At 60.3% G+C, this 228,472-nt stretch carries 211 protein-coding genes, 1 tRNA gene and 6 pseudogenes (2 of these 218 only partly in view); 122 read left to right on the top strand and 96 right to left on the bottom strand.

Translation table 11 applies throughout. The features are described 5' to 3' along the window. Both AC2S2E_RS04320 and AC2S2E_RS04325 read left to right on the top strand, forming a co-directional pair. Positions 1–1,819: the 3' portion of a conjugal transfer protein TraG gene (locus AC2S2E_RS04320; RefSeq protein ID WP_486523844.1), read on the top strand. Its footprint begins 299 nt before the window's first position; only the last 1,819 of its 2,118 coding nucleotides appear in the window; its start codon lies off the left edge, out of view; its stop codon occupies positions 1,817–1,819. A 44-nt stretch (positions 1,820–1,863) separates the two neighbouring features. Then, positions 1,864–2,262 (top strand): CopG family transcriptional regulator, encoded by a 399-nt coding sequence (locus AC2S2E_RS04325; RefSeq protein WP_486523845.1) that lies wholly within the window; start codon positions 1,864–1,866, stop codon positions 2,260–2,262. Between the two features lie 232 nt (positions 2,263–2,494). Here the strand turns inward: AC2S2E_RS04325 and AC2S2E_RS04330 are convergent, their stop codons facing one another. Beyond that, entirely contained in the window at positions 2,495–3,340 is an 846-nt protein-coding gene (locus AC2S2E_RS04330; RefSeq protein WP_486523847.1) for a tyrosine-type recombinase/integrase, read from the bottom strand. Positions 3,341–3,487: 147 nt separating this feature from the next. Here AC2S2E_RS04330 and AC2S2E_RS04335 point away from each other — a divergent pair, with 147 nt between their 5' ends. The 45 genes from AC2S2E_RS04335 to AC2S2E_RS04555 all read left to right on the top strand — a co-directional run bounded on the left by AC2S2E_RS04335 (position 3,488) and on the right by AC2S2E_RS04555 (position 55,264). After that, a complete protein-coding gene (locus AC2S2E_RS04335) occupies positions 3,488–4,825 on the top strand; it encodes an EAL domain-containing protein (RefSeq protein ID WP_486523848.1) in 1,338 nt (445 codons plus the stop codon). Positions 4,826–5,223: 398 nt separating this feature from the next. Then, on the top strand, positions 5,224–5,742 hold the full coding sequence (gene nusG / locus AC2S2E_RS04340) for a transcription termination/antitermination protein NusG (RefSeq protein ID WP_486523849.1): 519 nt from the start codon (positions 5,224–5,226) through the stop codon (positions 5,740–5,742). Between the two features lie 99 nt (positions 5,743–5,841). Beyond that, positions 5,842–6,417: a hypothetical protein gene (locus AC2S2E_RS04345; RefSeq protein WP_486523850.1), complete on the top strand. Its 576-nt coding sequence runs from the start codon at positions 5,842–5,844 to the stop codon at positions 6,415–6,417. Positions 6,418–6,463: 46 nt separating this feature from the next. Next, positions 6,464–7,312: a DsbA family protein gene (locus tag AC2S2E_RS04350; RefSeq protein ID WP_486523851.1), complete on the top strand. Its 849-nt coding sequence runs from the start codon at positions 6,464–6,466 to the stop codon at positions 7,310–7,312. Between the two features lie 492 nt (positions 7,313–7,804). Continuing rightward, entirely contained in the window at positions 7,805–9,172 is a 1,368-nt protein-coding gene (locus AC2S2E_RS04355) for an O-antigen ligase family protein (RefSeq protein ID WP_486523852.1), read from the top strand. 19 nt (positions 9,173–9,191) lie between these two features. Next, a complete protein-coding gene (locus AC2S2E_RS04360; RefSeq protein ID WP_486523853.1) occupies positions 9,192–9,920 on the top strand; it encodes a polysaccharide biosynthesis/export family protein in 729 nt (242 codons plus the stop codon). A 51-nt stretch (positions 9,921–9,971) separates the two neighbouring features. Beyond that, on the top strand, positions 9,972–12,170 hold the full coding sequence (locus AC2S2E_RS04365; RefSeq protein WP_486523854.1) for a GumC family protein: 2,199 nt from the start codon (positions 9,972–9,974) through the stop codon (positions 12,168–12,170). Between the two features lie 77 nt (positions 12,171–12,247). Then, on the top strand, positions 12,248–13,405 hold the full coding sequence (locus AC2S2E_RS04370; protein ID WP_486523855.1) for a hypothetical protein: 1,158 nt from the start codon (positions 12,248–12,250) through the stop codon (positions 13,403–13,405). An 87-nt stretch (positions 13,406–13,492) separates the two neighbouring features. Continuing rightward, positions 13,493–14,791, top strand: coding sequence for a hypothetical protein (locus AC2S2E_RS04375; protein WP_486523856.1), 1,299 nt, complete (start codon positions 13,493–13,495; stop codon positions 14,789–14,791). Positions 14,792–14,866: 75 nt separating this feature from the next. Beyond that, positions 14,867–16,429 carry a CAAX prenyl protease-related protein gene (locus tag AC2S2E_RS04380; RefSeq protein WP_486523857.1) on the top strand — a complete coding sequence of 521 codons (1,563 nt, stop codon included), beginning with the start codon at positions 14,867–14,869 and terminating at the stop codon, positions 16,427–16,429. 75 nt (positions 16,430–16,504) lie between these two features. Beyond that, positions 16,505–17,542: an NAD-dependent epimerase/dehydratase family protein gene (locus tag AC2S2E_RS04385; protein WP_486523858.1), complete on the top strand. Its 1,038-nt coding sequence runs from the start codon at positions 16,505–16,507 to the stop codon at positions 17,540–17,542. A gap of 2 nt (positions 17,543–17,544) precedes the next feature. After that, positions 17,545–18,831: a Vi polysaccharide biosynthesis UDP-N-acetylglucosamine C-6 dehydrogenase TviB gene (gene tviB, locus AC2S2E_RS04390; RefSeq protein ID WP_486523859.1), complete on the top strand. Its 1,287-nt coding sequence runs from the start codon at positions 17,545–17,547 to the stop codon at positions 18,829–18,831. A gap of 167 nt (positions 18,832–18,998) precedes the next feature. Beyond that, positions 18,999–20,702 carry an ABC transporter ATP-binding protein gene (locus AC2S2E_RS04395; RefSeq protein ID WP_486523860.1) on the top strand — a complete coding sequence of 568 codons (1,704 nt, stop codon included), beginning with the start codon at positions 18,999–19,001 and terminating at the stop codon, positions 20,700–20,702. 18 nt (positions 20,703–20,720) lie between these two features. Further along, a complete protein-coding gene (gene pseB, locus AC2S2E_RS04400) occupies positions 20,721–21,734 on the top strand; it encodes a UDP-N-acetylglucosamine 4,6-dehydratase (inverting) (protein ID WP_486523861.1) in 1,014 nt (337 codons plus the stop codon). After that, positions 21,734–22,891 (top strand): UDP-4-amino-4,6-dideoxy-N-acetyl-beta-L-altrosamine transaminase, encoded by a 1,158-nt coding sequence (gene pseC, locus AC2S2E_RS04405; RefSeq protein ID WP_486523862.1) that lies wholly within the window; start codon positions 21,734–21,736, stop codon positions 22,889–22,891. The genes pseB and pseC overlap by 1 nt, the downstream gene beginning before the upstream one ends. Then, the gene (gene pseF / locus AC2S2E_RS04410) at positions 22,888–23,619 is read left to right on the top strand and encodes a pseudaminic acid cytidylyltransferase (RefSeq protein ID WP_486523863.1); all 732 of its coding nucleotides are present in this window, start codon (positions 22,888–22,890) and stop codon (positions 23,617–23,619) included. Before pseC ends, pseF begins: the two co-directional genes overlap by 4 nt. Then, positions 23,616–24,707: a UDP-2,4-diacetamido-2,4,6-trideoxy-beta-L-altropyranose hydrolase gene (gene pseG / locus AC2S2E_RS04415; protein ID WP_486523864.1), complete on the top strand. Its 1,092-nt coding sequence runs from the start codon at positions 23,616–23,618 to the stop codon at positions 24,705–24,707. The genes pseF and pseG overlap by 4 nt, the downstream gene beginning before the upstream one ends. Next, positions 24,700–25,236 carry a UDP-4-amino-4,6-dideoxy-N-acetyl-beta-L-altrosamine N-acetyltransferase gene (gene pseH, locus AC2S2E_RS04420; RefSeq protein WP_486523865.1) on the top strand — a complete coding sequence of 179 codons (537 nt, stop codon included), beginning with the start codon at positions 24,700–24,702 and terminating at the stop codon, positions 25,234–25,236. The genes pseG and pseH overlap by 8 nt, the downstream gene beginning before the upstream one ends. After that, on the top strand, positions 25,229–26,284 hold the full coding sequence (gene pseI, locus AC2S2E_RS04425; protein WP_486523866.1) for a pseudaminic acid synthase: 1,056 nt from the start codon (positions 25,229–25,231) through the stop codon (positions 26,282–26,284). The genes pseH and pseI overlap by 8 nt, the downstream gene beginning before the upstream one ends. 31 nt (positions 26,285–26,315) lie before the next feature. Next, positions 26,316–27,521, top strand: coding sequence for a hypothetical protein (locus AC2S2E_RS04430; protein WP_486523867.1), 1,206 nt, complete (start codon positions 26,316–26,318; stop codon positions 27,519–27,521). Between the two features lie 49 nt (positions 27,522–27,570). After that, a complete protein-coding gene (locus tag AC2S2E_RS04435) occupies positions 27,571–29,616 on the top strand; it encodes a polysaccharide biosynthesis protein (protein WP_486523868.1) in 2,046 nt (681 codons plus the stop codon). Positions 29,617–29,624: 8 nt separating this feature from the next. Beyond that, positions 29,625–31,400, top strand: a complete 1,776-nt coding sequence (locus AC2S2E_RS04440; protein ID WP_486523869.1) for an asparagine synthase-related protein — start codon at positions 29,625–29,627, stop codon at positions 31,398–31,400. A 14-nt stretch (positions 31,401–31,414) separates the two neighbouring features. Continuing rightward, positions 31,415–32,437 (top strand): ATP-grasp domain-containing protein, encoded by a 1,023-nt coding sequence (locus AC2S2E_RS04445; protein ID WP_486523870.1) that lies wholly within the window; start codon positions 31,415–31,417, stop codon positions 32,435–32,437. After that, positions 32,409–33,647 (top strand): glycosyltransferase, encoded by a 1,239-nt coding sequence (locus tag AC2S2E_RS04450; RefSeq protein ID WP_486523871.1) that lies wholly within the window; start codon positions 32,409–32,411, stop codon positions 33,645–33,647. Before AC2S2E_RS04445 ends, AC2S2E_RS04450 begins: the two co-directional genes overlap by 29 nt. Beyond that, complete coding sequence (locus AC2S2E_RS04455) at positions 33,644–34,879, top strand: hypothetical protein (protein ID WP_486523872.1); 1,236 nt, start codon at positions 33,644–33,646, stop codon at positions 34,877–34,879. Before AC2S2E_RS04450 ends, AC2S2E_RS04455 begins: the two co-directional genes overlap by 4 nt. 15 nt (positions 34,880–34,894) lie before the next feature. After that, a complete protein-coding gene (locus AC2S2E_RS04460) occupies positions 34,895–36,844 on the top strand; it encodes an acyltransferase family protein (RefSeq protein ID WP_486523873.1) in 1,950 nt (649 codons plus the stop codon). A gap of 17 nt (positions 36,845–36,861) precedes the next feature. Continuing rightward, positions 36,862–38,046 carry a hypothetical protein gene (locus AC2S2E_RS04465; RefSeq protein WP_486523874.1) on the top strand — a complete coding sequence of 395 codons (1,185 nt, stop codon included), beginning with the start codon at positions 36,862–36,864 and terminating at the stop codon, positions 38,044–38,046. A 65-nt stretch (positions 38,047–38,111) separates the two neighbouring features. Further along, positions 38,112–39,287, top strand: a complete 1,176-nt coding sequence (locus AC2S2E_RS04470) for a glycosyltransferase family 4 protein (RefSeq protein ID WP_486523875.1) — start codon at positions 38,112–38,114, stop codon at positions 39,285–39,287. Positions 39,288–39,364: 77 nt separating this feature from the next. Next, positions 39,365–40,519, top strand: a complete 1,155-nt coding sequence (locus AC2S2E_RS04475) for a glycosyltransferase (protein ID WP_486523876.1) — start codon at positions 39,365–39,367, stop codon at positions 40,517–40,519. An 8-nt stretch (positions 40,520–40,527) separates the two neighbouring features. After that, positions 40,528–41,715, top strand: a complete 1,188-nt coding sequence (locus AC2S2E_RS04480) for a glycosyltransferase family 4 protein (protein WP_486523877.1) — start codon at positions 40,528–40,530, stop codon at positions 41,713–41,715. Next, entirely contained in the window at positions 41,712–42,434 is a 723-nt protein-coding gene (locus AC2S2E_RS04485; RefSeq protein WP_486523878.1) for a sugar transferase, read from the top strand. The genes AC2S2E_RS04480 and AC2S2E_RS04485 overlap by 4 nt, the downstream gene beginning before the upstream one ends. Then, positions 42,427–43,548, top strand: a complete 1,122-nt coding sequence (locus tag AC2S2E_RS04490; protein WP_486523879.1) for a hypothetical protein — start codon at positions 42,427–42,429, stop codon at positions 43,546–43,548. Before AC2S2E_RS04485 ends, AC2S2E_RS04490 begins: the two co-directional genes overlap by 8 nt. Further along, positions 43,545–44,615 carry a GNAT family N-acetyltransferase gene (locus AC2S2E_RS04495; protein ID WP_486523880.1) on the top strand — a complete coding sequence of 357 codons (1,071 nt, stop codon included), beginning with the start codon at positions 43,545–43,547 and terminating at the stop codon, positions 44,613–44,615. Before AC2S2E_RS04490 ends, AC2S2E_RS04495 begins: the two co-directional genes overlap by 4 nt. Beyond that, the gene (locus AC2S2E_RS04500; RefSeq protein WP_486523881.1) at positions 44,612–45,823 is read left to right on the top strand and encodes an ATP-grasp domain-containing protein; all 1,212 of its coding nucleotides are present in this window, start codon (positions 44,612–44,614) and stop codon (positions 45,821–45,823) included. Before AC2S2E_RS04495 ends, AC2S2E_RS04500 begins: the two co-directional genes overlap by 4 nt. A 7-nt stretch (positions 45,824–45,830) precedes the next feature. Continuing rightward, positions 45,831–46,574: an ElyC/SanA/YdcF family protein gene (locus AC2S2E_RS04505; RefSeq protein ID WP_486523882.1), complete on the top strand. Its 744-nt coding sequence runs from the start codon at positions 45,831–45,833 to the stop codon at positions 46,572–46,574. A gap of 36 nt (positions 46,575–46,610) precedes the next feature. Next, positions 46,611–47,837: a DegT/DnrJ/EryC1/StrS family aminotransferase gene (locus tag AC2S2E_RS04510; protein WP_486523883.1), complete on the top strand. Its 1,227-nt coding sequence runs from the start codon at positions 46,611–46,613 to the stop codon at positions 47,835–47,837. Between the two features lie 136 nt (positions 47,838–47,973). Further along, positions 47,974–48,273, top strand: a complete 300-nt coding sequence (locus AC2S2E_RS04515) for a LuxR C-terminal-related transcriptional regulator (RefSeq protein ID WP_486523884.1) — start codon at positions 47,974–47,976, stop codon at positions 48,271–48,273. Next, the gene (locus AC2S2E_RS04520; protein ID WP_486523885.1) at positions 48,266–49,312 is read left to right on the top strand and encodes a sugar-transfer associated ATP-grasp domain-containing protein; all 1,047 of its coding nucleotides are present in this window, start codon (positions 48,266–48,268) and stop codon (positions 49,310–49,312) included. The genes AC2S2E_RS04515 and AC2S2E_RS04520 overlap by 8 nt, the downstream gene beginning before the upstream one ends. A gap of 29 nt (positions 49,313–49,341) precedes the next feature. Next, positions 49,342–49,950 (top strand): DUF1800 family protein, encoded by a 609-nt coding sequence (locus tag AC2S2E_RS04525; protein WP_486523886.1) that lies wholly within the window; start codon positions 49,342–49,344, stop codon positions 49,948–49,950. A 19-nt stretch (positions 49,951–49,969) separates the two neighbouring features. Continuing rightward, positions 49,970–50,815, top strand: a complete 846-nt coding sequence (locus tag AC2S2E_RS04530) for a DUF1800 family protein (protein WP_486523887.1) — start codon at positions 49,970–49,972, stop codon at positions 50,813–50,815. A gap of 13 nt (positions 50,816–50,828) precedes the next feature. Then, positions 50,829–52,022, top strand: coding sequence for a DUF1501 domain-containing protein (locus AC2S2E_RS04535; RefSeq protein WP_486523888.1), 1,194 nt, complete (start codon positions 50,829–50,831; stop codon positions 52,020–52,022). Positions 52,023–52,267: 245 nt separating this feature from the next. After that, positions 52,268–53,035 (top strand): CHAP domain-containing protein, encoded by a 768-nt coding sequence (locus AC2S2E_RS04540; protein WP_486523890.1) that lies wholly within the window; start codon positions 52,268–52,270, stop codon positions 53,033–53,035. Continuing rightward, positions 53,035–53,628, top strand: coding sequence for a helix-turn-helix domain-containing protein (locus tag AC2S2E_RS04545; protein ID WP_486523891.1), 594 nt, complete (start codon positions 53,035–53,037; stop codon positions 53,626–53,628). The genes AC2S2E_RS04540 and AC2S2E_RS04545 overlap by 1 nt, the downstream gene beginning before the upstream one ends. Before the next feature lie 2 nt (positions 53,629–53,630). Beyond that, a complete protein-coding gene (locus AC2S2E_RS04550) occupies positions 53,631–54,080 on the top strand; it encodes a hypothetical protein (protein ID WP_486523892.1) in 450 nt (149 codons plus the stop codon). Between the two features lie 194 nt (positions 54,081–54,274). After that, the gene (locus tag AC2S2E_RS04555) at positions 54,275–55,264 is read left to right on the top strand and encodes a LysR family transcriptional regulator (RefSeq protein WP_486523893.1); all 990 of its coding nucleotides are present in this window, start codon (positions 54,275–54,277) and stop codon (positions 55,262–55,264) included. 299 nt (positions 55,265–55,563) lie between these two features. Here AC2S2E_RS04555 and AC2S2E_RS04560 read toward each other — a convergent pair whose 3' ends face one another. Further along, positions 55,564–56,643: an IS630 family transposase gene (locus AC2S2E_RS04560; RefSeq protein WP_486524551.1), complete on the bottom strand. Its 1,080-nt coding sequence runs from the start codon at positions 56,641–56,643 to the stop codon at positions 55,564–55,566. A gap of 412 nt (positions 56,644–57,055) precedes the next feature. Here AC2S2E_RS04560 and trbB point away from each other — a divergent pair, with 412 nt between their 5' ends. The 12 genes from trbB to AC2S2E_RS04620 all read left to right on the top strand — a co-directional run bounded on the left by trbB (position 57,056) and on the right by AC2S2E_RS04620 (position 67,041). Continuing rightward, positions 57,056–57,991 carry a P-type conjugative transfer ATPase TrbB gene (gene trbB, locus AC2S2E_RS04565; RefSeq protein ID WP_486523894.1) on the top strand — a complete coding sequence of 312 codons (936 nt, stop codon included), beginning with the start codon at positions 57,056–57,058 and terminating at the stop codon, positions 57,989–57,991. A gap of 53 nt (positions 57,992–58,044) precedes the next feature. Then, positions 58,045–58,323 (top strand): TrbC/VirB2 family type IV secretion system protein, encoded by a 279-nt coding sequence (locus AC2S2E_RS04570; RefSeq protein ID WP_486524552.1) that lies wholly within the window; start codon positions 58,045–58,047, stop codon positions 58,321–58,323. Continuing rightward, positions 58,323–58,592 carry a VirB3 family type IV secretion system protein gene (locus tag AC2S2E_RS04575; protein WP_486523895.1) on the top strand — a complete coding sequence of 90 codons (270 nt, stop codon included), beginning with the start codon at positions 58,323–58,325 and terminating at the stop codon, positions 58,590–58,592. Before AC2S2E_RS04570 ends, AC2S2E_RS04575 begins: the two co-directional genes overlap by 1 nt. Continuing rightward, a complete protein-coding gene (gene trbE / locus AC2S2E_RS04580) occupies positions 58,589–61,099 on the top strand; it encodes a conjugal transfer protein TrbE (RefSeq protein ID WP_486523896.1) in 2,511 nt (836 codons plus the stop codon). Before AC2S2E_RS04575 ends, trbE begins: the two co-directional genes overlap by 4 nt. After that, positions 61,096–61,821 carry a P-type conjugative transfer protein TrbJ gene (gene trbJ, locus AC2S2E_RS04585; RefSeq protein WP_486523897.1) on the top strand — a complete coding sequence of 242 codons (726 nt, stop codon included), beginning with the start codon at positions 61,096–61,098 and terminating at the stop codon, positions 61,819–61,821. Before trbE ends, trbJ begins: the two co-directional genes overlap by 4 nt. Before the next feature lies 1 nt (position 61,822). Continuing rightward, a complete protein-coding gene (locus AC2S2E_RS04590) occupies positions 61,823–62,092 on the top strand; it encodes a hypothetical protein (RefSeq protein WP_486523898.1) in 270 nt (89 codons plus the stop codon). Between the two features lies 1 nt (position 62,093). Beyond that, on the top strand, positions 62,094–62,399 hold the full coding sequence (gene trbK-alt, locus AC2S2E_RS04595; protein WP_486523899.1) for a putative entry exclusion protein TrbK-alt: 306 nt from the start codon (positions 62,094–62,096) through the stop codon (positions 62,397–62,399). Then, positions 62,396–63,772 carry a P-type conjugative transfer protein TrbL gene (gene trbL / locus AC2S2E_RS04600; protein ID WP_486523901.1) on the top strand — a complete coding sequence of 459 codons (1,377 nt, stop codon included), beginning with the start codon at positions 62,396–62,398 and terminating at the stop codon, positions 63,770–63,772. The genes trbK-alt and trbL overlap by 4 nt, the downstream gene beginning before the upstream one ends. A gap of 8 nt (positions 63,773–63,780) precedes the next feature. Continuing rightward, positions 63,781–64,464 carry a conjugal transfer protein TrbF gene (gene trbF / locus AC2S2E_RS04605; RefSeq protein WP_486523902.1) on the top strand — a complete coding sequence of 228 codons (684 nt, stop codon included), beginning with the start codon at positions 63,781–63,783 and terminating at the stop codon, positions 64,462–64,464. Further along, the gene (gene trbG, locus AC2S2E_RS04610) at positions 64,461–65,504 is read left to right on the top strand and encodes a P-type conjugative transfer protein TrbG (RefSeq protein ID WP_486523903.1); all 1,044 of its coding nucleotides are present in this window, start codon (positions 64,461–64,463) and stop codon (positions 65,502–65,504) included. Before trbF ends, trbG begins: the two co-directional genes overlap by 4 nt. 86 nt (positions 65,505–65,590) lie before the next feature. After that, the gene (locus AC2S2E_RS04615; RefSeq protein WP_486524553.1) at positions 65,591–66,817 is read left to right on the top strand and encodes a TraB/TrbI/VirB10 family type IV secretion system protein; all 1,227 of its coding nucleotides are present in this window, start codon (positions 65,591–65,593) and stop codon (positions 66,815–66,817) included. Continuing rightward, on the top strand, positions 66,814–67,041 hold the full coding sequence (locus tag AC2S2E_RS04620) for a DUF2274 domain-containing protein (RefSeq protein ID WP_486523904.1): 228 nt from the start codon (positions 66,814–66,816) through the stop codon (positions 67,039–67,041). The genes AC2S2E_RS04615 and AC2S2E_RS04620 overlap by 4 nt, the downstream gene beginning before the upstream one ends. 96 nt (positions 67,042–67,137) lie before the next feature. Here the strand turns inward: AC2S2E_RS04620 and AC2S2E_RS04625 are convergent, their stop codons facing one another. The 4 genes from AC2S2E_RS04625 to AC2S2E_RS04640 form a co-directional block, all read right to left on the bottom strand. After that, the gene (locus AC2S2E_RS04625; protein WP_486524660.1) at positions 67,138–67,323 is read right to left on the bottom strand and encodes a hypothetical protein; all 186 of its coding nucleotides are present in this window, start codon (positions 67,321–67,323) and stop codon (positions 67,138–67,140) included. Next, complete coding sequence (locus AC2S2E_RS04630) at positions 67,320–67,652, bottom strand: hypothetical protein (RefSeq protein WP_486523905.1); 333 nt, start codon at positions 67,650–67,652, stop codon at positions 67,320–67,322. Before AC2S2E_RS04630 ends, AC2S2E_RS04625 begins: the two co-directional genes overlap by 4 nt. 337 nt (positions 67,653–67,989) lie before the next feature. Further along, positions 67,990–68,127: a hypothetical protein gene (locus AC2S2E_RS04635; protein ID WP_486523906.1), complete on the bottom strand. Its 138-nt coding sequence runs from the start codon at positions 68,125–68,127 to the stop codon at positions 67,990–67,992. A gap of 15 nt (positions 68,128–68,142) precedes the next feature. Next, entirely contained in the window at positions 68,143–69,534 is a 1,392-nt protein-coding gene (locus AC2S2E_RS04640; protein ID WP_486523907.1) for a hypothetical protein, read from the bottom strand. Positions 69,535–69,777: 243 nt separating this feature from the next. Between AC2S2E_RS04640 and AC2S2E_RS04645 the strand changes: the two genes are divergently transcribed. Together AC2S2E_RS04645 and AC2S2E_RS04650 are read left to right on the top strand one after the other, a co-directional pair. Beyond that, positions 69,778–71,046: an AAA family ATPase gene (locus AC2S2E_RS04645; RefSeq protein WP_486523908.1), complete on the top strand. Its 1,269-nt coding sequence runs from the start codon at positions 69,778–69,780 to the stop codon at positions 71,044–71,046. Beyond that, the gene (locus AC2S2E_RS04650; protein ID WP_486523909.1) at positions 71,046–71,723 is read left to right on the top strand and encodes an RloB family protein; all 678 of its coding nucleotides are present in this window, start codon (positions 71,046–71,048) and stop codon (positions 71,721–71,723) included. The genes AC2S2E_RS04645 and AC2S2E_RS04650 overlap by 1 nt, the downstream gene beginning before the upstream one ends. 92 nt (positions 71,724–71,815) lie before the next feature. Here the strand turns inward: AC2S2E_RS04650 and AC2S2E_RS04655 are convergent, their stop codons facing one another. Continuing rightward, positions 71,816–72,427 carry an SOS response-associated peptidase family protein gene (locus AC2S2E_RS04655; RefSeq protein WP_486523910.1) on the bottom strand — a complete coding sequence of 204 codons (612 nt, stop codon included), beginning with the start codon at positions 72,425–72,427 and terminating at the stop codon, positions 71,816–71,818. Positions 72,428–72,607: 180 nt separating this feature from the next. Next, positions 72,608–73,579: a GlxA family transcriptional regulator gene (locus tag AC2S2E_RS04660; protein ID WP_486523911.1), complete on the bottom strand. Its 972-nt coding sequence runs from the start codon at positions 73,577–73,579 to the stop codon at positions 72,608–72,610. 80 nt (positions 73,580–73,659) lie between these two features. Between AC2S2E_RS04660 and AC2S2E_RS04665 the strand changes: the two genes are divergently transcribed. Together AC2S2E_RS04665 and AC2S2E_RS04670 are read left to right on the top strand one after the other, a co-directional pair. Further along, a complete protein-coding gene (locus AC2S2E_RS04665) occupies positions 73,660–74,352 on the top strand; it encodes a DJ-1/PfpI family protein (protein WP_486523912.1) in 693 nt (230 codons plus the stop codon). Further along, positions 74,349–74,812 (top strand): annotated as a pseudogene (locus AC2S2E_RS04670) (nuclear transport factor 2 family protein). Before AC2S2E_RS04665 ends, AC2S2E_RS04670 begins: the two are co-directional and overlap by 4 nt. Here AC2S2E_RS04670 and AC2S2E_RS04675 read toward each other — a convergent pair. Then, positions 74,715–75,245, bottom strand: coding sequence for a GIY-YIG nuclease family protein (locus tag AC2S2E_RS04675; protein WP_486523913.1), 531 nt, complete (start codon positions 75,243–75,245; stop codon positions 74,715–74,717). The pseudogene AC2S2E_RS04670 and the gene AC2S2E_RS04675 overlap by 98 nt on opposite strands. Before the next feature lie 192 nt (positions 75,246–75,437). Between AC2S2E_RS04675 and AC2S2E_RS04680 the strand changes: the two genes are divergently transcribed. The 5 genes from AC2S2E_RS04680 to AC2S2E_RS04700 all read left to right on the top strand — a co-directional run bounded on the left by AC2S2E_RS04680 (position 75,438) and on the right by AC2S2E_RS04700 (position 80,984). Further along, complete coding sequence (locus AC2S2E_RS04680) at positions 75,438–75,977, top strand: hypothetical protein (protein WP_486523914.1); 540 nt, start codon at positions 75,438–75,440, stop codon at positions 75,975–75,977. 107 nt (positions 75,978–76,084) lie between these two features. Beyond that, on the top strand, positions 76,085–77,317 hold the full coding sequence (locus AC2S2E_RS04685; protein WP_486523915.1) for a CsgG/HfaB family protein: 1,233 nt from the start codon (positions 76,085–76,087) through the stop codon (positions 77,315–77,317). Positions 77,318–77,432: 115 nt separating this feature from the next. Continuing rightward, positions 77,433–80,321 (top strand): beta strand repeat-containing protein, encoded by a 2,889-nt coding sequence (locus AC2S2E_RS04690; protein ID WP_486523916.1) that lies wholly within the window; start codon positions 77,433–77,435, stop codon positions 80,319–80,321. Positions 80,322–80,424: 103 nt separating this feature from the next. Then, positions 80,425–80,631: a hypothetical protein gene (locus AC2S2E_RS04695; RefSeq protein ID WP_486523917.1), complete on the top strand. Its 207-nt coding sequence runs from the start codon at positions 80,425–80,427 to the stop codon at positions 80,629–80,631. A 59-nt stretch (positions 80,632–80,690) separates the two neighbouring features. Next, a complete protein-coding gene (locus tag AC2S2E_RS04700; protein WP_486523919.1) occupies positions 80,691–80,984 on the top strand; it encodes a hypothetical protein in 294 nt (97 codons plus the stop codon). Positions 80,985–81,084: 100 nt separating this feature from the next. On the opposite strand, the pseudogene AC2S2E_RS04705 reads toward AC2S2E_RS04700, so the two are convergent. From AC2S2E_RS04705 to AC2S2E_RS04720, 4 genes and pseudogenes are all read right to left on the bottom strand, one after another. Next, positions 81,085–81,270, bottom strand: a pseudogene (locus tag AC2S2E_RS04705) (IS3 family transposase); the annotation flags it as partial. Positions 81,271–81,286: 16 nt separating this feature from the next. Continuing rightward, complete coding sequence (locus AC2S2E_RS04710) at positions 81,287–82,345, bottom strand: IS110 family RNA-guided transposase (RefSeq protein ID WP_486522625.1); 1,059 nt, start codon at positions 82,343–82,345, stop codon at positions 81,287–81,289. A 192-nt stretch (positions 82,346–82,537) separates the two neighbouring features. Next, a pseudogene (locus AC2S2E_RS04715) lies at positions 82,538–83,478 on the bottom strand (IS3 family transposase); the annotation flags it as partial. 145 nt (positions 83,479–83,623) lie between these two features. After that, positions 83,624–83,905 (bottom strand): type II toxin-antitoxin system YhaV family toxin, encoded by a 282-nt coding sequence (locus AC2S2E_RS04720; protein ID WP_486523920.1) that lies wholly within the window; start codon positions 83,903–83,905, stop codon positions 83,624–83,626. On the opposite strand from AC2S2E_RS04720, the gene AC2S2E_RS04725 reads away from it, so the two are divergent. Then, positions 83,906–84,619, top strand: a complete 714-nt coding sequence (locus AC2S2E_RS04725) for an ATP-binding protein (RefSeq protein ID WP_486523921.1) — start codon at positions 83,906–83,908, stop codon at positions 84,617–84,619. 691 nt (positions 84,620–85,310) lie between these two features. On the opposite strand, the gene AC2S2E_RS04730 is transcribed toward AC2S2E_RS04725, so the two are convergent. After that, complete coding sequence (locus AC2S2E_RS04730; RefSeq protein WP_486523784.1) at positions 85,311–86,309, bottom strand: IS110 family RNA-guided transposase; 999 nt, start codon at positions 86,307–86,309, stop codon at positions 85,311–85,313. A 67-nt stretch (positions 86,310–86,376) separates the two neighbouring features. On the opposite strand from AC2S2E_RS04730, the pseudogene AC2S2E_RS04735 reads away from it, so the two are divergent. Continuing rightward, positions 86,377–86,751 (top strand): annotated as a pseudogene (locus AC2S2E_RS04735) (transposase); the annotation flags it as partial. Between the two features lie 240 nt (positions 86,752–86,991). Here AC2S2E_RS04735 and AC2S2E_RS04740 read toward each other — a convergent pair. Continuing rightward, entirely contained in the window at positions 86,992–88,023 is a 1,032-nt protein-coding gene (locus tag AC2S2E_RS04740) for an IS110 family RNA-guided transposase (protein WP_066531508.1), read from the bottom strand. A 72-nt stretch (positions 88,024–88,095) separates the two neighbouring features. Between AC2S2E_RS04740 and AC2S2E_RS04745 the strand changes: the two are divergent. Continuing rightward, positions 88,096–89,106 (top strand): annotated as a pseudogene (locus tag AC2S2E_RS04745) (IS3 family transposase); the annotation flags it as partial. A 382-nt stretch (positions 89,107–89,488) separates the two neighbouring features. On the opposite strand, the gene AC2S2E_RS04750 reads toward AC2S2E_RS04745, so the two are convergent. Both AC2S2E_RS04750 and AC2S2E_RS04755 read right to left on the bottom strand, forming a co-directional pair. Further along, positions 89,489–90,994, bottom strand: a complete 1,506-nt coding sequence (locus tag AC2S2E_RS04750) for a tyrosine-type recombinase/integrase (RefSeq protein ID WP_486523922.1) — start codon at positions 90,992–90,994, stop codon at positions 89,489–89,491. A 392-nt stretch (positions 90,995–91,386) separates the two neighbouring features. Next, entirely contained in the window at positions 91,387–92,100 is a 714-nt protein-coding gene (locus tag AC2S2E_RS04755) for a glycosyltransferase family 2 protein (RefSeq protein ID WP_476106777.1), read from the bottom strand. Positions 92,101–92,309: 209 nt separating this feature from the next. Between AC2S2E_RS04755 and AC2S2E_RS04760 the strand changes: the two genes are divergently transcribed. The 4 genes from AC2S2E_RS04760 to AC2S2E_RS04775 all read left to right on the top strand — a co-directional run bounded on the left by AC2S2E_RS04760 (position 92,310) and on the right by AC2S2E_RS04775 (position 94,502). Further along, entirely contained in the window at positions 92,310–92,441 is a 132-nt protein-coding gene (locus tag AC2S2E_RS04760) for a hypothetical protein (RefSeq protein ID WP_476106776.1), read from the top strand. Beyond that, a complete protein-coding gene (locus tag AC2S2E_RS04765) occupies positions 92,438–93,220 on the top strand; it encodes an enoyl-CoA hydratase-related protein (protein WP_486523923.1) in 783 nt (260 codons plus the stop codon). The genes AC2S2E_RS04760 and AC2S2E_RS04765 overlap by 4 nt, the downstream gene beginning before the upstream one ends. Positions 93,221–93,336: 116 nt before the next feature. Beyond that, positions 93,337–93,792, top strand: coding sequence for a hypothetical protein (locus AC2S2E_RS04770; RefSeq protein WP_476106773.1), 456 nt, complete (start codon positions 93,337–93,339; stop codon positions 93,790–93,792). Beyond that, on the top strand, positions 93,789–94,502 hold the full coding sequence (locus AC2S2E_RS04775; RefSeq protein ID WP_486523925.1) for an HTTM domain-containing protein: 714 nt from the start codon (positions 93,789–93,791) through the stop codon (positions 94,500–94,502). Before AC2S2E_RS04770 ends, AC2S2E_RS04775 begins: the two co-directional genes overlap by 4 nt. A gap of 97 nt (positions 94,503–94,599) precedes the next feature. Here the strand turns inward: AC2S2E_RS04775 and AC2S2E_RS04780 are convergent. Further along, positions 94,600–94,686: transfer RNA gene (locus AC2S2E_RS04780), tRNA-Leu, on the bottom strand. Positions 94,687–94,913: 227 nt separating this feature from the next. On the opposite strand from AC2S2E_RS04780, the gene AC2S2E_RS04785 reads away from it, so the two are divergent. Then, entirely contained in the window at positions 94,914–95,831 is a 918-nt protein-coding gene (locus AC2S2E_RS04785; RefSeq protein WP_486523927.1) for a complex I NDUFA9 subunit family protein, read from the top strand. Here AC2S2E_RS04785 and AC2S2E_RS04790 read toward each other — a convergent pair. The 3 genes from AC2S2E_RS04790 to xseA are packed head-to-tail and all read right to left on the bottom strand — an operon-like array spanning position 95,821 to position 98,363. After that, complete coding sequence (locus tag AC2S2E_RS04790; RefSeq protein ID WP_486523928.1) at positions 95,821–96,654, bottom strand: M23 family metallopeptidase; 834 nt, start codon at positions 96,652–96,654, stop codon at positions 95,821–95,823. The genes AC2S2E_RS04785 and AC2S2E_RS04790 overlap by 11 nt on opposite strands. Further along, complete coding sequence (locus AC2S2E_RS04795) at positions 96,651–96,851, bottom strand: DUF2093 domain-containing protein (RefSeq protein WP_476105945.1); 201 nt, start codon at positions 96,849–96,851, stop codon at positions 96,651–96,653. Before AC2S2E_RS04795 ends, AC2S2E_RS04790 begins: the two co-directional genes overlap by 4 nt. Positions 96,852–96,869: 18 nt before the next feature. Next, entirely contained in the window at positions 96,870–98,363 is a 1,494-nt protein-coding gene (gene xseA, locus AC2S2E_RS04800; protein ID WP_486523929.1) for an exodeoxyribonuclease VII large subunit, read from the bottom strand. On the opposite strand from xseA, the gene purD reads away from it, so the two are divergent. Beyond that, positions 98,362–99,642 carry a phosphoribosylamine--glycine ligase gene (gene purD / locus AC2S2E_RS04805; RefSeq protein ID WP_486523930.1) on the top strand — a complete coding sequence of 427 codons (1,281 nt, stop codon included), beginning with the start codon at positions 98,362–98,364 and terminating at the stop codon, positions 99,640–99,642. The two genes, xseA and purD, sit on opposite strands and share 2 nt — an antisense overlap. A 17-nt stretch (positions 99,643–99,659) precedes the next feature. Here purD and AC2S2E_RS04810 read toward each other — a convergent pair whose 3' ends face one another. The 3 genes from AC2S2E_RS04810 to AC2S2E_RS04820 all read right to left on the bottom strand — a co-directional run bounded on the left by AC2S2E_RS04810 (position 99,660) and on the right by AC2S2E_RS04820 (position 101,414). Continuing rightward, positions 99,660–99,842, bottom strand: coding sequence for a hypothetical protein (locus tag AC2S2E_RS04810; RefSeq protein ID WP_476105942.1), 183 nt, complete (start codon positions 99,840–99,842; stop codon positions 99,660–99,662). A gap of 57 nt (positions 99,843–99,899) precedes the next feature. Then, a complete protein-coding gene (locus tag AC2S2E_RS04815) occupies positions 99,900–100,103 on the bottom strand; it encodes a hypothetical protein (protein WP_476105941.1) in 204 nt (67 codons plus the stop codon). Between the two features lie 315 nt (positions 100,104–100,418). Next, positions 100,419–101,414 carry an adenosine kinase gene (locus AC2S2E_RS04820; protein WP_486523931.1) on the bottom strand — a complete coding sequence of 332 codons (996 nt, stop codon included), beginning with the start codon at positions 101,412–101,414 and terminating at the stop codon, positions 100,419–100,421. Between the two features lie 124 nt (positions 101,415–101,538). Here AC2S2E_RS04820 and AC2S2E_RS04825 point away from each other — a divergent pair, with 124 nt between their 5' ends. Then, complete coding sequence (locus AC2S2E_RS04825; protein WP_476105939.1) at positions 101,539–101,961, top strand: hypothetical protein; 423 nt, start codon at positions 101,539–101,541, stop codon at positions 101,959–101,961. Between the two features lie 163 nt (positions 101,962–102,124). Next, positions 102,125–102,466: a hypothetical protein gene (locus AC2S2E_RS04830; RefSeq protein ID WP_486523932.1), complete on the top strand. Its 342-nt coding sequence runs from the start codon at positions 102,125–102,127 to the stop codon at positions 102,464–102,466. A gap of 223 nt (positions 102,467–102,689) precedes the next feature. On the opposite strand, the gene AC2S2E_RS04835 is transcribed toward AC2S2E_RS04830, so the two are convergent. From AC2S2E_RS04835 to AC2S2E_RS04870, 8 genes are read right to left on the bottom strand one after another with little or no spacing between them, the layout of a single operon-like run. Next, positions 102,690–103,046: a HesB/IscA family protein gene (locus AC2S2E_RS04835; RefSeq protein ID WP_476105937.1), complete on the bottom strand. Its 357-nt coding sequence runs from the start codon at positions 103,044–103,046 to the stop codon at positions 102,690–102,692. Position 103,047: 1 nt separating this feature from the next. Next, entirely contained in the window at positions 103,048–103,569 is a 522-nt protein-coding gene (locus AC2S2E_RS04840) for an SUF system Fe-S cluster assembly protein (RefSeq protein ID WP_476105936.1), read from the bottom strand. Further along, positions 103,569–104,777: an aminotransferase class V-fold PLP-dependent enzyme gene (locus tag AC2S2E_RS04845; protein ID WP_486524554.1), complete on the bottom strand. Its 1,209-nt coding sequence runs from the start codon at positions 104,775–104,777 to the stop codon at positions 103,569–103,571. Before AC2S2E_RS04845 ends, AC2S2E_RS04840 begins: the two co-directional genes overlap by 1 nt. 2 nt (positions 104,778–104,779) lie before the next feature. Continuing rightward, on the bottom strand, positions 104,780–105,502 hold the full coding sequence (locus tag AC2S2E_RS04850) for a SufD family Fe-S cluster assembly protein (protein WP_486523933.1): 723 nt from the start codon (positions 105,500–105,502) through the stop codon (positions 104,780–104,782). Then, positions 105,499–106,242 carry a Fe-S cluster assembly ATPase SufC gene (sufC, locus tag AC2S2E_RS04855; protein WP_486523934.1) on the bottom strand — a complete coding sequence of 248 codons (744 nt, stop codon included), beginning with the start codon at positions 106,240–106,242 and terminating at the stop codon, positions 105,499–105,501. Before sufC ends, AC2S2E_RS04850 begins: the two co-directional genes overlap by 4 nt. After that, positions 106,229–106,588 (bottom strand): hypothetical protein, encoded by a 360-nt coding sequence (locus AC2S2E_RS04860; RefSeq protein ID WP_486523935.1) that lies wholly within the window; start codon positions 106,586–106,588, stop codon positions 106,229–106,231. Before AC2S2E_RS04860 ends, sufC begins: the two co-directional genes overlap by 14 nt. Then, positions 106,585–108,066 carry a Fe-S cluster assembly protein SufB gene (gene sufB / locus AC2S2E_RS04865; RefSeq protein ID WP_486523936.1) on the bottom strand — a complete coding sequence of 494 codons (1,482 nt, stop codon included), beginning with the start codon at positions 108,064–108,066 and terminating at the stop codon, positions 106,585–106,587. Before sufB ends, AC2S2E_RS04860 begins: the two co-directional genes overlap by 4 nt. Next, positions 108,063–108,527 carry an Rrf2 family transcriptional regulator gene (locus AC2S2E_RS04870; protein WP_486523937.1) on the bottom strand — a complete coding sequence of 155 codons (465 nt, stop codon included), beginning with the start codon at positions 108,525–108,527 and terminating at the stop codon, positions 108,063–108,065. Before AC2S2E_RS04870 ends, sufB begins: the two co-directional genes overlap by 4 nt. Before the next feature lie 433 nt (positions 108,528–108,960). Between AC2S2E_RS04870 and AC2S2E_RS04875 the strand changes: the two genes are divergently transcribed. Continuing rightward, positions 108,961–110,010 carry a quinone-dependent dihydroorotate dehydrogenase gene (locus tag AC2S2E_RS04875; protein ID WP_486523938.1) on the top strand — a complete coding sequence of 350 codons (1,050 nt, stop codon included), beginning with the start codon at positions 108,961–108,963 and terminating at the stop codon, positions 110,008–110,010. Between the two features lie 100 nt (positions 110,011–110,110). Further along, the gene (locus tag AC2S2E_RS04880; RefSeq protein ID WP_476105929.1) at positions 110,111–111,931 is read left to right on the top strand and encodes an AMP-dependent synthetase/ligase; all 1,821 of its coding nucleotides are present in this window, start codon (positions 110,111–110,113) and stop codon (positions 111,929–111,931) included. 355 nt (positions 111,932–112,286) lie between these two features. Here the strand turns inward: AC2S2E_RS04880 and AC2S2E_RS04885 are convergent, their stop codons facing one another. The 4 genes from AC2S2E_RS04885 to AC2S2E_RS04900 all read right to left on the bottom strand — a co-directional run bounded on the left by AC2S2E_RS04885 (position 112,287) and on the right by AC2S2E_RS04900 (position 117,397). After that, entirely contained in the window at positions 112,287–113,015 is a 729-nt protein-coding gene (locus AC2S2E_RS04885) for a M23 family metallopeptidase (RefSeq protein WP_486523940.1), read from the bottom strand. Between the two features lie 143 nt (positions 113,016–113,158). Next, positions 113,159–113,956: a ferritin-like domain-containing protein gene (locus AC2S2E_RS04890; protein WP_486523941.1), complete on the bottom strand. Its 798-nt coding sequence runs from the start codon at positions 113,954–113,956 to the stop codon at positions 113,159–113,161. A 262-nt stretch (positions 113,957–114,218) separates the two neighbouring features. Next, positions 114,219–114,689 (bottom strand): peroxiredoxin, encoded by a 471-nt coding sequence (locus AC2S2E_RS04895; RefSeq protein WP_486523942.1) that lies wholly within the window; start codon positions 114,687–114,689, stop codon positions 114,219–114,221. Next, complete coding sequence (locus tag AC2S2E_RS04900; RefSeq protein ID WP_486523943.1) at positions 114,686–117,397, bottom strand: bifunctional [glutamine synthetase] adenylyltransferase/[glutamine synthetase]-adenylyl-L-tyrosine phosphorylase; 2,712 nt, start codon at positions 117,395–117,397, stop codon at positions 114,686–114,688. Before AC2S2E_RS04900 ends, AC2S2E_RS04895 begins: the two co-directional genes overlap by 4 nt. An 82-nt stretch (positions 117,398–117,479) precedes the next feature. Between AC2S2E_RS04900 and AC2S2E_RS04905 the strand changes: the two genes are divergently transcribed. The 10 genes from AC2S2E_RS04905 (at position 117,480) to AC2S2E_RS04950 (ending at position 132,333) form a co-directional block, all read left to right on the top strand. Further along, on the top strand, positions 117,480–118,466 hold the full coding sequence (locus AC2S2E_RS04905; protein ID WP_486523944.1) for an agmatine deiminase family protein: 987 nt from the start codon (positions 117,480–117,482) through the stop codon (positions 118,464–118,466). A 463-nt stretch (positions 118,467–118,929) separates the two neighbouring features. Continuing rightward, on the top strand, positions 118,930–119,484 hold the full coding sequence (gene dcd, locus AC2S2E_RS04910; protein ID WP_168603303.1) for a dCTP deaminase: 555 nt from the start codon (positions 118,930–118,932) through the stop codon (positions 119,482–119,484). Between the two features lie 18 nt (positions 119,485–119,502). Next, entirely contained in the window at positions 119,503–119,880 is a 378-nt protein-coding gene (locus AC2S2E_RS04915; protein ID WP_476105923.1) for a VOC family protein, read from the top strand. Positions 119,881–119,886: 6 nt separating this feature from the next. Continuing rightward, positions 119,887–120,690 (top strand): formate dehydrogenase accessory sulfurtransferase FdhD, encoded by an 804-nt coding sequence (gene fdhD / locus AC2S2E_RS04920; protein ID WP_486523945.1) that lies wholly within the window; start codon positions 119,887–119,889, stop codon positions 120,688–120,690. 176 nt (positions 120,691–120,866) lie between these two features. Next, positions 120,867–121,538 (top strand): glutathione S-transferase family protein, encoded by a 672-nt coding sequence (locus AC2S2E_RS04925; RefSeq protein ID WP_476105921.1) that lies wholly within the window; start codon positions 120,867–120,869, stop codon positions 121,536–121,538. A gap of 652 nt (positions 121,539–122,190) precedes the next feature. After that, positions 122,191–125,274: a TonB-dependent receptor domain-containing protein gene (locus tag AC2S2E_RS04930; RefSeq protein ID WP_486523946.1), complete on the top strand. Its 3,084-nt coding sequence runs from the start codon at positions 122,191–122,193 to the stop codon at positions 125,272–125,274. A gap of 84 nt (positions 125,275–125,358) precedes the next feature. Next, complete coding sequence (locus AC2S2E_RS04935; protein ID WP_486523947.1) at positions 125,359–127,395, top strand: tetratricopeptide repeat-containing sulfotransferase family protein; 2,037 nt, start codon at positions 125,359–125,361, stop codon at positions 127,393–127,395. Further along, positions 127,392–128,528 carry an aspartyl/asparaginyl beta-hydroxylase domain-containing protein gene (locus AC2S2E_RS04940; RefSeq protein WP_486523948.1) on the top strand — a complete coding sequence of 379 codons (1,137 nt, stop codon included), beginning with the start codon at positions 127,392–127,394 and terminating at the stop codon, positions 128,526–128,528. The genes AC2S2E_RS04935 and AC2S2E_RS04940 overlap by 4 nt, the downstream gene beginning before the upstream one ends. Positions 128,529–128,542: 14 nt before the next feature. After that, entirely contained in the window at positions 128,543–130,645 is a 2,103-nt protein-coding gene (locus tag AC2S2E_RS04945; RefSeq protein WP_486523949.1) for a M3 family metallopeptidase, read from the top strand. A gap of 32 nt (positions 130,646–130,677) precedes the next feature. After that, positions 130,678–132,333 carry a M28 family metallopeptidase gene (locus AC2S2E_RS04950; RefSeq protein ID WP_486523950.1) on the top strand — a complete coding sequence of 552 codons (1,656 nt, stop codon included), beginning with the start codon at positions 130,678–130,680 and terminating at the stop codon, positions 132,331–132,333. A gap of 307 nt (positions 132,334–132,640) precedes the next feature. Here AC2S2E_RS04950 and rpmB read toward each other — a convergent pair whose 3' ends face one another. Continuing rightward, positions 132,641–132,931 carry a 50S ribosomal protein L28 gene (gene rpmB, locus AC2S2E_RS04955; RefSeq protein WP_476105915.1) on the bottom strand — a complete coding sequence of 97 codons (291 nt, stop codon included), beginning with the start codon at positions 132,929–132,931 and terminating at the stop codon, positions 132,641–132,643. Positions 132,932–133,069: 138 nt separating this feature from the next. On the opposite strand from rpmB, the gene AC2S2E_RS04960 reads away from it, so the two are divergent. After that, positions 133,070–133,525 (top strand): nucleoside deaminase, encoded by a 456-nt coding sequence (locus AC2S2E_RS04960; protein WP_476105914.1) that lies wholly within the window; start codon positions 133,070–133,072, stop codon positions 133,523–133,525. Here AC2S2E_RS04960 and AC2S2E_RS04965 read toward each other — a convergent pair. The 11 genes from AC2S2E_RS04965 to AC2S2E_RS05015 all read right to left on the bottom strand — a co-directional run bounded on the left by AC2S2E_RS04965 (position 133,522) and on the right by AC2S2E_RS05015 (position 144,708). After that, positions 133,522–134,286: a ribonuclease T2 family protein gene (locus tag AC2S2E_RS04965; RefSeq protein WP_486523951.1), complete on the bottom strand. Its 765-nt coding sequence runs from the start codon at positions 134,284–134,286 to the stop codon at positions 133,522–133,524. The genes AC2S2E_RS04960 and AC2S2E_RS04965 overlap by 4 nt on opposite strands. 1 nt (position 134,287) lies before the next feature. Next, on the bottom strand, positions 134,288–135,148 hold the full coding sequence (nadC, locus tag AC2S2E_RS04970) for a carboxylating nicotinate-nucleotide diphosphorylase (RefSeq protein ID WP_486523952.1): 861 nt from the start codon (positions 135,146–135,148) through the stop codon (positions 134,288–134,290). Positions 135,149–135,462: 314 nt separating this feature from the next. Continuing rightward, the gene (locus AC2S2E_RS04975; RefSeq protein ID WP_168603315.1) at positions 135,463–136,263 is read right to left on the bottom strand and encodes a LytR/AlgR family response regulator transcription factor; all 801 of its coding nucleotides are present in this window, start codon (positions 136,261–136,263) and stop codon (positions 135,463–135,465) included. Positions 136,264–136,325: 62 nt separating this feature from the next. After that, complete coding sequence (locus tag AC2S2E_RS04980; RefSeq protein WP_486523954.1) at positions 136,326–137,486, bottom strand: sensor histidine kinase; 1,161 nt, start codon at positions 137,484–137,486, stop codon at positions 136,326–136,328. Between the two features lie 57 nt (positions 137,487–137,543). Then, on the bottom strand, positions 137,544–138,254 hold the full coding sequence (locus AC2S2E_RS04985; RefSeq protein ID WP_486523955.1) for a DsbA family protein: 711 nt from the start codon (positions 138,252–138,254) through the stop codon (positions 137,544–137,546). Positions 138,255–138,287: 33 nt separating this feature from the next. After that, entirely contained in the window at positions 138,288–139,631 is a 1,344-nt protein-coding gene (locus AC2S2E_RS04990) for a M48 family metalloprotease (RefSeq protein ID WP_476105909.1), read from the bottom strand. 96 nt (positions 139,632–139,727) lie between these two features. After that, positions 139,728–141,011 carry a PAS domain-containing protein gene (locus AC2S2E_RS04995; protein WP_486523956.1) on the bottom strand — a complete coding sequence of 428 codons (1,284 nt, stop codon included), beginning with the start codon at positions 141,009–141,011 and terminating at the stop codon, positions 139,728–139,730. A gap of 85 nt (positions 141,012–141,096) precedes the next feature. Continuing rightward, complete coding sequence (locus tag AC2S2E_RS05000) at positions 141,097–141,840, bottom strand: sterol desaturase family protein (protein ID WP_486523957.1); 744 nt, start codon at positions 141,838–141,840, stop codon at positions 141,097–141,099. Positions 141,841–141,921: 81 nt separating this feature from the next. Further along, positions 141,922–142,725 (bottom strand): enoyl-ACP reductase FabI, encoded by an 804-nt coding sequence (gene fabI, locus AC2S2E_RS05005; protein WP_476105906.1) that lies wholly within the window; start codon positions 142,723–142,725, stop codon positions 141,922–141,924. Next, positions 142,722–143,723 (bottom strand): YihY/virulence factor BrkB family protein, encoded by a 1,002-nt coding sequence (locus AC2S2E_RS05010; RefSeq protein ID WP_486523958.1) that lies wholly within the window; start codon positions 143,721–143,723, stop codon positions 142,722–142,724. Before AC2S2E_RS05010 ends, fabI begins: the two co-directional genes overlap by 4 nt. 52 nt (positions 143,724–143,775) lie before the next feature. Further along, a complete protein-coding gene (locus AC2S2E_RS05015; RefSeq protein ID WP_486523959.1) occupies positions 143,776–144,708 on the bottom strand; it encodes a DnaJ C-terminal domain-containing protein in 933 nt (310 codons plus the stop codon). 137 nt (positions 144,709–144,845) lie between these two features. On the opposite strand from AC2S2E_RS05015, the gene pdxH reads away from it, so the two are divergent. Together pdxH and AC2S2E_RS05025 are read left to right on the top strand one after the other, a co-directional pair. Beyond that, on the top strand, positions 144,846–145,466 hold the full coding sequence (gene pdxH, locus AC2S2E_RS05020; RefSeq protein WP_486523960.1) for a pyridoxamine 5'-phosphate oxidase: 621 nt from the start codon (positions 144,846–144,848) through the stop codon (positions 145,464–145,466). An 11-nt stretch (positions 145,467–145,477) separates the two neighbouring features. Further along, complete coding sequence (locus AC2S2E_RS05025; RefSeq protein WP_486523961.1) at positions 145,478–146,413, top strand: cation diffusion facilitator family transporter; 936 nt, start codon at positions 145,478–145,480, stop codon at positions 146,411–146,413. 262 nt (positions 146,414–146,675) lie between these two features. On the opposite strand, the gene AC2S2E_RS05030 is transcribed toward AC2S2E_RS05025, so the two are convergent. After that, positions 146,676–147,848, bottom strand: a complete 1,173-nt coding sequence (locus AC2S2E_RS05030) for a serine hydrolase domain-containing protein (RefSeq protein ID WP_486524555.1) — start codon at positions 147,846–147,848, stop codon at positions 146,676–146,678. A gap of 31 nt (positions 147,849–147,879) precedes the next feature. Between AC2S2E_RS05030 and AC2S2E_RS05035 the strand changes: the two genes are divergently transcribed. Next, the gene (locus AC2S2E_RS05035) at positions 147,880–148,254 is read left to right on the top strand and encodes a hypothetical protein (RefSeq protein ID WP_476105900.1); all 375 of its coding nucleotides are present in this window, start codon (positions 147,880–147,882) and stop codon (positions 148,252–148,254) included. A 3-nt stretch (positions 148,255–148,257) separates the two neighbouring features. On the opposite strand, the gene mnmA is transcribed toward AC2S2E_RS05035, so the two are convergent. Together mnmA and AC2S2E_RS05045 are read right to left on the bottom strand one after the other, a co-directional pair. Continuing rightward, the gene (gene mnmA / locus AC2S2E_RS05040) at positions 148,258–149,415 is read right to left on the bottom strand and encodes a tRNA 2-thiouridine(34) synthase MnmA (protein ID WP_486523962.1); all 1,158 of its coding nucleotides are present in this window, start codon (positions 149,413–149,415) and stop codon (positions 148,258–148,260) included. Between the two features lie 131 nt (positions 149,416–149,546). Next, positions 149,547–149,786 (bottom strand): hypothetical protein, encoded by a 240-nt coding sequence (locus tag AC2S2E_RS05045; RefSeq protein WP_486523963.1) that lies wholly within the window; start codon positions 149,784–149,786, stop codon positions 149,547–149,549. A gap of 146 nt (positions 149,787–149,932) precedes the next feature. On the opposite strand from AC2S2E_RS05045, the gene sciP reads away from it, so the two are divergent. The 5 genes from sciP (at position 149,933) to AC2S2E_RS05070 (ending at position 156,573) form a co-directional block, all read left to right on the top strand. Beyond that, complete coding sequence (gene sciP, locus AC2S2E_RS05050) at positions 149,933–150,232, top strand: CtrA inhibitor SciP (RefSeq protein ID WP_486523964.1); 300 nt, start codon at positions 149,933–149,935, stop codon at positions 150,230–150,232. 292 nt (positions 150,233–150,524) lie between these two features. Further along, positions 150,525–151,703 (top strand): efflux RND transporter periplasmic adaptor subunit, encoded by a 1,179-nt coding sequence (locus tag AC2S2E_RS05055; RefSeq protein WP_486524556.1) that lies wholly within the window; start codon positions 150,525–150,527, stop codon positions 151,701–151,703. A gap of 14 nt (positions 151,704–151,717) precedes the next feature. Then, positions 151,718–154,915: an efflux RND transporter permease subunit gene (locus tag AC2S2E_RS05060; RefSeq protein WP_486523965.1), complete on the top strand. Its 3,198-nt coding sequence runs from the start codon at positions 151,718–151,720 to the stop codon at positions 154,913–154,915. Then, a complete protein-coding gene (locus AC2S2E_RS05065) occupies positions 154,912–156,192 on the top strand; it encodes a DUF445 domain-containing protein (RefSeq protein ID WP_486523966.1) in 1,281 nt (426 codons plus the stop codon). Before AC2S2E_RS05060 ends, AC2S2E_RS05065 begins: the two co-directional genes overlap by 4 nt. A gap of 120 nt (positions 156,193–156,312) precedes the next feature. Then, positions 156,313–156,573, top strand: coding sequence for a hypothetical protein (locus tag AC2S2E_RS05070; RefSeq protein WP_476105895.1), 261 nt, complete (start codon positions 156,313–156,315; stop codon positions 156,571–156,573). 46 nt (positions 156,574–156,619) lie between these two features. Here the strand turns inward: AC2S2E_RS05070 and AC2S2E_RS05075 are convergent, their stop codons facing one another. From AC2S2E_RS05075 to AC2S2E_RS05095, 5 genes are read right to left on the bottom strand one after another with little or no spacing between them, the layout of a single operon-like run. Beyond that, entirely contained in the window at positions 156,620–158,641 is a 2,022-nt protein-coding gene (locus tag AC2S2E_RS05075) for an ATP-binding protein (RefSeq protein ID WP_486523967.1), read from the bottom strand. A 5-nt stretch (positions 158,642–158,646) separates the two neighbouring features. Further along, complete coding sequence (gene scpA / locus AC2S2E_RS05080) at positions 158,647–160,785, bottom strand: methylmalonyl-CoA mutase (RefSeq protein WP_486523968.1); 2,139 nt, start codon at positions 160,783–160,785, stop codon at positions 158,647–158,649. Further along, positions 160,772–161,209 (bottom strand): methylmalonyl-CoA epimerase, encoded by a 438-nt coding sequence (mce, locus tag AC2S2E_RS05085; protein WP_486523969.1) that lies wholly within the window; start codon positions 161,207–161,209, stop codon positions 160,772–160,774. The genes scpA and mce overlap by 14 nt, the downstream gene beginning before the upstream one ends. Further along, positions 161,206–161,457: a hypothetical protein gene (locus AC2S2E_RS05090; protein ID WP_486523970.1), complete on the bottom strand. Its 252-nt coding sequence runs from the start codon at positions 161,455–161,457 to the stop codon at positions 161,206–161,208. Before AC2S2E_RS05090 ends, mce begins: the two co-directional genes overlap by 4 nt. 12 nt (positions 161,458–161,469) lie before the next feature. Beyond that, on the bottom strand, positions 161,470–162,996 hold the full coding sequence (locus tag AC2S2E_RS05095) for an acyl-CoA carboxylase subunit beta (protein ID WP_486523971.1): 1,527 nt from the start codon (positions 162,994–162,996) through the stop codon (positions 161,470–161,472). Positions 162,997–163,112: 116 nt separating this feature from the next. Here AC2S2E_RS05095 and AC2S2E_RS05100 point away from each other — a divergent pair, with 116 nt between their 5' ends. Beyond that, entirely contained in the window at positions 163,113–164,513 is a 1,401-nt protein-coding gene (locus AC2S2E_RS05100) for a helix-turn-helix domain-containing protein (RefSeq protein ID WP_486523972.1), read from the top strand. On the opposite strand, the gene AC2S2E_RS05105 is transcribed toward AC2S2E_RS05100, so the two are convergent. Beyond that, positions 164,510–165,118 carry an NAD(P)-dependent oxidoreductase gene (locus tag AC2S2E_RS05105; protein ID WP_476105889.1) on the bottom strand — a complete coding sequence of 203 codons (609 nt, stop codon included), beginning with the start codon at positions 165,116–165,118 and terminating at the stop codon, positions 164,510–164,512. The two genes, AC2S2E_RS05100 and AC2S2E_RS05105, sit on opposite strands and share 4 nt — an antisense overlap. 59 nt (positions 165,119–165,177) lie before the next feature. On the opposite strand from AC2S2E_RS05105, the gene AC2S2E_RS05110 reads away from it, so the two are divergent. Continuing rightward, entirely contained in the window at positions 165,178–165,633 is a 456-nt protein-coding gene (locus tag AC2S2E_RS05110) for a winged helix-turn-helix transcriptional regulator (RefSeq protein ID WP_476105888.1), read from the top strand. Here AC2S2E_RS05110 and AC2S2E_RS05115 read toward each other — a convergent pair. After that, a complete protein-coding gene (locus AC2S2E_RS05115; RefSeq protein WP_486523973.1) occupies positions 165,612–167,357 on the bottom strand; it encodes a sensor domain-containing diguanylate cyclase in 1,746 nt (581 codons plus the stop codon). The two genes, AC2S2E_RS05110 and AC2S2E_RS05115, sit on opposite strands and share 22 nt — an antisense overlap. 180 nt (positions 167,358–167,537) lie before the next feature. Continuing rightward, positions 167,538–168,737, bottom strand: coding sequence for an ADP-forming succinate--CoA ligase subunit beta (sucC, locus tag AC2S2E_RS05120; protein ID WP_476105886.1), 1,200 nt, complete (start codon positions 168,735–168,737; stop codon positions 167,538–167,540). Between the two features lie 132 nt (positions 168,738–168,869). Here sucC and AC2S2E_RS05125 point away from each other — a divergent pair, with 132 nt between their 5' ends. Then, positions 168,870–169,646 carry a 3'(2'),5'-bisphosphate nucleotidase CysQ gene (locus tag AC2S2E_RS05125; protein WP_486523974.1) on the top strand — a complete coding sequence of 259 codons (777 nt, stop codon included), beginning with the start codon at positions 168,870–168,872 and terminating at the stop codon, positions 169,644–169,646. 80 nt (positions 169,647–169,726) lie between these two features. Here AC2S2E_RS05125 and rpsI read toward each other — a convergent pair whose 3' ends face one another. The 5 genes from rpsI to AC2S2E_RS05150 all read right to left on the bottom strand — a co-directional run bounded on the left by rpsI (position 169,727) and on the right by AC2S2E_RS05150 (position 172,940). Next, positions 169,727–170,209: a 30S ribosomal protein S9 gene (gene rpsI, locus AC2S2E_RS05130; RefSeq protein ID WP_476105884.1), complete on the bottom strand. Its 483-nt coding sequence runs from the start codon at positions 170,207–170,209 to the stop codon at positions 169,727–169,729. After that, positions 170,209–170,688: a 50S ribosomal protein L13 gene (gene rplM, locus AC2S2E_RS05135; protein WP_476105883.1), complete on the bottom strand. Its 480-nt coding sequence runs from the start codon at positions 170,686–170,688 to the stop codon at positions 170,209–170,211. The genes rpsI and rplM overlap by 1 nt, the downstream gene beginning before the upstream one ends. A gap of 141 nt (positions 170,689–170,829) precedes the next feature. Next, positions 170,830–171,585, bottom strand: coding sequence for a hypothetical protein (locus tag AC2S2E_RS05140; protein WP_486523975.1), 756 nt, complete (start codon positions 171,583–171,585; stop codon positions 170,830–170,832). Between the two features lie 3 nt (positions 171,586–171,588). Beyond that, positions 171,589–171,915, bottom strand: coding sequence for a divalent-cation tolerance protein CutA (gene cutA / locus AC2S2E_RS05145; protein WP_476105881.1), 327 nt, complete (start codon positions 171,913–171,915; stop codon positions 171,589–171,591). Next, positions 171,912–172,940: a COX15/CtaA family protein gene (locus AC2S2E_RS05150; protein ID WP_476105880.1), complete on the bottom strand. Its 1,029-nt coding sequence runs from the start codon at positions 172,938–172,940 to the stop codon at positions 171,912–171,914. The genes cutA and AC2S2E_RS05150 overlap by 4 nt, the downstream gene beginning before the upstream one ends. Before the next feature lie 169 nt (positions 172,941–173,109). On the opposite strand from AC2S2E_RS05150, the gene AC2S2E_RS05155 reads away from it, so the two are divergent. The 3 genes from AC2S2E_RS05155 (at position 173,110) to AC2S2E_RS05165 (ending at position 175,168) form a co-directional block, all read left to right on the top strand. Continuing rightward, positions 173,110–173,484 (top strand): MerC domain-containing protein, encoded by a 375-nt coding sequence (locus tag AC2S2E_RS05155; RefSeq protein ID WP_476105879.1) that lies wholly within the window; start codon positions 173,110–173,112, stop codon positions 173,482–173,484. A 19-nt stretch (positions 173,485–173,503) separates the two neighbouring features. Next, complete coding sequence (thiS, locus tag AC2S2E_RS05160; RefSeq protein WP_476105878.1) at positions 173,504–174,493, top strand: sulfur carrier protein ThiS; 990 nt, start codon at positions 173,504–173,506, stop codon at positions 174,491–174,493. Positions 174,494–174,640: 147 nt separating this feature from the next. Beyond that, entirely contained in the window at positions 174,641–175,168 is a 528-nt protein-coding gene (locus tag AC2S2E_RS05165; RefSeq protein WP_476105877.1) for a hypothetical protein, read from the top strand. A 135-nt stretch (positions 175,169–175,303) separates the two neighbouring features. Here the strand turns inward: AC2S2E_RS05165 and galU are convergent, their stop codons facing one another. Next, entirely contained in the window at positions 175,304–176,200 is an 897-nt protein-coding gene (gene galU / locus AC2S2E_RS05170; RefSeq protein WP_486524557.1) for a UTP--glucose-1-phosphate uridylyltransferase GalU, read from the bottom strand. A 147-nt stretch (positions 176,201–176,347) separates the two neighbouring features. Between galU and murA the strand changes: the two genes are divergently transcribed. After that, entirely contained in the window at positions 176,348–177,631 is a 1,284-nt protein-coding gene (gene murA, locus AC2S2E_RS05175) for a UDP-N-acetylglucosamine 1-carboxyvinyltransferase (RefSeq protein ID WP_476105876.1), read from the top strand. A 58-nt stretch (positions 177,632–177,689) separates the two neighbouring features. Here murA and AC2S2E_RS05180 read toward each other — a convergent pair whose 3' ends face one another. The 6 genes from AC2S2E_RS05180 to AC2S2E_RS05205 form a co-directional block, all read right to left on the bottom strand. Continuing rightward, on the bottom strand, positions 177,690–177,980 hold the full coding sequence (locus AC2S2E_RS05180) for a hypothetical protein (RefSeq protein ID WP_486523976.1): 291 nt from the start codon (positions 177,978–177,980) through the stop codon (positions 177,690–177,692). 109 nt (positions 177,981–178,089) lie between these two features. Further along, complete coding sequence (locus tag AC2S2E_RS05185; RefSeq protein ID WP_476105874.1) at positions 178,090–178,464, bottom strand: glycine zipper 2TM domain-containing protein; 375 nt, start codon at positions 178,462–178,464, stop codon at positions 178,090–178,092. An 87-nt stretch (positions 178,465–178,551) separates the two neighbouring features. Continuing rightward, positions 178,552–178,812 (bottom strand): ribbon-helix-helix domain-containing protein, encoded by a 261-nt coding sequence (locus AC2S2E_RS05190; RefSeq protein WP_476105873.1) that lies wholly within the window; start codon positions 178,810–178,812, stop codon positions 178,552–178,554. Between the two features lie 346 nt (positions 178,813–179,158). Beyond that, positions 179,159–179,881, bottom strand: coding sequence for an acetoacetyl-CoA reductase (gene phbB, locus AC2S2E_RS05195; RefSeq protein WP_476105872.1), 723 nt, complete (start codon positions 179,879–179,881; stop codon positions 179,159–179,161). Between the two features lie 265 nt (positions 179,882–180,146). After that, positions 180,147–180,893 carry a hypothetical protein gene (locus AC2S2E_RS05200; protein ID WP_486523977.1) on the bottom strand — a complete coding sequence of 249 codons (747 nt, stop codon included), beginning with the start codon at positions 180,891–180,893 and terminating at the stop codon, positions 180,147–180,149. A gap of 141 nt (positions 180,894–181,034) precedes the next feature. Beyond that, positions 181,035–181,232, bottom strand: coding sequence for a hypothetical protein (locus AC2S2E_RS05205; protein WP_476105870.1), 198 nt, complete (start codon positions 181,230–181,232; stop codon positions 181,035–181,037). Between AC2S2E_RS05205 and AC2S2E_RS05210 the strand changes: the two genes are divergently transcribed. The 11 genes from AC2S2E_RS05210 to AC2S2E_RS05260 all read left to right on the top strand — a co-directional run bounded on the left by AC2S2E_RS05210 (position 181,219) and on the right by AC2S2E_RS05260 (position 195,879). Next, complete coding sequence (locus AC2S2E_RS05210) at positions 181,219–181,728, top strand: DUF3576 domain-containing protein (RefSeq protein ID WP_476105869.1); 510 nt, start codon at positions 181,219–181,221, stop codon at positions 181,726–181,728. The two genes, AC2S2E_RS05205 and AC2S2E_RS05210, sit on opposite strands and share 14 nt — an antisense overlap. A gap of 98 nt (positions 181,729–181,826) precedes the next feature. Further along, the gene (leuS, locus tag AC2S2E_RS05215) at positions 181,827–184,355 is read left to right on the top strand and encodes a leucine--tRNA ligase (protein WP_486523978.1); all 2,529 of its coding nucleotides are present in this window, start codon (positions 181,827–181,829) and stop codon (positions 184,353–184,355) included. Positions 184,356–184,357: 2 nt separating this feature from the next. After that, on the top strand, positions 184,358–184,858 hold the full coding sequence (lptE, locus tag AC2S2E_RS05220) for an LPS assembly lipoprotein LptE (RefSeq protein WP_486524558.1): 501 nt from the start codon (positions 184,358–184,360) through the stop codon (positions 184,856–184,858). Next, positions 184,855–185,886 (top strand): DNA polymerase III subunit delta, encoded by a 1,032-nt coding sequence (gene holA, locus AC2S2E_RS05225; protein ID WP_476105867.1) that lies wholly within the window; start codon positions 184,855–184,857, stop codon positions 185,884–185,886. The genes lptE and holA overlap by 4 nt, the downstream gene beginning before the upstream one ends. A gap of 315 nt (positions 185,887–186,201) precedes the next feature. Next, positions 186,202–187,488: a sugar transferase gene (locus tag AC2S2E_RS05230; RefSeq protein WP_476105866.1), complete on the top strand. Its 1,287-nt coding sequence runs from the start codon at positions 186,202–186,204 to the stop codon at positions 187,486–187,488. Positions 187,489–187,963: 475 nt separating this feature from the next. Further along, positions 187,964–189,187 carry an O-antigen ligase family protein gene (locus AC2S2E_RS05235; RefSeq protein ID WP_486523979.1) on the top strand — a complete coding sequence of 408 codons (1,224 nt, stop codon included), beginning with the start codon at positions 187,964–187,966 and terminating at the stop codon, positions 189,185–189,187. Between the two features lie 185 nt (positions 189,188–189,372). Continuing rightward, positions 189,373–189,888: a polysaccharide biosynthesis/export family protein gene (locus AC2S2E_RS05240; protein WP_486523980.1), complete on the top strand. Its 516-nt coding sequence runs from the start codon at positions 189,373–189,375 to the stop codon at positions 189,886–189,888. A gap of 40 nt (positions 189,889–189,928) precedes the next feature. Next, positions 189,929–192,118 (top strand): GumC family protein, encoded by a 2,190-nt coding sequence (locus AC2S2E_RS05245; protein ID WP_486523981.1) that lies wholly within the window; start codon positions 189,929–189,931, stop codon positions 192,116–192,118. An 80-nt stretch (positions 192,119–192,198) separates the two neighbouring features. After that, positions 192,199–193,344 carry a tetratricopeptide repeat protein gene (locus tag AC2S2E_RS05250; RefSeq protein ID WP_486523982.1) on the top strand — a complete coding sequence of 382 codons (1,146 nt, stop codon included), beginning with the start codon at positions 192,199–192,201 and terminating at the stop codon, positions 193,342–193,344. A gap of 184 nt (positions 193,345–193,528) precedes the next feature. Then, the gene (locus AC2S2E_RS05255; RefSeq protein WP_476105861.1) at positions 193,529–194,659 is read left to right on the top strand and encodes a glycosyltransferase; all 1,131 of its coding nucleotides are present in this window, start codon (positions 193,529–193,531) and stop codon (positions 194,657–194,659) included. Positions 194,660–194,697: 38 nt separating this feature from the next. Next, entirely contained in the window at positions 194,698–195,879 is a 1,182-nt protein-coding gene (locus tag AC2S2E_RS05260; RefSeq protein WP_486523983.1) for a glycosyltransferase, read from the top strand. Between the two features lie 176 nt (positions 195,880–196,055). Here the strand turns inward: AC2S2E_RS05260 and AC2S2E_RS05265 are convergent, their stop codons facing one another. Together AC2S2E_RS05265 and AC2S2E_RS05270 are read right to left on the bottom strand one after the other, a co-directional pair. After that, on the bottom strand, positions 196,056–198,356 hold the full coding sequence (locus tag AC2S2E_RS05265; RefSeq protein WP_486523984.1) for a hypothetical protein: 2,301 nt from the start codon (positions 198,354–198,356) through the stop codon (positions 196,056–196,058). Continuing rightward, positions 198,353–198,775 carry a hypothetical protein gene (locus AC2S2E_RS05270; protein ID WP_486523985.1) on the bottom strand — a complete coding sequence of 141 codons (423 nt, stop codon included), beginning with the start codon at positions 198,773–198,775 and terminating at the stop codon, positions 198,353–198,355. Before AC2S2E_RS05270 ends, AC2S2E_RS05265 begins: the two co-directional genes overlap by 4 nt. Positions 198,776–198,994: 219 nt before the next feature. Between AC2S2E_RS05270 and AC2S2E_RS05275 the strand changes: the two genes are divergently transcribed. Together AC2S2E_RS05275 and AC2S2E_RS05280 are read left to right on the top strand one after the other, a co-directional pair. Then, positions 198,995–200,623 (top strand): glycoside hydrolase family 71/99 protein, encoded by a 1,629-nt coding sequence (locus tag AC2S2E_RS05275; protein ID WP_486523987.1) that lies wholly within the window; start codon positions 198,995–198,997, stop codon positions 200,621–200,623. Between the two features lie 251 nt (positions 200,624–200,874). Then, a complete protein-coding gene (locus AC2S2E_RS05280) occupies positions 200,875–201,237 on the top strand; it encodes a hypothetical protein (RefSeq protein ID WP_476105856.1) in 363 nt (120 codons plus the stop codon). A 246-nt stretch (positions 201,238–201,483) separates the two neighbouring features. Here the strand turns inward: AC2S2E_RS05280 and AC2S2E_RS05285 are convergent. From AC2S2E_RS05285 to AC2S2E_RS05385, 21 genes and pseudogenes are all read right to left on the bottom strand, one after another. Continuing rightward, positions 201,484–201,600, bottom strand: a pseudogene (locus AC2S2E_RS05285) (IS66 family transposase); the annotation flags it as partial. A 148-nt stretch (positions 201,601–201,748) separates the two neighbouring features. Beyond that, positions 201,749–203,026 (bottom strand): hypothetical protein, encoded by a 1,278-nt coding sequence (locus AC2S2E_RS05290; RefSeq protein WP_486523988.1) that lies wholly within the window; start codon positions 203,024–203,026, stop codon positions 201,749–201,751. Continuing rightward, the gene (locus AC2S2E_RS05295; RefSeq protein WP_486523989.1) at positions 203,019–204,731 is read right to left on the bottom strand and encodes a hypothetical protein; all 1,713 of its coding nucleotides are present in this window, start codon (positions 204,729–204,731) and stop codon (positions 203,019–203,021) included. The genes AC2S2E_RS05290 and AC2S2E_RS05295 overlap by 8 nt, the downstream gene beginning before the upstream one ends. A 13-nt stretch (positions 204,732–204,744) precedes the next feature. Then, the gene (locus AC2S2E_RS05300) at positions 204,745–205,167 is read right to left on the bottom strand and encodes a GtrA family protein (protein ID WP_476105853.1); all 423 of its coding nucleotides are present in this window, start codon (positions 205,165–205,167) and stop codon (positions 204,745–204,747) included. After that, complete coding sequence (locus tag AC2S2E_RS05305) at positions 205,164–206,315, bottom strand: FAD-dependent oxidoreductase (protein WP_486523990.1); 1,152 nt, start codon at positions 206,313–206,315, stop codon at positions 205,164–205,166. The genes AC2S2E_RS05300 and AC2S2E_RS05305 overlap by 4 nt, the downstream gene beginning before the upstream one ends. A 3-nt stretch (positions 206,316–206,318) precedes the next feature. Then, positions 206,319–207,146 (bottom strand): glycosyltransferase family 2 protein, encoded by an 828-nt coding sequence (locus AC2S2E_RS05310; RefSeq protein WP_476105851.1) that lies wholly within the window; start codon positions 207,144–207,146, stop codon positions 206,319–206,321. Further along, a complete protein-coding gene (locus AC2S2E_RS05315) occupies positions 207,136–208,128 on the bottom strand; it encodes a glycosyltransferase family protein (RefSeq protein ID WP_476105850.1) in 993 nt (330 codons plus the stop codon). The genes AC2S2E_RS05310 and AC2S2E_RS05315 overlap by 11 nt, the downstream gene beginning before the upstream one ends. Then, positions 208,118–208,972, bottom strand: coding sequence for a sugar phosphate isomerase/epimerase family protein (locus tag AC2S2E_RS05320; protein ID WP_486523991.1), 855 nt, complete (start codon positions 208,970–208,972; stop codon positions 208,118–208,120). Before AC2S2E_RS05320 ends, AC2S2E_RS05315 begins: the two co-directional genes overlap by 11 nt. Then, entirely contained in the window at positions 208,969–209,922 is a 954-nt protein-coding gene (locus AC2S2E_RS05325) for a hypothetical protein (protein WP_486523993.1), read from the bottom strand. Before AC2S2E_RS05325 ends, AC2S2E_RS05320 begins: the two co-directional genes overlap by 4 nt. A 131-nt stretch (positions 209,923–210,053) precedes the next feature. Beyond that, positions 210,054–210,512, bottom strand: a complete 459-nt coding sequence (locus AC2S2E_RS05330; RefSeq protein WP_486523994.1) for an acyltransferase family protein — start codon at positions 210,510–210,512, stop codon at positions 210,054–210,056. A 115-nt stretch (positions 210,513–210,627) separates the two neighbouring features. Then, positions 210,628–211,893 (bottom strand): hypothetical protein, encoded by a 1,266-nt coding sequence (locus tag AC2S2E_RS05335; protein WP_486523995.1) that lies wholly within the window; start codon positions 211,891–211,893, stop codon positions 210,628–210,630. A 19-nt stretch (positions 211,894–211,912) separates the two neighbouring features. Beyond that, positions 211,913–212,491, bottom strand: a complete 579-nt coding sequence (locus tag AC2S2E_RS05340) for an LbetaH domain-containing protein (protein WP_476105845.1) — start codon at positions 212,489–212,491, stop codon at positions 211,913–211,915. Beyond that, positions 212,488–213,402, bottom strand: coding sequence for a glycosyltransferase family 2 protein (locus AC2S2E_RS05345; RefSeq protein ID WP_476105844.1), 915 nt, complete (start codon positions 213,400–213,402; stop codon positions 212,488–212,490). Before AC2S2E_RS05345 ends, AC2S2E_RS05340 begins: the two co-directional genes overlap by 4 nt. After that, positions 213,399–214,553 (bottom strand): glycosyltransferase, encoded by a 1,155-nt coding sequence (locus tag AC2S2E_RS05350; RefSeq protein ID WP_486523996.1) that lies wholly within the window; start codon positions 214,551–214,553, stop codon positions 213,399–213,401. The genes AC2S2E_RS05345 and AC2S2E_RS05350 overlap by 4 nt, the downstream gene beginning before the upstream one ends. A gap of 2 nt (positions 214,554–214,555) precedes the next feature. After that, positions 214,556–215,989, bottom strand: coding sequence for a lipopolysaccharide biosynthesis protein (locus AC2S2E_RS05355; RefSeq protein ID WP_486523997.1), 1,434 nt, complete (start codon positions 215,987–215,989; stop codon positions 214,556–214,558). Continuing rightward, entirely contained in the window at positions 215,986–217,230 is a 1,245-nt protein-coding gene (locus tag AC2S2E_RS05360) for a WcaI family glycosyltransferase (RefSeq protein WP_486523998.1), read from the bottom strand. The genes AC2S2E_RS05355 and AC2S2E_RS05360 overlap by 4 nt, the downstream gene beginning before the upstream one ends. Then, a complete protein-coding gene (gene fcl / locus AC2S2E_RS05365) occupies positions 217,230–218,159 on the bottom strand; it encodes a GDP-L-fucose synthase (RefSeq protein WP_486523999.1) in 930 nt (309 codons plus the stop codon). Before fcl ends, AC2S2E_RS05360 begins: the two co-directional genes overlap by 1 nt. A gap of 9 nt (positions 218,160–218,168) precedes the next feature. Next, a complete protein-coding gene (gmd, locus tag AC2S2E_RS05370; RefSeq protein WP_476105839.1) occupies positions 218,169–219,263 on the bottom strand; it encodes a GDP-mannose 4,6-dehydratase in 1,095 nt (364 codons plus the stop codon). Positions 219,264–219,691: 428 nt separating this feature from the next. Continuing rightward, positions 219,692–220,261 carry an LptA/OstA family protein gene (locus AC2S2E_RS05375; protein WP_486524000.1) on the bottom strand — a complete coding sequence of 190 codons (570 nt, stop codon included), beginning with the start codon at positions 220,259–220,261 and terminating at the stop codon, positions 219,692–219,694. Between the two features lie 85 nt (positions 220,262–220,346). Further along, on the bottom strand, positions 220,347–220,994 hold the full coding sequence (gene lptC, locus AC2S2E_RS05380) for an LPS export ABC transporter periplasmic protein LptC (protein WP_486524001.1): 648 nt from the start codon (positions 220,992–220,994) through the stop codon (positions 220,347–220,349). Positions 220,995–221,003: 9 nt separating this feature from the next. After that, entirely contained in the window at positions 221,004–221,627 is a 624-nt protein-coding gene (locus tag AC2S2E_RS05385; RefSeq protein WP_486524002.1) for a ribonuclease D, read from the bottom strand. A 66-nt stretch (positions 221,628–221,693) separates the two neighbouring features. Here AC2S2E_RS05385 and ung point away from each other — a divergent pair, with 66 nt between their 5' ends. Together ung and AC2S2E_RS05395 are read left to right on the top strand one after the other, a co-directional pair. Further along, entirely contained in the window at positions 221,694–222,383 is a 690-nt protein-coding gene (ung, locus tag AC2S2E_RS05390) for a uracil-DNA glycosylase (protein WP_486524003.1), read from the top strand. A 75-nt stretch (positions 222,384–222,458) separates the two neighbouring features. After that, on the top strand, positions 222,459–223,127 hold the full coding sequence (locus tag AC2S2E_RS05395) for an N-acetylmuramidase domain-containing protein (RefSeq protein WP_486524005.1): 669 nt from the start codon (positions 222,459–222,461) through the stop codon (positions 223,125–223,127). Between the two features lie 324 nt (positions 223,128–223,451). Here the strand turns inward: AC2S2E_RS05395 and AC2S2E_RS05400 are convergent, their stop codons facing one another. Both AC2S2E_RS05400 and gltB read right to left on the bottom strand, forming a co-directional pair. Beyond that, positions 223,452–224,888 (bottom strand): glutamate synthase subunit beta, encoded by a 1,437-nt coding sequence (locus AC2S2E_RS05400; protein WP_476105833.1) that lies wholly within the window; start codon positions 224,886–224,888, stop codon positions 223,452–223,454. Positions 224,889–224,911: 23 nt separating this feature from the next. After that, positions 224,912–228,472, bottom strand: partial view of a glutamate synthase large subunit gene (gene gltB, locus AC2S2E_RS05405; protein ID WP_486524006.1) — the 3' portion only. Its footprint extends 1,080 nt past the window's final position; 3,561 of the gene's 4,641 nt are visible here — the last part of the coding sequence; its start codon lies off the right edge, out of view — the gene reads right to left on this strand; the stop codon is at positions 224,912–224,914.

Raw genomic sequence — 228,472 nt, forward strand, 5'->3', positions numbered from 1 at the left:
GGAGAAGAAGTCCGACACCTATGGTTCGGCACGTTGGGCTAACGAGAAAGAAATCCGCAAGGCGGGGCTTTACGTCGAAGATGGTGTGGTGATTGGCTGGCACGACAACCGCTATCTGCGCCACGATGGGCCAGAGCATGTGCTGTGTTTCGCACCGACCCGTTCGGGCAAGGGCGTTGGCCTTGTCATCCCCACACTGCTGACCTGGCCTGGCTCCGCAATCATCCACGACATCAAGGGCGAGAACTGGTCATTGACGGCGGGGTTTCGCGCGGCCCATGGTCGGGTGCTGCTGTTCGATCCCACCAATCCGGCCTCGAACCCTTACAACCCGCTGCTGGAGGTGCGGCGCGGCGAATGGGAGGTGCGCGATGTGCAGAATGTCGCCGATGTGCTGGTCGATCCCGAAGGCAGCCTCGAGAAGCGCAACCATTGGGAAAAGACGAGCCATGCCTTGCTCGTCGGCGCGATCCTCCATGTGCTTTATGCCGAGCAGGACAAGACACTGGCCGGCGTCGCGGCGTTCCTGTCCGATCCTCGCCGCCCGATCGAGACCACCTTGCGAGCGATGATGACGACGCTGCATCTCGGCGAGGCCGGCGTCCATCCGGTGATCGCCTCGGCCGCGCGCGAATTGCTCAACAAGTCCGAGAACGAGCGGTCGGGGGTGCTCTCCACCGCCATGTCCTTCCTTGGCCTCTACCGCGATCCAGTGATTGCCAGGGTCACCGGGGCGTCGGACTGGCGCATCACCGATCTCGTCACCTCGTCTGAGCCGGTTTCGCTCTACCTCGTCATTCCGCCCAGCGACATCAGCCGCACCAAGCCGCTGATCCGCCTGTTGCTCAACCAGATCGGGCGGCGCCTGACCGAACAGCTGCAGGTGAAGGGGCATCGGCAGCGCCTGCTCTTGATGCTCGACGAGTTTCCGGCGCTGGGGCGTCTCGATTTCTTCGAGTCGGCGCTGGCTTTCGTGGCTGGTTACGGGATCAAGGCGTTCCTGATCGCCCAGTCGCTGAACCAGATCGAGAAAGCCTACGGGGCCAACAATGCGATCCTCGACAATTGCCATGTCCGGGTCGCTTTCGCTGCCAACGATGATCACACGGCCAAGCGGATTTCCGATGCGCTGGGAACGGCAACCGAGCAGCGTTCGATGAAGAACTATGCTGGCCACCGGCTCGCGCCGTGGCTTGGTCATGTCATGGTGTCGCGCACCGAGACTGCGCGTGCCCTGATGACGCCCGGTGAGGTGCAGGCGTTTGCGGACGACGAGGAAATCGTCTTTGTCGCCAGCACACAGCCGATCCGGGCGGCGAAGGCACGCTATTACATCGATGCCCGCTTCACGGCGCGGTTGCTGCCGTCCCCCGAACCGCGGCCATTCGATCCGAGGCTGCGGCCGAAGAACGATTGGTCGAGTTTGGCGCCGTTGATGTCCGAACCGGATCAGTTGCATGAGGCTGGAGACGTGACGAGTGGTGCAAACGCGGCCCAACCGGCGATGGAGGCAACTGGCGACGGCGACCAGAAAGCGGGAGGAGATGAGGGGGACGCGATTGTTGCTGGTGAAGGCGAGGCGCCAACCGGGACACCGCCTTCTGCTCATGACAGCGCCAACGCCGGCATCCGGCGCGAACCGGAATTGCCGGAACATGAGGACATCGCGCGTCCGCCGAAAGCACGGACCAATGAATTCAACTTTGGCGAGGAAGACATGGACAGTGAAGCGGCCCAGGCGCGGCGCATGGCAGACCGTGGTATGATCCGTAACACCCGCAACGCAGCGCTCGATCCAGATGACGGGATGGACCTGTGAAGAGCGCACGCGAGAAAGCGAGCCTCCGCTTACCCCAGGATTTGTTGCGTCAGCTCGATGATTACGCCCGCTCGCGCCGCGTCTCGCGCACCGCCGTGATCGAGGCTGCGCTGGCCTCGCATCTGTCTCCCGATGGTCCAGAACGCCTGGAAGCGGCCTTTGCGCGACGACTGGACCGCATGACCCGTGCGCTTGAGCGCCTGGAATGGCATGTCGAACTTGGCAATGAAACGCTGGCCCAGTTCGTTCGCTTCTGGCTCATCACCAACGCGCCCCTGCCCGACAGTGCGCTGAAAGCGGCGCAAGCATCGGGCAAGGAGCGCTGGGAGCGCTTTGTCGAAACGCTCAGCCGACGCATGGATTTGGGGCCAAGACTCAAACAGGAATTGGCGGAAGACAGGCCCGCAGGTGAAGTTTCAGGCGCTCAAAGCAGTCGCCTTTGAGCGTAGCGGATACGCTGCGCGTTTCCGTTCGGATTGGTGGTGCCTGCCAGAGCGATCCGCTTGATCCTAAACAGCGCTCGACATGAATCGGCTTCAGGCATCTTCCCTTATCAAAATGAGGGCGATTCCGGCCGCCGTGTTAACGAGAACGAATTGCGTTCACGAGCATTTGCGCAAGGGCATCGATCAACGATCGCGCGTGACGGGAAAAGTCGATCATTAAGGAGTAACATTATGAAAAATTATCATTTTCAGGGTGACACTCTATCCAATTCTGTATCAATGAGCAAGAGAGTATCTTGCCGATCCGCCCAATGGAGGGGGCGATAAATTTGTTAAGCGCATCTGTTTGCAAGCTGTTTACCACCATTCCCCGCACAAATCGGCGATTTTTACCGGCGATGGCGCGGCGAGCAGGAGGCTGACGACGATCATCGCAATGGTCTAGGTCATCATCGCTATCATACCGATCCAACTCCCTTTTTCTGGTGTTCGGCTCGCTCCAGACACTTTTGCTTCGCCACATGCGCGCCGCGATTTTGCGCTCTTCGGCGCCCATCGCGCAGGTGTAAATGGCTGTGGTCTTTATGTCGGCATGACCCAGCCAGCGCTGAACAAGTGTTAATGGAACACCTGCCTGAATGGCGCGAACGCCAAAGGCATGACGCAGACCTTTGGGTGTGGCGTAACTGCCCTCGATTTTGGCTGCACGCATCACGTCACAAATCCGCCGATAAGCCGTCATTCGTGACCAAGGCCAAAGCGGGGCGTGACGATTGCTGCGCGAGGAAATCCAGCGTGAAAGCAAGCCGAGATAGGCTGGTGGCACGGGAACCGCGCGGAACACAATCTTTCCTCGCTTTTTCAAACATTTAAATACAATATGCTTGGCTTCGAAATCGATGCTATCCGCAGTTAGCGCCAACGCCTCGGAAATTCTGCACCCGGTGAAGGCAAGCATCAAAGAAAATGCTGTGATTTCAATGTTAAAATCTCTCGCACTTTTCGTAAAGACATCAACTTCTCTAGGCGTTAAGTATTTTCGTTGACCACATTTGTTAAAGATCGTCCATAGCATCCGTTCACAACCCTGGTTAAGCCTTTTTTCAGAAGTGATGCTTGCGGGGTAAATGTTACTGAAACCGTCTCCAGACGTGGTTGATACAGAATTGGATAGAGCGTCGCAGGACCAATGCCGTGGTTGGCACAGGTTAGGGGCGATGCAATGCAGCAGGCAACGCGAAGGTGGGGGAGCGGCTGGTCGGGTGGGTTAACTGCTCGTGCCCAGGAACTTGTTTGCCCCGTCCATTTCGCGTTCCAGATTCGCAACTACCACCACATCAAGCAGGCGTGGGGTGACCATACCGCCGAGGAAGTGTCTGGTATTGTCGCATCTCGCATCCTTGGCGACTTGGTTGACGGCGGTGGCTCCATACACGTTGGGCCTGATGGTCACCTGAATTTAGACACATCGAGTTTGCATGTTCCCGGCGTCGGGGCGTTGTCGACGAGATGTCGGGCTTGCGTCGATGCTTTTTGCGCAGTCATTCTGCTGGAACCGATCACGACGTCGGTTGGGCCGCTATGTCTGTGGCTGTCGGGAAGCTGGGAATTCGGCGCCGACGCGGCTTCTGCTCCTGCGGGGCGGGGCGTAACCGCGCTGCATTTCGTGGGGGAGCCTGTCCTTGAAGATCCGGCATGGGGCGAGCGGTACCGGCGCAATATGGCCGTTGCGGCGGGGGCGCTTGGCGGGTGGTTCGGTTCTTCGCCGACAGAGGTTGCTGCTGACTGGCTTGCCTTGCGGTGGCAGCCGGTACGCGATGGACGGAGCGAGGCGTCGCTACTTTATTACGAGGCGTTGCCTGCCTTTGTTTCCGCAGATGGTGGGGTGCGGTCGGCGCGTGCCGCGTTGGCGGCATTGGAGCACTTGGGTTTCGCCCGTGTACTCGATCATAAAATTGTTTCGTGCGTGGTCGAGGAGTTGGAGCTTAATCCCGACGTCGTGCTTGGGGTGAATATTTCCGCGCAGAGTGCAATTTGCGACGACTGGTGGGACGAGATCGAGGGGCGTTTGCGTTTTGATCCAGGGATGGCTCGACGCCTCGTCATCGAAATTACCGAAACCGCCAGGATGCACGATATCTCTGCTGCAGTCCGTTTTGTGACCCGCATGCGCCGCCTGGGCGTGTGTATCGCGCTGGACAATTTTGGAACGGGTTATGCTTCGATCCGCCATTTGTTGGCACTTTCGCCCGACATTGTGAAGGTTGACCGCTTCTTCCTGCGGCAGGCCGTGGCAGACGCCAAAGGAACGGCGATGTTTACGCAGGTGGTCCGTCTGGCCGCCACTTTCGGTGCCACCACAATCGCCGTTGGCGTTGAGGACGAAGTGCAAGCGGACTTTGCGCGCGAAGCAGGCGCCGACTGGCAGCAAGGCCTTTTCTGGGGGGCGGCCGCCGGGACGCGGCCTTGGGTGCTGGCTTCCCGGAACGCGGCAAATGCACAGGAGCGAACCGTAGCAGAGCAACCGTTGTGCCAGCTTACCGAAAGGGGGCGGGCATGATCGAGCAGAAGACTCACCTGAGGGAAGGCCCTGCGATTTGGCCCACTGTCGCGCAGTGCGACGTCATGTCCAACGTGGAGCCAGTCCCTGCAGATTTCGGTTTGTTTAAAGGGCTTCTATTCGGTTTGCCACTTTCGGCACTCCTTTGGTGGGCCATCTTTGCCGTTGTAAGGGCGTTATAATGTGGCGGTTCCTCCCGAGAGCAGGTAGGAGACGGGCACAACGACCTCCCTGCGATCAACAGATGTCAGACCGTTTTCGCTGCGAGCTTCCTTCGGGTCGCCTCCGGGGAAGGCGAACTCAATCCACGCGAACCTCAACTGTCGTTAGTCGGATTGCGCTCGCCCATGACTTGAAGATGAAGAAATCTCACCGCCTGAGACTTTTGATGGAGGTAAATGATTTCTAGAAATAAATGGTACGTTGCCTCCGTTATCCCTAACCGGGAAATAATTGCAAAATTAAATTTGGAAAATCAGAAATTTGAGGCGTTTTCGCCAGTTTATCCAAAACTTAAATCGAGGTTTGGTAGAGATAAGGTACTTGTATTTGCTCCACTTTTCCCAGGATACATATTCGTATCCTTCAATATTTCTGGTGATCGGTGGCAGGCTATCAACAGTACATATGGAGTTCGCAGATTATTGGTGCTTGGTGAAGGGAGAATGCCCACACCGGTGCCTGAAGTAGTCATAAAACGATTGATGCAGAGTTGCCCGGATGGAGTTTGGTCATTGGCCGATGAAAATCTGAAAAAGGGTGATGAAGTAAAAATTGTGAATGGGTGCTTTTCAGGAATTCCAGCAAAATTTCTTGAGATTCTTCCTGGAGACAGGGTGAAACTCCTGTTGCAATGGATGGGAGGGGACGTGGAAATGTCCTTCCCCTCCTCCTTCATAGGGCCATCTAATTTCTAAGATGTCCTGTTCGTATGAACTTTGTCTTTGGGTGATTCTCCCCGGAGTGCGGTAGCTGTGCTTGTATGTGGCCCGATTGATCGAGGAGGTAATCAGATTATGAAACTTCGCAAATTTATTATCGCTGGCATGTTGGCCGCTATGCCTGCCGCCCCAGCGTTCGCGACGCCCACGCCGTACTTTACATTCTCGACCAACAGCAATGTGGCCAATGTCGGGGGGAGCAAGGAACTCGATGCCACGTTCTTGGTTGGCTCGGACGGTACTTTGTCCCTCGATACCTCATCGGGCTCAGCGCCGACCTATGGTGGCTCTACGGTGACGGTGACCAGCTTTTCCGGCAGCAGCAGTGGCAATGACATTTCCACGCTGTCGTTTCAGTTCACCTACAACGGTGCGACATATGTTTTGAGCAACAATGTCGCCGGTATTTCGATGGATCTGACTCCGGGATCGGGCAACACCGTCAGCATCTACTCGAAGACTTCAGGAGGAAGTTGGCACGGCGGCACGTCGTCGGCGACGCTGGCCTACTATGGTGCCGCGCCTGAAATCGATGGCGGGCTGCTTCCCGGTGCCGTCTTCGTATTCGGAACTTTCGTTCTGGGCTTTGCCCTGCGTCCAGATCGCGCGACATCCGGCGGCTCTGTTCGGCCAAAGATTGCCTTGGCCTGACAGAAAAGCGTTCTGCTGAAGATCAATCGACAAGAAGAGATGTTCCATGTCGCGCGATTTCACTTGCCTTTCCACGTGTCACCTTCTTGCTGTTTTGGGGTTGTCGGTGTCTGGCACTGCACAAGCCAGCGAGGTTCGGGTCAGCCAAACGCCTACGTTTACCTATATCGCTAAGGCCGATGAGGGCGTCGGCTTGAGCACCGAGGTGGTGTCCGTGATTCACGATCCCGTAGACCTGACGATTGCGCTTCTGGTGCGATGTGGTCCACGCGAGGGTTTTTTTACGCGGCATCACGCTTTTCTCGCGCAGCAAAAAACTATTGTCGATAGGGTGACGCCTGAACGTCTGGCTGGCTGGACGGAACCGGACATCTCCGACCGGGCCATCCACATTGCAAACGACCTTGCTCTTTTTCAGATCGAAGCCTCGCTTGGCGTTCCTCCCGCCACGGCGGAAGTTTGCCTCAAGGATGGCGTCGATATCCAGCACATCAAGGATATGACCGATGCTGCCGTCAAGGGTGGGGTGGAAGCTACCCCGAGTTTTCGGTTGAACGGCAAACTGCTCAACGATGTGCACGTCTGGGCGCCATTGCGATCGTCTTTGCTGGACGCGCTGCCCAAAGCCTCCCAGACTGGCGGATCACCGGTGGAATTGATCGAATATGTCAGTTATACCTGTCCTCATTGCGCTCGATACGAACAAGAAGCTGCTGACGAGCGTTCGGCGATGCTGGGTGGGACTTTCCCAATGCTTCCGGTTGCACCTGCTGTTAACAAGCAGGTTATCCATAGTGTAACGGCGCATCGCCAACAGCCAAAACACAAGAGAGTCCTTCGAAAGAAGGCGCCTCAGGCTGCCGTCTGCACGTTCCCTGGCCGGAATAAATTTTAGGCCAGGGCGTAATAAGAAATCAGGATTTTTCGCTGTGCCAAAAACCTTCCGCCTATCAGGTGTGCTAGCGTTGATAGCGTGCACCACCCTCGCGGTCGCCGCACCGTCGGTCGCGGCCGACCCGCCAGTTGGGCCTGCTCCCGTGGCACCTCCTGTATCTCCTGCGGCAATGGCCTTGTCCATCGGTGCAGCCCCGAGCGCGAACTGCTCCGTTGCCGGAGATCAACCTGTGCTGGCCTGTTCAACGCATAGTGATTTCGTGTGGCCCAATCCGGGGACACAACCGGCAAACATAGCCAAGGGTCTGACCCAAAATGCCCTAAAGCAGGGGGCTGTCGGTGGAGCACCTTCGGTTGCCATTTCCTCTGGCGGCTTTTTGGCCAATGTGCCGTCCATCGCTTATGTTTTCGGCGGCCTGCTTTTGGCAGGTGGTGGGGCCGCGCTGGCGTCGGGCGGGAGCAACTCGGTCAGTCCGTGACCGGGGTTACCCCGATGGTCTTGATTACCGCATTTCTGTTGATTGTCGCTGTGTTGGGAGGTAGCCCACGCGGAGACTGCACCGCGCTGGTCGTGCTATACCCGCTGGCTTGGGCAATGCTGGCAATTGGCGCCCCGAGCTTGAAAACATGGCCCGCCGCCTATTTCCGACATGGCCTCTTTGCGGCGGCGTTGCTGACTTTCGTGGGAGTGCAACTGGTGCCCTTGCCGCTAGCCGTCTGGCAGGCATTGCCCGGTCGAGGGATTGTCGCTCAAATCGATCATGCCGCAGGACTCACAGCTGTCTGGAGGCCATTGACGCTGACGCCCGAGGCGACATGGGGCAGTTTCTGGTTTTTAGCGGTTCCTCTTGCCATGTTAGTGCTTGGCACACGGCTGGATGAGAAGCAGCGAATTCGTCTCCTCGATGTGTGGCTAATCATTGGCTGCGTTAGCGGGCTGATCGGACTGCTCCAGATCGCTCTGCCGGAACTCGGATCGCATCTTTACTGGTATAAGGTGACCAATCATGGCGCTGGTGTCGGACTGTTCGCCAACCGCAACCACCAAGCCATCCTGCTCGATTGCATGATCCCGATGCTGGCGGAACTGGCATCGCGGCGTGGAGGCAAGCCCAGGATGCTAAAAATGCGGCGTTTAACGAGTGTAGCGGGCATAATTTTGACGGTGCCGATGCTACTCGTGACCGGATCACGCAGCGGGTTCGTGCTGGGTATTTTCGCCATTGCTTGCACGCCGTTCCTCTATCAGACACCTTATTCAAAAACGTGGCGAATTTCTTTTCTTGGGCGGCTTTGGTCATCGGAACGCATTCTAACCTTCAGCCTCGCGGGCGTTGTCGGTTCGGTGACGCTGGCGGCCAGCGCCCTGCGGGCGGACGCCTTCTCGCGTTTGACTGATTTCGGATTGGCGAACGACACGCGCTGGGAATTGCTGGCACTCACACTGGCAAGTGCGGCCGACTATTTACCGCTCGGTGCCGGAACCGGCAGCTTTGCGCAGGTCATCCAACTGCATGAACCGGCACGATTGTTAAGCCAGGCTTATTTCAACCAAGCGCATGATGAACTGGCCGATCTGCTGCTGACCGGGGGGGTGGGTGGCATCGCTCTGCTGGTGGTTGCTTTGGTCGGATACGCGACAGTGGTGAAGCGGGTTTGGCGTCTCATTCGCCAGAAGACGCTTCCCACTCCAGACCGTTTCTACCGCCTCGGGGTGGTAATCGTGACGATCATCTCCCTGGGAAGTCTGGCGGATTATCCACTGCGCACGCCGCTCATGGCCTGCCTGTTCGTCACAGCCACCCTGTGGTTGCCGCGTTCGACGCAGGGCGTGAATGGTGCATCGAACCAAACACTCTAATTGATCAGACAGACCCATCATGTTTCATCGTGCTTATATCGGACTGGCAACCTGTGTGCTGCTGGCGAGTTGTGCCGGACCGAACCTGAACGGGGCGGATCCGCAGACCTTGACCGTCGTGAAGGCATCCAGCCTGCCAGCACCCGACACGGATACCTCAGGCAACTTTTCCGCCGACCGGCCTTATCTCGTTGGCCCTTACGACCGTTTGAGGATCGGTGTGTTTGCCATTCCCGAGCTGGCCGCAGTGGATATTCAGGTCGATGCAAGTGGCCGAATTTCCGTTCCCCTGGTGGGCATCGTGCAGGTCGCTGGAAAAACGCCTTTGCAAATCGAGGAAATCGTGAAGGCCAGCCTGAGAGGGCGCTACCTGCGCGACCCGCAGGTGACGGTCAATCTGGTCGAAGCGGTCAGCCAGATCATCACGATCTCGGGCGAGGTGAAAAATCCTGGTTCGTTCCCGGTCATGGGGCGGATGACGCTTTTGCGCGCTCTTGCCTTGGCCAAGGGAAGTACTGACATCGGCAATCTCAAATATGTGGTCATCTTCCGTGAAGTGCACGGCACCAAATATGCGGCATTGTACAATGTACGGGCAATCATGGATGGGCGCTATGGCGACCCGGAAGTCTATGCGCAGGATTTCGTTATAGTCGGTGAATCGCGTGCCCGCCAGATTTTCAAGGACGTGATGTCTTCCGCCCCCTTGTGGGTCACCCCACTGGTTGTGGCGATCCAGAGACTTTGATGCGGGGGGGGGCGCCTGCCCGCCTTCGGCTGACAGCAGATGGATTAATTCGTGAACAATAATCTCACACCAACTGGCGTCATTTCTCCAGACGCACCGATTGTGGAAGGCGATACCGACTTTGGCGCAAGGGCGCCTGCCCTCCCCTATATTTTATATTATTGGCGAACGATCGCTCAATTTCGCTGGATGATTCTCGGAATAATTTCGGTATGTCTGGTACTTGGCGTCATAATTACACTTCTGACGCCGCCACTCTACACAGCTAAGGTTCGTATCGAGATCGATCGCGAGCAAAAACACATCACCGATGTCAGCCGTGTACAAGGCGATCAGGGAGAACAGGGCGGTCAGACCAACGAGTTCTATGTCACGCAATATGCGCTGCTCCAGGCGCGGCCTCTGGCGGAGCGGATCGTCCGGTCTCTGGATCTGGCCAACAGTTCGGACTTTTTCGTGGCGCACGGCATTGCTCTGACGCCCAACGGATTGGGCGGTGATCCGGGTGATCGCAACGCGCGGGAAAAGAAGGCTGCGCAGCTTTTGTTGTCTCACATTGCTGTCGAACCGGTGAAGGATTCCAAGCTGGTCGATGTCAAATACACCAGCCGCTCCCCTGAAATATCCGCGCGGATTGCGCAACAGTGGATCAAGACCTTCACCGATTCCCGCCTTGACCAGCAATACGCTTCGACCGCTGATGCCCGTCGTTTCCTGGAAGAGCGACTGGCCACGATGAAGGAAAAGCTGGAGCAGTCTGAACGTCAGTCCATCGCCTATTCGGTCAATCAGGGTCTCGAACGATTGGGTCACGTGGTTACGCCCGATGGACGTACGGCTGACTCACAGACCGTGCTCGAAATGACGCTTGCCGCGCGCGTTCAAGCGCTCGCGCTGGCGACGCAGGCACGAGTGGCCGCCGAGACCCGACTCCGTGGTGATGAAGGCGAGGTCAGTCTCGATGCTTCGGTCGTCGCCCTGCGACAGGCCCGTACTCAACTAGCGGTGCAGCGTGAGCAAATTCTCGTGCAGCACGAACCAACTTATCCTGCCGCGCAAGAGCTGAACGCACAGATCGCGCAGATGGACCGGGATATAAAAACTTCTGTTCGGCGTATCCAGGAAAACGCCCAGCAAAACTATCGCGAGGCGCACGATCAGGAACAGGAACTGGTTCGCCAAGTCAGCGATTTGCGGCGCCAACTTGGCCAGCAACAACATGCCGCCGTGGAATACAACATCTACCAGCGGGAAGCTGATACCAACCGCCAACTTTATGACGCCCTGTTGCAACGCTACAAGGAAATCGGCATCAATGGCACTATCGGCGCTAGCCAGGTCAGTGTTGTCGAACCAGCCGTCGCGCCCAACGCGCCGTCTTCTCCCAATCTCTTGAAGAACATGGCCTTCGCCCTGCTACTCGGTCTTGTTCTGTCGGGGGCGATGGTTTTCGCGATCGAACATATCGGGCAATCAATCCACGATCCCGAAGTGCTGGCAAAACTGCTTGACGTGCCCGTGCTTGGCCATGTGCCTTTGCTGGAAGATGGCAATATACGGGAAGCACTGACCGATAGTCGGTCGCTTCTGTATGAAAGCTATGTCAACCTGCGTACGGCGCTGACGTTCGCCACCAGCCAGGGCATTCCATCCTCGCTGATGATCACCAGCAGCCGACCGAAGGAGGGCAAGAGTACCACCGCTCTTGGCTTGTCACTGGTAATCAAGCGCATGGGGCGTTCGGTTCTGCTCATCGACGCGGATATGCGTAACCCTTCGCAGGTGACGGATGATCATGCGCCGGGGCTATCCAATTATCTTGCCGGTGATGAGAACTGGATGGATAAGGTGCGTGAAGGTGAGGTCGGGGGCATTTCTGTGCTGCCATCCGGCCCCAAACCGCCCAACGCTGCCGAATTGCTGACCGAGCTTCGTCTGACTGAACTGCTGCGTCAGGCTGCTGGCCATTATGACCATGTCATTATCGACACGCCTCCGATCATCGATCTGGCGGATGCATCCCTTATTGCTGGAGCTGTGTCTGCGTGTCTGCTGGTGGTTGAAGCAGATGGGCCTTCCCAGCGCGCTGTACATATTGCGCTTAATCGCCTGCTGATGAGCAAAGTCAAGATTGTGGGGGCACTGCTGACCAAGCAGCAGATGCGCTACGGGTATGGTTACGCTTATGGCTACGGCTACGGGTATGGCCGCAAACGCGTGGCCGAAGCAGGCGACGGAACTGTCGCTTGAGGCTTATGCTCGCAAGTATCCCACATTCTATCCGGCCTGGTTTGCAAGTCAGTGTGCTGCGACTGGTGGCGGTAGTCATGGCGGTGGCCAGCGGCTGGCATGCGTTCATTGCGGCTGAGCGCGCTACGGCACCGGACTTGGTGGCGGAAATCGCAACGCGCGACGGTGTTGCCCTCGCCTTGGTGCTGGATCGCGGCCATGCCGGGCTGGGTCCCTTGCCTGCCACAGACGAACGTCGCCGGAAACTGGCGCACGCCCTGGCCGACGAACCGTTGCAACCTGCCGTGATACGGCTGATGGCAACCGAGCGCTGGGAGCATGATCGGCAAGGTGCCATTGCGCTGCTGACGCTGGGGGCAAAAGTGTCTTCACGCGATTTGGCGACGCAGGTAGCGCTGATCGATGTGGCGATCGCCCATAATGACATCGCCAATGCTCTGGCGCATTACGATGCCGCGCTGGCGACACATGAGGAAGCCAAAGCACAATTGTTCCCGTTGCTGGCCAATGCGTTGCAGTATGATGAGGTGCGTCGCCAGTTGCGGCCTTTGGTCATGCGCTCGCCGACGTGGATGCAAGCTTTTCTGCGCTATGCCGGCGACAAGGCTCCACCCGAGGCCATCGCCAAACTTTTAAGTGAGAATGCGGCAGCGATTCCATCCGCACTTGTTGCCAGCCTTCGTCGCAAGGTGATCACGGCTGTTCTCACTCACAAGGCTTATGACGAAGCGTTCAGGATGGTGCGAACTTTCAGTGGTCCGCAAATTGCGCAGACCCAATCCATGAATATCACCCGAGCCTCGGCAGACCCGACCTTCTATCCGTTTACCTGGATGATCGAGGGATTGGACAGCGGGCAGGCTGCCATTTTGCCCGCTGGTGGCATTCGCACGATGGTGCCGACGGATCGAACGCATACCTTGCTTCAAAGGATGATCCTGTTGCCACCTGGCAGTTACGATTTCGGCGGTGTGGTGGGGTTTTCGGACGATGATCCCGCTATCCTGTCGGTGTGGACATGGCGATGCCTGATGGACGGTGATCGGGTTCAGGAGTTGGCCTCTCGCGACTTTCCCGCAAAGCAGGAAGTCCAGACGATCACCATGAATGTGCAGGTTCCCGAGAACTGCCGCGCGCTTACCGTCGAACTGCGGGCGGTAGGCAGCGATGAGCGTGGCGAGCGTAGCATGGTCATTTCTTCCGTGGCGCTGCGACAACATCTCGACCCCAAATAGGCCTCGGGCGCCCCCCTGAGAGGGGCGGTTATACGAACAGGAAAACAAATGTATCCCCGGAGAATATTGATCCTGGCACTGCCTTTCATGCTTGCGGTTGCGCCACCTCTTGCGCAGGCCCAGCAAAAATCCAGCGACAGCGCATCGTCGGTGGTGCGGGTGGGCAAGGCGTCGATCACCGAGGCTGACATCAGCGAGAGAATGGCTGCCCTTGCGACCCAGGGGACGGGCGATCCTGCAACCCGCCGAGAAGAGGCCATTCGCCAGCTTATCGCTGAATATGTGGTCGAACAAAAGCTCGATAACACCGAGGGTGGACTGCCACCTGAACTGCTCGCCCAACTGGGCGCCGCGCGCCGTCAGCAGGTTTTTGCATGGTACATGCGCAACCGTCTGGTCGAGTCAGGTATCGGGCAGCATCCGTCGGCCGACGAAGTCGATGCCTTTGTGCGCGCCAATCCCCGTTTCTTTGCCGGGCGCGCGCAGTTTCGTTTCGTGATGATCGGACTGACCGCAACCGATGCCAGCCAGGAGGCGCAGGCTGTGGCGATGCTATCGCGTTTGCCACAAGCGCAGCCCCCGTCACCTGCCCAGATGAACGATCTTCGCGGCCAATTGCAGATGCATCACTGGTTAGGCGGCTATGCAACCTACACACAGAACAGCGAGCAATTGGCGCCGACAGTATTGGACCGGCTTGAACGCATGGCGGCAAGCCACCGCTTCCTTGATGTTATCCGCGACGGTGGGCAGGTGCATGCCCTTGTTCTGCAAGCGCGCGTGGCCGATCCGGTGGACCCTGCGGTTGTGGGAGATCAGGTGGCGCTGGGTTTGGCGCGCAAGCGCGCCGACGAGGCTGGCAAGGCCCTGATCGCGCAGTTATCGGACCCAATTTATCAGCAACTCGATCCTGCGGTAAAGCTGCGAGCACAAACACTCGGCGCCGGCGCCGTGCAAAGCGAAAGCGGATCCCGCGCCTTGCTGCGTTCGCTGGTGCCCAATGTCGACTATTTTGTGCTGCGGCGTCTGGCGGCATTTTTCTGGTGGCTGTTGTGGGTGTGGCCATTGGCTGCCATCCTTCATCCCTTGTTTCAATTTCGTCAGGGGCGTTGGGCCGAGCGGCTTGCCGCCACAAAATTCCGGTTCGGCGCTGGCCGTGTCGGTCGCGCCGCAGTTGTGCTGGTCCCTCCGCTTTCGGTCGTGGCACTGTTCTTCGGCCTGCGTTTGACGCTGGACGCATCCCGCGACAGTCAGGTGCTGGCGCTTCTCGGAGCGGTAGCCGGTGGGATGCTCTACCCGCTGCTATGTCGCCACTTTTCTGGGAATGCACGCCTGGCCGCGCTGATGCTGGGTTCATCGGTGGTAACGCTTGCAACGGTTCTCTGAACGAGCATCCCAGGCGATCACACACTACTTGCCACTATGTCGGTTTTGAGACGTATATCCATCGGGAATCTCGGCTTGCCTGCCATTGTTACGCGGCTTGTCGGGCTCGGCATGATGTTTGAGGTATCGCGTCTCGCCCGGGTCGAAGATGGCTGGTATCTCCGCTTCGGCCCACAACAAGCTTTGGTGTTGTATTGGGCCGACGGAATACAGGTTCTGGGCGACGTCCTGCTGCTGCTGACCATGGCGTGTGTCGTGCAGAACCTGGCGCGAACGCTCGTACCGCGCCGCACAGTCTGGCTGGTGATAGCGTCCACGGCGATCATTCTGACTTCGCTTGCGGCACGGGTCCTGTTCACGCATCCCTTCGGCCCTATCGGCGTACTCCAGTGCCTGCTCGCAGGATTGAGGCTTGCAGCGGTGCTGGCTCTATCGACGGCCTTGTTAGGCCGAACGGGGCGGGAATTGCTGGCGGAGTATGCTCGACTATGGCCTGTCGCCGCCATCGGGCTGGTTTGGCTGGATACATTTTTCCATCCCGTGCCGCTCCGGGTACTGAACCACGCAACGGTGACTGCCGTGCGCTGGGTGTTGATGGTGCTTGAAGGGGCTGATGCCTTCGCCATTTCCGAAAGGCCGGTTTCTGCGTTGGTCCGCTTGGGCGGCTTCCAGGTAGATCTGTTGCCCGTATGCTTAGGCTACGAAGGGCTTCTGCTGTTTTCGGGCCTGTTTGCGGCCTATCTACTGGTCGCCCGTCGTTGGCCCGGTGTGCCGGAACTGGCGGTCTATGCCGTCACCCTCCCGATCCTGTTCTTGGTCAATGTGATGCGTATCGTCATCTTGCTGGAGCTTGGCGCGCGTCTGGCTCCCGAAGGTGCGATCTACGGCTTCCACTCGCGCTTCGGCATCCTGGCGGTGTTGTGCCTTTCTTGCCTGGCGATCCTTGTGGTTGAACGCTGGCGCGATGGTCGGGTTGGCAAGCGGGCGCTTCAGGCTGGATGGAATGATGCGTCAGTTTTGAGCGATTTTCTTCCACTGGCGACGATGCTCGGGATGGAACTGGCTCTGGGCTTTTATCGCAGTGTGATCGACTGGTTTTACCCGGCCACCATGGCGGCGGCGGTGCTGGTTCTCTGGTGGACCCATGGCAGGCGCCGTCATCCCGGCTTGGGGCTCCCTCTCAAAGCTTTCCCAATTCTGGCTGGCTGCGCGGTCTATGGTCTGTGGGTGACGCTTATTCCGGTGGATCAGATCCGCAGCCTTGGCATGGACGCGCAGCTTGCGGGTGTGTCGGGCTGGTTGGCCGGAAGTTGGATCGTGATGCGTCTGTTCGGCGCCGCTTACGTGGTCCCGGTGATCGAGGAGTTGGCCTTTCGGTCTGGTTTGTGGCGGATTGTCGAAAGTGCGCTGACGAATAGATTGCCCGGGCCAACGATAGCAGTGGCGACGTTGACAATCACCTCAACCGCGTTTGCCGCGATGCACAGTCACTTCGTGCCAGCATTTCTGGCCGGCGCGGCGTTCGGTTTGATCCGCATGCGCCGATCGGGCTTACCCGGGGCGATAGTCGCTCATGGTCTCGCCAACGCACTTCTGGGCCTGCACGTCATTGCTACCAGTGAATGGTCCTATTGGTGAATTCTTCGCCGATCCTTTGCGCCTTCATCTTCGACATTTCGTCGTTCCATTACATCGCAGGAAGCCCTTTTTCTTATGAGTCCGCAGACCCCTTTCCGCGCCCGTCGTGTCTTCGTTACGGGGACCGCGGGTTTCATTGGTTTCCATCTGGCCAATCTTCTGCTCGACGAGGGGCTGGAGGTGTTCGGTTATGACGGCATGAGCGACTATTACGATGTCGCTCTCAAGCGTTCGCGGCACGAAATGCTTCTGAGTCGTCCGGGCTTCGCCTGTGTCGAGGGGCAATTGGAGGACCAGCCCCTGCTGGACCGTACCGTGGAAGCTTTCGCACCCGATGCTATCGTCCATCTCGCCGCGCAGGCAGGGGTGCGCTACAGCCTTGAAAATCCGCGCGCTTATATCGACAGCAACATCGTCGGCACCTTCAACGTGCTGGAAGCGGCGCGACGGCTGAAGGTCGGGCACTTGCTGATGGCCTCGACCTCCTCGGTTTATGGCTCCAACGAGGATATGCCGTTTTCCGAAACGGAGAAGGCCGATACCCAACTGACTGTGTACGCGGCGACCAAGAAGGCGACCGAAAGCCTGGGGCATTCCTATGCCCATCTCTGGGATCTGCCGGTGACCATGTTCCGCTTCTTCACGGTCTATGGGCCATGGGGGCGGCCCGATATGGCGCTGTTCAAGTTCGTCGATGCCATTCTCGATGGGCGTCCGATCGATATCTATAACAACGGCGAGATGTACCGCGACTTTACCTATGTCGCTGATCTCGTTCGAGCGATCCGCTTGCTGGTCGATGTACCGCCGGTACGCCCCGATGATGCCGCCGATATCGTCCCGGGCGACAGCCTGAGCCCGGTTGCACCGTTCCGGGTGGTCAACATCGGCAACAACGACAAGGTCCGGCTGCTTGATTTTATCGAGGCCATCGAGGCAGAGCTTGGGCGCCCGGCGATCCGCAACCTCATGCCGATGCAGATGGGCGATGTGCCCGCCACCTGGGCCGATGCCGCCTTGTTGCAGCGGCTGACCGACTATCGTCCGCAGACCGACTTTCGCGACGGCATCGCCCACTTCGTCGCCTGGTTTCGTGAATACTACCGGAAATGATCATGACGAACTCTCCCGATACTTCAAATCTGACCATCGCTGTCATCGGCCTGGGCTATGTCGGCCTGCCGCTTGCCGTTGAATTCGGTCGGCGGCGGCCAGTGGTGGGCTTCGATATTTCTTCTGATCGTATTGCCGAGTTGCGTTCCGGAGTTGATCGTACCCGCGAGGTTACCAGTATGGAACTCGCCGAGGCCCGGCATCTGCGCTTTTCCTCAGAGCTTGAGGACCTTGCGGCCTGCAACGTCTTCATCGTTACCGTGCCAACACCCATCGACCAGCATCGTCGGCCCGATCTCACTCCCTTGCTGGCAGCCTCGCGCACGGTGGGAAAGGCAATCCAACCCGGTGCGATCGTCGTGTTTGAATCCACAGTCTATCCTGGCTGCACCGAAGACGATTGCGTGCCGGTGATCGAGCAGTACTCAGGTTTGCGTTTCAACCGTGACTTTTTCGTGGGTTATTCGCCCGAGCGAATCAATCCCGGTGACAAGGCGCATCGCTTGCCGACGATCCGCAAGGTCACATCAGGCTCTACCCCCGAGGTCGCCGATCTGGTTGACCGGCTCTATGGTGAGATCATCACCGCCGGTACGCACAAGGCCCCCAGCATCCGTATCGCTGAAGCTGCCAAGGTGATCGAGAACACCCAGCGCGACCTGAATATCGCCTTGGTCAACGAGTTGGCGATCATCTTCAACCGCATGGATATCGACACCACCGCAGTGCTGGAAGCGGCGGGCACCAAATGGAATTTCCAGCCCTTCCGGCCCGGCCTCGTGGGGGGGCACTGCATCGGGGTGGATCCCTATTACCTCACCCACAAGGCCGAAGCGATCGGCTATTACCCGGAGATTATTCTTGCCGGTAGGCGCCTCAATGACCGCATGGGGTCCTATGTGGCTGAACAACTGGTCAAGGGCATGATCCGCCACCAGATCCAGGTGGACGGTGCCCGCGTGCTGGTGCTGGGCATGACCTTCAAGGAAAACTGCCCCGATTTGCGCAACAGCCGCGTGATTGATGTGATCGAGGAGCTTCGCAATTTCGGTTGCCTTGTCGATATCTATGATCCCTGGGCCGATCCGGTCGAAACGAGCCATGAATATGCAATCGACCTTTGTGTCGATCCGGCCGCAGGCATCTATGATGCCATCGTGCTCGCTGTCGCTCACGACACGTTCCGCGCTTTGGGAAGCGAAGCAATCCGTCATTTCGGAAAGGCACGCCATGTCTTGTACGATCTCAAAAGTGTCCTCCCGGATGGCGAAGCCGACCTGCGGCTGTGACTGTGCGTCTGAACGGTTCGAAACCCTTGGTAATCAAGCAGAAGCCAGTGCTTCAGCCTGTTGATGCTCAGATGTCCGGAAGACCATCGCTGTGGCGAAGCCTTCATGCGCTATACCACTTCCTGTCCGCACGGCGGCGCGCGCAGCTTGGTCTTCAAACCGGACTCATGTTGATTGGCGCGCTGGCCGAAATGGCGACGCTGGGCGCGGTGGTGCCGTTCCTTGCCTTGCTCGCTTCACCGGGTGGCCCACGCTTTCATATTCCGGTTATCGACTGGCCGTTGGGTATTCGTGAGGCGTCATGGCTGTTCGGAACGATTGCGGTATTTTCGGCGTTCCTGCGAATCTTCACCCAATGGGCCGGCTTTCGGTTCGCCTTCGGACTGGGTGGCGATCTCGCCCGCGAGGTGTTTCGCCGCACACTCTACCAGCCCTATGCCTGGCATGCGAGCCGCAGCAGCAGCGAAGTACTTGCCGGGCTGACCAAAGTGAATGCTGTGGTAGCTGGCATCATCAATCCCTTGATGCAAGGCATCGTCGCCTTTTTGATCTCGCTGGGGATCATGGCCGCACTGATGCTGGTGGACCCGCGCACGGCCTTGCTGGCAGGAGTGATCATCGGTGCGCTTTATGTCGCCACCAGCCTGTTTGTGCGGCGGCGGGTCCAACGTAACGGCCAGGTCATTGCCGGAAACGAGCGGCTGAGGGTAAAGGCGGTGCAGGAGGGGCTGGGGGGCATCCGTGACGTGTTGCTCGACGGCACGCAACCGTTCTTCAGCACCGCATTCGACCGGGTGGACAGCCTGAGCCGCCGGGCGCAGGCCTCGAACAGCCTGCTGTCCAACGGTCCGCGTTATTTCATCGAGGCGGCGGGTATGGTTTGCATTGTCGCCTTGGCCAATTGGCTGAGCGGGCGCCAGGGCGGGCTGTTGGGCGCGATCCCCATCCTGGGCGCGTTGGCCTTGGGCGCGCAGCGCCTGTTGCCTCAGCTGCAGTTCATCTATTTCGCCTGGTCGCAGATCACCGGCACGCGAGCACAACTCGACGACGTGCTGAAACTGACCGCGCTGCCTGTTCCCGCTGATACAGGGTATCTTCCCACGCGCCTGCCTGAGCCTGATGACATGCCTTCGCTGGTGGAACTGCGCGCGGCTGGTTTTCGCTACGTCGCCGATGGCCCACCTGTGCTGGACGCGATCGATCTTGTCGTCCCGCGCGGCGCGCGCATCGGCTTCATCGGTAAGACCGGCTGCGGCAAGAGCACCCTGATCGATCTGATCATGGGCCTGCTCGATGCAGGTGACGGAGCAGTGCTGGTGGACGGCACGCCGTTGAACGAGGCCAACCGCCGCTCCTGGCAGCGGCGCATCGCCCATGTGCCGCAGATGATCTTCCTGTCCGACAGTTCGATCGCCGAGAATATCGCCTTTGGCGTGCCCGTGGGCCAGATGGACCGAAAGCGGGTCGAGCGGGCAGCGGCGATGGCGCAACTGGGCGGCTTCCTCGACGAATTGCCCGGCGGCCTCGACACTTGCGTTGGCGAACGCGGCGTGCGGCTGTCGGGTGGGCAGCGCCAGCGTATCGGGCTTGCCCGCGCGCTTTACCGTGATGTCGATGTGCTGGTGCTCGACGAGGCGACCAGCGCGCTCGACGACTGTACCGAAGCGGCGGTGATGCGCGCGATCGAGGGACTGGGCCGCGATATCACGCTGCTGATGGTCGCTCATCGTCTGTCCACGCTGCGCCATTGCGACAGCATTGTCGAACTGGCCGGGGGCCGGATCGTCCGAATGGTCCCGCCCGAATCAATCCTGTCCGCCGAACTGGCGAACCCAAACGTTCCGCCGCTTCCTCCTGCGTATTTTGACTAAACTGGACCTGTCCTTACCATGATCGATACGACTTCCATCCTGTTAACCGGCGGCACCGGCTCGTTCGGCCACGCTTTCGTCAAGACCGTGCTTGAACGCTATCCGCATATCCGCCGGCTTGTGATCTATAGCCGTGATGAACTGAAACAGTTCGAGATGGCCCAGCGCTTTCCGGAAAAAGACTATCCGATGCTGCGCTATTTCATTGGCGACGTCCGCGATGGTGACAGACTGCGCCGCGCCATGGAAGGCATCGACACCGTAATCCATGCCGCCGCGCTGAAACAAGTGCCTGCGGCGGAATATAATCCGTTTGAGTGCATCAAGACCAATGTCATTGGCGCGCAGAACCTTGTCGAGGCATGTCTGGACAGCGACGTGCGGCGGGTGGTGGCACTGTCCACCGACAAAGCGGCGGCACCTATCAACCTCTATGGCGCCACCAAGCTGTGTTCCGACAAGCTGTTTACCGCTGCACAGAATATCAAGGGCGCACGCGATCTGCGTATCAGCGTGGTGCGTTATGGCAATGTCATGGGCAGCCGGGGGTCGGTGATCCCTTTCTTCCTCGATCGCCGCAAGAGCGGTGTCCTGCCAATCACAGATCCGGCCATGACCCGCTTCAATATCAGTCTGCGCGAAGGTGTGGATATGGTGCTGTGGGCTCTGGAAAATATGCGTGGCGGGGAAATCTTCGTGCCCAAAATCCCCTCCTATCGCATCACTGACGTCGCAATGGCCATCGCCCCGGAATGCCGTCAGGAAGTGGTCGGTATCCGACCGGGCGAAAAGTTGCACGAGGAGATGATCACCGCCAGCGACAGTTTCAACACTGCCGATCTGGGCGACTATTACGCGATCCTGCCTTCCGCCGGAAAATGGCCGCTGGAAAATTATTGCGCGGAAGTCGGTGGCAAACCGGTGCCGCCAGGTTTCGCTTATAACAGTGGCACCAACGAGGAATTCCTCTCTGTGAGCGAATTGCGTGCGTTGATCGGCCTTCACGTTGGCCAGTTCGAGGATGTCACCTGATGATCCCCTACGGCCGACAGCACATCACTGAAGCAGACATCGGCGCCGTGGTCGAGGTGTTGCGCTCGGACTGGCTGACCCAGGGACCTGCGGTTCCCCGCTTTGAGCAGGCGTTGGCGGCTTATTGCGGCGCGGGGCATGCCGTGGCGGTGAACAGCGCAACCTCGGCCTTGCACATCGCCTGTCTGGCTTTGGGCTTGGGGGCAGGAGATTGGTTGTGGACCACTCCGATCACCTTCGTTGCCTCGGCCAATTGTGGCCTCTATTGTGGCGCTTCGGTCGATTTCGTCGATATCGACCCGCGTACCTACAACCTGTGCCCTGAGGCGCTGGCCGCGAAACTGGAGCGCGCGGAGGTCGAGGGTCGGTTGCCCAAAGTCGTGGTTCCCGTCCATCTGTGCGGACAGCCCTGTGACATGGCGGCGATCCACGCGCTGTCGCAGCGCTATGGCTTCCGGATCATCGAGGATGCCAGCCATGCCATTGGTGGGCGCTATCGGGACGAACCCATTGGCAGTTGCCGCTATAGCGACATCACTGTGTTCAGTTTTCACCCGGTCAAGATCATCACCACCGGCGAAGGTGGCATGGCGCTGACAAACGATCCAGATCTGGCCGCGCGTATGGAATTGTTACGCAGTCATGGCATCACCCGCGATCCTTGCGCGATGACGCAGGCGCCTGATGGGCCGTGGTATTACCAGCAGGTCGATCTCGGTTTCAATTATCGCATGACGGATTTGCAGGCAGCGCTTGGCCTCAGCCAGTTCGAGCGTCTGGACGGCTATGTCGAGCGCCGTCATGCCTTGGCTGGTCGCTATGACGCGTTGCTGACGGACATGCCTGTCATCAGGCCGTGGCAGCACCCCGATGGTTATTCCGGCTTGCACCTTTATGTGATCCGTATGGGCGAAAGCGTCGGCTCGTGCCATCGCGCGGTATTCGAGGATCTGCGTGCGGGTGGGATCGGTGTGAACCTGCATTATATCCCGGTACACACCCAGCCGTGGTATCGGGCGATGGGTTTTGTCGAGGGCGATTTCCCCGAGGCAGAGGCATATTATCGCGAGGCCATCAGCCTGCCTATGTTCGCCAGCATGACGGAGGGACAGCAGGATGAGGTTGTTGCGGCATTGACGCAGGCCGTCACCCGATGAGGTTGGCGGTGATTCCGGCGCGCGGTGGCAGCAAGCGCATCCCACGGAAGAATATTCGGGATTTCTGTGGTCAACCGATGATTGCCTGGTCGATCGCGGCCGCCCGCTCGAGCGGTTGTTTCGATCGTATCATCGTTTCCACAGACGATGATACGATCGCTGAAGTGGCCCGCGCGAACGGTGCGGAGGTGCCCTTCCGGCGCCCTGCCATCCTGTCCGACGACCATACCGGAACCGTGCCCGTCGTCGCCCATGCAATCCGCTGGGCACAGGAGGAGGGGGCTGATCCACAAGTGGTCTGCTGCCTTTACGCCACAGCGCCCTTCATGCGTCCTGCTGATCTGCAACGCGGCCTGGCCCTGCTTGAAGAGACCGGCGCCAGCTTTGCCTTCTCGATTACGAGCTTCCCCTTCCCTATCCAGCGGGCGTTGCGGCTGACCGCCGATGGCCGCACGGAAATGTTTGACCAGAGCCAGGCCCAGACTCGCTCCCAGGATCTCGAAGAAGCATGGCACGACGCCGGGCAGTTCTACTGGGGTAGCAGCCTGGCATGGCGAACGGGTCAGCCGCTGTTCGGACGGGAATCGGTGCCGGTTATCCTGCCGCGTTACCGAGTTCAGGACATCGATACCCTTGAGGACTGGGAACGAGCGGAGTGGCTGTTTCGCGCGCTCCGCGCTGTTGAAGCGCCAGAGTGTGTATCGAATTACGCGGGTAAGGGCGAATGATGCGTCGCATTGCTTTTCGCGCCGATGCAGGCGTGAACATCGGCACCGGTCATGTCATGCGGTGTTTGACACTGGCGGACAGGCTGGCCGCTGGTGGTCATGAGATCCATTTCCTGTGCCGAACCCAGCCCGGACAGATGGCCGATGCGATCGCTTCGCGCGGTCATGGGGTGACACTGCTGCCAGCGGGCCAGCGGCCGTTCGAAGAGGAGGATTACTGCTCCTGGTTGGGCGTTGACTGGTGCGAGGACGCGGCACAATGCCAATTGGAAATAGCTCAGGGGGTCGATTGGCTGGTGGTCGATCACTATGCGCTCGATGCCGGATGGGAAAGCGTGATGCGGACGGTCGCGCGACGGATCATGGTGATTGATGATCTGGCTAATCGGCCACACGATTGCGACCTGTTGCTGGATCAGACGCATGGACGCAACCGAACGGATTATAGCGAGCTAGTGCCAGCGCGGACCAGGATACTCTGTGGTTGCGAATACGCCTTGTTGCGGCCCGAGTTCGCAGCTCGCCGCGAGGAGGCGCTTGTTCGTCGGCAAAGCGATGACATGTTGCGCCTGCTCGTTTGTATGGGCGGTGTCGATAAGGATAATGCCACGGGGGCGGTTCTCACCGCCCTGGCGGCCGCTGATCTGCCGGATGGTTGCCAGATCACCGTGGTGATGGGGCGGGATGCGCCATGGATCACGCATGTGCGCCGCCTGGCTGCCGCCATGCCGGTGATGACCGAGGTGTTGTGCGATGTGGCCGATATGGCCGCGCTGATGGCAGCGAGCGATCTGGCTATAGGCGGTGCGGGAGGCAGCGGTTTGGAGCGATTTTGCGTCGGGCTGCCCAGTATCTCCGTGGCGCTTGCGGAAAATCAGCGCCCTGCGGCAAAGGCGTTGGACTATGCCGGGGCAACCATCAGTTTGCTGGCTCCGGGCGAGATCATCACCCGCCTGCCTGGCATTATCGGGCATATGACAACGAACCCCGAAGCGCGGCACGCCATCGCGGCGAAGGCGGCATTACTCTGCGATGGCAGGGGAGGAGAGCGGGTCTTTGAAGCGATGTGTGGCTTTGGCGATGACTGATCGCATTCCGTCTATGCGATTGCGGCTGCTGACAGAAGACGACCTGACGATGATTTTGGGTTGGCGCAATGACGAGTTGGTTCGTCGACACATGTTTAACCGACAGATTATCGCCGCCGATCAACATCGTGTCTGGTATGAACGGGTGCGATGCGATCCCGTGCGGCGGCTGTTCGTCTTCGAGTTGGCCGGGGTTCCCTCTGGCTTCGTCAACTTTCATCCGGTGGCGCGGGGTGGGATCGCTGAATGGGGCTTTTATCGGGCGCCGGACGCATCGCGCGGTAGCGGCCGACTGCTGGGGCGGACCGCATTGGATCATGCCTTTGCCGAGCTTGGGCTGCACAAGGTCTGTGGCAGAGTATTGCGCGAGAATAGTTCTTCCATCCGCATGCACGAGGCTCTGGGTTTTCGATGCGAAGGGATACTGCGCGAGCATCACCGCAGCGACGAAGATTACCATGACGTGCTGGCTTTCGGCCTTCTGGCCAGAGACTGGTGCCATCGAACCGATGAGATTTCTAATGCCTGATCAACCCGATCTGACCATCGCCGACCGTCCGATTGGCATGGCTTTTCCACCTTACGTCATCGCGGAGCTGTCAGCCAATCACAATGGCGATATCGATCGGGCGCGGCGGATCGTCACAGAAGCCAAACTTGCTGGAGCTGACGCTGTAAAATTGCAAACCTATCGCCCCGATACCATCACCCTGAACTGCGAGGACGACGCTTTTCGCATCCATGGCGGCCTGTGGGATGGGCGCACGCTTTATGACCTCTATCAAGAGGCCCATATGCCATGGGATTGGCACAAGCCATTGTTCGACCATGCGCGCGCATTGGGTATCACCATCTTCAGTTCGCCTTTTGACACCACCGCCATCGATCTGCTGGAGGATTTGAATGCTCCAGCCTACAAGATCGCCTCTTTCGAGGCGGTGGATCTCCCGCTTATTGAATATGCCGCGCGTACTGGCAAACCCCTGATCATATCCACGGGTATGGCCGATGCGCAGGAGATTGCCGAGGCTATCGATGCCGCACGTGGGAGTGGCTGTACGCAACTCGCTATTCTGCACTGTGTCAGCGGTTATCCTGCTCGGCCCGAAGAGTACAATCTGCGGACATTGACGGACATGATTGCCCGCTTTGGTCTCGTTACCGGCCTGTCTGATCACACGCTGGATAACACCACCGCCATCGCCAGCGTGGCCTTGGGCGCTTCGATCATTGAGAAGCATTTTACGCTCAACCGTGACGGGGGTGGGCCAGATGACAGCTTTTCGCTGGAGCCTTTCGAGATGGCAGGTCTGTGTCAGGGTGTGCGAGCGGCTTGGCATGCACTGGGCCGACCCGATTATGGGCTGAAATCGAGCGAACAGGGCAACGTGCAGTTTCGCCGCTCACTCTATTTTGTGAAGCCGGTCATGGCTGGCCAGATCATCGAGGCCGATGCGGTGCGCTCGGTGCGGCCTGGCTTCGGAGCGCCACCGAAATACCTGGGGCGAGTGATCGGTCGTCGCAGTCGCAGCGATCGGCCCGCAAACAGCCCCGTTTTACTCGACGATCTCGATTGAAGCACGCGCCAGTCATGGCTTTTGAAAAAACATGTCGGATATCAGCGCAACCAACTTGCTGATCTGCCTGAGGCGGTCGGGCGAGCGCTTGAGACCGGCTCTCGCAGATGTGCGGCGGCGCCGGCCTCGGCTGGAGCCGTTTCTCGCGCCGTGGCGCGTTTTGACGCAGCTTGCGGAAGTGCCGCTTCGTTTACCTGCGTGCACAAGGTATTACATCGCTTCGCGGATCCGGCCAAATTCGAAGGCCGAAGCGGTGGTAAGCGAACTGATAGCCGCAGGCATCGATCCTGATGCGATCTGGACGTTCGAGCGACAATCCGGGCATCTGCCAGCGCGGGCCTTGCGGGCGGGGATATGGACGCTGCGTCTGGCACCGATGGTGATAAGGCTGGCGCTTGCTCGCCGTTTGGACGACTCTGACCGGCAGGTTCTGGTGGGGCGTGCGGCGATGCGTCTGCTCTTGCGGCGGACCCCATCTGCAGTGCCTGTGATCGTGAGCGATGTCAGCCCTGTGCTCTACATGTTGTGGAGTGCGGCGATCTCGTTGAGGCGTGCCCCAATGTGGTGGCAGGACGACTACCACCACATTGGATCGTTGCCCTATCCGGTGAGCGCCGCAGCGGTACTCAATCAGGGCGGGTATGCAGCAGTGCTGGCGCGCAGTCCTGACGCACTGATCACGAGGCGACCGCAGACGGTCGTGAAGTTGATGCGTGCAGCACCATCGGCGCCCCGTCTGGGCGCTGCGACCAATGCCAGCTTTGCCGCAACCCCGGCGCAGGTCGCGCTACTGGCCGGGTTGCGCGATCAGCTGGGCGGTAAGCAATTGCTGCTTCGATTGCATCCGAACAGCCCGTTGCATGGTGGCAACCTGGCTCACCCATGGCTCGCCATCGCTCCCGCTGATGAGCCTTTGGCCACCTTTGCGACACGGATTGATCTGGCAATCGTGGGGAATTCGGCCGTGCAGATGCGCCTTCTGGGTGAAGGTGTGCCTGTGTTGCATGTAGCCGGACTCGATGAGCATGGCTTCGATCTCTACGGCTATATGCGGGAAGGCTTCAGCTTCGGTTCGCCCCATCTGGAAGATGTCTGTTTGGAGGCGATCAACCGTCATTACGCCGATCCAATCGTCCAGCAGCGCATTGCGGATTTCATGAGCCTGCGGCGAGACATTATCATTCCTGACCTTGCCGCGCTGTCTCATAGCCGCGGCGATTGGGGCCGATCCTTCTAACTGGACCAGCCGCATGGCGCCAGCGAGCGCCAGAAACCCAACCATGACGATGCTCGACACCGATACGGCGCGCGTTGCGCTGTGTCGGGCGACGTTCCGACGAGAAGCGATGATATCGATGACGATGCTGATGAAACGATGGCTGGTAAGCCTCGCGGGGATGTCACGACGCCTCAAGCTGCTTGTTGTGCTGCTATTGGATGCGGCGATTGCGGTCTTGAGCCTGATCTGGGCGGTGGCTTTACGGCTGGAAGATGTTTCGTACCTGGGTGATATTCGCTTCTGGTGGGTTACCATACCGCTGGCTGCTATCATGCTCGCGGGGCTCGGTACTCTGGGCGTCTACAGGACGGTGATCCGTTATGCCTCGTTTCCGTTGCTGCCCAGGCTGGCGGTGGCTGTCGGAGCAGCGGCTGTCGCGCTTTATCCTTTGGCACGCATCTACGGATTGTTTCTGCCTCGCTCAGTACCTGCCATTTTTGCTGCCCTTTGCCTCATCATGCTGTCAACCGTTCGCTTGGCGATGCGCTCGGCGTTGCATCATCTGGATCGCGGACGGAAGATGTCTGTCATCATATACGGCGCGGGCGCTGCTGGTCGGCAACTCAGCCAGGCACTTTTGTGCGGCAAGGAGTATTTGCCGGTTGCCTTCGTGGATGACAGTTCTTCCCTTCGTGGGGTGTCGATCAGCAACTGCCGGGTGTTCGGGCCAGAGGACATCGGGGCGCTCATCGAGCGGTACGGCGTAACGCATGTGCTGCTGGCATTGCCCAGCGCCTCTCTCGGTGAGCGCAAGGCCATCCTTCGGCGTCTCGAGTCCCATCCGGTGCATGTGCAAACTATTCCCGGCATGGCCGACCTCATATCCGGTGCTGCGCGGGTCAGTGATTTCCGGGACATTTCCATCGAGGAACTGTTGGGTCGCGATCCGGTCAGGCCAAACGCCGAGATGATGAGTGCGGACATTGCGGGGCGCGTGGTCATGGTGACGGGCGCGGCTGGTTCCATCGGGAGTGAGTTGTGTCGTCAGATCATCGGCCTTGATCCGCATACTTTGGTGTTGTTCGAGATTTCGGAAATAGGGATCTACCGGATAGAAGCTGAATTACGCGACCTTGCCCTCGCTTCGTGTCGGCGAATCGACATCGTGCCGGTTCTCGGGTCGGTGCAGGACAAGCACCTATCGGAACGGGTGATGCGCGCCTACGGTGTGCAGACAGTATATCATGCCGCCGCCTACAAACATGTACCTATTGTCGAGGAAAATATCGTCGAAGGCATTCGTAACAATGTCTTTGGAACCGAGACGCTGATACGCGCGGCCACTGCCGCCGGGGTCGAACTTTTCCTGATGATTTCCACCGATAAGGCAGTAAGGCCGACCAATGTCATGGGCGCTTCCAAGCGTATCGCGGAATTGATCTGCCAGAATGCGGCCAGGCAAAGCAAGGCAACGCGCTTTGCAATGGTGCGCTTTGGTAATGTATTGGGATCGTCAGGCTCGGTCGTGCCGCGTTTTCGCGAGCAGATCGAAGCGGGAGGTCCCGTCACGGTCACTCATCCCGAGATCACGCGCTATTTCATGACCATTCCCGAGGCCGCATCTTTGGTGCTTCAGGCAGGAGCTATGGGACGGGATGGTGATGTGTTCCTGCTCGACATGGGCGAACCGGTGCGCATCGTCGATCTGGCGGCTCGGATGATCCGCCTTGCCGGCTTCTCGCCCTATCAGATGGATGGCGACGAGACCGTTGCTGGCCTGCCTGCGCATGGTGGTGACATCGGCATAACCTTCAGCGGGCTGCGCTCCGGCGAGAAATTATACGAAGAACTGTTGGTCGGTGACAATGCTGAGCCAACCCAACATCCGCAGGTCATGAAAGCCAATGAGATATCCATGCCAGAAGAGGCACTGGCCGAATTGCTGGCTTGCTTGCGCCAGGCCTGTGTTCGTCATGATGCCGCCTGGATCCGCAGCCTGCTGGAGGCGGCGCCGATCGGCTATTGTCCCTCCCATCGTATCGCCGATCTGGTCTGGACGCGGCAGGCCCGCGTCGGGCTGAAGATCGTTCCGACCGCTGCCGGGGCGGCCTGAGGCACGCTATGACCAAGGTTATTCTCGCGTGCTTTCGCGATCCCGTTTCGCGCCTCGCGCAGGCGAACGCTGTCCGCGATGCCTGCAGTATCATTGCGGCTCGCCTCGCAGGCGAGCGGCCCGAAGCCTATCGGGATATTCCCTCACCGCTGGTCGGTGAAACCGATGATGGTGTGGTCTCGGTCTGCTTCCAACATGTGCCTGGTGTCCGTCGGATGGGGGCTGGCGTTGCGCTGGGACGCATGTCTGGTGATGTTGACTGGCATGTACCGGGTGGGCCGGTGGGCGATGGCACTTTTGCCCTTTTCCGGGTTTCAGAAGCAGCAGTCGAGTTGGTGACCGATGCGATGGCCACCCGCACCATCTGGTATTACCACGACGAGAGCTGTTTGCTCGCTGCCAGTTCGGCGCGGATGCTGGTCATGCTGCTGGGCTCGTTCGTCCCGAATTTCGAGGCTGTCCCGTGGATGTTGGCAAATGGTTCTCCCGGACCGGCGGGTGGCTGGGATCGGCGGTTGCGCATGATACCTGCTGACCATCGTCTGTGGCTGGACCGAGCGAATTGGCAATTGTGCGAAGAGTCCTTAACCCCTGATCGGCGCTTTGCCTTACCGCCTGACATGCCTCGCCGTCGCTACCAGGCCGCGTTCAGCGCGGCACTGGAGTCCAGCATGGAGGCTCTGCCGACAGATGATCGGCATTGGTTGCTGCCCTTGTCAGGCGGCTATGATAGCCGGTTGCTGGCCTGCCTGCTGCGTGAGCGGCCAGATCTGCATACGATCACCTGGGACATTTCAGTCGATCCCATGCGGATCAATCTTGAGATGGCCGTCGCCAAGCGCCTGAGCGCTGCGCTAGGACTTCGACATGACAGCGTGCGTCTGCCTCCTCCGGACGCGGCTATGCGCAACGAGGTCATGGAGCGCTTCTTGCGCACCAGCGAGGGGTTGACGGATGCTGTCAGCGCCTATCTCGATGGCTTCGCCTTGTGGGGTGGGATGCAAGAACGAGGTATTCACGGCATTCTGCGGGGCGATGAGCCCTTCGGTGGCCAGGGCTGGACCCCGGTACGGGATGAACGTGAGGTTCGTCTCGGGTTGGGCCTGGCGCTGCTGGCGGATCTACCATCCACCAGCTGGCTGGCCGAAGCCTGTGGTGTCGATCAGGCATGGCCTGAAGCACTGCGTCGCCTTCCTGGCGAGGGATTGGAGGACTGGCGGCACCGATTGTATCGCACATACCGTGTGCCCGTTGTGCTGGCCGCCTTGACCGAGACCAAAACGTCCTATGTCGAGGTGCTCAATCCCCTGCAGGCGCGCGGAGTGAGCGGATTTGTCGAAACCCTGCCCAACGCCTTGCGTAATGATAAGGCGCTGCTCGTCGAGACGGTCAACAGACTTAGTCCGCCTGTACCCTATGCCAGCCTGCGCGAGGGTGATGAGTTGAACAATTTCCTGCGTTCTGATGAAACGGTGGCGATTATACGCGCAGGCTTGGATACGCCTGCGGCTCGCGCCATCTTGTCTTCTACGGTCATCCATGGGCTGCTCGGGCGGTTACCCGCTCCGGGGAAGGCGCCGAGTGGAGGTTACCGGCGGACCTTGCTGGGCCGTATACGCGCATGGCTCCCGTATTGGGCAAAGCGACATTTACGGCGCCTTGCACCCGCAGCGCCAGTCGAGCCTTGCCTGTTGGCCTTCCGGGCATGGATCATCGTGCGCATTCATGCCGTGCTGCAGGAAGATGCAGCCATCCTTGCCTCTCCGATCGGCTCTGATCGGTGATTGGGAAACATCCAATGTCCTTGAAAATTGGCATCCACGGTCAAGTGACCGCTTTTTCTTCGGTATGGGCGCGACTTGCGCGCCAGCGAGGCCTGGAGGTTATGATCCTTGATGCTCATGGAGCGGGGTTTCTTGACGAGGTCCGTGCCTGTGATGCCTTTCTCTGGCACATGAACCATCTGGATGACCGCGATGTGCGGTTTGGCCCCGCCATGATGCAAGCTCTCGAAGAAACCGATATTCCCATTTTTCCCAATGCCGCGACAGCTCGCACCTTCGATGACAAGCTTGCACAAGTACGGTTGTTCGCTGCGGCGGGAGTTTCCGCGCCGCGCAGTTGGTGTTTCCTCAACGCGGATGAGGCCCATCGTTTCGTCGATAGCGCCACTTGGCCGCTGGTCTTCAAGCTGCGGGGTGGTGCCGGCTCTGGTAATGTGCGCAAAGTCGGCTCGGCGCGGGAGGCGCATGCTTTGATCCGACGGATGTTTGGCCGAGGCATGCGGGCCAGCGCGGTGGGGCTGACCGCCGCGGGCAGTATCGGGAAAATGGCACCACGCTCTCGGCGAAGCGGGCGGGAATGGATCGCGGGAGCTTCGCGTGTGCTGCGGCGAACGTTGTGGCCTCAGCGCGAGCGTAATTACGCTCTGTTCCAGGAATTTATTCCCGGTTGTGATCACGATATCCGTGTCACGGTGATCGGTGCGCGGGCCTTCGTTTTCCGGCGGCGGGTACGGCCCAACGATTTTCGCGCCAGCGGTAGCGGGTTGATCGACTTTCTCCAACCGGAAGAAATTCCCATGGACATGGTCACGGAGGCTTTTGCGCTTTCGCGGCGTTGGGGCTTCCAGTCGATGGGCTATGACTTCGTCCGCCATCCCGATGGCGGAATAAGACTTATTGAGATGTGCTACGTTTTCGTGAGCGCGCCGGTAGAGGGCTGCCCAGGCTATACGGATGCCGAAGGTGGTTGGATTCCCGGGCATTACTGTCCCGAGGAACTCATTCTGGATGATCTTCTGGCCTCCCTCGATGAGTGAGCGGCAGCCGGTTCTGGCCCTGTTGTTACCTTACCCCCTCGATCCCCTGGTCGGAGGCGTGCAGCGCGTGACATGGCAACTAGGCAGTTATTTCGCTGATCGCGGTTGGCGGGTGATCTACGTGTCGCTGTCAGCTCATGGCCATTGTCAGCCGCTAAAGGGCGTCCTTGAACATCCTGCTCGAGATTTGCCCGAACGGATCGGTCCCATTCGCAATTTTCTAGATGGGGTGATTGCGCGGCATCGGCCCGATGTCGTGATCAACCAGATGGCATTGTCGCGCGTGATTGGCGATGCGCTATGGACGGTCAGCAATGCTGGGCAAAACTGCACCGTTCTCGCCTGCTATCATAACAGCCCGGCACTTTATCGTGATAGTTTGGTACATATTCTTGGCCACCGGCTCCGCAAGTGGCCCATTTTGCGCCGGTTCATCGACAATGTGGCGGGCCGCTGGGTGCTGAATGCGCGTCACCGCCTCCTGACGGGGCGGAGCTTCCGGCGGGTCATGGCGCATTGCCACCGCCTGGTGCTGTTATCGCCGACGTTTTTCGAGGAACTGCGCTGGTTCGTGCCGGATGTCGACATGGGTAAGCTGGCAGCGATCCCCAATGGCTTTCCGCTGGCGACAGCGCCTCTGCCCGATGAGAAATGCAATCGCCTGCTGTTCGTCGGGCGGATGAACAACCTCCAGAAGAATGTTTTCCTGCTACCGGATTTGTGGGCTGGGCTTGAAGCACAGTTGCCAGACTGGGAATTGCATCTCGTGGGCGACGGACAGGACATGTCCGAACTGAAAGCCATGTTCGCTGCCCGGCAATTGCCGCGCGTGATTTTCCATGGTCGTCGTGATCCGACCGACGACTACCGCGCCGCCCGAATATTCCTGATGGTTTCCGCCTATGAAGGCTTTGGTAACACGCTGATCGAAGCACAGATGCAAGGTGTGGTTCCAGTTGCTTTCGATACATATTCCGCCTTGAGCTGGATATTACACGACGGGAGCGATGCCCAGATCGTGCCTGCCCATGATGTTTCCGCCCTCGCAGAGGCCATCGTGGCGTTGGCACGAGACTCTGCTCGTCTTACCGCAATGAGCCTCGCTGCGGTCGAAAATGCCAAGCGATTTTCCGAAGTCCGTATCGGCGTTCAATGGGAAGAGCTGTTCGCTCAGCTCGGTGTGTGGCCCTGTAAGAGGCAAGAGGTATGAGCGGTCGTTTGGCGCGAACCTCAGTTGGCACCTTCCACCGGCCAGCGTCGGCACTGCTGGCTTTGGTATGGCCCATTGTTGGCGGTTTTCGTGATCTGTTCGATTACCCTCGCAGCAGGGTTCTGGCCGGCTTCCTGATATTCTGTGCCTATGCTGGTTGGACATTCGTGCCCCTGAAGGGTTCGGATGCCTATTCTTTCGCGGCCCAGATCGATCTCGCGCGGCGCGGTCTGCCCACTATCGTCGGCGAACCGATACCTTGGTTTCTTATCCACTTTGTCGCAACCCTGGGGCTGGCGCCGTGCTGGTATTTCATTCTAACCGCTATTCTGTATGGGCTGATCGTGTCAGCAGTCCTAAGAATATTATTTCGAGCCGCCCCTGAAAGCATAACAATTGGGCATGCGGCGTGGTTCTTCTATCTCGCTTTCGTGTTGAACTACCCGGTATTCGCGTCGATCGCCGCGCGCTACCACCTCGGTCTGTGGGAGATGACGCTTGCCACGCTCCTGGCTCTGGAAGGCCGCTGGCGGCTTGCTTTCCTTGCCGGCGTAGTCGGCTTTCTGATTCATTTCGGCTTTTCGATTTTTCTGGCGGCAATGTTGATGCTGTTCGTGACGCGGCGGTTCGGCAAATGGCAGATCATTATCGCCTATGTGATGCTGGCAATCTCTTTCGCCTTGCCTTCCAATCTTATTGAAGTTGTCGGTAAGGACCTATCGAGTTTCGTTGGCGGGAATTTTGGTAGCAAGATCGCCAGTTCCGTAAAATATGCCCAAAACACCGAATTTGGTGCGCAAATGGGTGGGGCAGACGAATCATGGTTCTTGAGATGGTATACTCAGATCATCATGTATTCCCTGCTCGCTTCGGCGCAGATATTGTGGTTGGCGGTGCGACAGAGGCCAAAAGATCGGTATTATGCCATTTGGGCGCTCGTCCTTTTTATGTGGGTGATGAAAAACATCGTCGGCGGTGATCCGGAGGCGGCAGGTCGCGTCGGGCGTAATATGACGGCGCTCCTTCTGTTGTTTCACGCAAGCTGGTTTCTCGAGAAGCGTTCGGGTGCGGCGCGATCCATTATGATAACGTCACTTCCTATTTTATATTATTATATCGTTTATTACAGGATATGGCTCGATCAAGCCAGTATGGCCTCACTCCTTCCTCTTCCATGGGGCGTGTTCCGCGACGAGCTTCCGCGAGCGATGCAGCCCTTCTTTGGCGGGTAAATCGGCAGTTATCGCATGAAATACAGGCCTGAAATCGATGGGCTCCGCGCTGTTGCCGTGGTGCCCGTGGTACTCTTCCATGCCGGTTGCACGGCACTGGGCGGAGGCTATCTCGGGGTCGACATATTTTTCGTTATTTCGGGCTATCTCATCACGTCAATTATTGTCGATGATCTCGACAAGGGAAATTTTTCGTTCGGAAAGTTCTACGAGAGACGAGCGCGACGTATTTTACCCGCCTTGTTCGTGATGATGCTGGCCTGCGTGCCCTTCGCCTTGCTCTGGATGACGCCAGACAGACTGATAGAATTCGGACAAAGTGTCATGGCGACAGCGCTGTTCGTCTCGAACATTTTCTTCTGGCGTAAAGTCAATTATTTCGAGGCGCAGGCTGAAGAGAAGCCTTTGCTCCATACATGGAGCCTTGGGGTTGAAGAACAGTTCTACATCATCTTTCCAATTCTGATCGTGGTGCTGTATAAGAGCCGTCGGGATTTGCGTTCCGGACCTCTGGCCATTCTGGCGCTGTCGGGCTTTGTACTCTACGCCTATGTGCTCCGCTTCAAGCCGGAAATCGCCTTCTATCTCGCACCGGCCCGAGCATGGGAACTGCTGGCGGGCACAGCCTGCGCGCGGGTGAGAGCAGTTGCCGGTCAACGGGACAAGGCTTGGCTTGCCGCGACTGGGCTAGGCTTCATCTTGCTGGCGATTTCCGGCTGGCCCGGCACCATCGGCATCCCGGCGCTGCCAGAAATCCTGGCGGTTGTCGGTGCCGCCACAATTATTCTCTTTTCAACGAGCTCAGGGGTTGCAGGCGCCATTCTGGCGTCACGCCCGGCGCGGTTTCTCGGTCTGATCAGCTATAGTACCTATCTGTGGCATCAGCCGCTGATGGCCTTTGCTCGCATCCGTATCCTGCATGCCGAAGGTTGGCCGATGGCGGCCATGACGCTGCTCTCCTTTATCTTAGCATATTTGAGTTGGCGCTTCATCGAAGTGCCCTTCCGGACCCGGCATCGGATTTCGCCTCGCGCCATTTTGCACATAGCATTGGCAGGATCCCTGCTGGCGGTGGCTTTTGGCGGGGCAGTTTGGGCAGGGCAGGGTTTTTCACCGCGTCACACGCCGGCTGGTCCACGTTTTGCTGATCTCGCAATTGATAGCAAACTTGCCGAAAATAGCGGGCTGGGTGCCGAATGCGACGAGCAGTTTACGCTCTCGCCGCATTGCCGAACGGCAAACGATCCCGAGATCATGCTCTGGGGCGACAGTTTCGCCATGCACCTCGTGCCAGCTTTGAAGGCGAGCGATCCTGACATTCGGCTGATCCAGCACACGAAGTCGTGGTGCGCGCCGATATTGGGGGTTGCTGGCACCAATGCCTCGCATCCGCCCCATTGGTCCAGGCAGTGCATCCAATTCAACGATCGCGTCGCGGTCTGGGCAGGCCAGCAGCATGGTATCCGCTATGCCGTCCTTAGTTCGCCATTCGGGATCATTAGCGGCACGTTGGTGAAGCATGATGGGACCGTGATTACCGCAGATCAATATCCCCTTGTTCTGCTCGGAATAAGGCAAACGGTCGCGCGATTGCTGGCGGTGGGGATCCGGCCAGTTATTATCTCTCCCACGCCCAAAAACGACTCCGATATTGGCCGTTGTCTGGCATATGGCGCAGTTTTCGGCGAACCTGCAAACTTCTGCGACTTCAGTAAGAACGATTTTTCAGCCCAGACACGGGCTGCCTACCGCCTCATGGCGGATGTCTCGCGCATAGCGCCGGTAGTGATGCTGAGCGATTTCCTGTGCCAAGGTGGCACGTGCCGTACACGGGCCGGAAACATATTCCTGTACCGTGACAGTGGGCATCTCTCGATCGAGGGCTCCCGCTATCTCGGCCGTCGGATGGCCCTGACCAGCCTGATCAAGGCGCGCGCCGATGCGTTTTCCTATCCATCGTCTTAAAACGAAAGACTTCCAGAATGTCTTCCGGGCTCAACCCCTTCGCTGCGTTTGCAGACATCCTTCGCACCCGCGGCCGCGGATTGAAAAATGCCCTCGCTCGCGGTTATCCGGCTCGCTGGATTGTCGTCGACGGGTGGAAGAACGCTTTCTCCCGTCGCCACAGTGACCGCTGGATCGTGTTCGACAGCGACGATTGGGGAAGTCAGCGCGTGCCCTCACGGAGCGTTTTGGAGACGCTGATCGCACGGGGTATCCTGACAGGAACATCTCCTTATGACTTTGATACATTGGAATCCGCCCAGGATATTGGCGCGTTGCTGGAGGTGCTCGCTCAGGCAAAAGGTGCGGACGGTCAATCGGCCGTCTTTTCCTGCTATGCCAATCCAGCGAACCCCGATTTCGCCGCGATCCGCGAGAACGATTTTTCCGCTTATGCGTGGGAGCCGGTCAGCACCACGCTGGCGCGGCGGGGCGATGCGGCTGAGGTCAAGGCGGCATGGCGCGAAGGCATGGACACAGGATTGCTTGCGCCGCAATATCACGGTCGCGAGCATTTGCAGGTGCGGTTGTGGATGGAGCATCTGCGTCAGTCACCACGCGTTCGCCAAGGGTTTGAACTCGGTTTCTACAGTGTGCCGCAACCCGGCCTCCCGTCTGCGGCCAGAGGTTTTCGTGCGGCGAACTTCTTCATCGATCCAGCGGAACTGACGGATCTGGCGCAGATCATCCGGTCCGGAGCGGATTGTTTCGAGAGTGAATTTGGGCGGCGTGCGGAAATTTATTGCCCGACCAACAATATCTTTCATCCGGCCCTCTACTCCGCAGTTGCGGAGGCCGGTTGCCACGCCCTCATCCGCCACGTCCGCAATGCAGAGCCTGATGGTCGTGGTGGGCTGCGGCGGGTATGGGGGCAGAAAGGCTTGGTCGAAGCAGGATTAGAGTGGTTCGGGCGCAACACCCTGTTCGAACCGGCATTGGGATATGGGGTGGATCATGCTCTGGCCGGGATCTCCTCGGCTTTCACCTGGGGCGTGCCAGCGGTGATTTCCACGCATAGGGTGAATTATGTGGGAGGCATCAATCCAAAGGTTCGGGATGCCGGGCTACGCGGCCTCAAGGAATTGTTCGACGAGATTGCCCGCCGCTGGCCCGATGCGAACTTCGTGCCAAGCACCCGGCTGCTGTCATCGGTACAACCATAATGGTCTGCGCGGGTTCGAACAACACGAATACAGCCATGCCAAATATGAGTCACAGTGGTCGACGGGTGCTTTTTGTGCATGATGGCCCGATCTATGTCGGGCCTGATCGCATACCTCGTGGCGTTCATTACACCGATGCTCTGATCGACCGCTACATGGGGTTGGGCAGCGAACTGACTTTCCTGATGCGCGCGGCAGACGTCCCCCAGGCGGAAGCGGAGCGCTACAGCCCTTTGGTCCGAACGGGGTTCCGCTTTCTGGCCGTTGCCAATGTCAAATCGCTATCCTCCCTGCTCACCAGAGGACGTCAGGTGCGCCGGATTGTCGCCGAGCAGGTCGCGAACCACGAGGTCGTGGTGGTGCGCCTGCCCAGCACGCTCGGTCGCTGGGCTTTTCGAGAGGCGAAGCGGTTGAACAAGCCGGTGCTCGTGGAATTCATGGGCTGTGCGTGGGACACGCTCTGGTATCACTCCTGGAAGGGCAAGCTGGCGGCTCCGTGGTACTTCTGGCGTAACCTCAGGCTGATGCGGAAAGCCAACCATGTCGTCTATGTGACGGAGCGCTTTCTGCAAAAGCGCTACCCCAGCCCAGGCAAATCCATTGCATGCTCCAATGTCGTCATCAGTCCCGCCGATCCGCAAGTTCTGGTGAAGCGGTTGCAGTGGATCGAAGGGCGCGACACGCGGGAGCGAATTGTTCTCGCCACGATGGGGGCTACCAATATCGCCTACAAGAATCAGGCGCTTGTTATCAAGGCTTTGAGCAGGTTGGGCAGGGATCGCCACCGTTTTCTCTATCGCGTGATAGGTCAGGGAGATCCGGCGAGGTTGCGTACCCTGGCCAGGCGACTGGGGGTGGAGGACTGCGTGGACTTCGTCGGTGCGGTGCGTCACGCCGAAGTTCCGACATGGCTCGACAGCACCGACATTTATATTCAACCCAGTCGCACGGAAGGGCTGCCCCGGGCCTTGATCGAGGCGATGAGTCGGGGTTGCGCAGGACTTGGCTCAGCCGGAGTTGGGGGAATACCCGAGTTGTTGCCGCCCGACCGGCTTTTTGCGCCAAGCGATGCCGTGAGCCTCAGTCGCCTGATCGCAGAATTTGACGCGGAAAAGCTGCGTCATGATGCAGAGCGCAACTTCGCGCGGGCCAGCGACTATACGTCGGATGTGCTCGAAGCGCGGCGTCAGGCATTTTTCGAGGAATTTCTAAAGGATAATACAGGCCGCTTGCCTGCTTGAAACAAGCACCGGCGTTCTGGGCTATCATCGATCGTGCTGCCCATGATGGCCAGCCTATTCTGCCTTCGTAATCGATAATGCCTATCTTTCAGAGACATAGTGATAACGAAGAACGCATCGACAAAGGCCGCATAGGTTTTGTCATCGTCAATTCCGAGATCGGCGGCATGCAGACCTACGTGCTGCGGTTGTTAGCCTGCTTGCCTGTGGGCACGCGAGCGGTGGTGTTCGTGCGCTCTGGCAGGCCAGGGGCGCTCCACGAGGCGCTGACGGGCACGGGCGCAACGCTGGTCTATGGGGGCCTGGGTTACGCTCACCCGCTGCACCTGACCCGATTCTATCGTCGATTGCGCGCGGAAAAGCTGGATGCACTGGTCGATCTCACCGGCGTTTTCTCCGGGGTTTCGTTGGCCGTAGCGTGGCTGGCCGGCGTCTCTCGCCGGATCGTGTTCCACCGCCGCTCGACATATGCTTTCCGGCCAACCCGCGCGCGGTTGGCTTTTGCCTGGCTGTCTCTGAAGTTGGCGGAATTCTTCGCCACGGCCATTTTAGCCAATTCGCAGACAGCGTTGGATGGCTTCCATGCTCGACTGGTCGGCCGTGACAGTCGGTTGGCGGTGATCCCCAACATCATCGACGGTGCTGACATGGCACCGCGCCGATCACGGGAGGCCATACGAAAAGAACTTTCGCTGCCCAGCGATGCCACCGTTTTACTGCATGTCGGGCGCGTCGATCCGGCCAAGGATCACGCGACATTGTTGCGCGCGGTGAATGAGGCAATGATCGGTGATATCCGCATGTTTGCCGTTCTGGCTGGCCCAGGAACCGAAACACTGGCTGTCACGCATCCAGGTTTGATCGCGCCAGAACGCGCTGATCGCTTCCGATTGCTGGGGAATCGGGCGGATATCGCTGACCTCAATAACGCTGCCGATGTCTTCGTGTTTCCCTCCGTAACCGAGGGACAGCCCAACGCCCTGCTGGAAGCGATGATATGCGGCCTGCCAGTCGTGGCCAGCGCCATCGCTCCGATCCGTGAAGTAGTGCCCCGGCGTGGCCACGACTTGTTGGTCACACCGGGCGATATACTGGGCTTTGCCAGCGCCATTCAAGCCTGCGTCAACGACGCCGCCGAAGCCGATGCCCGACGTTACCAAGCCGAAGCGATCCAGATTACCGCGCCGGGTACCATTCTGCCGCGCCTTTTTTCCTTCATTTTGCCGGAATGACTCAATCCATGTCTGAAGATGCAGCCTCGCCGGGTTCCCGGCGCGTACTCTATGTTGCGGTGTCGCAAGGACATCTTGCGGTGTTCCATAACCCCTATCTCGCAGAGTTGCGCCATCGTGGTTATGTTGTGGATGTCGCAGCGGGTGCAGCGCCAGGATTTGAACTGGCTCCGGTGGATTCCTTCGTCGATATCCGTTTCGCTCGCTCACCCCTGCGCTGGGGCAACCTGCGAGCGTTCTGGCGATTGCTTCGGCTCATGCGGGCCAACCGTTACAGCTTGGTTCACTGTCATACCCCGGTAGCCAGCGCGCTGACCCGCCTGGCAGCCCCCTTCGCGCGGGGGCATCCGGTCATGCTCTATACCGCCCATGGTTTTCATTTCTTTCCCGGTGCGCCGCGGACGAACTGGCTGCTGTGGTTTCCGCTGGAATGGTGGCTGACCCGATTCAGCGATTTCGTCATCACCATCAACCGCTGGGATTCCGGTGCTGCCCGCCGCTTACTGCGGGCTCGCCGGTCGCGTCTCATTCCTGGCATCGGCGTCGATCTGGACCGCTTTCAGGCTCCGTCGATCGAGAGCGGCCAAAAGATGCGAGTGCAACTGGGCCTATCCGAACAGGCGCTGGTGGTCCTTTATGTCGCTGAATTCATTCCGCGAAAGAACCACGCCTTTCTCATCAATGCGTTCGCCCGCATCCGTGAACGGGTGCCAGGGGCATGTCTCCTGCTGGCGGGAGATGGCCCGCTGCAAGATGCTGTGCGAGCACAAGCAGCCGAACTCGGTATAGCCCAAGCCGTGCGGCTGTTGGGCTTTCGCCGGGATGTGCCTGAATTGGCCAGTGCCGCCGACATTGCGGTCAGTACCAGTCGTCAGGAAGGCTTGGGGTTGGGGCTCGCTGAGGCGATGGCCTGCAGCTTACCAGTCGTCGCCAGCGAGGATCGCGGGCATCGAGAATTGGTTCGCAATGGCGAAACAGGTTTTTTGTATCCGCAGGGAGATATGGCGTCCTTTGTGGACCATGTGGTGCTGTTGGCACGTGATCCGGTCATGCGCGTGAAGTTTGGTGAGGCAGGCCGAGAGCATGCCCATACCTTTGGTTTGCCCGCTGCTTTGTCGGCCATGCAAGCGATCTATGCCGAAGCGGAAGCCCTGGCCGACAGCCGTGTCCGTGATGAGCTGAGAGATGTCCAGTGATCCGTAGCTATGCCCTTGCAAAGCGTTCGACGGATCTGGCGATGGCGTTGGCGGCTTTGTTGGTCGCGGGGCTGGTCATCGGGATATCCGCGCTGGTGGTGTGGCTGGAAGATCGGTCGGCTTCGCCCTTTATCCGGCAGGAACGGATCGGTCGAGGCGAACGTCCGTTCCTGCTCCTGAAATTGCGTTCGATGCGTGCGGAGCGCTTCCGCGATGGCCGCAAGCTGACCGACGCCGAGCGGATGCTGCACAGCGGCGCTTTCTTCCGAAAGTACAGCGTCGACGAACTGCCGCAACTCGTGAATGTGATCCTTGGGCAAATGAGCCTGATCGGTCCCCGCCCCATGCCGATCGCCTATTTGCCCTACTTCACGCCAGTCGAACGTCGACGTCACAGCGTCCGGCCGGGCATGAGCGGGCTGGCGCAAGTCAATGGCCGGAATTTCCTGACGTGGGAGCAGAAATTCGCGCTTGATGTTGCCTATGTCGAGCGTTTCGGCCCGCATGTCGATTTCGAGATATTCCTGAAGACGCTGTGCCGGATCGTGCGGCCCAATGATGTGGGGGTGCGTGGAGCAGATCTGCCGGTGATCTCGCTGCATGAGGAACGTCGGCCCTGGAGCGAGGTCGCGGCCGATGATCGCCATGGTGACGCGCGTCCCGTCACACCAGCATTCGCCAACATCGCCACCGCCGAAAGGCAGGCATCCGATGCTTGACCCCCTCTCCGAAATTCGACCCATGCCGCTTGGTGGAAGCCGGTGGGAGTTGGGCTCGCATTACTATCTGCCGGATCTCGCATTCTCACTGGTCTGGGGTGAGGCCGAGCGGCCTCTTCACGAACGGCTACAAGCCGTAGCTGTCGGCTCGGGTCGGATCGCTCTCGGTTGCCTTCTCGCGCATGGTGTAGCCCGGCGTGGCTGGCGGCGGCTGTGGCTGCCCAGCTATTTTTGCGAGGATGTTGTCAACTATCTGGCTGGCGCGCCCGTAAGGGTGGCCCGCTATACCTGTGGTCCATGGAATAACACAGGCATGCCCGAGGGCGAGCCGGGTGATGTGTTGCTGCGTGTGAACTATTTCGGTTGGGGCCTGCCCCCCTTGCCGCGCGCCTTCGCAGGCGAGGTGATCGAAGATCATACCCATGATCCACTTGCCGGCCAGAACAGCCATGCCGATTTCGCCATTGCTTCGCTGCGCAAGGTATTGCCGTTAGCCGATGGCGGCCTTTATTGGTCCCCGGCGGGCCATGACTTGCCGCTGGCGCCGCCTCCCTCACAGGCCCATGAAAGCGCTGTGTTGACCAAGCTGGCGGCCATGGCACTCAAACGTGCCTGGCTGCAAGGGAATGGTGACGATCTCCCTTCCGACAAGGAACAGTTCCGCCGGCTGGAACTGCTTGGCGAGGAAGCCCTGCTACGAGGCGTTGCGGCACCTATCTCCGATTGGTCACGGCTGTGGCTGGAGCGCCTATCGCTTGATCGGCTCAATGCGGTACGAGCGCGCAATCATGCGGCGCTGCGGGCGGCGTTGGCCGAAGTGGCGATGGTGCAGGTTTTAGGACCGGAAGCATCGACCGCCCCTGCCATGGCGGTTCTCGCCTTACCAGACCCTGCCTGGCGGGACGCCTTGCGTTCGCGGTTGATCGCTCAGCAAATTTATCCTGCGGTACTCTGGCCAATTCCTGCGCCTGTGGAAGGGGAGCATTGTCCAGCCCACGCCTTCGCCGCCACCGTTCTCATGCTTCACATCGACAGCCGCTACACTTCCGATGACATGCGTCGGGTAGCGATGGCCGTCCGTTCCGCTTTGAAAGATTGCCTGTGTCAATCATGATTGCCGAATTTCTCACCACCGACGATCCTCGCTGGCCGGCCGCATTGAACCGGTTGCCGCACGATTTCTATCATCTGCCGGCCTATGTCGCGCTTGAAGCTGAATGGAGCGATGCTTTCCCCCTGGCCTTCCTGTATGCCGAGGGGGATACGGCCATGCTGCTGGTTTTGCAGGAACGCGTCACTCCAAGCGGTCACGCCCGTGACGTGGTGACACCCTATGGATATTCCTGCCCACTGTTTTCCGAGGATGCGGACGACAATTTCCGCCTCCGGGCCTTACGGACCTATCAGCGGGCGGCCCGCGAGCGGGGCATCGTCACCAGCTTCATTCGCCTGCATCCTCTGCTTACGGCTGGATTGACGGATCTGGATGAAATTGGCGTCGGCAAATGGGTCCAGAACGATCGCGGTGTCACTTTGACCATGCCGATGACGGGCGACGATGCGACATTTATGGCCGGTATGGCCCGTGGGCACAGAGCCGGAGTGCGAAAGCTGCGCGAGGCTGGTGGGCACCTTGTGCTCGACACTCCCGAGGTCTGGACGGCATTTCCCGAGATTTATCGACACACTATGCGGAAAGTCGCGGCAAGCTCCGACTATTTCTATTCTGACGCCTATGTCGAATGCTTTCAGCGCGATCTGATCGATCACGCGCATTGTGCAGGCATCGCTTCGCCAACAGGTGAGATCATGTGCGCCGGCCTGTTCACTCGGGTTGGAACCATACTGCAATACCACCTCAGCGGCACCGCCGAAGGCTTTGCGCGACAGGCGCCCATGAAACTGTTGCTGGCGGACATGCGCCGCTGGGCCTTTGAGCAGGGCATCGTCCATTTCCATCTTGGCGGTGGCTTGGGCGCGAAGCGGGATTCGCTATATGAATTCAAGCAACAATTTGGCGGGGCCGAGTGGCCGTTCCGCACCGTGTCCGTGATCCATGATGCCGGGGCTTATGCCACGGAATGTGCATGGCGTGCCGAAAAGGCCGGTGGCGTTGTTCCGCCTGACACGGGCTTTTTCCCCTTGTATCGCTCGCCCCTCCCGGAAGGAGCCGAGGCATGAATGCTTCTTCCGGCAAAAGCCTGTTGGTGCTGGGCGGTGCTGAAAAATCTGTACCGTTGGTTCGCCATGCCCTGGATAAGGGGCATGATGTCGTTCTGTGCGACCTAAACCCGGAGAATCCCTGTCGTGCGCTGGGTTGTGAGTTCGTCGAAATCAGCACGATGGATCGGGAAAGGGTCCAGGCCGTAGCACGAACCTATGCGGTTTCAGGGATTGTAGCTTTCGGTTCGGACGTGATGGCTGTCGAAGCGGCCTGGCACGCGGAACAACTCGGGCTGCCTGCCAATCCCAGCGCCATGGTGGACATCATGGGGCGGAAGGACCGCTTTCGCACCTTTCTGGCAGACCACAGTTTTCCCGCGCCAGCCTGCCATGTGGCGAACAGTAGGGGCGAAGTGGATTGGCTGGCCAGTGGCCTGCGTTTGCCGGTCATCGTCAAGCCGGTGGATAGTGCAGGCAGCACGGCGGTCAGCCGCGTTGATTGTTGGAACGATCTGCCCGCTGCCTTTGCCGAAGCAAAAGCCGCTTCCCGGTTGCATCAGGTGATCGTCGAGGAATTCGTCACCCGTGCCCACCCCCACATGATCGCCGGTGATGCCTTCGTGGTGGATGGCCAAGTGGCCTATTGGGGCTTGCTCGACAGTCACCGCGCCGCGCCCGCTGTCCCTTTTCTGCCTACCGGCACATCCTGGCCCGCCTCGCTGGACGCCGCGCGGGAAAAGCTGGTGCGCCGACAGGTGCAGGCGCTGGTGACGGCTCTGGGCCTGCGTTTCGGGCCGCTAAACCTCGAACTGATGTTTGGCGACGATGGCGCGCTCTATGTCATCGAGATGGCGGCGCGCAACGGTGGTAACGCCATTCCGCAATTGTTACAGGCCGCTACCGGTGTCGATTTGGTTGCCATGCTGGTCGCGGCCAGTCTGGGTGAGCCGGTCGATGTGCATGCGAATTACCAGGAGCACTATCTCGCCAACTACATGATTCATAGCCCGGCGGCAGGACGTTTTGCGGCCGTGCGGATCGATCCGGTATTGGCGCCCTACGTTGAGGAGATGACGCTCGACGTCGGTGTGGGCGATCCGGTGTACGCCTTCAACCGGGCTCCTCACGCTATCGGCACACTGTGGCTGCGGTTCCCTGATGCGGCAACTCAGCAGGCCATGCTGGCCCGTGCACCAGAACTCGTGATGGTTCGGTTGCAATCCTGACATTGTCGTGAGCGGTTTTCTTCAGAACAGTGTCCAATCCCCGCTGGCTTGGCTGGTATTCGGGCTGCTGGCCGCCTTGTACATCGGCGGCCTGGCGCGATGGGCGGCTGGGATCATCGGAATCGCAGCATGGTTGCTGGGCACCACCCCTGTCGCGGATATGTTGATCCGGCCGCTTGAGGCACCCTTTCACGTTGCCTTGCCCATTCCTGTCGCGCCTCAGCCGCAATGGATCGTGGTGCTCGCTGCTGGCGCGCATTGGGAAGCCGACCTGCCGCCCGGCGCGTGGCTTGGCGAGGAAAGTCTCTATCGTGTGGCCGAAGGTGTGCGCCTGCAACGAGCCATGCCCCATGCGAAGCTGCTGTTGCTGGGCGGGCTGGAGCCTGCCGATCCACAGGTTCATCCGCAGACCTATCCTACCGTAGCGCGGATGATGGGCGCGGATCCGGCGCGATTGGTCTATCTGGTCGGAGCCGCGAACACCGCAGCGGAGGCGCAAGCCGTGGGCCGGATCGTCCCTCGCAGCGCCACACTGTATCTCGTGACCTCTGCCAGCCATCTGATGCGTGCGGAATGGTTGTTCCGACGCGAAGGTTACCAGCCGATTCCGGCACCCGCGCAGGAGTGGGCGACATCCACTCGCCGACCGGCTGGCTTTGGTGCCTTGATGCCGCAAGCCGACAACTACCGAAAGGTCGAGCGTGTGTCGCACGAAGTCCTCGGCCTGCTCAAGCTGCGGTTGTTTGGCTGACCCCTTTCGTCTGCTTCCATACTTTCGGGAAACATCATGCTCGATACCCAAATTGCTCCATGGCCCTGCTTTACGGAGGAGGAAGCCGATGCGGTTCGCCGCGTGCTGCTCTCCAACAAAGTGAATTACTGGACTGGCGAAGAATGCCGATCCTTTGAACGCGAATTCGCCGCCTGGGCGGGAACTCGCTACGCTGTCGCGCTCGGCAATGGCACACTGGCGCTTGATGTGGCCCTGCGAGCGCTGGGTATCGGCGCGGGCGACGAGGTCATCGTGCCGCCGCGTACCTTCATGGCTACCGCGTCAGCGGTTGTGCAGGCTGGCGCTGTGCCGGTGTTCGCCGATGTTGATATCGAGAGCGGCAACATCACCGCCGATACGATCACCCGCGTGCTGAGTCCACGCACACGGGCGGTAATCTGTGTCCATCTCGCTGGATGGCCCTGTGACATGGACCCGATCATGGACCTCGCACGTCGCCACCGCCTGATGGTGATCGAGGATTGTGCACAGGCCCATGGCGCCCGTTACAAGGGGCGCAGTGTAGGCAGTATCGGCGATGTCGGGGCCTGGAGCTTCTGCCAGGACAAGATTATGACTACCGGCGGCGAAGGCGGCATGGTCACCACGGATCGCGAAGACCTTTGGCGCGCGATGTGGAGCCTCAAGGACCACGGCAAGAGTTGGGAAGCGGTGTATGAGCGCGCCCATCCGCCAGGGTTCCGCTGGGTCCATGACAGCTTTGGCCATAATTGGCGGATGACCGAGATACAGGCGACGATCGGCCGTATCCAGTTGCGTCGCATGGCCGGGTGGACCGCTGCGCGCGCAGCCAACGCCGAACGACTGGCGGCGTTTTTGCGCCCCTATGCCGGGCCGAATGGTTTCCTACGTTTGCCAGCAGGACCTGGCGAAAGCGGCGTGCATGGCTGGTACAGGTTTTGCGCGCTCGTCCGCCCTGAAAATCTGCCTGCAGGGTGGAGCCGGGATCGTCTAGTTGCTGCAATCGCTGCCCATGGCATGCCTTGCCTCCAGGGATCGTGCTCGGAAATCTATCTGGAAAAAGCCTTTGAAGGCACGGGCTGGCGCCCGTCCGAACGCTTGCCGGTGGCCCGCCTGCTTGGCGAGACCAGCCTGACGTTGCTGGTCCATCCGACCCTGACCGACGGTGACTTCAGCCACATTGGCCGCGTCTTGCAGGCCGTGTTCACCGACCTGAGCACCACTGATCAGGCCAGCTTGGCGGCGGGGCAGGCGATCTAGGGACCTGTGTCCAAGCGCTCCCGGGCAACGAAGAGGCTGGCAAGGGACAAACCCTAGCGGGGCAGTGGTCAATATCCTCAATGTCTGCCGAGAAAAATCCGTGCAGAATCATCATGCTGAAATGTAAGGAATAGTCATGGGTGACCTCGATCCCAAACCCGCATACCAGCGCAGCAGTCCGTGCCGCTTTCCCATGCCGAATGATGCTGAGGTGTATCGATTGGTCAACAGCCTCACTCTACGAGAATTCCAGGTTATGGAACTGGCAATGGATGGCCTGTCCAACCGGGAGATCGGAGACAATCTATCAATCAGTCCCCGAACCGTGGAAATCCATCGCACGCTTGCGCGTAAAAAAATGGGAGATGTCCGTACCGCTCAGGCCATATGCATTCTTCAGAGATACTTTGTTTCGATCGAGAACGCCAATGTCTGAAATGCTTCACACACTTGGTCGGCGAGTTCGGGCGTTGCGATACCACCGTGCCCATGCAGTGATGGCGACCCGGGTGCTCAAAGCGGTTGAGCGGCAGCGAGGGACCATATCCCGCACGCAGATAGCCCAATGTGATCAGTATGCCATCGAGACGCTCGGGTCGAAGAGCTATGCACCCTGGCTTTACGTCTATGCCGCTTTGTCTGGGGGTTTCCGCGAAGGGTGGATCCCGGACAATTACTATGGTGCCGTTGTCTCGCCGCAATTGAAGGGGAGCCATGGGGCTATTTCAGGACTTAAGAGCATGTCGGGTCGCGTCTTCGATAGTCAAAAATTCCCGGACGTTGCCTATTCAATCAATGGAAAGTTACTTGACACATCTTATCGTGTGCTATCCGATAATCAGCAAATTATGGGGGCGCTGTTCGGGAGCGGCGATCAGATTATTTTCAAGATGGATCATTCGTCTAGAGGTGACGGCGTTCGGTTTTTCGACAAGAAGACATGGTCCAGCGTGTGCCTCTCCGCATTGGGCAACGGGGTATTCCAGCAAAAGATCGTGCAGCACCCGCTCTTCGCTTCTTTTGGCAGCAGCGCGGTTGCGACACTGCGCCTGACTACTTTGGCTGACACCACAGGTCAGGTCACGCTGCGGGCTGCCTATGTACGACTAGGGGCAAATGGGGATCTTCAGGTCATGTCGGCTTCGCATATTCGTGTCCCGGTCGATCTGAAGAGCGGTCGGCTGGACACGCTCGGCTATTTGTCAGACTGGAGCACGACTGTGGGGCATCCTGCCAGTGGAAAGTGTTTTGCCAACGAAAGCATCCCCTCCAGGCGGCAATCCATAGATGCGGTAATCGCCCTGCATCAGAAGGTGCCCTTCGTCGCCTGCATTGGCTGGGATGTAGCCATCAACGAGCAGGGCGGCGTTGAAATCATGGAATGGAACGGCGAACACAACGACATCAAGTTCAGCGAGGCGACGCAGGGTCCGTGTTTTGTCGATCAGCATTGGGAGCGGTTGCCCGGCGTATGACGTACCCGAGGAAACGGGGCGTCAGTGCGATGGGCATCGCACTGGCTATCGTGGTTGGGCAGGTCCCGGTTGCCCAGGCTGGCGTCTCGTCCCTGCCCACGCCGGCGGCGATCGCCCAGGCCAACCGCGTGACCTGGGGTGTCGATTCGGCGGCGCTAGTCCCCGAAAGCACCTCCTGGCAGCGCCTCACAATGCCGGACCCGCTCCTTCCCGAGGCGGCGCAGGTCCAGATCGCGGCGATGCGGATTACCCGCGAGCCACTGTTCACCATCGAGGCTGAAATCGTGGTGCGGCAGCAAGCGATGGAACGGGTCGCCGACCCTATCCAGAGAAACGCGGTGCGTGAGGCCATCAACCAGACGGCGATCGCAGTTCTGAATGAAGCGAAGACCCGTTCGATCCTGCGTGATCTCTATTCATCTGCGCAATTGCGCGAACAGATGACGTGGTTCTGGTTCAACCATTTCAATGTGTCCGGGGTCACGCCCGATTTCATCGTGCTGGTCGGCGACTACGAAAACTCGCTACGCACTCACGCGCTGGGCCGGTTTCGCGATCTGCTGTCCGTTACTCTGCATCACCCGGCGATGCTGCGATATCTGAATAACGAACAGAACGCTGCAGGTCGCATCAAATGAGAATTACGCTCGCGAAATCATGGAATTGCATACCATGGGCGTGGGTGGCGGCTATACCCAGACAGATGTGCAAGAGTTGGCCCGTATCCTGACGGGTATGAGTATCAGCACCAAAACGGGAGTGCCGAAGCTGACGCCTGCACAACAGGCGCTTTACCAGCATGACGGCTTGTTCGAATTCAATCCCGCTCGTCACGATTTCGGCGCCAAGCATTTTCTGGGCAGGACGATCGCTGGCAGCGGGATGGCCGAGGTCGACCAGGTTCTCGATATGCTCGCTGCTTCACCGGCGACGGCCCATCATGTCTCAACGCGGCTGGCCATGTATTTTCTGGGGGAAAACCCTTCGCAGGCCTTGGTGGATAGCATGACCCGCACATTTTTGAGCAGCGATGGTGATATGAACGCCGTGTTGCAGGTGTTGATCACCTCGCCGGAATATCGCGCCTCACAGGGCAAGGTGCTGAAAGATCCGATCCATTACGTGATCTCCGCCATTCGTCTGGGTTATGATGGCAGGGTGATCGAGAATGCCGAGCCGATCATCCGCTGGGGCCATGATCTTGGCGAAGGTCTGTACGACCGGGGCACGCCCGATGGCTATCCATTGGAAGCTGCCGCATGGTCCGGGCCGAGTCAGATGGAAGCCCGCTTTGAAGTCGCACGCCAGATCGCGGTGAGTTCTGGAAAGCTGTTCCAGCGGGACGCGGCGGAGCGGCCACCTTTCCCTGTGCTCCAGAACGCTGTGTCTCATGAGTTTGCCGGGACTTTGAGTGCCCAAACGCGAGTCGTGCTCGATCAGGCCGCCAACCCTCGGGAATGGGACGTGCTCTTCCTGTCCTCGCCTGAATTCATGCACCGTTGAGAGGTCCTGGCCGATGCTGCGGAATCGTCGGGATGTGCTGAGGCAGGCGGCGGCGCTGCCCATGGTGGCTTTGAGCGGGCGCGCGTGGGCCGCACCTGCTCCAGGGATACCGCGGTTGCTGTTGGTATTCCTGCGTGGCGGCTACGATGCTTTGAGCGCCGTGGTGCCCATATCCAGCGATGCCTATTATCAGGCGCGCCCGACCATCGCGCTCGCGCGGCCCGACCCGACCAATTCGAACGCTTGTGTCTCGCTGGACGGTGATTGGGGTTTGCATCCGGCGCTGGCGGCTTCGCTGCTGCCATTCTGGCGCAGCCGGCAACTCGCCTTCGTACCCTTCACCGGGACGAGTGACATGAGCCGTAGCCATTTTGAAACGCAGGAAACCATCGAACTGGGACAACCACTGGAAGGCAATCGCGATTTCCGCTCGGGGTTCATGGGGCGCCTGGCCGAATGCCTGTCCGGGGGGCGACCGATTGCCTTTACGACGCAGCCTCCATTGTGTTTCGGGAGCAAGGTGTTGGTGCCTAACGTCGGCCCCACATTGATGTCAGAGCGGCCGACGCTGGGGGGCCATAGCGCCGCGCTGATCGAGGACATGTATCGTGCTGGGAGAGGGCTGGATGTCTCGGTGCGCGAAGGCTTTCGGATCCGCGATGCCGTCTGGCGGTCGGCGCAGGGGGATCGGCCTGACGCGATGACCTCGCGCGGATTTCCTATGCTCGCGCGCAGGATCGGTTTACTGATGCGCGATAACTTCAACCTCGCTTGTGTGGATGTCGGCGATTGGGATACCCATGTCCTCCAGGGCGGGGCGCAGGGAGAACTGGCCGGACGGCTTGGTGAGCTGGGGCGCGGCTTGGCCGCATTTGCAGATGCATTGGGGCGACAAGCCTGGCGCGACAGCGTGGTGGTGGTGATTTCTGAATTCGGCCGGACCTTCCGTGAAAACGGCGATCGCGGCACCGACCATGGCCATGGAACCACCTTCTGGGTCATGGGAGGTGGTGTCCATGGCGAAAAAATAGCAGGAAATCAGGTGGCTGTTACGCTGGAAAACCTGAACGAGGGGCGGGATTTGCCCGTTCTGACCGACTACCGATCCATGCTCGGTGGCCTGTTCCGCCGGTTCTATGGATTGTCTCACGCGAGCTGTCAGGCCGTCTTTCCACAGACACAGCCGACCGAACTCGGCTTATTGTAGGCACGTCTTTGGGGCCAGTGCCCTGAATAACGAGGCCATAGGTGCCAAAGACACTGAACGCGTACTCGGTTGAGGCCGGTCTGCCCATAGCGCGCGCCAACCAACTCTTGGCGCACCGCCCGTCATCGACATTCCGATCGAGCGGCAGGGAGCCGTGTTCGACGACCACTTTTCCAATGTGGAACAGGTCATTGAATGGCCAGCTTGTCCACGCCCTTTTGCCGTCGATAGCAGGGAGGTATGTCATGGCGGGAAAAATCACCTCGATCTTTGCGGTTGCCTCGATGGTCTGGGGAGGCTTGCTTGGCAAGCCTGACGCAGCCCTCGCCCTTCATGCAACAGCAAACGGCACTACGATCAAAAGGCTGGAGCGGCTTGCCAGGATCGATGGAATTCAATGTGTTCCTTATGCGCGCGCTGTGTCCGGCATACAGATATTCGGCAATGCCAGAACCTGGTGGGAACAGGCCAAAGGGCATTATGCTCGCGGCTTTTTCCCGCGCGTTGGGGCGGTGATGACCTTTCGTCCTTATGGACCGATGGCGCTGGGCCATGTCGCCACGGTCAGCCGTATAATCGACAGTCGCACAGTGCTTCTGCGTCATGCCAACTGGTCACCTATCGCGGGGAGACGCGGGCAGATCGAGCATGACGTGCCGGCCGTAGATACCTCACCTGACAATGATTGGAGCAAAGTACGGGTATGGTTTGATCCGGTTCAAGGCCTTGGCAGTACAGGTTGGCCGGTGCAGGGCTTCATTTATCCCAAAACGCGGACCCAAAGACCAGGAAACAGTGACCATGGGGTTGTCGGCGATCCCATCGGCGTGATCATCGCGGCCTATCGGGCGCGCGCGCTTCCAGATCGAACAGCGAAGGCTGATGTTAGCCACTGTGCAAGGCGCCAGCCTTACGCCGAAGGTGGGATCACCATACCGCACAAGGGTGCCGTTCCTTCTGAATCGAGGCGATCACACCGCAAACCTTCGGTGTCGAAGATGGAGGTGGCATAATGAGCGAAACGCACGACCTCACCTGGCTTCGCAACAGCCGAGTCAGGCAAATGGAACGATTGTTTCGCCAACCTTCCGCTATGGAGAAGGAGTTGATCCCTCTATTGAAGCTGGTAACCGAACTGCTTCAAAAAGCCATCGAACTGATGGAGTTGATGGCCGTGAAGGCATCGACCGACAACTCCTATCTCCCGCTGGAGATGCATCAGCAAGCGCGACCCGATGGAATGATGGCTGCTATTGAGCCGCAGCCCGCCCGACCGCCCTCGGATGCACCGATGGCAGCGTCGGATTTGAAAGAAAAAGCCCGCCGCGTCCGCGCAACTGATGTCCTGAGCCCAGCGGGATGGAGGCTTTTGCAAATCCTGGTTACTTCGACAGGGATATTCCTGCCCTATACAGAGCTCATTCAAAAGGCTGGTCTGAAATCTAACAACGAAACAAATATTCGTGTCCATATTGGTCATGTCCGGGCTGTTCTGGAGAGGCATGGAATGAAGAATGCCATTGAAACAAGCCATAAAAGCTATGCACTTCGCCCGGAATATATAACTCAGGCGCTTGCATTATTGGATATCAGCAAAAGGCGCTGAAGATGAACCAGTCCATCGATGCCGAAGCCCTCGTTCGCCTTCTGGTCAATGCCGGAAGCGATCCAGAAAGGTTGGAAAGAGCTATTCACAGGGCTTTGAACCATCCTGCCGACGGTCGACTTGATCTTCACGTGCTGTGCAATGAATTGAGAGATAATATAATGCAATTGCAGAATCTTCACCATGGCCACATGGATGAATACAAAAGCATTGACCTAATGGTTCGATCATTTCGAAACGAGGCCAGTGCCTATCAGCGGTTATTTGTTTCCGGAGTGTCAAAAATAAATACAATGCTCGTTGCGGTAATTATCATGATGTTTATCACCATGTTAATTGAAATTTTTCCGAACTGGATAGGAAATTATTCCGGACACGCTATCACGCCGGTGGCGATCACTTGTTCGCCGAATGATTTTACTCCTATCCCCAGCAAACTGTCCGGTAAATGACATGGCAAAACGTCCAAGGTGATTCTGTAATACCACCTGAAAATATTGGGGATTGGTAATCTTGGAGCCTAACATTGCGGATATTTAGATGGAGCGTTAATCCATGCATTGTTGAATGGCTGTGTAATTTTCATTTTTATGAACATGCAGTAATGATTTAGAAAAATTGCACAAAAGAGCAAAATTATTGCATTATGGATACAGATAAAATTCCCCATATAGACCCGAAGATTCTGAGCAGCGGTATTGAGTTGCGTCAAATCGAGGCTGCTCTTGCTGCTTGGGCCCATGGGAGTTTCGCCGAAGGCGCGCGTGCGCTCGGAAAGAAGCAAACGACTTTTTCGGAACTCATCGTGAAGCTGGAGGATTTCGTCGGTTGTCCTCTCTTCATTCGAAGTCGAGGGCGTGATCGCAGGTCTGGCCGGCTGGTGCTCACGCCAGCGGGCAAGGCCATTCTACCGCTCGCCCATCGGGTGGTCGCCGATCTGGTAACGGTCTGTCTCGGTGTGCGTCGTGCATGTGACGGTAGGGAAGGTCGTATCGACATTGGTTGCTACGCCCCGATTGGTTTGGGCACACTTCATGAAACGCTGATGACGACATCAAAATGGTTCGATCAGCATATCCGATGTCGGTTGGTCACTATCGAACATGAGCAGGTCTCGGTCGCGCTGGCGAGTCGGAGGATCGATGTCGCAATTGTGCGCGGTAATCCCGCACCATTTAAAGGCCGCGCCCAACCCTTATGGAGCGAGCGTCTGCTGGTTGCGATAGCCGGAAATCATCCTCTGGTTTCCGTTGTTTCGCCACAACGAAAGGCGCTTTCTTGGAAGCAGTTCGGCGATGAAACGTTTCTTATCTCGATGCAGGGCCCGGTTGCAATTACCCGCGAGAAGATCATGGCGCAGGTGATGCCCTTCGGTTTCTCCCCAAAAATCGAGATCTGCCCGTCTGATCCCGGAGCCGTCATGGAGATGGTGGCTTCCAGGCAGGGAATCTGTCTCGTCCCGGAATCTATCCTAATGGATCACCACCCCGGTGTCATCTTTCTGGAAATCGATGGGACAGGTGAGGATTGCACAACCTACTTCGCATGTTGGCGCGATGACAACCCACATCCGGCGCTCAAGCGATTTCTGTTCCGGCTGTTCCATCGTTTTCAGGTCGCAAAAGTGGACCTCTGAAAGCCAGATGTTTGCCGATGGCATGTGCTGGGGGTATGATGCAAGGGTTCAGTATTATGCTTGGACCTGTTCTATCGCCTGTGCGCAAAGGTTGGCCATCATTCGACGCTAACACCGCTATCGCGAGCTCCTGATCTCCAAGGATCGGATCGCGCACATGATCGTTGATCTTGCTGTAATCCCAAGTTGCATGACTCATGGCCGAGTCGCAGCTTGGCGGCGCCCAAGGGCCACGCGGTCTCGTACCAGCCTTGGATGAGCCCCACCCACAAAGGCTGGTAAAACGCCCAATTTGGGACCTAGTGGATTGATTCCAACGTTTGGTGCCCCCGGCGCACAGCGGCGATGATCTCGTCAGGATCGGCTTTCCACACGAAGGGGCGCGGCTCCTGATTATGCTCTTTGATGAAGCGGTTGATGGCCGCCTGGAGATCGACGACGGAATGAAAGACGCCGTTTTTCAGGCGCCGTCTGGTCAGCTTGGCAAAGAACCCCTCGACAGCATTGAGCCAGGAGCATGACGTTGGCACGAAGTGGAACGTCCAGCGCGGATGCCTGGCCAGCCAGGCGCGAACCTTGGGCTGCTTATGAGTTGCGTAATTGTCGAGAATGACGTGGACGGCCTTGTCGGCGGGCATCTGGGCCTCGATGGTATTGAGGAAGCGGATGAACTCCTGATGCCGGTGTCGCTGCATGTTGCGGCCGATCACCGATCCGTCCAGCACATTGAGTGCGGCGAATAGCGTGGTTGTCCCATTGCGCTTGTAATCATGGGTCATGGTCGCACCGCGTCCGCGTTTGAGCGGCAGCCCCGGCTGCGTGCGGTCAAGCGCCTGGATCTGGCTTTTTTCGTCGACCGACAGCACGATGGCGTGGGCGGGCGGCGAGACATAGAGTCCGACCACATCGCGCAGCTTTTCGGCAAAAGCCTTGTCGTTGGACAGCTTGAAGCTGCGCCACCGGTGCGGCGCCAGGCCGTGATCGTGCCAGATCTTCACCACCGTTGAGGCGGCAATGCCGACAGCCTTGGCCATCGCGCGCACCGTCCAATGCGTCGCCTCTTGAGCGGGCGGCTCCAGCGTCAGCGCTACGACTTTGTCAACCAGCGCGGTATCCAGAGGCGCGATGCCGGGAGGCCGGGTCTTGTCGCGCAGCAAACCATCCACGCCCTCAGCCATGAACCGCTCCTGCCAGCGCCATACGCAGGTCTTGGACTTGCCGGTTGCCGTCATGATCGCCTGAGTGCCTTCGCCCTGCTCGGTCAGCAGAATGATCCGCGCCCGCCACACGTGCTTCTGCGGTGAGCCCCGCGCCGCGACAATCGCCTCAAGCCGCTTCCTGTCCCCTGCCGTGACCTCAATCTGGATACCCGTTCGCATGCCGTATTCTGGCATGCAGGACGTCGCATGGGAATCCTTCAAAGGGACTCATTCGTTACGATCAATCCACTAGCCTCTGGCCATGCCTTCATCGAATCGGGAAGCGAGATATTCATCGTCGATATCGATGCCGTTGTCATGTTTTGCAGCGGAAAAATTTCCCAAAATTTGTCAACTCATAGGCCCTATGCTGATCATCAGGTATGTGGCCGCTTCTTTCATTTCACCCGACTACGCTGCTCCCTGTCTTTCTTCGCTAGCTTGCTACGATGCTAAATCCTTGTTGAACATGGCGCTTTTCTGCGTCTCTTAATCGACCCCGCAAGCGCCCGGCAATTGTGTTGGCGCCCATGGCGGGGATACGATGCAGCCACATTCCACAAGATCCGAAGCCCACGCTCGCGGTGCGCGCATGCTGCGCACCGCGTTGGGACCGGTGATTGTCCGGTGGCTCGCTGATCCTTCCGTTATAGAAGTGATGCTCAACCCTGATGGTCGTCTGTGGGTCGATCGTCTAGGAGAAGGCGTTGCCGATAGCGGCGAGACGCTTCCCCCGGACGATGGGGAACGGATCGTCCGCCTCGTGGCGCATCATGTCGGGGTCGATGTCCACGCCCGATCCCCGCGTGTATCGGCCGAACTGCCGGAAAGTGGCGAGCGGTTTGAGGGGCTGTTGCCGCCGGTCGTGGTCGCGCCCACCTTCGCCATCCGCAAACCTGCGGTCGCGGTGTTCACCCTCGAAGATTACGTCGCCGCCGGAGTCATGTCGGACTTGCAGGCGAGCATTCTGCGCATGGGGGTCGCCCTGCGTCACAATATCCTCGTCGCCGGGGGTACGGGAACCGGCAAGACGACGCTCACCAACGCGCTGCTGGCCGAAGTCGCCAAGACCGACGACCGCGTGGTGCTCATCGAGGATACGCGCGAACTGCAATGCCAGGCGCGCAATCTCGTCGCCATGCGGACCAAAGATGGTGTGGCGTCGCTCTCCGATCTGGTGCGCTCCTCGCTGCGCCTCCGCCCGGATCGCATCCCTATCGGTGAAGTGCGCGGCGCTGAAGCGCTCGATCTCCTGAAGGCGTGGGGGACCGGCCATCCCGGCGGTGTCGGTACGATCCACGCCGGCAGCGCCCTGGGCGCGCTGCGCCGGATGGAGCAGCTCATCCAGGAGGTGGTGGTGACGGTGCCGAGAGCGCTGATTGCTGAGACCATCAACCTGATTGCCGTGCTGGTCCGTGAAGGAGCCGGGCGGCGGCTTGCCGAACTCGCCCGCATCGAGGGAATTGACCCCCAGACCGGCGATTATCGCCTGAGCTTTCTCACCCCCAACATCGGAGATCATCCATGAAGCCCCAAACCATCCGGCGTGGCGCGCGCCGCGTCCTGCTTGCTCCTTTCACCATGGTCGTCGGGCTGGTGCTGACCACACCGGCCTTCGCCTCGGGTTCCTCGATGCCGTGGGAAGCACCGCTTCAATCGATCCTTGAATCGATCCAGGGGCCGGTCGCCAAGATCGTCGCGGTGATCATCATCATCGCCACTGGCCTCGGGCTGGCGTTCGGGGACACCAACGGCGGGTTCCGGCGACTGATCCAGATCGTCTTCGGCCTCAGCATCGCGTTCGCCGCCAGTTCGTTCTTTCTGTCCTTCTTCTCCTTTTCGGGCGGGGCGCTGGTGTGATGGAAGGGGATGATCTCGCTCCGGGCTACCACGCCCCGGTCCACCGGGCACTCAGCGAACCGATCCTCTTGGGCGGTGCGCCGCGTGCGCTGGCCATCGTCAACGGCACGCTGGCGGGCGCGGTCGGGCTTGGCCTGCGGCTGTGGATCGGTGGCCTCGTTCTGTGGGGCGTCGGCCATGGTCTGTCGGTTTGGGCCGCGCGGCGCGATCCGCAGTTCGTCGATGTCGCCCGCCGTCACCTCAAATATCCCGTCTGGATGCGGCCATGATGAACCTTGCCGAATATCGCCCGAAGGTGGCCAGCCTCGCCGATTTCCTGCCCTGGGTCGCTCTGGTGGCGCCCGGCGTCGTCCTCAACAAGGACGGGTCATTCCAGCGGTCGCTGCGCTTTCGGGGGCCTGATCTCGATAGCGCCACGCCCGCTGAACTCGTTGCGGTGACAGCGCGCCTGAACAATGCGCTGCGCCGACTCGGCTCGGGCTGGGCAGTGTTCGTCGAAGCGCAGCGTGTGCCCGTGCAGGATTACCCCGATTCGGACTTTCCCGATCTCATCTCGACACTGGTCGATTGGGAACGGCGCGACCAGTTCCGCGAGGAAGGCGTGCATTTCGAGAGCTTCTATTATCTGACCCTCTTGTGGATGCCGCCCGCTGAAGATGCCGCGCGCGCCGAAGGCTGGCTCTATGAGGGACGGTCGGGTTCGGGTGTCGATCCCAGGGAACTCCTGAAGGGTTTCATCGACCGCGCGGATCGCGTGCTGCACCTCGTCGAAGGCTTCATGCCTGAAGTTCGCTGGCTCGATGATGCCGAGACGCTGACCTACCTCCACAGCACCGTGTCCACCAAACGCCAGCGCGTTCGCGTGCCGGAAACCCCGGTCTACCTCGACGCGCTGCTGGCCGATGAGGGCCTCACCGGCGGCCTGGAGCCGAAACTCGGGGCACATCATCTGCGCACGCTTACCATCACCGGCTTTCCGACCGCGACCTTTCCGGGGCTGCTCGATGAGTTGAACCGGCAGGCGTTCCCCTACCGCTGGTCCACCCGCGCGATCATGCTCGACAAGACCGATGCAACCAAACTTCTGACGAAGATCCGGCGGCAATGGTTCGCCAAGCGCAAATCGGTCGCCGCCATTCTCAAGGAGGTGATGACCAACGAGCAATCGGTGCTCATGGATTCGGATGCCTCCAACAAGGCCGCCGATGCCGACATGGCCTTGCAGGAACTGGGGCAGGATACCGCTGGGATCGCCTATGTGACGGCAACCGTAACGGTCTGGGATCGCGATCCGGCGCTCGCAGCCGAGAAGCTGCGCCTTGTCGAAAAAGTCATCCAGTCGCGCGATTTCACCTGCATGACGGAAGGTATGAACGCCATCGAGGCGTGGCTGGGTTCACTGCCTGGTCATGTTTACGCCAATGTCCGGCAGCCGCCGATCTCCACCCTCAATCTCGCCCACATGATCCCCCTGTCCGCCGTGTGGGCGGGGCCGGAACGGGATGAGCACTTTGGTGCTCCACCCTTGCTCTATGGCAAGACTGAAGGCTCCACCCCGTTCCGGTTTTCCCTGCATGTCGGCGATGTCGGTCATACCCTCATCGTGGGGCCCACCGGCGCGGGCAAATCGGTGCTGCTCGCCCTGATGGCGATGCAGTTTCGCCGCTACGCGAGCAGCCAGATTTTCGCCTTCGATTTTGGTGGTTCGATCCGTGCCGCCGCGATTGGCATGGGTGGCGATTGGCAAGATTTGGGTGGTGCGCTCCATGGCGAGGTTTCGGGGGAAGGGGTCACGCTGCAACCACTGGCCCGCATCGATGTGGCGGGCGAACGCGCCTGGGCGGCCGAATGGGTGGCTGCTCTCCTCGAAAGCGAAGGTGTCACCGTCGATCCGGCGGCCAAGGAACACCTCTGGACAGCCCTGACCTCGCTGGCCTCGGCGCCGGTCGCCGAGCGCACGCTGACGGGCCTTGCCGTACTGCTGCAAGCGCAGGTGCTGAAACAGGCATTGGCGCCCTACTGTATCGGTGGTCCCTGGGGCCGCCTGCTCGATGCCGAGACCGAGCATCTCGGCGCGGCATCCGTGCAGGCTTTCGAGACCGAGGGACTGGTCGGCGCGGGATCGGCTGCTGCCGTCCTCGCCTATCTCTTTCACCGGATCGAAGGCCGGCTCGACGGGCGCCCCACGCTCATCATCATCGATGAAGGCTGGCTGGTGCTCGACAGCCCGGCTTTTGCGGCGCAGTTGCGGGAATGGCTCAAGACGCTGCGCAAGAAGAACGCCAGCGTCATCTTCGCCACGCAAAGCCTCGCCGACATCGAAACCAGTTCGATTGCGCCGGCCATCATCGAGTCCTGCCCGACGCGCATTTTCCTGCCCAATGAGCGGGCGGGCGAGCCACAGATTGCGCGGGTTTACGAACGCTTCGGCCTCAACGCCCGCCAGATCGAGATATTGAGTCGCTCGACCCCCAAGCGAGACTATTACTGTCAGACAAGGCGCGGTAACCGGTTGTTCGAGCTGGGCCTTGGCGAAGTCGCGCTCGCGTTCGCCGCAGCCTCATCGAAGACCGACCAGCGCGTGATCGGCGATCTTGTCGCGACGCACGGCCAGGCCGGCTTTGCACGAGCCTGGCTCGCCCATCGCGGCCTTGGCTGGGCCGCCGATTTGCCCCCCAAACCGGTTCCGCACCCGCCATCCCTGCCGTTGGCGGAGGAGGACTTTGCGTTTGAGGATGGCCTTCTGCCCTTCACCGATGAGGAGTTCCGCCCATGAGCCTGCCCTGTTCCCGGCGCGCGCGCTGGCGCGTTGCTCTCACCACCGCCCTGTCGCTGGCGATCATCGCTGGCAGCGCTACCCCTGCGGCGGCCCAGTTCGGCGGGATCGTCTTCGATCCCTCCAACTATGCGCAGAACGTGGTGACGGCGGCCAACAGCCTGACGCAGATCAACAATCAGATCACCCAGATCGAAAACCAGGCGCAAAGCCTTGTCAATCAGGCAAGGAACCTTGCCGCGCTGCCGGTTTCGACGCTGAATGCCCTGCAATCCCAGGTCCAGCGTACCCAGTCGCTGCTCGCGCAGGCCCAGCGGATTGCCTATAGCGTAGAGAATATCCAGAGCGCTTTCACCTCGCGCTACAATGGTGCGAACCTCACCGCCTCGCAAAGCCAGATGGTCGCCAATGCCAATGCCCGTTGGCAGGACAGCGTTGGCGCCTTTCAGGATGCGCTGTCCACCCAGGCCACCGTTGTCGGCAATATCGAGGGCAGCCGCGCCTCGATGAACAGCCTCGTCACCGCCAGCCAGTCGGCAAGCGGGGCCTTGCAGGCGGCGCAGGCAGGCAATCAGTTGCTGGCCCTGCTCTCGCAGCAGATCGCGGATCTGACCGCGACGCTCGCCGCGCAAAGCCGCGCGCAATCGCTCGACGCCGCCGGTAAGGCCGCAACCGAGGCGGAAGCCAAGACCCGCTTTCAGCGCTTCCTCGGGAATCATTGAAATGCGCCGCCGCTACTCGATGCCGCTGATCGCGCTTTGCGGACTGTCGCTGGGCTTCGTCGCCGCGATGGCGGCCGATATTCACTACGGCCCTACCTGCGCACCCGAGCATCCTGTGCCGGGTAAGGCCTATCCCAACACCGTCAAATGCCTGACCGACGCCGAGTTCGCGGCCGATATCGCGCGCATCGAGGCGCGGGAGAAGGCGGAGCACAAGGCCCGTGTCGCCAGGGACGGGCCGATCCTCGCCTGGTTCGAGGAGGACGATTGACATGACCCCTTCCGTCAAACTGGCGCTGGGTGGGGCACTGGCCGGGCTGATGCTGACTCTCGCGGTGGTATCAGTGGTACGCAAGGCTCCCGCAATCACTGTGATCGACGAGGCATCCGGCAAAGCGCCCGACGCGCGGGTCCATGCCGATCTCGCCCGCTGCCGCGCCGCGACCATGCCGGAATCGGACTGCGAAGCCCTCTGGGAAGCGCACCGCCGTCATTTCTTTGGCGAGGACGCTGTGGCCGCCCCTGCACCGGAGAGTCCGACCAATTCCGCAGCACTCCAAGGGGAGAATTCCCGATGAACGACACCTCGGTCATCAACACCTTCCTCTCGGTCTTCACCAGCTACATCGACAGTGGCTTCGGCCTGTTGGGCGGAGAAGTCGGCTTCCTGTCCTCGACGCTGATCGCCATCGATGTGACCATCGCGGCGCTGTTCTGGGCATGGGGTGCAGATGAGGATGTGGTGCAGCGCCTCGTCAAGAAGGTGCTCTATGTCGGCACCTTCGCCTATATCATCGGCCACTTCTCCAGCCTCGCCACCATCGTCTTCCAGTCCTTTGCCGGGCTGGGCTTGAAGGCAAGCGGCGGGAGCCTGTCGCTTGCCAGTTTCATGCAGCCGGGCACGGTCGCTTCGACCGGACTCGATGCCGCCAAGCCCCTGCTCAACGCCACCAGCGATCTGGTGGGGCCGGTCGGGTTGTTCACCAATTTTGTCGAGATCATCGTTCTCATCGTCGCCTGGCTGATCGTGGTTCTGGCCTTCTTCGTGCTGGCCATCCAGGTGTTCATCACCATCGTCGAGTTCAAGCTGGTCACGCTGGCGGGCTTCGTGCTCGTGCCTTTCGCCTTTTTCGGGCGCACCGCTTTCATGGCCGAAAAGGTGCTGGGCCATATCATCTCGTCGGGCATCAAGGTGATGGTGCTGGCGGTGATCACCGGCATCGGCACCACGCTGTTCAGCCAGTTCACCAACGCCAACGTCGATGTCGAACCCGACCTGCAACAGGTGATGGCGATCGCGCTGGCGGCGCTGACGCTGCTGGGTCTCGGTATTTTCGGCCCCGGCATTGCCAATGGCATCGTTTCGGGCGGCCCCCAACTCGGCGCGGGTGCGGCGGCGGGCACGGCGATTGCTGCCGGGGCCACGCTCGGCGCCGGGGCCATCGGTGGGCGTATGGCCGCTTCCGCCGTGGGGGGCGCTGTGTCGGGCATCGCGCAGGGCGGCACGCGCGCCGCCGGCGCGGCATCGGCAGCCTATTCCGCTGGAGCGGCCGGCAAGACGGGTGGTGCTGCCGTCGCTTCGGGGTTGGCCAATGTCGGCAAAAGCGCTGGCGAGGCGGCGATCTCCCCCCTGCGCCGCGCCGCCGAGGCCGCCAAAGGCAATTTCAATGCCGGACGTGGCGAAGCTGTGAGGTCAACCGATGGGGGCGATGCTGCCTCTGGTCCCGGCACTGGCCCAAGCGGTGCTGCCGGTTCGCCAGCGGCCAGCGCCGGTTCCCCTTCTGCCGAATCGGCTGCTGGTGAGGAGGGTAAGGACGGTCCGCCCGCCTGGGCAAAGGCTATGCGTGCCCGTCAGGCCATCACCGGCTCCGCCACCATCGCCGGGCAGACGCTCAAGGGCGGCGACAGCCATGGGGGCGGTCAAGGCCCTGACATTTCCGAAAAGGACTGAGAGAAACCATGTTCCAGAGATCCTCCATTCGCTACGGGCATGCGCCCGAACCCGTCACCCCCTATCAGCGGGCCGCGCAGGTCTGGGATGACCGCATCGGCTCGGCGCGCGTCCAGGCGAAAAACTGGCGGCTTGCTTTCTTCGGCTGCCTTGCCCTGTCGGGTGGCCTGGCCGGAGGCCTTATCTGGCAGTCCGCGCGCGGAACCATCACGCCCTGGGTTGTCCAGGTGGACAAGCTCGGCGAAGCGCAGGCAGTTGCGCCCGCGGATTCCGGTTACAAGCCGAGCGATCCACAGGTTGCGTTTCATCTCGCGCGTTTCATCGAGAATGTCCGCTCGATCCCGGCCGATCCGATCGTGCTGCGCCAGAACTGGCTGCGCGCCTATGATTTCGCCGCCGACAAGGGCGCCGCGGCGCTCAACGATTATGCCCGCAATAACGACCCCTTTGCCCAGATCGGCAAGGCAACCGTCGCGGTCGACGTGTCGAGCGTGGTGCGCGCCTCGCCCGATTCCTTCCGCGTCGAATGGACCGAACGCACCTACCGCGATGGCACGCTCGCCGAGAGCACCCGCTGGTCAGCGATTCTCACCACCACCATCGACACGCCTCGCACGCCCGACGCCCTGCGCAAAAATCCGCTCGGGCTGTTCGTCACCGCTTTCAACTGGTCGAAGGAAATCAACCCATGACCCTCCTGCTTCATCGCCGCTGGCATCAGTGCCGGCTTCTTCTGGTCGGTCTGCTGACCACGTCTGCCTTGCTGGCCAGCCCGGTCGAGGCGCGCAGCCACAAGCCCGCACGAGCGGACAACGCTGCCGAGGCGGTCCCCGCACCGCAGCCGACCGCCCCGGCGCAGATCGTCGCCATGCCGACACCGCTGCCGCTTCCCGGCCAGTTGAAGCCGCTCGATGCACCGCGCAAGGTGGCCGAAGCCCGCGATCCGCGCCTGCGCGTTGGTCGGGCCAATGCCTCGGCGCGGGTACAGCCCGAACATGCCGCCTGGCTCAACGCCATTCAGCAATACGCCTATGCCGATGGCGCGCTCTATCAGGTCTATGCCGCGCCGGGGCAGATCACCGATATCGCGCTTCAGGATGGCGAGGAACTGGTGGGCAATGGCCCGGTGGCCGCTGGCGATACGGTGCGCTGGATTATCGGCGATACGATCAGCGGCGGCAGTGGTGCGGGAAGCGGTTCGGGATCGGGCAAGCGGGTGCATATCCTCGTCAAGCCGACGCGCGGTGACATCGCCACCAACCTCGTCATCAACACTGATCGCCGCACCTATCATCTCGAACTGCGCGCAACGCCCGCGACCTATATGGCGGCGGTGTCCTGGACCTATCCGGCTGACAGCCTGATCGCCTTGCGCGGCGCGCGGGCCGAGCAGCAGCGCATGATGCCGGTTGCTGACGGGATCGACATGGCCGCGCTCAATTTCCACTATCGCATCGACGGCGACAAGCCCGCCTGGCGGCCTGCCCATGTCTTCGATGACGGGCGGCAGGTGTTCATCGAATTTCCCGAAAGCATCGCCGCCGGCGATATGCCGCCACTGTTCGTCACCGGCGCCGATGGCACGGCCGAACTGGTCAATTATCGCGTACAGGGGCGCACTATGGTGGTCGACCGGCTGTTTGGTGCCGCTGAACTGCGTCTGGGCACGAAGAAGGCCATGGCGGTGGTGCGGATCACCCGAGAGGGTGCGCAGAAGGGCAAGCGCTCGTGAGCGGGTCGGAAAGAGAAGGCGAAGCTGGTCTTGCGCCTGCGCCGCTTGCAGAGGGCCTTGCCCATGGGCGGCAAGCTGAGGAAGCTGTGCCCGTTGCCGATCCTGCCGCTGGATCGCCGCGTTCCAGCAAGCCGGAGGATTTTCGGCTGGGACCGCCACCGCCCAAGGTCATGCGGCTGTCGCGCAAGGCGCTTGCGAGCATCGGCCTTGTGGCAGGTCTCGGTATCGGCGGTGCGCTGCTCTACGCCTTGCAGCCCGCGCATCAGGCCCCGGCGACCAATCTCATCGACACCAGCCATACCGCGAAATCCGAAGTGGTGACGGGGGCCGCTGCCACCTATGACAAGGCGCCAAGGCTGGGACCAGCCATGCCGGGTGACCTGGGTGGACCGATCCTCTCGGCGCAACGCAGCGGGCAAGTCGTGCCGGTTCCCGCGATGGGCGCCGCGAATGGCGCGATGAACGATCCGCGCATAATCGCTGCCGAGCAGGCGCATGAGCGGCTCAGCCAGGAACGCGCGGCGGCCTTGGGCAGTCGGCTGTTCCAGGGCGGTAGCGTTCAGCAAACCTCGACTGGCAAGGCTGGCTCGACCACGGCACCGCCATCGACTGCCATTGCCGATGCTTCCGGTACGGGCGCCAGCGGCAAGGATGCCAGCACTTCTGGTCAGGCGGCGAAGCGGGCCTTCTTGGCCGTTCCCAACAACCGCACCACCGTCAGCGCCGAGCGTATCACCGAGGCCGCATCGCCCAATGTGGTGCAGGCGGGCAGCATCATTCCCGCTGCACTCATCACCGGCATCCGTTCCGATCTGCCGGGGCAGATCACCGCGCAGGTGACGCAGAATGTCTATGACAGCCCCACGGGCCGCATTCTGTTGATCCCGCAAGGCTCCCGGTTGATCGGCGAATATGACAGCCAGGTCACCGCCGGGCAGACCCGCGTGTTGCTCGCCTGGGATCGGCTGATCCTGCCCGGTGGCCGCTCGATCCTGCTTGACCGTCAGCCCGGCGGCGATGCCCTTGGTTATGCAGGCTTGCAGGACAAGGTGAACTACCACTGGGGCAACATGCTGCGCGCCGCAGCGATTTCGACGATGCTCGGTGTTGGCACCCAGATGGCGACCGACAACAATGATCCGCTGGTGCAGGCGCTGCGCTACGGCACGCAGGACACCATCAACCAGGTCGGCAAGCAACTCGTCCAGCGCGAAATCAACGTCGCGCCCACGCTGACCGTCCGGCCGGGCTATCCGCTCAGGGTCATTCTGACGCGCGATCTGGTAATTGAGACGGCGGGAGGGGAGCGATGAGCAAGCTGCGCCTGGGGCCGATCATTGAAGAAAAGCCCGTCAGGCTGACCATCGAACTGCCAGGGGCGCTGTTCAGGCAGCTGGCGAGCTATGCCGAAGCCCATGCCCAGGCAACAGGTCTCGGCAAGCCACTCCCCGCTGAGCGATTGATTCCGCCAATCGTGGAAAAGTTCATAGCCTCAGATCGCGGCTTCACTCGTACCAGACGGGCTTCTGAAGCCTGATCTCTGGACCCTATTCTATGTGGAGTGCTCATCCTTGTTACAGATTTGGCATCGAATGCGCGGTGGCAAGGACACGGATCAAGCGGTCGAAACCTGTCATGGATCGAACTGGTTGTTGATGGGATCTTCCGGATCGAGACATTGAAGGGCATGGCCGATGTGCATTGCGGCGAGCAATTCGTCAGCCTTTTCCAATCGCTCACGAAGATCGACCAGCGTTTTCATGGCACGCAGGCGCTCATCAAATGTCATGTCACAGGTGATACGGTGCATGGCGATCACTCGGAAGGATGGCGAGCGCCAACAATCGCTTTGGAATTCACTGTTTTGCCCTTCTGGTTGATGGTCACGGTTCCCTGCAACGGCGGTTTGCCCAAAAAACTGACGGTACAGCTGTTCATGCCCGCGGGACAGGTTGCGGTATATCCGCCAATCGAGGTGTTGCAGGCCGCCTGGATCTGATCGACTTCAAGCCCGTTGATGTCAGCGATCGGTCCCTTGATGACGCAATAGTCGCCAGCGACGTTTCCAGCCTTCTGGCGTGCGTCGGCAGAAGCGGAAGCAAGCAGCGCCGAGGCCGCGAATGCGGTGACAATAAAATGGAAATACACAGACCTTCCCCCTGAGTCTCGACAGCTTGTAACATACGCGCATCAAGCCATGAGTGGAACATGGCGCCCAGAATGCCCGCCAATATCCCGCCGCCTTGGCGACGTGGTGAGGACGTGCCTGCTCGGAAAGTGCGAGCGGCGTGTCGGCACGATTATTGGCTTTGCGTGTCGCTGCCTGGCACCCGTCTCGATCGCCTGCCGACCGGCGGAAAGCATTGCTCCGACCGGACGTTCGATCCCTATAGAAATGCTCAATCGCGGAGTTCTCCACCCGACCATACCTCTCCCTTGCGCTCCAGATACGAGGAATCGTTCAAGATGCTCAGACTGAAGCGGATTATTCCGCCATTGTGGCGCCTGCTTCTCGCTCCTGTGCCTTTCTTGACCATGGATCGTCGATACCGATTCGTTCCGCTTCTTCCAGCAGGTAGTTTAGATAGTCGTCGAGCGTGTCGGGCGGATGTCCGGCGGCCACGTAACGCGACCTCAGTCATGCCCAAGCCCGTTTGGGATTTCCGGCCTTCTTCAGGCAATCCTGATAGGCCGAACGGGCAGAAATGGCGCGATTGTGATGGGACCAATAATCGTCAATTGCCGGTTTGCGCCCAAGACTGGCCCTGGCGTGGTCTGTGGCTCGTTCCCAGTCGATATCGTGGGGAGCATTGGCGCTGGCTATCTGTCGCATGTCGGAAATCTGGAACTGGATGTCGTTGCGCGACAATTCCGCGTTCCGCTGTTTGAGCATGGGCATGATGTTGGCACAGTCGCCGCAAATCAGCACAATCTCGTGACGGTCGATCCTTTCGATTTCGTGGTCGTCTTCATCATAGCCTTCTTCAAAGATGAACTCGGTGTGCCGGTAAAGACGGCCTGACCATCTGCTTTTGCCCTTTTTGGAACGACGTAGAATATGCAATCGGGTTCGCTCACAGGCTGGACAACGCCAATCCTCCGCTATGGCACGCCAGAGATCGGGAGCGCCGCTGCCATCGTGGTTGCGTATATCATCATGGCTCGGACAGTCAGGAGCGGTCTGACTTTCTTTCTTGCCACTCGATCCTGTGCCTTTGCGTGAAACTGAACGCCGCAAGAAAGCATCGACATCTCCCGAGATCGACTGATAGTTATCCCATGCGCCATGAATGGCGGAGCTGTGCAAATAGTACGGCATGTCCAAGGGACTGGCAGACGAGGGCGGGGGTAAATTGCCAGGTTCCTGTGGCAATTGCCCTGAAGCGATGATCCCGGCAAACTGGTCGAGCAGCCTCAAGCGGTGATCGAAATCGGCTTTGACGCTCTCATATATGCTCAGAGCAGCGTCGAAATTGATCCCATGCGCCATATTGGGAGCAGGTGTGATGAAGGCTGCGATTTCGCTGGCGCTGAAACTGAAGCTGCGATGGATCCGTATTTTGCGCGCCTTTACGTTGCCATCGGCGGCATTACAGTCCGAACAGATGAGGACGGGGGCGAAGCGCGCGAGCAATCTGGCGATCGGTTCCTCTATATGTTTGACCATTGGCGAGATATGATGAATCCAGTCACTGGCTACATCTTTGCGCAGCCGCAATTTCAGCGCATCGCTCAAATGGTCATGATGAATGTCCAGATGCGCGAGCAGCACGCCATTGTCCGACAGTCGAAAAAGATCCACCTTTGACCTTGAGCAGCCAGGGCAGGTCCAGTCCGGTGGGACTGAGGCCCAGTTTTCGTTGAGATCGAGGCGATCCGTCCCATGCCGCAGAAGAGCGGCTTTGGAAGGACCGGACCACGCCCCATCCCGCCCTGGAAACAGGGCCTCCAGCCTTGCCTCTTCACAATGCTCAAGGCGCGGCACACGAAAGGCAATGTCCAGCCACTGATCGTCGTCTGTGCGTGTCATTGCCCGGTCTCAGCCCCCGTTTCCGCGTCCATCATACAGATTGAACATATGGAGAACAATACGCGTATTTCGAGGCGGTCGGTGGGCACTTGCCTCTGCCCTATGGGAGACTCTGATTACCCCCGTTGTGTCAGCCCACGCTCGACCTCGTGGGCAAGTACGGTGATGTCAAGATAAATATCTTGATTTTTCGCGGGTAAAGTGCAATAAATGCCATCATTTTTAGATTTGTGGAGGAATCATATGCTCGTGGAGTTTCGGGTCGGAAACTTCCGCTCGCTGCGGGATGAGCAGGTTCTCAGCATGGTGGCGTCCAAGGACAAGAGCCTGTCGGACAGCAACACCGTGGCCACCGACGTGTCGGCTGTGCCTTCGCTCCTGCGCAGCGCGGTCATTTATGGTGCGAATGCCAGCGGCAAATCGAATATCATCAAGGCCATGCAGTATATGCGGGGGGTCGTGCTGGAATCTGCCAGCCTGATCCAACCCGGACAGACTTTTGGAGTACAGCCTTTCCGGCTCGATCCGGCGTCCCTTCACGAGCCCATTTCTTTCGAGATCACGTTCCTGCTGGATGGGGTGCGCCACCAGTATGGTTTCGCCATGACTGCGGAACGGATCGTTCGGGAGCACCTGCTGGTCTACAAGGCGTTCAAGCCGCAGCGCTGGTTCGAGCGGCGACATGACGCGGCTTCGGGCAAGGACGTCTATGAGTTCGGGGCCGGGCTCAAGGGGCCGAAGAATGTGTGGGAGATGGCGACACGCTCCAATGCCCTGTTCCTTTCTATGGCGGCACAGCTCAACAGCGAGGCGATCCGCCCGATCTTTGACTGGTTCGCAAAGGAACTGCTGATTTTCAACGATCAGTCACAGCTTGCGCCGCAGGCAGCGTTGCAGCGCCTCAAGGATGAAACGCGCCGCCGCGAAATCTGCGACTTCCTTGGCTCGGCCGACATCAGCATCGCCGACATTGAAGTCCTGACCAACCGCGTGCCCGGTCAATCGGTTCATATCGACGTCGCGGCGGGGCGGACCGAAATCCGGCAGGAGGAGATCGAGGAAAACACATTCCTCTTTCGCCATGTGACGGATAATGGCGAGGCCGTGTTCGATCTCATGGATGAGTCGAATGGAACGCGCATCCTGCTGTTCCTGAGTGCTCCGGTGCTTGACGTCCTCGCCAACGGGCAGATCCTCATTGTCGATGAACTCGACACCAGCCTGCACACGCTGCTTGTGCGCGAGCTCGTGCGCCTTTTCCATTCGCCCCAGAGCAATCCGCATGGTGCGCAGCTCATCTTCACCACGCATGACACCTCGCTGCTCGATGCCGATGGTCTGTTCCGGCGTGATCAGGTCTGGCTGGTTGAAAAGGATGCTCACCAGGCTTCCGCCCTGGTCCCCCTTTCCGAATTCAGTCCGCGCAAGAATGAAGCGCTGGAGCGTGGCTATCTGATCGGGCGCTATGGTGGCATTCCGTTCCTTCCTTCCGCTCTTGGCGCGAGGCATTGATGGCCCGCGACAATTCACCAAGGGAACGACAGCGACGGGATCTCGAACGCAAGCGTGCCAGCCGCGCCAGTTATGACCGCGTGCTGATCGTGACCGAAGGCACGAAGACGGAACCGAACTATTTCAAGGAAATTCGCAACGCTTTCCGTCTCCAGACCGCCAATGTCTGCATTCACCCTAGTGCTCTGGGCACATCGCCGCTCAATGTGGTCGAACACGCGCGCGACCTTTTCTGCAACGGTGATCCCCATCGACGGATTGTAGCGCGGGCGTTCGACCGCATTTATGCCGTGTTCGACCGGGACAGCCACGACAGCTACCTGGCCGCGCTGCAACGTGCCGAGGCGCTGGATGGTACGTTGAAAAACGATGCCCGGCAACGCGTGCCGTTCAACGCGGTCGCTTCGGTGCCCAATTTCGAGCTTTGGCTGTTGCTGCATTATCAGGATGTTCTTGCGCCGATCCACCGGGACGATGCTCTGGCCCGTTTACGCCAGCACCTGCCTGCCTATGAAAAGGGCGCCATGGACACCTTCGCCATAACCCGCGCCCTGCTGCCGCAAGCGATGGCGCGCGCGACCCATCTCGCTGGACGCTTTTCCGCTTATGACGAGCCCGAACCGTATACGGGCGTTGCGGAACTGGTCGATTTCCTGGTCAAGCTGCGCCTGGTCTGACAGGCTGTGCTCGCTCTACCGGTACCAGTCTCGATCGCCTCGACCGGTGGTAAGTTTTGCGCCGACCGGACCTCCGATCCCCATGGGAATGCTTAATCGCGGAGTTCTCCACTCGACCATGCCTCACTCGTGCGCTCCAGATACCAGGCATCGTCTGGATAGTCGTGATAGATCGCTGCTTCCGATGCGTTGGCAAGCCAGGTGTCATGCCCGTCTGGCAGTAGCCAGGGTTGATGCGGACTGACGCGGCTGATCAGAGCGTTCGAGGGGATCAGTACTCCGGCGCAGCCGACCTGCGTGCCGGTTCGAGACCATACGCCTGCCCAGGCACAAAGCGGCTCATCCCACAGACCAGCCCAACTCCGGGTTCGCTTTCCGGATGGACCATCAGGATAGGCGAAGGCTTCGATGACGATCAGGCATCGTTCGAGATGCTCAGGCTGAATGAGATCTCCGTCCCTTTTGGCAAGATGCCGCGAGAAAATGCCGGTACGCTGCGCCTTTGGCCTTGCTTGCGCGAAGCTGTTTTCGGGAAGACCCCATGGCACGGTGCGCAACCTGCGCCCATCTCCATCGGCGGTTACGATGAGCACGGTCTCCCCTGGCCAGATGGTCGGGCGCCAGTTGAGGCCTGGATCGGCATTTGCGGCAAAAAGGTTGGCGATTTCGGAAACAGCGCCCCGGCAGCGCAGGAGATTGGTCATGGCGCGGACCTTTCGAAACGAAGCAGATGTGCTTCGAGGCAACGGCAATCGCAGTTCCCGAAGCCTGCAAGTGGAACGCGAAACGCTCCGGTGGCGCGCATTCCGAACCGTCAGGCTCGGGAAAGCGTCGCATGGCGCCGCAACATTGGACAGATGATTGATATATCTGTCAATCGGCGTTCAAGGGGACAGGAGAATACCCCTCTCGCCCCCTCTCGCGATCCGGCGCATGGCTTGCGGGGGCTGCCCAAAGGCGCGCAGGAAGGCGCGGCGCATGCGTTCGGGATCGTGGAAACCCAGCGTCGCGGCGATCTGTTCGATGGGGAGCGCGCTATTCTCCACGCGCTCGCGGGCGACCTCCAGCCGCAATCGCTCGACCGCTCTGGCAGGGCTCAGCCCCATGGCGTGAGTGAAGGCGCGCGAGAAATTGCGCGGGCTCATCGCCATGTGCGCGGCCAGCGTTTCAACGGTCAACCGCTGGTCGAGATGGGCGCGCATCCAGTCGAGCAGGGAAGCGAAGGGCGTGCCATCGCCGCCCAGTTCCGCCAGCGCGGAAAATTGGGATTGTCCCCCCGGTCGCCGGTAATAGACCACCATTTCCTGCGCCACCCGCCGCGCCAGCGCCTCGCCCATATCCCCGGCGATCAGCGCAAGCGACAGATCGATGCCCGCCGTGATTCCCGCCGAAGTCCAGATGTGCCCGTCATGGATATGGATGCGATCCGGTTCGACATTTACTTTGGGGAACAGCCGGGCCAGCAAACGGGCGCGGCGCCAGTGGGTCGTGGCACGTCTCCCGTCCAGCATGCCCGCCGCTGCCAGTAGGAATGCGCCCGAACACACGCTGCACAACCGTCTGACATCGCTCGCCGCATCGCGCAGGAATGCGACGGCATCGTCCTTGCGCATGGCTGTGCGGCTGCCATGGCCACCGACAACGATCAGGGTGTCGAGCGCCGGGGCTTGGGCAGCGGCGATGGTTTCCAGCGTGACGCCCGAGGAACTGCGCACCGGGCCACCACTGATCGACAGTAGGGTAAGCTGATAGGCATCGCCGCCCATTCTCCCGGCGATCTCGAAGCTGGTGATCGGGCCGCAAGCATCGAGGATCTGGAAATCCTCATAAAGATAGAGGCCGATGGCGCGGGGCATGGCCTGAAATGAGGGATCAATGTCATTTCGTCAAGCTGCGGCACGGATCATGGTGGAAGTCTACCTGCAAGGAGGCCCTGATGACCGACCAGCCTTTCCGTATCGTCTTCGCTGTGTTCCCCGGCATGACCCAGCTCGATTTTACCGGCCCGCACCAGTTCCTCTCACGCCTGCCGGGTAGTGAGACGCTGGTGGCCAGCCGCGATGGTGGCGAAGTGACCGCCGATGGGCTGGTGTTCGCCCATACCGCACGCCTTGCTGCCATCACCGCCTGTGACCTGCTGTGTGTGCCCGGCGGAGTGGCCGCCACGCAAGTTGCGCTGGACGAGGATTTCGTTGGCGAGGTGCGCCGGTTGGGGCTGGGCGCGCGCTATGTCACCTCGGTCTGTACCGGCTCGTTGATCCTCGGCGCGGCAGGATTACTGCGAGGGCGACGTGCGGCCTGCCACTGGGCCTGGCGTCATCTTCTGCCGCTGTTCGGCGCCACGCCGGATGCGGGACGGGTGGTTCGCGACGGCGCGCTCATCACGGGCGGCGGCGTGACGGCGGGCATTGATTTCGCCCTGACGGTGCTGGCCGAGATCGGCGGGGATGATCTGGCTCAGGCGCTGCAACTTGGGCTGGAATATGCGCCTGCACCGCCCTTCGACGCGGGTACGCCCACAACCGTCTCGCTGGAGATTCTGGCCGCCTACAATCAGCGTATGGCCGCTATCCTGCCATTGCGCGAGGCTGAAGCGAGAGAGGCCGCGAGCCGCTTGGTGGTGCGATGATCCGCCCGCCTGTGCCGCCATTTACCGCTGAAACCGCCGCTCAAAAGGCACGGCTTGCCGAAGACGCGTGGAACAGCCGCGATCCTGAACGCGTGGCGCTGGCCTACACACCCGATAGTCTGTGGCGGAACCGGTCAGATTTCCTCCATGGCCGGGAGGCATTGTCGTCTTCCTTACCCGCAAATGGGAGCACGAGCGGGATTATCGACTGATCAAGGAAGTCTGGGCTTTCCGCGGAAACCGCATCGCGGTGCGCTTCGCCTATGAATGGCATGATGCGGCAGGTCAGTGGTTTCGCGCCTATGGCAATGAAAACTGGGAATTCGACGAGGCCGGGTTGATGCGCCGTCGCATCGCCAGCATCAACGATCTGCCGATTGCGGCGAAAGACCGCCTGCTTCATTGGCCGCCGGGGCGCCGACCCGATCACCATGCCGTGCTGACGGAACTGGGCCTCTGAAGCGCAGGAGATGAGTGGAACATCGTCGGCAATCGCTGCTCCCGAAGCCCGCCAGCGGAACGGAAAACGCTCCGGTGGCGCGCAGCCTGGCGATGATCGCGCATTCCGAACCGTCAGGCTCGACGAAAACGTCGCATGTCGCCGCGGCATTGGTCAGGTGGTCGATATGCCAATGCGGGCGCTTGTCGCGGCGCTGGTGGTGACGCACGCGCGCCGCGATCCCGCCCGATCCGCGTGCGTTGCCAGCATAGACATACCAGCCCGTATCAAAGCTGATGTCGGCGGCGCGCCACGGAAAGGAGATGGGAGCGTCCAGCCGAAGCAGGAGCGCATAGGCGCCCTTGATCACTGGCTTGTCGCCGGTCTCGGTCTCGATGAGGCCAATCCCCAGCACCGCGCCCATATGATCGAGCAGTTCGGTGCGGCCCGTCATCCTTTCGCCTCTATTGCCGACAGCCGATTCGCCACCGGGCATTTATAGCGGCAAGATGCCGACTACGCTGCTCCCTGTCTTTCTGCGCCAGCCTGCTACGCCTGCCGATAGCTGTTGTAACCCCTGACTTTGTGCGTTTCTTGATCGACCCCGAAGGCCAGGCGCCGTGCCTGGCACAAGGGGATGACTCTCATGACACCACGGATTTGGGGCGCAGGCCGGCTGCTGATCGCGCTGGTTTCGGTGCTTGCACTGACCACGCCCGTCAGCGCCAACAACGTTGGCGAGAATGGCGCCTGGCAGTTCCGTACCAGCGCCGACCGCGCCAATCTCGCCGCCGTCCTCGATGTGATGACGAAGAAGCAGTCGGGCGCTTATGCCTCGCCCACTTACATCACCTCGACGACCATCGAACATCAATACAACTGCGGCGTGACCGCAAGCGCGGTGGGGAATTCCGGCACGCAGACTGCGCTGGCCAACTCCCCCACCGTCACCGGGGCCAGCGCCAACGCCACGGGCAGCTCCAGCACCAGTACGCTTGAGGGCGCAGGCACCAGTTCGACCGGCCAGAGCAACAGCGGTGCGGTGTCCTCCGGGATCAGCGGGGGTACCGACGCTTCGATCTCGGGTAGTCCGAGCCAGGCGCTTAACTCCACCCAGACCAATTCCGGTGCCCAGACCGCGAGCGTGACGGGCTCGACGGGCTGCACCTTCGGGGCGCTCAACTGATGGCCGCTGGGGCAAACATCGGCCGGGGATGGGCCGGGAAAGTGCGTTGGCTCAAGGGCAGCGTGGCATTGCCGTTGCTGGCTCTGGCCCTGCCAGGCTGTGCGAGCATGGCGCAGCACCGTATCGCAGTCGGCGAGGAACCCATCGTGGTCGGCCCGCCGGTGCGCGACAATCGCACGCCGATGGATGGCGCGCTGGCCTGTTTCGCGGGCTGGCTATCACAACGTCCCGGCAAGCCTCTGGTCATCGCGGTCGGCGATGTGCGCGACTACACCGGCAAATATTCGGTCAACGAAGGCAATGCCATCACCCAGGGCGGGGCGCTGATGGTCGCCTCGGCGCTCGGCAAGCTGCGCGGCGGCGTGCGCATCGCCGAACGCTTCGATCCCACCATTGGCGAACGGGAACTCGCCTATACCGACAAACGCCAGCTCGGCGATGGCGCGGTGCATGACCTTGCTGGTTCCTCCGGCAAGCAGGTGGTGCCCTGGCTGCCCTATTACGGCGGCAGCATAGCGGCGTCCGACTATTACATCGTTGGCGGCATCACCGAGGTCAATTACGACATCCGCTCGGGCGGGCTGGAGGCCGGGGTCAATTCGGTCGGTCCCAAGGCGCGAACCTACACTGAATCCGTCGCCATCGATTTGAGGATCGTCGATACCCGCTCGCTGCTGGTGGTGAAGGCGATCAGCCTCACCAAGCAATTCACCGGCTATGAGAACGGTTTCGGCATCTTCCGCTTCTTTGGCTCCGACCTGTTCGATGTGAACATCGGCGCCAAGGGGCAGGAACCGTTGCAGCTCGGTATCCGCACCGCGCTGGAGGAAGCCACGATGCGCCTTGTTGGCGCGGTGGCACGCGTCGATCCGGTGCCGTGCATGAGCCAGGCGAGTTGGTCGGCGCCTGTGCCGCCGGAAGCGGCAACCTTGCATGGCGATAGCGGAGTGGCCGGGAAGCCGGGGACCGGGAATGGGGCCGTCTTCAACAGTCCGCTCGGTGCGGCCGGCGATGCGACAACCGATGGTGCCTTCATCCTGTTCGAGGTTGGCTCCGAAGACCTGACCGGGGAGGCCGCAGCTGCGTTGGATCGGATCGCGGCGCAAGCGGGGCATGGCGGGCTGACGATCACCTTGCTGGCCCGCGACACCGAAACCCTCGATCCCGGCAAGCGGCAGGCACTGACCGACCGGCGCATCGCTGCGCTTACAGCAGCGCTTGGCAAACGCGGGATCGCCAGCGGTGCGATCGCCGTCTCCTGGCGCCCCGATCCTACCGATCCGTCCATCCAGCACGAGGGCGCGGGACTTCAGCGCCTCGCGCGCCTGCGGATCGGCTGAACCGGCCACCCTTCCAACCCGAACCGAGGGAGGCGCCCGCCCGCACCAAAGCCCTGAGATTCACGCACTGCCCACCTGTTCTTCCGCCCCACTCTTTTTGCAAAGGATCTGTTCCATGTCCCGGATTGCCCCTGTTTCTGCGGCCTTGCGTCGTCGTTTGTTCCTCGGCGGTGCGCTGACCGCGCTCACCGCTTCCTTCACCGCCATGCCCGCTCTGGCCGCCCCCACACCCGGCGTGCAGGCGAGCGGCGCGCAGGTGATCGCCAGCGATCAGAGCCAAACCAACACCACCATTTCTGCAAGTGCGGCCAATACCCTGATCGAGGCGGACGGTTCCGCCAGTGCCTCCAACATCAAGGTCACCGGCAATACGATTGGCGCTTCGACGCAAGCCAACAAGGCCACCACCAGCCTGACGCCTGATGCCTTGGACCTGTCCAGTGTGGCGCAGGCGACCAGCCTTCAGACCGGATACAGTGGCACGGTGGCCAGTGCGACGACCCTGCTCGCCACGCGGCAGGCTGCCGATGAGGTCTCCGTGTCGGGCACAGTCAAGGGCGATACGACGGGCGCCCATATCGGCGCTGTCCTCGGCGATGTGTCGGGCAGCAATGCCGCTGTCACGGACAATACGCAGCAGGCGGTTGCTCTCGCCAACAATACGGGCAACACGCTCACCCTCAGCGGCGTGACCGCCAGCACCGGGGCCGGGATCGTCAGCGACCAGTCCGCAACCGGCAATTCCACGGTTTCGGCCGACCAGATCGGCACCATCCGCCTCAAGGCCGCCAGCCTGACGGGAAGCGATCTCACGCTCTCGGGCAATCTGGAACGCGCCATCGGCTATGGCAGCAGCGCCAGCAACACGCTGTCTGTCGATGGGACCGCGTTGGGCGTCACGCCGGGCAGCGGCACGCCGTCCACCGTCGCCGCCTATGCCGCCAATCCCACGGTGAATACGGATCTGGCGGTGCTGTCGGATCAGCGCCTCGCAGGCACCGTCGAAGCCACCGACACGGGCGGTTTCAACCTGCGCATCTATGGTCCGGCAAGCGATGCAAGCCTCACCAACGATGCCAACACGCTGGTCGCCGCAGGCTATGGCAACCAGTCGGCGAATGGGCTGACCTTGACGGCTCCGACCATCACCACGTCTGCGGGCGGGGCCGTTGCCAATGTCACCAATGTCCAGCAGGTCGCCGCCACGCCGGTCAGCGCCACCAGCCAATATGGCGCGCGGATCATCATCGACGGCAGCGCCAGCGGGGTGAACGCGACGGCGCAGGACAATGCGGTGACGGCGCTCGCCACCGGCAATCAGGCCGATGGCAATCTTCTTACCGTCTCTGCCGCTTCGATCACCGCTGGCAATGGCGGTCCCGGCTTGCCGCCTGTCGCCACGGCGGTCGTCGCCGATGACGGGGCCATGAGCGTGACCGCGCCGTTCAGCGTCCAGAACGACCAGTTGAACCAGGGCGCGATCACCGCGACCTTCGATCATGCCATGTTGCCGATCTCGGTGGGGGGTGACATCACCAACTCCGCACTGACCGTGAGCGGAAACAGCGGGACCGCGAGCGCTACCGGCAACAGCGCCGTTAACGGACTGACCCTCGATAGCACCAGCCTGGCGACGGGCGCCGATCTCAACAGCCTCCAGAGCGGGCAGGGCACGATCAAGGCCCTGATCGGGACGGTGGGCGATCCCGGTGGCGTGACCATCTCCGGCGCGGGCGGGCTGACGGGTTCCTCGCTGGCCATCACCGGCAACAGCCTTGCCGCCAGCGCGGTCGAGGACAGCGCCACCAACAGCATGGTGATTTCCGGCGTGACGCTGACCAATGCCACGGGCCACACCGATGCCGAGGCCGGGGCGACCGACGCTGGCATGGGCGCGGCGGCAGATTATGCGCTGGCCAATACCCAGAAGATCAAGGGCGGCTATCAACTTCCGGTCGGCGTGACTTCGGATGTGGAAGGCAGCTTCGGGATCGCGGTGGGCGGTGATGTCAGGAATGCGGCACTGACCGTCGAGAACAACAGCCAGACGGCGTCGGCGCTGGGCAATGGGGCGACCAACAGCCTCACTGTCACCGCGACCAGCCTTGGCGGCAATGGCGCGCGCTCGCCCGGATCGGCACTGTCCTCCTGGCAGGCAGGCCAGACCGATGTGGCCGCCACCTCGACCATGCAGCTTGGTGTTCCGGCATCGGCCAGCGATTCCTCGCTCACCGTTTCCGGGAACAGCAATGTCGCCAACGCGCGCATGAATGCGGCTACCAATACGCTGGCGGTCAACACCGTGAGCGCCGGTTTCCTTGGTGGCAGTGATGCGTCGGTGCAGGGCGAGGCTGGCTCGCTGGCCGTGGCCAGCGGCAGCCATGTTCTTGCCAACAATCAGGTTGCCGATGGTAGCGTGACGGCAACGGCGCTGACCGGTGCGTTGCCCAGCGATCCGGCGGGCACGCTGACCAATACCAGCTACACGGTCAGCGGGAACACCACCACCGCCTTTGCGCAAGGCAATGGCGCCAGCAACAGCATGTCGGTCAGCGGCACGGCTGCCGATGATTGCACGCCCAATCTGGCGCTGATCACCACTGGCGCGCTTAACAGTGCATCGGGACAGGCGGTGTTGGCCAATGTTCAGATGAATGCTGGGGCGGTGACTGCGATCAGCAGCGGCTCGCTGGCTTCGTTGGGAGCGAGCGGCACGGCGATCAACGGTAGCAGCCTGGCCGTGGGCAGCAACAGCCTCACCGCCACCGCCTATGGCAACAACGCCGCCAACACCGTCACGCTGGCCTCGTCCGGTAATCTGCCGAGTGCGGGCATTGCCAATGTCCAGACCAACAGCGGCGCGATCACCGCTCAGGTCACCAATGCCGCCTATACCATCGGCGGGGGGACGGCGAATGCGGCTCGCCTCTCACTGACCGGCAACACGATGAGCGCCTCGGCCGTCGGTAATCTGGCGACGAGCACGATCACCGCCGCGCGCTGAACAGCGTGGGACCAACGCCGTAGCCCCCGGCGTCCACGCGGGCCGTCACGCTTCCCCCGGCGTGGCGGCCCACCCGTGAAAGGGATTTGATGGGAGATAGGCCATGCCGACATATTGGGAAGACTGGAAGCCGATGGACAGCGCGCCGTCAGGTGTCCGCATCCTGCTCGCGTGGGATCACTGCGACGAAGAAGGCTATGACTGGGCCTGCGAGTTCGGTACGCTCGAAGAAGGCCTCTGGATCGATGGTCCGGGCGCACAGCCCGACTGGTGGATGCACGGCCCACCGCCGCCGAGGTCCATCGGTTAGCCGGACATGGGGGATCAATTGTGCCTGAGGATCGCTGGACGGGCAGGGAGCGGCGGGAGATGGAATGGCTCGCCATATCCATGGTCGAGACCTGCTTTCGCAATTCCGGCCTTGAGGATCTTCACGCGGGCACATTTCCCGGTTCTGAAACGGGCGACTACAGCGATGTCAAGGTGGTGACGCCTTTTGGCGAAATCCCCTGGACGGACCTGTCGCGCATCTCCGACGAGGAAATGAAGGCGCTGATGATCGAGGTGGTGAACCGGGTCTTCACCTACCTGGCATACCCTGAGGAACTCGGACGCCTTGCGGGGCCGCCCGCTGGGATCGGCCGGACTTCGATCCCCGGCTGATGGAAGTCGTGCGGCGCAGGCGTGACGCTGGTGGTAATGGTGGGGGGTGAACGCTGCACAGTTTGGACTTGTAACGGTTTTGCGCCGGTCACCTATCTCATTATGCCACCTTGGCTTCGAAAGCGATCGGGCTGATACCGCCCAGATATGAATGACGCCTGCGGGTGTTGTAGAACCCGTTGATGTACTGGAAGATTGCGGCTTCGGCCTGACGCCGTGTCGGCCATTTCTGCCGCCAGATCAGTTCAGCCTTCAGCGATTTGAAAAACGTTTCGACAGAGGCGTTGAGGCTCCTATATTTGTCAAGCATCTGCCGAGGCTGTTTCCGGGCGACACAGGTGAGTGAAAATTTCGCGGACTATGTAGCGTTTGAGGCAGCGGATGATCTCGCGGTTGCTTTTGCCGTCCTTCTTACGTTTGCTGACATAAGCGAGAGTTGGCGGATGGTTGCGCATCCGTACGATCGCGACACGATAGAGCGCGGCATTGGCTTGCCGACTGCCGCCGCGATTAAGCCGGAAGCGGTTGGTTTTGCCACTCGACGCCGGGATTGGACAAACGCCGCAGAGCTTGGCGAGCGCGGATTCGGAACGGATCCGGTTAGGATCGTCGCCGACCAGGATGAGCATCTCTGCCGCTGTCATCGTGGCGATTCCGTGCGCTGCGATCAATGTCGGCGCGCGGGCGACGACGAGTTGTTCGAGCGCCTTGTCATGCGCCTGGATTTCATCGTGCAGCGCGAGCCAGCGTCGCGCTAGGGCGCGCATAGCGGCTTTGGCCGACGCGGTGGTCGAGGTGAGTGCACCTGGCCTGAACGCGGCGATATGCCGGATCAGTGCGATTTTGCCGCTGATCTGATCAAGACCGTCGCGAAGCGACGCGGGCGCATTGATGATCAAGGTTTTCAGCGTCACCATGGCCTGTGACCGGCTTTTGACGGCCGTGTCGCGAGCGATCTTAAGGTGCCGGATCATCTCGACCGACCCGCTGTGGGTTTTGGGTTCGGCGATCGCTTGCCCGGCTAGCACGGAACGGGCTGCTCCCTCGGCATCCAAGCTGTCAGTTTTGCCGTGCTGATAGCGCAGCTGTCGATTGGGTCGCGTTACCTCGACGACCTTGTGCCCTTGGGCAAGGAGGTGACGCGACAAGCCAGCACCATATGATCCCGTTCCTTCGATACCAAAGGCTGTGATCGCGCCGATCGCACACGCCCAGTCTTCGAGCGCAATATAGCCTTTGGTTGTCGCCGGAGCCGAGAAGGCTGCCAGGCGGCTGCCTTTGGTATCGATTGCCACAGCGACATGCGTGGCCTTGTGCGTATCGACGCCGATGATTACGGCGTTGGTCGTTATGTCGCTCATGTCCTGTCCTCTCTGCGCGGTGCCCGGGCACCGCACAGAGAGGACAGGACTGTGAAGGGGCGAACCCGTCAGGCTCCTATAAAGTCACATCTCGCCCGTTGCCGGGGCGACCTGATGGCCGACACGTCAACGCAATGACACGCGGTCAATCGTAGCATGGGTCAGACCATCAGGCCGCAGCAGGTTATCACAGTCGTAACAATTTCCTTTGCCGCTCATCGATGGCCGCAGGCCGTAAGCCTGAAGCTTTTTCTGATAGGCATAGGAACAATATTGGCTGCCTCGATCAGAGTGGAAGATGCAGCCTGGCGGCGGGTTGCGGAGGCGCACCGCCATGTCCAGCGCCCTAATCGCCAAGTCCTTCTTCATCCGGTCGCTGACTGCCCAGCCCACAACGCGGCGGCTATGCAGATCGAGGATGACGGCGAGGTACAGCCAGCCTTCAGACGTCCAGATATAGGTGATGTCACCCGCCCACTTCTGGTTGGGTGCAGCAGCGACAAAATCGCCATCCAGCCAGTTGGCGGCAACACCCAGGCGATGATGGCTATCGGTGGTCACCTTGTGCCTGCGGGTGCGAACGGGCCGAATACCGTTGATCTTCATTAGCCTGCCAACGCGGCGCTCACCGACATCGAGGCCCGCCTCTTTGAGCTCCATCGTCATGCGAGGACGACCGTAGCTGCCAAGGCTCAGGCGATACTGTTCCCGGATATGGGCCAGAACCTTCATATCCGTGCGCGCACGCTGGCTGATCGGTCGCGTGCGCCATGAGCGATAGCCGCGCGGACTGACACGCATCACCCGGCAGATCGTCTCCACCGGCCAGACATGGCGCCAGCTCTCCACGAACGCGAACCTCACGGCCGTTGGCTCGCGAAGAACTGCGTGGCCTTTTTTAGGATATCCCTCTCCTCCTTGAGCACGCGGTTCTCAAGGCGGAGCCGTTCGTTCTCACGTGCCAGGTCTACCTGTGGCGCTGCGGTCAGGTCTGTTGGCCGATAATGCGCAATCCACTTGCCCAGCGTCGACTTGCCGATCCCCAAATCGGCAGCCACCCGCTCACGCGATAGCCCACTGGTCAGCGCAATGCGCACCGCTTCCTGCTTGAACTCTTCTGAATGCTTGATCATCTCGTCGGTCTCCTCTTGCGAGCTTAAAACGCTCAGGTGACCGGCGCAAAACCGTTACAAGTCCAGTTCACCATCTACGGCTTTGTGGGCGAGGTGAGATCGAGCCGCTCAACGACTGTTTCCTGGGAAGCTGCCTTGTGCAGTGTCACCCAATCGTCAGGCGGATTACCGCCGTCCAGCTCCCCTTGAAGACCTTGTAGGCGTCGGTCTTTGCGCCGTAAGTCCGCAGCGTCGTTTCGTCGTTTACCCAGGCGAAGATGATCACTTTGGCCATCGAGTCATAGAGGAAGAATAACCGAAAACGACCGTTCCCGAACTTCGCCCGGAACCAGTGCCTGTAATCGTCACCGAGTGTCGAGCCTTGCCGGTATGTGCGATCCTCAACCTTGCGATCAATGCACGTGACGCGATGCCCGAAGGTGGTCATTTGACCATTGAAACTGCCAACACATCGCTTGATGGACGCGGCAGGGGCGAAAGGGATTTGGCGGCGGGGCAATATCTTTCGATTTGCGTCACGGACACAGGTACCGGCATTCCGCAGAACATTGTCGATAAGATCTTCGATCCTTTCTTCACGACGAAGCCGATCGGGCAGAGGACCGGCCTCGGGCTTTCGATGATCCACGGCTTTGTGCGCCAATCAGGCGGCCAGGTGCGGGTCCACAGTGAGCCTGGGAAGGGCACGACAATGTGCCTTTACCTTCCGCGTTATGATGGCGCGATAGACGAGGATAAAGTAAACCTTGACGTGGCCATCGGCGCCTCAGGGACAGGCCAGACGGTCCTGCTGGTTGATGACGAAGCGATGATCCGCATGCTGATTGTTGAAGTGTTGCAGGAGGCTGGTTATACCTCCATTGAGGCAGGCGATGGTCCATCGGCCATGAGAGCCATCGAGAGCGACGCCCGCATCGATCTTCTGATCACCGACGTGGGTTTGCCAGGAGGGATGAATGGTCGGCAACTCGCCGATGCAGTTCGCGTCAAGCGCGCTGGTCTCAAGACCCTCTTCGTCACGGGCTATGCTGACAACGCGGCCATTGGGAATGGCCAGCTCGAATTGGGAATGGAAGTGATCATCAAGCCGTTCGTGATGTCGGGCCTGGCCGCGAAAATTGCGGATATGCTCGAAGCCTGAAAGCATATTGATATGGATGCCAGTTGATAGATAGGTGCCTCGCTCCGGTCTATAGGGCGGCGGCTCGTGCTGTGCTTATCATCCCCACAACGGCAGCGTGAGGCTTTGGCCTCTCGAAAAGATCATAAGTAAATGCCATTAGGCCGCCTCTAGGATAAGGAACGCGTGATGGAATTTTCTGATCCACCCAGGATCATCTCGCCCAGTGCTGCAAACACGGACATGGACGAATTCATGTTCACGGGTAAGAATGAATTTGGCCTTCACTCAGTGTCCATCCTTGTGCCTCGTCTGCGAACCGCAGCCGATGAAAGGCACGCTCGGTTTCGCGCTGAGGAGGCTGCCACCAAATCCATTGTTCGGCGTCAGCACCTATGGCCCAGAAAAGGGGTTGCGGATAATGGAGGGATTGGGTCTCGTCGAAGTGACGTAAGGAACGAATCTATGGACGCCTCCTGCGCAAGGCGATTTTTCGATCGTACGAACGGCTTACTATGCGTGAATCTATCCGGCCTCTGTTTGGAGCGATAGAACTCCGGGCCATGATGGGAATCCGCGTTCTTCAATGCCTTTTAAGATGAGCGGCCTGTGATGGCCATCGTTCCTTGCAGGCTGTGAAGGGGCGGCGCTTGCCGTTGCACCATCAATTTCTCACCTCGCACATTGTCACTGCCGGAGCAGCAAATCCCAATCAAGCCATTTGAAAATTCTTCTCGGTACGCAGCATCGCCCAAGCCATGCGGACAGTCTTGTTGGCCATGGCGACGGCTGTTTTGTTGTGACCAGCGCGCGCGAGCAGTTCTTGCGCCCATTTGGCGAGCCGATCATTGCGCCTGGCAATTGTGAGCAGCACAGCTCGTGCTCCGTGGATCAGCTGTCGCCGAAGATAATGACTGGCCTTCTTGCCAATTCCACCGAGCCTGGGCTTGCCGCCGGTGGTGTATTGGCGGGGAACCAAACCGACCCAAGCCGCCATCGCCCGACCAGAAGAAAAATGCCGACCATCATCGACGGCTGCAACGAGCGCGGTTGCTATCACAGGACCAACGCCTGGGAGTGTCGCCAGGCGACGGCACTGCTCATTGTCGCGACAAATGGCGACGAGCTTTCGGTCAAGATCGGCCACTCGCTCATCGAGCGCGCGGAATTCGCTGATCAAGGCTGAGAACAGATCGGAGGCGAGTTCGGTCAATGGCGCACTGGCCACCGTCTCGGTAATTTGCTTTCGGAATCTGAAGGCACCTGCTGAAAGCACGACGCCATACTCGCCAAGCAAGCCTCGAATGTGGTTGATCAGCGCGGTGCGTTCACAAACAACCCGGTCTCGCATCCGATGAAGCATTTGCAAATCCTGCTGGGCGAGTGTCTTGACCGGCACAAAGCGCATCGTGGGACGAGACGCAGCTTCATAAATCGCTTCGGCATCAACAGCGTCGTTCTTGGCGCCCTTCACGAATGGTTTGACGAAACGTGGGTGGATCAGGCGAATGGTACAGCCATAGGCCTCAAGCGCACGCCCCCAGTGGTGGGCGCTGGCACATGCTTCCATGGCCACAATTGCCGGATCCAGGCGCTTTACAGCGTCCAGGAATTTTGCCCTGCTCAGCTTTCGGGAGATGATCTCGCCATCTTCTGTAATGCCGTGAATGTGGAATGACTGTTTTCCAAGGTCGACTGCCAAAAGTTGCATAACACCGACTCCTTGCTTTGAGGCCAGCTACGATCTCTGAGGTTGCAGGAGGCGTCCATCCCATAAGATGAGACCCAATCCCTCCGGCCCAAAATCGGCTGCCAAGCCCACCAAGAAGCCCGCCGAGGCGGTGGTGAAGGATATTCGCCGCGCAACGCGTCGGCATTTCTCGGCTGAAGACAAAATCAGGATCGTGCTTGAAGGCCTGCGCGGCGAGGAGAGTATCGCCGAACTGTGCCGCCGTGAGGGCATCGCCCAGAGCGTGTATTATTCCTGGTCGAAGGAATTCCTTGAGGCCGGCAAGCGCCGTCTGGCGGGGGATACGGCCCGCGCTGCCACCAGTGACGAGGTCAAGGATCTGCGCCGCGAAACGCTGGCCCTGAAGGAATGCGTCGCCGATCTGACGCTCGAGAACCGCCTGCTCAAAAAACGTATGGCCCGCCCCGTCTGCAAGGGGGATTTTGAAGTGTTCTGATCAGTCTGCGTCAACGTATGCGGTCTCATGGGTGACCCCATGGCCAAGATGGACATCCGCACGTCTGGAGCCACAATAAAGACGCCGGCAACGAGTGCCATTTTTTTGGCCGGGCTTTCCAGACGCCGATCGACTGTCAGGCCATCTTCACGATCCTTCCTGCAAACATCGTTGGCCTATGCACGAAGATGCGTGCGGCCGATCCGGTTATGCCGCGACTGGGTAGCCGCGTTCGAACGTCGCGTCCTTGCGCAAGGCCGCCCATGCGATCCGCGCCAGCTTGTTGGCCAGCGCGACGACGATAGCATTGCGGTGGACTCCTCGCTCGATCATTCCTGTCAACCAGCGCCCCAACGGGGTCTCGCTTCGCGCCAGCGACGGCAATGCTGCTCGGGCACCGTGGATGAGCAAGGTGCGCAAGTAGGTGTTGCCTCGCTTGGAGATGCCGAGCAGCCGCGGCTTGCCGCCGGTAGTATGCTGACGGGGCACCAGACCGAGCCAGGCACCCAGGTCTCGGGCTTTGGCAAAGCTGCTGGCATCGCCCACGGCTGCAATCAGGGCAGTTGCGTTCAGCACCCCGACGCCGGGGATGGATGTGAGCCGCCGGGCAGCCGCGTCATTGCGCGCCAGCTCGACAAACTCGCCGTTCAGCGCTTCCACCCTGGTATCGAGTTCGCGCCATTCGGCACGCAGTTCGGCCACCAACTGGCGCAGACGCGGTGACAAGGTCGTATCCTCATCGGCCAGCAGGGCATCGATGCCGAGTTCCAGCTTGCGCCGCCCAACCGGGAAAATGGTCCCGCGCTCCAGCAGGATCGCCCGCAACTGGTTGGTCAGGCTCCTGCGCTCAGCCACCAGGCGCGAGCGAACCCGGTGGAGCGTCTGGATGTCCAACTGCTCCTGGGTCTTGAGTTCGACGAAGCGCATCGTTGGACGCGAGGCGGCCTCCGCGATCCCCTCGGCGTCGCGGTCATCGTTCTTCTGTGCTTTGACATACGGCCGTACGTACTCCGGCGACATCAGCCGGATCTCATGTCCGTGCGCGGCGAACAGGCGCCCCAGATAATGGGCACCGCAACATGCCTCCATCGCGACCACGCACACAGGAAGCTTGGCAACGTAGTCGACCAGCGTCTGGCGGCGCATCGACCTGCGTACGACGACAGCTCCCGCCGCATCCACGCCAACCACACTGCAGGCATTCTTGCCCAAATCAACGCCAAGGATCACAATAGACATCGGTCCGCTCCTTTCCTCTTCAAGCACCAGCATCATATCCGATGCCGGGGAAAAGGGGCGGGCCATCCCATAAAGCATGATCGCGGATGGGGGCGACCAAGAATGAGGTATCCCGCCGCTGAGAAGCTCGAGATTATCCGCCTTGTCGAGCAGTCCCATCTGCCCACCCGCCAGACGCTGGACAAGCTGGGGATCCCCCGCCGCACTTTTGCCCGCTGGTATGCCCGCTACGTCGATGGCGGGCCCGAGGCGCTGGAAGATAAACCCTCGGCGCCCAGCCGGGTGTGGAACCGGCTGCCTGACGATGTCCGCAAGCAGATCATCGACATGGCCCTGGAAAACAGTGAACTCTCACCCCGCGAGCTGGCCACCAAATTTACCGATGAGAAGCAGTACTTTATCTGCGAAGCCACGGTCTATCGTCTGCTCAAGGCACAGGATCTGATCGCCAGTCCGGCCTACATCGTCATCAAGGCCCGCGACGAGTTCCACACCAAGACAGCCCGGCCGAATGAAATGTGGCAAACCGATTTTACCTATTTCAAGCTGATCGGTTGGGGCTGGGTTTACCTCTCGACCGTGCTCGACGACTATTCCCGCTACATCATCTCGTGGAAGCTGTGCACCACGATGACGGCGGGTGACGTCACCGACACGCTGGACCTGGCGCTCGCCGCCTCGGGCTGTGACAGCGCCACTGTGCTGCACATGCCGCGTCTGCTGTCAGACAACGGCCCAAGCTATGTTGCGGGCGAACTGGCCGCCTATATCGAGGCGCAATCCATGAGCCATGTGCGCGGCGCGCCCTTCCACCCGCAAACCCAGGGCAAGATCGAGCGCTGGCACCAAACCTTGAAAAACCGCATCCTGCTGGAGAATTACTACCTGCCCGGCGACCTCGAAGCCCAGATCGAGGCCTTCATCGAGCACTACAACCACCAGCGTTATCACGAGAGCCTGGGCAATGTGACGCCTGCCGATGCCTACTTCGGGCGCGATCGGCAGATCCATGCCCAACGCGCTGCCATCAAGAAGCAGACCATCGAACATCGCCGCTTGCAACACCGCAAGCTCGCCGCCTAAAACCCAACCCCAGACGAGGCCCTATCTCCGTTACCGACACGCCAAATTTGCGCCAAATGTTTCGACGACGGACACAAATCCATTGCCGAGAGCCGCAGCGCTGTTTGCCTGTCGCTCGGTTGGGGGTGAATGGTTATGCTTACTTTATCCCCTCTATGTTGGTTCAACATCCATTTCCCGCGCCGCCGTAACGGGTGCAAGATCGCGCGATGGGATGGCTTGAATTACGTTTCACGGTGCCGCTATTGTGCCTGTCACATTCGCAAAGTGTACGACAAGAGGTGGCGGCGGGACTGGCTGGGACCTGAGGAAACCTGAGAAGGGCGAACGCCTTGTTTCGGATTTATACCGCTGCTAGCGTTTCGCCCTCTCCGCGCTTGAGTTAGGCTGCCAGTCTGGCATCACTTTCCGTTGTCGCCACGCTGTTGGCATCGCGCCAAGCGGCAAGAGCTTCAACCGTATAAACGACTCGGCGTCCGATCTTGGTGAACTCGGGACCGGTTCCCATCCAGCGATAAGTTTGGAGAGTGCCGACAGTTTTGCCGAGGAAAACTGCCGCTGCACGAGTGTCCATCCATTTGGTACGGATTGCCTTGCCAAGTACCGGGTCGAGTTTCGACTCGGGCACAGCTTCAGAAATGATGGTCTGGATCTCGATTCGCGCGGCCTCTTCCACGTCAGCTTCGGCGCTACGATCAAGGTAATCGGCAATCGTCGTGGCGATCCGATCCGCAGCCAGGCGAACCGGATGATCTGCAAGGTGGGCATAGCGTTGCGTGGTTTTGGTACTGCGATGGCCGAGAAGGGCGCCGATCACCAACAGGCTATCGCCATTATTCGCGCCGGTAGAGGCAAAGCTATGGCGCAAATCGTGGATGCGCACATCTTCCAACTCCGCTGACTTGCGAATACGCCGCCATGCTGAGTTCAGATCGGTGACATGCGTGCCCACTCCCCGACCGGGTAAGAGGAAGGGATTGCCTTCGACGGGTTTCAGACTCGTGATAAGCCGTAGCGCTGGCGCACCGAGATGCACGACCTTGGCGCCGGTCTTGCTGTCGGGAAGGCGCAGGCATCGATGATAGCTGTCGATCCACTGGCGCTTGAGCGTCAGTATCTCATTCTTTCGGCAACCAGTGAGGATCAGCAGGCGGATCGCTGCAATCGCATAAGGATTTTCGACGCCCAGCGAATCGGCAGCGGTAAGGACGCTACCCAAGCGTGCCAGTTCGGCCGGCGACAAAAAGCGCTCCAGCTTCTTACCTGGGAACTTCTTCATTTTAAGAGCCGGATTGTCCTCGCGAAGCTTGTTGTCGACGCCAAAGGCCATGATTGCGCATAGCGTCGTCACCACGCGATTCGCGGTCCCCTTTCCGCCACGAACATTCGAGATCGAACGGGGCCCAAGTTTTACAACCTTCGCCGTCTTGCCGGCGGCAACATCTCGCTGAAGCTGCTGGATTTCGGCGCGCGAGAGTCTGCTCGCAAGGGTTCGCCCGACCAACGGCTTGATGTGGTTCTCGATATTGGCCTTAGCCTGTCGGATCGAACTATCTTTGGCTGTGATCAGTCCCTCAGACAGATATCGATCGCAAAGATCGGCGATTGTCATAGATTCGCGGAGTTTGTCGTCGATAGGGTCTCCGCCGTGCGCGACCTTGCCCAACAGCACTTTCGCTTCTTTGCGAGCCATCTCGACGGTCCATACCCCATGGGGGCCGATCGTGCAGCGGCGCGTGCGCTTTCCGACACGATATTGGATGAGGTAGCTGCGCTTACCGGAGCTGAAAATGCGGACCCCGAAGCCTTGAACCTCGTCATCCCACAGGAAAACATCTCCTACGGAAGCACCAGGCGCTTCGACAACTTTTTTGGTCAGTTTAACCATATGATCCTACATCCTGATTTGAGCCATTTCACGGAAGCACCACGGAAGCACGAGAGCGGAAAAAGTGGCAAAAAGCAGCGTAGGGCGAATGTGAAGAAATTGCAATAATATCTATCAAAATCATCTCGTTATAGCATGATGGCGTAGTATGGCGAACAGTAGAAAAAAGGGGTGGGATTAGTTGGTAAGGCTGAGGTCGGGAGTTCAATCCTCCCCAGCAGCACCACAGTTTCTCTCCCGACATTTTGGTAACAAAACTCCCCTCCGGGGCGGGCGTTGTTGTGCCGTATGCTGCGCAGCATGGCGTGTGCGGCGGGCGACAGGCGTATCCCGCCCACGACGGGGCGGTCGACCTGTGCAGGCGCCAGTCAGCGTTTAACGCCGAATTGCGCTTAACGAATGTCGAGGTAATCGTTCGTCGCGGGTTTGCCGCGAAAGGCGATCGAGAAATAATTGATGAAATAGATCCCGGCCGTTTTCGCAAAACCCTGACGCGCCATGCGGCGGCCCGATGTTGGCATCACAAATTTGGGCGAGAACAGCACCTTGCCCTGTTTCTTGGCGCGGCGGCCGATATCGACATCCTCGCCATAGAATTCGATCGTGCTGTCAAAACCGCCCATCTTGGTCAGCGCATCGCGGCGGATGGCGAAATTGCCCCCCACCATCATATATCCGGTCAACGTGTAGAGCGGGCGCGCCGCCACAAACCACGCCGATGAAATCATGTTGCGCAGACCGCTGACATCATAAAAGCTGTAGGGGCCGGACAGGCAGGCCAATCCTGCGTTTTTGGTGAACTGCTGTTCGATCTGTTCGACCCAACCGGCGGGCGGATGCGTGTCGGCATCGACATAGGCCAGAATGTCGCCCGTCGAGGCAATGAACCCGCGCTGACGCGCCCGGGTGATGCCCTTGTTGGGTTCGAAAACATATTTCACGCCGGGATAGCGTTCGACCACCGCCTTGGTGCCATCGGTGCTGTTATTGTCCACAACGATGATTTCAAACGCTTTATGCGCGACATTCTGCATGATCGCGTCAAGGCACGCGGGCAGATAGTCTTCTTCGTTATAGGCGGGGATGATCAGGCTGATGGTCGGCATGAAAATATGGTGGTCCGGCGGTCAAATGGATTGCGCAACAGCATGATCCAGATGCTCCTGCCGATTGAATGGGCGGCTCTATACCGCCCATGGGGGCCATGTGTCCAGTTGTCCGGCCCGGCATTGGCCCGTTTCCTTGGGAAAACGCGCCGCAAGCGCTTTAGCGATACATTGCTTATGGCCATAAATGTCTGAAATCGCATCGCGCGTTGCAGATTTCGGCGGGCTGTGGCTATCTGCGCCCCCAATGGTCCCCGCCACGGGCGCAGGATGTGACACAGGCGATGGTCGAGGCGATTCTCGCGCCTTTGCCAGAGGACGAGGAATGGAAAAGCCTATGACCTATGAAACGATTCTGGTGGAGCAAAAGGGCGCGGTCACGCTGATCACGCTCAACCGGCCCAAGGCGCTCAACGCGCTCAATTCGCAGGTTTGCGCCGAATTGAGCGCGGCCTTTGCCGCCTATGACGCCGATGACACCCAAGGCTGCGCCATTGTCACGGGCAGCGGCGACAAGGCTTTTGCGGCGGGCGCCGACATCAAGGAAATGAGCGACAAGCACGCCGCCGATTTCTTCCTTCAGGACTTTTTCGCCGATTGGCAGGCCAAGGTTGTGCGCGGCACCCGCAAGCCGTGGATCGCGGCGGTCAATGGTTTCGCGCTGGGCGGCGGGTGCGAATTGGCGATGATGGCCGATTTCATCCTTGCCGCCGACACGGCCAAATTCGGCCAGCCCGAAATCAAGCTGGGCATCGCGCCGGGCATGGGCGGGTCGCAACGCCTGACCCGCGCGGTGGGCAAGGCCAAGGCGATGGAATTGTGCCTGACGGGCCGGATGATGGGCGCCGAGGAAGCCGAGCGCGCCGGATTGGTGGCGCGCATTGTGCCTCTGGCCGATCTGCTGGACGATGCGTTGAAAACCGCGCAGGTCATTGCCGGAATGCCGCGCATGGCCGCCATGGCCAACAAGGAAATGGTCAATATCGCCTTTGAAACCACGCTGGAACAGGGCCTGCTGCACGAACGCCGCCTGTTCCAGATCCTGACCGCGACGCAGGACAAGGCCGAGGGCATGGCCGCCTTCGTCGAAAAGCGCCCTGCGGTGTGGAAGGGGCGATAGTTTCCGATTGCCCCAATGCGGATGATACGTTGCTTGTGAAAGGGGCGGGGGCGGGCGCATGATCGCCCCTTGCCTCGCATGAGAAGCGTGTCTTGCCTAAGAAGGGGTGGGCCAACGTGTTTCCCTTTGACGGAATTCGGCTGCTGCTGCCCGCGCTTTTGCCCTCATGGCGCTTTTTCGACGGGGTGAGCGACAGCCCGCGCATTGATTACGCCATTCTGGGCGGCGGCGATCCGCAATGGCATGAATTCCGGCCCCGTCCCGCCGAACTGGGCGTGATGGCCATGTTGGGCCGCCTGTTCTGGAACCGGCAATGGAACGAGGATCTCTTTCTCGTCAGCCTGGTTGAACGCCTGCTCAACCCTCTCTCGCCCGCTGCCCTGGCGCATAGCCAGCGGGAGTTGATGGCGCGGGTGGGGCGGCATCTGGCGCGGCATGGTTTGGCCGGGGATGGTGATGTGGTCCAGATCCGCCTGCGGCTGGTCGGGCGCATAGGCCAGACGGCGCGGTTGAGCAGCCATACCGTCTATCTGTCGACGCCCGCTCCTTTGGCGCAGATGGGCTGGGCATGATTTTGGACGATGCCCTGCGTTTGACCGGGGTGTTGATGGCGCTGGCCTTTATTCAGCAAAGCCTTGAACATCTTGACCCGGGGGCGAGGCGTCAGGAAAGATGGCTGTTCATCCCGCGTCTGATCCTTTCGGCGGGTCTGTTCCTCGCCTTGGTCTTTGCGCCCGATAACAGGTTTTTGCCGCAGGTTTTGACGCTGGCGCTGGTGATCAACCATCTGTTGATTCTGCCCTTTTTCAACGGGCCGTATAATGGCGGTGCGGACCGGATGAGTCTTCTGGTGCTGATAATGGTCACGCTGGCCTATCATTTGCCCGACCGGCATTATCAGGAAATGGCCTTTGGCTATCTGGGGATGCAATTGGTGCTGTCCTATTTCATCTCCGGTTGGGTCAAGGTGGTGAACCCGGCATGGCGGCGGGGCAGGGCGCTGCGCGATGTATTCCTGTTCTCGGCCTATCCGGTGGCGGAAAATGTCCGCCTCTGGGCGCGCCGCCCGCGCTTGCTGTGGCTGATGGGCTGGGCGGTGATGGGGCTGGAACTGGTCTTTCCGCTGACGTTTCTCTGGCGGCCGGCGCTGATCGCGGGGCTGGTGCTGACCGCGCTGTTTCATGGGGCCAATGCGTGCCTGTTCGGGCTGAACCGATTCTTCTGGATCTGGCTCTGCGCCTATCCGTCGCTGTTGTGGTTACAGGAAAGGGCGATCGGGTAAGCGGCGCATAAAGCCGCCATCAGCCAAAGGCTGAAAAATCAAAACCATCAATGTCGGGGTTTTGTCGATCCTCCCGGCCGCTGGCCGGGAGAGCAAATGGTGCCCAGGAGAGGACTCGAACCTCCACGCCCTTGCGAGCGCTAGCACCTGAAGCTAGTGCGTCTACCAATTCCGCCACCTGGGCACATTTGCTTTTTGGCACCGAGGCTTAGCTTCCTTTCGGTTGCTGCCCGCGCCGGGTAGGACCGCGCCTCTAAGCGCACCTTCGAATCCTGTCAACGCAAAAAGGAGATTTTTTTCGCGAAACTGAAAAGTTTTTTTGATCGCCCCCTTTTTGCCCTTTTGCCCTGATTGCGGCGGGGGGCGGTTCGCACCATCTTGAACCTGCACAATTCCTTGGGAGAAGCAGCGATGAGCGATGTTCTGCGCGATGCTCTGGTGGTGGTCACGGGCGGGGGCGGTTTTGTCGGGGGGCATCTGGCCCATGCGCTGTTGCGGGCGGGGGCGCGTTTGCGAATCGTATCGCGCCACCCGGAAAAGGCATGGGCGATTCGCGGACAGGGCGATCCCGGACAGGTCGAATTCGCCCGCGCGGACCTGCGCGATGGGCAAAGCGTGGTGCGGGCGCTGTCGGGGGCCGACGCGGTGGTCAATCTGGTGGGCCTGTTTTCCGGCCCTCTGGACGCGGTGCAGGGCAGCGGCCTTGAAAAGCTGGCCCGCGCGGCAAAGGAGGCCGGAGCGGGCGCCTTTGTCCATGTTTCGGCGATTGGCGCGGATGCGTCATCCCCCGTCCCCTATGCCAGCAGCAAGGCGGCGGGCGAGGTGGCCGCGTTCAAAGGTTTTCCCGGCGCGACAATCCTGCGGCCCAGCGTAATTTTTGGGCAGGATGACAATTTCCTCAACATGTTCGCGCGGTTGATGCGAATGGTGGCGGGCTTGCCTTTGCCCGCGATCCTGCCGGTCTTTGTGCCCGATGGCCTGTTGCAACCGGTGCTGGTTGATGATGTTGCACTGGCGATTGCGGCCTGTCTGGCCGATCCGGCGCGCCATGGCGGGCAAACCTATGAATTGGGCGGGCCAGAGGTCCTCTCGATGCTGGAACTCAACCAACGCATCGCCAAGGCATTGGGCCGGAAGATCCACCTCTTGCCCATGCCCGATCCGGCGTCGCGGATCTTTGCCGCCTTGCCCGGAACGCCGATTTCGGCCGATCAGATCGCGCTGTTAAAGGCCGGCAGCGTGGTGGCCGATGGGGCAAAGGGCTTTGCGGAACTGGGCCTGACCCCGCGCCCGATGGGCCTGTTCCTCGACCACTGGTTCAAACCATAGGTCCGGCAAACAACATCGGGTCCAACCGCGCCTCGCGCCAGCGCATGCCCCAATGCAGATGCGGCCCTGTGGCGCGGCCTGTCATGCCCACCTTGCCGATGGGCTGGGTCTGGCTGACCCTTTCGCCTTCGCGGACCAGCAATTCGGAGGAATGAAGAAAGGCGCTGACCAGCCCCATGCCGTGGTCGATCATCAGCAAATGCCCCTCCAGCGTGAAGGGCGATGACGCGGCGAGCACCACAACCCCATCGGCCGGGGCCAGATAGGGCGTGCCGGTGGGCATCGCGACATCGCTGCCGGTGTGATAGGAACCGGGCGTGCCGCGATAGATGCGTTGAGAGCCGAAAAGGCCCGAAATCCGCCCCTTGATCGGCCAGATGAAGGTTTGTCGCCAGCCATCCGATGTCGCATCGGCGTGACGGGCGGCGTCGATCCTTGCGACTTCTTCGGCGCGGATGCGGGCATATTCGCCCTCCGGCATGGCGGGCGGGCGAAAGGGGGCGTTGATATTTTCCAGCCGCCACGCGCGCGGAGAAATATCCAGCCCCAGAACGGCTTGCGTTCCCCCCGGCGCCGATGCGGTCAATTTGGCCACCGGTGGCGCATCCCGGTCAAAGGCGACCAAAAAGCGCCCCATGGGATCGGTGGTCAAAGGCGCGCCATCCAGCGCCACCTGCCACCCTTTGGGTGCCTGTCCCTGCGCCCAGCCACCTTGCGTCGTTTCGCCGCGCGGAAAGGTGATCGGCCCGACATCGAGCGAAAACCCATGGGCCGCCACCGGCACAGCCGCCAGCCCGCCCAGCACCGCGCGGCGCGAAATCATCGACCCAAAAGGCGCTTTGTCGCCAATTCCGGCGTCGCATAGGCTTCCTGATGCTCCACGCTCCAATAGCGCAGGGATTCAAGCGGGATCGCCTCGCCCGAAACGGCGCATACGACGTGGTTGCCGCGGGTCAGCATGGTGAAGCCATTGGGTTCATAGCGCAGCACCGCCGCGCGATCGGGAGAATTCATCAACATGGGCCTTCTATAGCATGATCAGCCGAACAAATCATCCTGCGTAGGCGGGGTGGTTTTGGCGCGGGGCGCAGGGGCGGGGCGTTTGGGCGCGGCGGGTTCGGCCTCGCGGGGGGCGGGAGTGTGGCCGGGGGTCACATCCATCACGCCGTCACGGAAATGCAGCGTCAGGCTGGATTCGTCCATGGCCGCCTCGCGATTGGTCAGCGTGCGCCCATCCGATGCCGTCACCCGGACATAGCCGCGCGCCAGCACATTGTCGGGATTGAGGCTGGCCATGATGCGCGTCACCCCGTCCAGCCTTTGCCGGTCATGGCGCAACCGCTGGGCCAACAGTACAGGGTTCAACCTTTGCGCCGAAAGCCGCGCTTCGGCATGGCGCAGGCGGGATTGCAGCAGCCCCGGCGTCAAAGGCCCTGCGGCGCGTTGCAGGCGCATTCCGGCGCGCTGGGCGACATTGCCAAGGGCGCGACGCAAACGCTCGCTGGTTTCATCCAGCGCCTGCGCCTTGGCCGCGATCAGTTCCTCGGGCGTGGGCAAACGCTGGGCACGGGCCTCCAGCCTTTCGCGGCCCAGCACCACCGGGCGCACCACCGCGCGGCGCGAACGCAGGCCCAGGTCGCCGACAAAGGCGCGCAATTCCTCGCGTACCGGCACGGCCATTTCGGCGGCGGCGGTGGGGGTGGGGGCGCGCATGTCGGCGGCAAAATCGGCCAGCGTCGTGTCGGTTTCATGGCCGACCGCGCTGATCACGGGGATCGAACATTGCGCAATCGCGCGGACCACGATTTCCTCGTTAAACGACCACAGATCCTCGATCGACCCGCCCCCGCGCCCGACGATCAGCACATCGGGGCGCGGGATCGGCCCATCGGGCGCCATTTCGGAAAAGCCGCGCACCGCATTGGCCACCTGTTCGGCGGCGCCTTGCCCCTGCACCAGCACCGGCCAGAGAATCACGCGGGAGGGAAAACGGTCGGCCAGACGGTGGAGAATATCCCGGATCACCGCGCCCGTAGGCGACGTGACCACCCCGATCACGCCGGGCAAAAACGGCAACCGGCGCTTGCGGCGTGGATCAAACAGCCCTTCGGCCTCCAGCCGCGCCTTGGTCTTTTCCAGCAAGGCCAGCAGCGCGCCTTCACCCGCGATCTCCATCTTGTCGATGACGATCTGATAATTGGATCGCCCCGGATAGGTGGTCAGCTTGCCCGTGGCGACAACCTCGACCCCGTCTTCGGGCCGGAAACCCAGCCGGGCGACATTGCCCTTCCACATCACGCCGTCCAGCCTTGCGCCCTCGTCCTTTAACGACAGGTACAAATGGCCCGATGCGGCGCGTTTCACCCCCGACAATTCGCCCCGGATGCGCACGAAAGAGAAGCGATCCTCGACCGTCCGCTTCAACAGCGCAGAAATCTCGGTGATCGAGAGGGGTTCTGCGTTGTCGCCGCGCGTCGCTTTCGCTACGAGCGCGCCGGAGAGATCATCATCGGAATCGAAAGAGGCAGGCATGAATATCCTTTTGCTGGGTTCGGGCGGGCGCGAACATGCTCTGGCGTGGCGTCTATCGCAATCCTCGGTTCTGGCAAACGGTGGAAAGCTTTTTGCCGCCCCCGGCAATCCGGGCATTGCCGAGCATGCGCAACTGGTGACGCTGGACGTGACCGATCATGGCGCGGTTCTGGCCTTTTGCGATGAATATCAGATCGGTTTCGTCGTGGTCGGCCCCGAAGCGCCGCTGGTCGACGGGCTGGGCGATGCGTTGCGCGGGGCGGGCGTGCCGGTGTTCGGTCCGAACAAGCTGCCCGCGCAACTTGAAGGGTCGAAGGGCTTCACCAAGGATCTGTGCGCGCGGGCCAATATCCCGACCGCGGGCTATCAACGCGTGACCTCGCTGGAACAGGCGCTGGCCGTGCTGGATCAGTTCGGCGCGCCTGTGGTGGTCAAGGCCGACGGTCTGGCCGCGGGCAAGGGCGTGACCGTGGCCATGACCATGGACGAGGCGCAGGAAGCCGTGCGCGATATTTTTGCGGGCCGTTTCGGCGACGCCGAAGCCGTGATCGAGGAATTCATGGAGGGCGAGGAAGCCTCCTTCTTCGCGCTGACCGATGGCGCGACCATCGTGCCTTTTGCCTCGGCGCAGGATCACAAGCGTGTGGGCGATGGCGACACCGGCCCCAACACCGGCGGCATGGGCGCCTATTCGCCCGCATCGGTTTTGACCGCCGAACTTCAGGCCGAGGTGATGACCCGCATCATCGCCCCCACGGTCAAGACGCTGGCCGATGAAGGGATGCCCTATTCGGGCGTGCTGTTTGCGGGCCTCATGCTGACGCGTGAAGGGCCCAAGCTGATCGAATATAACGCCCGTTTCGGCGATCCCGAATGTCAGGTCATCATGACCCGTCTGACCAGCGATCTGGGCGAATTGCTCTATGCCTGCGCCACGGATCGTTTGGGCAGCATTGCCGCGCCGCAATTTTCCGATGATACCGCGCTGACCGTGGTGATGGCCGCCGATGGCTATCCCGGCACGCCGGCCAAGGATTGCCCGATTTCCGGGATTGACGCGGCACAGGCCAATGGTGCCAAGGTTTTCCACGCCGGCACCGCGATCAAGGACGGCGCGCTGGTTTCGGCGGGCGGGCGCGTGTTGAACGTGACGGGCCGGGGCCACAACGTAACAGCGGCGCAGGCCGAAGCCTACGCCGCTGTCGGTGCGATCACCGCGCCGGGACTGTTTTGCCGTCGGGATATCGGCTGGCGCGAGGTCGCACGCGAAGCAGAATGATCTGCGTTCAATGACCTTTACGCATAGGCGGTAAAGGACGCGCCGGCCGGGCCGCTGGGGGGCGGAACGGGGGCGCTGCCGCCCGAACCGCCATTGGCCATGCCGGTGGCCATGGCGGCCGATGCGGCGGCCATGGCGGCCTGTGCTGCGCTATTGGCCGCGACGGCCGGGGCGGCGGGGCTGGAAATGCTCATCGTCATGGGGGCTATCCTCTGGATTTTGGGAAATGGGGGCTGGGAAATGCTTGTGGCTGCGCCTCAGGCGTAGGTGCTGAAACCGCTGAACCCGTCATTGGGCTGACGTGGCTCGGTCTGGCTGGGGTCCAGAACGCTGGGCGGGTCAGCCTTGGTCATGGCGGTCGCTTTTTCGATCGCCGGGGTCAACGGCGTTGCTTCATAAGCCGTCCGGCTGGCCGGGGTGCCGTGTACTACCGGAGAGACGGGCGATACTCCTGCGGTCATGGGTCCTGTTCCTGTTAGTTGACATCCTGTTTCGGCCAGATTGCCTCTGACCGGTTCTTTGCGCGTCAACCAACATCACCGGGCTTGCCCCGCCCCGGTAAACGCATGTTCTTTGGCGCGCATACGACAGAACGAAAACCCCCGGACCTTTTTAAGGCCGGGGGCGAAATTTTTTTCAGATTTTTTGAAACGGGCGGTTTTGCGCCCTTAGAGCGATTTCCGTTCAAGCTGACGCGAACGGAAAAGCGACGCTCAAGCGCCGCGCGGGCTAGTCGCGTTTTCCGATCCCGAATGATCGGAAAACGCTCCAACGGGTCACCCGATGACCGAGGCCGTCAGCGCCTTGAGGTCGGCTTCGGGACGCGCGCCATAGTGCGAGATCACCTCGGCCGCGCAAATCGCGCCCAGCGTCAGGCACTTTTCCAGATCCATGCCGCGCACATGGCCGAACAGGAAACCGGCGGCAAACAGATCGCCCGCGCCGGTGGTGTCGACCACGGCCTCGATGGGCTGGGCCGGGACATGGGCGGTTTCGCCGCGACGGACGGCATGGGCGCCCTTTTCGCTGCGGGTGACGACGACACAGGGCACCTTGGCGGCAAGCTGGTCCAGACCTTCGTGGAAATCCTCAAGACCCGTCAGCGCGGCCAATTCGTGTTCATTGGCGAAGAGGATGTCGATCTGACCCTCGGCGATCAGCGCGCGGAAATCATCGCCGTGGCGGGCAATGACAAAGGCGTCCGACATGGTGAAGGCCACTTCGCGACCCGCGCCGCGTGCGGCGGCAATGGCGCGGCGCATGGCGCGGCGGGGTTCTTCGGGGTCCCACAGATAGCCTTCGAGATAAAGCACGCGCGAATCGGCGATCACTGCCTCGTCCAGAGCGTCGGCGGGCAGGAACTGGCTGGCGCCAAGGAAGGTGTTCATCGTGCGCTGACCATCGGGGGTGACAAAGATCAGGCATTGCGCGGTGGCGGGTTCGCCATTGCGGACCGGCGTGTCGAAACCAATGCCGCCCGCGCGGATGTCATGGGCAAAGACATTGCCGAACTGATCATCGGCGACTTGCCCGATAAAAGCGCATTTGGCGCCAAGCTGGGCAAGCCCTGCCAGCGTGTTGGCCGCGCTGCCGCCCGAAATCTCGCGCGCGGGGCCCATGGCGGCGTAAAGTTCACGCGCCCGGTCCGGGTCCACCAATGTCATGCCGCCCTTGGCCAGCCCCAGGGCCGTGATCTGATCCTCGGACGCGGGGGCCAGAACGTCGACGATGGCGTTACCGATGGCGATGACATCGATGCTGGGCTGGGACATGGGTGTGCAATGCTTCCTGCTGTGGTTGGTTGCCCTTGCCCTAGCGGCGGCGCGGCGGGGCGACAAGCGGTTTGGCCGCATGTGGCATTGACAGGCCCCATGCGCGGGGCAAGAGCATGCCGCCATGCGCTTGTCCTTTGCCCTGCCGATCCTGTTGCTTCCGCTTATCGCCGCTTGCGGTGAACAAGGGCCGGTGGCCAGCACGCCACGCCCATCGGCGCGGCCATCCGGGCGGGCGGCTGTGCCGGTGGCGCCGCGCCGTCAACCGGTGCCCAATGCGGTGATCCATGCCGCGCCTGGGCTGGAAGGGGTGATTGGCGCCCGCTCGGCGGATCTGAGCCGTTTGTTCGGCCCGCCGCGGCTGGATGTCGTGGAAGGCGATGCGCGCAAGCTGCAATTTGTCGGCCCCGCCTGCGTTCTGGACGTTTACCTTTATCCGCAGGGGACAGGGGGTGAAGTGCGCGCCACCTATGTCGATGCGCGGCGCAGCACCGATGCGCGCGATGTGGACCGGGCGGCCTGTGTGGCGGCGCTGCGCCGGAAATGAACGCTTTGATATAAAACGCGACATTTGTGAACAAACGAAGTGCGCATTTCCAAATAACGCTTCACCGCGTCTGACAATCTGGTTCATTTGGCGGCAATGCACGATTCGTCATTTCGGTCCAAGGGGATACCGACGGGGGCGCAAACCGAAAGGAATGCACCAAATGCCGAACTCGATTAGCGATCTGCCCGCCAACAATCCGGCCCGACTGAACCCGGATGATGCCGAAGCGCTGCTGGCTATTAATGCGCATCTTCGTTCACCATCACCGGAATGGGTGAGTTTTATTGGTGAAACGCTTTCGCATTGGCTGGTGGAACAGCGCGCGCCCGAAGGCGTCGTCGACGATGCCAAGGCCATATGGCTGATCGAACGGATCGACGAGGATGGCGAGGTCAATTCGCCCGCCGCGCTTAACCTGTTGCGCCGTTGCTGCGTCAAGGCCCAGCGCGTGCCCCAGCGCCTGATGCAATATCTGCAGATGCAGGAGGCGAGAATGGCTTGAAATACCCCGGAGGCCCATGAGGGGGCCTTCGGATTTTGGTTGGGTGCGCTTCAGGCGTCCGCCTGAAGCTTGCGGCGCCAGCCCTCTCCCCCGGCCCTACCACCCATTAAGTGTACCCTGTGGGTGGTAGGGCCGGGGGAGAGGGCTGGCGCCGCAGACAAATCGCGGAGGCGATTTGTCAACTCATCAAAGAAGCCGCGACACGGATGTGTCACCGCAAATCTTAAACCGTAAAGCTTTCGCCGCAGCCGCAGGTGCCCTTGGCATTGGGGTTGTTGAACACGAAACCGGCGGTGAAATCATCCTCCACCCAATCCATCGTGCTGCCGATCAGGTACAGCACGCTGGCGCTGTCGATGAAGAACAGTCCGCCGGGCGTCTCGATCTTTTCATCCAGCGGGCTGGCCGCGTCGATATAATCCACCGAATAGGCCAGACCCGAACAGCCCCGGCGCGGGGTGGACAGCTTGACGCCGATGGCGCCTTCGGGCGCTTCGCTCATCAATTTGGCCACGCGCGCCTCGGCATTGGGCGTCAGCAGGACGGCGGCGGGGCGGGGCTTGCGCGTGGTCACGGTCATTTTACAGCATCCCCAATTCGAGGCGGGCTTCATCGCTCATCTTGGCCGGGTCCCATGGCGGATCCCAGACCAGTTGAACATCGGCGTCGCGAATGCCCGGAACCGCCGAGACGCGGAGTTCGACCTCACCCGGCATCGATTCGGCCACCGGGCAATGCGGCGTGGTCAGCGTCATGGTGATGCTGGCCGAGCCTTCGGGCGTGATTTCCACGCCATAGATCAGGCCCAGTTCGTAAATATTGACCGGGATTTCCGGGTCGAAAATCTCTTTGAGCGCGTTGATCACGCCCTCATACAGCTCGCCGCCCGGTTCGTGCGGGGTCAGGCCGGTGGGCTGTTGCGAAAGGAAACCTTCGAGGTAATCGGCCTTGCGCGCGACCTTGTCGGCGATCTTTTCGATCTCGCCATCGGCGCCAAGAGCAGGGGCGGCGGCAATGTCCACCCGCGCGCGCGGCGGGGTGGGGGCGTCATTCACTTCCTCCACGGTGAAGCGGGGGGTGTCATCGGAAGTCGTGTCAGTCATCAGCCGAAGATCCTCTTCGTGCGTTCAATGCCGGCGATCAGCGCGGCAATATCGCTTTCGTCGCTATACAGGCCAAAGCTGGCGCGCGCGGTGGCGGGCACGCCAAGGTGGTCCATCAAAGGCTGGGCGCAATGGTGCCCGGCGCGGATCGCCACATTGGCCTCGTCCAGAATCGTGCCCAGGTCATGCGGGTGAACCCCGTCGATGGCAAAGCTGACGATCCCGGCGCTGTCCTCTGGGCCGAACACGGTGACGTCATTCATCGCCGAGAGCGCGCCGCGCAGGGTTTTGACCAATCCGGCCTCATGCGCATGAATGGCGGGCAGGCCGATGCTCTGCACATAATCGACGGCGGCGGCAAAGCCGATGGCTTCGATTATGGCGGGGGTGCCGGCCTCGAACCGGGTGGGGGCGGGGGCCCATGTGGTTTTTTCAAAGGTCACGCGGTCGATCATCGATCCGCCGCCCTGCCACGGGGGCATGGAATCGAGGATTTCCGCCCGCGCCCAGAGCGCGCCGATGCCGGTCGGGCCATAGAGTTTATGCGCGGAAAAAGCGTAGAAATCGACGCCCAGCTCCGCCACATCGACGGGCAGGCGCGGCACGGCCTGACACCCATCAATCAGGATTTTCGCACCCACGCCATGGGCCAGAGCCACGGCCTGTTCCACGTGAAGCACGCTGCCCAGCACATTGGACACATGGGCCAGCGCGACCAGCTTGTGCGCAGGCGTCAGGATACGCGCGGCGGCGTCCAGATCGATCCGGCCATCATCGGTCAGCGGGCAAACGTCGATTTCGATCCCCACCCGATCGCGCAGCAATTGCCAGGGCACGATGTTCGAATGATGCTCTAGCGTTGAGATCAGGATGCGATCTCCGGCGCGCAAATGCGCTCCACCCCAGCTTTGCGCGACAAGGTTGATCGCCTCGGTCGCGCCGCGGGTGAACACAATCTCGTCCTCACGCCCGCCGATGAAACCGGCCACTTTGCGGCGGGCCTCTTCATAGGCCAGCGTCATATTGGCGCTGCGGGCGTAAACGCCGCGATGGACGGTGGCATAGTCGCGGCCCATGGCGTTGACGGTGGCGTCGATCACGGATTGCGGCTTTTGCGCGGTGGCGCCGCTGTCCAGATAGTGCCAGCCACCTGCCAACCCCGGAAAATCGCCGCGGATTTTCGCCAGATCAAGGGTGAGGGTTTCCACGCTCACAGCAAAGCCTCCAAAGCGGCCTGTGCCTGCGCGATCAGATTGTCTTCTTCGCCCGCCCCGTCAAAGGCTTCGGCGATAAAGGCCTGCAGCATCAGCGCCTTGGCGCGGGCCGGTTCGATCCCGCGCGCGGCCAGATAGAACAACCCGTTGGCGTCCAATTCGCCAATCGCGCAGCCATGGGCGCATTTGACGTCATCGGCATAGATTTCCAGCTCGGGCCGCGCATTGGCCTGCGCCGTGCGGTCCAGCAGCATCGCGCGCACCGATTGTTCGCCATCGGTGCCATCCGCGCCCTTGGCGACATAGACCTTGCCCAGAACGCTGGCCGTCGATGTGCCGCCCGCGACAGAGCGGATCATCTGATGGCTGGTCGCGTTGGGTTCGATGTGGCGGACGGTGGTGACGATTTCGGCGGTCTGATCGCCGCTGCTCAATTGCACGCCGCCCAGTTTGAAATCGGCGCCTTCATGCAAGGTCACTTCGATTTCGATGCGGGCATAGGCATTGGCGGTGTTGAGCACATGGACTGCCGCCTGCGCTCCGACCTCCAGCACCAGGTTTAGTTGCACCACGCCGCCCTTGTTGACGATGGCGCGGGCAAAGCTCTCGCCCGCCGCCACGGTGACCTGTTCCGCCGCGGGCAGGGGCCAGAGCTTTTCCAGCGCGGCCAGATCGGCATAGCGCCAATCCTCCGCCTTTCTGGTGGGCAGAGTGCTCATGCCACGACGCCTTCGTAGCCGCCTTCTTCGAGTTCGAGCGCCAGTTCCGGCCCGCCGGTCTTGATGATGCGGCCACCGGCCAGCACATGGACAAAGTCCGGCTTCACGTAATCGAGCAGGCGCTGATAGTGGGTGATCAGCAGCACGGCCTTGTCAGGCTTGCGCATGATGGCGTTGATGCCCTCGCCGCAGATGCGCAGCGCGTCAATGTCGAGGCCGGAGTCCGTCTCGTCCAGAATCGCCAGCTTGGGGTCGAGGATGCCCATCTGGACCATTTCGGCGCGCTTCTTCTCGCCGCCCGAAAAGCCCACGTTGACCGGGCGCTTCATCATTTCCATGTCCATCTTGAGCAAGGCCGCCTTTTCCTTGGCCAGCTTGAGGAACTCGCCACCCGACAGCGGGGGCAGGTCATGGAACTTGCGCTGGCTGTTCAAAGCCTCGCGCAGGAATTGCAGGTTCGACACGCCGGGGATTTCGACCGGATACTGGAAACCCAGAAACAGGCCCGAAGCCGCGCGTTCATGCGGATCGAGCGCGAAGAGATCCTGCCCGTTGAACGTGGCCGAGCCTTCGGTCACTTCATAGCCCGGACGCCCGCCCAGCACATAGCCGGTGGTCGATTTGCCCGCGCCGTTCGGCCCCATGATCGCGTGCACCTCGCCCGCGTTGATGGTGAGGTTGAGACCCTTGAGGATCGGCTTGTCCGCGACGGATGCGTGGAGGTTTTCAATGGTCAGCATGGGACTTTCTTTCTGCTCGGCGCTGCAAAACGACAAGCGACGCCTTTTTTCGTACATCTTCGTCCAGCAGTGCTAGAAATCTATCGGTTCGCCCCTCAATTTGACCTGTTGTTAGATTGGTCTCACGAATGATCAGGTCAACGCCAAATACATCAGAGACGCGTTCTCGGGCCTTCGTGCACTTTACAAGTGCTGCACTTGTGATTTGCTCGATTGGCGCATCGGAGCGTTCCAACTTCACCGATGAAGTTTTAACACACTGATAGTAGGCAGCCGTTTCTTGCCGAATATCTGTAAGAGGTTTGGTAGGGACGGAAGCCGCCAGAATAATAAGTGGTGTTATCACCCCACGCTCCCCTCAAGACTAATTCCCAAGAGCTTCTGCGCTTCCACCGCAAATTCCATCGGCAGTTGCTGCAAGACTTCCTTGGCGAAACCGTTGACGATCAGCGCCACCGCGCTTTCCTGATCCAGCCCGCGCTGCATGGCGTAGAACAGCTGATCGTCGGAAATCTTCGACGTGGTCGCCTCATGCTCGATGGTGGCGGTGGGGTTGCGCACCTCAATATAGGGCACGGTATGCGCGCCGCAGGTCTTGCCCAGCAGCAGGCTGTCGCACTGGGTGAAATTGCGCACGCCATCGGCATTGGCGCCGACGCGGACCAGCCCGCGATAGGTGTTCTGGCTGTGGCCCGCGCTGATGCCCTTGGAGATGATGGTCGAACGCGACCCCTTGCCATTGTGGATCATCTTGGTGCCGGTGTCGGCCTGTTGATAATTGTTGGTGACGGCGACCGAGTAGAACTCGCCCACGCTGTCCTCGCCGTTCAGAACACACGAAGGGTATTTCCAGGTGATGGCCGATCCGGTTTCCACCTGCGTCCACGACACCTTGGACCGCTTGCCCTGACACAGCGCGCGTTTGGTCACGAAGTTATAGATGCCGCCCTTGCCATTGGCATCGCCGGGATACCAGTTCTGAACGGTGCTGTACTTGATCTCGGCATCGTCGAGCGCGACCAGTTCGACCACGGCGGCGTGAAGCTGGTTTTCATCGCGCATCGGCGCGGTGCAGCCTTCGAGATAGGAGACATAGGCTCCACGATCGCACACGATCAGCGTGCGTTCGAACTGCCCCGTATTCTCCGCGTTGATACGGAAATAGGTGGAGAGTTCCATCGGGCAGCGCACGCCCTCGGGCACGTAAACAAACGTCCCGTCGGAAAACACCGCGCAGTTCAAGGCGGCAAAATAATTGTCCGCCATCGGCACCACGCGGCCGAGCCACTTTTTCACCAGCTCCGGATATTCGCGGATTGCTTCGGAAATCGAGCGGAAGATTACGCCCGCCGCTTCCAGCTCCTTGCGGAAGGTGGTGGCCACCGAAACCGAGTCGAACACCGCATCGACCGCCACCTTGCGCGCGCCCTCGACGCCCGCCAGCACTTCCTGCTCGGCCAGCGGAATGCCCAGCTTTTCATAGACGCGCAGGATTTCGGGATCGACCTCGTCCAGCGACTTCGGCCCATCCTTTTTCTTGGGCGCGGCCCAGTAATAGGCTTCCTGATAATCAATCGGCGGGATGTTCAGCTTGGCCCAATCGGGCATCGGCATGGTCAGCCAGTGGCGATAGGCCTTCAACCGCCATTCGAGCATCCAATCCGGCTCATCCTTCTTGGCGCTGATATAGCGGACCGTGTCCTCGGACAGGCCCTTGGGGCCATATTCCTGCTCGATATCCGAAGACCAGCCGTGTTCATATTCGGCCACCTTTGCGGCAGCCTCACGTGCGGCCTGATCCTTGATCTCGATATCTTCGCTCATTGCACCATTTCCACACTGTCCTGCGGCGCCATCAACCGGGTCAGGGGAACCCCCGACAAGGCCAGGCGCAGCGCCTCATTCACCACCGGCCAATGCGGGCGCACACTGCAACCCAGCCCCGGCGCGCAATCATGGCCGATCCCTTCGACGCAAGGGGTCAGCGCAATCGGCCCTTCGACCGCTTCGACAATATCGGCAAGGCTGATTTGCGAGGCATCGCGTGCCAGCCCAAGCCCGCCGCCCGCGCCCCGCGCCGAAGTCAGCAATCCGGCCGCGACCAGCCGGCTGACCAGCTTTTGCACCGTGGGGGCAGGAAGGCCCGTTTCCAGCGCCAGTTGCCCGGCATTGGAACGCGCGCGCACCTCGCCATCGCCAACGGAATCGGCACCCGCAACGCCACATTGCCGGGCCGCGGCCACCATTGCCACCACTGCGTAATCGGCCATGCTGGACAATCGCATTGTCCGGTTCCTTCTTCGTCCGTTCCTGACCCGATTCAAATAAGACCGAATCAATCCGATTTAAAGGCCCCTAGGACTTTGCCCCCGCGCGGGCAAGTGGCAAGGCGGGCGGTTTATAGGGGTGAAGCGCGTAGAGGCGGAAAAATCAGCGCGTAAAAAAACGGCCCCCCCAACGCATGGGAGGGCCGCTTGAGTTTCGAGAACTCTGTGGCAAATACCACGAGCCCTTCGGGTCGCAAGGAGGCAGTTAGAGCATTGCGCGAGATGTTAATTGTAAGATTGCGTCAATTCCGCCGGTGAATTTTAGGTAAATTTGCGGTAAAGCTTTCTGTGCAAAGGATTTCACCAACAATTGTCTGACAATCGTGCCGCGCGGATGGATCGGTTGTGGAGAATCGACAAATCCCGCGCTTCTTGTCATAGGCTCCGGCCCATGACCTATGCCCTGATCCGCAAAGCCCTGTTCTGTCTGGATGCCGAAACCGCGCATGGAATGGCGCTGGCTTCGCTCAAATATCTGCCGATTGCGGGGGCTCCGGTCGCGCCCGACGGGCCTTTGACCAGCACGGTGGCGGGTCTGACTTTCCCCACGCCTGTCGGCATGGCGGCCGGTTTTGACAAGGATGGCGAAGTGCCCGACGCGCTGCTCGGCCTTGGCTTTGGTTTTGCCGAGGTTGGTTCGATCACGCCCTTGCCGCAATCGGGCAATCCCAAGCCGCGCCTGTTCCGTCTGGAGGAAGACCGCGCCGTCATCAACCGCATGGGCTTTAACAATGGCGGGGCCGAGGCTGCGGAAAAGCGCCTGCGTGCGCGCATGACGCGTGGCGGGATTGTCGGCATCAACATTGGCGCCAATAAAGACGCGACCGACCGCATTGCCGATTACGCCTATGGCGCGCGGATTTTTGCGCCGTTGGCCTCCTATCTGGCGGTCAATGTGTCCAGCCCGAACACGCCGGGCCTGCGTGCGCTTCAAGACGAATCGGCGCTGACCGAATTGCTCGATGGGGTGATCGCCGCGCGCGATGAAACCGGCCACAAACCGCCGGTGTTCCTGAAAGTCGCCCCCGATCTGGAACCCGCCGATGTCGAGGCCATCGCCCGTATCGCCATCTCACGCCAGCTTGGCGCCTTGATCGTCAGCAACACCACGATCAGCCGCCCGCCTCTGGCCAGCCAATATGCGGGCGAAACGGGCGGCCTGTCGGGCGCGCCCTTGCGTGACCTTGCCCAGCAGCGGATGGTCGATTTCCGTCGCGCCACAGGGGGTCAGATCCCGCTGATCGGCGTGGGCGGCATCGCCAATGCGGATGACGCCTATGCCCGCATCCGCGCAGGGGCGTCGCTGGTTCAGCTTTATTCCGCCATGGTTTATGAAGGCCACACGATTGCGGGCAAGATCGGCGCCGGGCTTTCGCGCCTGCTGACCCGCGATGGTTTTGCCAATGTAGCCGAGGCGGTCGGGGCCGATGTCCCGCTCTGAAGCAGGGCTTTTTCTTACTCCCCTTGCGACCACCCATGGCAGGGCCTAAATCAGGGCCAAGAACAGCTTGAAGCACTCCCCTGGGCAGAGGACGAATTCCTTGCGTATCGCCGATATTGAAACCAGTCCGAATCTGGTCACGCTGTTTCTTTCGCGTGCCGATTTGCTGGCCGATCGCCCGTTTCTGCATGCCAAGACCGCCGACGGGTGGCAATCCATCACCTGGGCCGAGGCGGCGCGGCGCGTGGTCCTGCTCGCGCAAAGCCTGGTACGGCTCGGCTATACGCGTGGTGAGCGGATCATGCTGGTGTCGGAAAACCGGCCGGAGTGGTGCATCGCCGATCTGGCGATCATGGCGGCGGGATGCATCACGGTCCCGGCCTATACGACCAACACCGAACGCGACCATTTGCACATTCTGGAAAATTCCGGGGCGCGCGGGGTCATCGTTTCGACCACGAAACTGGCCAAGCCATTGCTGCCCGCCGTGCTGCGTTCGGGACAGGCCAATCACCTGATCGCGATGGAACCGCTGGGCATGGCGCAGGCCGGGGCGGTGGAATATCATGATTGGGCATCGATGCTGAGCGGCGATGCGGCGGCGGCCCGCGCCGCGGTCGAAGCGCGGATGAGCGGCATTTCACGCGCCGACACCGCCTGTATCATTTATACCAGCGGCACCGGCGGCGCCCCGCGCGGGGTGATGCAGCATCACGGGGCGATCCTGCACAATGTTGCGGGTGCGGCCCATGTCATCGTCGAGGATTTCGGTTGGGACTCCACTGGAGCGCAGCCGGAAGTCTTCCTCTCCTTCCTGCCACTCAGCCACGCCTATGAACATTCGGCGGGGCAATTCTTCCCCATCGGGCTGGGCGCCCAGATCTGGTATGCCGAAGGTCTGGACAAGCTGGGCAGCAATATCGAGGAAGTGCGCCCGACCATCATGGTCGTCGTGCCGCGCCTGTTCGAAGTGTTGCGCACGCGGATCATGAAGCAGGTGGAAAAGCAGGGCAAACTGGCCGCCGGGCTGCTGGACAGCGCGGTGTCGCTGGCCGCGCGGCGCGGGGCGGGCAAGGGTAAGCTGCTCGATTGGCCGCTGGACAAAGTTTTGGAAAAGCTGCTGCGCCCCAAGATCCGCGCGCGTTTCGGCGGGCGGGTCAAGGCATTGGTGTCGGGCGGCGCGCCGCTGAACCCGGAAATCGGCCTGTTTTTTCAAGGCGTCGGCCTGACCCTGCTGCAAGGCTATGGCCAGACCGAAAGCGGCCCCATCGCCAGCGTTAACCGCCCCAGCACCGGCATCAAGATGGACACGGTGGGCACCCCGCTCCACGCGACAGAGGTGAAGATCGCGGCGGATGGCGAAATCCTGCTGCGCGGCGAATTGGTCATGCATGGCTATTGGCGCAACGAGGCCGAAACGGCGCGGGTGCTCAAAGATGGCTGGCTGCACACGGGCGACATTGGGCACATCGACGCGGCGGGGCGGATCGTCATCACCGACCGCAAAAAAGACATGATCGTCAATGACAAGGGCGACAATGTTGCCCCGCAAAAGCTGGAAGGCATGCTCACGCTCCAGCCCGAAATTGCCCAGGCGATGGTGATCGGCGACAAGCGACCATACATCGTCGGCCTGATCGTGCCCGATGCTGAATGGTCGCGCGAATGGGCGGTGGTCAATGGCCACCACGGGGCCGATGTCCGCGCGCTTCAGGAATTGCCCGCCTTCCGCGCGGCGATCCGTGAGGCGCTGGACCGGGTCAATCGCGACCTGTCCGTGATCGAAAAGGTCCGCCAGTTTGCCTTCGCCGACGAGCCCTTCTCCATCGACAATGAGGAAATGACGCCCTCGTTGAAAATCCGTCGGCATAAGCTGAAGGAGCGGTATGGGGCGCGGTTGGATGGGTTGTATAAGGGGTAAGCTTGGAGGCGGGGTATTTGCCTCCGGCGGGCAAAGGGCGGGGGCCCTTTGCAAACCCGATAATGGGGTGGTGACAAGATCGCGGCGTGGCGGGTGTTGATTTTAAAGCCTGCGGCGCGGGAGCCTTGCGTCCGTACGGGTTGGCCGAAAGCATGGCGCAACGCAGACAGTAACGGGAGCGCGAGGGTCTAGCCCCTCGCATCAATCCCTATAATCGCTGTGAACAAAGAAAAAGCGGCAGTTTCCCGCCGCTTTTTCCGCATCCTCTCCAAGATGCTAATGCCTGTTGGGCTTGTTTGCCGCCCTTCTTTCTCAGGCTTGGTTATCCCGAAAGGCTGTGTAACTCTTGTATGAGTTATTCGCCGTCTTCGTCACTCTTACCGTGATGCGCGATAGAAGCAAGCGCCAATTGCGGGTTGCCTTCGCCCTGCAGGTAGGGGATCGGATTGACCGCCACGCCTTCGACGCGGACTTCGTAATGCAGGTGGGGGCCGGTCGAACGGCCGGTGGTGCCGACAAAGCCGATCAGGTCGCCTTTGTGGACCATCTGGCCATCGGCGACGTTCAGGCGCGACAGGTGACCATAGCGGGTCTGCATTTCGCCGCCATGTTCGATCGAGATGAACAGGCCGTACGAGCTGAACCAGTCGGCGCGGCTGACGACGCCATCGGCGGTGGCATAAACGGGGGTGCCGGTGGGGCTCGACAGGTCGATGCCCTTATGCATCCGCATACCGCCCAGAACGGGGTGGCTGCGCATGCCGAAATCGCTGGTCAAACGCAGGCCATCGAGCGGCGAGCGCGAGGGGATCGACATGGCGCGGTTGACGATGCCGGCGATGCCGCCGTTGTTGTTACCGATGGTGGCATTGACCAGCTTGTTGCTGTTGCCTTCCATCGAACGCCAGGACGAGAAGAGCTGGCGGAAATTCTGATCGCCATTGTCCTGCGAGATCGGCGCCTGGGCAGCGCGGAGCGGAGCGGCAATATCAGCATTCGCAGCGCTGTTGGCCAGAGCCGGTTGGGCCACAACGGCCGCAAGAGCACCGAGAAGAAACTTGGCAGAGATACGAAGCGCGACCACTCCAAAATACCTTATTCTTGCGCCCTTCGACCCCCCAAATGGCCGTCAGACATGGGAAATGACACCCATGGATTTCCACGGGCAAGAAATTGTTGGAGATGGTCGGAACCCCCCGCCGTCTCGTGAGTTTGTGCTATCCCAGGTCAGTCGCGGCTGGCAAGCGCCTCATACGCGTTGCGCGATAGACCGGCAGACAGGCGCGCTGAGTCGTTGAACGGTGGCTTAACGGCGCCTTTGAAATAACGCGTAACCAGCGACTGCCACAGTTTATCGGCAGAATCGCCCTGCTCGTCTGCGACCTTGGCAAAGTGGTCGGAACCATAGCGGACATGCCGGATTTCATCGGCCAGAATGCGTTCGAGTATGCGCGCTCCGGCCTCGTCGCCCGACGCCCGAACGCGGTCCAATGTGGCGGGTGTCACGTCCAATCCGCGCGCCTCCAGCACCATCGGAACCACGGCCAGACGGGCCGCGACATCATGCATCGTCGCCTCGGCCGATTGCCATAAACCATCATGCGCGGGCAGGTCGCCATAGGCCGCGCCCATCCGCGCCAGATGCCGGTCGATGATGGCGTAATGCATTGCCTCATCCGCCGCGACGGTCAGGAAGTCGTCGACAAATTCGCGCCCGCGCTGTTCGCCAAACCGCCCGGCCATGTCCAACGCCAGATCGATGGCAACAAATTCGATATGCGCCAGCGAATGCCACAGCGCGATCCGCGCCCGCTCTGACCCGCCACGCCCGCGTTTGGGCATGCGGTTGGGGGGCAGGAGTTCGGGCTTATCCGGCCTTGCGGGGCGGTCGGGCATGGCGGCGCTGAAATTCCACGCCAATTCACCCTTGCGCCATGCGCGCACCAGTTTGCGCGTCGCCATCACCTTATTGCGAGGGTGGGCGGTGAGCAGGGCGTTGCGGATGGATTCGGAGAGGGATTGCATCGGGCGGCGTTAGAAAAGGATGATGCGAGGGTCTAGACCCTCGCGCTCCCGTTACTGTCTTTGTTGCGCATTGGGGGCGATCATGGGTGTTGGACGCACCGTCTGAATTTTAAAGCCTGCGGCGCATATCAGCGTAACCTCTCCGCGCCGCAGGCTTTCAAAACCACCAACACCGCCGCCAGATTACTCACCACCCCATTATCGGGATTGCAAAGGGACCGAGTCCCTTTGCCCGCCGGAGGCACCCCTTCCCCCTAAATACTCACCCCTTCACCGCTTCCAAAACCTCCTGCGCATGGCCCTTGACCTTAACCTTGCTCCAGATGCGTTCGATCACACCGTCCGCCCCGACCAGCAACGTCGTGCGCACCATGCCCATATAGGTCCGCCCGTAATTGACCTTTTCGGTCCAGATGCCCAGCGCGTCGGACAAGCCGCCCTCGGCTGCGTCCGACGCGAGGGGGGCGGTCAGATTATGCTTGGCGATGAATTTGGCGTGCTTGGCCGGCAGGTCTTTCGACACGCCCAGAAGGGCCACACCGGCGGCCTCAAATTCGCCCGCAAGCGCGGAAAAATCGATGTTTTCCGTCGTGCATCCGGGCGTATCGTCCTTGGGATAGAAGAAGATCACCAGCCGCCGCCCGGCAAAATCAGAAGGTTTTACCACGCCGCCATCGGTGGCGGTCATCGCGATATCGGGGATCTTGTCGCCCACGCCGGGAAAGTTGCTCATGCTTTCAACTCCAATTGCTGGCCAAATGTGGCGGTCCATTGGCGGGCGATGGCGGCGCGTGCGCCCTCCATGGCCTCGATCATCGCATCCCAATCGCCAAAGCCGCAGGATTTGGCAAGGCTGGCACAAGGGGCAGCATCGGGAACCGACCCATCGGGGGCCAGCAAGCGGGCGGCCACCAACACGCGGGACAGCAGGTCAAACGCACCCGGCACATCGCCCGCAACCAACCCTGCGGCGTACAGATCGCTCAACGCCCCGACCATATCCGGGCGCACCCCGGCATGTTCGCGCAATTGCAGCGCATGGGCGATGAATTCGGTATCGACCAATCCCCCGCGCAGCAATTTGACGTCCAGCACGCCCTTGGCCGCCTTATGCGCGGCCATCTTGTCGCGCATCTCCTGAACCTCGGCGGTGACCTTGGCCTTGTCGCGCGTCGCCCCCAGAACGCCGCCGATGATCGCGCCCAATTCGGCCCGCGCCGCATCCGACCCGAACAGCACCCGCGCGCGGATCAGGGCCATATGTTCCCACGTCCACGCCTCCTCACGCTGGTATCGGGCAAAGCTGTCGAAACCGACGGCCAGCGGTCCCTGCGTGCCCTGTGGGCGCAGGCGGGTGTCCACCTCATAGAGCGCGCCCTCCGCCGTGGGCACGGACAGCGCGGCCGAAACCCGCTGGGCCAGACGATTGAAATAGAGCGTTGCGCCAAGAGGGCGGCGCCCGTCGCTTTCGGCGGCAAAATCGCCGGTGAACAGGTACACCAGATCCAGATCGCTGGCATGGGTCAACATGCCCCCGCCCAGTCGGCCCAGCCCCAGAATCACCAGTTCCCCGCCCGGAATCCGCCCATGCGTTGCCTCAAATTCGGCAATCGTGGCGCGGGCCAGAACGTCAATCGCCGCCTCGGCCACGCGGCACAGGCCCGCCGAAATGTCGAGCGGGTCCTGCGCTCCCTCGATCAATTGCACGCCAAGGGCAAAGCGCTTCTCCCCCACCACGCGCCGCACCCGGTCGAGCAGGCGCTGGTAATCGTCCCCCGCCTCCATCGCGCCAAATTCACGGGCCAGATCCTCAACGCTGCCGGGCAGGGCAAAGGCGCTGGCATCAATGAGCGCATCGAGCAAATCCGCCCGCCGCGCCAGTGCATCGGCCAAAGGCGGGGCCAAAGACAGCACCCGTACGAGAACCTCCAGCAATCCGGGGCGCGCCTCCAGCAGGCGGAACAGGTTCACCGCACTTGGCAATCGGGCGATCATCTGTTCCCATCGGATCATGGCACGGTCCGGTTCCGGCGCGGCGGCCAATGCAGCCAGCAGCGCAGGCTGTACCGCGTCCAGCGCCGCCAGCGCCGCGCCGGAACGCAGGCATCGCACGCTCCCTGAACGCCAGCCCTGAATCCGCGCGGCCAGCTCCGTCGGTTTGGCAAAGCCCAATTGTTCCAGTTCGGCGGCCAGATCGTCGCCCTCATGTTGGTTGGGGACGGCAACGGTTGTGCCTTCGCCCGCGCTGGCCGCGATCAGGCGGTCATAGCTGGCCCCCACGCGCGCGGTGATGGCCTCCAGCTCCTCGATCAAGGCCGCGCCATTGGGCATTCCATCGAGCGCCGCGACATTGTCGATGGCCGCCATGTCACGCGGCAAAGTGTGGGTTTGCAGGTCCGACACCTGTTGCAGCCGATGTTCGATCTGGCGCAGGCGGTCATAGCTTTCGCCCAGCATCAGCGCGTCGGCGGGATCGATCAGCCCTTCATCGGCCAGAGCATCCAGCGTCGCCCGCGTACCGCGCAGGCGCAGTGCCGGTTTGCGCCCGCCATGGATCAATTGATGGACCTGTGCGTAAAATTCGACCTCGCGGATGCCGCCGCGTCCGCGTTTGACATCGAAACCGGGGCCGACGGACTCGACCTTGCCGTGATGGGCGCGGATGCGTCGGGTCAGGCGGCCAATTTCGGCAATCGCCCCAAAATCCAGCGATTTGCGCCAGACAAAGGGCCGGATCGCGTGGAGGAAATGGTCCCCCATGGCCAGATCGCCCGCCGCCGCCCGCGCGCGGATGAACGCGGCCCGTTCCCATGCCAGCGCGCTGGATTCGTAATGCGTCAGCGCCGCATTGATGGGCAGGGCCAGCGGGCTGATCTCGCTGGCCGGGCGCAGGCGCAGGTCGACGCGGAACACATAGCCCTCTCCATCGGCCTGTGACACCAGCCGCAGAACCGTGCGGGCCACATGGAGCGCGGCCTCTTCGGGTTCATCCCGCGCGCGGCGGGGCAAAGTGTCGGGATCGTAAATCAGGATCGGGTCGATGTCGGAGGAATAGTTCAATTCCCGCGCCCCATGTTTGCCAAGGGCCAAAGCGACAAACCCCGCAGGTTCGGCATCAGGCGCGCGTGACCTGATGCCATGGGCAATCGCGGCATCCACCGCCCGGTCGGCCAGATCGGAAAGCTCGCCCGTCACCCGCGTCAGATCAAACGCCCCGGCCAGATCGCCCACACCCAGCGCCAGCGCCAGCGCCAGCTTTTCCCGGCGCAGCGCCACGCCCAGATCGGCCACACCTTCGCCCGCGCGGCGTGCATGGGCGATCGCGGCCTCTCCATCGCCCGAGGCCAGAACCGCTACCAGATCGGGCAAACGCCCCATCGCCCGTGATAAAAAGGGCGAATGCGCCTCGGCCCGCGCCAAGGCGTTTTGCCAATCTGTCATAAATACTCCTCACTCTCCGAACATGCTCATGGCCTGCTTGCGCCCCTTTTCGCAACCCCGCTTAGACGCTAAAGGCCCCGACATGACGAACTGGCGCTTCCCCCCCGAATGGCATCCGCAGGACTGGCTGTGGATTGGTTTTCCCCATGATGCCGAAGAATGGCCCGGCTTCCTTGAGGCCGCGCAAATACAGATGGCCGATTTCGCCAATGCCGTGGCCGACAGCGGCCAGGAAGTGCGCCTAATCGTGCGCAACGAGGCCAACGAGGCCCGCGCCCGCGCGTTGTGCAGCGAAAGGGTGATGATCGAGCGGCGCGTCTATGGCGACGTGTGGCTGCGCGATACCGGGCCTTTGGTGGTGCTGGACGGGCATGGCGGGCGGGCGGCGCGGCGCTTTGGCTTTAACGGCTGGGGCGGCAAATATCTGATGGAGGGCGATCAGACCATCGGGGCGGAAATCGCCGCTGACGCCGGGCTGGATATCACCACCAGCGACTGGATCATCGAGGGCGGCGCTTTGGATTGCGACGGCACCGGGTTGGTGGCCACGACCGAGCAGGTCTTGCTCAACCCCAACCGAAACCCGCATCTGTCGCGCGCGGATCAGGAAATGCGGCTGAAGCGCGATCTGGGCTTTGACCGGGTGCTGTGGCTGGGCGATGGGCTGATTAACGATCATACCGATGGGCATGTCGATAATCTGGCACGCTTTGTGGCCGACAATGTGCTGGCGCTGCCCATGGCGACGGGCACGGATGATCCCAATGCCGCGATCTATGCCGACGCCAAGGCGCGGGCCGAGGCGGCGGGCGTGATCGTGCGCAACGTCCCCTCGCCCGGTCGAGTGGAGCGCGACGGGCGGATCGAACCCGCATCCTATATGAACTTTGCCATCACCAGCCATCTGGTGGTCGTGCCGATCTATGGCACCGCGCATGACGCCGATGGTGTGGCCGCGATTGCCGAACTGTTCCCGGACCGCGCAACGGTGGGCATTATGGCCGACGCCATTCTGGCCGGGGGCGGGTCTTTCCACTGCTCCAGCCAGCAGATGCCGGCGGTTCGCTGAGAGGACGTTTAACGATTCGGTGAAGTTTTTGGCGCAGGCTTTCATTCATGAGAAAAGCTCGCGCCATCGCACTCGCCGCCACTGTGGACCATGGTCTTGAGGCCATGCGCATGGCCATCGTCATCGGATGCGCTTTGGCGCTGATCGTGGCGGGGTGGGTTTGATCGGGAGGTTATAATGCGAGGGTCTCGACCCTCGCGCTCCCTTTACTGTCTGCGTTGCGCGATGGGGTCGGCCTCTTGTGTCGGACGCCGCGTTGGGGTTTTTAGAGCTTGCGGCACCTTTGACGTAACTTCACCGCGCCGCAGGCTCTAACAATCATCCACCCAACATTCGCCAACCCAGCGCAACCCCATAATGGGATTGCAAAGGGACAAGTCCCTTTGCCCGCCGGAGGCATAACTTTTCCTCCCCCATCAAACCCCATTGCCCCGAACCCATCCATCCGCCATGAAGCCAGCCTATGGCGATACTATCAGACAAATGGATCCGCGAAGCGGCGCAGACGCAAGGTATGATCGAGCCGTTTCTGGAGCGGCAGCATCGTGAGGGTGTGATCTCTTACGGGCTTTCGTCCTATGGTTATGACGCGCGGGTGGCGGACGAGTTCAAGATTTTCACCAATGTCGATTCGGCCGTAGTGGACCCCAAAGATTTTGCCGCGAACAGCTTTGTCGATCGCAAGACCGATGTTTGCGTGATCCCGCCCAATTCTTTCGCTCTGGCCCGCACGGTCGAATATTTCCGCATCCCGCGCGATGTGCTGGTGATCTGTTTGGGCAAGAGCACCTATGCCCGCTGCGGCATCATCGTGAACGTGACCCCGCTTGAGCCGGGCTGGGAAGGGCATGTGACGCTGGAATTCAGCAACACCACGCCATTGCCCGCCAAGATTTACGCCAATGAGGGCGCGTGCCAGTTCCTGTTCCTCAAGGGCAATGAGCCTTGCGAGGTGTCCTATGCCGACCGCGCGGGCAAATATATGGGCCAGCGCGGCGTGACGTTGCCCCGGTTGTGATCGGATAAGGAGAGAGAAATGTTCAGCCATATCTTCGTCGGATCGACTGATCTGGCCCGTTCCAAGACTTTCTATGACGCGCTGTTTGCCGCGACGGGCGGGCCGGAAGGCACGCTGGACACGGCCAAGAATCGTCTGGTCTATTTTCATAAGGGCGCGGCCTTTATCGTGGCCATTCCGATCAACGGCGAACCGGCCTGCATCGCCAATGGCGGCACGATCGGCTTTGGCCTTGAAAACGAGGCGCAGGTCGATGCCTGGCATGCCGCGGGCGTGGCTCATGGCGGCACCACCTGTGAGGATCCGCCGGGCCTGCGCAAGGAAGCCAATCTCTATCTGGCCTATCTTCGTGATCCCGACGGGCACAAGTTGTGCGCCCTTTATCGTCCGGCCTGATGTGACATGATCCCCGCGCCCGAACCTTTGCCCTCCTCGCTGGACAGCGGCGGCAAAGTGTACGGGCGCGACGGATCGGTGGCGCCCGCCGCGCGGCTGTGGGTGCCCGAAGCGCCGGTGGCGCTTGAATTCAATGGCCTTTCCTATGCGGTGATGATGGCCACCCCGTCCGATCTGGCCGATTACGCTACTGGCTTTGCCATGGCCGAGGGTTTGATCACCCATGCCGCGCAAATGGGCGAGATTGGCGTGGCGCATCTGGACATCGGCTGGATTTTGCGGGCGCAGATCGACGGGCTGGACGCGGAAAAATTGTCAGAGCGGGTGCGGGCGCGGGTAGCGGAAAGCTCTTGCGGACTGTGCGGGATGGAGAATCTTGAGGTTCTTGCCAAACCCTTGCCGCAGGTGGCGCCGCATGATGCCATTACCCCGGCCGCGATTTTTGAAGCGGGCGAGGAATTGCGCGACCATCAGGTTTTGGGCCGCGCGACATCGGCGGCCCATGCGGCGGCCTTTTGCGCGCCCGATGGCGGCATTCTGGCATGCCGCGAGGATGTGGGGCGGCACAATGCGGTCGACAAACTGGTCGGCGCGATGGCGCGGGCCGGGGCATCCATGGCGCAGGGGTTCCTGTTTTCCACCGCGCGCTGTTCGTATGAAATCGTGGAAAAGGCGGTGAAGGCGGGCGTGACGACGCTGGTGACGATTTCTTTGCCCACGTCGATGGCGGTGGCGCGGGCGCGGGCGGCGGGGTTGTCGCTCTGGGTTCTGGCGCGTCATGACAGTGTGATTTGCGTCACTTCGCGATAGAGCGATTTCGAACCGGATGGATGCATCCGGTGGCTCGGAAATCGCGGATGACAAAAATCTGGCGCGACCGATTCGATGCAGTCGGACCGGTTTCGCGCCAGTTTGCAGGTTTATCCGGCTCAAAACGCCCATCGTCCCTTGCCGTGGCCCTATCGCATGGGGCAAGGGGATAGACCATGTGGCGCCTTTATCAATTTCCGCTTTGTCCATTTTCCCGCAAGGTCCGTCTCGTCATGGGCGAGAAGGGGATCGCCTATGAATTGTGGCGGGAAAATCCGTGGGACATGCGCGATGAATTCCTGAACCTGAACCCGGCGGGGCGGACCCCGGTGTTGCAGGAATCGGAAAAAGGGCTGGTCCTGTCGGACAGCCGGGCGATCTGTGAATATCTGGAAGAAACGGTCGAGCGCAGCCCGTTGATCATCGGCACGGCGGCGGCGCGGGCGGAAATCCGCCGTCTGGTCGCGTGGTTTGATGAAAAATTCTTTGCCGATGTCACCGGCCCCTTGCTGCACGAACGGATGGTGAAGCGACTGGTGCTGCGCCAATCGCCGGATTCGCGCGTGTTGCGAGAGGCGATGCGGCTGGCGCATGACCACCTCTATTACATCGACTATCTGGTCGATACGCGGCCATGGCTGGGCGGGGCGACGCTCAGCCTTGCCGATCTGGCGGCGGCGGCGCAGATTTCGGTTTGCGACTATCTGGGCGGGTTGGATTGGAGCGGGCATGAACAGGCGCGCACATGGTATTCGGTATTCAAAAGCCGCCCCAGCTTTCGCCCCCTTCTGGCCGAACGGATGGAAGTGATCCAGCCGCCAAGCCATTATGCGGATTTGAATGCGTAGATGACAAGGGCGGGATCAATTCCCGCCCTTTCATTTTAAAGCCCGCTGTTGCCACATCGCGCAGGACCATGCCCGGCCATGCGAGGAATCGGTCAGTGTTTGATCGAACAAGATGTCTGCGCATCGCGCTATCGCAACGCCATTTCTGCGCAAAAACCATTGATGTAAAATAACAAAACTCCACCCTTTTGGGGTGATGGCAATGCCCGATTGTTACGGTGCAGAAATATGAACGGCTTGGGTGGTCGGCCAAGACGATCGGGGGCGATGGGGCGCTCAAATTGGCCAAATTGCAAGAATTGAACGAAAATCGTGACGATAAAGTTCAATTTGGATCGTTCTCACCCAAAAAATTTAGATACATGTCTAAATATTGGAATATTATTACGCCATCCTGCGGGCTGAGAAGTCACATATGTGTCGGAATTGCAACATGCGCGCAATATTTGGCTTACATGCGTGTCAGCTTCTTTACCGCACACTGACACGGTTGCAAGTAGCCTTCATTGCTTCGCCGTCGCGTCGGCGCGTCGCGCAAATTTCCGGGGCAACAGGAAATTTGTCTGCGGTCGCATGATCCGGCGGAAGAAGTTTTCTTCGGGCTGGCCTTTGGGTCGGCCTCGCGTTCTTCGCGCGAAAAAAGGGGGTGAACATGAAAACGAACCTTGCAAACGCACTTCGGCATGGTGCGGCACCGGTGGTGCTTGGCATCGCTTTGCTGGCCGGACCGGCCTATGCCCAGACCGCCAGCATCGTGGACGGCCCGCCGCCCGCTCCTGCCGCCGCGGTGGATACGTCGGCCACGATCGTCGTGACCGGTACGCGCATCGCCAATCCGAACCTGAAATCGGCCGCTCCGATCACCACGATCTCGGCGCTTGACCTCAAGGCCGCCGGCACCAGCCGCACCGAAGATATCCTCAACCAGCTGCCGCAGGTTTTTGCGGCACAGTCCTCGACGCTGGCCAATGGCGCGAGCGGTACGGCCGAAGTCGACCTTCGCGGTCTGGGGCCCAAGCGTACGCTGGTGCTGATCAACGGTCGCCGTCTGATGGCGGGCGATCCCAGCCCGACCAGCAGCTCGGCTGCTGACCTTAACTTCATCCCCGCCTCGCTGATCAAGCGCGTCGACGTGCTGACGGGCGGCGCATCGGCCACCTATGGCGCGGACGCGGTGGCGGGCGTGGTCAACTTTGTCATGGACAAAGACCTCAACGGGCTGCGCTTTGATCTCAACGGCGGCATGTATCAGCACAACAATGGCTCGACCATGGTGCAGGGCCTGCTGAACGCGCGCACGGCGGCGGGCATTTCGGGCTATGACTATCCCACCGGCAACACCAGCGGCGGCGCCAGCTTTGACGGCACCATTTCCTTTGGCACCAAGTTTGCCGATGGCGCGGGCCACCTGATGGCCTATTTCGGCTATCGCAAGGCCAATGCGTTGCTCCAGTCCTCGCGCGATTTTTCCAAGTGCACGATCCAGAACCGCACCAACAACCGTTCGGGTCTGCAGTGCGGCGGTTCGCTCACCTCAGCTAATGGCAACGCAGTTTATTATGCCAATGACGGCAAAGGCAATGTGTCTTCGACAGTGGGCACTTTGGGCAACGGTACGTTTGGTGGGGCTCCCACGCGCTACAACTTTGCCCCACTGAACTACTTCCAGCGCCCCGATCAGCGTTACACCGCCGGTCTGTTCGCCGATTATGAAGTGAATTCGGCGCTGCACCCCTATCTTGAATTCATGTTCATGGACGACCGCACCCTTGCCCAGATTGCCCCCTCGGGTGATTTTGGCAACACGTTGACGACCAACTGCGATAACCCGTTGATGAGCGCGGCGCAGAAGGCGGCGATCTGCACTTCTGACAATATGGTCAACCACTATCTGGGCACGTTCCCGCTGGTGGACTCGGTCTATAACTCGCTGGCTCCTGCCACACAGGGTCAGGCAACACCTGCCTCCAACAACTACACGGCCTTCTTCCAGTTGTTGCGCCGCAACGTCGAAGGTGGAGCTCGCATCAGCGACCTTCAGCACACCGCGTTCCGCACGGTGGTCGGTTCAAAGGGCGAACTGGGTCATGGCTGGGCCTATGACGCCTATTTCCAGTATGGCCGCACCAACTATAACCAGATCTATTCGAACGAATTTTCGGCTCAGCGCCTGTCCTATGCGCTGGATGTTGTAACCGGTCCTTCGGGCACGCCGGTTTGCCGTATTTCGCTCACCTATCCTTCGTCGGGCTGCGTTCCCTATAACATCTGGTCGGGCACGCCTTCGGCCGCTTCGCTCTCTTACCTGAGCGCGACCGGTTTCCAGAACGGCTATACCAGCCAGACCGTAATCTCCGGCTCGTTGACCGGCGACCTTGGCACCTATGGCATCAAGTCGCCGCTGGCCAGCGACGGCGTGAACATCGCGCTGGGTATCGAACGCCGCACCGAAAAGCTGGTGCTCAATACAGACAACGCCTTCCAGACCGGCGACCTGACCGGGCAAGGCGCGCCCACCCTGCCGATCAACGGGGGCTATCACGTCACCGAATTCCTGGGCGAAGTGGCGGTGCCGATCGTCGACCGCATGCTGACCTTTAACGGCGGTTTCCGGTATTCGGATTATGCGATCAACAATGGCAAGGGTTACAAGACCGGCACGTATAAGCTGGAACTGGACTTTACGCCGATCGAAGACATTCGGATCCGCGCCAGCCTTAACCGTGCGGTGCGTGCGCCCAACATTCAGGAATTGTTCCGCGCCAACTATGTCGGTTTGGACGGCGTAACCGATCCTTGCGCCGACACGACGATCACCGCTGCCGACACGGGTTGTCTGGCGCAGGGCTTGCGTCCGGGGCAGAGCGTGGCCTCGAATCCGGCGGCTCAATATAACGGCTATCTGGGCGGCAATGCTAACCTGCGGCCCGAAAAGGCCATGACCAAGACAGTTGGCGTGGTGCTCACCCCGCACATGATCCCGGGCTTGTCGCTGAGCGTCGACTATTTTGACATCAAGATCAACCAGGCCATTCAGGCCTATGGCGCCGACGCGATCCTGGGGGCTTGCAACTCGGGCAGCGCCATGGCCTGCGGTCTGGTAAAGCGCAACGCGGCCGGTTCGCTGTGGCTGTCCTCGGACGGCTATGTCATCGATCTTGACAACAACGTGGGCTGGGTCAAGACGGCAGGCTTTGAAGTCAACGCCAGCTATTCGAAGAACCTTGGCGCATGGGGCCGCATCAATGCCAGCCTGACGGGTACGGCGCTCAGCGAAAAGTCGACCTATAACGGCCTTTCGCCTGCCTATGACTGCGCCGGCTATTATGGCCCGACCTGCGGCGTGCCAGCGCCCAACTGGCGCCACAAGGCCCGCCTGACCTGGTCGACGCCCAAGAACATCGATGTGTCGTTGACCTGGCGCTATGTCGGTTCGGTCAACGTGGAATACATGAACCCCTCGGCCACCTTGGCGGCCAACAACTACAGCCTGTATAACGCCAAGCTGCCGGGCATGAGCTATTTTGACCTGTTCCTGACGGGCAAGGTGACCAAGAGCGTGGCGGTGCGTGCAGGCGTCAACAACCTGTTCGACAAGGATCCGCCGCTGGTTTCCTCGGGCGGAACGGGCGTGTCGAGCGCCTGCTCCTCGGTCTATTGCAATGGCAATACCTATCCGGGCGTGTATGATTCGCTTGGTCGCTATCTGTTCGTTGGCGCGACGGTCAATTTCTGATCCTTTGCGTTTGACGTGACAAGTTTGCGGCGGCTTTCCCATCCGGGAAGGCCGCCGTTTGCTTTAGATAGAAGGGGAAAGGTCTTGGCGCTTGATGCTGGCGGAATGACACAGGCTGATGAAGATCAGGCCATCCGGCAGATTTTGGGCCTTGCGCGTGGCGGGCGCATGCAAGAAGCGGCCATCGCTGTGCGGCGGGCCGCATCACAGGGCGCAGGCGGGCCGGTGTTTGCGGCGCTGGCCGGGGCGGTGGAGTTTCATCGCGGGCAATTTGCCGATGCCATCCCCCATTTGCAGGCCGCCCATCGCGCACAACCGCAGGACATGACCGTGCGCGGCAATCTGGTCGAGGCGCTCTATCGCATGGGGCGCGGGGGCGATGCTCTGGCGTTATGCGATGAAGGCGCGGCCAAGGCGGATCGCACCCTGCGTCTGGCACGGATCGGCGGACATCTGGCGCAGGAGGCGGGGGATTTCGCGCTGGCCGCCGCGCTCTATCGTATTGCCCTGTCGGGGGATGAGCGCGACTGGACGGGGTGGAACAATCTGGGCAATGCGCTGGGCGCGATGGAGGATTGGCCCGCCGCGATTGATGCCTTGCGCCGGGCGGCGGCGCTGGTGCCCGATTCCGCGCCGGTGCGCCTCAATCTGGCCAAAACGTTGATCGAGGGCGGATTGTGGGAAGAAGGCGAGGCGATGTTGCGCGCCCTGCTGCGCGATTTTCCGCAGGAGGCCGCACCCCATTATGCCATGTTCGATGTCCTGCGCGGGCGCGGTGACGCCGATGGGGCGCAGGCGGCGATTGCACGGGCGGCGGCTCTGGCCCCCGATGATGCGCAAATTCAGGCCGATCTGGGCCAACATGGTGCGATGATGGGCCTGTTTGACGCGGTGGAGGCTCCTCTGCGCAGCGCCTTGTCCATCGACCCGTCGATTGCGCAGGCATGGGTGGGCCTTGCCAGCCTGCTGGAACGATTGAATCGCGAGGATGAGATTGACGCGCTGCGCGATGCGGCCGCGCCCCATGTCGATGCTGCGTCCTTGTCCTTTATCGACGCGTTGCGGCACAAGCGGGCGCATCGCTATGAAGATGCTCTGGCCGCACTGGACGCATCGGGCGATGACACGGTGACGGCCAGCCAGCGACACCATTTGCGCGGGGTCTTGCTCGACCGTCTGGGCCGCCATGACGAAGCCTTTGCCAGTTTTTCCGCGATGAATGCGGAATTTGCCGGTGACATCTCCGACCCGCGCGGGCGGGGCGCGATGTATCGCGCCGAAATCGCGCAGGGCACCGCATTGCTGACCCCCGCGTGGCGGGACGGTTGGACGCAGGTGGAGGTCAAATCCACCCGCCCCGCGCCGATTTTTCTGCTGGGCTTTCCGCGTTCGGGCACGACGCTGCTCGACACGATGTTGATGGCCGAACCGCGTGTCCGCGTGCTGGAGGAAGCCTCAATCATCGCTGATATAGAGGCGGAATTGGGCGGGGTGGCGGCTCTTCCGCGCCTAACCAAGGATCAGATCGAGGCGGCGCGTGCGCGCTATTTCGACCGGGCGGGCCGATTGGCCGAATTGTCGGATGACAGCATTGTGCTGGACAAGCACCCGATGCATTTGCGCCACGCCCCCACGATCCACCGGCTGTTCCCGGAAAGCCGCTTCATTCTCGCGCTGCGCCATCCGTGCGATGTGGTCTTGTCCTGCTGGCTCACCAATTTCCGGCTGAACAATGCGATGGCCAGCTTCCTTGATCTGGACGATGCCGCCGAATTGTATGACGCGGCGTTCGATCAATGGGAAACCGCCCGCGCCCTGTTCAACATCTCGGTAGGCGAGGTGGTCTATGAACGCCTTGTCGAGGATAAGGATGCGCAATTGCGGCCGATCTTCGACTGGCTGGGGCTGATTTGGCCCGAAGATGGCGTCGATCACCGTCAGGCCGCCCGCGCGCGGGGCACCGTCATCACGGCCAGCTATGCACAGGTGACCGAACCGATTTACAAACGCGCAGCGGGGCGTTGGCGGCGGTATGAGGCGCATCTGGCCCCGGTGGCGGCGCGTTTGGCCCCATGGATCGAGCGTTTCGGATATGCCTCCGCACAGGACGCCCAAGCGTGAACGCAGCGGTCGACGCCCTTGTTCGCGCAGGCGATCTAGCCGGGGCGGCGGACAGGCTGGAGGCCGATCTGGCCGGAGCAGAGCCGGATCTGACACAATATCTCAAACTGGCCGGACTGCGCCGCGCCTTGCGCCAACCGCGCCGGGCGTTGAAAGCGGTGGAGGCGGGACTGGTGCTGGCGCCGCTGGATTTCATGGGTTTGGTCATGCGGGCGGGGTTGCTGGAAAACATGGGCGACCCCACCGCCGGGCGCGCATGGGACGAAGCCTTGGCGCAAAGGCCGGAGGGTGATTTGCCGCCGCCGTTGTTGGCCGCTTTGAAACAGGGTGAAATCCTCCGCGATCAATGGCGGGCGGAGCGGGCCGCCAGCCTGTCCGCCATCACGCAAAGTATCGAGGCCGAGGCGCAGGGCGATGAGGCGTGGCGCATGGCCCGTTTCCGCAGCAACACCTTGCGCCAGACACGCGCCTATCATTGCGAACCAACCCATTTCCATTACCCCGGCCTGTCCGAACGCGAATTTCATCCGGCGCAGCGTTTCCCATGGCTGGATGAAGTGGCGGCGGCCACCGATGCCATTCGGGCCGAAATGCTGGCCGTCATGCAATCGGATCGCGCCGAATTGGCCCCCTATATCCAATATGCCGCGCATCAGGCCCTGCGTCAGTGGCAACCGCTTAACCACAATCCCGATTGGACCGCGATTCACCTGATCCGCCGGGGCGAAGTGGTGGCGGCCAATGCTGCGCAATGTCCGGCGACGATGGACCTGTTATCCCGTATGCCGCAACCCGATATTCCGGGCGCTTCGGCCAATGCGCTCTTTTCGCTGCTGGCCCCCCACACCGCCATCCCGCCCCATGTCGGGGTCAGCAATGCGCGGCTACTATGCCATGTGCCTCTGGTGGTGCCCGATGGGTGCTGGTTCCGGGTGGGGGCGGAAACGCGCATGTGGCGCGAAGGCGAGCCGTTTATATTCGACGACACGATCGAACATGAGGCGATGAACCCATCGCCGCATCTGCGCGTGGTGATGATTTTCGACATCTGGCACCCGGATCTGACCCCGGCCGAGCGCGACGTGGTGCGCGCCATCGTGGCCGAGGAAAGTGCCGCCGGGTCATTGGGTTAAACAGGAGTTATGGCATGAAACAGCACTGGTTGATGGCGGCGGCGGGTCTGGCGATGATCCCGGCCGCATCGGGGGCGCAGACGGTGTTTGATGCGCCATCGCCCCTGCCTTTCCACGCGCCCGATTTCACCCGGATCAAGGATGGTGATTTCCAGCCCGCCATCGAGGCCGGCATCGCCCTGCGCCGCGCCGAAATTGCCAAGATCGCCAACAACCCCGCCGCCCCGACCTTTGCCAACACGATCGAGGCGTTGGAGCGTTCGGGCCAGATGCTGGACCGGGTCTTGCAGGTGTTTTCCGCGCTGACCAGCGCCAACACCAATGACACGCTGGATGAGGTGGACCGCGTGACCGCGCCCAAGCTGACGGCGTTGAATGATGAGGTCGCGTTTGATGCGCGGCTTTTTGCGCGGGTGAAAAAACTGCATGACAAGGCCGCCAGCCTGAAACTGTCGCCCGATCAGCGCCGCTTGCTGGACCGCACCTATGTCGAATTTACCCATGACGGCGCCTTGCTGGACGATGCGGGCAAGGTGCGGCTTAAGGCGATCAACCAGCGTATTGCCAGCCTGTCGACCGAGTTTTCGCAAAAGCTGACGGCGGGCACGCGTGAGGCGGCGTTGGTGGTCAAGGATAAGGCGGCGCTGGCCGGCCTGTCGGAGGGCGACATCGCCGCCGCCGCCAAAGTGGCCGAGGGCAAGAAATTGCCTGCGGGAACCTATGCCCTGCCCTTGCAGAACACGACCCAGCAGCCGCAATTGGAAAGCCTGAGCGACCCGGCCACCCGCAAGGCTCTGTTCGAGGCAAGCTGGAACCGCAGCGAGCGGGGCGATGCCTATGACACGCGCGCGATCGTGGCCGAATTGGCCCAATTGCGCGCCGAAAAGGCCAAACTGCTGGGCTATAAGAACTTTTCCGACTATCAACTCTATAATCAGATGGCCAAAAACGGCGCCAATGCCCGCGCCTTCATGGCCAAACTGGCCCCGGCGCTGACCGCGGCGCAGGCGCGGCAGGTCAAGGAACTGTCCGCCCTGATCGCCAAGGATGGCGGCGACACCAGCGTCAAACCGTGGGATTGGCAGAAATATGCGGCCCAAAGCCTGAAGGCCAAATTGTCCTTCGATCCCGCCTCGGCCAAACCCTATTTCGAGATCAACAAGGTGATGGAGGACGGCGTGTTTTATGCCGCCACCCAGCTTTACGGCATCACCTTTAAGCGCCGCACCGATCTGCCGGTCTATCAGGAGGATGTGCGCACCTACACCGTCTATGACAAGGACGGCAAGGAATTGGCCCTGTTTTACTGGGACCCGTGGAAGCGGGACAACAAGCAGGGCGGCGCATGGATGAGCAATTTCGTCGGCCAGTCCAAGATGATGGGCACGAAACCGGTCATCTATAACGTCGAAAATTTCGCCAAACCCGCCGCCGGACAGCCGCTGCTGGTCAGTTTTGACGATGTGATCACCATGTTCCACGAATTTGGCCACGCGCTGCACGGCATGTTCTCGGACCAGTATTATCCGGGCCTGTCGGGCACCAACACCGCCCGCGATTTCGTCGAATTCCCCAGCCAGTTCAACGAGAACTGGGCCACCGATCCCAAGGTTCTGGCCCATTATGCGCTGCATTATCAAACCCATGCGCCCATGCCCGCCGCCATGGCGGAAAAGCTGAAAGATCTTCGCCGGGTGGATCAGGGCTATGACCTGGGCGAAGTGGTGGCGGCCGCTATGCTCGATATGGACTGGCACGCTTTGCCCGCCGATGCGCCGCGTCAGGATGTCGATGCGTTCGAAGCCAAGGCCTTGGCCGCATCGGGCCTCGACACCGCGCATGTCCCGCCGCGCTATCGCAGCAGCTATTTCCGCCATATCTGGGCCAATGGCTATGCCAGCGCCTATTACGCCTATCTGTGGACCCAGATGCTGGACCATGATGCCTACGACTGGTTCGTCCATCATGGCGGGTTGACGCGGGCCAATGGCGATCGGTTCCGCGCCATGGTCCTCTCGCGCGGGTCGTCGCTGGATTATGCGGATATGTACAAGGCGTTCACCGGGCGCGATCCTTCGGTGACGCCCATGCTGCGGGCCAAGGGCCTGATCGACTGAAACTTACCTCCCCCCATCAAAAGGTTTGAGCTATGAAATATTCGCCCACGCTGGCCGCGCTGCTTTTGGCTGCGGTGTCTGCCCCGGTCATGGCGGCGGCGCCTGCCTTGCCGGTGGTGAAAGTGCCCCCCATCGACGTGGCGCTGATGAAGGATACGGTCAAAACGCTGGCCGCCGACGATATGGAGGGGCGCGGCCCATCCACCGCGGTTGAGCCCAAGGTGTTGAACGCGATCATTGCGCGGTTCAAGGCGGCGGGATTGAAGCCGGGCGGTGAAAAGGGCGGGTGGTTGCAAACCGTGCCCACCGTGGAAATGACCGTGACCCAGAGCAGTCCGTTGACCATCGGCGGCGTTGGTTTCGTGCGGGGCAGCGATTTTGTCGCCACCAGTTTCCGCCATGTGCCTCATACCGAGATCAAGGACAGCGATCTGGTCTTTGTCGGCTATGGCATCAACGCGCCCGAATTGGGGTGGAATGATTATGCGGGCGTGGACATGCACGGCAAGGTCGCGGTTATCCTGATCAACGACCCAGACTATGCCGCCAAGGACGAGGCGGGCCTCTTCAAAGGCCGCCGCATGACCTATTACGGCCGCTGGACCTATAAGTACGAAGAGGCCGCAAGGCAGGGCGCGCGCGGGGCCTTGATCGTGCATGACACGTTCCCCGCCGCCTATGGCTGGAACGTGGTGCAATCAAGTTGGTCCGGGTCGGAATATTATGTCGCCCGCCCCGACAATGCGATGGATCAGACCGAGGCCAATGGCTGGATCCAGATGGGCGTGGCGAAAAAGATCTTTGCCGCAGCGGGCAAGGATTTTGCCGCCCTGTCCGAAGCCGCCAAGGTCAAGGGGTTCAAGGCGGTCCCTCTGGGGCTGAAGGCCAGCCTGTCGTTTGACAGCACGATCCGCCGATCCGAATCGCACAATGTTGTGGGGATTCAAAAGGGGCGCATCAAACCCGATGAGGTCGTGCTCTATTCCGCCCATTGGGATCACCTTGGCCATTGTCAGAAGGATTCGACCGGCGACGGCATTTGCAACGGCGCGGTGGACAATGCGACGGGCGTTGGCGCGCTGATGGCTCTGGCCGAGGCGAATGTGAAGGCGGGCCCCGCGCGCCGCAGTCAGGTGTTCGTGGCGCTGACGCTGGAAGAATCGGGCCTGCTGGGCAGCGAATTCTATGGGCAGAACCCGCTCTATCCCTTGTCCAAGACCGTGGGCGGGGTGAATATGGACGCGCTGGCTCCGATCGGACGGGCGCGCAATTATGCGATGACCGGGGGCGACAAGTCCGAACTGACCGCGATCTTCCGGGGCGTTCTGGGGCAGGAGGGCCTTTATGAAAGCCCCGAAGACCATACCGAGCGTGGCCACTACTATCGCTCGGACCACTTCAGCTTGGCCAAGCGCGGGGTGCCCATGTTCGACATCGCACGCGGGCAGGACCTGTTCATGGGCGGCGAAAAGTCAGGTGCTGCGGCCACCGAGGATTATGTCGAGCATCGCTATCACCAGCCCTCGGACGAATATTCGGACAAGTGGGACTGGTCCGGTATCACCCAGGACGTGAAGGTCTTCTACAAGCTGGGGCGGATTCTGGCCGATGGGTCGGCTTGGCCCAATTGGCACAAGACCGACGAGTTTCGTGGGATTCGTGATGCGAGTTTGAAGGCGGGGAAATGAGTTTGCCTCCGGCGGGCAAAGGGACTTGTCCCTTTGCAATCCCGTTATGGGGTGGTGGCTGGCGGCGTAGTGTCGGATTTTAAAAGCCTGCGGCGCGGTGAGGTTACGCGTGGTCGCGCCGCAGGCTTTAAAATTTCAACGTTGCGTCTGAAGCGCTGCGTCGAACCACAGGCGCAACGCAGACAGTAAAGGGAGCGCGAGGGTTTAGACCCTCGCATCCTCCTCTACCCCCTTCCAAATTCCAGACACGAAAAAGCCCGGCGGAGAATCCCCCACCGGGCTTTTTCCGTTCAACCCCAAGGGTTGATTAGGCGGCGACAGCGGCCTTCTTGGCCAGCTCGCGCTTCACCTTCACAGCGCGGGGGCTGAGCTTGGTGTCGTTGGTCTTCAGCAGCCAGTTATCGAGACCGCCCACGTGTTCCACCGAGCGCAGGCCGTGCGTGGAGACGCGGAACTTGAAGCTACGATCAAGACCTTCCGACAGCAGCGTGACGTTCTGCAGGTTGGGCAGGAACACGCGCTTGGTCTTGTTGTTGGCGTGGCTGACGTTGTGGCCGATCTGGCGGCCCTTGCCAGTCAGTTCGCAAATACGGGACATGGGTGTTACTCGCTCAAAATGAATCTGTTACCCCGCATATCCAGCCATTCAGTTGGGCGGGTGAGTGGGCGCGCATAACGATTCGTGTGGAAAAGGTCAAGTTGCGCTTGTCCTTTTGCTGAGCTAGCCCTTGCCTTTATGACGCGCTGGCCACTTCCCGCCCCGATGAGCCGTGCTTTTGCCGAGGCGAGAGCCGCTGCGCGCGCCGGAGAAGTGCCGATTGGCGCGGTTGTGGTCAAGGATGGGGTGATTATTTCTTCGGCCCATAATCTGCCCCGGACGCAATGTGACCCTACGGCCCATGCCGAAATGCTGGCGATTCGCGCCGCGGCGCAGGTTTTGGGCAACGAACGACTCGACGGCTGCGATCTGTGGGTCAGCCTTGAGCCCTGCGCCATGTGTGCGGGCGCGATCGTCCACGCCCGCATCGCCCGCGTCTATTACGCGGCCAGCGACCCCAAGGGCGGCGCGGTGGCCCATGGCGGGCGGATCTTTGACCAGCCGACCTGTCTGCACCGCCCGGAGGTCTATTCCGGCATGGGCGAGGACGAGGCCGCGCAAATGCTGCGCGAATTTTTCGCTGCCCGCCGTTAGAGCGGCCTGCGGCTGGTCGGGATGATGAACAGGTCGCTGCTCGACGGGGTGGGGCAGGCCTTGGGGACAAAGCTGCCTTTTTCGATGCCCTTGGGTTCGAAACAGATGTGGACCTGTTTCAGCCAGAACGTGCCGGGTTTACCGGGGGCGGGCATAGTCTGGACCTGAATGGCGTCTTCGTGGCCTTTGAGCATTGGGTTGCCCTTCACGAATTCGTGAACCACGGCGGCCGACACCATCCGGCCATCCTTGGCCAATTGATAGAGGTCGGGAATCTTGAGCGCCTTGTGCAGGGCGGCGGCCGAATCCCAATAGGCCTTGCCGCTGGTCCACGGGCCGCAGGCGCCATGCTTTTTCCACTCATGCATCTGCGTGTCGGCAGAAGGCATCAGGCACAGATTCTTTTTCATTTGCGCCAGAGTGGGGGCGGGGGCCTTGGTCGTGCACCATTGCGGCCACTTGCTGTCGTCGGTTTCGCCCCACAGGCCGTGGACCGCAAAGCCGAAAGCGGGGCGTTCCTGTTCGCATTGCAACCTGTCGCCCGGATCCTTGAGCGGCCCTTTGATCGACCCGCAATAGGCGGGCGACCAGCTCAGCACATAGCTGTAAACCTTGATCGGGAATTTGGCGACCGGCTGCACCTTTTCATTGGCCGGGCGCGAGATTTTCGGCATCGCGGTCAATTGGGCGAAACGGCATTCCTCGGCCATGGCCGATGCCGGGATCAGCGCGACGGCAAGAGCGGTCAGGATCAGGCGCAATTCAAAGCTCCTCAAAATCAAGGCCGATGTCGGCCGCAGGCGCGCTTTGCGTCAGGCGCCCGACCGAGACATAGTCCACGCCCGATGACGCAATCGCGGCAATCGTGTCGAGCCGTACCCCGCCGCTGGCCTCGCAAGGGACGCGGCCCGCAACCTGCGCCACGGCGCGGGCCAGCATGTCCGGCCCCATATTGTCGAGCAGGAGATGGGTTGCGCCCGCCTCCAGCGCGGGTTCGATCTGGTCGAGGTGATCGACTTCGCAAATGATGCTGGCGATGCCTGCCGCCTTGGCGCGGGCGACAGCCGGACCCACCCCGCCCGCGATGGCGACATGGTTGTCCTTGATCATCGCCGCGTCCCACAGGCCCATGCGATGATTGGTGGCCCCGCCCATGCGCGTCGCGTATTTTTCCAGAACGCGCAGGCCGGGGATCGTCTTGCGCGTGTCGAGCAGGACAGCCTTGGTCGCCCCCATCGCATCGACATATTCGCGGGTCATGGTGGCAATGCCCGAAAGGTGCTGGACCGTGTTCAGGGCGCTGCGCTCTGCCGTCAGCAGCGCGCGGCCCATGCCGGTGATGCGCATCAGATGGGTGCCGGGGGCCACGCGGTCGCCGTCGGCCACCAGCAGTTCGATTTCGGCATCGGGATCAAGATGGCGGAAAAACGCCGCCGCAATGGGCAGGCCCGCCACGGTGATCGCATCGCGGCTGTCCATCACGCCGATAAATCGTGCCTCGGCGGGGATCACGCTTTCGCTGGTCACATCACGCCCGCCGCCGGGCCAGCCTTCGCCAAGATCCTCGGCAAGGGTGGAGTGGATGAAGGTGGGCAGGTCAAAGCCTTGGAGCGTGAAGGTCATAAGGCGGCTATAGAAGAAGGAGGATGCAAGGGTCTAGACCCTCGCGCTCCCTTTACTGTCTTTGTTGCGGGTGGAGGGCGGCGTTATGTGCCAGACGCGCCGTTTCAGGATAAAGCCTGCGGCGCGGCAAAAGCATCGCTATCCGCGCCGCAGGCTTTCACTACCAATCGCGCATCGTCGCTAACCAAGCGCCACCCCATTAATGGGATTGCAAAGGGAAGTCTTTGTGGTCGCATCGCTGATGCCAAAAACCGGTTCCCACTTTTTGGCGCGATGCTTCAAGTCCCTTTGCCCGCCGGAGGCACCTTCAAAAATCAATGCACAAACCGCGCCACCACATCTCGGTACGACCGCGACACCTTCACATCTGCGCCCGATTCCAGCACGAGGAAGCATTCGCCATTGGTGTGCGGCTTGACCTGACGCACCAAATTCAAATTGACGATCCACGAGCGATGCACCCGCTGGAACACGCGCGGGTCGAGTCGGCGTTCGAGATCTTTCATCGTTTCGCGCAGGATCATCGAATTGTCGGCGGTATAGATGACCATATAGTCGCCCGCCGCCTCGATGCGCTCGATCGTGTCGACATCGACGCGGAAGATTTGCCCGCGATCCTTGATGTTGAGCAGCTTTTCATAGCGGTCAGCGCCCGTATCGACAGGTTCGTCCTCCATCGCGTCCATCGCGTCGGGTGCCACTTCGGCCAGAACGTTCTTGAGCTTCTCGGCCTCTTCGGACGCACGCTTGTCGGCCAGACGCTGGCGCACGCGGTCGAGCGTGTCGGCAAGGCGATCTTCGTCTACCGGCTTCATCAGATAGTTCACGGCATTGGCCTCAAAGGCGCGCACAGCGTGTTCCTGATAGGCGGTGACAAAGACGAAAAGCGGCGGTTCGATTTCCATCACGCCCTTGACCACGGCAAAGCCGTCAAAGCCGGGCATTTGAATGTCCAGGAAAACAAGGTCGGGCTTTTCGGTCTTGATCTTGCGGATCGCTTCACGGCCATTGTTGCACGTGTCGATAATTTCCACATCGGGAAATTTCTGAAGCCGCAATTGCAGGCCCTGAATGGCCAGCTTTTCGTCATCGACGAGAATGGTGCGGATGGTCATGCAATTGGATCCTGCTTGTTGCCGCGTTTCGCGGACCTTGAATCGTTATAACGGCGTTCCATTCACACGGCCAAGGCTGAACGTGGCGTGACCGATGAAGGTGCAGGCGACGGTTGGCGCTTTTCAAACGGTATTTCGATGGTGACCGCAAAACCCCCTTCGGGAGGTTCATACATGTCAAACCGGTGATTTGTTCCATAGGCCTGAACCAGACGGTCACGGATATTGGCAAGGCCAACGCCGGTCGACACCTGTTCACGCCCGTCATAGGATATGCCGCTGGAGCGGTTTTCGGCATTTTGCGCGTTCATGCCCGGCCCGGTGTCGGACACGGTGATGCGCAGGTTTTGCCCGATCAACCCGGCCGCAATGGTGATTTCGGCGCCCGATTCCTGGGGCGACACCGCATATTTGATCGCGTTCTCGACCAGAGGTTGCAGCAATAGCGAGGGCAGCAGCCCGTCCTTGCATGCCTCATCAATGCGAAATGTGGTGCGCAAACGCTCCTCAAACCGCATCAATTCGATGCCCAGATAGAGTTTGAGCGTCTCGACCTCCTGCGCCACGGTCACGCGGCCCGTGGGCGGATTGATCAGCGTATAGCGCAGGAAAGAGGACAGGCGCGTGAGCATCGCGTTCGCCTGATCGGTCTGTTTCAGCAGAACCAGCGTCGAGATCGAATTCAACGTATTGAACAGGAAATGCGGGTTAAGTTGATAGCGCAGCATGGCCAGTTGCGCGCTGGTCGCCTGATTTTCCAGCCGCATCAACTGGTCATTCTGCTCCTCGATCCGCAGGAAAAAGTTGATCGCGTAATAAAGCGCCGACCATGCCCCCAACAGCGTCGCATCCAGATAGAACACGCCGATGAACAATTGCGCGAAACTGGTGATGCTGTCGGGCCGGTAAAGCGCGATCACCCAGCCATCCATAAAGGCATAGAGCGACACCGCAAAAGGCAGCACCACCATCGTCACGCCCCATGTCAGCAAGGGGCGCTGACCGATCAGTTGGTGATAGACCACCGCCAGCAGCAGCGAGATCGAAAAACCCGTGATCGTGGCGATCAACACCATGACCAGAAAGCTGGCCGGTTGATTGTTGGCCAGACTGGACATCGCGCGAAGCAACATCGCGCCTGACCAGCCCAGCACTTGCAGTCGCCAGAACGCCTTGTTCTTGTTGGCAAAGAAGGGTGAGGGGCGAAAAGGAAGCACGGCCATGATGCGCGTTTATCGCAGATGCGCGCGCGCAGGGGAAGAGGCCAGCAAAATCAGCCTTTAGCCCTGTTCTTTGACCGCCGCGGCCAGAGTGTCATAGCCGACCGCCCCGCCAAGGATCTTGCCATTCGCAATCCAGCTGGGCGTACCGCCAAGGCCAAGGTGGCGGGCCAGCGCCAGATTGGTTTCGATTTCGGCCTGTGTGGCGGGGTCGGCAATGACCTTTTGCGCGGCGGCCATGTCGATACCGGCGGCTTGGGCGGCGCTGGCGATGGTTTGGGCGTTGGGGCGGCCTGCGGCATACATCGCCTTGTGGAAAGCGGCAAATTTGCCCTGTTTCGCGGCGGCCAGCGCCATTTTCGCCGCATCCGTGCTTTCCGGTGTCAGGATCGGCAATTGGCGCAAGACCACCTGCGCCTGCGGATCATTGGCCACCAGTTTGGCCACGTCTTCCTCGCTGGCCCGGCAATAGCCGCAGGCATAGTCCATGAATTCGACCAGCACATGTTTGCCATTGGGGTTGCCGATCACCGCGCCGGGAAAGGGCTTGAGCGCCTGCGGGGCGACCTGCGCCAATTGCTTTTCCACGTCCGATGATTTCAGCTTTTCGGCCGCCTCGCTCAGGATTTCCGGGCGTTCGAGCAAGGCCTCGCGCACCGCGCCCACCTGTGCCCCATGGTTGAACGGCAGCAAGGGGGCCAGCGTGGCGCCCACAAGACCGCCCGCCAAACCAAACAGCGTGGCCAAAGCATAGGTGCGGAACTGAGACATGGAATTTCCTTTATCGGGCGCTTTGCCGCCCCGTTATGATCGTTTCTTGGATTTGGCGAGATAGCTTCGCGCTTCCATCGCAATGTCTTCGGCGCGGATGGCGTCCGCCGATCCGACCGGCAGCCCGTTCTTGGCCGCTTCGGCATTGACCAGCGCGCCGCCCCAATTGCCCGACAGCGATGCCTGTTCCGCACTGGCCAGACGTGCGCGGGGCAGGTCGCCGTTCTTGGCATAGATGATGCCCAGCACGTACCATGCAAAGGGATTTTCGCGGTCGCGCGCCACGGCGGCTTTCAACACTTTTTGTGCCTCGTCCAGATGTTCTCTGGAATTGACCAGATCATCCTCGGCAATCAGCGCATGGCCAAAGGTGGTGGCGATCAAGGGCTGATTGCCGGTCAGGGCTGTTGCCTGACGCAGGGGGGTGATCGCTTCGGCCGGTTTGCCCGCCTCCAGCAGGATCTGCCCTTTGAGTTCAAGGAAATAGGGATCGCTTGGCCCCATGGCCAGCAGCTTGTCCGTCTCGCTCGTCGCCTTATCCAGAAAGCCTTCCTTGTGATAGGCATAGGCACGGGCGTAAAGCGCGGGAATATTGTTCATATATTCCGGAAAGGCTTTGAACGTGTTGGGCGGCTCGGCCAGATAGCCGTAAAGCTTGGCCTTCACCCGCTGGAATCTTTCCTCCAGCGCCGGATTGCTGGGGGCGTTCCACGCCGGGTCCTTTTTGTAAACATCCTCCAGATAGGAGATGCGTTCATCGGTCATCGGGTGGGTGGAATAAAAGGCGGCCTCGTCGCTGCGGGTAAAGCCCGCGCGGTTTTCCATCACCAACAGCTTGTGAAAAAATTCGAGCGAGCCGCGTCCCGACATGCCAGCCTTGGACAGGAACGAAGCGCCCGCCGCATCGGCGGCCTCTTCCTCGCCGCGCGTATAGGCCAGGAATTTACCCATCGCGGCCTGTTGCCCGGCCATGAACACGCCCATCGCCGCCGCGCCGCCGCCCGCCGCCGCGGCCGCCGCACCCAGCAATAGCGAGAGGATCGAGATATTGCCCGCCATCTTGGCCCCGCGATCATCAATCGCATGGCCGCCCACGACGTGGCCCAATTCGTGGGCAATCACGCCCTGAACCTCAAGAGCCGAAGACGCCTCGTTGATCAGGCCCGAATGGATATAGACCGCCTGCCCCCCGGCCACAAAAGCGTTAACCGAGGAATCATTGACCAGCACGATATCGACATTTTTCGGGTCCAGCCCCGCCGCGCGCACCAATGGCGCGGACATATCGCGCAGCAACGCCTCGGTTTCGGCATCGCGCAGCACCGATTGCGCCGCCGCCGGCGTCGTGGCCAACAGGCATGCGGCCACCGTCGTCATAGATCGTAAAGCAGAAGCGAGCGCGGAACGTAGGGACATGCTGGGGACCACCTAACATGTTTTCCCGTGAACCGCGCCTGAAGAATGACGCGCCGTCTATTCCGGCGTCAGCAAACGCGTGGCCCGCGTGATCAGCGCCGGATCATCGCCCAGATCACCCAGCAGCGCGATGGTGCCATCCTCCATCCGGCGGACCAGCACGACCGAATATTCCGGCCCCCGGGCGCCCAGCGTGTCCATCGCGCGCGGCGTTAACCGGTCAAGGGGATTGCCATTCTCGGCCTCATTGGCGCTTTCATCGCGGCGCAGGCGGCGTTCCTGTGCCACAACGCCCTTCAGGCCGCCGCTGGCCTGCGCCAGATGGTCGGCCAAAGTGCCCTGCGGCAGGCCCAGCCGCATCCCATGCGAGAGCGCGGTGGCATATTCGGTCAGGCGCGTCTTGTCGTGATCGGCGCCAAACACCAGTTTGACAATCGGCACCAATGGCGCGCGCGGCTGGCCCACAAGCCCGGCCTGCGCCATCAATTCTTTCAATTCGACCGGCTTGTCCCGCGCGGCCAGCGCGAAATCATAGGCTCGCCCAATCGCGGCATAGAGCGCCTGACGCGGGCGTTCCGGGTTGGTCCCGGCGGTCTGGGCCAAGGCTCGCGCCTCCATCAGCCAGTCGGCCAGCGACGCTGCGCGTGCATCGGCTTCGGCCTGCGGCCCATCGGCCCATGCGGCCCATTGCGCCACGGTCTGTTCCGGGGTCAGGCGGGGCGGTTCGCCATCCTCGTGAAAGGAGGCGTTGAATTCGCGCGCCAATTGCTCGCTCAGCGACGCATCGGCGGCTTCCTTCCAATTGACGACGCCAAGGACATAGCGGATCGGCCCGTTCAATTCCTCGGCAAAGGGCAGGAGCATGCCGCGATAGGCGATGGTCGCGCCGCGCGGGTTCATGAATTCTTCTTCGAAACCGATGGGCGCCTGATTGGCGATGATCTGCATATACTGGCCGGTCAAACGGGCCAGCATGGATTGGTCGGGCACCTGATCCAGATGGGTGATGTCACGCGCCACGCCGCATTCCTGCGCCAGCTTTTCGCCGACAAAGGCGATACGCGGATCCTCGATGCTTTGCGCAAAATCGATCAGCACCGCATTGGGCGCGATATCGGGCAATTGGTCCAGCTTCAGATCGGCGATCAGCGGCAAAGTTCTGGGGCCCAGCAATTGGGTCCAATGATCATAGGCCAGAATTTGCAGGCGGCGCTCGCCCTCGGCCACCACCATGGGCGGCATGTCGAGAATGTCATCATCATCCTCGTCCATGGCGGGATTGACCTCGGCAAACGGGCTGATTTCCGCATTGCGATCAAAATAGCCGCGTGACCCGTCCATTCTTTTTCTCCCGCCTGACCTTGACGGGATTATCCTTGCGCAACTGGGTAAACGGGCCGTTAAGTTGCGCCATTCGGCGGCGAATTTAGTGCCCTGTTCCCGCTTTGAACTCGCCGATTCCCTTGTCCGTGCCGCAAATCCGGTCCCAGAATCGGAAATAGAGTCCGTAATTGGCCTTATAAATCTCGTGGTGGCGCTGATGATGGCTGGCGGTGATGATCCATTGGCCGACTCGGCCATGGACCATGGCGCGGGGAAAAATTTCCCAGCCCATATGGTTTGTCACGCCCATCACCGTCATCACCGTCAACACAACGCCCAGAGCGCCAACGTGGATCGGCACCACAAAGACCAGCAAGGGGATCACAAAGGCCTGCGTCAACGCCTCGGTCGGGTGAAAGGCCATCGCGGCCCATGCCGTGGGCGGGCGCGAAGCATGGTGGACCGCGTGAAACACCCGGAACACCCGCGGTTCATGCATCCAGCGGTGGGTCCAATAAAACCACGTGTCATGGGCAAACAGGTAAATCAGGATCGAGAGCGGCCAATACCACAAGGGCATGGCGTGGATGTCTTCATAAATTCGCGTCCAGCCATGCGCTTTCCACCCCCAGGCGACCAACCCAGCCGGAATGCCGAAAATGGCGCAGGAGATCAGCGACCAGAAGATTTCGCCGCGAATCTGGCGCGAGAGGGGCGCGTAAAGGCCGGGCTGTTTCACCCGCGTCGCCCATGCGAAACCGCCGCTGGACAGCAGGTATCGGATCGACACGATGGCCGTCATGGCCAAGGCCGAAATCAGGGCGGAAAGGATAGTGGGGTCGGACATGAGCGCGCCTTATGCCGCCTTTGCCCGCCCAAAGAAAGGCGGCGCGAGGGGCAATATCCATCCTCGCGCCTGCATTTCCATTTAGCTCAACGCGATATCAGGCGCGTCTTCCTGCTTCATGCCGACGACATTGTAACCGGCGTCCACATGGTGAATCTCGCCCGTCACGCCGCTGGCCAGATCGGACAGAAGATAGAGGCCCGCTCCGCCCACATCGTCAATCGTGACATTGCGGCGCAGCGGCGAATTCAGCTCGTTCCACTTGAGGATATAGCGGAAATCGCCAATCCCGCTGGCGGCCAGAGTCTTGATCGGGCCGGCCGAAATGGCGTTGACGCGAATGCCCGCCGGGCCGCAGTCATTGGCCAGATATTTGACGCTGGTTTCCAGAGCGGCCTTGGCCACGCCCATCACGTTGTAATGGGGCACGACCTTTTCCGCGCCATAATAGGAAAGCGTCAGGATCGAGCCGCCATTGGGCATCATCGCCTGCGCGCGCTTGGTCACGGCGACAAGGCTGTAGGCCGAGATGTTCATCGTCATCAGGAAATTGTCGAGCGTGGTGTCGTAAAAACGGCCACGCAGCTGGGTCTTGTCCGAATAGCCGATGGCATGGACGACAAAGTCGATCGTTTCCCAACGCTCTTTCAACGCGTCAAAGGCCGCGTCCAGCGCGTCCATATCCGACACATCGCAATCGATCAGGAAATCGCTGCCAAGGCTTTCCGCCAGCGGCCCGACACGCTTTTTCAGCGCTTCGCCCTGATAGGAAAAGGCCAGTTCCGCACCCTGTTCATGCAACTTCTGGGCAATGCCCCATGCCAGCGACTTGTCGTTTGCCAGCCCCATGATCAGGCCACGCTTGCCCTGCATCAGTCCGGTCATTCGTAATCTTCCCTCATGTTCTGCGAGGCGCGGTCATCCGCCTGCCCCAACCAGTCGCGTTCTTCGGGCGTCACCGCCAGAGCCGCATTCAATTCCGCGCCTGTAACCAGTCCAAGCCCGACAAGCCAGAAAAAGAACAACGCAATCATGGCACCAGCAAGGCTGCCATAGGTCAAATCATACATAAAAAGCCAGCGCAGCAACCATGGCAGCACCAGCGACACCACAGCCCACCATAGCGTAACCAGCAGCGCGCCGGGCCATTTGGGATAGATCCGGCCCCGATAAACGCTTGGCGTCAGGATAAAAAATAAAAGATAAAGCGCGCCAAACAACACGCCCATCGGCACCAGACGCGACAGGCTGAGATTGGCGGCCATGGCCTGTTGGCGAATCGTGCCGATGGGAATCAGTTGCAAGGTCGTGCTGATCGCCACCTGCATATAAAGCGAGACGAGCAGCAGGATCACCGCCACCATCACCAGCCCCGTCCCGATCAACCGCCGCCGCCAAAAGGTTTTACGCGCCACCGGCGTACCATAGGCGCGGCGCAAAATGTCACGCACCGTCTCGATCAGGCTGGACACCGTCCACAATCCCGCCGCCATGCCCACCCACAGCAACCAGCCATGGCGCATTTCCACCACATCCCGCGCCACCGGTTCCAGAACGCCGGATACGATTCGCGGCATCACCCGCAAAAACGCATGGACCAGATAGACCCGCTCGCTGGTTTCCCCCACCAGCGAGAACAGGCCCCCCGCCACAATGAAAAAGGGAAAGATCGCCAGAATGGCCATATAGGCCAGATTGCCCGCATGGATGAACCCGTCGCGCCACACGCCCGTCACCACGCGCTGGATCACGGTAAAGCTGCGATGGCCCAGATGGGCGCGCAATTTTTCGGCCATATCGCCATCCAGCCGCGCGATTCGCTTGCGCCGCGCCTCTGGCGTCAGATCATGCAGATGGGTGTTGAGCACAAAACCGTTGGGCACCAGCGGGGAAGCGCCTGGCTTCCCCCCGCTCTGGCCCCGGCCCGGCAAGGGCTTATCCAAACCTGGCGCGAAGATCGCGGCTGTCGCGCCACCCTTCGAGCCGCTGGGCCAGATCCGCGTCGCCTTCGGGCAATGCGATTTCCAGCGTCACATATTGGTCGCCGCGCGTCCCGTCCTTGCGGGTGAAGCCGCGGCCCTTGATGCGCAATGTCTTGCCGCTCGAACTGCCCGGCGCAACGGTCAGCATGACCGCGCCATCGACGGTGGGCACCTTGACCTTGCCGCCAAACACCGCCTCGTCCAGCGTGACGGGGACATCGACGCGGATGTCATCGCCATCGCGCCGGAAATAGGCATGGGGCATGACGGCGATGGTGATCATCGCATCGCCCGGCCCGCCCGGCCCCGGATCGCCCTTGCCCGACAGACGGATCTGCATCCCGTCCTCGACGCCCTTGGGCAATTTGACATCCACCGTCTTGCCATCGGCCAGAGTGATGCGCTGATTGGCGCAAATCGCCGCATCGGGCAGGGTTACCGCAAGGCGATAGGCGCGGTTCTGTCCCTTGGGCGGGGCGTGACGGCCAAAGCCGCCGCCGCCGAACCCGCCACCGCCGCCGGTGCGACCGCCAAAGATTCCTTCAAAAATATCGCCAAAATCCATGCCCTCGGGGCCATTGCCGCCAAAGCCACGTTGACCGCCGCCGCCAAAGCCCCCCCCGAAACCGCCGGCGCCGAAACCGCCGCCAAATCCGGCCGGGTTGCCTTCGCCATCGATCTCGCCGCGGTCGAACTGGGCGCGCTTGTCTTTATCGGACAAAAGGTCATAGGCCCGCGTCACCTCGCTGAAACGCTCGGCGGCCTTGGGGTTGTCCTTGTTGTGGTCGGGGTGCAATTCCTTGGCCAGCTTGCGATAGGCGGACTTGATGTCCTTTTCGCTAGCGCCGCGCGATACACCCAGAATTGCATAAGGATCTTGTGCCATGCCCGCCTAGCTAGGATGGCAAAGCCCGCCCTGCAAGGTATCAGATCAAATGCTTGTTGCCCTTTTCGCCGCTTTCTTGATCGGGCAAACTGTCCTATCGGCGCGGAACGGCGCAAACCTGATGGGAAACAATGGTTATGAGTTCGGAATCTGACGCGATTGTCGGCGGTGATCCTTTCGCTCTTTTCGACGCATGGTTTGCCGATGCCAAGGCGTCCGAACCCAATGATCCCGAAGCCGTGGCGGTGGCGACATCGACGCCCGATGGTTTCCCTTCGGTGCGCATGGTGTTGATGAAGGACCACGGACCCGACCTGCTCGGCCCGGACGGCGGCTTTGTGTTCTATACCAACAGCCACAGCCGCAAGGGCGGCGAATTGCTGGCCAATCCGCGCGCCGCGATGCTGTTCCACTGGAAAAGCCTGCGCCGCCAGATCCGCATCGAAGGCGCGATCCATCAGGTGCCCGATGAAATGGCCGACGCCTATTTCGCCAGCCGCAGCCGCGATTCGCAATTGGGCGCCCATGCCAGCAACCAGTCCGCGCCGCTGGCATCACGCGGCACCTTCATCGCCGATATTGCCCGCGTGACCGCGCGCCATCTGATTGGCCCGGTGCCGCGCCCGCCGCACTGGACGGGCTTTTGCCTTGTGCCCACGGCCATGGAGTTCTGGATGGACCGTACGTTCCGCCTGCATGAACGCCGCCGTTTCACGCGTGAGGCTGGTGGCTGGACCAGCACGCTGCTTTACCCGTAAAAGGCGCAATCATGGCCCAACACGATCATTCCGCCCGCGACCATTCCGCGCTCAACCGCAGCGCGGCCTATGCCAGCATTTCCATGGCCCTGCTGCTGGTGGGGCTGAAAGGCTGGGCGGCGTGGAGCACCGGTTCGACCGCCATGCTGGGCAGCCTGGCCGACACCGGGCTGGATCTGGTGGCCAGTATTGCCACGCTGGCGGGGGTATGGGTGGCGGGGATGCCCGCCGATGACAACCACCGCTTTGGCCATGGCAAGGCCGAGGCGCTGTCGGCCATGTTTCAGGTCATGCTGATCGCCGCTTCGTCGGTCGCTCTGGCGGTGCATTCGGTTCAGCAATTGGCGTCGGGTGAACGCACCGGCGCGGCGGGCGACGGCATCCTTGTTTCGGCCATCGCGATTGTCGGCACGCTGGCGCTGCTCGGCTGGCAGCAATATGTGATCCGGCAAACCCGGTCGGTGGCGATTTCGACCGACCATCTGCATTACAAATCCGATCTGCTGCTCAATATGGCGGTGATCGTCGCGCTGCTGCTCGACCAATATGCCGTGTGGACGCGGGCCGACCCACTGTTCGGCCTTGGCATTGCGCTGTGGCTGGCATGGGGCGCATGGCACGCGTCGGAAGAAGCCATCGAGCAATTGATGGACCGCGAATGGCCCGAAGACAAAAAGGCCCGCTTTGTCGAAGTCCTTGGCCGCCACCCCGAACTGCGCGGCGTCCACGATCTGCGTACCCGCACCAGCGGCAACCGCGATTTCGTGCAATTCCACGTCTGGGTCGATGGCCGCATGACCGTGACGCAGGCCCATCGCGTGATGGATGAGATCGAGGACAAGCTGCATGCCGAATTCCCCGATGTGGAGATTTTGATTCATCCCGATCCCGAAGGCCATGTCGACGAGCGCGGCGTGGCGGGGCGGGATATTTTGCAGGATGTTTAAGGGGTAAGGTGAGTTTGCCTCCGGCGGGCAAAGGGCGGGGGCCCTTTGCAATCCCGCTAATGGGTGGTGGCGGGTTGCCGGGGTTATGTTTTGCGCGATGGTTGTAAAGCCTGCGGCGCCGCTTGGCGCCGCAGGCTTTAAAAATCAGAAGTTTCGTCTCTGACGCAGGGCTTCGTCACCGCCACAACATCGACAGTAATGGGATTGCAAAGGGTTAAGACCCTTTGCCCGCCGGAGGCACCCAAACAACCCCGCGCCGCAATCAATCCTGATTATACAACTGCACAATATCGGCCAGCTTGCGCACCAGCGCCGCCCGCATCGGCCCGTCGGTTTTGCCCAGACGCACCACGGTCAGTTCCTGATCGGGCGAGACGATGACATATTGGCCAAGGTGGCCGATGGCGGCGAAGATATTGGACTTGCCCCGGCCGGGAAACAGTTCCTCGTGCCCGCTGGGTTGCGGGCGGTTGAGCCAGAGTTGCGCGCCATAGCCGGGGTTGTGGGGAGCGGGCGACCGCATGAACCCGACCCAGTCCGAGGGCACGATGCGCGCGCCATTGACCATGCCGTTGTTGCGCAGAAATTCACCGAATTTGGCCCAATCGCGCGCGGTGGCGTGGATCATGCTGCCGCCTTCCATGGTGCCGGCGGCGTCGAATTCGGGCGTGGCGCTGGGCATTCCGGCGGGGATGAACAGGCGGCTGCGCAAATAGTCGCTCATCACCTGACGGCGCACGGCGGGATCGCGGCTGTCGGTCAGCGCACGTGCGGCAATGTCGGACAGGATGACGCTGGTGGCGGTGGAATATTCCCATTTGCTGCCCGGTTCGGCGATCAGGGGCTGGGCCTCGGCATAGGCGGCGGTGTCGTCGCGCCCGTCCAGCACCAGCATGCGCACCGTATCGGCATCGCCCGCCGGTTTCGTCGATTCGACATGTTGCAGGCCGGAGCGCATCTGCAACAATTGGCGCAAGGTGATTTCGCCGCGCGGGTCGCCGGGGCGTTGCCATGTGGGCACGGGCGCCGATTCGTCCAGCGTCAGCCGTCCGTCGGAAATCAGCAGGCCGATCAACACGCCGGTGATCGTCTTGGACATGGACCAGCCGATCAGCTTGGTATTCGGTCCATAACCGGGCGCATAACGCTCCGCGACGATCCGCCCTTTGTGCATGACCACCAGAGCGCGGGTTTCACCCAAAGCCGAATCGGTGAACAATTCGTCCACCGCCCGCGCCAGCGCTTCTCGCGGGGCGCCGGGACGCGGATTGATCGCGGCCATGGCTTGGGGTGAAAGCGGCTTTTCCGCCGGTTGTCCGCCACCGCAGGCCGAAAGCAGGCCCAGCGAGAGCGCGGCCAGCGCGCAGCGAGGCCCCATGCCAAGGGTTGGCAAGCGGCGCTTGGGCGCGATAAGGGGGGGGCGGCGCGTGACCATCACGATGCCTCCATGCGCAAGGTCTTCACCAATGGCAAGTTTCAAGCTTAAATGGCAACGCGAAGGCGGCGCAATAGCGGTCGGTTTTCGTTTGAAAATTGTGCTGGGCGTGTTGGGCCTTGTGCTGCTGGCCATGGCGGTGATGGGCGTGTGGAAAGGGCCGGCGCTGGCCAAGGATGCGTTGACGGGGGCCTCTTTTGGCGCGCGGATCGCCTGTTCCTGCCACTTTGTCGAAGGGCGTCCGCTTGATCAGTGCAAGAGCGATTTCGAACCGGGGATGAGCATGGTCATGCTCTCTGCCGATGAAACGGCGCGGACCGTTACCGCGCGCGTACCGCTGATTTCCGCCCAGACCGCAACCTTTCGCACGGGCGAAGGCTGCGTTCTGGAAAAATGGGAACAGTAGGTATCAGGCTGCGAAAGTTTCCTCGATCCAGCCGCCGCCGATGACGCGATCTCTGGCATAGATCACGGCGGCCTGACCGGGGGCGACGCCATATTCGGGCGTGGCGAAACGGATCGTTACATCCGCCCCATCGCCCAGCGGCCCTTCGAGCGTGATCGGCACGGGTTTGGCCAGCGAGCGCACCTTGGCGGTCAGTTCGGCGCCATCGGGGATCGCGCCGATGCGGTTGGTTTCGATGATCCGCGCCGCCGATACCGCCAGCATCGCCCGCGGCCCGACCAGAACCCGCGCGCCGGGCGCATCAATGCCCACGACATAGACTGGTTCGGCCAAGCCGCCGATTTCCAGCCCGCGCCTTTGGCCCACGGTATAATGGATCACGCCCTTGTGGTGGCCCAGAACCGCGCCGGTTTGCGCATGGACGATGTCGCCGGGGCGTTCGCCTTCGGGGCGGATCTTGCGCACGACGCTGGCATAATCGCCTTCGGGCACGAAACAGATATCCTGTGAATCAGGCTTGGCCGCGACCTTCAGGCCGAAATGATCGGCCAGTTCGCGCACCTGTGTCTTGGGCAATCCGCCAAGGGGAAAGCGCAGATAGTCCATTTGCGCCTGTGTCGTGGCGTAAAGGAAATAGGATTGATCGCGCGCGGGATCGAGCGCGCGATGCAATTGCGCGCCATCGGCCCCCATCACGCGCCGCACATAATGCCCCGTGGCCAGGCAATCGGCCCCCAGATCGCGCGCCATGGTCAAAAGGTCGGTGAATTTCGGCCCCATATTGCAACGGATGCAGGGGATCGGCGTGCGACCGTTCAGATAATCATCGGCAAAGCGATCGACCACGCTTTCACGAAAGGCCGTTTCGTGATCGTAAACATAATGGGCAATGCCCAAACGGTCGGCCACTTCGCGCGCATCGCGAATGTCATCGCCCGCACAGCATGCGCCCTTGCGTTTCACCGCTTCGCCATGGTCGTAAAGTTGCAGCGTGATGCCGATCACCTCGGCCCCGCTATGCGCGGCAAGGGCGGCCACGACCGACGAGTCTACGCCGCCCGACATCGCGACAACGATTCGTCGCGTTTTTGCCTCTCCTTTAAGATCAAACAGATCCAGAAGCGCGTCAGGGGTTAACAATGAGGGGGAATCATAGGCCATAAAGCGCCCCATACACTGACCCGACGTAAGCGCCAAATCGGCAGATTTTTGCCGCTTTGGCGCCCGCCCGGCGGCGGTAGTTTGCCGGATTGCCGGAATTAAACATGGTCACCAAGGAGTAAATCCGGCCTTTACCCGCTCTTGACCATGTTGCGCTTATACCATGTTTCATGGAACTGCGATTTGATCATGAAGACTGGCTGGCCCAGTCCTTTAGCCCCGCTTCGGCAGGGGATCGGTTGCGGCTTGACTGGCATGCTCTGTCGTCGCGTCTGGCGGCGGCGCATGCGTTTCAGCGCGGGTGCAGCGATGCCCCGGCCATGTTGGCAGGGGGCAGCTTTGACCCCCATGTCGCCCAGCTTCTGGAACATTATGCTCCGGTTTGGGACAGACCTAGTGCTTTGTGCAAAGGGACTTTCCAAGATGTTAACCCTGTTTTTAGAGGGGTTCGAAAAACCATGTCAGGCATAGATTCCGGTGTTGCCGGTCCCCGTCATCCCGGCGATCGAGGAATGAAATGATCGAGAACCAGAAAATCCGTCCTGCCATGGTCATTGGCCCGCTTGGCGAACCGCTTACGCTGGAATCGCTGCCGCCGCCCAACACCACGCGGTGGGTTGTCCGTCGCAAGGCCGAGGTGGTCGCAGCGGTCAATGGTGGTCTTTTGACCATTGATGAAGTGTGCGAGCGTTACAGCCTCACCCTGGAAGAATTCGCCTCGTGGCAACGCGCGGTGGACCGTTCCGGGATGCAGGGTCTGCGCGTCACGCGAATCCAGCATTATCGCGAGCTGTATGAGCGTCAGTTGAAATATTGATCGGCTGAAATACCTATCTTTTGTCCCTGAATAGGGATTGAAAGGGCGCAGGAGCATTTGGCTCCTTGCGCCCTTTTGCGTTCTGATCACGCTTTGCCGCGCATTATCTGGCCCATTGCCCAAAAAGGCCGCTTGATTGAGGTGATATACACAGGTAATACGGTGCGTGCAGCGGCCCGAAATCCCCCCAATTCGCGCGGCCATCTCTTTGGCGCGCATGGGGCGGATATCAGCCGGTGGCCGCAAGGGCGGGCCACGGTCAGGGCCAAGGGATAATAGGGTGGTGAGCGAGATGAACGTCGAGGCCAAGGTTCAGTCTGTCCAATTGGCAGAGCCGTTTGAGGCGGAGGAAATCCAGCCTTTCCCGCGCAACAAGGTATTGTTGGCCGCAGGCGCGGTGGTTTTGGCCATTGGCGGCATCTATGCCTATACCCATCGCGACGCGGCCGGGGACGGCGCGCGCGCCAACCAGGCGCCTTTGGTTTCGGTGGCCACGCCCGGCCTAACCACCGTGGCGGGCCTGATCAATGCCAGCGGCGTTCTGGCCGCGCGCCATGACATGCCCGTCGGCGTCGTGGGCGAAGGCGGCACCGTGGTGCAGGTGCTGGTCGAACCGGGCGTCTGGGTGAAAAAGGGCCAGCTTCTGGCCGTGATCGATCGTCAGGTGCAGACCCAGCAGCAGGCCAGCAGCGGCGCCAATATCGCCGTCGCCCAGGCCGATGCGCGCATTGCACAGGCCAATCTGGATCGCGGGCTGAAACTGGTGGCCAATGGTTTCATTTCGAACGCCGATATCGACAAGCTGACGGCGGTGCGTGACGCGGCCAATGCGCGCGTCCGCGTGGCACAGGCGCAATTGGGCGAAGTGCAGGCCAAGATCCGCCGCCTGAACATCGTGGCCCCCGCCGACGGCCTCGTCCTCGACCGCGCGTTGGAGGTTGGGCAGGTGGTCAGCCCCGGTGCGGGCGTCCTGTTCCGCATTGCCGACAAGGGCGAGATGGAAATGCGCGCCCGCCTGTCCGAAACCGATCTGGCGCATCTGGCGCTTGGGCAAGAGGTCAAGGTGCGCCCGGTGGGTTCGGATCGCGAATTCGTGGGCCATATCTGGCAGGTTTCGCCCGTCATCGACCCCGCCACGCGTCAGGGCATTGCGCGTATCGCGCTGCCCTATGACCGTGACGTTCGCCCCGGCGGTTTTGCCAGCGCGGAAATCCGCAGCGGCTCGATTTCCGCGCCGCTCCTGCCCGAATCCTCGCTTCAGGCCGACGCACAGGGCAGCTATGTCTATGTCGTGGGCGGCGATAACAAGGCCGTGCGCCGCCGGGTCAAGGTGGCGATGGTAACCGAAAAGGGCGTGGCGATTGCCTCGGGCCTGTCGGGGGCCGAACGGGTCGTGCTGCGCGCCGGCGCTTTCCTGACCGAGGGCGAAACGGTCAATCCGCGCAGCCAACCCCAGACCAAGCAACCCTGAAAGGGACGAGTTCCATGAACTTCCGTAATCTTTCAGCATGGTCGATCCGGCATCCGGTGGTGCCCATCGTGATCTTTGTGGCGATGATGCTGATGGGCGTCATCAGCTTTGCCCGGATGGAGATTCAGGACCAGCCCGACATCGAATTCCCCATCGTGGTGGTGGCCATCACGCAACCGGGCGCGGCACCCACCGAAATTGAAACCCAGATCACCCAGCGCATCGAAGGCGCGGTGCGCACGATTTCGGGCGTTTCCTCGATCAGTTCGACCGCATCGGAAGGTTCCAGCCAGACGATGGTGGAATTTCAACTGGGCGAGGACATTAACGCCGCCGTTGCCGAGGTAAAGAACGCGGTCGATCAGGCGCGCGGCAATCTGCCCGACGGTATTCTGGAGCCGCAGGTGTTCAAGGTGAACACCTCGACCAACCCCATCGCCTATTTCGCGGTGGCCGCCGATGACATGACCATCGAGCAGCTTTCATGGTTCATTGACGACACGGTGGCGCGGCGCCTGCTGGGCGTGGAGGGCGTGGCCGAAATCAAGCGCAACGGGGGCGTCAACCGCGAGATTCTCGTGACGCTCGACCCGGCGCGGATGCAGGCTTTTGGCGTCACCGCGCCGCAGGTCAATGCGGCCCTGCGCGTGCTGAACCTGAATGCGGCGGGGGGCAAGGCCGAGATCGGCGGCACCCGCCAATCGGTGCGCGTACTGGGCAATGCGCAGGACGCCTTTGCGCTGAGCCAGGCCGATATTCCGGTGGCCGGGCGCGTGGTGAAACTTGCCGATATTGCCACGGTGCGCGACGCATGGGGTGAAATCACATCCTTGGGCAAGGTCAATGGCAAGCAGGTCGTGACCTTCTCCATCGCCCGCGCGCGCGGTGCCTCGGACGTGTCGGTCTATGACAAATCGATGGTCGAGCTGGCCAAGATCGCCAAGGAGCGTCCCGGCGTCCATTTCACCGAATTGTTCAATCAGGTTTCCTATACCAAGAAACAGTACGAATCCTCGATGGAATCCATGGTCGAAGGCGCCGTTCTGGCGGTGATCGTGGTGTTCTTCTTCCTGCGCGACTGGCGCGCGACGGTGGTTTCGGCCATCGCCATTCCGCTGTCGGCCATTCCCACCTTCTGGTTCATGAAGGTCTGGTTCGGCTTCACGCTCAACACGATGAGCCTGCTGGCGCTGGGCTTGGTTGCGGGCGTGCTGGTCGACGACGCTATTGTGGAGATCGAGAATATCGTTCGCCATATGCGCATGGGCAAAACCGCCTATCAGGCCGCGATTGATGCCGCCGATGAAATCGGTCTGGCGGTGGTGGCGACAACTTGTTCGATTGCGGCGGTGTTCTTGCCGGTCGGGTTGATGCCGGGCGTGTCGGGGGCGTTTTTCAAGAATTTCGGCCTGACGGTCGTTGTCTCGGTGCTGATGTCGCTGGCCGTGGCGCGCATGATCACGCCGATGGTGGCGGCCTATTTCCTGAAAAGCCACGGCACCGCCGAACATGGCGGCGGGCGGATGATGGACTTCTATCTGCGCGTGCTGCACTGGTCGTTGGACGTGTCGGGCGCGCGGGCGCTGCGGGCGCGTTTGCTGGCCGAAAAGGGGCATTTGTCTTGGCGCGATCATCTGCGCGCCCGCATGCGCGACCATCGCATCTGGATGATCGGCGTGGCGCTGGGTTGCTTTGCGCTGACCATCGTGCTGTTCATGGCGATGCCGACCGTGATGTTCCCCGACGAGAACAGCGATTTCACCCAGATCCGCATCGAAATGGTCCCCGGCACGACGCTGGCCCAGACCGAGGCGGTGGCCGATCAGGTGGCCGGTATCGTGCGCCAGCGGCCTGAAGTCGATCAGGTTCTGGAACGCGTGAACGAGGGCACGGCCCGCGTGATGATCATGCTGAAAAAGGATCGCAAGATCCACACCAAGCAGTTCGAACGCGAAGTCACCCCCACCGTGCAGGGTATTGCCGACGCGCGCATCACATTTCAGGCCAGCAACAATGGCGGTTCGTCCACCGGGCGCGGGCTGGAAATCATGTTGTCCAGCTCGGACCCGGAACTGCTGGACAGGACGGCGGCTGAACTGGTCGAGCAGATGAAACATATGCCCGAACTGGTGGCCCCGCGGATCAGCGGCGACATGCGCCGTCCCGAAGTGGTGATCGTGCCGCATATGGATCTGGCCGCCAGCCTTGGCATCTCGACCTCCTCGCTCAGCCAGGCGATCCGCATCGCCACGATTGGCGAGATCGACCAGAACGCCGCCAAATTCTCGCTTTCCGACCGTCAGGTGCCGATCCGCGTGCGCCTGCCCGAAGAAGCGCGGCGCGATCTTTCGAATATCGCCAATCTGCCGGTGCCGACTTCGGCGGGCGGATCGGTGCCTTTGAGCCGCGTGGCCGATATCACCTTTGGCTCCGGCCCTTCGACGATCCAGCGCTATAATCAGGAACGCCGCATCTTCATCGGCGCGGATCTGGCGCCCGGCATCGTCAAGGGAGAAGCGGAAAAGAAGGTCAAAGCCCTGCCCATCATGAAGAACCTGCCCGCAGGCGTGTCGAACACCGCCTATGGCGAGGCCAAGTGGCAGCAGGAGATGATCTTCAATCTGGCGCTGGCGGTGCCGGCGGGGATCGGGCTGGTCTTTGCGGTGCTGGTGCTGCTCTATCACCGGGTGGTGTCGCCGCTGGTGAATATGGCCTCGCTGTTCCTCGCGCCTCTGGGCGGGCTGTTGCTGCTGGGCATGCTCAATATGCCGATTTCGATGCCGGTCTATATCGGCATATTGATGCTGTTCGGCATTGTGGCGAAGAACTCGATCCTGCTGATCGACTTTGCCATCGAGGAAATGCAGCAAGGCACGCCCAAGTTCGACGCCATCATCGAGGCGGGCCACAAGCGCGCCCAGCCCATCGTGATGACCACGGTGGCGATGACGGCGGGCATGATCCCGGCGGCCATGTCTTTGTCAGGCGATGCGGCGTTTCGTGCGCCGATGGGCGTGGTGGTGATCGGGGGGTTGACGCTTTCGACGGTGCTGACGCTGTTGATCGTGCCGGCCGCCTTCAGCCTTGCCGACGGGTTTGAAAAAAGGATCGGGCCGAAATTGCGGCGTGGGCTTTTGACCTATGAACCGGAACATGCCCGGCAATCTGGCCATGGACCTGAGGGCCGCGCTGGAGTAACCCCTGCCGAGTGAGACAAGAAAGAAGCCTGTGGCGCTGGCTGGGCGTCGAGAGCGACCTGCGCAGCAGGCAGGCTGCACGCGTCCGCTGGCTGGCGCATGGATTGCTGGTGGGGATGGCGGCACTCTATCTGCTGTCCCGCCATTTCGCGCCGGTACAGGCGGGCTGGGAATGGGCGCGTGCCTTTTCCGAAGCGGCCATGGTGGGCGCGCTGGCCGACTGGTTCGCGGTGACGGCGCTGTTCCGTCACCCGATGGGCCTGCCCATTCCGCACACCGCGATCATCCCGGAAAAGAAGGACCAGATTGCCGACAGTATGGCAGGCTTTCTGCGCGCCAATTTCCTGACGCCGCAGGTCGTGGCGCGTCGTCTGGCGGGGCTGGATGTCGCGGGCGCGCTGGGCGGGTTTCTGGCCGATCCGCGTGAAGGCGGAGAGCCGCGTCTGCGCAAAGGCGCGGCGGGGCTGTTGGGCGACATGCTGCAATCCCTGCCGGGTGAACAATTGGGCACGATGCTCAAATCCACGGTGCGCGGGCAATTGGAACGGCTCGAACTGGCGCCCTTGCTGGGGCAATTGCTGGAAGGGGCGATGGCGGACGGGCGTCATCGCGGCGTGATCGAGGCGATGCTGCGCTGGACCGGAATCACGCTGGAGGCCAATGAGGACATCCTGCGCAAGATGATCCATGAACGCGCCCATGCGCTGTTGCGCTGGACGGGGCTGGATGAAACGCTGGCCAACACGATTCTGGATGGGCTGTACAAGCTGCTCGCTGAATGCATCGTCGATCCCCAGCATCCGTTGCGGACCAAGCTGGAGGATCTGCTGGCCGGATTGGCCCATGATCTGCGCCATGATCCGGTGACGCAGGAAAAGGTCGCGCGGATGAAGGCCGAGATTCTGGCCAATCAGGCGATGGGCGCGTGGATCGATGGCCTGTGGGAACGCGCCCGCGCCGCCGCGATCGATGCGCTCAGCCATCCGGGCGGTTTGCTCGAAGGGCGCATGGGGGCGGGGCTGGCCGGATTTGGCGCGGCTTTGCAGACCGACGCGCGGTTGCGCCATCAGGTTAACCGATTCGCGCGCCGCTCGCTGGCCGGATTGGCGGTGCGGCATGGGGCGGGGATCGTGAAACTGGTGTCCGACACCGTGCGCCGGTGGGATGCGCGTACCGTTTCGGAACGGATCGAAGGCGCGGTCGGGCGCGATCTGCAATTCATCCGTATCAATGGGACATTGGTAGGGGGAATTGTTGGTTTGCTGCTTCACGCAATAGAAAAGATATTGTAGGAACCTAATTGCGTTTGCAGCGTTGTCAGTCGCGCGCGTATCGGCGGGAATATAGACAGCATGATTAATATAGACTTAACAGATGTTCAGGCGACAGCCCATGCAATCAACTGTGATTGTATGGGATCGTGTAAACGCGCCGATGCTGTTCAATGTCTTTATTCAAAAACGCTCGATCTTCTTAGTCGTGAGGATGAAGATTGGGGCGCGCGGATTGAATTGCTGCGCCCATTGGCCATGGTGGCCGGATTTCAGAAGACGCGTGAGGGACAGCGCGAGTGCGCGGCCTATGCGACGCATCTGGCCGCGGGCGATGCGCCCGGCGCGCTGGCGGCCTGTCGCCGCCTTATCGAACTGGACGCCGAACTGGCCGCAAAATAAACGGCGGAAAGCCCGGTAAAGGACTCTCCGCCGCCTCGCCTTAATCCTATTCCATTTCCAGAATGATGTAATCCACCGGCAGGCTTTCACCCGGCTTGGCGTTGATTTTGCCGATGGTGGCCGATTTTTCGGCGCGCAGGATGTTTTCCATCTTCATCGCCTCGACCACGGCCAACGGTTGCCCCGCTTCGACCTTGTCGCCTTCCTTGACGTTGAGAGACACCAGCAGGCCCGGCATCGGACAGATCAGGTACTTCGACATATCCGGCGCCACCTTTTCGATCATGTGATCGGCCAGAGACGCAATATGCGCGGGCAGGATGTCGACCTTGTGGATCGCACCGCGCGTCGTCACTTTCAACCCGGTGCGCGTCGGCTCGATCTTCAGGCCCAGCACTTCATCACCGATTTCGGCCACGATCAGATGGTCGCCCGGCGTATATTCCATGTCCAGATCGACATCGGCACCATTGACGGTGATGCTGTTGGTCTTGATGCTGACGGCGAATTTTTCACCGGCCAATGTCACCACCCATTCGGACGGTGGGGCCAGATTGGCGGCCAGTTGCCCATCGACCTGACGCGCACGATCGGCGCGCGCCGTGGCGATAAAGCCGGAAACCGCGGCAATATGGACCAGTGTTTGCGCATCGGTGGCCGCGCCGTGGAACCCTTCAGGATATTCCTCGGCGATGAAGCCAGTGGTCAGTTCGCCGCTGCGGAAACGGGGGTGCTGCATGATGGCCGACACGAAGTCGATATTGTGGCCCAGCCCCTCAATCTCGAACTGGTCGAGCGCGGCGATCTGTTTGTCGGCGGCCTCGTCGCGGGTTTCACCCCAGGTGATCAGCTTGGCGATCATCGGGTCATAGAACATGCTGACTTCGCCGCCTTCATAGACGCCATCGTCGACGCGGATGCCATCCACGCCCCGGCGGCCATTTTCCGCGCCATCGTCGGTCCAGCCCTCAACAGGCGGGCGATAGCGCGAGAGGCGCCCGGTGCTGGGCAAAAATCCGCGATAGGGGTCTTCGGCATAGACGCGGTTTTCGATGGCCCAGCCGTCGATCTTCACATCATCCTGCGTCATGGCCAATTTCTCGCCATAGGCCACGCGGATCATCTGTTCGACCAGATCGATGCCGGTGATCGCCTCGGTAACGGGATGTTCGACCTGCAGGCGGGTGTTCATTTCGAGGAAGTAGAAGCTCTCGCCGCTCTTGTCCGCGCCCGATACGATCAATTCGACCGTGCCGGCGCTGTAATAACCCACCGCGCGGGCCAGTGCGACGCATTGCTCGCCCATGGCCTTGCGCATGGCGGGCGAGACGAAGGGCGAGGGGGCTTCCTCGACCACCTTCTGATGGCGGCGCTGGATCGAGCATTCGCGCTCATTCAGGTAAAGAATATTGCCGTGCTGATCGCCCAGAATCTGGATTTCGATATGGCGCGGATTCAGGATGAACTTTTCGATGAACACGCGGTCATCGCCAAAGGAGTTCAGCCCCTCGCGCTTGACCGCCGGGAAGCCCTCGCGCACGTCCTGTTCGTTATAGGCCAGACGCATGCCCTTGCCGCCGCCGCCCGCGCTGGCTTTCATCATCACCGGATAGCCGATTTCCTCCGAAATCCGCACCGCATGGTCGGTGTCCTCAATCTCGCCTACGAAACCGGGGACGACATTGACGCCCGCCGCCTTGGCCAGTTTCTTCGATTCGATCTTGTCGCCCATCGCGGCGATCGCGCCGACGGGCGGGCCGATGAAGGCGATGTTTTCGCGTGCCAAAGCCTCAGCAAAGCTGGTGCGTTCAGACAGGAAGCCATAGCCGGGATGCACCGCTTCGGCGCCGGTCTGCTTGGCGGCCTCGATGATCTTTTCGGCAATCAGATAGGACTGCGCGGCGGGCGAGGGGCCGATATGCACGGCTTCATCGGCCATCTGAACAAAGGGCGCGCGCGCATCGGCGTCGGAATAGACTGCCACCGTGGCAATGCCCATCCGGCGCGCGGTCTTGATGACGCGGCAAGCGATTTCGCCGCGATTGGCGATGAGGATTTTCTTGAACATCGGCTTTACTTTGCCTCTTCCAGTTCGCTGCCCAGCGGCGGCATATTATGACCCAGCAGGCGCAGCATGTCGGCCGCGCAGTCGAGCACGTTGGACCCCGGGCCATAGATGCCCTGAACGCCCGCCTCGCGCAGGAATTCATAGTCCTGCGGCGGGATGACGCCGCCCGCCACGACCTTGATGTCGGGGCGACCCGCCTCGCGGAGCAGGTTGATGAGTTGCGGGATCAGCGTCTTGTGGCCCGCCGCAAGGCTGGAGGCGCCCACCGCATCGACGCCCTTTTCCAGCGCCAGCGCGCAGGCTTCCTCCGGCGTCTGGAACAAAGGCCCGCTGGTCACGTCAAAGCCCATGTCGGTAAAGGCCGAGGCGATCACATTCGCGCCGCGATCATGGCCATCCTGCCCCATCTTGGCCACCAGCATCCGGGGCTTGCGCTCCAGACGGCGGGAGACGGCCTCGACGCCATCGAGGATCTGTTGATAGCGGTCATCGCCCGCATAGGCCGCGCCATAGACGCCCTTGACCGGGGTAGGCACAGTGCCGTGGCGGCCAAAGACTTCCTCCATCGCGCTGCTGATTTCGCCCAGCGTGGCGCGGTGGCGGGCGGCCTCGACGGCCAGCGCCAAGAGGTTGCCGCCTTCGCGTGCGCCTTGCGTGATGGCGCGCAGGGCGGTCTGACAGGCGGCCTCGTCGCGGGCGGCCTTGACTGCTTTGATACGGGCGATCTGCGCCTCGCGCACGACATGGTTGTCGATGTCGAGCGTCTCGATCCGGTCCTCTTGTGACAGGCGGTATTTGTTGACGCCGACGATGACATCCTCGCCCTTGTCCACGCGGGCTTGACGGGCGGCGGCGGCTTCCTCGATCATTGCCTTGGGCCAACCGGCGGCAACAGCCTTGGCCATGCCGCCTTCGCCTTCCACGCGGTCGATGATGGCCTGCGCGGCATCGACCAACTGCTGGGTCAGCGATTCAATGTAGTATGACCCGCCCAGCGGATCGACCACATTGCACATGCCCGTTTCTTCCTGAATCACGATCTGCGTGTTGCGCGCGATACGGGCCGAAAAATCGGTGGGCAGGGCAATGGCTTCGTCAAGCGCATTGGTGTGGAGCGATTGCGTGCCGCCCAGCATCGCGGCCATGGCCTCGATCGTGGTGCGGATGACGTTGTTATACGGGTCTTGCTCCTGCAAGGACACACCGCTGGTCTGGCAATGGGTGCGCAGCATCTTGCTGCGCTCGTCCTTCGCGCCCAGCTTGGTCATCGCCCGGTGCCACAGCACGCGCGCGGCGCGCAGCTTGGCCACTTCCATGAAGAAATTCATGCCGATGGCGAAAAAGAACGAGAGGCGTCCGGCGAATTTGTCGATGTCGAGGCCGCTGGCCACGCCATATTTCACATATTCGATCCCGTCGGCGATGGTGAAGGCCAGTTCCTGCACCTGCGTCGCGCCTGCCTCCTGCATATGATAGCCGGAGATCGAAATGCTGTTGAATTTCGGCATGTTGGCCGATGTATAGCCAAAGATGTCCGAGATGATCCGCATCGAGGGTTCGGGCGGATAGATATAGGTGTTGCGGACCATGAACTCCTTCAGAATGTCATTCTGAATGGTTCCGTCCAGCTTTTCGGTGGGAACGCCCTGTTCCTCGCCCGCGACGATGAAGAAGGCCAGGATCGGGATCACCGCCCCGTTCATCGTCATCGACACCGACATTTCGCCCAAGGGGATGCCGTCGAACAGGATTTTCATGTCCTCGACCGAATCGATGGCCACGCCCGCCTTGCCCACATCGCCCACCACGCGGGGGTGGTCGGAATCATAGCCGCGATGGGTGGCCAGATCGAAAGCGACCGACAGGCCCTTTTGCCCCGCCGCCAGATTGCGGCGATAAAAGGCGTTCGATTCCTCGGCGGTGGAGAAGCCCGCATATTGGCGGATCGTCCACGGACGGCCCGCATACATCGAGGCGCGCACACCGCGCGTAAAGGGCGCGAAGCCGGGCAGACCGGGGTCGGTGGTCACATCGTCCGCCGTATAGAGCGGCTTGACCGTGATCCCCTCGGGCGTCTGCCAGTTCAGGTCCTTGCCCTTGACCTCTTTGGCGGCCAGCGCCTGCCAGTTATCAATGTTGGCCACGGGGCGTCTCCATGATTTCGGTGAGCTGCCCCAGCATATCCTTGGGGTGCAGGAAGAAGATGGGCGTGCCATGCGCGCCGATCCGCGTGGGGCCAAGGATGCGCTTGCCTTGGGCTGTGAACCACTCGCGCGCGGCCTCGATATCCTCGACCTCATAGCAAAGGTGATGCTGGCCGCCTGCGGGGTTCTTGGCGATGAAACCGGCGATCGGGCTGGTTTCGCCCAGCGGCTCGATCAGCTCAATCTGCGTGCCCGCCGTGCCACCTTCGCCCGGCGTGTTGACAAAGGCCACCTTCACGCCCTGTTCGGGCATGTCGAAAGGCTCGGTGATGAGGCCGGCGCCCATCACTGTGCGATAATAGGCGATGGCGTCGACCATAGATGGCACGGCCACGCCGACATGGTTCAGGCGTCCGAGTTTCATAGATACCTCGTGCAATCAACAAGGAGTGAGCCACCAGCCAGCAACGCAAAAATCGCGGCCAAAACCGATAACCCTTTCATCCCAACAATGGAGGATGAGAACCCAACGCCCCCTTTGGCGACAGGTAAACCTTCACCCTCGTTATACTCGGCGGGAATAACGCCGCTTTTCCGCCAGCCTTCGGCGGTTCGCCAAAGTTGTGATGCGACCATCCCGCACAGAAACGTGGCGAGGAGCTTGAAGAGCATTTAGCCATCACCTCACAACGGAATATTGTCGTGCTTCTTCCACGGGTTCTCCAACGCCTTGTTGCGCAATTTGCGCAAGCCCAGCGCGATCCGGCGCCGCGTCGAATGCGGGTGGATCACCTCGTCGATGAAACCCTTGGACGCCGCGACAAACGGGTTGGCAAAGCGGTCTTCATATTCCTTGACCTTTTCGGCCTGCGCCTCGGCGGGCAGGCCGCGGAAGATGATTTCCACCGCGCCCTTCGCGCCCATCACCGCGATTTCGGCCGTGGGCCATGCATAATTCAGATCGCCGCGCAAATGCTTGGAGGCCATCACGTCATAGGCGCCGCCATAGGCCTTGCGGGTGATGATGGTGATCTTGGGCACGGTCGCCTCGGCATAGGCAAACAGCAGCTTGGCGCCATGCTTGATGATGCCATTATGCTCTTGGGATGTGCCGGGCAGGAAGCCGGGGACGTCGACAAAGGTCAGGATGGGGATGTTGAAGGCATCGCAAAAGCGCACGAAGCGCGCGGCCTTCTTCGAGCTGTTGATGTCCAGCACCCCGGCAAGCACCAGAGGCTGATTGGCGACGACGCCGACGGTCTTGCCCTCGATCCGGCCAAAGCCGCACAGGATATTGCCCGCATGGCCCGGCTGGATTTCAAAGAAATCGCCCTCGTCCAGCGTCTTGCGGATCACTTCCTTCATATCATAAGGCTGGGTCGCGCTGGCGGGGATCACCGTGTCCAGGCTGTCCTCGATGCGGTCCCACTGGTCCGAATTGGGGCGCTCGGGCGCTTCTTCCTTGTTCGACAGCGGCAGGAAGTCGAAGAATTCACGCGCCGTCAACAGCGCTTCGATGTCATTTTCCAGCGCCAGATCGGCCACGCTGGTCTTGGTGCTATGCGTGATCGCGCCGCCTAGTTCTTCCTGCGTGACGACCTCATTCGTCACAGTCTTGACCACATCGGGGCCGGTGACGAACATGTACGAACTGTCCTTCACCATGAAGATGAAGTCGGTCATGGCGGGGCTATACACCGCGCCGCCCGCGCAAGGCCCCATGATGAGGCTGAGCTGAGGCACCACCCCGCTGGCCAGAACATTGCGCTGGAAAATCTCGGCATAGCCGCCAAGGCTGGCCACGCCTTCCTGAATACGCGCGCCGCCGCTGTCGTTCAAACCGATGACCGGGGCGCCGACCTTCATGGCCATGTCCATGATCTTGCAGATCTTCATTGCGTGGCGTTCGGAAACTGCCCCGCCAAACACGGTGAAATCCTGTGAAAACACGAAAACAAGGCGGCCATTGATCGTGCCGGACCCCGTGACCACGCCATCGCCGGGGATGGTGTTGTCGGGCATGCCGAAATCGACGCAATTATGTTCGACATACATGTCGACTTCTTCAAAGCTGCCTTCGTCGAGCAGAACCTTGAGCCGTTCGCGCGCGGTCAGCTTGCCCTTGGCGTGCTGGGCATCGATCCGCTTTTGGCCGCCGCCCATCCGGGCCGCCGCCCGCCGCCGCTCCATCTCTGCCACATTCGCGCTCATCGGTTAACCTCTCACAAAACCACTTGGGTTCGCGATGGGGCATTGCGCTTGACCCGTCCACAGTAATGTTGCAAATTTGCAAAGATAGAATTTGCAAAAATTAGCGAGAGGACGGCATGAAAAGGCGGCTCTATGCGGGGCGTTTCCTCAAGGCCCTGCGTGAGGATCACGGGCTGAAACAGGGCGCGCTGGCGCAGAGGCTTGGGATCAGTACGCCCTATCTCTCGCAATTGGAAAATGACACGCGGCCCATGACTTTGGCGCTGGCCGAAAGGGTGCGTGAATTGTTCCCGGTGGATTGGGCCGATATGGCCGAAACCCCGGTCGAGCCGGTCGTCACCGAATTGCTGGAGGCCTCCGCCGATCCCTTGCTGCGTGACCTGCCCGCCGATCAGATTGAGCGCGTGGCCGATCAATTCCCGCAATTTGCCGAACAATTCGCCCACCTTTACCGTCTGCACAAACGCGATTCCGCGCGTCTGGCCGCGATGGACGAGGCGCTGGGCGCCGACAGCGTTTCGGGCGGTCGCCTGCCGTGGGAGGAGGTGCGCGACTGGTTCCACCTTGCCGACAATTACGTCCATTTGATCGATTCCAGCGCCGAGGCCATGGCGGGCGCCCTCTCGCGCCATTTGCCCACGCCCGACACCGCCCAATTGACCGCATGGTTTGATCGTCAGGGGATAACCCTGCGCCACCTGCCCGGCGCGCCGATCCGCCATTATGACGAGGCGCGCCGCGAACTGACGCTGGATGTCGGCCAACCCCATGAAAGCCTGCGCTTTCAACTGGCCTATCAGCTATGCGCCATCGCTCTGGCGCAGGAAATTGCCGAGACGGTGGCAAAAGCGGGGATGCGTACCCAGACCGCGCAGAATCTGCTCTCGGTGGGCCTTACTAACTATGCGGCGGGGGCTTTACTGATGCCCTATCGCCCGTTTCGCGATGCGGCGCGGCGGCTGCGCCATGACATCGACGGTTTGCGCCAGATCTTCGGCACCAGTTTCGAACAGACCTGCCACCGCCTGTCCAACCTGCAACGGCCGCACCAGCGCGGCGTGCCGATCGCCTTTTGCCGCATCGACATGGCGGGCAATATTACCAAGCGCCACGCGGCCAACGGGTTGCAATTCGCGCGTTTCGGTGGCGCTTGCCCTTTATGGATCGCGCATGAGGCCGTCGCCATCCCCGACCGCATCCATCTGCAGGTGGCCGAGATGCCCGAGGGGCGGCGCTTCGTCTTCCTTGCCAAGGGGCTGGTCAAACCCTCGGACGCCTATTTCCGCCCGCCGCGCCGCTATGCGGTGGTGCTGGGGTGTGAAGTCACGCTGGCCAGCGAGTTCATCTATGCCGATACGCTCAATCTGGAATGCGAGGAGGCAGTGGCGCGGATCGGCATTTCATGCCGCATCTGTTCGCGCCACGATTGTCATCAACGCGCCTATCCGCCCAATGACAAAGCCATCGACATCACCACCAACCAGCGCGGCTTCATCCCCTATCGCATTTTAGATTAATAGGCGGCGGTAAAACGCGCACGCGGGTACTTATGGGCCTCCAGCTCATCGACCATGGCGATGGCATAGTCGGCAAAGCTGATCTTGCTCTCGCCCGTATCATCCACGACCAGATCATCCTTGCCGCCGCGATAGGTGCCAAGGCGCGGCCCTTCGAAAATAAAGGCGGCGGGCGAGAAGAAGGTCCAGTCAATGTCGGTCACGGCGCGCAGGTCTTCAAGGAAGGTGATGCCGCCCATGGCCGCGCCCTTCCACGCTTCGGGGAAATCCGGCCCGTCGATCAAACGCTCGCCGGTGGGCAGCTTGAGGCTGGCCGCGCCGCCCGTCACCAGCAAACGCCCCACGCCCGCCTGACGCAGCGCGGAAAGCAAAGTGTCAGCCGACACGTCGAAATGCAGCGCGCTGATCACCGCATCCACGCCCTTGATCACATCGGCCAGCGCGGCGGGGTTCGACGCATCGCCCGCAACCGCAGTCACGCCATCGGCGGCGGGAATGGCTTCGGGCTTGCGGGCCACGGCCACAACCTGATGGCCGCGAGCGCTCAATTCCTTGGTGATTTCCGATCCGGCGCGGCCGCTGGCGCCCAACACTGCAACTTTCATTTCAACGCTCCTGCTTGATGGGTTTCTGTTGGTAACCAAGTGTGCTATGGAAACGCATCATGCAAGAGAGCACTTTTCTTTCACCTGCTTACCCCGACGTAACCACCCTGGATGATTTGCGGGATGGCGATCCGCGGCGGGGCGATGTGTTTGCCCGTAATTGTCCGACGCGCCAGTTGCTCGACCGGGTGGGTGACAAATGGAGCATCCTCCTGCTCGGCATGCTGGGCGAGGGGGAATTGCGGTTCAGCGCGCTGAAAAGGCGTGTCGATGGCATTTCGCAAAAGATGCTTGCCCAGACCTTGCGCAATCTGGAACGCGACGGATTGGTCACGCGCCATGTCGAACCCACCGTGCCGGTCAGCGTGACCTATGCGATTGCGCCCTTGGGGCGGGAATTGCTGTCGGCGCTGCAAATGCTGATCGATTGGGCCGAAACGCGGATGGGCGCTGTGGCACAGGCACAGCAGGCCTATGACCGGCGCATGGGCAATCAGGCGGCGATGGAGAGCTGATTGCGGCCATTATGCTTGGCCCGGTAGAGCGCGGCATCGGCCAAACGAAAAGCCTCATCAATCGGCAACCCTTCGGTCAAGGGCGTCAGGCCGACGCTGACCGTGGCGCGCACGATTTCGCCCACGGTTGACCGCCCCTCGCTGTCGGCCAATCTTTGGCGTACGCGTTCGCAAATCACCTCGGCCTGATCGATGTCCACGTCGCGCAGCAGAACGGCAAATTCCTCGCCGCCAAGGCGCGCCACCACATCGCCCGCGCGCACCGTGCCGCGCAGCACCGCGGCAAACAGCGTCAGGATGCGGTCGCCCGTGGCATGGCCGTGCACATCGTTGATCCGTTTGAAATGATCCAGATCGAACAGCGCCAGACAGCTTTTCCCACCCCCCGTCGCATCGCGGGCGAGGGCTTTGTCAAAGGCGCGCCGATTGCCAAGCCCGGTCAAAGGATCGGTATTGGCCTCGCGGGCCAGATTTTCCATCATCCGGTGGCGCACCGAATTGTCGCGGATAAAGGAAACGGTGCCATTGGGCACGCCCTGTCTGTCCAGTGTCGCGCAAAGATGGCTTTCAACCCAGACCGGCAATCCGTCCTTTGACATCAGCCGACATTCGACCGCGACATTGGATTGCGGATCGGACAGGGCCTGAAATCGCGCGTCGAACACGGCCTGTTCGTCATCGGGATGCAACAGATCATAGACCGAGCGGCCAATGATCTCATGCGGTTGATAACCCCAAAGCCGAACGGCGGAATCGGAAATAGAGCGCAATGTGCCGTCAATATTGACCCGCATGATGATGTCACCGGTGCGTTCCACCACCAGCCGGTGCAGCGCCTCGGCATCGCGAAGGGTCTGCAGCAACCGCCGCCGCGCCTCAAGTTCGGCCGCCACGGGCAGGAGGATCAGCACGACGCAGGCGAAATAGATTTGCAGCACCAGCAATTTGGTGGCCATGTCCACCGGCAACAGCACGGTCGGCCCATAGCCCGCCATGGTCCCGCCCATTCCGCCGCAAATCAGGATCAACAGCGAGGCGACCGCTCCCAGCCGTCCCAACCGGAATGTGGCCGCCACCATCGGCACCAGCGGCACGATGACCAAAGGCACCTTGCTTTGCCCAAAAGTGATCAGCGTGGCCAATGCGACCGCGCCCAGCAGGCCGAGCCATTCGAGCAGACGTTGACGGCTGAACTTGGACGTGTCGAGCCAGCGCCTGCGCAGGATGAGAAAGATCGGCGGTGCAAAGGTAACGAGGCTGAGCGCATGGGCGCCGAACCAATTGCCCCATGCCCGGCCAAAATCAATGCCGGTGGCCGCGTGGCCCGACCACGCCCCGATAAACGCCGAGGCCGCAGGTGCGATAATCCCCGCAACCAGAAGGAAGATCCCCACATCGCGGATCGATTCGAAACGGATAAAACGCGGGGCAAACCGGCGCATCAGGCTGGCCGCCAGCCATGCTTCGAACAGGCCCGCCAGCGTCAGGGGTATTGTGTAAATTCCGCCAAACCCGCGCAGCGCAATCGCCAAAGCGCCCGCTGGAAAGCAGAAGAGCAACGCCACTTTCCATCGCCGGCGCGGCATGATGGCCAACGCGGCAAACAGGACGGCGCCCGCGGGCCAAACAATGGCCACCCCGCCGTTGAAGCGCGTCATCTGGAGAGCGACCAGCGCCGTGGCGAAATAGAGCAGACAAAGCAGCAGGCTCTGCCTCAAATGCATGGAAACCAGGGCGCGGACTCGGGCATTCATGGTGGCACGCTGCCATGCAATGTTTAACAAAGCATCGCTGCGCCAAAGCTTTCTTTGCGGCATCACCCTTGCGTTCGGCCCCAAAACGAGAAAGACCCCGTGGCGCGCGGGGCGCCACGGGGTCTTTGCTCAAAGGCTTGCGCCCAAGGCTTACTTGGCCTTGTTGACTTCCGCCACGATCTTCTTGGCAGCATCGCCCAGATCGTTGGCCGCCACGATGGGCAGACCCGAATTGTTGAGCAGGTCCTTGCCCAGTTCAACGTTGGTGCCTTCGAGGCGAACCACCAGCGGAACCGACAGGTTCACGTCCTTGGCCGCCGCGATGATGCCGGCGGCGATGACGTCGCACTTCATGATGCCACCAAAGATGTTGACCAGAATGCCTTCGACCGCCGGGTCCGACAGAATGATCTTGAACGCCGCCGTCACCTTTTCGGTGGTGGCGCCGCCGCCCACGTCGAGGAAGTTGGCGGGGAACGCGCCGTTCAGCTTGATGATGTCCATGGTGGCCATGGCCAGACCAGCGCCGTTCACCATGCAGCCGATGTTGCCATCGAGCTTGATGTAGGCAAGGTCATACTTCGAAGCTTCGATTTCGGCCGGATCTTCTTCGGTTTCGTCGCGCAGGGCGAACACGTCGGGGTGACGGAACAGCGCGTTCGAATCGAAGCTCATCTTGGTGTCGAGAACCAGCAGGTTGCCGTTCACGTCTTCGACCAGCGGGTTGATTTCGAGCATCGAGCAGTCGAGCGCGAGGAACGCGTCATACAACTGCTTGGCCAGAACCTGAGCCTGCTTGTTGGTGTCGCCCTTGAGCTTCAGCGCGAAAGCGATGGTGCGGCCGTGGTGCGGCTGGAAACCGGTGGCGGGATCAACGGTGACCGTGGTGATTTTTTCCGGGGTGTCATGGGCAACGGCTTCGATGTCCATGCCGCCTTCGGTCGACACGATGAAGGCGACGCGGCCGGTGGCGCGGTCAACCAGCAGCGAGAGGTAGTATTCCTTGGCGATGTCGACGCCGTCGGTGACATACAGGCGGTTGACCTGCTTGCCCGCTTCGCCGGTCTGCACGGTGACCAGCGTGTTGCCGAGCATTTCCTTGGCGTGCGATTCGACTTCGTCAAGGTTGAAGGCCAGACGCACACCGCCCTTGGCATCAGCAGGCAGTTCCTTGAACTTGCCCTTGCCGCGGCCACCGGCGTGGATCTGCGACTTGACGACATAGAGCGGCCCGGGGAGCTGCTTGGCGCCGGCGACGGCTTCTTCAACGGTCAGGGCCGCATAGCCCGCAGGAATGGCGACGCCGAACTTGGCCAGCAGTTCCTTGGCCTGATACTCATGGACGTTCATCGGTGCTTCTCGCTATTGCAAGCCTAATGGCCCTTTGGTTGGCGGCGGGCTAAGCACAGGTTTCGGGCGATGGGAAGGGAAAGATGTGCTAATCATTCTTAATTGCAAATTTTCCCAAAGGGCGCGTTGACCGTGCTGGACCGTGCCCGCCTTGAGGCCATCATTCGCCGCGCCGGAGAGATCGCCATGTCGCAATGGCCGATCGATAATAAAGCGTTGGAAGTTTTTGGGAAAATGGACGGAACGCCGGTATCGGCGGCCGATCTGGCGGTCGATGCTTTTCTTCGCGGCGAGTTAACCCGTCTCCTGCCTTGCGCCGGATGGCTGTCCGAGGAAACGATAGATGCGCCGAATCAGCGGGCCGGAGAACTTGTCTGGCTGGTTGATCCCATTGATGGGACGCGCGATTTCATTCGCGGACGCACGGGTTGGGCCATTTCCGTGGCCTTGGTCAGCAACCATCGCCCCTTGATATCGGTGCTGCACGCGCCCGCGCGGGACGAATATTGGCAGGCCGAGGCCGGCCATGGCGCCTTTCGCAACGGAGAGAAATTGGTTGCATCGCGCCGGGATGTTCTGGCCGGTGCCCGCGTGCCGACCCGCGCCCTGTCCGCCGAAGATGCGGATATGGAGATGGTGGAGCAGCCCAATTCCATCGCCCTGCGCATTGCCATGGTGGCGGCCGATCAGGCCGATCTGGTGGCGACTTTGCGCTGGGGCTACGAATGGGATCTGGCCGCCGCGGCCCTGATCGCGCGTGAGGCGGGAGCGGCAATCAGCGACGCCTTGGGCGGCAAGCTCAATTACAACAAGCCCGATCCCCGCGTCTTTGGTGTCGCCGTTTCGGCGCCCGCCATCCATGCCGATCTGATCGCGCGCCTGGCCGAACGGGCCGCGCGCCTGGCATAATCTTGGCGGCCACAAAAAAGGCGGCCCGTCGCCGGACCGCCCCTTTGTTCGGCCCCAAAGGGCCAACAGCCTGAAAGCGATTAACGCTTCGAGAACTGGAAGCTACGACGAGCCTTGGCGCGACCGTACTTCTTACGTTCAACGACGCGCGGGTCGCGGGTCAGGAAGCCAGCGGCCTTGACGGCGCCGCGCAGGGCGGGCTCGAACTTGGCCAGAGCCTGGGCGATACCGTGCTTTACAGCGCCGGCCTGACCCGAAAGGCCACCACCCTTGACGGTGCAGACAACGTCATACTGACCCGAACGATCAGCCACGCCGAAGGGCTGGTTGATCACGAGGCGCAGGGTCGGGCGAGCGAAGTAGGTTTCCTGATCGCGACCGTTGACGGTGATCTTGCCGGTGCCGGGCTTGATCCACACGCGGGCCACGGCGTCCTTACGACGGCCGGTGGCATACGAACGGCCCTGTGCGTCGACTTCGCGAGCGCGCAGCGGGGCGGCGGGGGCAGCAGCAGCCGGAGCGGCGGTGCCGATTTCGGCCAGAGCGGAGAATTCTTCAGACATTACGCACCAACCTTGTTCTTGCGGTTGAGGGCGGCGACGTCCAGCGGCTGAGGCTGGGTGCCGGCATGCGGGTGCTCAGCACCAGCATAGAGGTGCAGGGCGCGCAACTGCTGACGGCCGAGCGGGCCGCGCGGAATCATGCGCTCCACAGCCTTTTCGATCACGCGTTCCGGAAAACGACCTTCCAGAACCTTTGCTGCCGTCACGGCCTTGATGCCGCCGGCGTAACCGGTGTGCTTGTAGTACACCTTGTTCTTCAGCTTGTTGCCGGTCAGACGCACCTTGTCGGCGTTGATGACGACGACATGGTCGCCGGTGTCAACGTGGGGCGTGAAGGTGGGCTTGTGCTTGCCGCGCAGGATGTTGGCGATGATGACGGCAAGACGGCCGACCACCAGACCTTCGGCATCGATCAGATGCCACTTCTTTTCCACCTCAGCCGGCTTGACCGACCGGGTGACCTTGGTGAGAGCCTTCATGGCTTTGGTTCCCGTATAAATGACGACCCCGCCACGCGGTCGCGGCGGGGGGTGTGGCGGGCCTAATGTTGCAAACGGCCCCAAGAGTCAAGCATTCTGCGGCTTTCTGGAGCGGTAAAATAATACCGTGGCATTGCATGGTCAGTCTTTCGCCGGGTCCAGCGTCCAGATTTCGCGTGTTTCGCGCATCTGGCCGTCGATCACGGTCTTAACCTTGCGCTCCAACTTCTTCATTAGGCTGCACGGCTTGGTGGATTGGGCGGAAATGCTGATGATGGCCATTCCGCTTTCGCCGTTCGTTGGCGGGAGTTCACGCTGAATCTCGGAATTGAAAGGCCCCGGTCGGAATAGCGAGGCGGGCCAATGGCTGATTGCCGGGCCGGTTTGTTTGGCCACTTGGTCCAGAAATTCGATGGCCTGGTGTTGGGCGTCCGGTTTTAAGGCGGCTCCGTCGATCAACTGTCTGGCGGCTTGGGCTTCACTTTCGTTCAGCGCGGGCGATCGGTGATTTTCGCGAGACATGATCATGCCGGCATGATCCAGTTGGATCGGAAAAATACTGGTAGTCGCCCTGGCTTTTTCCAAAGCGGCCAGATTGGCAAGACGTGGCGGGGCATCAACATCGGTCGACAGCCATTCCCCTTCGATCAGATAGCCTTTTGTATTGGGCCTGAAATTGACGCGATAATGGCGCGTGACCACCAATTCCTTGCCGTCGGCCAGCGAACGGTGGACCTGGCGCGACAGGACCATCGGGTCGGCGGGCGCATGAAATTCGCCTTTGCACGAGCTTTGGGCCGAGGCGGCGGGGCTGAAAGATACCGCGATTGCCCCCGTCATCAGCGCAGGCCCCTTCAATGCGTGGAGCAGCGCATCATATTCGATCTTCTTACCCATTTTTTATCCCACCAGTTTGGCGAGCCACCCAATGGTTTGCGGCAAAGAGGCGGGACATTCCCACGCCAAAATTGCCGGTTCACTATAAGGATGCAGCGCAAGGAGGCGCGTCATACATCTGGAATGAGCTTGAACATTGCTCTTGAACAAAACGCCGACTTCTTGTGCCTCATGAATTTCATCTTGCCACGAATAGATGGATTGCATCACGGGCATAATATTGGCGCAAGCCGCCAGAGATTCCTCGACCAGCACTCTTGCCGCCTTTTGCGCGCTTTCCACATCGGGAAACGGGCACCAGATCAACATGGGCGCGGGCAGATCGTTCATGACCAGCGTTCGCTGCCCAAAGCATGCATGCCCCAGACCGTGGCCAGCAGCAGCAGCGCCCCCACCAATTGATGCGCCACGGCCAGCGGGATCGACACCCCGCTCATCACCGTGGCGATGCCCAGCAGGATTTGCGTGCCAAAGGCCGAATGAATGGCGATCGAGGGTTCACGCAGCCCCCGCTGTTTAAGCGCGCGGGCCAGCACGATCAGCACGCCCACCACCACCCATGCCCACCAGCGGTGGATGAAATGGACAATGGCCGGATCGCCGGTGACGGTCTGAATAAAACTTTGCCCCATTTGGGTCGGGCCGGGCCAGATATGGCCGTTCATCAAAGGCCATTCATCGGTGACATGCCCCGCGCGCAACCCCGCCGTAAACGCGCCCCAGATCAATTGCAGCGCCAGCACGCCCCCGGCCATCAGGCCCAGCGGTGTCATGCGACTGCGCTTCTGCCCCCGCGCCAGGGCTTGAAGATCCAGCGCGGTCCATGCCAGACCCGCCAGCGTAAAGAGCGCCACCCCCAGATGCGTGGCCAGCCGCAGGTGGCTGACCTTTACATCATGGGCGATGCCCGATTTGACCATCCACCATCCCACGGCCCCCTGCAAAGCGCCCAGCGCCAGCAGCGCGAACAGGCGCAGGTGATAGCCAGCCGGAATCTGTCGCCGGACCCAAAAGATGATGAACGGCAAAGCAAAGACCAGTCCGATCGTGCGGGCCAGCAAGCGGTGGACCCATTCCCAGAAAAAGATGGCCTTGTATGTGGCCAAGGTCATGCCTGCGGGGCCGTTAATCAGAATATATTGCGGCGTGGCGCGATATTTGGCGAATTCGGCCTCCCACGCGGCCTGGGTCAGGGGGGGCAGGGCGCCGCTGACGGGTTTCCATTCGGTGATCGACACGCCCGATTCGGTCAGGCGCGTGATGCCCCCCACCACGACGATGCCCACCACCATGGCGGCCACAACCCACAGCCAACGTGCGATCTGCAACGGGCGGGCGCTGGAAGAGAAACCCATCTTCATGTCCTGTGTTCTTGGTCCAGCCTCTTAAGGGGAGAGATCCGACATCGCCTTGATCCAATGAATGCAATCATATCGCAAGTTTAATTCCACGGAAGGGCCGGGATCGGGGTTGAAAAAATGTAACCTCTTGCCACATGATACATTATCACATATCGGAGCGCTTATGTTCACCCCCGCACTTGCCTTGATTCGCGCCAAACTCGATCGACTCGGCGTTGCGCTTTCGGCGCTTTGCCTTGTGCATTGCGTGTCGGGCGTGGTGCTGGTGGGATTGATGGGCGTGGGCGGCGGCGTGCTGCTGGATCCGCATGTGCATGAAATCGGGCTGATGGCGGCCATTGCCATTGGCGCGCTGGGGCTGGGCTTTGGTCTGGCGCGGCATGGGCGGCGTGAACCTTTGGTGCTGGGCTGCGCCGGGCTGGTGCTGATGGCGGCGGGGCTTGTGGTCCCGCATGGCTTGCCAGAGATCGCGCTGACGGTCCCGGGCGTCATTCTTCTCGCGATTGCCCACATCCGGAACTTGCGCCACGCGGCATGACGCGCCAATAGCGCCAAGCATGAGCGAAACGATCTCCCTGACTGTGAATGGCGAACCGCGCCGGATTGCCCATGGCGCCAGCGTGGCCGACCTTGTGGCCGACATCGGCCTTAATCCGGCGAAAGTCGCGGTGGAGCGCAATGCGATCATCGTGCCGCGCAGCACGCTGGCCGATGTGGCATTGGCCGATGGCGATGTGCTGGAGATCGTGCATTTTGTAGGGGGTGGTGACGTGAACGCAGATGACACATGGACCGTTGCGGGTCGCACTTTCCGTTCGCGCCTGATCGTCGGCACCGGCAAGTATAAGGATTTCGCCCAAAATGCCGCCGCGCTGGAGGCGTCGGGCGCGGAAATCGTGACGGTGGCCGTGCGCCGCGTCAATGTGTCGGACCCCAAGGCGCCGATGCTGACCGATTTCATTGATCCGAAAAAGATCACCTATCTGCCCAACACCGCCGGTTGCTTTACCGCCGAGGACGCGATCCGCACGTTGCGCCTTGCGCGTGAGGCGGGCGGTTGGGATCTGGTCAAGCTCGAAGTGCTGGGCGAGGCGCGCACGCTTTATCCCGACATGCGCGAAACGCTGCGCGCGACCGAGGTGCTGGCCAAGGAAGGCTTCCTGCCGATGGTTTATTGCGTCGATGATCCGATTGCGGCCAAGCAGTTGGAAGAAGCGGGCGCCGTGGCCGTGATGCCGCTGGGCGCGCCGATCGGTTCGGGCCTTGGCATTCAGAACAAGGTGACGATCCGCCTGATCGTGGAAGGCGCCAAGGTGCCGGTTCTGGTCGATGCGGGCGTGGGCACGGCCTCGGATGCGGCGGTCGCCATGGAACTGGGCGTGGACGGTGTATTGATGAACACTGCCATTGCCGAAGCCAAGGACCCGATCCGCATGGCCCGCGCGATGAAACTGGCGGTTCAGGCGGGGCGCGACGCCTATCTTTCGGGCCGTATGGCCACGCGCAAATATGCCGATCCGTCCAGCCCGCTGGCCGGGATGATCTGATCGGATTTGGCATCATCTAAACAAATCGGACGGGGACGCTAAAGGGCGTCCCCTATGACTTTCTTTAAGATGGTTAACGGGTTTTCAAGACCTTGAAGGCAATTTGTGACCGAGGCCGGGAATCATCCGGGCCGAGGGATCACGAAGATGGCACAGACAGGAACTGCCACGCTTGCAATCGCCGAACTGCGCGAATTCGCCGGTTTTACGTCTTGCGAACAGCGTTATATCAAGCGCAGCCTCGATGTTGGGTTGGGGCGTCAGGACGCTTTCAAGCTGTGGGCGCGTGATGCGGCGGAAAACGCCAGCATCCGCAGCCAATATGTCATCTATCAGGAGTTAAAGGCTCTGCGCGGGGAAAAGCCCAGCGAGGATTGCCTTGACGCGCTGGAAAGCTTTCTGGGCAAGCTGGTGCGCCTGACCGCTTTCGATCTGGCGCAGGAAAAGTTGACGGGCTTTTCCTCGTACCGCTTCCTTTACGAACGCCTGTTGGGCGCGGATGTGCGGCCCTGGTTGCCTTCGGCCTTCTGTGCGGCGGCGGCTCTGCCCCAGATCCGGCCCGAGCGTCGCAAGAAGCTGCTGCAATCGATCAGCGAGGCCGCGGCCACCGCGCCGGGCTGGTCCACGCGTGAACCGGCCTTCTATCCCGAGTGGGTGGATAAAGAAGCGGCCTGATACCGCTTTAACGCAGGGAAAAGGCGCGAAGGGCCCGGCTCTTCGCGCCTTTCTCTTTGTCTTGAATACGGGCGGGCAAAACAAAAGGCGCGTGAGGATCGCTCCCCACGCGCCCTTGTTATGAAATCGGGTCGATCAGGCCAGAACCGGTTCGCCCAGCAGCTTGCGCGCCATTTCGCGCACTTCGGCGCCCATATCTTCGCGCGCCAGCGACAGGGCCAGCGTCGCCTCGACGAAGCCGACCTTCGAGCCGCAGTCATAGCGCTTGCCTTCGAAGGTCACGGCGTGGAACGGCTGCTGGCCGATCATCTGGGCCATGGCGTCGGTCAACTGGATTTCACCGCCCGCGCCCTTGTCCTGCGTTTCCAGAACCTTCATCACTTCGGGCTGAAGGATGTAGCGGCCCGAAATGATCAGGTTCGACGGCGCTGCCTCGACCTTGGGCTTTTCCACCAGGCCCGTCACTTCGGTCAGATTGCCCTGGGCCTTGCCCGGTGCGATAACGCCATAGGACGACACTTCCTCACGCGGCACTTCGAGCACCGAGATCAGATTGCCGCCGGTCTGGTTATAGGCTTCGACCATCTGCTTGAGACAGCCCTTTTTACCGACCATCAGTTCGTCGGGAAGGATGATGGCGAAAGGTTCATCGCCCACGATTTCGCGCGCGCACCACACCGCATGGCCAAGGCCCATCGGCACCTGTTGGCGCACGGTGACCAGATTGCCCGGCTTGATCCGTGTGTCGTCCAGCACGTCGAGCGATTTGCCGCGCGCGGTCATCGTCGCTTCGAGTTCATAGGCCGTGTCGAAATGTTCAACGATCGCCGTCTTGCCGCGGCCGGTAATGAAAATAAGCTGCTCGATGCCGGCCTCGCGCGCTTCATCAACGGCATATTGAATAAGCGGGCGGTCAACAATGGTCAGCATTTCTTTGGGCATAGCCTTTGTCGCAGGCAGAAAGCGCGTGCCAAGGCCTGCTACGGGAAATACCGCCTTGCGGACGGGCTTAATTTCTTGCGAATTAGTCATCATACCTCGCTTCCATTCCCGACTGCTCACAAGAGCTAGACGTAAATCTACCTAAATTGCAAGTTCTACAACTTGGTTAATATTTCTCGGCCAGCCTTTCATAATCCGCCCATTGCCGAGCGCGAAAATGCCCCCTAAACGGAAGCGATGGACAAGATCATCATTCGCGGTGGCAAGCGACTTTCCGGAAGCATTCCGGTGTCGGGAGCCAAAAATTCGGCCCTCACCTTGCTGCCCTGCGCGCTGCTGACCGAGGAACCCCTTACGTTGCGCAACCTTCCGCGTCTGGCCGACGTGGATGGATTTCAACATTTGCTCAATCAATTCGGCGTTTCTACGTCCATCGCCGGGACAAGGCCAGAGGATTTTGGTCGAGTTATGACCCTTCAGGCCACGCGCCTGACCAGCACGACGGCGCCGTATGAACTGGTGCGCAAGATGCGCGCCTCGATTCTGGTGCTGGGGCCGTTGCTGGCGCGCGCGGGCGAAGCGACCGTCTCGCTGCCCGGCGGCTGTGCCATCGGCAACCGTCCCATCGACCTCCATCTCAAGGCGCTTGAAGCATTCGGCGCGACGATTGAATTGACGTCCGGTTATGTCCGCGCGGTTGCGCCCGATGGTGGCCTGCCCGGTGGGCGCTATGCCTTTCCGGTGGTGTCGGTCGGGGCCACCGAAAACGCGCTGATGGCGGCCAGTATGGCCAATGGCACGTGCCGTTTGCACAATGCCGCGCGCGAACCGGAAATCGTCGATCTGTGCAACCTGCTGGTGGCCATGGGCGCCCAGATCGAGGGCATTGGCACATCGGAATTGACCATTCACGGGGTCAAGCGTCTGCATGGCGCGACCTATCAGGTCATGCCCGATCGTATCGAGGCCGGTTCCTATGCCTGCGCCGCCGCGATCACGGGTGGCGAGGTCGAATTGCTGGGGGCGCGCGCGGACGAAATGGACGCGACTCTTGCGGCTTTGCGTGAAGCGGGCGTGTTTGTCGAACCGCGCAAGGACAGCATTTTCGTTGCGGCCAATGGCCCAATTCGGCCCGTTACGGTTGAAACTGCACCCTATCCCGGCTTTGCCACGGATATGCAGGCCCAGTTGATGGCCATGCTGACCCGCGCCGAGGGCACCAGCGTGTTGACCGAAACGATCTTTGAAAACCGTTATATGCACGTGCCGGAACTGACCCGAATGGGCGCGCGGATCGAAACCAAGGGCCGCGTGGCCATTGTTCATGGCGTGCCCAAGCTGACCGGGGCCGAAGTGATGGCCACCGACCTTCGCGCATCGATGAGCCTGGTGATTGCCGGGCTGGCGGCAGAGGGGGAGACGACGGTCCACCGCCTCTATCACCTCGATCGTGGTTATGAGCGGTTGGAAGAAAAATTCGCGCTGCTGGGCGCGGATATTGAGCGCGTCGGCAGCGACTGACGCCCTTGATCGGGCCATGACCCGGCGGCTGGATCCGCCGCCGGGTCAGGTTCGTTGATTAGCGACGCGCCTCGACATAGCGGCAGCGCTTCTTGGCCGTGATCGTGCGGTCAATGGCGCGACCCGCAAAGGCGCCGCCCACCGCGCCCGCCACCATGCCCACCGGCCCGCCCAGCGCCCCATGGCCCAGCAAAGCGCCGCCCGCGCCGCCCGCGATCAGGCCGGCCGTACCGCTCGACTTGCGGCATACCTTGACCACGCGCTTGGCAGGGCGCGCTTCGGCCGCAATGGGCGCGGCCACAACGGCCAGAGCCGACGACATGGCGATCAGCTTCAAATAGTTTCGCATATGGGATCTCCTGTTTTGATCAGCGTGGCGCCTATCAAGCACCAACGCAGTTCAACTCAAGATGAACAACTTTTGCGACCAAGTGTTCCATCGTGTTGCATGAAGCCGATCAGGGACGGACCGGCGTCTCCACTTCGCGGCAGCGCTGCTTGGCGGTGATGGTGCGTTCCAGCGCCTGTCCGGCAAAGGCCCCGGCCACCGCGCCGCCCGCCGTGCCCAGAATGCCGTTGTCGACGACCTTGTTGCCCAAAACGGCCCCGACGGCGGCCCCGGCCACTGCGCCGGTTGTGGCGCCGGTATGGTCGCAAACCTTGGTCTTTTGCATGACAGGCGCGGGACTTGGCACAGGCGCGGGCTTGGCCGCAGCGACGGCCTTGGGCTTGGTGCTCTTTTTCTTGACCGTGGCCGACAGGCCGGGCTGGGCGCAAAGGGCAAGGGCGATGAGGCCAAGTCCAAGGCCCGACATGTTTCCGATTTTACGCATGGAAATTTCCCCCTCCAATGACGGCCCACACCGAAGTTTCGCAAAGCGGATGCTTTCGAAACGTCATTGACGGCCAATTAGGGGGATTTACTCTAAGCCGGAGCGTGTATCAACCGCGACGAATGGTTGACAGACCAGCCATATTCTGACCGCTCCCGCCAGCCCCGGAGGTGTGTCGCAGGCAATCCGGTCCGCATCGATTCGCGCCACCAATGCGTTGACCGAAACCCCTTCCTTCGCCGCGGCATCGCGCAGCATGTCCCAGAACAGCGGCTCAAGGCTGATCGACGTCTTGTGTCCGGCGATTTCGACCGAGCGTTTGACAGGGGGGTGATAGGGGATGGGCATGCTGACGGTTTTACGGGAGATGAGGGGTTAGGGATAGGGGCCTCCGGCAGGCAAAGGGCGGGGGCCCTTTGCAATCCCGTTAAGGGGGGGGGGGGGGGCGCATGGATGGCGGGGTAGTTTGATGCAATTTGAAGCCTGCGGCGCGGTGAACTCGCGCTATCCGCGCCGCAGGCTTTCAATTGTCAACGTCGCGTCCGACACAAAGTGCCGAACCCATGGCGCAACGAATACAGTAAAGGGAGCGCGAGGGTAATAACCCTCGCATCCTTCCCTTCCCCATTCCCCAAACAAAAAAGCGCGAGCCTTTCGACCCACGCCCTTTTGCCATCAGTATGATCGAGATCGATCAATACATGTGCTGACCGCCATTGATGCTCAGCGTCGAACCGGTGACGAAACCGGCCTCTTCGGAGCAGAGGAAGGCCACGCCGCGCGCGATTTCCTCGGCATGGCCAAGGCGGCCCACCGGGATCTTTGCGACGATCTTTTCCAGCACGGGGGCGGGAACGGCGGCCACCATTTCGGTGTCGATATAGCCCGGCGCGATGGCATTGACGGTCACGCCGAACTTGGCGCCTTCCTGGGCCAGAGCCTTGGTAAAGCCATGGATGCCCGATTTGGCGGCGGCATAGTTGACCTGGCCATACTGACCGGCCTGACCGTTGATCGAGCCGATGTTGACGATGCGGCCCCAACCGCGTTCGCGCATGCCGGGGAACGTGGCCTTGGCCATATTGAAGCAGCCGCCAAGGTTGACGCGGATCACTTCGTTCCAGTTGTCGAAGGTCATGCGGTGCAGCACGCCGTCGCGCGTGATGCCGGCATTGTTGACCACGACATCGACCGGGCCCAGATCGGCCTCGACCTGCGCCACGCCGGCCAGCGTTGCTTCGTGATCGCCCACGTCCCACTTATAGGCCGCGATGCCGGTGGCTTCGGTAAAGGCCTTGGCCTTTTCTTCATTGCCCGCGTAATTTGCGGCAACCGTGTATCCCAGATCCTTCAGTGCGAGGCTGATCGCCTCGCCAATGCCCCGCGTACCACCTGTAACGATTGCCACCCGCGTCATGCAATTCCTCCAAAAGATGTCGGTATGCAGAGTGCTATCGGCGCAATGCGACAGTGGCAAGTAAGTTGCGCGGCCCGTGAGCGTAAAAATTGCGTAATTTGGCGCTATTGTGGAGGGAAGTTACGAAAAATGCTGCGATTGCGAAGTTAATTATCGGTTTACGCAATTGCAGCAATGTATGGCACACATGCAATATTGCTCCGTAAATACCAATATAATGCGGCAATTGTCTGTCAAATTACAGTTCAGCTTTTGACGAAACCCGTCAGAACCGAAATTGAGTCCCGACAAAAACCGCCTGACTGTCCGATTTGGCGTCACTGGTTGGTTTCAACCTGTCGCGGTCCTGAGAATAGCGCACGCCCGCCGTCACGTCGAAATTGCGCGTAACGCGATAGGACCCGCCAACGTCAACCGTCTGTTCGCCATTGCTTTCCAGCGTGCGGGGGGCGCGGCCTGCGCGTTCACGATCGACCAGTTGAATATGCGGCGCCAGCCGCGAATCGCCGCTCGTTTCGATCCGTGGAAAGGCGGATAGATCGGGCAGGTCATGCTTGGTCCGGTCATTGCCCGGCAGCGAATAGGTCGAGGTCAGCGTCGAAAAACCCTGATACCCGCGCGACAGGCCCAGATTATAGGCATTGGGCGCCACGCGCTGGTTCGGGCCGGGGTTCTGGATGCGCGGCGCATTGATGGATGGGCCGCGCACGACAATTGCCCGCGCGGTTTCCGCATCAACCCGCACCGCCACCGTCACTGACCGGTCCGGCCTTGCCGCCAATCCGGCGGGGGTGAAATGGAACAGCTCCTCCTTGCCGCGCATAAATTGCGCCTGTTGCCGGGCGGCCATGGCGCGGGCGGCTCTGGGGTCCATTTCGCTGGGGGAAAAATCGCCCTGATTGGAATCTGCACTGGCGTTTTCGATCACCGTGTCAAACCGCGTCGAAAAGGCCAGAACCGCGCTGGGCAAGGCAAGCAGGGCCACAGCGGCGGCCATGACCAGAGAGGGCATTGAGTTGCGCGGTGCCAAAGGAAGCGTTGCCTGCATGGTCGATTCTTGAATCACGGGCCGGACTTGATTCCGACCGAAACCTTATAGGCGTTGAATCATAATCGCGCCATGCTGAACCTTGGCTGCACGGCGTTTGAATGTTCAGCCAAGGTTCACCCCGTCACCGGCCATGAAAAGACATTGCCCATCGCCCCTTGTCGCGCGCTTTTTGGCGGTTATAGAGACTTGCCATTCGTTGCGCGCGTAGTGAGCGGACCGGGCGGCGATGACCAGTTTTTTTGGGGCCCAAGCATTTTGGGTTTTTGAGACGGAAAGTGCAGAACCGATGATGGCCAGCAAGGCTCCTGCCCGTAAGTTTATCAGCCCGATGCTGCGTGGGGGCGCGGTCGCTCTGGCCCTGTTGGCGCTGGGCGGGTGCAAGATCGGCGGTATGCGCGTGCATAATCCGATCCATATCAAACATCACCGCGTGACCCGCAGCACGGTTATGCTGCCGCCTTCGAATTTGACGACGATTGGCGTGAATGCCTATCTGTGGCGTGCGGCGCTGGAATCGGTGTCCTTTATGCCTCTGCTGCAAAGCGATGCGAACAGCGGCGTGATCGTGACCGACTGGTATTCGAATCCGTCGAATCCGGGTGAGCGTATGAAGCTGACCATCGCGATTCTGGACAAGGATCTGCGTTCGGACGCGTTGCGCGTGACGGCTTCGCGTCAGGTTTCCAAGGATGGTTTCTGGGCCGACGCGCCGGTGGCGGCGGCCACGGTTCAGCGGCTTGAAGACGTTATTCTGACCAAGGCGCGCGACCTGCGTCAGGCCACGCTGATCAAGTAAACTTCAATTCTGACCGTTTGCCTCCTGCCTTGCCCCCATATCGGCAAGCCGGGAGGCTTTCTGGTATAAAGGGCCAGCAGGCATAAAGGGTATTTGCAATGAGTGAGCGTTTCGATTCCAGTGTTGCCGATGGCAAGTGGCAGCGCGTGTGGGACGAGAAGCAGAGCTTCCGGGCCGATGACAAGAGCGCCAAGCCGCGTTCTTACGTCTTGGAAATGTTCCCCTATCCATCGGGGCGCATCCATATCGGCCACGTGCGCAATTACACGATGGGCGACGTTCTGGCCCGCTATAAAAAGATGCAGGGCTTTGAAGTGCTGCATCCGATGGGCTGGGACGCGTTCGGCATGCCGGCTGAAAATGCCGCGATGGAAAAGGGCGTTCACCCCGGCGGATGGACCCGCGACAATATCGCCAACATGAAGGCCCAGTTGAAGCGCCTTGGCTTTGCGCTCGACTGGAGCCGCGAGATCGCCACCTGTGAGCCGGAATATTATGGGCAGGAGCAGTCGCTGTTCCTCGACCTGTACGCGGCCGGACTGGTTTACCGCAAGGAATCGACGGTCAACTGGGATCCGGTCGACAACACCGTGCTGGCCAATGAACAGGTGATCGACGGGCGCGGCTGGCGCAGCGGCGCGCTGGTGGAAAAGCGCAAGTTGAACCAGTGGTTTTTGAAGATCACCGACTTTGCCGACGAATTGCTGGAGGGGCTTTCGAGCCTTGAGCATTGGCCGGAAAAGGTGAAGCTGATGCAGGAAAACTGGATCGGCAAATCGCAGGGCTTACAGTTCCGGTTCAAGCCGATGCCTCCGTTCACGGACGATATTGAGGTCTACTCGACCCGACCGGATACGTTGTTCGGTGCGAGTTTTGTAGCGATCGCGGCGGATCACCCGGTTGCACAGGCTCTTGCCAAGCAATCGCCCGAGGTGGCTGGGTTCATCGACAAATGCAAGCAGGGTGGCACCACCGCTGCTGAACTTGAAACCGCTGAGAAGCTGGGCTTCGACACCGGGTTTGAAGTGTTGCATCCGCTTGATGATGGTTGGACGCTGCCGGTCTATATCGCCAATTTCGTGCTGATGGACTATGGCACGGGCGCGGTCTTCGGCTGCCCGGCGCATGACCAGCGCGACATTGATTTCGCCCGTAAATATGGCCTGCCCGTAACGCGGGTGGTGGCCGATGGCGACAACACCGCGCCCGTTTTCGAGGGCAATGAAGCCTATACGGGCGCGGGCACTCTGGTGAATTCGCGCTTCCTCGATGGCATGGAAGTCGAGGCCGCCAAGGCCGCCGTCATCGCCAAGGCCGAGGCCGAAGGCTGGGGCGAGGGCAAGACCGTGTGGCGCCTGCGCGACTGGGGCGTTTCGCGCCAGCGCTATTGGGGCACGCCGATCCCCTTCATCCATTGCGAGGTTTGCGGCGTGGTGCCGGTGCCCAAGAAGCACCTGCCCGTCACCCTGCCCGAGGATGTGACCTTTGACGTTCCCGGCAACCCGCTGGATCGCCATCCCACGTGGAAGCATGTCGATTGCCCGCAATGCGGCCATGCCGCGCGGCGCGAGACGGACACGCTCGATACTTTCGTCGATTCCTCTTGGTATTTCCTGCGCTTTGCCAGCCAGCCCGATGACGCGCCGTTTGATCCGGCGGAAATCGCGCGCTGGCTGCCGGTGGGGCAATATATCGGCGGGATCGAACATGCGATCCTCCACCTGCTCTATGCCCGTTTCTGGACCCGCGCGCTGGCCCGCATCGGCAAAATCGATGTGAAGGAGCCCTTCGCCAGCCTGTTTACGCAGGGGATGGTGACGCATGAGACCTATAGCCGTGTCGATCCGTCGAACGGCCAGCCGATCTGGTATGCGCCCAGCGACATCACCCGCACCGGCGAGGGCGCGACTTTGAAGGCCGATGGAGGCCCGGTCGAAATTGGCCGCGTAATCAAGATGTCGAAGTCCAAGAAGAACGTGGTGGACCCCGACGAAATTGTCGCCACCTATGGCGCCGACGCGATCCGCTGGTTCATGCTGTCGGACAGCCCGCCGGAACGCGATCTGCCGTGGAGCGAGGCCGGGATCGAGGGTTGTGCGCGTTTTGTGCAGCGCTTGTGGCGCCTGTTCGCGCAATATGACGCCGCCGCAACCGGCGAGGACAAGGCCGTGGATCGCAAGACCCATCAGACCGTCCATGCGATTGCCGCCGACATTGAGGCTTTGAGCTTCAACAAGGCCGTGGCGCGCATCTACGAACTGACGGGTGTGGTCGAAAAGGCCGCGCCCAGCGCCAGCCGCAGCGCCGCGATCAAGGCGATCCTGCTGCTGATCGCGCCGATGATGCCGCATCTGGCCGAAGAAGCGTGGGCAAGCATCGGTGATGATCTGATTGCCGACGCCGCATGGCCCGCGTTCGATCCGGCGCTGTTGGTCGATGATGAGGTGACCATCGCGATCCAGGTCAAGGGCAAGCTGCGCGACACGATCACCGTGGCCAAGGGCCTGCCCAAGGATGAATTGGAAGCGCTGGCCTTGGCTTCGGCCAATGTGCAGCGTATCCTTGAAGGTGCCGAGGTCAAAAAAGTGATCGTGGTGCCTGATCGTCTCGTGAATCTGGTATTTTGATGATGCGTCGCTTCCTGCCCCTTTGTGCTCTTGTCCTGCTTCCCGCCTTGCAGGGCTGCGCCTTGCAGCCGCTCTATGCGGGCGGGAGCCAGGCGTCTGTGGCGCAGGGGCTGGGCTCCATCTCGGTCTCGCCCATTCAGGGCAAGGCCGGGTGGCTGATGCATAATGCGCTGGTCGACCGGCTGGGGGCGGAACCGGCCTCGGGTGAGGCGCGCTATCGTCTGGATGTAAAGCTGGATGACAAGCTGCTGGGCCTTGGCCTGTTGTCGAACAACACGGTGGGGCGTGAACGCCGCATCCTGCGCGCGCGCTATCAGTTGGTTGATGCGGCCAGCGGCGATGTCCTGCTGGACGCGACGGCGGGATCGGACGCGGGGTTGGACGTGGTCTCGTCCGAATATGCCACGGTTGCGGCCGAACAGACCGCTCTGGAGAACCTGACCAAGGTGGTGGCCGGGCGCATCGTCACCAATCTGGCCGTCAAGCTGCGCGCGAGGCGATGAAGGCCACCCAGCGCGATTTCGCGTCCATGGCGCCCAGAGCGGCGCAGAGCATGCGGATATTCTTTCTTTGCGGCACCGATGATGCCAGCGTTCAGGATGCGGCCTTTCGCATCGCCTCGCTCTTGCCCGATGCGGGGGAACGCGTGGAGTTTTCCGGCGCGGAATTGAAGCGTGACCCGGTCCGACTGGGGGATGAGGCGCGATCGACGTCGCTGTTTGGCGATACGCGCCATATCTGGGTGCGCTGTTCCGGGGACGAGGCGCATGACGCGGTTGAGAACCTGCTCTCCAGCGATGTCGCGCCATGTCCGGTCATTATTCAGGCCGCCAATGCCAGCGACAAGTCGCGCACGGCCAAGCTTTTGGAAAAGCGCGAGGATGCGTTGGTGGCGATGTTCTATCCGCCCGATCTGGGGTCGGTAACGGGCACGGTGCGCCAATTGGCCGATGCCGCCGGCGTGCCAATGGACCGCGAATTGGCCCAGCGTATCGCAGCTGCGGTAGGGTTGGATACAAGGTTGGCGGCGTCTGAAGTTACCAAACTGGCGCTCTATCTGGACGCGACGCAGGAACGTCCGCGTGCCGCCACGCGTGAAGCCTATGAGGCAGTGGGCGCACGGACCGAAGAGGATGGCTTTACCACTTTGGTAAATGTTGTCCTGGGCGGGGATGCGGCCAAGTTGAATGCGGAGCTTCGCCGAATGGCAGAGCTTGAGTTGAACCCGGTCGGCCTGCTGCTGGCATTCGAGCGCCGCGTTGCCCAATTGGCACAGTTGGCGAGTCGCATGGGAACCAACGCGGATATTTCGGCCTTTATGGAGGCGGAAAAAGCATCGCGTCGGGTGTTTTTCAAGGATGTTCCGGACCTTACGCGTCAATTGCGCATATGGCGGGGGCGGGCTTTGGCCCGACTCGCCCAACGACTGATGGTTCTTCATCGCAGCCTGATGGCGAATAACCATAGTGCTGAATTGCTGCTTGCCCAGGAATTGGCGGAAATAGTTCGCTACGCAAAAACTCGTTTCTAAACGCCGGTTTGCCGAACCAATTTACAGAGACGTTAGATATCTGAACAAGGTTTGAGCAAATTTTTATTTTGCTGCAATGCAGCGGCGTGTTAGGGTTTTTACCTAAGGGTGGCCAGATCGGAAGTTAACAGGACTTGCGCCTTTTTCGAACCGACGTTGATGCGGCAAAATTAGCAGGGTGGAGCAAGCATGAACGCGCCAGTAGCACGTGTTTCCGGTTCGTTGCGGAAACGAGCCAAGGCAAGAGCCAAAGCATTGCGTATGCCGTTGATGCCTTCGTTGCAGCAACGACGCTTGCAATGCCACCTCATCTTCATGCTGGGTGACATTCTGGCAATTTTTGCGGGGTTTGTTTGCGCCGGTTATCTTCGCCAGGACGCTTTAACCGAATCGGCAACTATTTTGCCGCAATTGGTTTTGCCGGTCTATCTGTCCATTGCTCTGTACAATGACGCCTATTCCCTCAATTCTTTGAGCAGCACGAGCCATAGTGTGACGCGGGCGCTTTTGGCGCTGGGTGTGTCCGTTGCTGCGGTAACCTTCATCACGTTCTACGCCCGCTCTGCGGCGGAGTATTCGCGCAGCTTGTTCACCATTGGCGTTGTGCTGTCGGCTCTTTTTGTACTGGTCAATCGCGTGCTGATGCGGCGTGTGGTGCGCTGGCGTTGCGGTGTTTCGGTGATCAACCAGTTGGTTATCGACGATGGCGGCCCCAATATTACCCTGCCCGGCGCATTTCACGTATCGGCCCAGAGCTTTGCACTGACGCCCGCGTTGGATGACCCCAACGCGCTTGATCGTATCGGAATGATTATTCGCAATGCGGACCGTGTTGTGATCAGCTCGGTACCGGAGCGGCGCGCCTGTTGGTCGATCATCCTGAAGGGGGCCAATGTCGCTGGTGAAGTGGTGGATGACACTGTGCTTGAACTTTCGGCACAAGGCGCAAGAATTGCCAATGGCCACGGGTTGCTGCTGGTTTCAGTAGGTCCGATGGGGCTGCGCGATCGGTTGCAGAAGCGGATGCTGGATGCTTTTGTCGCTGGTTCGGCGCTGCTTTTGCTTTCGCCCATTCTGCTGTTGGTCGCATTGGCCATCAAATTGGAAGACGGCGGTCCGGTATTTTTTGTTCAGCGTCGCGTTGGGCGTGGTAACCGCTTTTTTCCGATTTTCAAATTTCGCAGCATGAGCGTGAACAGGGTTGGGCGTGATGGTACGCAATCGGCATCAAAGGATGACAAGCGTATTACGCGGGTGGGCAAGATCATCCGTTCGACCAGCATCGATGAATTACCGCAGCTATTGAATGTTTTGCGTGGGGATATGAGCCTTGTTGGCCCGCGTCCACATGCCACAGGTTCATTGGCGGGGAAGAAATTGTTCTGGGAAGTTGACCCGCGTTATTGGGAGCGACACGCGCTTAAGCCTGGATTGACCGGGCTGGCCCAGGTTCGTGGCTATCGCGGTGCGACCGATTGCGAAACCGACCTGACCCAGCGGCTCTATGCCGATCTTGAGTATTTGCATGGCTGGTCGCTCTGGCGTGATATTTGGATCATGTTGATGACCATTCGGGTGGTTGTCCATTCACGGGCTTTTTGAGCGATACAGGGCGGATCTGCGTCGGATACGTATTTGCATGGGTGCCAAGGTGGCGAAAATGGCAAATGCTAAGCGGGAAATTGGGTTGCATGCGATGAATACGACAGCGCGAGCGGCACTGTCATGCTGGACTTGTTTTCTCGATATGTGTATTCGCTAAGTGCTTTTACGGGTATTCCTTCGTCGGTGGAAGGTGGCAATATTTATGACGCCTTTCATGGCTAATCGTATAAAAGTGCAGCGATTTTTTGGCGCAATCTGTTTGCCATATCGGTTGGCTTTTGTGACGAATGGGTGTTTCGCGCCGACATGTGCAGATACCGGGGAGTAGCCAGTGCGTAGCCTCCTCGTTAATCAAGGTCGAACGGGATCTCTGGCGGCGGCCTGCTTCCTCATGTTGTTGCTGGCGGGGGGCGGCGGGGACGCGGCCCCTGCTTTGGCGGGCGTTGTGCAGGCCATTGTTGCTATAATCGCGATGGTCTGGCTTCTGGCCATGCGCCGCGATGAAGGAACACCGCCGCTGACGGCTTACGCGATCGCGGCTCTGGCCATTGCGGTTCCGGTTCTCCAACTGGTGCCGCTGCCTTCTGCGGTTTGGCAGGCCTTGCCGGGGCGGGAATTGATGCGCGAGTCCCTGACATTGGTGGCTGCTGCGAATAGTTGGCGTCCGTTGAGCCTGTTTCCTTTTGAAACTTTGGCTGTTCTGATGACGCTTGTGCCAGCCGCGATCATGCTTTTGCTGGCGTCCTCGCTTCGTTCATCGGGACGGGTGCTGCTTTTGATCCTTCTGGTTCTGGTGTCTCTGCTGGCGTTGGCGGTTGGTGCGGTCCAGGTATCGGGTGCTGATGGCAATCCATTGCGGTTCTACAATCCGAATTCGGCCATTCTTTCCGGTTTTCAATCCAATCGGAGCGGGCAGGCTGATATCTTTCTGATTGCGATCGTCTGCGTCGGCGGCATCACTCGCGAACTGTATCCCAAGGCGGCGATAGCGAACCGTCGCTGGCGCTTTCTGCTCCTTAATGGAACCATCGGCTTGCTCTTTGCGCTTGCTGTGGTGCTGACGCGTTCGCGCTTTGGCATGATGATGGTGCCTTTCGCGCTTTTGCTTCAATTGGCCTTTTTGCGACCCGCGCTGGGCATGTCACGCCGGGCCATGGCGGTCGGCGCCGGGTTGCTTGCGTTGATCATCGCGGGTGGGGTGGCGCTGATCGGCAGCATTCCCAAGGTCAGTTTGGCCTTGAGCCGCTTTACCACCACCACCGAATTGCGGCCCGAAATCTGGAAAGACACGCTCTATCTGATTGATAAATACGCTCCGTGGGGCACCGGGATGGGCACGTTTGAGCCTGTTTTTCAACTTGATGAACGGCTTGATTGGCTTGGCTATCGCATCATCAATCGCGCGCATTGCGACTTTCTGGAACTCTATCTCGAGGGTGGTATTCCCGCCTTGGTCATTTTGGCTGTTATTGTCGCGATCGTGGTCGGGGCGGCCGTCAAGGGTCTGCGCCAATCCTCTGGACCCGGCAAATGGCAGATTTGGTGTGCGCTTTGGGGCCTGTTCCTGATTGGAGCACATTCAGTGTTCGATTATCCATTACGCTCTATGTCTGTTGAAGCTATATTTGCGGTGATGGTTGCGATCATCCTTTGTGGTGCGCGACAAAAGACAACTCGTTCCGAATTGGAAATATAGGTATGAAGATGGTGGAACGGCGCACAATTGGGATCGTTTTGGCGCTCTCTTTGGCTGGTTGCGGAACGGTGAGGCCGAATGCGTCCATCCCGTCCGGCAATGCGGCGTATCAGTTGATCCCTGCCACAGAGAATGGCTTTGATCCTGGCGCTATTCAGCCGGGAGACAGGCTTGCGATCCGTGTCGTGGGCGAACCTGATCTGAGCAATGAGCAGTATTGGGTCGATGGCGCGGGCCGGGTTCAGATGCCGCTGGTGGGCGAATTTGCGGTGGTTGGGCGCAATACCCAATCCGTGCGTGAGGAAATCGAAAAGCGTCTGGCTGTTTCCTATATTCGCAACCCGCTGGTTTCCATCAGCATTGTGGAACACGCCAAATATGGCCTTACCGTTGAAGGTGAGGTGCAAAAAGCGGGCCGTTTCGAAGCATCGCCGGGCATGACGCTGTTGGGTGCCATCGCCTTGGCCGGCAGCCCGACCAAGGATGCCAAGCTTAACGAAATCTACCTTTTCCGGGAAAGAGGCGAGAAGCGTATAGGCGCTCGCTTTAACCTGTCAGACATTCGCAATGGCCGAAATCCCGATCCGCAAATCCTGCCCGGAGATGTGGTTGTGGTGGGCCGTTCCGCCCTGAAGGGAACCTGGCATGAGGTTCTCGCCGCGGCGCCCTTTGCCAATATCTATTACAACGTAGCGCGTTGAACCGTTGTCGGATCAGGCACAAGCATCAGGAAATTTGACCTTGTCTACAGCTGCTGCACCCGAAAATCCGGAACAGGAAAACCCCTTTGGCCAAACGGGAGGGGGGCTGAACTTTCGCTATATTTATGCGATGTTGCGGGCCAATCTCACCTTGGTCGGGTCGCTGTTTTTCGGGTCGATACTTATATCAGTAGCCGCAACCTTGTTGCAGACGCCGATCTATACCGCGCGCGGCACGATCCAGATCAACAGCGGCGCCAATCGCGTGCTGTCCAAGGATAATGACGAAAGTCAGGGTGAAGATGCGGCCGCGATGCAGGATGCGGACCGCTATCTGAAAACGCAGGTCGACATTCTCAAAAGCCGATCTCTGGCCTTGCGTGTGGTTGATGCGCTTAAATTGGTGGACAACCCTGCATTCTATACCGCCATGCGCGGAAAGCCGCCACGTGCGGGATCTACACGTACGCAGGCGTCGTTGGGGGCTGCCAGCCTCGTGATGAAGTCGCTCGACGTGACGATTCCGCGTGACAGCCGAATTGCGACGATTTCGATTGAATCGGCCGATCCTGTGCTGTCGGCAAAGATTGCCAATGCCTATGCTTCTGAATTTATTCAGTCGAACCTTCAGCGCAAGTTTGAAAGTTCGGGGTATGCACGCGAATTTCTCGCTCGGCAATTGGTGCAGGTGAAGGACAAGTTCGAACAATCCGAACGTACGCTCAACGATTATGCGCGCTCGGCCGGGTTGATTCACTCGGGCAACTCCACGCCGGGGGCCAACGGCCAGCCCGGCATGCAGAGCACGTCGGTCATCGGTGCCAGCCTTAATCAGTTCAACCAGTCGGCCAATGACGCAAAGGCCCGTCGCATCGCCGCTGAATCGCGTTGGCGCGCGATCAACGCCGGCCCCCTGCTCAACGCATCGGAAGTCGTGACCAATGCCGCGGTTTCTTCGTTGCTGACCCAGCGCGCGACGGCATTGGCCGCTTTGGAAGAAGAGCGCGCGCGTCACCTTGATGGCTATCCCACCGTTGCGGCCAAACAGGCCCAGGTCCAGGCTCTCAACAGCCAGATTCAGACCCTGGCCAATAACGTGCGCAACGCGGTTCGGATGGAATATGAAGCTGCGCTCAAGTCTGAGGTCGAGCTCAATTCGCAGGTTGATCGGCTCAAGGCCGATACGCTCAATGAGCAGGATCGCTCTGTTCAATATAACTTGCTTCAGCATGAAGTCGAAACGAACCGCCAGCTCTATGACGGCCTGCTCCAGCGCTACAAAGAGCTGAACGCTTCGGCAGGGATCAGCACGTCGAATATCTCGGTGATCGATATTGCCCAGATTCCCTCGAGGCCCAGCTCGCCTGATATTTTGCGCAACCTCCTGTACGGTTTGGCGGCCAGCATCGTGCTGACCACTACCATTCTGCTGATCAAGGAGCAGTTTGACGATTCAGTGCGCATTCCCGAGGATATTGAAAGTAAGCTTTCAATCCCGCTTCTGGGCGTGGTTCCGGTGTCCAACGGTGATAATCCGGTCATGGATCTTGATGATCCCAAATCCCAGATATCCGAAGCGTATAACTCGCTGCGTGGCTCTCTGCTTTTTGCGACACCCAAGGGCTTGCCGCAGCTGATGATGGTGACCAGCGCGCAGCCAGCCGAAGGTAAGTCCACCAGCAGCTATGCCATGGCGCGAACTTTGGCGCGAATGGACAAAAAGGTTCTGCTGGTTGACGCTGACTTGCGTCGCCCGTCACAGCATCGACATATCGATTATGACAATCAAAAGGGCTTGTCCGATGTGTTGACTTCGCGCGCAACCATGGCGGATCTGGCGCAGCAGGCGCCCCAATCGACCTTGTGGCTCCTGACTTCCGGCCCCATCCCTCCCAGCCCGACCGAACTTTTGTCGAGCCTGCGTATGCGTGAGGCGTTGGAGGAAGCCAAAGCCGTCTATGATGTGATCATCATTGACTCGCCGCCGGTTCTGGGGCTCGCGGACGCGCCGATGATTGCCGCAATCGTTGAAGGTGTTGTGTTCATTGTCGAATCCGACCGCAGCCGGCATGGCGCGTTGAAAACGTCCTTGCGTCGTCTGCGCGCGGTGCGTCCCAATATTTTGGGCGGCGTGCTGACGAAGTTCGATCCGCTCAAGAGCGGCAGCCGCTATTCGTCCTACTATGGCTATGAATATTATCAGTATCAGTACAGCTACGGCCAGCGTTGATCCATGAGAGTGGGGCGACCGCAGAGCACGATGGGAATGGTTCCTTGTTAACAAGACCTGTTCGATGGGCTGCGGCCACTTTGGCTGGCGCTTATGCGCTGCTGGCGCTGGTTGTCGGCGCCGACAGGGGGGAAACGGCCGGCAAGGTTCTGCCTGCCGCGATACCCTCTGCGCTGCGAGTGAATGCGCAGCTTGCTGATCTGCGTTCTGCTTTAGGTCGAAATGATAATGCTTCGGCCGTTGAATACGGGCGTGAAGCGATACGGAATGTGCCGCTGGATCCAAGGCGCCTTGGACTTTATGCCACCGCACTGAGCCGCAAGGGGCAGGGGGAACAGGCCTATCAGGTATTTCTGACCGCCGGAAAAATGGGCTGGCGCGATCCGATCACGCAATATTTCTGGATGCAAACTGCGATGGCGCTGAACGATGGCCCAATTGCGGCTTTGCGTCTGGATGGGATGTTACGGACCTGGCCCAGTTTTGCGTCGAACGCGGAACTGACGGCACCCTTTGAGGCCAACCCGCAATTTGGCGATGCATTAATTGCGCGCATAAAGGCGCAGCCTGAATGGGTGCGCGATTATGTGGCCAGTACCAGATTGCTCGAGGGGCAGCGTCTGGCCAATCGGCTGGGGCTGCTGCACCGACTTGCCGATAGTGGAATGAAGGTCGGTTGTGCGCAGATCGCTCAGGTTGTGGAACCTTTGGCGCGCAGTGGCCTGATCGATGACGCCTTTAGCCTGTGGCGCGACCATTGCGACGATAAGCCGGCCGGAGCCATCATGGATGGCAATTTTGACGCCTATAGTCCTGATTATGAGGAAACCGTGCCGTTCCGTTGGCGCGTCCCGGCATCGGGCGATTTGAACGTTGAAGGTCAGCGTCAAAAGGCGGGCGGAAAATTCCTGACGATGCGCAACGTATCGCCAATGCCCATGGTTGCGGCCAGTCAGATTGCGATGGTTGAGTCCGGCATTTACCGGATTACGTGGATGGCCAAGGATGAAGATGGCAACACCAGCAACGCGCTGACCCCTCAATTGTGGTGTTCGGATGCCAGTGAAATTCTGCCGACCAAGAGCACGGCTTTGCCGCGAGGGCGTTGGCAGGCGGATTTGCGGATCGGGCAAACGTGCAAAGCATGGACATTGCAATTTACGCTTCAGCCAACGCCGCGTCCGATTGTATTTGGTTCGGTGTCGTTGATCAAAAGTGCCAATTAATAAATTTCTGGTGCGATTTATACCCTTCGGTATCGGCGCTGGAATTCGATCATTGGCAATGCAAATGGTGAACAGCTTACAAATATTTTGTACAGAACGACGTTTTTATGGGTTTATGGCGATTAACCTTCCAACGAAATTGGAACTGGGCTAAACTCTTACTACCTTAGGGGTAGGGTAAATTATGGGTAAATTGCGGCCAAAGCGGTTGGCGTTGGTTTGGAGCCAGTTTGCCGCATATCATGTTGATCGTTGCGAAGCATTAGCCGCATTGGCGGCGGAGATGGCAGAAATTTATGCGATAGAGGTAGCGACCTCATCCAAACTCTATGCTTGGGCGCCGTCAGGATCTGTTGCCGGGGCCAAAAAAATTACGCTTTTTCAAGATAATAAATTTGAAGAAGTGTCCTCTTTGCGCCGATTTGCCAAACTCTTTTCCCAGTTGGTGCAATGTGATCATGTGTTTATGGGCATCGGTTATCATGAACCGGAAATTATCCCTTTGGTTTGGATATTGCGCCTTTTTGGCGTGAAGACATATTTGATGATTGATTCCAAATATGATGATTCACCAAGAAAGAACTGGTTCGAATTTTTGAAGTCTGTTGGCCTCTCAGCCTATTCCGGGGCGCTGGTCGCGGGAAGAAGACATCGTGAATATGTCCAATTCCTTGGATTTCAAAATAGGCCGGTACTGCTCGGCTACGATTGCGTCAGCATCGACCGGATGAAGAAAATTGCTGTTGGCGATCATCATGTGGTTTCATGGCATGAACGCGATTTTCTTTTTGTGGGTCGCTTCGTGGCCAAGAAGAATATTCTCAATATGCTTGACGCCTTTCACAGGTATTGTGAGCAAGCAGCGAGCAGTTCCCGGCGGTTGATATTGATGGGAGATGGGCCGCAGCGCGCCGAGATCATGGGGCGGATTAGAGATCTCGGGTTAACTGAAAAAGTAATAATGACTGGATTTCTACCTATTAATGAGGTAGCCACAGCCATATCCAAATCCTTGGCTTTGCTTTTGGTAAGCGATGAAGAGCAATGGGGGTTGGTCGTAAACGAGGCTGTCGCTTTAGGGATTCCCGTCATTGCGTCGGCCAGTTGTGGGTCAACTGATCTGTTGGTTCGTAATCTCGTTAATGGCTTTGTTGTTGAGGCGCGTTCCGCCGAAGCAATTTCTGCGGCCATGTTGAAAATGGTCCAGTCCGAGGATCAATGGCGCGCTATGGCGAAGGCTTCATCGACGTTTGAACAAATGGCGGATGTCGGCTTCTTTGCAAATTCCGTGATGCAGCTTGCGGGATTGAAATAAATAATTGGCCACTGTGGCCGAGTAGAAGAGGGAATTCTGTGCAAGCAGTCGGCTTCCTTTGGGCCCAGTTTTCAGCCTATCATGTCGACCGTTGCGTTGCTGCGGCCAGTCGCCTCGCCGGTAAAGCGCAAGTCTATGCGGTGCAGGTTTGCACCAAATCCAATCTCTATGTTTGGGAACCGTTCAAGGACGTAGAAGGCGCGACGACGGTTACGCTGTTTCCGGACACGCTTTATGAGGCTACGACGCCTTGGGCGCGATTTCGCAAACAATACAATGTCCTGCGCAAATGCAAAACTGTCTTCATCGGCGTTGCATACAGCGAGCCTGAAATCCTGCCGATGGTGCTTTTGCTGCGACTGTCAGGCGTTCGCGTCATCATGATGAGCGCCACCAAATATGACGATTACCCAAGGTCGGCATGGATTGAATTGGTCAAGGGCGCGTTACTTTCGGTCTATCAGGGCGCCATCGTCGGTGGCCGCCGACAGATGGAATATTTGCGGTTTCTGGGGTTTCGAAAAAGGCCGATCCTGACGGGTTACAACGCCGTCGGACTGGACCGCGTCCGTAAGCAGGGCGAGAAATATTTGCCGGTTGAGGGCGTGTCGTTCCGTGATCGGCCTTTTGTCTATGTCGGACGTTTCGTGCCGAAAAAGAATTTGGAAGTGTTGATAGATGGCTTTTCCCGCTATGTACAAAGCGTAGGCGCTGAAAACGCCCACAAATTGGTTATGGTGGGTTCCGGACCGCTTGAAGGTGCGTTGCGTGAACAAATCGCCGCGGCATGCATCGATGATCTCGTGGAATTTTCGGGCTTTCTTACCGCCCCTGAGGTGGCCGGTGTGTTGGCAAAGAGCCTGGCGCTCGTTTTGGTCAGCACCGAGGAGCAATGGGGCTTGGTCGTCAACGAGGCTTTGGCCTTTGGCGCGCCGATGCTGACCTCATCGCCGGTCGGTTCCAATGATGCGCTGACGCGAAATCTTGTAAATGGTTATATCGTCGAGCCGGATTCACCAGAAGGCGTCGGTCGCGCGATGGCCCTGCTGTCTCATGACGAAGAATCCTGGAACTGCATGAAAGAAGAATCGCTCAAACGCCGTTGGATGGGGGATTCGGAGCGATTCGCCGACGCGGTCGAGGTTATGCTCTTTCCAGATTCATCTGAGGCTAAAGAGCGTGTTGCGCGGTTTATGCAGGAAATGGGAGCGACGCTCTAAGGCTTCCTGGTCGAATCGGGGATTTGATGCCTTGCCTTGTCCGCCCCTTGTCCGACCGCTATGCTGACAATATCGTTGATGAGGCGATGCAAGGCATCACGGATATAACAAGTCGCCGAATATCAGTAGAGACTCTGCGTAGCGTTGGTTCCGCCACGCAGAGTCTCTGTCGATTATCAGTTCACACGACGCAAACTTGGCGTGTACATGCGGACGGTAAAGTTGTTAGCCGCGCCGCTTGGGAACGCGAATACAAGGCTTGGCATGATATAGGCCGTGGCCCCGTTTGTTAGCGTGATTGCCCCATTCCCAAAACTTGCCACCGTAGCCGTGGGCGTGAACGCCGTCAGGATGTCGGTCAAAAGCGCGTTTGAGGAATTGTAATTAGGCAGACTGAGCGCCATGGCCCCGTTGGTGCCGTCAAAGCCCGACAGGGTGGTCAATCCCGTCAAAGACCCTGCCGTCAAAGCGATCGGCATGTAATACATCCATGTCTGGCCGCTGATGGCGGGAACGGATTTGGTCGATTCGCAATAGACAGTAAATTTGCCAGCGCTTGTGGTTGTGCCGGCGAATTGCAACTCGATAAAGCTGCCGTTACTGTCGGCACCCACTGCATTCACAGTGATTGTCAGGCCGGCCAACCCACCCGACGATGTGCCCGACCAACCCGTCGGCCAGGTGTTGATGCCGCCGCCGACCATCGTCCGATTGCGAGGCAAAAGCGGATATTGGGCCAGCGCCCTTTCTCTACCGATTCGAGCCGCGCCCGTATTTACAATCCAATCACCGGTAATGAACTGATCAGCGCTGCCGGCCGTAATCACAGGCGCTTTTACCCGGACCTGCCATGTCGTTGGCGAGGCATGGGCAGGCAGGCTTACGGGCTGAATGAGGCGCCCGGCCGTTTCCGGCAAAGGAACCGTTCGTTGAAAGGCGAGCAGGTTGTTGGCATAATTGAAGACTTCGACGGTAACCTGCGACACGCTTCGGATCGGGGCTCTTTGCAATGCCAATTCCAGGAAAATAGTACCTTGCCCGTTGGGCAAACTGGCGGCGGTGAACCCGGAAACCATGCCGCCCCCGGCCGCACCCACCGTGACCAGATCCCAATCCTGACCGCCGCTTGTATCGCCAGTACGAACTCTGGTTACCCCGCTCATCGGGGTGCGCATGATCTGGCTTACCCCGTTGAGCAGGCAGACGTTCTTCGGGTTGTCGCTGACCGGATAGAGTTCGACCCGGTTGACATCACCCGGCCAATAGCAGGCCCAGTCGCGCAAGCGGCCACACAGATGGCTGGAAAATGCCAAGGGAACCGTCCCGCTGGCATCGTCAAACTCAAAATCGCTGTTGGTGTTTGAATAATTAGGCGATCGTCCGTTTGGCCATTCAATAACATGGGTATATTGGCCGCCGACATAGATGTCGCCGCCCATACGCATGCCGCGCAAATTGGAAATGTAGGAGCGCATAAAAGGAACATTGGGCGACGTAATTGAGGCCACTCGATTATTCTGAATGCGCAAGCCGGAGAGATAGCCGGTGTCGGTCGTGCTGGGGCGATAGGTGGCGCGATCGGTGCCGGAGGACGTGTCCTCGGTCGCGATCAGGATGCGCGGGCCGCATTGCCCCGCAACCTGCCCCTCGGCGCCGAACTTATTGGCCTCGATCATCGAGCCATGGCCGCCATTCGTGTCGCCACTGTCGGACACGTTGGGCTTAAGCCAAATATCCGCTTTGGTCGGCAAACTGGCCTGGCCGATGAAGTCATTGCGCCGAATGTGAAAGCTGCCCGAAAGATAGGGGCCAACGGCGATATGATATTCGTTCGGGCCAAAGCTGTTATCCTCGATCACCATTTGATCGACGTAGCCCCCCCACGCAATCCCGACGGTCGAGTTGCCCGGCTTCCCCGCGAAAAAACAGTCCTTTACCTTGAGGTAAGGGCTGTCCGAGGAATTGTTGCTGATCGCGCATTCGGTATAGTTGTAGAACAGGCAGCGGGTGAATTGGCAAAGGTTGATGACGTTGACGGCCGTACGCGTCGATTTGTACGCGCCCTTGCCGCCGACAAAGATGATGCCGTCGCAAACAATCGAAAAGGGTTGGCCGGTCTGCTGGCAGAAATATTTGCCATCCGGGATTCGAATCACAACCGTCCAGGGAATGCGCGCGACAAGACGCAACGAACCGTCAGTCAGCGTCAGATCACCCGCATCATAGATCCCCGGTTCGATCACGATGCCATTTTGATATTCCAACGGCCCGAGCACGCCCGTGGGGGCGGCCGAACGCGATGAAATCATGTTCAACAATGCGGCATCAAAACCGCCTTGGTCTGCGGTTCCGGACAATCCGTCCCCCACGGCACCGATTTGGGTGGGGACAATCGAGCGGGTCTGCGCGGCGCGTAAGGCAGCGGCAGCGTTGCTGGCGGCCTGCGTCGCCAATCGGCGTGAAACCAAATCAATCATTGCGCCACCCGGTAGTTAATGGTTCCCGAAATGATGGTCATGCGCAAATACAGCTGCGCTCCCACTTCGCTCTCATCCCAGATCGCCTCGCAGCAATTGGTCGAGAAAACGCCCGAAGGCGCGCCGCCGATGGTAATGGGCAAAGATGTGATGCCTCCATCGGTTGAACGTTCGATGGAAACATTCCCCTCCCATGTGCCCGAAAGAGCCAGAATTACACTGCGCCCGATGACGGGCAGATAGGGGCCAACGCTGATGCTCGAACTGGCCTGACCGGAGAGGGCCGTTGCAGGTCCGCCCGTCGTGGTGACAGGAAGAGGGCTGGTGCTCGATACAAAATTCGCGAAATTATCGGGCGCCGAAAACGTCATGGCCGTGGGCGTGATATAGCCGGATGGGATTTTGATAGGGGTCAACATAGCTCGTCCTTTCGAGTCTAACTGAAAGGAATGCTAACCATATCGGTACATGTAGGAAACGCAAAAATCCAATTTAGGGTGTTGCTGCGGATTGGGAACCGAGTGACAGGCGAGGATTTCGAGGCAAGGTTCAAATCGTTCAGTCAGCACTCACCCAAACCCATTTAGTGCTTAGGGCCATCACCCTGCACCGGGCGCAGGAAAGAAGGGACTCACCCTATGAAAAAGGCATTGTTCACACTGGGGATGCTGATGTGTGCCTCACTTCCGCATATAGGCGAAGCGCAAGCGCCCATGCCCAAGTTCGTGTGGGCCCATTATTATCCAGTCATGCCCAATGATACGCATATGCAATATGGTGCGACCTATCCCATCACGCTGATGATGCCGGATGACAAGTCAGGTGCTGACTTTCAGAATAGATTTGTTGCAATGCTCAAAAATACCGGCGTTAATGGGTTGAGCTACGAGATAAATCCGCAAATAAATAGTAAGGCGCCCGGCCTGTCTGCTTATGAAAAAATGGTAGCGTTTCTAGAAAAGTCATCCATCGCTGTCGCACCTTGCATTGATGCAGGATATTACCCCGGCATTGAAAATGACATTTTCAATATTATCACCGGCGCCTATGATGTCGCCCGTAAATATTCAAATCCGGCAATTCAAAGGGACGGTCGCCTGATCGTCTTCTTTTATGGCTCGCGCGAATTGTCAGCAGATTTTTGGTCCACGCTGCGGCAACGCTTGGCCAAGGCAGGTTACAAGGTGTTTTTGGCCGGCGATATAGGGGTGGCCAATGAAGCGCCGGGGCAAAAGATGGCCATTGCCTCGCGCTTGGCGCCCAATTGGGATGCTGCCTATAATTTCTCAAGCGCAGGCACGGGAAGCGCGGCTGACTCCAACCGGAATTTCTCACTGAACATTCAGAAAAGCGGAAGGTTCTGGATCAATAGTGTGATGCCTGGATACTTTCGGGGAAGTGCGCGAAATGGACAATACATCGGTTTTGGCGTGGATGCGCTGGGCACTCAAAGGCTAACCGATTATTGGAACGAAATCATAAAATCGGGATCCCCTTGGGTCTATTTTACAACCGCTAATGATTTTGTTGAACACACAAACCTCATGCCGGACAGCACGTGGGGCTACACTCGTTCCGATATCAACCTGTGGTTTTCCAGTAAATTCCTGGGACGAACATATCCATTGCGACCAGCATTTTACCTGACATCACCGCAAATTATCTATCCCGATGATAAAAGCTCGATTGAAATCGCCGCGATCAACCCTTCGACGCAGCCTCTCAATCTGACCTATCGGTTAATGGATGGGCAAGGCAACGTGCTGAAAACTGGTATATTTCGTGCATTGGCCTCGAATTTCAGCGCACTCAAAATACCCGTTATGCGTCCATCTGGATCTGCAAGCTCCTATCGCATGGAAGTACGTGGCGCAGGTGCACAAATTCTATCCGCCCCAGTTCTGTTTCACAACGGTCCGCGTGCTGCGGATCGCCCCCCCATCAATTACTATAGTGTGAGCAGTCGCGAATTTTCACCGGGCGATACTCCACTTTCTATTGACTGGCGCGCGGGCGTCTTCACGATCAAAGGTTTGAATTTATTAAATGTTCTTTCCGCAGATCTTTTGATGAACGGTAATTTGATCGATCAGGTTAAACTGCCGACGGGAAACCCTGTCTTGTCGGTTAATCGCAGGCTCTCATTCGGTCGCAATTCCAACGATAATGGCACCCGATCTGGCGAGCAAAATAAGTATGTCGTGCGGGTTGTCTATAAAAGCGGCTATATCTGGTATTCTGACGCCTATTTCGACAAGCAGGGGTAATGGAGAAAGTTCACCTTAATTTTTCTCCAAATACGCCAGCGTTTGGCATTGAGCGTCCAATTCGTTCATGGGCCATCGGCGGCGAAATATAGAAAAATTCCATTTCATTCAAATCTCTGGATCGGCTTTTCAAAGTTTCCCCGCACAAGAATATATATTTTGCATAGAGTTTTGTTGCAGTGCGAAATCAAACCTCGACTCTGCCCTCCACAGTGTGCTACTGGTTTACACCTAACTAGGAGAAAGCTCAGATGGCTACTAACATGCTTGTGGTACTCGCCGCTGCCGGTTTGGTGGCCGGCACGCCCTCTCAAAACACGCAGGTTCGCTCGTCGGCTGCCATTCCGGCTGCTGCAAAGAGCCAGTTGGTTAACGCTGCTCCCAAGCGTAACCTGGGTGCATCGTGCCTTGTCTCGGCAAAGCGGGTTGCTGGTAAGAATGCAGCGACGCGTTGCGTCGAAGCTCAGGCCACTCAGGCCATCAGTCTGGGCGCTTGGAACGCAATGTCCAATTTCGCCTTGCCGATGGTTGGTGCGATGGCTGGTTCGTTCATCGTAACCGAAGTGATCAATGACAATAACGGCAATACGACAGTCGTGATTTCTTCGCGCTGATCTGTTGCTTTAAGCCTACAGCTTAGAAAGCCCCTCCTGTTTTCGGGAGGGGCTTTTTTATTGTGCTTCTGACCTGCCCCCCGAAAGTTCCCCCAATCTGATGTAGAGTCTGCCACTGTAAGGAGCAGACGTATGAGGAAGAGCCGTTTCACCGAGGCGCGGATTATCGGGATGATCAAGGAGTGTGAGGCGGGACTTCCGACTGTGCCGGTCACTTATCTCACTATGCCACCTTGGCTTCGAATGCGCGCGGGCTGATGCTCCATCCGGAGTATCGCAGAAGAGCCAGGATTTCCTGGCTGTTGCAAAGATCCTGATGTCGCGTTCGAGAAGATTGTCGTCGATCGCCATCCTGGCGTCTTGGGCATAGCACCTCACTGCCCACAATCCCCTCGTGGACACAATCAATCATGTCGACAGCGCTGAACAGGTGCAGCGCTTTGCGCGCTTACGCTGGAGACAGAGCCATTGCCTTCCAACGATTTCCCAACAATTGGGTAATAGACCTGATTCAGCCCTTCATCGGCAGAAGATGGTGCAATGTCACCGCAATCGACATCAGACACAGGCCCAGCAAGGGCAAGGCATGCGCCAATGAGATGTTGCTGCGGCCACATGTCTTGCTGGCTGCGATCGTGAATGCGGCCAATATCATGGGCTCGCTATAGCGTTGATAGGCGGCATACGTCAGCATGAGTGCGCAAAGAAAGCCCGCCAAGGCCAAGATTTCGGACGGCAATTGGCCCGCAGCTTTCAAATCCAGTGCCATCAGCAGCAGAGTCGTCGCCCCAGCCATGGCCATGATCAACACGGCCGCGGAATGATGTCCGACCAGGCCGATGCGCGCGAGGCTCCATGTGATCGAGCCAAACCGCCCGGCCTCTGGGATCGGGTCGGTTGGTACGACCGACCACAGGGCCAAAACCAAGAGATTGAGTGCGATGAACAGGACTCGATTCCTGCGCTCGCGGCCGAGGGCGATCCATTGTTGAAAGCGTAACGCACCAAATCCAACGCCCCACATGCCCGCAACGCCCAGATGACCGAGCAGGGCATAAGGGAACAACCCTTTTGGGTTTAAAGCCGCCACCATGCCCGGCGGCGTCAGTCCACCCCATTGCCGGATGTAAACCGCCAGCATCAGCACGGCGGGCAGCGCCGCGATACCGACGGCGAGAATCTTGGTCACAGAACGTGTGGCCAAGGCCCGAATGCCATATAACAGTCCGACAAACGGTAACAAAAGGTGGCGCGTGCCCGCAATCAGCAGGAGTTGCGCCGCTTGGGCGATCAACCCCGACCTTTCCCACCCCAACAAGGCGATGAGCACCAGCGTCAGTGCCGGACCATCAGTCCCGAAATAGACCGCCCCGGAAATGACATACCAACAGGCCGTCAAAGGCAACGCCAGCAGCAGAGCCATGGCGGGGTCGGCATGACGGCGCAAATGACGGATCAGCAAAAGCGGACCCGCAGCGCTGATGATGAAATGGGCCAGCCGTACCACAAGGGAGGAATTGTCCACCGTGGCCAGCCCCGCAAGATGTCCGATCACGCCCATAAGCGCGTGGTACAAAGGCAATGTGGTTGCCGTTGCAGGATAGGTCAGCAGATCGCCGGGGTGGTTCAGGAAATAGTTGATCTGGGGCAGATGGAATGTGACAGCATCATAGGCCAAACCATCATGTCCGGCATTGCCCGACAAAACGATCGGCAAGGTCAGGCACAGGAACAGTCCGAACGCCCATCGCGCATCCATCACGCGCCTGATAATTCCAATATCAGCCATTGCTTTGCACCATATCTGTTGGCGCGCTCAACTCGACCCAGCTTCCGTTGGCCTGCTGTATGCGCCATCCGGGCAAGGCCATAGCCGCCTCGCGCGGCAGCATCAGGTTGACATGCCAGGCCGCCAGCTTTGCCTGTGTGTCTGCGTCAATCAGGCCATGCCGCAAACCATTCAGAACATTGCCTATTGTCGCATTCCGCTCCTGCTGACGGCGGATGGCATCGGGCGAGGACAGGTAATAGACATTGCCATCAAGGCCGCTTTTGCGTGCGATCGTATTCCACGGCGCCAAGACCCAATTCTTTTTGGGCGATACGATCAACAACCTGCGATCCACCCGGTCGCCGCGAATTGTCGAGAGCAGCCCCAACGCATCGGCAGGAATGGATTGATCGACAAAGCCCAATTTACTGTCGAGCCGATAGACCGTGCGGTCGCCCGACAGGTTGGCCGCCAGAAACAGGCCCAGCCCCACACCCAGACCGGACATGGCAAGCGGCAGGCTTAAAAAGTCGCCCAGAGCAAAAATCTTGATCCCGCGCCTTTGCGTCAAGGAGCGCAGGGCGCGCAGCACAAGCATGGCCACCGCAATCACCAGAGCCAGCTTGATCCACTTGCCATCACTGGTGACTTTCAGGACGATCAGCGCGACCAGCAGCATCGCGCGTTCCAGTCCATTGAGCCATTGGGTGTCCTTCAGGCGGATGAGCGCCAGAACGAAGAAAATCAAACTTGCCGTTTCCAGCCCCCGGGCAGGGCTGAGCAGGACGGCGACCGGAATGGGCGCGATTTTCCAGCCCCAGGTCAGATAGAGGCCGCCCGCCAGCCAGATCAGCATGCTGCCCAGAAGGATGGCGCCAATGGGTGCCTTCAACGCCGGGGACAGTTTGCGCCATTCCAAAAAGGAGAAAAGCATGGCGCCCAAAAACAGCGCGGTTTGCAAAATGGGGCCGGCAAAAGGATTGTCTTCCAGCGGGTAAGCCTGAAGCAACACCCGCGTCATCATCATCTTTTCATCCGGCGTCATCGGCTGGATATTGTGCAACGCGCTCCACCCGGGACCGGCCATGGACAGCAATAACAGCCCCCATGCGGCCGGAGATGTCGAGCGCATCGCCAACAGGGCCAGTCCGGCAAAGCCGACCAGCGGCCAGCCGACCTTGAGCGAAAGCAGATTGATCGGGATGAGCAGGGCGGTCATGGCCACCACCCGCCGCTCAATCAGAAAACAGACAAACCAAGCCCGAAGCGCCAGCGCGATGAAGGTGAAGGAGAAATTATGTTCCTGAAGCCAAGAGGCCTTGTTGAACTGGATCAGTTTGAAATCGATAAACGCCAAAGCCACCAACAAGGTCAGGCGCATTAACGGATCGGTGACGCCAAAACTGTTGCCCAGCACGCGCCAGATCGCCGTCCCTGCCAAGGCGCCCGTGGCCAGATAGATTGTGACCAAAATCCCCGGTTGGGTAACATCAAGATGCAACCATCCCAGCAGCGCCAGCAATGGCGTCGATCCCGAAACCATGGAATGGGTAACGTAATCGTCCAGCCCATAAAGTGAGGGATCAGCGGCCTTTTGCAAAAAGGGCGCTACCACCGCGTCAACCGCGGTGAAACGCGCATAAAGCAGCAGCAGGACAGCAAAGCCCAGCATGGCCACAAGGACAGGCGCCATACGGTCAGAAACAGAATGAGCCTTTGTCACGCCACGGCCCCTTTTAGGTTGATTTTTGTCGGAGAAACAAACGTGTCAGCAAGAAATTGACGACAAAGGAAATACCCGCCGCGCCCACCAGCACGATCAGATCCGCCTGCGCCATACCCGCCAGAAGGCGTCCCAGCAGCCATACACAGCCCAAGCGGACGATAATGGCGCCTTGCGATGCGGCATAGGCCTTGCCCAGCCGCAGCCATGTGAGGCGGCCATGGCGAAACACCCAGAATTCAAACAGGACATAATTGAACGCAACGCCCACCAGAAAACCCAGCGCGGCCCCAGCGACAAGCGGGACCCCCAGCAGGCGGCGCGAGGCATAGCCAATGCCAACATCGACTCCCAGCCCCAGCACAGCCACGGCGGTATAACGCACAAGCTCCATCAAGGCTTCGCGTCTCTGGTCGGCGGGTGCGGAAATGCTCATGCCTCGCCCAGAAGATAGCGCATGTCGGCCTTGGCAAAGGCGGGATCGAGCGCGGGCATAACGTCAAAAAGGTCGTAGATGTTGTCGATCTTGCCGCCCATCACCGAGTAGAAATTCGGCCCCCGATGGTGGCGGTGCAAAAGGATCGGGCGGCCATCATCGCGTTCGTTGCGGGTCAGCACCGTCTTCACGTCGAACACCGACTTCACATACTCCAGGTCACCCGCGCAGGGCATATAGCGGCGGGTGTCCATCATCATGTGACGCCAGCGCGTGTTGGTGGACAGCCCATCGCCCACCGCATAGGCCGAGCGTCCTCCCTGGCGGTCCACCCAGCTCATATGCGGCGTGTAGCGCACATGGGTAAGCGAATAGAGATTCTCCGACGGATAAGGCATCATTGAAAAGAATGGACCGTCCATCACGGTCACGGCCTTGCCCTTCATCTCTGGCGGCGGGGCCACCAGCGCCAATTCGGCCCATTCATATTTCAGCGGCAGCGGCTCAATCCCGCTGTTCATCAGCACGCGGTTCAACCCGCCATAGGTGACGTTGAACACATGCGGCGCGCTCACCACTTCGCCAGATGCGAGATGGACCAGACAGGCATCCTCGCGGAATTCCACTTTTTCGGCGGTCTGGCCATGGCGCAGCGTGATGCCGTGCTTTTCCATACGCTCGGCCAGATGATCGCGCAGAACAGACCAGTCAAAGGCAAATTCGGTGCAGGCAAACACGCCCTCGATCAATTCGGGATCGAACAGAGCGGCGTCCGACACGCTGGCCGGGGCGATAGGGGCGCCCATATCTTCGAACATGCGCAGAAAACGCGCCTTGGACACTTTGCTGCGGCGGCTGGCGATCGCATAAAGCATCTGGAAATCATCGACCACGGCCTTGCTGAAATCGCGTGAAAAGCGGTGGCTCAACTCACGCGAACGCAGGGCGGTGACAAAGCTGCGTGGATAATGAAAGCCGGTATGCACCCGCGCCTGATTGACGCGCGAGGCGCGGGTGAGCAGCGCATCGCGTTCTTCGAGCACCAGAATGCGATCAAAGATCGTGCGCAGAAACAGCGCCAGCGCGCAGCCGAAAAAGCCGCCGCCAATAATGACGACATCAAAATCGGGCTGTGGCTTGGCATTCATGGCTTAAACCTTTGCCTTGGGGTGATATTCGCCCAACAGCGTCGCTTTGAGCACCATCAGCAAATCCCACAAGGCCGACATGCCGGAAATCTTGGTCGGGATCGCTTCATTGGCCGGATAGATGCGGCTGGTCGCGATTTCCTTGACCTTGTATCCGATCTGGCTGGCGCGCACGGTCAGATAAGCGAGCAGTTCATAACGCGTGAAAATATCGCGGAAGGGCTGGGTCCGTTCGTCCAGCAGATAGGCGCTGGAATAGGCGCGATAGCCCTGCGTGGTGTCGGTGAACCAATAGCCCGCTGCCATGCTCAGCACCGGGGAATGGATCAGCCGGATTGCCAGCCAGCGCGAAAGCGGCGTGTTTTCCGCATGGCCGCCCTTGATAAAGCGTGAGGCCTGAACATAGCCAAAGCCTTCGTCCAGCGCCTGGCTGAACAGGGGCAGCGTGTCGACGCCATCCTTGCCATTGCCATCGATGGTGATGATGCCGTCATAGCCCTCAATCAGCGCCCAGGCATAGCCGCAGCGCAATTGCGCCGACAACTTGCCCTTGCCGGTCTTGGTCACCAATGCGCGCACGCCAACGCTGTTCAGAAAATCCGGTTCCAGCGAGCCATCGGTCGAGCCGCCGTCAACCACCACCGTATCAATTTTCGCGGTGATGCCCAGTTGGGCCATGTCGCGAAGCTGGCGCTGGATACGCTCGCCTTCGTTGATGACGGGGATGATGATGACGTGGCGCGAACGCTTTTCAAACAATGGCTCGGCGCGGAATGCTGGCACTTGCCAGCCACGCTCGGCAACGGTTTGGGCATAGGCTTCAGGCGACATGTTGTTCTCCGATGCCGTTTTGTCCGAGGGGGGGCGTATCGCCCGACATTTCGACGTTCAGGTCTTCCACCTTGTCGAAGAAATTGGTGTTCGAGATCTCGTCCACGATCATCCTTGCGCTGCCGCCGCTCAACACTTCAAGCACAGCGACCAGCGCAATCGCCAAAATCGACATGCCCCCCGCGATGAACGCGGTAGAGCCGGACTGGATGATGGCGGTGGAAAACCAGCCTTCCTGAACATGATCGCGCAGCAGGATGACGGCAATGGCATAGAAGCTGTAAAGCGTGGAGCCCGCCACCACCAGAAAGCCCAAAGCAGCATAAAGCTTTAGAAAGCGCGGCGCCCCTGCCAGCAGAATTTCCATCAGCAATTCATAGCGCTGACTAAAGCCGGCCTTGGCGCGGACGGGGGTGGTGATGTCGAAACGGTTGTAATGTGTCGGTGCGTTGCGGGCTTCGAAACGCAGATCGATGGATGCGCTTTTACGCGCGGCAATCGCGTTGAGCGGTTCGCGCGGCAAGATGATTGTGCGCGCGGCCCGCGCCGAAATCACGTTGTTCGACGCCAAAGAGAGCAGACGATAGCTCCACCCGCTGGGCGGACGCGATGGGCGCCAGCCAATCAGGATTTCGTCCCGATCCTTGGCATGACCGATTTGGGTGACCAGATCCTCAATCGGCATATCATCGGGATCATACAGGGCCACCACATCGCCGATCGCTTCCATCGTCGCAATGAGGCGCTGGCGATAGAAGCGCGTGCCCTCTCCGGTCAGAATGATGCGCAAATTGGCCAATCCGGCAATTTCCGCCGCGAAACGATCGAGTTGCGGCCGCTGGCTTTCGCGCAGCAGATAGATCAGTTCGAAATAGCGAAAATTCTGTTCCAGAGCACGCGCCACAGCGGCAAGGCGCGGGATGGTGATGTGCGGCCCTTCTTCATCGACGACCGCGACGGAAACCAGCATATCACTGCGCATGGGCTGCAATCCTTGCCGAAGAAATCGCACCGGCTGTGGCGGCCAGGCATTGATCGATAATGGCCAGTCCGTTCTCGCCCGGCGCACGCATTTCGATTGAGAACCACTTGTCATAGCCTTGCCCGATCAGGTCGGTGGCAATGGCCTGCAAACTGGCCGTATCGGCAGGCGCGGGGGCCAATTGCGGTTCGCTGATATGCACATGGCTGACCTTGCCGGCGGCGCGGCGATAAAGCGCGCCTGCCTGGTCCTGTTCTTCATTCATGTACAGCGCGCCCATGTCGTAATTGAGCGTGACGGCAGGATGATCGACCAACAGCGTGAAATCGGCCGCTGCGGCCACGGTGGTCATGAAATTGGTGCCATAGGCCGCCGGATTTGGCTCAAGCGCCAAAAGCGTGCCTGCGGCCTGCGCCTTGTCGCCAAGGCGGCGGAAAACATCGGCGGCATGGGCCTGTGCATCAGCATGGGCCATGGTTTCGGGGATAACCCGATTGCCGGGCGACCCGAAGACCAGATTGCCAATACCCAGACGACCCGCCAGTGTAATCGCGCGTTCCAATCCGCGCTCAAGGGCTGCAAGTTCCTCAGCCGAGCCGAAGAGTTTTGCGCCCACAACACCGAACAGCAAAGATTGCATGGACACGCAGGAAAGGCCAAATTCGGCCAGATCCGCCCGGAATGCCGCCTCTGCGCCGGCCGATGGGACAAAGGCGTCCTCTTGGCCGGCAAAGGCGAGGCCGGGGGCGATTTCCAGTCCGGTAAAACCATGAGCCTGCATCATGGCATAGACGCTGCGCGCATCCTGAGGCGCCCATGCAATGTTCGAGATTGCAAGCTTCATCGGCCGGATTCCGTGGCGAAAAACGCCTTGAGATCGGCAAGCACGCTGGCTCGATCAAACAGATAAGGGCCGGTGCCGCCAAATTTGTCTGCGTGAATGCTGCGCATGTCCTCGATCCAAAGCGGGGGCGCGGAATTGACGAATGTATCGCCTGTCAATTCCTGACAAACCTCGGCTGCCGAAAGCGGTTCGGAGCAAACGTTCAGCGTATCGATACCGGTGGCAATCACGGTATCAATATTGTCGGCCAGGCGCTCCATATTGTAATATTGGAAACGCGTTTCACTGTTGGTGAAATTGCGAGCGACGAAATTGATCTGGTGGAAAATCGCATTCACATTCTCACGGTCTTGCGAACCGTTGAGCGTGGCACGGTCCAGCCCCCACATCCCCAGCTTCTCATCCAGCGCATAATAGCGCGAGAGCAGGGCAGCCTCGGCGCCGGCAAGGCCCGCAAGCGTCTTTTCCCAGACGTCCGGCTTGATGAAGGACGGGGCGGGGTTCATCAGGTCGAACACAAAGTTCTTTTTGATGCCCGGACCGAACAGCGCGGGAAGGCGCATGATATGGCTGTTGGCGAAATGGCCTGCGACCCGCTCTTCCAGCTCGCGCCGATGGAGGCCATAGGCTTTTTCAGCTTCGAAGGCGGCATTGGTTTCGGTATAACCGGCAGCGGCATTGTCGAGTACGGCAATGGTCGAGATCAGAACGAAATGTTCCGTTTTGGCCTGACGCAATGCGGCAAACAAACCATCAAGATTGGCCTTGTCGGCGGCGGGGTTCTGGTTAGCGGCCCACATTGTGGCGGGCGCAGCCGCGCAAACCACCGTGTCATAGGATTTTCCCGCGATATCGCCGATGTTGCGCGAATTATACATGTCATCAAATTCGCGCGCACGTGTCAGGGTGCTACCTACAAAGCCGGTAAAGCCAACCAAAGCGGTACGCATAAGCCGATCACGGTCCTTAAATTTGATGTCAGGCGGGCGGAACGCATGCATTCCGCGACTGCGAGAAGTATTCTATTCAGGCCCTAGGGACAACACCTATTACGCGCTTATCCAGTATCGAAATTGGTCAATCATTTCGGAAGAAATTCGTTTGAAAGCCAGCGCCGAACTTGATTTGTGTTCTGTTCCGTCAATCGCGCAAATATCCACGCAATGGCGTAAAGTATGGCGACTATCCCTGCCAATATCACGGCATTCCAAGACATTAACTCGAATCTGCCATGGTGGCTCGGGACGAGCATCGCTGTCAAAATTACGACGATGGGCATGTGGATTGCATAGAGCGAGTAGGTGCATTCCGAAGCGTACGATAATTTGTCCAGCGCCCATGAAGGCTTGTTTTGGTCCTCGCCAAAAGCGAAAATGGCAAAGGTGGCCGCAAGGCCAAGTGCCAGAACGGTGTACCATGTGCCTTCAGGCTTGGCGCGGGCGGCGGCCATGACGACCGGATTGTCCAATGCGGATGATGCATAAGCGGCGGTTGCGGCTGCGGAATGAGAAACCTGGCTGGAATCGATGTAAAATGACATACTGATATGGCCACACACGACGATCACGATTTAACAAGGCGCGTAAAATTCAAGTATTGATTGGCTTGAACAGACTTTTTGCAGGCGATTATGGGAGGGGGCAACATAAAATGGACTAGATGTTTTTTAATGCAGAAGGTTTCTTGCGGTTTGATAAATACAATGCAATTGTATAGGAAAATAAAAGCGGTCTAAAGAAGTTTCTTAATGGATATGTTCCGCCTTGTATAAGAAAGAAAAGCACGGTAGCGCTCAGTATAAAATACAAAAGTCCAATTTTCTTTTGGCTCAATAATATCTTGCGCATCAAAATTGCTACAAAGCCCCATAGAAATATGAAGTATGCAGGGCCAAACGCAATAACTTCTGTATAGCCACTCATTGGAACGAAAGCCGAAAGCGGCATCGCATATTGTTCTCTATAAGTTTGGAAATTGTCGATCGCGCTGGGGAAGGGCGAAAATGAGAGGATCTTGTAAATCGCGGGGAAATCCGCGCGGAATTCATTGCCGTCTCCGGTAATGAAAACGCCCTGAAAAATGCTGCCTACCACTTCAACCGCGCCGTTGCTCTCGCCTTCGAATGGCGCGCTCAAAATGGTTGGGATGGACCCGAGGCCGAATTCACCAATCCCTCGTCCGGCAAGCGCGCAGAAGAGCAGATAGATGGCCGTGGCAGTCAGAATGAGCGTGCGAACATTGCTCTTTTTGTCGCTGATCAGATGCATAAGCAGCGTGAAGACCATCAAGATGGCAAAGGATGCACGAGAGCAGGCGGCCAAGGAAAAGCAGATATTCCACGCAAACAGGATCGTCCACACGAATGGTTTTGGACCACCGCTTTGCGAAAGATTGTTCGCCAAATAGAAGGCGGAGATAAACCCTGTCATCCCGGCAAGACTTTGAATGGCAACAACGGCAGGGCCTTCGATCCACATGCTGTCTTGCCCCGTCATCGCCAGATATTGGTTATTGTGCCAGGCAATGGACCAATTAAGAAATATCCATTGTGCGCCAATAATAGAGCCGACCAGTACTTTGAAAATCGTATCATATTTCCGCGCCTGATTGCGCAAGGCGTTCAGGGAATCGCTGATTCCGGCCGTCGTGCCGGTCAGGCGGCCAACCCCGATCGTCGAAATCCAAAGGATCAGTATGATCGATCCATAATAGATAATCTGGCCTTCTGGATGGTGCAGATAGCTGTAGGTTTCCCAGCCGCTGGGGTTATATTGCGGCCCATAGATCCAGTCGCCGTTCAAATACACAACCTGCGAAAGCCACAAAAACCATCCGAACGCTTCTTGGGGCGTGAATCCGCGCATCCTGTACCGCATCTCGGCCAGAACCAGCAGCTGGATCAGAACGGCTATTATCAGCATTCAGCTTCTCTCTATCTGCCTAACCGGCCATCTTGCGCTGTTTCAGCCTAACCGCAGGGTTGCCGGAATAGACGCCGCCACGGGTTAATTCACGCATCGCCACACCACGCGCGCCCAGAACCGCATAATCCGCAATCTTGACGCCCGGGCCGACAAAGGCTTCCGCCGCGATCCAGACATGCTCTCCGATGGAAATGGGCCGCGTCACCAACTGAAAATCGGGATCGTCATACAAATGCGATCCTGCGCAAAGCGATGCGTCCTGCGAGATGATGCTGTAGGCCCCGATGCGAATGGGCGCTTGATTATAGCAACGCACGCGCGGCCCCAATGTTGCGCCTTCACCCATTTCAAGAAAAGGGGGATACCAGATGCGCGCGCTGGAATAGATATTGGCGCCGGGAGCGATTTTGGCGCCAAACATACGCAGGACTACCCGCCGCCACGCCCGCATCTGTGGTGGTGTCCAGCGGGCCAGCAGCAACCATCCGACCATAAATGCCAAACGCTCCAGCCGGATGCGCAAGGAAAAGCTGGCGCCCCCCTGGCGCGATCCGCTTTCACCCGCTTGCAGAACATGCGGAGAATGATCCCTCATAGCCGCAATCCCGTAGCCGCAGCCAAGGCTGCGATGCGATCTTCGCGGGAATGGGCATCCTGCATGACTCGTTCCAGCTCCACAATCTTGGCGTTGACCAGAAAGCGATACCAGAAACCTTGCAGGAAATGATAGATCAGGCCCGTCTTTCCGTCCAAAAAGCCCAATTGGATGACATAGCGGTACAGGAAATAGGCCAGCGGCCCGGTGCCAAAGGGCATATTGTTAAAGATGCGCTCTTTGACGAAGCGTTTGACGCGTGCCTGGCGCCCCATATTATGGGCCGTATCATGCGCAGCATCGGCAAACAGGCCATAGCGGGCGTTGAGAACCTCAATCGCCTCTCGCGTGGCATAGGCATTATGCTTGGCGGTAAAAAATGTCAGATCCATCAACGAAGCATCATCGAATTGTCCGGGCATATGGATGATCCGGCCTTCGTGGATGACCACATGTTCGTCCATCCAACGGTCCTCGACCGCGCCCTTGCCGTTGCGCCACAGGCGCAACAGGCGCAGCGGGTAACGACCTCCATGGCGGACCCACCGCCCCATAAAAATGTGGCGCCGGTCAAATGTGACGCCGGTCACATCGCCCGGCAAGCCCGCCAGATCACCGTTGATGCGTTTGGCCAGATCGGCACCAATGATTTCGTCGGCGTCCAACCGCAAGATCCAGTCGGTTGCCACTTCGCCATGGTCCAGCGCCCAATTGAACTGTCGGGCCTGATTGACGAACTTGTTCTGCATTACGCGCGCGCCGGCGGCCTTGGCGATTTCCACGGTCCGGTCGGTTGAAAAGGAATCCACCACCAGAATATCGCTGCTAAACGCCTTGGCGCTGGCGATTGAGCGGGCAATATGGATTTCCTCGTTAAAGGTGAGGATGATCGTTGTGACGGACGCGCTCATCGATGTCCCTCCGTCTTGGCGATGGCGGCCTCATAGGCCTGCCCCCATTGCGCGGTAACAGCCGTGGCTGAAAACACCGATGCCGCCAGCTGTCGCCCTGCGTCGGCGCGCGAATGCCACTCGTCATGGTCCATCGACCATGCTTGTGCCAAGGATGCGGCAATAGAAGGTGCGTCAAAGCCGCATTCCAGCGCTGCCCCCGATGAAAAGCCCATGTCCAGATTGCATTCACGGGTCATAATCGTCGGCATGCCCGCGGCCCAGGCCTCCAATATCGCCATGGGCAGCCCTTCGGATAATGAGGGCAGCACCATAAAGCGAGCCTCGTCGAGCAAGGCCTGTTTTTCGGGGCCAAACACCGGGCCAAGGAACTCGACTCGGCCGCCACCCGCGGCAATGGCGGATTGCAGCGCGGCCACATCCTGATCATCGCCCCATCCTGCGATTTTCAGCACCGCGCCTTGGGGATGTTCCATTCCGTGCCATGCCTGCACCAAGGGAAGCAGGTTTTTCTTGGTATGGATTCGACCGATATACAGCATGACCGGCGCGCGCGCGGTTGGGGAAATGGCCGACACTGGATCCGGGCCGGGGTTGGGAATAATCAGACTGTCGCTGCGACCTGTGCGGTTGGCGATGTCGCGTGCCTCACGCGCGGTCAAAGCGTGGATCGCGCTGGCGCGTTGCCAACTGTCCTTTTCCCATGCCCACCGGGCCAATCGCTTTTTCCAGGGGCTGCGTTGAAAGATCCATGGGTCCAGCATGCCATGGGGGGAAACGAAATAGGGCTTTTGGGTGATCGCCGCCCAAACGGCCCCGGCGCGCGATGGATACATCCATATGCCGTGCAGGTGCAGGCAATCAAGGTTTTCGGCCAAAAGCGCCTTGACCAGTTCGGGCGCATAGCCAATCTGACGCGGACCTTTGCCCGTACAGGCGATGACCTTTGTCGGGCCAAAGCGAGCGCTGTCCTGCTCGGTATGTTCATCGGCAATGGCAAAGACCACCGCCTCTCCGCCCAGCGTGCGGATCATTTCGGCATGGGCCACGACGGCTTCAAACACGCCGCCGGCATTGCGCGATGCCGATACGATCATCAACCCGATGCGCCGCCCGGCCAAAGGCCCCCCAATTTTGAGCCCGTCGCTCACGCTCACTTCTTTCCCTTGCCATGCAGGCGTTCAGTTGCATTACGGACGGCGGGTTTGACCATGTCCCACCGGATCATGCCGCGTCTGATGGCCATGCGCCACACCCACGCCGCCATCACGATTTCCTGCGCGACCATGGCCATGCCCATGCCTTCAACGCCATTATGGCGAACGGCCAAAGCGCCCAGGGCCACCGACACAAGGCTGCAAAACAGATAGAAATAGGTGAACCGCGCATGTTCATTGATCGCACAGATCAGATTGGACATGGGCACCCATAATCCGTTCAGAACCATGGCCGCAAGCATCAACCCCAGCAGCGCGGTTGAGGGATGGACAACGCCATGGGTCCAGATCGCGATGATCGGTTTTCCCAAAAGGAACAGCACAGGCGCCGCGGGCAACAGCAACAAGGCCGCAACGGCCAGATTGGCCAGCACCAGCATCGTTTTGCCCGCTTCATTGCCGGTTGCGTGATGCACCGTATAGCGCGGCATAGACGCAAAGTTGAAGCGATAGGTGAATTGCAACGCTGTGCGGCTGATGGTGCGCAATGTCGAAAAGGCGGGAACAGCCGCCGGACCGGCCATGGCGCCAATGACCATGACCGACCCTTGCAAGGTTACGCCTTGGGCCGCGGGCAACATGAAAGCGGCCACGGCAGGTTTGATCAAACGCCTGATTTCTTCGCTGTCAAAGCGCCAGCCGGCCAATGCGCTCCAGGGCGCGATTCTGCGAAGGAACAGGCCCAGCAAGCCAGAAAAAAGCGCGCGGCAGGCCAAATAGGTCAAGGCCACTTCTTCAGGCCCATATCCCATCGCCGCCACCGTCAGAGCGGCAAGCGTTTCGGTCAAAAGGCAGGTGTCATAGACCGTCTGCCAGGTGGCAAAAGCGTCTGCGGCGCGAAATCCGGCGGCGGTCACGGCATTTTGCATCGCCAGAACGGTATAAGCCAGCATAGCCAATACCGTCACCCAGGCGCGGCCATGGGTAAATGGCTGGGCAAAGTCGAGCGTCTGCGGGCGCAAACTCAGCACATAGATGCCGATAATCGACCCCACCGTCAGCGCCATCAACAAGGATGTCCAGCGCAGGCTGGTGTGAATGCGAGCAGCTTTTTCGAAATGGCCCTGCGCCGTTGCCGACGTCATGGCATTGGCGCCTGCCGCAGTCAGGCCCAGGTCAGCCATGGCCAGCATTTGCGGAACCGTGAACAGCAGCACCCATGCGCCATATCCGGCCAGCCCCCAATGGCTGGTCAAAACCGGCACGGAAATCAGTTGGATGGCCAATTGGATGAATTGGGCGTAAATGCCGGCCAATGTGCCGCGCCCCAGCCGTGAAAACAGCGCCTTGCGCAACTTTCCCGGTTTTGGCGCCGCGCCATGTGGTGAAACGCTTGATGCCTCGCCAGAGGGCATGGCGGGGGTTGTCACCTTTGGCCTCCGCCCACCAATTGGGTGGCGCGTGCTTCTAGGCGGCCGATGATGGATTGCATCGACCATCGCTCCACCGACCGTTCGCGGCCGACGGCGGCCATGGCGGCGCAGGTTTCCGGATCATCGGCCAAAGTGACGATGGCCTGTGCCAAGGCGTCGGCATCGCCGGGCTTGGTGCAAAGTCCGCAACCATCCACCTCGTCATACAGACCTGTGCCCTGTTCGGTCGTGGCGACAACCGGGCGCCCGGACGCCAGCATATTGGTCAGCTTTGATGGCAAAACCAGATCCGCCGCGCCCGGAATTTGGGGCAGGAGATGAATGGTGGCCAGACCCAGCAATTCCCCCATGCGCGCCGAGGGTTGCAGCCCGTGAAACTGGATATTGCGCAAGCCTTGGGCCAATTCCTGCAATCTTGCGCGGTTGGGCCCGTCGCCACAGATGACAAAGGCAATGTCATCGCGGTCCTGCAACTTGCGGCTGGCCTCGATCAGGATGTCGATGCCCTGTTTGTTGGCGATATTGCCCGAATAGAGGCATACCTTTTTACCCTCCAGCCCCCACTCGGCGCGATAGGCGCCGCCATGGCTGGGGTCGGGCTGGATCGTGCTGTCGGCCCAGTTGCGGATTTCGATGGTGCGCGCAGCAGGGATGCCTTTTTCATGAAGTTTGGCAACCATCTGCGGGCTGATCGAGGATACAATATCGGCCAGCCCCAGCAGCAAGGCTTCGGCCTTGGCGCCCCATTTGGCCAAGCCGCTCTTTTCCTGCACCAATCCGGTGGCAAAGGCAGCCTCGACCTCGAAATCCTGAATATGCACCCACAATTTTGCTCCCGACATACGGGCCGCGATCCAAGCCACCGGCACGCTGAGAAGGGCAGGGGCGATGCAGAACACCACCTGAGGGCGATTCTTGCGGGCCAGACGGATGGCAGGGCCAAGCGCGCTCAAAGCGTAGCTGGCCAGATGGATGATACGCTTCAGTCCGGTGGGTTGGGCCGGGACATAGAGGGGACAACGGGTGATCGACACCCCGTCCTCGACCGACTTGCGCCAGCCTCCGCGCCATTCCTGCGGAACATGCCATGCCGGATAATAGGGCTTGCCCGAAATTACCGAAACCGAATGTCCGCGCGCGGTCAACGCACGGGCCATGTCGGCGGTGTAACGGGCGATGCCAATTTCCTCGGGCGCATAATTCAGCCCGACGATGGCGAGCCGAAGCGCCTCAGCCATCAGGCAATCTCTTGCAGAAAGTGGCTATAGGCGTCCGCAATACCCTCTTTCAGCCCGATCTTGGGCTTCCAGCCCAAATCGTGCAGACGGGTGGAATCCATCAGCTTGCGCGGTGTGCCGTCAGGCTTGGACAGATCATGGACAATCTCGCCTTCATAACCGATGACTTCCATCACCAGTTGCGTCAGTTCGAGGATCGAAACATCCGAGCCGAAGCCAATGTTGACGTGTTCCTGCGCCGAATAATTCTTGAGCAGATGGATGCAGGCATCGGCGCAATCATCGGCATGCAGGAATTCACGCCGCGGCGTGCCGGTGCCCCATACCTCGACCGTACCGCCGCTTTGCTTGGCATTGTGAACCTTGCGGATCAAGGCCGGCATCACATGGCTGGTTTCAAGGTTATAATTGTCGCCCGGACCGTACAGGTTGGTGGGCATGCCGCTGATATAATCGGCGCCGTGCTGGACCCGATAGGATTCGCACAGCTTGATCCCGGCAATTTTGGCGATCGCATACCACTCGTTGGTCGGTTCCAACGGGCCGGTCAGCAGCGCATCCTCGGTAATAGGCTGGGTCGCAAATTTGGGGTAAATGCAGGAAGAGCCAAGAAACAGCAGTTTGCCCACATCAACCCGATGCGATGCCTCGATCAGGTTCGCCTCGATCATCAGGTTATTATAAAGGAAGTCAGCCGGATAGGTGTTGTTGGCCATAATGCCGCCCACCTTGGCGGCGGCAACCACGACCACATCGGGCTTTTCCTTCGCCATCCAGCCACGCACGGCGGCCTGATCCATCAGGTCCAGATCGGCGCGTCCTGCGGTGATGACTTCGCAATTTTCGTCGGCAAGCCGCCGCACCACGGCGCTGCCGACCATGCCGCGATGGCCGGCAACGAAAACGCGCTTGCCCGAAAGATCAAACATTGCGCTTCCTTACTGGAACTTGGCGATGGGCGCGTCGCGCATGACTTCAAGATCGGCCTGAACCATTTCGCGAGCCAGTTCGCGAACGGTGGTCTTATGCGTCCAGCCCAGCTTTTCCTTGGCCTTGGCCGGGTCACCGATCAGCAGGTCCACCTCGGTCGGGCGGAAATAGCGCGGATCGATTTCGATGATGACCTTGCCGGTCTTCTTGCAGATGCCCTTTTCCTCGACGCCATCGCCGGTGAATTCCAGATCAATGCCCACATCTTCAAACGCCCAGCGCACAAATTCGCGCACCTCGGTTGTTTCGCCCGTGGCCAAAACGTAATCGTCGCCTTCGTCCTGCTGCAACATGCGCCACATGCCTTCGACATATTCGCGTGCGTGGCCCCAGTCGCGCTTGGCGTCCAGATTGCCCAGATACAGCTTTTCCTGACGACCCAACGAGATCGCCGCGGCCGCACGGGTGATCTTGCGCGTGACAAAAGTTTCGCCGCGCAGCGGGCTTTCGTGGTTGAACAGGATGCCGTTGCTGGCATGAATGCCATAGGCCTCGCGATAATTCACCACGATCCAGTAGCCATAAAGCTTGGCCACGCCATAGGGCGAGCGCGGGTAGAAGGGCGTCGTTTCGCGCTGAGGCACTTCCTGCACCAGACCGTAAAGTTCCGAGGTTGAGGCCTGGTAGAAGCGAGTCTTCTTTTCCAGCCCCAGAATACGGATAGCTTCGAGCAGGCGCAGCGTGCCGATGGCGTCGGCATTGGCCGTATATTCGGGCGTGTCAAAGCTGACCTGCACGTGGCTCTGTGCCGCCAGATTGTAGATTTCGTCCGGCTGAACCTGCTGAACAATGCGAATGAGGTTCGTGGAATCCGTCAAATCGCCATAATGGAGATGGAAACGGGCGTTCTCGACATGGGGGTCTTCATAGATGTCTTCTACGCGGCCCGTGTTAAAAGAGGACGATCGGCGCTTAAGGCCGTGAACTTCATAGCCCTTTTCCAAAAGGAGGCGTGCCAGATAGGCTCCATCCTGGCCAGTTACACCAGTGATCAGTGCAACTTTTCCTTCGTGCGAAGCGCCTTCTAGGGTGGGGCTTGTCATTGTATCTATCGCCTCAATTTTATTCGCAGATGCAACATATCTAACCGCAGTCGTGATTTTTGCAAGCTACATTCTTCGGTGATTGCTTAAGTAAACATACTTATTCTGTGCCAAAATTGTACCTGATGGATTGGTGTTGATATTTCGTCGCTTTTTCCGATCTCTCGGCATGCCGCGCTTGTTGATGTTGGCATCGACAACTCAGTCCAAATGATTGCCGAAAAGCCAAAAAGGCATGACGTCTCTATTTGCAAAGGGCCATTTTGGTTGGCGCGCGCGCTTTGCAATATTCCGGGCTCAGTACAAAATCTGGCATCGATAGGCCCGTTCCGCCATGCGCTGGGCGGACGTCAATATGATCCTATCTGGGAAAAGCGTGAAATATTGCGAACCAAAATATCGGCGTTCGCCCGGTGCCACAGGGATGCTTATGGTGTTGTCGCGTTTCGTTTGGCGACCGTAAAGCTGCCCGTCACGCGGCCGCCGCTACTCTTGTCGCCCGACCCCGAAGACGCGCCCACGAAATTGGAAATGTGCCGATCAAGGTCGATGACCAATCTCTCACCCTTGCCATTGCCGCGCGCATTTTGAAGCCGCACATTGCCCACCACCGTGATCACGCGCCGGGAAAAATCATAGGTTGCCAGATCGCCCCAAACGCGATCGTCGCCTTGTGTGATTTCGACGTTGCCGGTGGCATCGATCCGCTGAATTTTTATATCATTTTTGTCGGCACCCTGGCTGTCATAGGCCACCGTCGTGCGCGCAGAGCGCATGCGCAGATCTTGCTGCGTAATATCGACATTGCCTGTCAGCAGCACGCGCTTGGCCTTATCCTGAACCTCGATCCGGTCGGCGGCATAATCAACGGGCTTGTCGCTGTCGTACCGGGCCGCGCTTTGGGCGAGCGAAGTGCTTGCAGGTCCGCCCAGCGCAACGCAAAGCGCGCTCAAGGCAAGGAGGCGGTGATAAGGGGCAAGCTTTGACATATTAGGCATGACCTGGCTCTTAGCCCAAGGCTGGCCCTGGGTGAAGCCACGTTTGCGCCGCGGCTTCGTGAAATTGGAAATTAGTGCTAATCCCTTATTGGGGAATCTTCATCTTGCTGGGCGTCATGCGCAATCTTGCCCGCCCTTCCAGAACGATCTTTCGCTCCGAAATATCGGCTGACATGCGTTCTGCGGAAAATGTGCCGGCCGGCACCGTTCCCGTTACGCCGCCGGTGGCGGTTGCCCGACGATTTTTGAGGTTGATGGCGACATCGCTGGTTTGCATCCGATAGCCATCGCCTTCGGAAAGGCGCACGGGACCGGCAACCTGCATCACCTCGCGGTTCAGATCATAGCGCGCCGATGGGGCCTCGACGATTGCGGGACCATCGGCCATGCTCAGGCTGGCGTTCAATTGGCGCATTTCGACAATCGGAACCTGCGCCGAATGCTGCACCGCCTGCCCTGCGTTCAATTCAAAGGCGCGCCCCTTGTCATCGGTCCCGCGATAGCTGGCCGCCGTGACGGCAAGCCGCTCCTTGGCGATCGCCACTTTGTTGCGGTCAAGCAGGAACGAAACTTCGCCATGGGGAAAGATCGGGCTGACCACCATGACGGCGGTGATCATGCCCACGCCGATGGGCAATGCCGAAAACAGGAAACGGATCATGCGATCATGCGCTCCGCCGGGCGCAGCTTTGGCGCGGCGGCGGTTGCGCAGAAGATCGGCACCGATGGTCAAGGTGCTAACTCAAGCCGACATGTGGCTGAAGATGTCGTGGTCGGGCCACCCGGCCAGATCGAGTTCCGCCCGTGCGGGCAGGAAGTCAAAGCAAGCCTGCGCCAGAGCGGTGCGCCCTTCACGTTCCAAACGCGTGACCAGAATGGCATGGGCCGCGTGCAGATAGCGCACGTCGCTGGCCGCATATTCGCGCTGGGCATCGGACAGTTCCGCGCCGCCCCAATCGCTCGACTGCTGCTGCTTGCTCAATTCCTTGCCCAGCAATTCGCGCACCAGATCCTTCAGACCATGGCGATCGGTATAGGTGCGTACCAGCTTGCTGGCGATCTTGGTACAGAACACCGGGGCCGCCGTGACGCCCAGATAGTGCTGAATCGCGGCAATGTCGAAACGGGCAAAGTGATAGATCTTGACCCGCTCCGGATCGGCCAGCACCGCCTTCAGATTGGGCGCGGCGTAATCGCTGCCCGGTTTGAAGCGGACGAGATGTTCATCGCCCTTGCCATCGGCAATCTGGACGACGCACAGCCGGTCGCGGGCCGTGATAAGGCCCATGGTTTCGGTATCCACCGCAATCGGGCCGGGAGCCAGCACGCCTTCGGGGAGATCTTCTTCGTGGAGATAGACAGCCATTGTGCCAAAATGCTTAGGACGAAGCGAGCTTTGTGAAAAGCCCTGAATAAGGCAGGAAGGCAGATTATGACGGCCAGTGACGCAGTTCCCACAAGTTGGCGCGATGCGCTGGCGCCTGTGCTCTCGACGCCGCAGGCCGGATCGCTGTTCGATTTCCTGCAATCCGAAGAGGCGGCGGGCAAGGTGATCTATCCCTCGCGCGATCAGCGTTTTGCTGCGCTGGAATTGACCCCGCTGGATGCGGTCAAGGTGGTGATTCTGGGGCAGGACCCCTATCACGGCCCCGGTCAGGCCCATGGGCTGAGCTTTTCGGTGCAACGTGGCGTGCGGATACCGCCCAGCCTTGCCAATATCTACAAGGAGTTGAAGGCCGACATCGGTTTTGTCCCACCCGCCCATGGGGATTTGACCGGCTGGGCGCGGCAAGGGGTGCTGCTGCTCAACAATGCCTTGAGCGTTGAGCAGGGCAAGGCCGGATCGCATCAGAAAAAAGGCTGGGAGGCGATCACCGATGCCTGCGTCGCGGCGGTGGCGGGGGGGCGGCAACCCTGCGTCTTCATGCTGTGGGGCAGCCATGCGCAGAAAAAGGCCGCGCGCGTGCCGGGCTTGCTGGACGGGCGTCATCTAGTGCTGAACGCACCCCATCCCAGCCCGCTGTCGGCCTATAATGGGTGGTTTGGCAGCGGTCATTTTTCAAAGGCGAATGAATTTCTCGTTTCTGTGGCGCGCGATCCAGTGGATTGGGCTGTGCAATGATTTTTGGTGAATATGACGTTTCCTAAATTGCCAAAATGGTAAACATAGGTTCCCTTTTCTAACGAAAGGGGATTTATGACCATCACAGAACTGCAAAAAGCCATTGGCGTTCACCCGGATGGCCTGTGGGGCAACCTCTCTCGCAAAGCCCTGCTCCACACTTTCACCAGCAGCAATACGGCAGCGTTGAGTGCCGATCAGGCCAGCCTGATCGCCAAACGCTTGGGAGTCAGCGCCAAGCAATTGTCCGCCGTCGCCAAGGTCGAGGCCGCCGGCAGCGGCTTTGACAAAGACAGGCGCCCTAAAATCCTGTTTGAACGCCACAAATTCCACAAATACACCGGCGGCAAATATTCGATCAGCAGCTTCAGCAACCCGCAGTCGGGCGGCTACAATGAAAACAGCTGGGAAAAAATGCTGGATGCTTTGGTGACCGGACAGGTCGATGCGGCCTTCATGGCCTGCTCATGGGGCAAATTTCAGGTGCTGGGCGAGTATTGGGACGATTTTCACTTCGCCTCCCCCTTCGAAATGGCGCTATCAACCGTCGCATCAGAGGCCGGGCATTACCAATTGCTGGCCTATTACGTCGAAGCCAACAATTTGCAGGACGAGATGGCGGCGCTGTCCACCAATGCGGAAACCTGCCGCGCCTTTGCCAGAGCCTATAACGGCCCCAAGTACGAGCAGTTCGACTATCACAACAAACTGGCTGCAGCGATGAAGCAGGCGGCGGGTTCTTAAAGCCTATGCCAGATGGCCACGGCAATGTCGAAAAATGTCATACCCGCGATGGGCGCCACGAAAAGCAGCAAGAGATTAAGCCCGACAAGTGAAATGACCATTTTCTCCCTCGGACGGCTCAGTTGCGGTTTTTCGCGCCGTGGGGCCGGGCTCCAAGGTTCGTGAGGCGGCCAGGGATCGCTTGTGTCGAGGAACATGGGCATCGACTCCGGTGAGTTTTGCCCATTCTACGCCAACATCCCGGCCAGCCAAGCGACAGGCAAAAGAAAAAGCGCTGACAGGTCGGCCCCGTCAGCGCTTAATTCTTGCACTAATCGCGCTTGATCAGCGCGGCAGTTCGGTGACGCCCATCAGCGCTTCGTCCACCGCGCGGGCGGCCTGACGGCCCTCACGGATGGCCCACACGACCAAGGACTGACCACGGCGCATGTCGCCGCAGGCAAAGATCTTGTCGTCGCTGGTGCGATAGGTGTTGGTGTCGGCCTTCACATTGCCGCGCGCGTCCAGCGTCACGCCGGCCTGATCGAGCAGACCCTGCTTGCGCGGGCCGACAAAGCCCATGGCCAGCAGGATGAGGTCGGCCTTGAGCGTGAATTCGCTGCCCGGCACTTCGACCATCTTGCCGCCTTCCCATTCGACGCGGACGCATTCGAGGCCGGTGACGACCCCGTTTTCGCCCACGCAGCGCTTGGTCAGCACGGCAAATTCACGGGCCACACCTTCTTCATGGCTGCTCGACGTACGCAGCTTGAGCGGCCAGTTGGGCCAGCTCATCGCCTTGTTTTCCTTCACCGGCGGTTCGGGCATGATTTCCAGCTGCGTCACCGACAGCGCGCCCTGACGGTTGGACGTGCCAACACAGTCGCTGCCCGTATCGCCGCCGCCGATCACCACGACATGCTTGCCCGTGGCGGTCAGGCTGCCACGCGGCGCGGCGCGGATTTCATCGTCGCCCGCAACGCGCTTGTTCTGCTGCGTCAGGAATTCCATCGCAAAGCGCACGCCGGGCAGTTCATAACCCGGAATGTTGAGCGGACGCGGATCTTCCGCACCGCCTGCCAGCACGATGGCGTCAAAGTTTTCCTTCAGCGATTCCACCGAAACATGCACGCCCACCTCGACCGAGGTGCGGAATGCCACGCCTTCGGCTTCCATCTGCACCATGCGGCGGTTGATGAGGTGCTTTTCCATCTTGAAGTCGGGGATGCCGTAACGCAGCAGCCCGCCGATGCGGTCGTTCTTTTCAAACACCGTCACCGAATGACCGGCACGCGCCAACTGCTGGGCCGCGGCCATACCGGCCGGGCCCGAACCCACCACGGCCACCGACTTGCCGGTCTTCTTGGCGGGCACCTGCGCGGTGATCCAGCCATTGTCCCAGCCCTTGTCGACGATCGCACATTCGATCGACTTGATCGTCACCGGCTGGTCAATGATGTTCAGCGTACAGGCCGCTTCGCACGGAGCGGGGCAGATGCGCCCCGTAAATTCCGGGAAGTTGTTGGTCGAATGCAGCACTTCGAGCGCATTCTGCCAGTCGCCCTCATAGACCAGATGGTTCCAGTCCGGGATGATGTTGTTCACCGGACAGCCGTTGTGACAATAGGGAATGCCGCAATTCATGCAGCGCGAGGCCTGGCTTTTCAGCGCAGGCTCGGCGTGCGGGATCACGAATTCCTTGTAATGCTTCACGCGCTCCTTCGGGTCCGCATAGGTGCGGTCCTGACGGTCAAGCTCGAGAAAGCCGGTTTCCTTGCCCATGTGTAATTCCTTCCTTCTCGAACTTATTCTGCGGCCACGGTTTCGGCGGCCAGACGCTCCGCTTCAAAGCTGCGCAGCGCCTTCGCATAATCACGCGGCATGACCTTGACGAACTTGGCCAGCGCGTTGTCCCAATCTTCCAGCAGATCGGCAGCGCGCTTGCTGCCGCTGTGGAGCTTGTGACGTTCGAGCAGAATGCGCAGACGTTCGGCATCGTGACGCAGCATGTCGCCCATGCCCAGATCCTGAACCGAGACGGTACGCTGCTGCGGACGGCCTGCGCCGTCCTCTTCATCACGCGCCGCGCTGATCGGCAGAATGTCGACCTGTGCCGGGTTGACCAGATCGGCAAAGTTGCCAGCCTCGTCATAGACATAGGCCACGCCGCCCGACATGCCGGCCGCAAAGTTGCGCCCGGTCTTGCCCAGAACGACCACCACGCCGCCGGTCATATATTCGCAGCCATGATCGCCGGTGCCTTCGACAACGGCGATTGCGCCCGAATTGCGCACCGCGAAACGTTCACCCGCAACACCGGCAAAGAAGGCTTCACCGCTGATCGCGCCATACAGCACCGTGTTGCCCACGATGATGTTTTCGGTCGGCTCGCGCTTCACGAAATCGGGCTGCTTGACGATCACGCGACCGCCAGACAGACCCTTGCCCACATAGTCATTGCCGTCGCCCGTCAGCTCCAGCGTCACGCCATGCGCGAGGAAGGCACCAAACGACTGACCCGCCGTGCCGGTCAGAGCGATATGGATCGTGTTGTCGGGCAGGCCCGCATGACCATAACGCTTCGCCACCTCGCCCGAGAGCATCGCGCCGACCGTGCGGTTGACGTTGATGACCTTGCGCTCGATCCGCACAGCCTTGCCCTCGATCAGAGCGTCGCTGGCCGCAACGATCAGATCATTGTCCAGCGCGCCGCCCAGACCGTGGTCCTGCGTCTCGCTCCAGTTCAGGCTGGGCGAGATGCCATCGGGAACCTTGTGCAGCAGGCGCGAGAGGTCGATGCCTTCGGCCTTCCAGTGCGCGATGGCGCGCTTGGGTTCCAGACGGTCCACGCGGCCGACCATTTCGGCGATGGTCTTGAAGCCCATCTCCGCCATGATGGCGCGCAGTTCTTCGGCCACAAAGAAGAAGTAGTTGATGACATGCTCAGGCTGACCCGTGAAGCGGGCGCGCAGAACGGGGTCCTGCGTTGCCACGCCAACGGGGCAGGTGTTGAGGTGGCACTTGCGCATCATGATGCAGCCCGCAGCGATCAGCGGCGCGGTTGCGAAACCGAACTCGTCAGCGCCCAGCAGCGCGGCCACCGCCACGTCGCGGCCGGTGCGCAGACCGCCGTCGGCCTGAACACAGATGCGCGAACGCAGGTTGTTGAGCATCAGCGTCTGCTGGGTTTCGGCCAGACCGATTTCCCACGGCGAACCGGCATGCGTCAGCGAGGTCAGCGGCGAAGCGCCGGTCCCGCCTTCATAGCCCGAGATCGTGACATGGTCTGCACGCGCTTTGGAAACGCCCGCGGCCACGGTGCCTACGCCCACTTCGGATACCAGCTTGACCGAGATGCGCGCGCCGGTGTTCACGTTTTTCAGGTCGTGAATAAGCTGCGCCAAGTCTTCGATCGAATAGATGTCATGGTGCGGCGGCGGCGAGATCAGGCCCACACCCGGGGTCGAGTGACGGGTCTTGCCGATGGTCTTGTCGACCTTGTCGCCGGGCAGCTGGCCGCCTTCGCCGGGCTTGGCGCCCTGGGCCATCTTGATCTGGATGTCATCGGCATTGACCAGATATTCGCTGGTCACGCCGAAACGGCCCGATGCCACCTGCTTGATCGAGGAACGCAGCGAGTCGCCATTGGGCAGCGGCTTGAAACGAACCGGATCCTCGCCGCCTTCACCCGTGTTCGACTTGCCGCCGATACGGTTCATGGCGATGGCCAGCGTGGTGTGCGCTTCCCAGCTGATCGAGCCATAGCTCATCGCGCCGGTGGCGAAACGCTTGACGATTTCGCTCGCCGGTTCAACCTCGCTGATGTCCAGCGGCTTGTCGGCCTTGCGGAAGTCCAGCAGGCCACGGATCGTCAGGTTGCGCTGCGACTGATCGTTGATGGTCTCGGCAAATTCCTTGTACTTTTCAGGAACATTGCCGCGAACCGCATGCTGCAGGCTGGCGATATTGGCCGGCGTCCACGCGTGTTCTTCGCCGCGGATACGATAGCCATAGATGCCGCCCACATCGAGCATGTTCTTGTAGATCGGGTTGTCGCCATAGGCCGCCGCGTGGCGACGTACGGTTTCTTCCGCGATCTCCTTGAGACCAGCGCCCTCGATGGTTGTGGCCGTGCCGGTGAAATAGGCGTTGATGAAGCTGCTCGACAGGCCGATGGCGTCAAAGATCTGCGCGCCGCAATAGGACTGATAGGTCGAGATGCCCATCTTGGACATGACCTTCAGGATGCCTTTGCCCACCGCCTTGATGTAGTTCTTCTTCACCGCCTTGGCGTCGAGCGGGATCTCCTTCTTCACGCGGATATCTTCCAGCGTTTCAAAGGCCACATAGGGGTTGATCGCTTCGGCGCCGAAACCGGCCAGAACGCAGAAGTGATGCACTTCGCGCGCTTCGCCCGTTTCCACCACAAGGCCCGCCTGCATACGCAGACCCTGACGCACCAGATGGTGATGGATCGCGGCCGTCGCCAGCAGAGCGGGCATCGGGATGCGATCCGGGCCCTGCGCACGGTCGGACAGGATCAGGATGTTGTGATCGGCCAGCACCGCTTCGGTCGCGGCCCAGCACATTTCCTTGATCGCCTGTTCCAGACCTTCGGCGCCTGCCTTGGCGTCCCAGGTGGTGTCGACCGTGGCAGTGCGGAACGCGCCGTCAAGCGCGGCTTCAACGCTGCGGATCTTGGCCACGTCTTCGTTGGTCAGGATCGGCTGGTCGATTTCGAGACGCTTATGCGTGCCCGCTTCCTTGCCCAGCAGGTTGGGGCGCGGACCGATCATCGACACCAGCGACATGACCAGTTCTTCGCGGATCGGGTCGATCGGCGGGTTGGTCACCTGCGCAAAGTTCTGCTTGAAGTAATCGTAGAGCAGACGCGACTTGCGCGAGAGCACGGCAATCGGCGTATCGGTGCCCATCGATCCGATCGGGTCATCGCCATTGCGGCCCATCGGTTCGAGGAACTTGGAAATGTCTTCCTGTGTATAGCCAAAGGCCTGCTGACGATCGAGCAGCGTGGTGGTTTCCACCGGCAGCTGGGCCAGTTCGGGCTCGACAACATCAAGATCCTTGATGTTGTACTGGGCCGATTCCAGCCATTCTTCATAAGGCTCGGCATTGGCGAGGCTGGCCTTGATTTCCTCGTCCTCAATGATGCGGCCCTGTTCAAAGTCGATCAGCAGCATGCGGCCCGGCTGCAGGCGCCACTTGCGCACGATCTTCTCTTCCGGAATCGGCAGAACGCCGCTTTCCGAAGCCATCACCACGATGTCATCGTCGGTCACAAGGAAGCGGGCCGGGCGCAGACCGTTGCGGTCCAGCGTCGCGCCGATCTGGCGGCCATCGGTAAA

The organism is Novosphingobium sp. 550D, from assembly GCF_057401885.1.

Bases quoted from the DNA above. Each gene is read 5' to 3' on its own strand.
- AC2S2E_RS05185 (WP_476105874.1), bottom strand. From the start codon at position 178,464: ATGCGTAAAATCGGAAACATGTCGGGCCTTGGACTTGGCCTCATCGCC.
- AC2S2E_RS04945 (WP_486523949.1), top strand. From the start codon at position 128,543: ATGAAACAGCACTGGTTGATGGCGGCGGCGGGTCTGGCGATGATCCCG.
- AC2S2E_RS04950 (WP_486523950.1), top strand. From the start codon at position 130,678: ATGAAATATTCGCCCACGCTGGCCGCGCTGCTTTTGGCTGCGGTGTCT.
- rpmB (WP_476105915.1), bottom strand. From the start codon at position 132,931: ATGTCCCGTATTTGCGAACTGACTGGCAAGGGCCGCCAGATCGGCCAC.
- sufC (WP_486523934.1), bottom strand. From the start codon at position 106,242: ATGCTGACCATTGAAAACCTCCACGCATCCGTCGCGGACAAGCCGATC.
- AC2S2E_RS05235 (WP_486523979.1), top strand. From the start codon at position 187,964: ATGGTCTGGCTTCTGGCCATGCGCCGCGATGAAGGAACACCGCCGCTG.
- AC2S2E_RS04915 (WP_476105923.1), top strand. From the start codon at position 119,503: ATGTTCAGCCATATCTTCGTCGGATCGACTGATCTGGCCCGTTCCAAG.
- sufB (WP_486523936.1), bottom strand. From the start codon at position 108,066: ATGAGCGAAGATATCGAGATCAAGGATCAGGCCGCACGTGAGGCTGCC.
- AC2S2E_RS04795 (WP_476105945.1), bottom strand. From the start codon at position 96,851: ATGTTGATGAATTCTCCCGATCGCGCGGCGGTGCTGCGCTATGAACCC.
- AC2S2E_RS04650 (WP_486523909.1), top strand. From the start codon at position 71,046: ATGGCCCGCGACAATTCACCAAGGGAACGACAGCGACGGGATCTCGAA.
- thiS (WP_476105878.1), top strand. From the start codon at position 173,504: ATGAGCGAAACGATCTCCCTGACTGTGAATGGCGAACCGCGCCGGATT.
- rpsI (WP_476105884.1), bottom strand. From the start codon at position 170,209: ATGTCTGAAGAATTCTCCGCTCTGGCCGAAATCGGCACCGCCGCTCCG.
- AC2S2E_RS04435 (WP_486523868.1), top strand. From the start codon at position 27,571: ATGCTCGACACCGATACGGCGCGCGTTGCGCTGTGTCGGGCGACGTTC.
- AC2S2E_RS04430 (WP_486523867.1), top strand. From the start codon at position 26,316: ATGTCGGATATCAGCGCAACCAACTTGCTGATCTGCCTGAGGCGGTCG.
- AC2S2E_RS04700 (WP_486523919.1), top strand. From the start codon at position 80,691: ATGGAATGGCTCGCCATATCCATGGTCGAGACCTGCTTTCGCAATTCC.
- AC2S2E_RS05060 (WP_486523965.1), top strand. From the start codon at position 151,718: ATGAACTTCCGTAATCTTTCAGCATGGTCGATCCGGCATCCGGTGGTG.
- AC2S2E_RS04440 (WP_486523869.1), top strand. From the start codon at position 29,625: ATGACCAAGGTTATTCTCGCGTGCTTTCGCGATCCCGTTTCGCGCCTC.
- AC2S2E_RS05165 (WP_476105877.1), top strand. From the start codon at position 174,641: ATGGCACAGACAGGAACTGCCACGCTTGCAATCGCCGAACTGCGCGAA.
- trbG (WP_486523903.1), top strand. From the start codon at position 64,461: ATGACCCTCCTGCTTCATCGCCGCTGGCATCAGTGCCGGCTTCTTCTG.
- AC2S2E_RS04355 (WP_486523852.1), top strand. From the start codon at position 7,805: ATGGTCTTGATTACCGCATTTCTGTTGATTGTCGCTGTGTTGGGAGGT.
- AC2S2E_RS04475 (WP_486523876.1), top strand. From the start codon at position 39,365: ATGCCTATCTTTCAGAGACATAGTGATAACGAAGAACGCATCGACAAA.
- AC2S2E_RS05210 (WP_476105869.1), top strand. From the start codon at position 181,219: ATGATGGCCAGCAAGGCTCCTGCCCGTAAGTTTATCAGCCCGATGCTG.
- AC2S2E_RS05100 (WP_486523972.1), top strand. From the start codon at position 163,113: ATGAAAAGGCGGCTCTATGCGGGGCGTTTCCTCAAGGCCCTGCGTGAG.
- mce (WP_486523969.1), bottom strand. From the start codon at position 161,209: ATGAAACTCGGACGCCTGAACCATGTCGGCGTGGCCGTGCCATCTATG.
- AC2S2E_RS04590 (WP_486523898.1), top strand. From the start codon at position 61,823: ATGCGCCGCCGCTACTCGATGCCGCTGATCGCGCTTTGCGGACTGTCG.
- xseA (WP_486523929.1), bottom strand. From the start codon at position 98,363: ATGCCTGCCTCTTTCGATTCCGATGATGATCTCTCCGGCGCGCTCGTA.
- AC2S2E_RS05150 (WP_476105880.1), bottom strand. From the start codon at position 172,940: ATGGGTTTCTCTTCCAGCGCCCGCCCGTTGCAGATCGCACGTTGGCTG.
- pdxH (WP_486523960.1), top strand. From the start codon at position 144,846: ATGAGTTCGGAATCTGACGCGATTGTCGGCGGTGATCCTTTCGCTCTT.
- AC2S2E_RS04925 (WP_476105921.1), top strand. From the start codon at position 120,867: ATGTGGCGCCTTTATCAATTTCCGCTTTGTCCATTTTCCCGCAAGGTC.
- AC2S2E_RS04335 (WP_486523848.1), top strand. From the start codon at position 3,488: ATGCAGCAGGCAACGCGAAGGTGGGGGAGCGGCTGGTCGGGTGGGTTA.
- AC2S2E_RS04450 (WP_486523871.1), top strand. From the start codon at position 32,409: ATGATCTTCTGGCCTCCCTCGATGAGTGAGCGGCAGCCGGTTCTGGCC.
- AC2S2E_RS04875 (WP_486523938.1), top strand. From the start codon at position 108,961: ATGACCTATGCCCTGATCCGCAAAGCCCTGTTCTGTCTGGATGCCGAA.
- fcl (WP_486523999.1), bottom strand. From the start codon at position 218,159: ATGTTTGATCTTTCGGGCAAGCGCGTTTTCGTTGCCGGCCATCGCGGC.
- trbL (WP_486523901.1), top strand. From the start codon at position 62,396: ATGAACGACACCTCGGTCATCAACACCTTCCTCTCGGTCTTCACCAGC.
- AC2S2E_RS05345 (WP_476105844.1), bottom strand. From the start codon at position 213,402: ATGAGCGCGTCCGTCACAACGATCATCCTCACCTTTAACGAGGAAATC.
- tviB (WP_486523859.1), top strand. From the start codon at position 17,545: ATGACGAACTCTCCCGATACTTCAAATCTGACCATCGCTGTCATCGGC.
- leuS (WP_486523978.1), top strand. From the start codon at position 181,827: ATGAGTGAGCGTTTCGATTCCAGTGTTGCCGATGGCAAGTGGCAGCGC.
- AC2S2E_RS04790 (WP_486523928.1), bottom strand. From the start codon at position 96,654: ATGATTTCGCGCCGCGCGGTGCTGGGCGGGCTGGCGGCTGTGCCGGTG.
- pseC (WP_486523862.1), top strand. From the start codon at position 21,734: ATGATCCCCTACGGCCGACAGCACATCACTGAAGCAGACATCGGCGCC.
- AC2S2E_RS04980 (WP_486523954.1), bottom strand. From the start codon at position 137,486: ATGGCCGTGCTTCCTTTTCGCCCCTCACCCTTCTTTGCCAACAAGAAC.
- AC2S2E_RS04495 (WP_486523880.1), top strand. From the start codon at position 43,545: ATGATTGCCGAATTTCTCACCACCGACGATCCTCGCTGGCCGGCCGCA.
- AC2S2E_RS04465 (WP_486523874.1), top strand. From the start codon at position 36,862: ATGTCTTCCGGGCTCAACCCCTTCGCTGCGTTTGCAGACATCCTTCGC.
- AC2S2E_RS04655 (WP_486523910.1), bottom strand. From the start codon at position 72,427: ATGACCAATCTCCTGCGCTGCCGGGGCGCTGTTTCCGAAATCGCCAAC.
- AC2S2E_RS04360 (WP_486523853.1), top strand. From the start codon at position 9,192: ATGTTTCATCGTGCTTATATCGGACTGGCAACCTGTGTGCTGCTGGCG.
- AC2S2E_RS05015 (WP_486523959.1), bottom strand. From the start codon at position 144,708: ATGGCACAAGATCCTTATGCAATTCTGGGTGTATCGCGCGGCGCTAGC.
- AC2S2E_RS04930 (WP_486523946.1), top strand. From the start codon at position 122,191: ATGAAAACGAACCTTGCAAACGCACTTCGGCATGGTGCGGCACCGGTG.
- AC2S2E_RS05300 (WP_476105853.1), bottom strand. From the start codon at position 205,167: ATGAGCATTTCCGCACCCGCCGACCAGAGACGCGAAGCCTTGATGGAG.
- AC2S2E_RS04455 (WP_486523872.1), top strand. From the start codon at position 33,644: ATGAGCGGTCGTTTGGCGCGAACCTCAGTTGGCACCTTCCACCGGCCA.
- AC2S2E_RS05360 (WP_486523998.1), bottom strand. From the start codon at position 217,230: ATGGCTGAGGCGCTTCGGCTCGCCATCGTCGGGCTGAATTATGCGCCC.
- nadC (WP_486523952.1), bottom strand. From the start codon at position 135,148: ATGACCTTCACGCTCCAAGGCTTTGACCTGCCCACCTTCATCCACTCC.
- AC2S2E_RS04640 (WP_486523907.1), bottom strand. From the start codon at position 69,534: ATGACACGCACAGACGACGATCAGTGGCTGGACATTGCCTTTCGTGTG.
- AC2S2E_RS05230 (WP_476105866.1), top strand. From the start codon at position 186,202: ATGCTGGGTGACATTCTGGCAATTTTTGCGGGGTTTGTTTGCGCCGGT.
- AC2S2E_RS05275 (WP_486523987.1), top strand. From the start codon at position 198,995: ATGAAAAAGGCATTGTTCACACTGGGGATGCTGATGTGTGCCTCACTT.
- AC2S2E_RS04510 (WP_486523883.1), top strand. From the start codon at position 46,611: ATGCTCGATACCCAAATTGCTCCATGGCCCTGCTTTACGGAGGAGGAA.
- AC2S2E_RS04685 (WP_486523915.1), top strand. From the start codon at position 76,085: ATGGCGCAGCACCGTATCGCAGTCGGCGAGGAACCCATCGTGGTCGGC.
- AC2S2E_RS04995 (WP_486523956.1), bottom strand. From the start codon at position 141,011: ATGGACGGGTCACGCGGCTATTTTGATCGCAATGCGGAAATCAGCCCG.
- sciP (WP_486523964.1), top strand. From the start codon at position 149,933: ATGATCGAGAACCAGAAAATCCGTCCTGCCATGGTCATTGGCCCGCTT.
- AC2S2E_RS05330 (WP_486523994.1), bottom strand. From the start codon at position 210,512: ATGTCATTTTACATCGATTCCAGCCAGGTTTCTCATTCCGCAGCCGCA.
- sucC (WP_476105886.1), bottom strand. From the start codon at position 168,737: ATGAACGTCCATGAGTATCAGGCCAAGGAACTGCTGGCCAAGTTCGGC.
- AC2S2E_RS04830 (WP_486523932.1), top strand. From the start codon at position 102,125: ATGCCGAACTCGATTAGCGATCTGCCCGCCAACAATCCGGCCCGACTG.
- AC2S2E_RS04755 (WP_476106777.1), bottom strand. From the start codon at position 92,100: ATGCCGACCATCAGCCTGATCATCCCCGCCTATAACGAAGAAGACTAT.
- AC2S2E_RS05200 (WP_486523977.1), bottom strand. From the start codon at position 180,893: ATGCCCTCTCTGGTCATGGCCGCCGCTGTGGCCCTGCTTGCCTTGCCC.
- trbE (WP_486523896.1), top strand. From the start codon at position 58,589: ATGATGAACCTTGCCGAATATCGCCCGAAGGTGGCCAGCCTCGCCGAT.
- AC2S2E_RS04445 (WP_486523870.1), top strand. From the start codon at position 31,415: ATGTCCTTGAAAATTGGCATCCACGGTCAAGTGACCGCTTTTTCTTCG.
- AC2S2E_RS04480 (WP_486523877.1), top strand. From the start codon at position 40,528: ATGTCTGAAGATGCAGCCTCGCCGGGTTCCCGGCGCGTACTCTATGTT.
- AC2S2E_RS04900 (WP_486523943.1), bottom strand. From the start codon at position 117,397: ATGACAGATTGGCAAAACGCCTTGGCGCGGGCCGAGGCGCATTCGCCC.
- AC2S2E_RS04775 (WP_486523925.1), top strand. From the start codon at position 93,789: ATGATTTTGGACGATGCCCTGCGTTTGACCGGGGTGTTGATGGCGCTG.
- AC2S2E_RS05305 (WP_486523990.1), bottom strand. From the start codon at position 206,315: ATGAATGCCAAGCCACAGCCCGATTTTGATGTCGTCATTATTGGCGGC.
- AC2S2E_RS05095 (WP_486523971.1), bottom strand. From the start codon at position 162,996: ATGAGCGCGAATGTGGCAGAGATGGAGCGGCGGCGGGCGGCGGCCCGG.
- cutA (WP_476105881.1), bottom strand. From the start codon at position 171,915: ATGAACGATCTGCCCGCGCCCATGTTGATCTGGTGCCCGTTTCCCGAT.
- AC2S2E_RS04525 (WP_486523886.1), top strand. From the start codon at position 49,342: ATGGGCATCGCACTGGCTATCGTGGTTGGGCAGGTCCCGGTTGCCCAG.
- AC2S2E_RS04750 (WP_486523922.1), bottom strand. From the start codon at position 90,994: ATGGTTAAACTGACCAAAAAAGTTGTCGAAGCGCCTGGTGCTTCCGTA.
- AC2S2E_RS05110 (WP_476105888.1), top strand. From the start codon at position 165,178: ATGCAAGAGAGCACTTTTCTTTCACCTGCTTACCCCGACGTAACCACC.
- AC2S2E_RS04515 (WP_486523884.1), top strand. From the start codon at position 47,974: ATGGGTGACCTCGATCCCAAACCCGCATACCAGCGCAGCAGTCCGTGC.
- AC2S2E_RS04890 (WP_486523941.1), bottom strand. From the start codon at position 113,956: ATGCAATCCCTCTCCGAATCCATCCGCAACGCCCTGCTCACCGCCCAC.
- AC2S2E_RS04330 (WP_486523847.1), bottom strand. From the start codon at position 3,340: ATGCTATGGACGATCTTTAACAAATGTGGTCAACGAAAATACTTAACG.
- AC2S2E_RS04720 (WP_486523920.1), bottom strand. From the start codon at position 83,905: ATGACCACCTTCGGGCATCGCGTCACGTGCATTGATCGCAAGGTTGAG.
- AC2S2E_RS04710 (WP_486522625.1), bottom strand. From the start codon at position 82,345: ATGAGCGACATAACGACCAACGCCGTAATCATCGGCGTCGATACGCAC.
- murA (WP_476105876.1), top strand. From the start codon at position 176,348: ATGGACAAGATCATCATTCGCGGTGGCAAGCGACTTTCCGGAAGCATT.
- AC2S2E_RS04345 (WP_486523850.1), top strand. From the start codon at position 5,842: ATGAAACTTCGCAAATTTATTATCGCTGGCATGTTGGCCGCTATGCCT.
- pseF (WP_486523863.1), top strand. From the start codon at position 22,888: ATGAGGTTGGCGGTGATTCCGGCGCGCGGTGGCAGCAAGCGCATCCCA.
- AC2S2E_RS05115 (WP_486523973.1), bottom strand. From the start codon at position 167,357: ATGCATTTGAGGCAGAGCCTGCTGCTTTGTCTGCTCTATTTCGCCACG.
- AC2S2E_RS04730 (WP_486523784.1), bottom strand. From the start codon at position 86,309: ATGCAACTTTTGGCAGTCGACCTTGGAAAACAGTCATTCCACATTCAC.
- AC2S2E_RS04815 (WP_476105941.1), bottom strand. From the start codon at position 100,103: ATGACCGCAGGAGTATCGCCCGTCTCTCCGGTAGTACACGGCACCCCG.
- AC2S2E_RS04555 (WP_486523893.1), top strand. From the start codon at position 54,275: ATGGATACAGATAAAATTCCCCATATAGACCCGAAGATTCTGAGCAGC.
- trbB (WP_486523894.1), top strand. From the start codon at position 57,056: ATGCTGCGCACCGCGTTGGGACCGGTGATTGTCCGGTGGCTCGCTGAT.
- AC2S2E_RS04460 (WP_486523873.1), top strand. From the start codon at position 34,895: ATGAAATACAGGCCTGAAATCGATGGGCTCCGCGCTGTTGCCGTGGTG.
- AC2S2E_RS04350 (WP_486523851.1), top strand. From the start codon at position 6,464: ATGTCGCGCGATTTCACTTGCCTTTCCACGTGTCACCTTCTTGCTGTT.
- AC2S2E_RS04810 (WP_476105942.1), bottom strand. From the start codon at position 99,842: ATGACGATGAGCATTTCCAGCCCCGCCGCCCCGGCCGTCGCGGCCAAT.
- AC2S2E_RS05340 (WP_476105845.1), bottom strand. From the start codon at position 212,491: ATGAGGGATCATTCTCCGCATGTTCTGCAAGCGGGTGAAAGCGGATCG.
- AC2S2E_RS05140 (WP_486523975.1), bottom strand. From the start codon at position 171,585: ATGGGTAAGAAGATCGAATATGATGCGCTGCTCCACGCATTGAAGGGG.
- AC2S2E_RS04530 (WP_486523887.1), top strand. From the start codon at position 49,970: ATGGAATTGCATACCATGGGCGTGGGTGGCGGCTATACCCAGACAGAT.
- mnmA (WP_486523962.1), bottom strand. From the start codon at position 149,415: ATGGCCTATGATTCCCCCTCATTGTTAACCCCTGACGCGCTTCTGGAT.
- phbB (WP_476105872.1), bottom strand. From the start codon at position 179,881: ATGACGCGGGTGGCAATCGTTACAGGTGGTACGCGGGGCATTGGCGAG.
- AC2S2E_RS05290 (WP_486523988.1), bottom strand. From the start codon at position 203,026: ATGGCTGATATTGGAATTATCAGGCGCGTGATGGATGCGCGATGGGCG.
- AC2S2E_RS04820 (WP_486523931.1), bottom strand. From the start codon at position 101,414: ATGTCCCAGCCCAGCATCGATGTCATCGCCATCGGTAACGCCATCGTC.
- AC2S2E_RS05045 (WP_486523963.1), bottom strand. From the start codon at position 149,786: ATGTTCCAGAAGCTGGGCGACATGGGGGTCAAAGCTGCCCCCTGCCAA.
- AC2S2E_RS04785 (WP_486523927.1), top strand. From the start codon at position 94,914: ATGAGCGATGTTCTGCGCGATGCTCTGGTGGTGGTCACGGGCGGGGGC.
- pseG (WP_486523864.1), top strand. From the start codon at position 23,616: ATGATGCGTCGCATTGCTTTTCGCGCCGATGCAGGCGTGAACATCGGC.
- AC2S2E_RS04550 (WP_486523892.1), top strand. From the start codon at position 53,631: ATGAACCAGTCCATCGATGCCGAAGCCCTCGTTCGCCTTCTGGTCAAT.
- AC2S2E_RS04690 (WP_486523916.1), top strand. From the start codon at position 77,433: ATGTCCCGGATTGCCCCTGTTTCTGCGGCCTTGCGTCGTCGTTTGTTC.
- AC2S2E_RS05030 (WP_486524555.1), bottom strand. From the start codon at position 147,848: ATGGTCACGCGCCGCCCCCCCCTTATCGCGCCCAAGCGCCGCTTGCCA.
- ung (WP_486524003.1), top strand. From the start codon at position 221,694: ATGACGGCCAGTGACGCAGTTCCCACAAGTTGGCGCGATGCGCTGGCG.
- AC2S2E_RS05105 (WP_476105889.1), bottom strand. From the start codon at position 165,118: ATGAAAGTTGCAGTGTTGGGCGCCAGCGGCCGCGCCGGATCGGAAATC.
- AC2S2E_RS05400 (WP_476105833.1), bottom strand. From the start codon at position 224,888: ATGGGCAAGGAAACCGGCTTTCTCGAGCTTGACCGTCAGGACCGCACC.
- AC2S2E_RS05155 (WP_476105879.1), top strand. From the start codon at position 173,110: ATGTTCACCCCCGCACTTGCCTTGATTCGCGCCAAACTCGATCGACTC.
- AC2S2E_RS04535 (WP_486523888.1), top strand. From the start codon at position 50,829: ATGCTGCGGAATCGTCGGGATGTGCTGAGGCAGGCGGCGGCGCTGCCC.
- AC2S2E_RS04560 (WP_486524551.1), bottom strand. From the start codon at position 56,643: ATGCGAACGGGTATCCAGATTGAGGTCACGGCAGGGGACAGGAAGCGG.
- AC2S2E_RS04490 (WP_486523879.1), top strand. From the start codon at position 42,427: ATGCTTGACCCCCTCTCCGAAATTCGACCCATGCCGCTTGGTGGAAGC.
- AC2S2E_RS04675 (WP_486523913.1), bottom strand. From the start codon at position 75,245: ATGACGGGCCGCACCGAACTGCTCGATCATATGGGCGCGGTGCTGGGG.
- AC2S2E_RS05055 (WP_486524556.1), top strand. From the start codon at position 150,525: ATGAACGTCGAGGCCAAGGTTCAGTCTGTCCAATTGGCAGAGCCGTTT.
- AC2S2E_RS05320 (WP_486523991.1), bottom strand. From the start codon at position 208,972: ATGAAGCTTGCAATCTCGAACATTGCATGGGCGCCTCAGGATGCGCGC.
- AC2S2E_RS04825 (WP_476105939.1), top strand. From the start codon at position 101,539: ATGCGCTTGTCCTTTGCCCTGCCGATCCTGTTGCTTCCGCTTATCGCC.
- holA (WP_476105867.1), top strand. From the start codon at position 184,855: ATGAAGGCCACCCAGCGCGATTTCGCGTCCATGGCGCCCAGAGCGGCG.
- AC2S2E_RS05190 (WP_476105873.1), bottom strand. From the start codon at position 178,812: ATGCCCATCCCCTATCACCCCCCTGTCAAACGCTCGGTCGAAATCGCC.
- fabI (WP_476105906.1), bottom strand. From the start codon at position 142,725: ATGACCGGACTGATGCAGGGCAAGCGTGGCCTGATCATGGGGCTGGCA.
- AC2S2E_RS04540 (WP_486523890.1), top strand. From the start codon at position 52,268: ATGGCGGGAAAAATCACCTCGATCTTTGCGGTTGCCTCGATGGTCTGG.
- AC2S2E_RS04895 (WP_486523942.1), bottom strand. From the start codon at position 114,689: ATGAGCAACTTTCCCGGCGTGGGCGACAAGATCCCCGATATCGCGATG.
- AC2S2E_RS05090 (WP_486523970.1), bottom strand. From the start codon at position 161,457: ATGCTCTTCAAGCTCCTCGCCACGTTTCTGTGCGGGATGGTCGCATCA.
- AC2S2E_RS04765 (WP_486523923.1), top strand. From the start codon at position 92,438: ATGACCTATGAAACGATTCTGGTGGAGCAAAAGGGCGCGGTCACGCTG.
- galU (WP_486524557.1), bottom strand. From the start codon at position 176,200: ATGACTAATTCGCAAGAAATTAAGCCCGTCCGCAAGGCGGTATTTCCC.
- pseI (WP_486523866.1), top strand. From the start codon at position 25,229: ATGCCTGATCAACCCGATCTGACCATCGCCGACCGTCCGATTGGCATG.
- AC2S2E_RS04975 (WP_168603315.1), bottom strand. From the start codon at position 136,263: ATGACCATCCGCACCATTCTCGTCGATGACGAAAAGCTGGCCATTCAG.
- AC2S2E_RS04905 (WP_486523944.1), top strand. From the start codon at position 117,480: ATGACGAACTGGCGCTTCCCCCCCGAATGGCATCCGCAGGACTGGCTG.
- AC2S2E_RS05385 (WP_486524002.1), bottom strand. From the start codon at position 221,627: ATGGCTGTCTATCTCCACGAAGAAGATCTCCCCGAAGGCGTGCTGGCT.
- nusG (WP_486523849.1), top strand. From the start codon at position 5,224: ATGATTTCTAGAAATAAATGGTACGTTGCCTCCGTTATCCCTAACCGG.
- AC2S2E_RS05000 (WP_486523957.1), bottom strand. From the start codon at position 141,840: ATGTCCGACCCCACTATCCTTTCCGCCCTGATTTCGGCCTTGGCCATG.
- AC2S2E_RS04575 (WP_486523895.1), top strand. From the start codon at position 58,323: ATGGAAGGGGATGATCTCGCTCCGGGCTACCACGCCCCGGTCCACCGG.
- AC2S2E_RS04395 (WP_486523860.1), top strand. From the start codon at position 18,999: ATGTTGATTGGCGCGCTGGCCGAAATGGCGACGCTGGGCGCGGTGGTG.
- AC2S2E_RS04960 (WP_476105914.1), top strand. From the start codon at position 133,070: ATGACGCGCTGGCCACTTCCCGCCCCGATGAGCCGTGCTTTTGCCGAG.
- AC2S2E_RS05265 (WP_486523984.1), bottom strand. From the start codon at position 198,356: ATGATTGATTTGGTTTCACGCCGATTGGCGACGCAGGCCGCCAGCAAC.
- AC2S2E_RS05070 (WP_476105895.1), top strand. From the start codon at position 156,313: ATGGGATCGTGTAAACGCGCCGATGCTGTTCAATGTCTTTATTCAAAA.
- pseB (WP_486523861.1), top strand. From the start codon at position 20,721: ATGATCGATACGACTTCCATCCTGTTAACCGGCGGCACCGGCTCGTTC.
- AC2S2E_RS04385 (WP_486523858.1), top strand. From the start codon at position 16,505: ATGAGTCCGCAGACCCCTTTCCGCGCCCGTCGTGTCTTCGTTACGGGG.
- trbJ (WP_486523897.1), top strand. From the start codon at position 61,096: ATGAGCCTGCCCTGTTCCCGGCGCGCGCGCTGGCGCGTTGCTCTCACC.
- AC2S2E_RS05035 (WP_476105900.1), top strand. From the start codon at position 147,880: ATGGCAAGTTTCAAGCTTAAATGGCAACGCGAAGGCGGCGCAATAGCG.
- AC2S2E_RS05375 (WP_486524000.1), bottom strand. From the start codon at position 220,261: ATGCCTAATATGTCAAAGCTTGCCCCTTATCACCGCCTCCTTGCCTTG.
- AC2S2E_RS04680 (WP_486523914.1), top strand. From the start codon at position 75,438: ATGACACCACGGATTTGGGGCGCAGGCCGGCTGCTGATCGCGCTGGTT.
- fdhD (WP_486523945.1), top strand. From the start codon at position 119,887: ATGATCCCCGCGCCCGAACCTTTGCCCTCCTCGCTGGACAGCGGCGGC.
- AC2S2E_RS05180 (WP_486523976.1), bottom strand. From the start codon at position 177,980: ATGCGAAACTATTTGAAGCTGATCGCCATGTCGTCGGCTCTGGCCGTT.
- AC2S2E_RS05325 (WP_486523993.1), bottom strand. From the start codon at position 209,922: ATGCGTACCGCTTTGGTTGGCTTTACCGGCTTTGTAGGTAGCACCCTG.
- pseH (WP_486523865.1), top strand. From the start codon at position 24,700: ATGACTGATCGCATTCCGTCTATGCGATTGCGGCTGCTGACAGAAGAC.
- AC2S2E_RS04545 (WP_486523891.1), top strand. From the start codon at position 53,035: ATGAGCGAAACGCACGACCTCACCTGGCTTCGCAACAGCCGAGTCAGG.
- AC2S2E_RS05025 (WP_486523961.1), top strand. From the start codon at position 145,478: ATGGCCCAACACGATCATTCCGCCCGCGACCATTCCGCGCTCAACCGC.
- AC2S2E_RS04375 (WP_486523856.1), top strand. From the start codon at position 13,493: ATGCTTGCGGTTGCGCCACCTCTTGCGCAGGCCCAGCAAAAATCCAGC.
- AC2S2E_RS05280 (WP_476105856.1), top strand. From the start codon at position 200,875: ATGGCTACTAACATGCTTGTGGTACTCGCCGCTGCCGGTTTGGTGGCC.
- AC2S2E_RS04520 (WP_486523885.1), top strand. From the start codon at position 48,266: ATGTCTGAAATGCTTCACACACTTGGTCGGCGAGTTCGGGCGTTGCGA.
- AC2S2E_RS05255 (WP_476105861.1), top strand. From the start codon at position 193,529: ATGGGTAAATTGCGGCCAAAGCGGTTGGCGTTGGTTTGGAGCCAGTTT.
- AC2S2E_RS04695 (WP_486523917.1), top strand. From the start codon at position 80,425: ATGCCGACATATTGGGAAGACTGGAAGCCGATGGACAGCGCGCCGTCA.
- AC2S2E_RS05270 (WP_486523985.1), bottom strand. From the start codon at position 198,775: ATGTTGACCCCTATCAAAATCCCATCCGGCTATATCACGCCCACGGCC.
- AC2S2E_RS04500 (WP_486523881.1), top strand. From the start codon at position 44,612: ATGAATGCTTCTTCCGGCAAAAGCCTGTTGGTGCTGGGCGGTGCTGAA.
- dcd (WP_168603303.1), top strand. From the start codon at position 118,930: ATGGCGATACTATCAGACAAATGGATCCGCGAAGCGGCGCAGACGCAA.
- AC2S2E_RS04370 (WP_486523855.1), top strand. From the start codon at position 12,248: ATGGCGGTGGCCAGCGGCTGGCATGCGTTCATTGCGGCTGAGCGCGCT.
- lptE (WP_486524558.1), top strand. From the start codon at position 184,358: ATGCGTCGCTTCCTGCCCCTTTGTGCTCTTGTCCTGCTTCCCGCCTTG.
- AC2S2E_RS04985 (WP_486523955.1), bottom strand. From the start codon at position 138,254: ATGTCTCAGTTCCGCACCTATGCTTTGGCCACGCTGTTTGGTTTGGCG.
- trbK-alt (WP_486523899.1), top strand. From the start codon at position 62,094: ATGACCCCTTCCGTCAAACTGGCGCTGGGTGGGGCACTGGCCGGGCTG.
- AC2S2E_RS05315 (WP_476105850.1), bottom strand. From the start codon at position 208,128: ATGCGCAGTGATATGCTGGTTTCCGTCGCGGTCGTCGATGAAGAAGGG.
- AC2S2E_RS04835 (WP_476105937.1), bottom strand. From the start codon at position 103,046: ATGACCGTGACCACGCGCAAGCCCCGCCCCGCCGCCGTCCTGCTGACG.
- gmd (WP_476105839.1), bottom strand. From the start codon at position 219,263: ATGACAAGCCCCACCCTAGAAGGCGCTTCGCACGAAGGAAAAGTTGCA.
- AC2S2E_RS04840 (WP_476105936.1), bottom strand. From the start codon at position 103,569: ATGACTGACACGACTTCCGATGACACCCCCCGCTTCACCGTGGAGGAA.
- AC2S2E_RS04645 (WP_486523908.1), top strand. From the start codon at position 69,778: ATGCTCGTGGAGTTTCGGGTCGGAAACTTCCGCTCGCTGCGGGATGAG.
- AC2S2E_RS04570 (WP_486524552.1), top strand. From the start codon at position 58,045: ATGGTCGTCGGGCTGGTGCTGACCACACCGGCCTTCGCCTCGGGTTCC.
- rplM (WP_476105883.1), bottom strand. From the start codon at position 170,688: ATGAAGGCTCTCACCAAGGTCACCCGGTCGGTCAAGCCGGCTGAGGTG.
- purD (WP_486523930.1), top strand. From the start codon at position 98,362: ATGAATATCCTTTTGCTGGGTTCGGGCGGGCGCGAACATGCTCTGGCG.
- AC2S2E_RS04620 (WP_486523904.1), top strand. From the start codon at position 66,814: ATGAGCAAGCTGCGCCTGGGGCCGATCATTGAAGAAAAGCCCGTCAGG.
- AC2S2E_RS04660 (WP_486523911.1), bottom strand. From the start codon at position 73,579: ATGCCCCGCGCCATCGGCCTCTATCTTTATGAGGATTTCCAGATCCTC.
- AC2S2E_RS04870 (WP_486523937.1), bottom strand. From the start codon at position 108,527: ATGCGATTGTCCAGCATGGCCGATTACGCAGTGGTGGCAATGGTGGCC.
- AC2S2E_RS05310 (WP_476105851.1), bottom strand. From the start codon at position 207,146: ATGTCGCCTGAAGCCTATGCCCAAACCGTTGCCGAGCGTGGCTGGCAA.
- AC2S2E_RS05075 (WP_486523967.1), bottom strand. From the start codon at position 158,641: ATGTTCAAGAAAATCCTCATCGCCAATCGCGGCGAAATCGCTTGCCGC.
- trbF (WP_486523902.1), top strand. From the start codon at position 63,781: ATGTTCCAGAGATCCTCCATTCGCTACGGGCATGCGCCCGAACCCGTC.
- AC2S2E_RS04990 (WP_476105909.1), bottom strand. From the start codon at position 139,631: ATGACGACGGTGGCCGCATGCCTGTTGGCCACGACGCCGGCGGCGGCG.
- AC2S2E_RS05395 (WP_486524005.1), top strand. From the start codon at position 222,459: ATGACCATCACAGAACTGCAAAAAGCCATTGGCGTTCACCCGGATGGC.
- AC2S2E_RS04665 (WP_486523912.1), top strand. From the start codon at position 73,660: ATGACCGACCAGCCTTTCCGTATCGTCTTCGCTGTGTTCCCCGGCATG.
- AC2S2E_RS05335 (WP_486523995.1), bottom strand. From the start codon at position 211,893: ATGCTGATAATAGCCGTTCTGATCCAGCTGCTGGTTCTGGCCGAGATG.
- AC2S2E_RS04850 (WP_486523933.1), bottom strand. From the start codon at position 105,502: ATGAGCACTCTGCCCACCAGAAAGGCGGAGGATTGGCGCTATGCCGAT.
- AC2S2E_RS04740 (WP_066531508.1), bottom strand. From the start codon at position 88,023: ATGTCTATTGTGATCCTTGGCGTTGATTTGGGCAAGAATGCCTGCAGT.